At 67.2% G+C, this 227,083-nt stretch carries 203 protein-coding genes, 2 pseudogenes and 1 riboswitch (2 of these 206 running past the window's edge); of the genes and pseudogenes, 135 read left to right on the top strand and 70 right to left on the bottom strand.

The features are described from left to right. Positions 1–286, bottom strand: partial view of a porin gene (locus ABFO07_RS26380; RefSeq protein WP_347468842.1) — the start only. 839 nt of this gene lie to the left of the window's left edge; 286 of the gene's 1,125 nt are visible here — the first part of the coding sequence; its start codon is at positions 284–286; its stop codon lies off the left edge, out of view. Positions 287–561: 275 nt separating this feature from the next. Here ABFO07_RS26380 and ABFO07_RS26375 point away from each other — a divergent pair, with 275 nt between their 5' ends. From ABFO07_RS26375 to ABFO07_RS26305, 15 genes are all read left to right on the top strand, one after another. Then, positions 562–804 carry a hypothetical protein gene (locus tag ABFO07_RS26375; protein WP_347468841.1) on the top strand — a complete coding sequence of 81 codons (243 nt, stop codon included), beginning with the start codon at positions 562–564 and terminating at the stop codon, positions 802–804. Positions 805–816: 12 nt separating this feature from the next. Then, positions 817–2,520, top strand: coding sequence for a potassium-transporting ATPase subunit KdpA (gene kdpA, locus ABFO07_RS26370; RefSeq protein ID WP_347468839.1), 1,704 nt, complete (start codon positions 817–819; stop codon positions 2,518–2,520). Between the two features lie 10 nt (positions 2,521–2,530). After that, positions 2,531–3,229 (top strand): potassium-transporting ATPase subunit KdpC, encoded by a 699-nt coding sequence (gene kdpC / locus ABFO07_RS26365; RefSeq protein WP_347468837.1) that lies wholly within the window; start codon positions 2,531–2,533, stop codon positions 3,227–3,229. 82 nt (positions 3,230–3,311) lie between these two features. Then, entirely contained in the window at positions 3,312–5,336 is a 2,025-nt protein-coding gene (gene kdpB / locus ABFO07_RS26360; protein WP_059884529.1) for a potassium-transporting ATPase subunit KdpB, read from the top strand. 94 nt (positions 5,337–5,430) lie between these two features. Then, positions 5,431–7,095, top strand: coding sequence for a DUF4118 domain-containing protein (locus tag ABFO07_RS26355; protein WP_260427116.1), 1,665 nt, complete (start codon positions 5,431–5,433; stop codon positions 7,093–7,095). Then, on the top strand, positions 7,092–7,826 hold the full coding sequence (locus ABFO07_RS26350) for a response regulator (protein WP_060148251.1): 735 nt from the start codon (positions 7,092–7,094) through the stop codon (positions 7,824–7,826). The genes ABFO07_RS26355 and ABFO07_RS26350 overlap by 4 nt, the downstream gene beginning before the upstream one ends. Positions 7,827–8,122: 296 nt before the next feature. Next, positions 8,123–8,896, top strand: a complete 774-nt coding sequence (locus ABFO07_RS26345) for an ABC transporter substrate-binding protein (RefSeq protein WP_347468835.1) — start codon at positions 8,123–8,125, stop codon at positions 8,894–8,896. Positions 8,897–8,963: 67 nt separating this feature from the next. Continuing rightward, on the top strand, positions 8,964–9,653 hold the full coding sequence (locus tag ABFO07_RS26340) for an ABC transporter permease (RefSeq protein WP_059884443.1): 690 nt from the start codon (positions 8,964–8,966) through the stop codon (positions 9,651–9,653). Beyond that, positions 9,650–10,363, top strand: coding sequence for an ABC transporter permease (locus ABFO07_RS26335; protein ID WP_059563303.1), 714 nt, complete (start codon positions 9,650–9,652; stop codon positions 10,361–10,363). Before ABFO07_RS26340 ends, ABFO07_RS26335 begins: the two co-directional genes overlap by 4 nt. Positions 10,364–10,402: 39 nt before the next feature. Then, positions 10,403–11,170: an ABC transporter ATP-binding protein gene (locus ABFO07_RS26330; protein ID WP_347468834.1), complete on the top strand. Its 768-nt coding sequence runs from the start codon at positions 10,403–10,405 to the stop codon at positions 11,168–11,170. 57 nt (positions 11,171–11,227) lie between these two features. Continuing rightward, entirely contained in the window at positions 11,228–11,602 is a 375-nt protein-coding gene (locus ABFO07_RS26325; RefSeq protein WP_347468832.1) for a hypothetical protein, read from the top strand. A 92-nt stretch (positions 11,603–11,694) separates the two neighbouring features. Further along, on the top strand, positions 11,695–12,987 hold the full coding sequence (locus ABFO07_RS26320; protein WP_347468830.1) for a TolC family protein: 1,293 nt from the start codon (positions 11,695–11,697) through the stop codon (positions 12,985–12,987). A gap of 11 nt (positions 12,988–12,998) precedes the next feature. Next, positions 12,999–14,522, top strand: coding sequence for an efflux RND transporter periplasmic adaptor subunit (locus ABFO07_RS26315; RefSeq protein WP_347468828.1), 1,524 nt, complete (start codon positions 12,999–13,001; stop codon positions 14,520–14,522). Beyond that, entirely contained in the window at positions 14,519–17,725 is a 3,207-nt protein-coding gene (locus ABFO07_RS26310) for an efflux RND transporter permease subunit (protein WP_347468826.1), read from the top strand. The genes ABFO07_RS26315 and ABFO07_RS26310 overlap by 4 nt, the downstream gene beginning before the upstream one ends. After that, positions 17,722–18,075: a copper-binding protein gene (locus tag ABFO07_RS26305; protein WP_059807440.1), complete on the top strand. Its 354-nt coding sequence runs from the start codon at positions 17,722–17,724 to the stop codon at positions 18,073–18,075. Before ABFO07_RS26310 ends, ABFO07_RS26305 begins: the two co-directional genes overlap by 4 nt. A gap of 228 nt (positions 18,076–18,303) precedes the next feature. Here ABFO07_RS26305 and ABFO07_RS26300 read toward each other — a convergent pair whose 3' ends face one another. Further along, positions 18,304–19,650: a polyhydroxyalkanoate depolymerase gene (locus ABFO07_RS26300; RefSeq protein WP_347468825.1), complete on the bottom strand. Its 1,347-nt coding sequence runs from the start codon at positions 19,648–19,650 to the stop codon at positions 18,304–18,306. Between the two features lie 269 nt (positions 19,651–19,919). Between ABFO07_RS26300 and ABFO07_RS26295 the strand changes: the two genes are divergently transcribed. From ABFO07_RS26295 to ABFO07_RS26255, 9 genes are all read left to right on the top strand, one after another. Continuing rightward, positions 19,920–20,579 carry a glutathione S-transferase family protein gene (locus ABFO07_RS26295; protein ID WP_347468824.1) on the top strand — a complete coding sequence of 220 codons (660 nt, stop codon included), beginning with the start codon at positions 19,920–19,922 and terminating at the stop codon, positions 20,577–20,579. 235 nt (positions 20,580–20,814) lie between these two features. Beyond that, a complete protein-coding gene (locus ABFO07_RS26290; RefSeq protein ID WP_059563298.1) occupies positions 20,815–21,192 on the top strand; it encodes a hypothetical protein in 378 nt (125 codons plus the stop codon). 14 nt (positions 21,193–21,206) lie between these two features. Then, positions 21,207–21,593 (top strand): hypothetical protein, encoded by a 387-nt coding sequence (locus ABFO07_RS26285; protein ID WP_059907212.1) that lies wholly within the window; start codon positions 21,207–21,209, stop codon positions 21,591–21,593. Between the two features lie 29 nt (positions 21,594–21,622). After that, positions 21,623–22,111, top strand: a complete 489-nt coding sequence (locus ABFO07_RS26280; protein WP_059802746.1) for a lytic transglycosylase domain-containing protein — start codon at positions 21,623–21,625, stop codon at positions 22,109–22,111. A 297-nt stretch (positions 22,112–22,408) separates the two neighbouring features. Then, entirely contained in the window at positions 22,409–23,650 is a 1,242-nt protein-coding gene (locus ABFO07_RS26275) for a Crp/Fnr family transcriptional regulator (protein WP_347468822.1), read from the top strand. A gap of 71 nt (positions 23,651–23,721) precedes the next feature. Continuing rightward, the gene (locus ABFO07_RS26270; protein WP_059802732.1) at positions 23,722–24,486 is read left to right on the top strand and encodes a flagellar motor protein; all 765 of its coding nucleotides are present in this window, start codon (positions 23,722–23,724) and stop codon (positions 24,484–24,486) included. A 31-nt stretch (positions 24,487–24,517) separates the two neighbouring features. Then, entirely contained in the window at positions 24,518–25,192 is a 675-nt protein-coding gene (locus tag ABFO07_RS26265) for an OmpA/MotB family protein (protein WP_059985820.1), read from the top strand. Between the two features lie 55 nt (positions 25,193–25,247). Continuing rightward, on the top strand, positions 25,248–26,108 hold the full coding sequence (locus tag ABFO07_RS26260; RefSeq protein ID WP_347468821.1) for a hypothetical protein: 861 nt from the start codon (positions 25,248–25,250) through the stop codon (positions 26,106–26,108). Next, positions 26,105–26,278, top strand: a complete 174-nt coding sequence (locus ABFO07_RS26255; protein ID WP_155628852.1) for a hypothetical protein — start codon at positions 26,105–26,107, stop codon at positions 26,276–26,278. Before ABFO07_RS26260 ends, ABFO07_RS26255 begins: the two co-directional genes overlap by 4 nt. 139 nt (positions 26,279–26,417) lie before the next feature. Here the strand turns inward: ABFO07_RS26255 and ABFO07_RS26250 are convergent, their stop codons facing one another. The 3 genes from ABFO07_RS26250 to ABFO07_RS26240 form a co-directional block, all read right to left on the bottom strand. Beyond that, a complete protein-coding gene (locus ABFO07_RS26250; protein ID WP_059884432.1) occupies positions 26,418–26,993 on the bottom strand; it encodes a class I SAM-dependent methyltransferase in 576 nt (191 codons plus the stop codon). Between the two features lie 588 nt (positions 26,994–27,581). Beyond that, complete coding sequence (locus ABFO07_RS26245) at positions 27,582–27,806, bottom strand: hypothetical protein (RefSeq protein WP_059563293.1); 225 nt, start codon at positions 27,804–27,806, stop codon at positions 27,582–27,584. Between the two features lie 281 nt (positions 27,807–28,087). Beyond that, entirely contained in the window at positions 28,088–28,291 is a 204-nt protein-coding gene (locus ABFO07_RS26240; RefSeq protein ID WP_059563292.1) for a cold-shock protein, read from the bottom strand. A gap of 616 nt (positions 28,292–28,907) precedes the next feature. Between ABFO07_RS26240 and ABFO07_RS26235 the strand changes: the two genes are divergently transcribed. Continuing rightward, positions 28,908–29,753, top strand: a complete 846-nt coding sequence (locus ABFO07_RS26235) for a GNAT family N-acetyltransferase (protein WP_347468819.1) — start codon at positions 28,908–28,910, stop codon at positions 29,751–29,753. Positions 29,754–29,879: 126 nt separating this feature from the next. Here the strand turns inward: ABFO07_RS26235 and ABFO07_RS26230 are convergent, their stop codons facing one another. After that, positions 29,880–30,248, bottom strand: coding sequence for a DUF2784 domain-containing protein (locus ABFO07_RS26230; protein WP_060363500.1), 369 nt, complete (start codon positions 30,246–30,248; stop codon positions 29,880–29,882). Positions 30,249–30,418: 170 nt separating this feature from the next. On the opposite strand from ABFO07_RS26230, the gene ABFO07_RS26225 reads away from it, so the two are divergent. Together ABFO07_RS26225 and ABFO07_RS26220 are read left to right on the top strand one after the other, a co-directional pair. Beyond that, on the top strand, positions 30,419–31,198 hold the full coding sequence (locus ABFO07_RS26225; RefSeq protein WP_347469691.1) for an alpha/beta hydrolase: 780 nt from the start codon (positions 30,419–30,421) through the stop codon (positions 31,196–31,198). A gap of 3 nt (positions 31,199–31,201) precedes the next feature. Further along, the gene (locus ABFO07_RS26220) at positions 31,202–31,543 is read left to right on the top strand and encodes a hypothetical protein (protein ID WP_059802724.1); all 342 of its coding nucleotides are present in this window, start codon (positions 31,202–31,204) and stop codon (positions 31,541–31,543) included. Between the two features lie 13 nt (positions 31,544–31,556). Here ABFO07_RS26220 and ABFO07_RS26215 read toward each other — a convergent pair whose 3' ends face one another. The 3 genes and pseudogenes from ABFO07_RS26215 to ABFO07_RS26205 form a co-directional block, all read right to left on the bottom strand. Further along, positions 31,557–31,739: a glycine zipper 2TM domain-containing protein gene (locus tag ABFO07_RS26215; RefSeq protein WP_059563289.1), complete on the bottom strand. Its 183-nt coding sequence runs from the start codon at positions 31,737–31,739 to the stop codon at positions 31,557–31,559. A 72-nt stretch (positions 31,740–31,811) separates the two neighbouring features. Beyond that, a pseudogene (locus ABFO07_RS26210) lies at positions 31,812–32,066 on the bottom strand (lyase); the annotation flags it as partial. Between the two features lie 80 nt (positions 32,067–32,146). Continuing rightward, positions 32,147–32,923, bottom strand: coding sequence for a crotonase/enoyl-CoA hydratase family protein (locus ABFO07_RS26205; RefSeq protein ID WP_347468818.1), 777 nt, complete (start codon positions 32,921–32,923; stop codon positions 32,147–32,149). Positions 32,924–33,317: 394 nt separating this feature from the next. Here ABFO07_RS26205 and ABFO07_RS26200 point away from each other — a divergent pair, with 394 nt between their 5' ends. Further along, positions 33,318–34,466, top strand: coding sequence for a branched-chain amino acid ABC transporter substrate-binding protein (locus tag ABFO07_RS26200; RefSeq protein ID WP_347468817.1), 1,149 nt, complete (start codon positions 33,318–33,320; stop codon positions 34,464–34,466). A gap of 85 nt (positions 34,467–34,551) precedes the next feature. Continuing rightward, entirely contained in the window at positions 34,552–38,022 is a 3,471-nt protein-coding gene (locus ABFO07_RS26195; protein ID WP_347468816.1) for an adenylate/guanylate cyclase domain-containing protein, read from the top strand. Between the two features lie 41 nt (positions 38,023–38,063). On the opposite strand, the gene fusA is transcribed toward ABFO07_RS26195, so the two are convergent. Further along, positions 38,064–40,112, bottom strand: coding sequence for an elongation factor G (gene fusA / locus ABFO07_RS26190; protein ID WP_059810602.1), 2,049 nt, complete (start codon positions 40,110–40,112; stop codon positions 38,064–38,066). 276 nt (positions 40,113–40,388) lie between these two features. Here fusA and ABFO07_RS26185 point away from each other — a divergent pair, with 276 nt between their 5' ends. Then, positions 40,389–40,637 carry a hypothetical protein gene (locus ABFO07_RS26185; protein ID WP_059563283.1) on the top strand — a complete coding sequence of 83 codons (249 nt, stop codon included), beginning with the start codon at positions 40,389–40,391 and terminating at the stop codon, positions 40,635–40,637. A gap of 355 nt (positions 40,638–40,992) precedes the next feature. Here ABFO07_RS26185 and ABFO07_RS26180 read toward each other — a convergent pair whose 3' ends face one another. The 3 genes from ABFO07_RS26180 to ABFO07_RS26170 form a co-directional block, all read right to left on the bottom strand. Next, positions 40,993–41,634: a hypothetical protein gene (locus tag ABFO07_RS26180; protein WP_155631634.1), complete on the bottom strand. Its 642-nt coding sequence runs from the start codon at positions 41,632–41,634 to the stop codon at positions 40,993–40,995. An 11-nt stretch (positions 41,635–41,645) separates the two neighbouring features. After that, positions 41,646–41,873 carry a hypothetical protein gene (locus ABFO07_RS26175; protein ID WP_155631632.1) on the bottom strand — a complete coding sequence of 76 codons (228 nt, stop codon included), beginning with the start codon at positions 41,871–41,873 and terminating at the stop codon, positions 41,646–41,648. Positions 41,874–42,023: 150 nt separating this feature from the next. Next, positions 42,024–42,512 (bottom strand): hypothetical protein, encoded by a 489-nt coding sequence (locus tag ABFO07_RS26170; RefSeq protein WP_124490870.1) that lies wholly within the window; start codon positions 42,510–42,512, stop codon positions 42,024–42,026. A gap of 184 nt (positions 42,513–42,696) precedes the next feature. Here ABFO07_RS26170 and ABFO07_RS26165 point away from each other — a divergent pair, with 184 nt between their 5' ends. The 4 genes from ABFO07_RS26165 (at position 42,697) to yfcF (ending at position 46,276) form a co-directional block, all read left to right on the top strand. Next, a complete protein-coding gene (locus ABFO07_RS26165) occupies positions 42,697–43,620 on the top strand; it encodes a recombination-associated protein RdgC (protein ID WP_059563282.1) in 924 nt (307 codons plus the stop codon). An 890-nt stretch (positions 43,621–44,510) separates the two neighbouring features. Beyond that, positions 44,511–44,732 carry a type I addiction module toxin, SymE family gene (locus ABFO07_RS26160; protein WP_063894167.1) on the top strand — a complete coding sequence of 74 codons (222 nt, stop codon included), beginning with the start codon at positions 44,511–44,513 and terminating at the stop codon, positions 44,730–44,732. Positions 44,733–45,130: 398 nt separating this feature from the next. Further along, positions 45,131–45,562, top strand: a complete 432-nt coding sequence (locus ABFO07_RS26155; protein ID WP_081063024.1) for a TIGR02594 family protein — start codon at positions 45,131–45,133, stop codon at positions 45,560–45,562. A gap of 138 nt (positions 45,563–45,700) precedes the next feature. Beyond that, the gene (yfcF, locus tag ABFO07_RS26150) at positions 45,701–46,276 is read left to right on the top strand and encodes a glutathione transferase (protein WP_059563280.1); all 576 of its coding nucleotides are present in this window, start codon (positions 45,701–45,703) and stop codon (positions 46,274–46,276) included. Positions 46,277–46,294: 18 nt separating this feature from the next. On the opposite strand, the gene ABFO07_RS26145 is transcribed toward yfcF, so the two are convergent. Continuing rightward, complete coding sequence (locus tag ABFO07_RS26145) at positions 46,295–46,684, bottom strand: GNAT family N-acetyltransferase (protein WP_081067665.1); 390 nt, start codon at positions 46,682–46,684, stop codon at positions 46,295–46,297. Positions 46,685–46,909: 225 nt separating this feature from the next. On the opposite strand from ABFO07_RS26145, the gene ABFO07_RS26140 reads away from it, so the two are divergent. Both ABFO07_RS26140 and ABFO07_RS26135 read left to right on the top strand, forming a co-directional pair. Continuing rightward, complete coding sequence (locus ABFO07_RS26140) at positions 46,910–47,563, top strand: GntR family transcriptional regulator (protein WP_059563279.1); 654 nt, start codon at positions 46,910–46,912, stop codon at positions 47,561–47,563. Then, a complete protein-coding gene (locus tag ABFO07_RS26135; protein ID WP_059996701.1) occupies positions 47,556–48,803 on the top strand; it encodes a dicarboxylate/amino acid:cation symporter in 1,248 nt (415 codons plus the stop codon). Before ABFO07_RS26140 ends, ABFO07_RS26135 begins: the two co-directional genes overlap by 8 nt. Before the next feature lie 858 nt (positions 48,804–49,661). Here the strand turns inward: ABFO07_RS26135 and ABFO07_RS26130 are convergent. The 5 genes from ABFO07_RS26130 to ABFO07_RS26110 all read right to left on the bottom strand — a co-directional run bounded on the left by ABFO07_RS26130 (position 49,662) and on the right by ABFO07_RS26110 (position 55,297). Beyond that, on the bottom strand, positions 49,662–51,098 hold the full coding sequence (locus ABFO07_RS26130) for an efflux transporter outer membrane subunit (protein ID WP_347468814.1): 1,437 nt from the start codon (positions 51,096–51,098) through the stop codon (positions 49,662–49,664). A 10-nt stretch (positions 51,099–51,108) separates the two neighbouring features. Next, positions 51,109–52,683 carry a DHA2 family efflux MFS transporter permease subunit gene (locus tag ABFO07_RS26125; protein ID WP_059892431.1) on the bottom strand — a complete coding sequence of 525 codons (1,575 nt, stop codon included), beginning with the start codon at positions 52,681–52,683 and terminating at the stop codon, positions 51,109–51,111. 19 nt (positions 52,684–52,702) lie between these two features. Further along, a complete protein-coding gene (locus tag ABFO07_RS26120) occupies positions 52,703–53,794 on the bottom strand; it encodes an HlyD family secretion protein (protein ID WP_059810598.1) in 1,092 nt (363 codons plus the stop codon). A 64-nt stretch (positions 53,795–53,858) separates the two neighbouring features. Next, entirely contained in the window at positions 53,859–54,290 is a 432-nt protein-coding gene (locus ABFO07_RS26115; RefSeq protein WP_059884421.1) for a MarR family winged helix-turn-helix transcriptional regulator, read from the bottom strand. A gap of 86 nt (positions 54,291–54,376) precedes the next feature. After that, positions 54,377–55,297, bottom strand: coding sequence for a LysR family transcriptional regulator (locus tag ABFO07_RS26110; RefSeq protein ID WP_059563274.1), 921 nt, complete (start codon positions 55,295–55,297; stop codon positions 54,377–54,379). A gap of 140 nt (positions 55,298–55,437) precedes the next feature. On the opposite strand from ABFO07_RS26110, the gene ABFO07_RS26105 reads away from it, so the two are divergent. After that, the gene (locus ABFO07_RS26105; RefSeq protein ID WP_059884420.1) at positions 55,438–55,866 is read left to right on the top strand and encodes a MarR family winged helix-turn-helix transcriptional regulator; all 429 of its coding nucleotides are present in this window, start codon (positions 55,438–55,440) and stop codon (positions 55,864–55,866) included. Positions 55,867–55,899: 33 nt separating this feature from the next. Here ABFO07_RS26105 and ABFO07_RS26100 read toward each other — a convergent pair whose 3' ends face one another. Continuing rightward, complete coding sequence (locus ABFO07_RS26100) at positions 55,900–56,970, bottom strand: AraC family transcriptional regulator (protein ID WP_059909991.1); 1,071 nt, start codon at positions 56,968–56,970, stop codon at positions 55,900–55,902. A 77-nt stretch (positions 56,971–57,047) separates the two neighbouring features. Here ABFO07_RS26100 and ABFO07_RS26095 point away from each other — a divergent pair, with 77 nt between their 5' ends. After that, positions 57,048–59,081 (top strand): NADPH-dependent 2,4-dienoyl-CoA reductase, encoded by a 2,034-nt coding sequence (locus ABFO07_RS26095; protein WP_060292017.1) that lies wholly within the window; start codon positions 57,048–57,050, stop codon positions 59,079–59,081. Positions 59,082–59,130: 49 nt separating this feature from the next. Here ABFO07_RS26095 and ABFO07_RS26090 read toward each other — a convergent pair whose 3' ends face one another. Together ABFO07_RS26090 and ABFO07_RS26085 are read right to left on the bottom strand one after the other, a co-directional pair. Next, entirely contained in the window at positions 59,131–59,535 is a 405-nt protein-coding gene (locus ABFO07_RS26090; protein WP_059563270.1) for a DUF2471 family protein, read from the bottom strand. 165 nt (positions 59,536–59,700) lie between these two features. Further along, on the bottom strand, positions 59,701–60,594 hold the full coding sequence (locus ABFO07_RS26085; protein WP_059909997.1) for a LysR family transcriptional regulator: 894 nt from the start codon (positions 60,592–60,594) through the stop codon (positions 59,701–59,703). 87 nt (positions 60,595–60,681) lie between these two features. On the opposite strand from ABFO07_RS26085, the gene ABFO07_RS26080 reads away from it, so the two are divergent. Then, positions 60,682–61,467 (top strand): NAD(P)H-dependent oxidoreductase, encoded by a 786-nt coding sequence (locus ABFO07_RS26080; RefSeq protein ID WP_347468810.1) that lies wholly within the window; start codon positions 60,682–60,684, stop codon positions 61,465–61,467. Between the two features lie 10 nt (positions 61,468–61,477). On the opposite strand, the gene tssE is transcribed toward ABFO07_RS26080, so the two are convergent. From tssE to tssK, 6 genes are all read right to left on the bottom strand, one after another. Continuing rightward, a complete protein-coding gene (gene tssE, locus ABFO07_RS26075) occupies positions 61,478–61,903 on the bottom strand; it encodes a type VI secretion system baseplate subunit TssE (protein ID WP_059963069.1) in 426 nt (141 codons plus the stop codon). Next, positions 61,900–64,638, bottom strand: coding sequence for a type VI secretion system ATPase TssH (gene tssH / locus ABFO07_RS26070; RefSeq protein WP_347468808.1), 2,739 nt, complete (start codon positions 64,636–64,638; stop codon positions 61,900–61,902). Before tssH ends, tssE begins: the two co-directional genes overlap by 4 nt. 140 nt (positions 64,639–64,778) lie before the next feature. Then, positions 64,779–65,264, bottom strand: coding sequence for an Hcp family type VI secretion system effector (locus tag ABFO07_RS26065; RefSeq protein ID WP_006479553.1), 486 nt, complete (start codon positions 65,262–65,264; stop codon positions 64,779–64,781). Between the two features lie 90 nt (positions 65,265–65,354). Further along, the gene (locus ABFO07_RS26060) at positions 65,355–67,121 is read right to left on the bottom strand and encodes an OmpA family protein (RefSeq protein WP_347468807.1); all 1,767 of its coding nucleotides are present in this window, start codon (positions 67,119–67,121) and stop codon (positions 65,355–65,357) included. 8 nt (positions 67,122–67,129) lie between these two features. Beyond that, positions 67,130–67,885 (bottom strand): DotU family type IV/VI secretion system protein, encoded by a 756-nt coding sequence (locus ABFO07_RS26055; protein WP_059563264.1) that lies wholly within the window; start codon positions 67,883–67,885, stop codon positions 67,130–67,132. Continuing rightward, the gene (gene tssK, locus ABFO07_RS26050) at positions 67,882–69,234 is read right to left on the bottom strand and encodes a type VI secretion system baseplate subunit TssK (protein ID WP_347468806.1); all 1,353 of its coding nucleotides are present in this window, start codon (positions 69,232–69,234) and stop codon (positions 67,882–67,884) included. Before tssK ends, ABFO07_RS26055 begins: the two co-directional genes overlap by 4 nt. A gap of 586 nt (positions 69,235–69,820) precedes the next feature. On the opposite strand from tssK, the gene tssB reads away from it, so the two are divergent. From tssB to tssJ, 12 genes are all read left to right on the top strand, one after another. Next, a complete protein-coding gene (gene tssB, locus ABFO07_RS26045) occupies positions 69,821–70,333 on the top strand; it encodes a type VI secretion system contractile sheath small subunit (RefSeq protein ID WP_059996718.1) in 513 nt (170 codons plus the stop codon). A 73-nt stretch (positions 70,334–70,406) separates the two neighbouring features. Next, complete coding sequence (gene tssC, locus ABFO07_RS26040) at positions 70,407–71,957, top strand: type VI secretion system contractile sheath large subunit (RefSeq protein ID WP_059884411.1); 1,551 nt, start codon at positions 70,407–70,409, stop codon at positions 71,955–71,957. Positions 71,958–72,038: 81 nt separating this feature from the next. Next, positions 72,039–74,378, top strand: a complete 2,340-nt coding sequence (locus ABFO07_RS26035; RefSeq protein WP_347469690.1) for a type VI secretion system Vgr family protein — start codon at positions 72,039–72,041, stop codon at positions 74,376–74,378. Between the two features lie 9 nt (positions 74,379–74,387). Then, positions 74,388–77,009: a glycoside hydrolase family 19 protein gene (locus tag ABFO07_RS26030; protein ID WP_347468804.1), complete on the top strand. Its 2,622-nt coding sequence runs from the start codon at positions 74,388–74,390 to the stop codon at positions 77,007–77,009. Between the two features lie 841 nt (positions 77,010–77,850). Next, complete coding sequence (locus ABFO07_RS26025; protein ID WP_347468802.1) at positions 77,851–78,732, top strand: hypothetical protein; 882 nt, start codon at positions 77,851–77,853, stop codon at positions 78,730–78,732. 1,053 nt (positions 78,733–79,785) lie between these two features. Continuing rightward, entirely contained in the window at positions 79,786–80,043 is a 258-nt protein-coding gene (locus ABFO07_RS26020; RefSeq protein WP_059963087.1) for a PAAR domain-containing protein, read from the top strand. Positions 80,044–80,046: 3 nt separating this feature from the next. Further along, positions 80,047–81,285 carry a hypothetical protein gene (locus tag ABFO07_RS26015; protein WP_347468800.1) on the top strand — a complete coding sequence of 413 codons (1,239 nt, stop codon included), beginning with the start codon at positions 80,047–80,049 and terminating at the stop codon, positions 81,283–81,285. Continuing rightward, positions 81,282–85,019 carry an ImcF-related family protein gene (locus ABFO07_RS26010; RefSeq protein ID WP_347468799.1) on the top strand — a complete coding sequence of 1,246 codons (3,738 nt, stop codon included), beginning with the start codon at positions 81,282–81,284 and terminating at the stop codon, positions 85,017–85,019. Before ABFO07_RS26015 ends, ABFO07_RS26010 begins: the two co-directional genes overlap by 4 nt. A gap of 8 nt (positions 85,020–85,027) precedes the next feature. After that, a complete protein-coding gene (gene tssA / locus ABFO07_RS26005; protein WP_347468798.1) occupies positions 85,028–86,611 on the top strand; it encodes a type VI secretion system protein TssA in 1,584 nt (527 codons plus the stop codon). Positions 86,612–86,620: 9 nt separating this feature from the next. After that, entirely contained in the window at positions 86,621–88,435 is a 1,815-nt protein-coding gene (gene tssF, locus ABFO07_RS26000; RefSeq protein WP_347468796.1) for a type VI secretion system baseplate subunit TssF, read from the top strand. After that, positions 88,399–89,526 carry a type VI secretion system baseplate subunit TssG gene (tssG, locus tag ABFO07_RS25995; RefSeq protein WP_059565167.1) on the top strand — a complete coding sequence of 376 codons (1,128 nt, stop codon included), beginning with the start codon at positions 88,399–88,401 and terminating at the stop codon, positions 89,524–89,526. The genes tssF and tssG overlap by 37 nt, the downstream gene beginning before the upstream one ends. 14 nt (positions 89,527–89,540) lie before the next feature. Further along, the gene (gene tssJ / locus ABFO07_RS25990; protein WP_059884403.1) at positions 89,541–90,074 is read left to right on the top strand and encodes a type VI secretion system lipoprotein TssJ; all 534 of its coding nucleotides are present in this window, start codon (positions 89,541–89,543) and stop codon (positions 90,072–90,074) included. Positions 90,075–90,141: 67 nt separating this feature from the next. Here tssJ and catC read toward each other — a convergent pair whose 3' ends face one another. Genes catC through ABFO07_RS25975 form a run of 3 tightly spaced genes read right to left on the bottom strand, consistent with a single transcriptional unit; the run spans position 90,142 to position 92,541 of the window. Continuing rightward, positions 90,142–90,432, bottom strand: a complete 291-nt coding sequence (gene catC, locus ABFO07_RS25985; protein ID WP_059565169.1) for a muconolactone Delta-isomerase — start codon at positions 90,430–90,432, stop codon at positions 90,142–90,144. A gap of 40 nt (positions 90,433–90,472) precedes the next feature. Further along, entirely contained in the window at positions 90,473–91,375 is a 903-nt protein-coding gene (gene catA / locus ABFO07_RS25980) for a catechol 1,2-dioxygenase (RefSeq protein WP_347468795.1), read from the bottom strand. A gap of 32 nt (positions 91,376–91,407) precedes the next feature. Further along, positions 91,408–92,541 carry a muconate/chloromuconate family cycloisomerase gene (locus ABFO07_RS25975; protein WP_059810574.1) on the bottom strand — a complete coding sequence of 378 codons (1,134 nt, stop codon included), beginning with the start codon at positions 92,539–92,541 and terminating at the stop codon, positions 91,408–91,410. A 91-nt stretch (positions 92,542–92,632) separates the two neighbouring features. Here ABFO07_RS25975 and ABFO07_RS25970 point away from each other — a divergent pair, with 91 nt between their 5' ends. After that, positions 92,633–93,523 (top strand): LysR family transcriptional regulator, encoded by an 891-nt coding sequence (locus tag ABFO07_RS25970; protein ID WP_059810573.1) that lies wholly within the window; start codon positions 92,633–92,635, stop codon positions 93,521–93,523. A gap of 128 nt (positions 93,524–93,651) precedes the next feature. Here the strand turns inward: ABFO07_RS25970 and andR are convergent, their stop codons facing one another. Next, entirely contained in the window at positions 93,652–94,611 is a 960-nt protein-coding gene (gene andR, locus ABFO07_RS25965) for an anthranilate 1,2-dioxygenase regulatory protein AndR (protein WP_059810607.1), read from the bottom strand. Between the two features lie 213 nt (positions 94,612–94,824). On the opposite strand from andR, the gene andAc reads away from it, so the two are divergent. From andAc to ABFO07_RS25940, 5 genes are all read left to right on the top strand, one after another. After that, complete coding sequence (gene andAc, locus ABFO07_RS25960; protein WP_059565173.1) at positions 94,825–96,096, top strand: anthranilate 1,2-dioxygenase large subunit AndAc; 1,272 nt, start codon at positions 94,825–94,827, stop codon at positions 96,094–96,096. 14 nt (positions 96,097–96,110) lie between these two features. Then, on the top strand, positions 96,111–96,587 hold the full coding sequence (gene andAd / locus ABFO07_RS25955) for an anthranilate 1,2-dioxygenase small subunit AndAd (protein ID WP_059996733.1): 477 nt from the start codon (positions 96,111–96,113) through the stop codon (positions 96,585–96,587). A gap of 17 nt (positions 96,588–96,604) precedes the next feature. After that, positions 96,605–96,931: an anthranilate 1,2-dioxygenase ferredoxin subunit AndAb gene (gene andAb / locus ABFO07_RS25950; RefSeq protein WP_048022186.1), complete on the top strand. Its 327-nt coding sequence runs from the start codon at positions 96,605–96,607 to the stop codon at positions 96,929–96,931. After that, positions 96,921–98,141, top strand: a complete 1,221-nt coding sequence (andAa, locus tag ABFO07_RS25945) for an anthranilate 1,2-dioxygenase system ferredoxin--NAD(+) reductase (RefSeq protein ID WP_347468794.1) — start codon at positions 96,921–96,923, stop codon at positions 98,139–98,141. The genes andAb and andAa overlap by 11 nt, the downstream gene beginning before the upstream one ends. An 82-nt stretch (positions 98,142–98,223) precedes the next feature. Beyond that, on the top strand, positions 98,224–99,510 hold the full coding sequence (locus tag ABFO07_RS25940) for a DUF445 domain-containing protein (RefSeq protein WP_060150186.1): 1,287 nt from the start codon (positions 98,224–98,226) through the stop codon (positions 99,508–99,510). Between the two features lie 46 nt (positions 99,511–99,556). Here ABFO07_RS25940 and ABFO07_RS25935 read toward each other — a convergent pair whose 3' ends face one another. Further along, the gene (locus ABFO07_RS25935) at positions 99,557–99,856 is read right to left on the bottom strand and encodes an addiction module antidote protein (RefSeq protein ID WP_059565177.1); all 300 of its coding nucleotides are present in this window, start codon (positions 99,854–99,856) and stop codon (positions 99,557–99,559) included. Positions 99,857–99,859: 3 nt separating this feature from the next. Then, the gene (locus ABFO07_RS25930; protein ID WP_059996739.1) at positions 99,860–100,198 is read right to left on the bottom strand and encodes a type II toxin-antitoxin system RelE/ParE family toxin; all 339 of its coding nucleotides are present in this window, start codon (positions 100,196–100,198) and stop codon (positions 99,860–99,862) included. 351 nt (positions 100,199–100,549) lie between these two features. On the opposite strand from ABFO07_RS25930, the gene ABFO07_RS25925 reads away from it, so the two are divergent. The 11 genes from ABFO07_RS25925 to ABFO07_RS25875 all read left to right on the top strand — a co-directional run bounded on the left by ABFO07_RS25925 (position 100,550) and on the right by ABFO07_RS25875 (position 116,223). Further along, positions 100,550–102,190: an acetolactate synthase large subunit gene (locus ABFO07_RS25925; protein ID WP_059565179.1), complete on the top strand. Its 1,641-nt coding sequence runs from the start codon at positions 100,550–100,552 to the stop codon at positions 102,188–102,190. Between the two features lie 48 nt (positions 102,191–102,238). Then, positions 102,239–103,672, top strand: a complete 1,434-nt coding sequence (locus ABFO07_RS25920; RefSeq protein WP_347468792.1) for an aldehyde dehydrogenase family protein — start codon at positions 102,239–102,241, stop codon at positions 103,670–103,672. A gap of 248 nt (positions 103,673–103,920) precedes the next feature. After that, a complete protein-coding gene (locus ABFO07_RS25915) occupies positions 103,921–105,504 on the top strand; it encodes a Na+/H+ antiporter (RefSeq protein ID WP_059565181.1) in 1,584 nt (527 codons plus the stop codon). A gap of 394 nt (positions 105,505–105,898) precedes the next feature. Continuing rightward, a complete protein-coding gene (locus tag ABFO07_RS25910; protein WP_059884398.1) occupies positions 105,899–106,999 on the top strand; it encodes a hybrid sensor histidine kinase/response regulator in 1,101 nt (366 codons plus the stop codon). A 138-nt stretch (positions 107,000–107,137) separates the two neighbouring features. After that, positions 107,138–108,814: a methyl-accepting chemotaxis protein gene (locus ABFO07_RS25905; protein WP_059810566.1), complete on the top strand. Its 1,677-nt coding sequence runs from the start codon at positions 107,138–107,140 to the stop codon at positions 108,812–108,814. Next, positions 108,811–109,326: a chemotaxis protein CheW gene (locus ABFO07_RS25900; RefSeq protein WP_059810565.1), complete on the top strand. Its 516-nt coding sequence runs from the start codon at positions 108,811–108,813 to the stop codon at positions 109,324–109,326. The genes ABFO07_RS25905 and ABFO07_RS25900 overlap by 4 nt, the downstream gene beginning before the upstream one ends. Next, positions 109,323–110,747 carry a CheR family methyltransferase gene (locus ABFO07_RS25895; RefSeq protein WP_347468789.1) on the top strand — a complete coding sequence of 475 codons (1,425 nt, stop codon included), beginning with the start codon at positions 109,323–109,325 and terminating at the stop codon, positions 110,745–110,747. The genes ABFO07_RS25900 and ABFO07_RS25895 overlap by 4 nt, the downstream gene beginning before the upstream one ends. After that, on the top strand, positions 110,744–111,442 hold the full coding sequence (locus ABFO07_RS25890; RefSeq protein ID WP_059810563.1) for a chemotaxis protein CheW: 699 nt from the start codon (positions 110,744–110,746) through the stop codon (positions 111,440–111,442). Before ABFO07_RS25895 ends, ABFO07_RS25890 begins: the two co-directional genes overlap by 4 nt. After that, a complete protein-coding gene (locus tag ABFO07_RS25885) occupies positions 111,439–113,733 on the top strand; it encodes a hybrid sensor histidine kinase/response regulator (RefSeq protein WP_347468787.1) in 2,295 nt (764 codons plus the stop codon). The genes ABFO07_RS25890 and ABFO07_RS25885 overlap by 4 nt, the downstream gene beginning before the upstream one ends. Beyond that, on the top strand, positions 113,730–114,746 hold the full coding sequence (locus tag ABFO07_RS25880) for a chemotaxis response regulator protein-glutamate methylesterase (protein ID WP_059923546.1): 1,017 nt from the start codon (positions 113,730–113,732) through the stop codon (positions 114,744–114,746). Before ABFO07_RS25885 ends, ABFO07_RS25880 begins: the two co-directional genes overlap by 4 nt. Positions 114,747–114,788: 42 nt before the next feature. Next, positions 114,789–114,893, top strand: a riboswitch (Fluoride riboswitch). Positions 114,894–114,978: 85 nt separating this feature from the next. Further along, positions 114,979–116,223, top strand: coding sequence for a voltage-gated chloride channel family protein (locus ABFO07_RS25875; RefSeq protein ID WP_347468786.1), 1,245 nt, complete (start codon positions 114,979–114,981; stop codon positions 116,221–116,223). Positions 116,224–116,265: 42 nt separating this feature from the next. On the opposite strand, the gene ABFO07_RS25870 is transcribed toward ABFO07_RS25875, so the two are convergent. After that, the gene (locus ABFO07_RS25870) at positions 116,266–118,128 is read right to left on the bottom strand and encodes an ABC transporter ATP-binding protein (protein WP_059810559.1); all 1,863 of its coding nucleotides are present in this window, start codon (positions 118,126–118,128) and stop codon (positions 116,266–116,268) included. Positions 118,129–118,639: 511 nt separating this feature from the next. Between ABFO07_RS25870 and ABFO07_RS25865 the strand changes: the two genes are divergently transcribed. Next, on the top strand, positions 118,640–119,521 hold the full coding sequence (locus ABFO07_RS25865) for a Dyp-type peroxidase (protein ID WP_347468784.1): 882 nt from the start codon (positions 118,640–118,642) through the stop codon (positions 119,519–119,521). 58 nt (positions 119,522–119,579) lie between these two features. Here the strand turns inward: ABFO07_RS25865 and ABFO07_RS25860 are convergent, their stop codons facing one another. Continuing rightward, complete coding sequence (locus tag ABFO07_RS25860) at positions 119,580–119,981, bottom strand: OsmC family protein (protein WP_059566215.1); 402 nt, start codon at positions 119,979–119,981, stop codon at positions 119,580–119,582. A gap of 64 nt (positions 119,982–120,045) precedes the next feature. Continuing rightward, on the bottom strand, positions 120,046–120,993 hold the full coding sequence (locus ABFO07_RS25855) for a LysR family transcriptional regulator (RefSeq protein ID WP_347468783.1): 948 nt from the start codon (positions 120,991–120,993) through the stop codon (positions 120,046–120,048). A gap of 740 nt (positions 120,994–121,733) precedes the next feature. On the opposite strand from ABFO07_RS25855, the gene ABFO07_RS25850 reads away from it, so the two are divergent. From ABFO07_RS25850 to ABFO07_RS25770, 17 genes are all read left to right on the top strand, one after another. Further along, positions 121,734–122,681: a helix-turn-helix domain-containing protein gene (locus ABFO07_RS25850; protein WP_060013864.1), complete on the top strand. Its 948-nt coding sequence runs from the start codon at positions 121,734–121,736 to the stop codon at positions 122,679–122,681. A 678-nt stretch (positions 122,682–123,359) separates the two neighbouring features. Continuing rightward, positions 123,360–124,775 carry an undecaprenyl-phosphate glucose phosphotransferase gene (locus tag ABFO07_RS25845; protein WP_060013862.1) on the top strand — a complete coding sequence of 472 codons (1,416 nt, stop codon included), beginning with the start codon at positions 123,360–123,362 and terminating at the stop codon, positions 124,773–124,775. A gap of 499 nt (positions 124,776–125,274) precedes the next feature. After that, on the top strand, positions 125,275–126,321 hold the full coding sequence (locus ABFO07_RS25840) for a polysaccharide biosynthesis/export family protein (RefSeq protein WP_059884517.1): 1,047 nt from the start codon (positions 125,275–125,277) through the stop codon (positions 126,319–126,321). Continuing rightward, on the top strand, positions 126,318–126,770 hold the full coding sequence (locus ABFO07_RS25835; protein ID WP_059566210.1) for a low molecular weight protein-tyrosine-phosphatase: 453 nt from the start codon (positions 126,318–126,320) through the stop codon (positions 126,768–126,770). The genes ABFO07_RS25840 and ABFO07_RS25835 overlap by 4 nt, the downstream gene beginning before the upstream one ends. A 111-nt stretch (positions 126,771–126,881) precedes the next feature. Next, positions 126,882–129,056 (top strand): polysaccharide biosynthesis tyrosine autokinase, encoded by a 2,175-nt coding sequence (locus tag ABFO07_RS25830; protein WP_060013919.1) that lies wholly within the window; start codon positions 126,882–126,884, stop codon positions 129,054–129,056. A gap of 2 nt (positions 129,057–129,058) precedes the next feature. Next, complete coding sequence (locus ABFO07_RS25825) at positions 129,059–130,390, top strand: flippase (RefSeq protein WP_059910075.1); 1,332 nt, start codon at positions 129,059–129,061, stop codon at positions 130,388–130,390. A 10-nt stretch (positions 130,391–130,400) separates the two neighbouring features. Next, on the top strand, positions 130,401–131,216 hold the full coding sequence (locus tag ABFO07_RS25820; protein ID WP_060013917.1) for a glycosyltransferase family 25 protein: 816 nt from the start codon (positions 130,401–130,403) through the stop codon (positions 131,214–131,216). After that, positions 131,209–132,528 (top strand): O-antigen ligase family protein, encoded by a 1,320-nt coding sequence (locus tag ABFO07_RS25815; protein WP_230961543.1) that lies wholly within the window; start codon positions 131,209–131,211, stop codon positions 132,526–132,528. Before ABFO07_RS25820 ends, ABFO07_RS25815 begins: the two co-directional genes overlap by 8 nt. Before the next feature lie 9 nt (positions 132,529–132,537). Then, entirely contained in the window at positions 132,538–133,899 is a 1,362-nt protein-coding gene (locus tag ABFO07_RS25810) for a UDP-glucose dehydrogenase family protein (RefSeq protein ID WP_322228614.1), read from the top strand. A 45-nt stretch (positions 133,900–133,944) separates the two neighbouring features. Then, positions 133,945–135,060 (top strand): glycosyltransferase family 4 protein, encoded by a 1,116-nt coding sequence (locus ABFO07_RS25805; protein WP_347468780.1) that lies wholly within the window; start codon positions 133,945–133,947, stop codon positions 135,058–135,060. Then, a complete protein-coding gene (locus ABFO07_RS25800; protein ID WP_347468779.1) occupies positions 135,057–135,500 on the top strand; it encodes a glycosyl transferase in 444 nt (147 codons plus the stop codon). Before ABFO07_RS25805 ends, ABFO07_RS25800 begins: the two co-directional genes overlap by 4 nt. Then, positions 135,497–135,985 (top strand): glycosyltransferase, encoded by a 489-nt coding sequence (locus ABFO07_RS25795; RefSeq protein WP_059810552.1) that lies wholly within the window; start codon positions 135,497–135,499, stop codon positions 135,983–135,985. The genes ABFO07_RS25800 and ABFO07_RS25795 overlap by 4 nt, the downstream gene beginning before the upstream one ends. A 103-nt stretch (positions 135,986–136,088) precedes the next feature. Then, complete coding sequence (locus ABFO07_RS25790) at positions 136,089–136,898, top strand: polysaccharide lyase (protein WP_060028035.1); 810 nt, start codon at positions 136,089–136,091, stop codon at positions 136,896–136,898. Positions 136,899–136,978: 80 nt separating this feature from the next. Next, positions 136,979–138,295, top strand: coding sequence for an Nramp family divalent metal transporter (locus tag ABFO07_RS25785; protein ID WP_060150194.1), 1,317 nt, complete (start codon positions 136,979–136,981; stop codon positions 138,293–138,295). A 142-nt stretch (positions 138,296–138,437) separates the two neighbouring features. Further along, a complete protein-coding gene (locus ABFO07_RS25780; RefSeq protein WP_059566202.1) occupies positions 138,438–139,226 on the top strand; it encodes an SDR family oxidoreductase in 789 nt (262 codons plus the stop codon). Between the two features lie 64 nt (positions 139,227–139,290). Continuing rightward, positions 139,291–140,307 (top strand): NADP-dependent oxidoreductase, encoded by a 1,017-nt coding sequence (locus ABFO07_RS25775; RefSeq protein WP_060158391.1) that lies wholly within the window; start codon positions 139,291–139,293, stop codon positions 140,305–140,307. Positions 140,308–140,490: 183 nt separating this feature from the next. Further along, positions 140,491–140,964 (top strand): hypothetical protein, encoded by a 474-nt coding sequence (locus ABFO07_RS25770; protein ID WP_060013855.1) that lies wholly within the window; start codon positions 140,491–140,493, stop codon positions 140,962–140,964. A 37-nt stretch (positions 140,965–141,001) separates the two neighbouring features. Here ABFO07_RS25770 and ABFO07_RS25765 read toward each other — a convergent pair whose 3' ends face one another. The 4 genes from ABFO07_RS25765 to ABFO07_RS25750 all read right to left on the bottom strand — a co-directional run bounded on the left by ABFO07_RS25765 (position 141,002) and on the right by ABFO07_RS25750 (position 145,500). Further along, positions 141,002–142,054, bottom strand: a complete 1,053-nt coding sequence (locus ABFO07_RS25765; RefSeq protein WP_059566200.1) for an AI-2E family transporter — start codon at positions 142,052–142,054, stop codon at positions 141,002–141,004. A 178-nt stretch (positions 142,055–142,232) separates the two neighbouring features. Next, positions 142,233–142,817, bottom strand: coding sequence for a BPSL1445 family SYLF domain-containing lipoprotein (locus ABFO07_RS25760; protein ID WP_059566199.1), 585 nt, complete (start codon positions 142,815–142,817; stop codon positions 142,233–142,235). Positions 142,818–142,865: 48 nt separating this feature from the next. Continuing rightward, a complete protein-coding gene (locus tag ABFO07_RS25755; protein WP_059566228.1) occupies positions 142,866–143,252 on the bottom strand; it encodes a DUF883 family protein in 387 nt (128 codons plus the stop codon). A gap of 301 nt (positions 143,253–143,553) precedes the next feature. Beyond that, positions 143,554–145,500 (bottom strand): ExeM/NucH family extracellular endonuclease, encoded by a 1,947-nt coding sequence (locus ABFO07_RS25750; RefSeq protein ID WP_347468777.1) that lies wholly within the window; start codon positions 145,498–145,500, stop codon positions 143,554–143,556. Between the two features lie 906 nt (positions 145,501–146,406). On the opposite strand from ABFO07_RS25750, the gene ABFO07_RS25745 reads away from it, so the two are divergent. The 11 genes from ABFO07_RS25745 (at position 146,407) to ABFO07_RS25695 (ending at position 159,876) form a co-directional block, all read left to right on the top strand. After that, positions 146,407–146,760: a YciI family protein gene (locus ABFO07_RS25745; RefSeq protein WP_059566196.1), complete on the top strand. Its 354-nt coding sequence runs from the start codon at positions 146,407–146,409 to the stop codon at positions 146,758–146,760. Positions 146,761–146,884: 124 nt separating this feature from the next. After that, positions 146,885–147,307 (top strand): YciI family protein, encoded by a 423-nt coding sequence (locus tag ABFO07_RS25740; RefSeq protein ID WP_059884383.1) that lies wholly within the window; start codon positions 146,885–146,887, stop codon positions 147,305–147,307. Positions 147,308–147,333: 26 nt separating this feature from the next. Next, entirely contained in the window at positions 147,334–147,750 is a 417-nt protein-coding gene (locus ABFO07_RS25735) for a VOC family protein (protein WP_059566194.1), read from the top strand. Then, positions 147,747–149,015, top strand: coding sequence for an RNA polymerase sigma factor (locus ABFO07_RS25730; RefSeq protein WP_060352042.1), 1,269 nt, complete (start codon positions 147,747–147,749; stop codon positions 149,013–149,015). Before ABFO07_RS25735 ends, ABFO07_RS25730 begins: the two co-directional genes overlap by 4 nt. A 583-nt stretch (positions 149,016–149,598) precedes the next feature. Next, positions 149,599–151,296 (top strand): ShlB/FhaC/HecB family hemolysin secretion/activation protein, encoded by a 1,698-nt coding sequence (locus ABFO07_RS25725; RefSeq protein WP_347468774.1) that lies wholly within the window; start codon positions 149,599–149,601, stop codon positions 151,294–151,296. Positions 151,297–151,422: 126 nt separating this feature from the next. Further along, positions 151,423–155,184, top strand: coding sequence for a filamentous hemagglutinin N-terminal domain-containing protein (locus ABFO07_RS25720; RefSeq protein ID WP_347468773.1), 3,762 nt, complete (start codon positions 151,423–151,425; stop codon positions 155,182–155,184). Positions 155,185–155,320: 136 nt separating this feature from the next. Next, a complete protein-coding gene (locus tag ABFO07_RS25715) occupies positions 155,321–155,467 on the top strand; it encodes a hypothetical protein (protein ID WP_155629770.1) in 147 nt (48 codons plus the stop codon). 142 nt (positions 155,468–155,609) lie between these two features. Further along, positions 155,610–156,032, top strand: a complete 423-nt coding sequence (locus tag ABFO07_RS25710) for a rubrerythrin family protein (RefSeq protein WP_010089086.1) — start codon at positions 155,610–155,612, stop codon at positions 156,030–156,032. A 128-nt stretch (positions 156,033–156,160) separates the two neighbouring features. Next, positions 156,161–157,498, top strand: a complete 1,338-nt coding sequence (locus ABFO07_RS25705) for a heterodisulfide reductase-related iron-sulfur binding cluster (protein ID WP_347468771.1) — start codon at positions 156,161–156,163, stop codon at positions 157,496–157,498. Between the two features lie 26 nt (positions 157,499–157,524). Further along, on the top strand, positions 157,525–158,106 hold the full coding sequence (locus tag ABFO07_RS25700; RefSeq protein ID WP_059566189.1) for a DUF3501 family protein: 582 nt from the start codon (positions 157,525–157,527) through the stop codon (positions 158,104–158,106). Between the two features lie 822 nt (positions 158,107–158,928). After that, positions 158,929–159,876, top strand: a complete 948-nt coding sequence (locus tag ABFO07_RS25695; protein ID WP_059566188.1) for a transposase — start codon at positions 158,929–158,931, stop codon at positions 159,874–159,876. A 98-nt stretch (positions 159,877–159,974) separates the two neighbouring features. Here ABFO07_RS25695 and ABFO07_RS25690 read toward each other — a convergent pair whose 3' ends face one another. After that, on the bottom strand, positions 159,975–161,501 hold the full coding sequence (locus ABFO07_RS25690) for a mannose-1-phosphate guanylyltransferase/mannose-6-phosphate isomerase (RefSeq protein WP_059808805.1): 1,527 nt from the start codon (positions 161,499–161,501) through the stop codon (positions 159,975–159,977). A 426-nt stretch (positions 161,502–161,927) separates the two neighbouring features. On the opposite strand from ABFO07_RS25690, the gene ABFO07_RS25685 reads away from it, so the two are divergent. The 10 genes from ABFO07_RS25685 (at position 161,928) to ABFO07_RS25640 (ending at position 174,733) form a co-directional block, all read left to right on the top strand. Continuing rightward, positions 161,928–163,304, top strand: a complete 1,377-nt coding sequence (locus ABFO07_RS25685) for an undecaprenyl-phosphate glucose phosphotransferase (protein WP_059566226.1) — start codon at positions 161,928–161,930, stop codon at positions 163,302–163,304. Positions 163,305–163,363: 59 nt separating this feature from the next. Next, positions 163,364–164,776 (top strand): UDP-glucose dehydrogenase family protein, encoded by a 1,413-nt coding sequence (locus ABFO07_RS25680; protein ID WP_059566186.1) that lies wholly within the window; start codon positions 163,364–163,366, stop codon positions 164,774–164,776. Positions 164,777–164,792: 16 nt separating this feature from the next. Continuing rightward, positions 164,793–165,236, top strand: coding sequence for a low molecular weight protein-tyrosine-phosphatase (locus ABFO07_RS25675; protein ID WP_059566185.1), 444 nt, complete (start codon positions 164,793–164,795; stop codon positions 165,234–165,236). Then, positions 165,230–166,411 (top strand): polysaccharide biosynthesis/export family protein, encoded by a 1,182-nt coding sequence (locus ABFO07_RS25670; RefSeq protein ID WP_059566184.1) that lies wholly within the window; start codon positions 165,230–165,232, stop codon positions 166,409–166,411. The genes ABFO07_RS25675 and ABFO07_RS25670 overlap by 7 nt, the downstream gene beginning before the upstream one ends. 65 nt (positions 166,412–166,476) lie before the next feature. Continuing rightward, on the top strand, positions 166,477–168,702 hold the full coding sequence (locus ABFO07_RS25665; RefSeq protein ID WP_059884374.1) for a polysaccharide biosynthesis tyrosine autokinase: 2,226 nt from the start codon (positions 166,477–166,479) through the stop codon (positions 168,700–168,702). A gap of 66 nt (positions 168,703–168,768) precedes the next feature. Continuing rightward, a complete protein-coding gene (locus ABFO07_RS25660; protein ID WP_059963163.1) occupies positions 168,769–169,728 on the top strand; it encodes a glycosyltransferase family 2 protein in 960 nt (319 codons plus the stop codon). A 43-nt stretch (positions 169,729–169,771) separates the two neighbouring features. Next, complete coding sequence (locus tag ABFO07_RS25655; RefSeq protein WP_059884373.1) at positions 169,772–170,908, top strand: glycosyltransferase family 4 protein; 1,137 nt, start codon at positions 169,772–169,774, stop codon at positions 170,906–170,908. An 11-nt stretch (positions 170,909–170,919) separates the two neighbouring features. After that, the gene (locus ABFO07_RS25650) at positions 170,920–172,389 is read left to right on the top strand and encodes an O-antigen ligase family protein (protein WP_059884372.1); all 1,470 of its coding nucleotides are present in this window, start codon (positions 170,920–170,922) and stop codon (positions 172,387–172,389) included. Continuing rightward, the gene (locus ABFO07_RS25645; RefSeq protein ID WP_059884371.1) at positions 172,386–173,570 is read left to right on the top strand and encodes a glycosyltransferase family 4 protein; all 1,185 of its coding nucleotides are present in this window, start codon (positions 172,386–172,388) and stop codon (positions 173,568–173,570) included. Before ABFO07_RS25650 ends, ABFO07_RS25645 begins: the two co-directional genes overlap by 4 nt. Continuing rightward, positions 173,570–174,733, top strand: a complete 1,164-nt coding sequence (locus ABFO07_RS25640) for a glycosyltransferase family 4 protein (RefSeq protein ID WP_059808782.1) — start codon at positions 173,570–173,572, stop codon at positions 174,731–174,733. Before ABFO07_RS25645 ends, ABFO07_RS25640 begins: the two co-directional genes overlap by 1 nt. Before the next feature lie 10 nt (positions 174,734–174,743). On the opposite strand, the gene ABFO07_RS25635 is transcribed toward ABFO07_RS25640, so the two are convergent. Further along, a complete protein-coding gene (locus ABFO07_RS25635) occupies positions 174,744–175,976 on the bottom strand; it encodes an MFS transporter (RefSeq protein ID WP_347468767.1) in 1,233 nt (410 codons plus the stop codon). Between the two features lie 153 nt (positions 175,977–176,129). On the opposite strand from ABFO07_RS25635, the gene ABFO07_RS25630 reads away from it, so the two are divergent. After that, positions 176,130–176,600, top strand: coding sequence for a winged helix-turn-helix transcriptional regulator (locus tag ABFO07_RS25630; RefSeq protein ID WP_347468766.1), 471 nt, complete (start codon positions 176,130–176,132; stop codon positions 176,598–176,600). A 48-nt stretch (positions 176,601–176,648) separates the two neighbouring features. On the opposite strand, the gene ABFO07_RS25625 is transcribed toward ABFO07_RS25630, so the two are convergent. The 5 genes and pseudogenes from ABFO07_RS25625 to ABFO07_RS25605 form a co-directional block, all read right to left on the bottom strand. After that, positions 176,649–177,656 (bottom strand): fatty acid desaturase family protein, encoded by a 1,008-nt coding sequence (locus tag ABFO07_RS25625; RefSeq protein ID WP_059566176.1) that lies wholly within the window; start codon positions 177,654–177,656, stop codon positions 176,649–176,651. A gap of 63 nt (positions 177,657–177,719) precedes the next feature. Beyond that, positions 177,720–178,451 carry a hypothetical protein gene (locus tag ABFO07_RS25620; RefSeq protein ID WP_347469718.1) on the bottom strand — a complete coding sequence of 244 codons (732 nt, stop codon included), beginning with the start codon at positions 178,449–178,451 and terminating at the stop codon, positions 177,720–177,722. Between the two features lie 6 nt (positions 178,452–178,457). Then, a pseudogene (locus ABFO07_RS25615) lies at positions 178,458–178,772 on the bottom strand (GNAT family N-acetyltransferase); the annotation flags it as partial. A gap of 288 nt (positions 178,773–179,060) precedes the next feature. Next, positions 179,061–179,834, bottom strand: a complete 774-nt coding sequence (locus ABFO07_RS25610) for a helix-turn-helix transcriptional regulator (RefSeq protein WP_347468765.1) — start codon at positions 179,832–179,834, stop codon at positions 179,061–179,063. Between the two features lie 23 nt (positions 179,835–179,857). Continuing rightward, positions 179,858–180,199: an FKBP-type peptidyl-prolyl cis-trans isomerase gene (locus ABFO07_RS25605; protein WP_059808766.1), complete on the bottom strand. Its 342-nt coding sequence runs from the start codon at positions 180,197–180,199 to the stop codon at positions 179,858–179,860. A 474-nt stretch (positions 180,200–180,673) separates the two neighbouring features. Here ABFO07_RS25605 and ABFO07_RS25600 point away from each other — a divergent pair, with 474 nt between their 5' ends. Together ABFO07_RS25600 and ABFO07_RS25595 are read left to right on the top strand one after the other, a co-directional pair. Further along, positions 180,674–181,594 (top strand): metal-dependent hydrolase, encoded by a 921-nt coding sequence (locus ABFO07_RS25600; protein ID WP_347468764.1) that lies wholly within the window; start codon positions 180,674–180,676, stop codon positions 181,592–181,594. Between the two features lie 444 nt (positions 181,595–182,038). Then, a complete protein-coding gene (locus ABFO07_RS25595; protein WP_059995958.1) occupies positions 182,039–183,532 on the top strand; it encodes a sigma-54 dependent transcriptional regulator in 1,494 nt (497 codons plus the stop codon). Positions 183,533–183,591: 59 nt separating this feature from the next. On the opposite strand, the gene ABFO07_RS25590 is transcribed toward ABFO07_RS25595, so the two are convergent. From ABFO07_RS25590 to ABFO07_RS25575, 4 genes are read right to left on the bottom strand one after another with little or no spacing between them, the layout of a single operon-like run. Further along, positions 183,592–183,990, bottom strand: coding sequence for a GtrA family protein (locus ABFO07_RS25590; protein ID WP_059884366.1), 399 nt, complete (start codon positions 183,988–183,990; stop codon positions 183,592–183,594). Between the two features lie 9 nt (positions 183,991–183,999). Continuing rightward, on the bottom strand, positions 184,000–185,064 hold the full coding sequence (locus tag ABFO07_RS25585) for a glycosyltransferase family 2 protein (RefSeq protein ID WP_059566169.1): 1,065 nt from the start codon (positions 185,062–185,064) through the stop codon (positions 184,000–184,002). A gap of 23 nt (positions 185,065–185,087) precedes the next feature. Further along, positions 185,088–186,470: a glycosyltransferase family 87 protein gene (locus tag ABFO07_RS25580; RefSeq protein ID WP_347468763.1), complete on the bottom strand. Its 1,383-nt coding sequence runs from the start codon at positions 186,468–186,470 to the stop codon at positions 185,088–185,090. Next, positions 186,467–187,705 (bottom strand): glycosyltransferase family 87 protein, encoded by a 1,239-nt coding sequence (locus tag ABFO07_RS25575; RefSeq protein WP_059910140.1) that lies wholly within the window; start codon positions 187,703–187,705, stop codon positions 186,467–186,469. Before ABFO07_RS25575 ends, ABFO07_RS25580 begins: the two co-directional genes overlap by 4 nt. A 1,055-nt stretch (positions 187,706–188,760) precedes the next feature. Between ABFO07_RS25575 and ABFO07_RS25570 the strand changes: the two genes are divergently transcribed. The 15 genes from ABFO07_RS25570 to ABFO07_RS25500 all read left to right on the top strand — a co-directional run bounded on the left by ABFO07_RS25570 (position 188,761) and on the right by ABFO07_RS25500 (position 201,838). Next, positions 188,761–188,931 (top strand): Flp family type IVb pilin, encoded by a 171-nt coding sequence (locus tag ABFO07_RS25570; protein WP_017330183.1) that lies wholly within the window; start codon positions 188,761–188,763, stop codon positions 188,929–188,931. A 90-nt stretch (positions 188,932–189,021) separates the two neighbouring features. Beyond that, positions 189,022–189,234 carry a Flp family type IVb pilin gene (locus ABFO07_RS25565; RefSeq protein WP_059565913.1) on the top strand — a complete coding sequence of 71 codons (213 nt, stop codon included), beginning with the start codon at positions 189,022–189,024 and terminating at the stop codon, positions 189,232–189,234. A 111-nt stretch (positions 189,235–189,345) separates the two neighbouring features. Further along, on the top strand, positions 189,346–189,528 hold the full coding sequence (locus ABFO07_RS25560; protein WP_059566038.1) for a Flp family type IVb pilin: 183 nt from the start codon (positions 189,346–189,348) through the stop codon (positions 189,526–189,528). 31 nt (positions 189,529–189,559) lie between these two features. Beyond that, positions 189,560–190,099: an A24 family peptidase gene (locus ABFO07_RS25555; RefSeq protein ID WP_059565914.1), complete on the top strand. Its 540-nt coding sequence runs from the start codon at positions 189,560–189,562 to the stop codon at positions 190,097–190,099. 40 nt (positions 190,100–190,139) lie between these two features. Beyond that, entirely contained in the window at positions 190,140–191,540 is a 1,401-nt protein-coding gene (locus ABFO07_RS25550) for a hypothetical protein (protein ID WP_059910146.1), read from the top strand. Positions 191,541–191,575: 35 nt separating this feature from the next. Further along, the gene (gene cpaB, locus ABFO07_RS25545) at positions 191,576–192,418 is read left to right on the top strand and encodes a Flp pilus assembly protein CpaB (RefSeq protein WP_060013825.1); all 843 of its coding nucleotides are present in this window, start codon (positions 191,576–191,578) and stop codon (positions 192,416–192,418) included. A 101-nt stretch (positions 192,419–192,519) separates the two neighbouring features. Then, entirely contained in the window at positions 192,520–194,565 is a 2,046-nt protein-coding gene (locus ABFO07_RS25540; RefSeq protein ID WP_059923566.1) for a type II and III secretion system protein family protein, read from the top strand. 20 nt (positions 194,566–194,585) lie between these two features. After that, on the top strand, positions 194,586–194,885 hold the full coding sequence (locus ABFO07_RS25535) for a hypothetical protein (RefSeq protein WP_059565918.1): 300 nt from the start codon (positions 194,586–194,588) through the stop codon (positions 194,883–194,885). A 24-nt stretch (positions 194,886–194,909) separates the two neighbouring features. Next, on the top strand, positions 194,910–196,166 hold the full coding sequence (locus ABFO07_RS25530; RefSeq protein WP_060352352.1) for a pilus assembly protein TadG-related protein: 1,257 nt from the start codon (positions 194,910–194,912) through the stop codon (positions 196,164–196,166). A gap of 44 nt (positions 196,167–196,210) precedes the next feature. Beyond that, entirely contained in the window at positions 196,211–196,714 is a 504-nt protein-coding gene (locus ABFO07_RS25525; protein ID WP_059808746.1) for a TadE/TadG family type IV pilus assembly protein, read from the top strand. Further along, entirely contained in the window at positions 196,711–197,172 is a 462-nt protein-coding gene (locus ABFO07_RS25520) for a TadE/TadG family type IV pilus assembly protein (protein ID WP_347468761.1), read from the top strand. Before ABFO07_RS25525 ends, ABFO07_RS25520 begins: the two co-directional genes overlap by 4 nt. A gap of 22 nt (positions 197,173–197,194) precedes the next feature. Next, positions 197,195–198,403, top strand: a complete 1,209-nt coding sequence (locus ABFO07_RS25515; RefSeq protein ID WP_059891138.1) for an AAA family ATPase — start codon at positions 197,195–197,197, stop codon at positions 198,401–198,403. A 20-nt stretch (positions 198,404–198,423) separates the two neighbouring features. Further along, complete coding sequence (locus tag ABFO07_RS25510) at positions 198,424–199,788, top strand: CpaF family protein (RefSeq protein WP_059891137.1); 1,365 nt, start codon at positions 198,424–198,426, stop codon at positions 199,786–199,788. A gap of 48 nt (positions 199,789–199,836) precedes the next feature. Then, on the top strand, positions 199,837–200,814 hold the full coding sequence (locus ABFO07_RS25505) for a type II secretion system F family protein (protein ID WP_059808738.1): 978 nt from the start codon (positions 199,837–199,839) through the stop codon (positions 200,812–200,814). Between the two features lie 52 nt (positions 200,815–200,866). Further along, a complete protein-coding gene (locus tag ABFO07_RS25500) occupies positions 200,867–201,838 on the top strand; it encodes a type II secretion system F family protein (RefSeq protein WP_059808735.1) in 972 nt (323 codons plus the stop codon). A 100-nt stretch (positions 201,839–201,938) separates the two neighbouring features. Here ABFO07_RS25500 and ABFO07_RS25495 read toward each other — a convergent pair whose 3' ends face one another. Further along, on the bottom strand, positions 201,939–202,721 hold the full coding sequence (locus tag ABFO07_RS25495; protein ID WP_059566039.1) for an ABC transporter substrate-binding protein: 783 nt from the start codon (positions 202,719–202,721) through the stop codon (positions 201,939–201,941). Positions 202,722–202,976: 255 nt separating this feature from the next. On the opposite strand from ABFO07_RS25495, the gene ABFO07_RS25490 reads away from it, so the two are divergent. Both ABFO07_RS25490 and ABFO07_RS25485 read left to right on the top strand, forming a co-directional pair. Then, positions 202,977–203,396 carry an MbcA/ParS/Xre antitoxin family protein gene (locus ABFO07_RS25490; protein WP_059565926.1) on the top strand — a complete coding sequence of 140 codons (420 nt, stop codon included), beginning with the start codon at positions 202,977–202,979 and terminating at the stop codon, positions 203,394–203,396. Then, positions 203,387–204,094 carry an RES family NAD+ phosphorylase gene (locus ABFO07_RS25485; protein ID WP_059808732.1) on the top strand — a complete coding sequence of 236 codons (708 nt, stop codon included), beginning with the start codon at positions 203,387–203,389 and terminating at the stop codon, positions 204,092–204,094. The genes ABFO07_RS25490 and ABFO07_RS25485 overlap by 10 nt, the downstream gene beginning before the upstream one ends. Before the next feature lie 12 nt (positions 204,095–204,106). On the opposite strand, the gene ABFO07_RS25480 is transcribed toward ABFO07_RS25485, so the two are convergent. Further along, on the bottom strand, positions 204,107–204,838 hold the full coding sequence (locus tag ABFO07_RS25480) for a metallophosphoesterase (RefSeq protein ID WP_347468760.1): 732 nt from the start codon (positions 204,836–204,838) through the stop codon (positions 204,107–204,109). Positions 204,839–204,974: 136 nt separating this feature from the next. Between ABFO07_RS25480 and ABFO07_RS25475 the strand changes: the two genes are divergently transcribed. Further along, a complete protein-coding gene (locus ABFO07_RS25475) occupies positions 204,975–205,628 on the top strand; it encodes a DUF1345 domain-containing protein (protein WP_059565929.1) in 654 nt (217 codons plus the stop codon). A 28-nt stretch (positions 205,629–205,656) separates the two neighbouring features. On the opposite strand, the gene ABFO07_RS25470 is transcribed toward ABFO07_RS25475, so the two are convergent. Together ABFO07_RS25470 and ABFO07_RS25465 are read right to left on the bottom strand one after the other, a co-directional pair. Further along, a complete protein-coding gene (locus ABFO07_RS25470) occupies positions 205,657–206,325 on the bottom strand; it encodes a glutathione S-transferase (protein WP_347468759.1) in 669 nt (222 codons plus the stop codon). Positions 206,326–206,407: 82 nt separating this feature from the next. Next, positions 206,408–207,115 carry a class I SAM-dependent methyltransferase gene (locus ABFO07_RS25465; RefSeq protein ID WP_347468758.1) on the bottom strand — a complete coding sequence of 236 codons (708 nt, stop codon included), beginning with the start codon at positions 207,113–207,115 and terminating at the stop codon, positions 206,408–206,410. 857 nt (positions 207,116–207,972) lie between these two features. Here ABFO07_RS25465 and ABFO07_RS25460 point away from each other — a divergent pair. After that, positions 207,973–209,607 carry a DUF3459 domain-containing protein gene (locus ABFO07_RS25460; RefSeq protein WP_059891170.1) on the top strand — a complete coding sequence of 545 codons (1,635 nt, stop codon included), beginning with the start codon at positions 207,973–207,975 and terminating at the stop codon, positions 209,605–209,607. A 45-nt stretch (positions 209,608–209,652) separates the two neighbouring features. Here the strand turns inward: ABFO07_RS25460 and ABFO07_RS25455 are convergent, their stop codons facing one another. The 5 genes from ABFO07_RS25455 to ABFO07_RS25435 form a co-directional block, all read right to left on the bottom strand. Further along, positions 209,653–210,234, bottom strand: coding sequence for a thiamine phosphate synthase (locus tag ABFO07_RS25455; RefSeq protein ID WP_060013817.1), 582 nt, complete (start codon positions 210,232–210,234; stop codon positions 209,653–209,655). Then, positions 210,231–211,574 carry a hemolysin family protein gene (locus tag ABFO07_RS25450; RefSeq protein WP_059565933.1) on the bottom strand — a complete coding sequence of 448 codons (1,344 nt, stop codon included), beginning with the start codon at positions 211,572–211,574 and terminating at the stop codon, positions 210,231–210,233. The genes ABFO07_RS25455 and ABFO07_RS25450 overlap by 4 nt, the downstream gene beginning before the upstream one ends. An 82-nt stretch (positions 211,575–211,656) precedes the next feature. Continuing rightward, positions 211,657–212,436 (bottom strand): sensor histidine kinase, encoded by a 780-nt coding sequence (locus ABFO07_RS25445; RefSeq protein ID WP_060013812.1) that lies wholly within the window; start codon positions 212,434–212,436, stop codon positions 211,657–211,659. A gap of 64 nt (positions 212,437–212,500) precedes the next feature. Continuing rightward, positions 212,501–213,430: a DMT family transporter gene (locus ABFO07_RS25440; protein WP_059884354.1), complete on the bottom strand. Its 930-nt coding sequence runs from the start codon at positions 213,428–213,430 to the stop codon at positions 212,501–212,503. A gap of 39 nt (positions 213,431–213,469) precedes the next feature. Continuing rightward, positions 213,470–214,327, bottom strand: coding sequence for a LysR family transcriptional regulator (locus ABFO07_RS25435; protein ID WP_059891131.1), 858 nt, complete (start codon positions 214,325–214,327; stop codon positions 213,470–213,472). Between the two features lie 109 nt (positions 214,328–214,436). Here ABFO07_RS25435 and ABFO07_RS25430 point away from each other — a divergent pair, with 109 nt between their 5' ends. From ABFO07_RS25430 to ABFO07_RS25420, 3 genes are all read left to right on the top strand, one after another. Continuing rightward, complete coding sequence (locus tag ABFO07_RS25430) at positions 214,437–214,820, top strand: tautomerase family protein (protein WP_059565937.1); 384 nt, start codon at positions 214,437–214,439, stop codon at positions 214,818–214,820. 126 nt (positions 214,821–214,946) lie between these two features. Continuing rightward, positions 214,947–216,578: a CHAD domain-containing protein gene (locus tag ABFO07_RS25425; RefSeq protein WP_060013810.1), complete on the top strand. Its 1,632-nt coding sequence runs from the start codon at positions 214,947–214,949 to the stop codon at positions 216,576–216,578. A 51-nt stretch (positions 216,579–216,629) separates the two neighbouring features. Next, positions 216,630–217,466, top strand: a complete 837-nt coding sequence (locus ABFO07_RS25420) for a TOBE domain-containing protein (RefSeq protein WP_059808705.1) — start codon at positions 216,630–216,632, stop codon at positions 217,464–217,466. Between the two features lie 70 nt (positions 217,467–217,536). Here ABFO07_RS25420 and ABFO07_RS25415 read toward each other — a convergent pair whose 3' ends face one another. From ABFO07_RS25415 to ABFO07_RS25400, 4 genes are all read right to left on the bottom strand, one after another. Beyond that, entirely contained in the window at positions 217,537–218,238 is a 702-nt protein-coding gene (locus tag ABFO07_RS25415) for a sulfate/molybdate ABC transporter ATP-binding protein (protein WP_059565940.1), read from the bottom strand. 1 nt (position 218,239) lies between these two features. Then, a complete protein-coding gene (gene modB / locus ABFO07_RS25410; RefSeq protein WP_059565941.1) occupies positions 218,240–218,914 on the bottom strand; it encodes a molybdate ABC transporter permease subunit in 675 nt (224 codons plus the stop codon). 15 nt (positions 218,915–218,929) lie between these two features. After that, on the bottom strand, positions 218,930–219,730 hold the full coding sequence (gene modA, locus ABFO07_RS25405) for a molybdate ABC transporter substrate-binding protein (protein WP_059808699.1): 801 nt from the start codon (positions 219,728–219,730) through the stop codon (positions 218,930–218,932). 151 nt (positions 219,731–219,881) lie between these two features. After that, positions 219,882–220,580 carry a phosphatase PAP2 family protein gene (locus ABFO07_RS25400; protein ID WP_059884350.1) on the bottom strand — a complete coding sequence of 233 codons (699 nt, stop codon included), beginning with the start codon at positions 220,578–220,580 and terminating at the stop codon, positions 219,882–219,884. A gap of 251 nt (positions 220,581–220,831) precedes the next feature. On the opposite strand from ABFO07_RS25400, the gene ABFO07_RS25395 reads away from it, so the two are divergent. After that, entirely contained in the window at positions 220,832–221,947 is a 1,116-nt protein-coding gene (locus ABFO07_RS25395) for an extracellular catalytic domain type 1 short-chain-length polyhydroxyalkanoate depolymerase (protein ID WP_059923577.1), read from the top strand. 81 nt (positions 221,948–222,028) lie between these two features. Continuing rightward, positions 222,029–222,205 carry a DUF3563 family protein gene (locus ABFO07_RS25390; RefSeq protein ID WP_006399432.1) on the top strand — a complete coding sequence of 59 codons (177 nt, stop codon included), beginning with the start codon at positions 222,029–222,031 and terminating at the stop codon, positions 222,203–222,205. A gap of 108 nt (positions 222,206–222,313) precedes the next feature. Here the strand turns inward: ABFO07_RS25390 and ABFO07_RS25385 are convergent, their stop codons facing one another. The 5 genes from ABFO07_RS25385 to ABFO07_RS25365 form a co-directional block, all read right to left on the bottom strand. Further along, complete coding sequence (locus tag ABFO07_RS25385; protein ID WP_059565945.1) at positions 222,314–222,733, bottom strand: organic hydroperoxide resistance protein; 420 nt, start codon at positions 222,731–222,733, stop codon at positions 222,314–222,316. 138 nt (positions 222,734–222,871) lie between these two features. Then, positions 222,872–223,324 carry a MarR family winged helix-turn-helix transcriptional regulator gene (locus ABFO07_RS25380; protein WP_060352359.1) on the bottom strand — a complete coding sequence of 151 codons (453 nt, stop codon included), beginning with the start codon at positions 223,322–223,324 and terminating at the stop codon, positions 222,872–222,874. A 168-nt stretch (positions 223,325–223,492) separates the two neighbouring features. Further along, positions 223,493–224,305, bottom strand: coding sequence for a BPSS1780 family membrane protein (locus ABFO07_RS25375; protein WP_059808687.1), 813 nt, complete (start codon positions 224,303–224,305; stop codon positions 223,493–223,495). Continuing rightward, positions 224,296–225,294 (bottom strand): homoserine kinase, encoded by a 999-nt coding sequence (locus ABFO07_RS25370; RefSeq protein ID WP_059808684.1) that lies wholly within the window; start codon positions 225,292–225,294, stop codon positions 224,296–224,298. The genes ABFO07_RS25375 and ABFO07_RS25370 overlap by 10 nt, the downstream gene beginning before the upstream one ends. A 113-nt stretch (positions 225,295–225,407) precedes the next feature. Further along, a complete protein-coding gene (locus ABFO07_RS25365) occupies positions 225,408–225,803 on the bottom strand; it encodes a hypothetical protein (protein WP_059565949.1) in 396 nt (131 codons plus the stop codon). Between the two features lie 131 nt (positions 225,804–225,934). On the opposite strand from ABFO07_RS25365, the gene ABFO07_RS25360 reads away from it, so the two are divergent. Further along, positions 225,935–227,083, top strand: the 5' portion of a protein-coding gene (locus tag ABFO07_RS25360) for an AMP nucleosidase (protein WP_059566041.1). The gene runs 378 nt beyond the window's last position; 1,149 of the gene's 1,527 nt are visible here — the first part of the coding sequence; its start codon is at positions 225,935–225,937; its stop codon lies off the right edge, out of view.

Genomic DNA, 227,083 nt, shown 5'->3' with positions numbered 1-227,083 from the left:
GGCCGAACATCGTGTTGCGGTACGACTGCGTGCCGTTGTTCAGGTTGAACCCGCTCTCGAGCCGGAACAGCGCATGCAGGCCGCCGCCCAGATCCTCCGCGCCGTTCAGGCCGAACACGGTGTTCGACAGCAGCCCGCTGCCCTGCTGCCAGGCGCTCTTGCCCGACTGGTTGTTCGTATAGGCGATGCCGGCGTCCAGCATGCCGTAGAGCGTGACGCTGCTTTGCGCGTGGGCGGCCACGCTGATCATGGCGAGGGACAGCGCGCCGACGACTTCTTTTTTCATTTTCGACTTCCTGGAAAGACCCGTTGCGACGGGGAACGACGAATGACGGAGATCCCGTCCTGAACCTGGCGGCGATTCTAGGAATTGCGGTGAAGAGACGGTGTATAGACTGTCGGCGCATTTGAAAAAATCACATAAAGGCCGGAATTGCGCCGAATGCGTTTTTTACGGGTTTTTTACTCCACGCCCTGAAATTGAACACCGCTTTGATACGCGGATTCCTACACTGGCGCTTCCCATTCTCCCGTGGAGCGTGGGGTGTGACGGTGCCGCGGATGACCCGCGTACATCAAACAAAAACAGGGGAAAGCGATGTTGTGGATTTCCGGAGCCCTATCGGCCGTGCTCTTCATCTATCTCTTCCATGCGTTGATCAGGCCCGAGCGGTATTGATTCGCGCGATTCGACAGGAACAGGAAAATATCGGTGAATCTATGAGCGATCTGGTTTTCATACTGGTCACGCTGGCGTTCTTCGCGTTGACGGCCGGTTTCATCAACGGTCTGGACAGGATTTGAGCGAGCGTCGACATGTTCAATAATTTCATTCAATTCGCGATCGTCCTGGCGATCATGCTGGCGCTGGTGCCGGTGGTCGGCAAATGGCTCGCGCACGCGTTCACGAGCCCGCGCCATGCGTGGCTGGAGCGCCGCACGTACGGCCTGCTCGGCATCGATCCCGGCGAGACGATGTCGTGGAAGCGCTACGGGATGGTGCTGCTGCTCAGCAACGCGGGCATGATGGCGCTCGGCTACCTGCTGCTGCGCGTCCAGGACGCGCTGCCGTTCGACGCGCTGCATCGCGCCGCGCAAAGCCCCGATCTCGCGTTCAACACGGCGGCGTCGTTCATCACGAACACCAACTGGCAGGCGTATGCCGGCGAAAGCAGCCTGTCGAACTTCTCGCAGATGGCGGTCATCACGTTCCTGATGACGGTGAGTGCGGCAACCGGCGTCGCGGCGGCCGGCGGCTTCATCCGCGGCCTGAGCCGCAAGAGCGCGGCCGACATCGGCAACTACTGGGTGGACTTCACGCGCGTGACCTACCGCGTGCTGCTGCCGCTCTGCTTCGCGATGGCGCTCGTCTACGTGTGGCAGGGCATGCCGCAGACGCTCGCGTCGGACGCGTGGGCGACCACGCTCGAAGGCGCGCGCCAGCAGATCGTCACGGGGCCGGTGGCGAGCCTCGAATCGATCAAGCACATCGGCACCAACGGCGGCGGGTTCTTCAGCATGAACGCGGCGCATCCGTTCGAGAACCCGACGCCGCTCACCAACACGCTGCACATGCTGAGCATGCTGCTGATCCCGTCGGCGCTGACCTATGCGCTCGGCACGATGATCGGCCGGCGCCGCCAGGGCTGGGTGATCCTCGCCGCGTTCGTCGTGATGTTCGTCGGCTTCCTCGCGGTGATCTATCAGGCCGAGCAGCACGGCAATCCGCTGCTCACGGGGCTCGGCGTCGACCAGCAATGGAGCGCGGAGCAGCCGGGCGGCAACCTGGAAGGCAAGGAGATGCGCTTCGGCATCGCGCAGACGAGCCTGTTCGCGACCGTCACGACGGCCGCCACCACGGGCTCGGTCAACGCGATGCACGATTCGCTGACGCCGCTCGGCGGGCTCGTGCCGCTCGCGCAGATGATGCTGAACAACGTGTTCGGCGGCGACGGCGTCGGGCTGATCAACCTGTTCACGTTCGCGATCCTGACGGTGTTCCTGGTCGGCATGATGATCGGCCGCACGCCGGAATTCCTCGGCAAGAAGATCGAGGCCCGCGAAATGAAGCTGGTGATGCTCGCGGTGCTCGCGCACCCGTTCAGCATTCTCGGCTTCACCGCGCTGGCCGCGCTGATGCACGCGACGCCGGACAGCCTCGCGAACCTCGGGCCGCACGGCTTCAGCGAGGTGCTGTACGCGTACACGTCGGGCACCGCCAACAACGGCTCCGCGTTCGCGGGCCTGAACGCGAACACGCCGTTCTTCAACACGACGATCGGCCTGGCGATGCTGGTCGGCCGCTACCTGACGCTGCTGCCGATGCTGGCCGTCGCCGGCTGCCTCGCCGCCAAGAAAAGCATTCCCGAGAGCGCCGGCACGCTGTCGACGTCGACGGGCCTGTTCGCCGGCCTGCTGATCTTCGTGATCCTCGTCGTCGGCGGCCTCACGTTCCTGCCCGCGCTCGCGCTCGGCCCGATCGTCGAGCATCTGATGATGACGAGCGGCCAACTGTTCTGAGGAAACCCACATGGCTCAAAGCAATCGCCGCGCGGCGCCCGCCGCCGCACCGGCACCCGGATCGTCGCTCGCCGACGCGACGCGCGGCCTCGTCAGGCCCGTGATCGCCTCGTCGGTGCTGTTCATGCTCGTCACCGGCCTCGCGTACCCGCTGCTCACCACCGGCGCCGCGAACCTGCTGTTCCCGTCGCAGGCGCGCGGCAGCCTGGTCGTGCGCGACGGCGTGACGGTCGGCTCCGCGGTGATCGGGCAGAACTTCACGCGGCCCGAGTATTTCCATCCGAGGCCGAGCGCGACGGTCGGCACCGATCCCGCCGATCCGGCCAAGACCGTCGACCAGCCGTACAACGCGGCCGGCAGCGGCGCGAGCAACCAGGGCGCCACCAGCAAGAAGCTGCTGGCGGACGTCACGGCACGCACGCAAGCGTACCGCCAGCAGAACGGGCTCGCGGACGGCGCGCCGGTGCCGGTCGACGCGGTGACCGCATCGGCGTCCGGGCTCGATCCGGACATCTCGCTCGCGAACGCGCGGCTGCAGGCGGCGCGCGTCGCGCAGGCGCGCGGCGTGAGCGTCGAACAGGTGACGGCGCTGGTCGGGCAGGTCGCCACGCCGCGCCAGCTCGCGGTGCTCGGCGAGCCCCGCATCCGCGTGCTCGAACTGAACATGGCGCTCGACCGCTCGCTGGGCCAAGCGGCCGGCGCGCGCTGAGAGAACGCAAAGGAGTCGTTTCATGTCCCCTATCGAAACTTCGATCAACCCCGCGGCTGCGCCGATCGGCGACGTGCCGCCGATGCGCTGGACCGCGGTGCTGCGCGACGCGTTCCGCAAGCTCGCGCCGCAGGTGCAGTGGAAGAACCCGGTGATGTTCGTGGTCTACCTCGGCAGCATCGTCACGACGGTGCTGTGGCTGCAGGCGCTCGCGGGCAACGGCGACGCGCCGGCCGGCTTCATCTTCGCGGTGGCGTGCTGGCTGTGGTTCACGGTGCTGTTTGCGAACGCGGCCGAGGCGCTGGCCGAAGGGCGCGGCAAGGCGCAGGCCGAGGCGCTGCGCTCGTCGCGCAAGCGCGTGGTTGCGAAAGTGCTCGACGAGCCGAAGCGCTACGGCAGCACGACCCATCGCGTGCCGAGCGACGAGCTGGCCGCCGGCAGCGTCGTGCTCGTCGAGGCCGGCGACACGATTCCGGCCGACGGCGAGGTGATCGACGGCGTCGCGTCGGTCGACGAATCGGCGATCACCGGCGAATCCGCACCGGTGATCCGCGAGTCGGGCGGCGATTTCTCGTCGGTCACGGGCGGCACGCGCGTGCTGTCCGACTGGATCGTCGTGCGCATCACCGCGAACCCCGGCGAGGCGTTCCTCGACCGGATGATCGCGATGGTCGAGGGCGCGAAGCGCGGCAAGACGCCGAACGAAATCGCGCTGTCGATCCTGCTGGTCGCGCTGACGATCATTTTCCTGCTGGTGTGCGTGACGCTGCTGCCGTTCTCGACCTTCAGCGTGCTGCTCAACGGCGCGGGCTCGGCCGTGAGCCTCACCGTGCTGATCGCGCTGCTGGTGTGCCTGATTCCGACGACGATCGGCGCGCTGCTGTCGGCGATCGGCATCGCGGGCATGAGCCGCATGATGCGTGCGAACGTGCTGGCAACCTCGGGCCGCGCGATCGAGGCGGCGGGCGACGTCGACGTGCTGCTGCTCGACAAGACCGGCACGATCACGCTCGGCAACCGCGAGGCCGTGCAGTTCCGGCCCGCGCCGGGCGTCGACGAGCGCACGCTCGCGCAGGCCGCGCTGCTGTCGTCGCTCGCGGACGAGACGCCGGAAGGCCGCTCGATCGTCGCGCTCGCGAAGCAGCGCGCGGTGTCGCCGCTGCCGGACCTCGACGGGCACGTCACCGTGCCGTTCAGCGCGCGCACCCGGATGAGCGGGATCGACATCGGCGCGCGCCAGGTGCGCAAGGGCGCGGCGTCCGCGATCCGCGCGCACGTCGATAGGCTCGGCGGCGTGTTCCCGGGCGACGTCGACGCGGCCGTCAACGACATCGCGCGCCGCGGCGGCACGCCGCTCGTGGTGGCCGACGGCGGCAAGGTGCTCGGCACGATCGAGCTGAAGGACATCGTCAAGCACGGGATCAAGGCGCGCTTCGCCGAGCTGCGCAAGGTCGGCGTGAAGACCGTGATGATCACCGGCGACAACCGGCTGACCGCGGCCGCGATCGCGGCGGAGGCGGGCGTCGACGACTTCCTTGCGGAAGCGACGCCGGAAGACAAGCTGCGCCTGATCCGCGAGCACCAGGCGAAGGGCCACCTCGTCGCGATGACGGGCGACGGCACCAACGACGCGCCGGCGCTCGCGCAGGCCGACGTGGCGGTGGCGATGCACAGCGGCACGCAGGCGGCGAAGGAGGCGGCCAACATGGTCGACCTCGACAGCAGCCCGACCAAGCTGATGCAGGTGGTCGAGGTCGGCAAGCAGATGATCATGACGCGCGGCGCGCTCACGACGTTCAGCGTTGCGAACGATCTCGCGAAGTACTTCGCGATCATTCCGGCGGCGTTCGTCGCGACCTATCCGGCGCTCGGCGCGCTGAACGTGATGGGGCTGCACAGCCCGACGTCGGCGATCCTGTCGGCGGTGATCTTCAACGCGCTGATCATCGTCGCGCTGATCCCGCTCGCGCTGAAGGGCGTCAAGTACCGCGCCGAGCCCGCCGAGAAGCTGCTGTGGCGCAACCTGTTGATCTACGGCGTGGGCGGCGTCGTCGCGCCGTTCATCGGCATCAAGCTGATCGACATGCTGCTGACACCGTTCGTCTGACCGATGCGCATCCGGCCACGCGTCGCGCCCGAATCGGCGCGCGCGTGGCCGCACCGCATCCGACTTGCCGGGAGGGCGATTGAACGAGAACGCGATGCATCGACATGGGGACGACCTGAACGAGGTCGCCGAACCCGATACGGCCCGCAAGGGCCGCAGTCCCAGGCGTCCGTTAGCGCAGTTTTTGAGCGCCTGCGCGGGCGTCGTCGCGCGGATCGCCGGGGCCGAGCCCGGCAGCGGCCCGCCCGCGCACGTGCGCCGGCGGGCGTCGCCGTATGTCGCGCCGCTCGCGTGGGCGACGCTGGTCTGCGGGCTCGCGACGCTCGCGGCGAACGCGCTGCTGCGCGTGTTCGACCTGTCGAACGTGGTGATGCTGTTCCTGCTGACGGTCGTGCTCGTCGCGCTGCGCTTCGGCCGCGCGGCCGGCGCGTGGGCGGCATTCGTGTGCGTCGGCTGCTTCGACTTCTTCTTCGTCGAGCCGCGCTGGTCGTTCGCGGTGTCCGATACGCAGTACGTGTTCACGTTCGCGCTGATGCTCGCGGTGGCGCTGGCGGTAGGCCAGCTCGCGGCGCGGCTGCGCGCGGAGGCATGCGCCGCGCGCGCGAACGAGAAGCGCTCGGCGGCGCTCGCGCGGGTCGCGCGCGACCTGTCGGCGGCGATCGAGACCGAGCAGATCGCGTCGATCTGCACCGGCACGATCGGGCCGCTGCTCGGCGTGCACGTCGCGCTCGTGCTGCCCGATGCGGACGACCGGATGCCGGCCGCGCACGACGCCGGCTTCGTCGATCCGGCGGTGGCCCGCTGGGCCTACGAGCATGCGCAGCCGGCCGGCCGCTGCACGCAGGCGCACGGCGATGCGGTGGCGCAGTACATGCCGCTGAAGGCGCCGATGCGGGTGCGCGGCGTGCTCGCGCTGCACGCGGGCGCGCAGCCGCTGCCGACCGATCCGGACGACCGGCGCCTGCTGGCCGCGCTGTGCTCGTCGATCGCGATGGCGCTGGAGCGCGTGCATTACGTCGAGGTCGCGCAGCGCACGCTGGTGCGCATGGAAGGCGAGCGGTTGCGCAATGCGCTGCTGTCCGCGGTGTCGCACGACCTGAAGACGCCGTTGACCGCGATCCGCGGCCTCGCGGAAACGCTCGAGCGGCCGGAGCGGCTCGCGCCCGGGCAGCCGGCCGGGCTGGCCCGCTCGATTCGCGACCAGGCCGAGGCGCTGCACCTGCTCGTCGTGAACCTGCTCGATCTCGCGCGCATGCAGAGCGAAGGCGTGCGGCTGAACCGCGAGTGGCACATGCTCGACGAGATCGTCGGCAGCGCGCTCGCGCATTCCGCGCACGCGCTGGCCGGCCGCGACGTGAAGGCGGACCTGCCCGCCGACCTGCCGCTGATCGACGTCGACGCGCTGCTGATCGAGCGCGTGCTGATGAACCTGCTCGACAACGCCGCGAAATACGCGGGCGCCGACGCATCCGTGTCGGTGCGCGCGCGCGTGTTCGGCGAGACGATCTACGTGTTCGTCGAGGACGACGGGCCGGGCTTCGTCGTGCGCGACCCCGAGCCGCTGTTCGCGCCGTTCGAGCGCGAGCGGCAGGTGTCGTCGATCGCCGGCGTCGGGCTCGGGCTCGCGCTGTGCCGCAGCATCGTCAATGCGCACGGCGGCTCGATCCGCGCGATGCCGCTCGAACCGCACGGCGCGCGATTCGAGATCCGTCTGCCGTTGGGCGCGCCGCCCGATATCGAACACGAGAGTCATTCATGATCCGTTCACGCGTGCTGGTCGTAGAAGATGAAGCCGACATCCGGCGGTTCGTGCGGATGGCGCTGGAGCAGGAAGGAATGGATACGTGCGAGGCGTCGACGGCCCGCGAGGCGCGCATGTATGCGTCGAGCAGCAAGCCCGATCTCGTGATCGTCGACCTCGGGCTGCCCGACGACGACGGCAAGGCGTTCATCCGCGAGCTGCGCGAATGGTCGACGGTGCCCGTCATCGTGCTGTCCGCGCGGCAGCAGGAAGTGGAGAAGGTCGCGGCGCTCGACGCGGGCGCGGACGACTACCTGGCGAAGCCGTTCGGCGTGCCCGAGCTGCTCGCGCGTGCGCGTGCGCAGCTGCGCCGCGCGGCGTTCGTGTCGGCCGAGGACGGGCAGTCGTCGTCGATCGTGCGCTTCGGCGACGTGGTGGTCGATCTCGGCAAGCACGAGGTGGTGCGCGGCGGTCAGCCCGTGCACCTGACCCGGCTCGAGTTCCGCCTGCTCGCCGCGCTGATTCGCGGGCGCGGCGGCGTGATCGCCGCGCGGCAACTGCTGGCCGAGGTGTGGGGCATCCACGATGCGGACCGCGCGCACTACGTGCGGGTCTACATGACGAACCTGCGGCAGAAGCTCGAACAGGTGCCGGCCGCGCCGCGGCACCTGCTGACCGAGCTGCAGTTCGGCTACCGGCTGGTCGGGCTCGAGGCCGTCGGCGCGAAGCGCGGGGAGGGGGAGGGCTGAGGGCTGATGTGAGGGCGTGCTGGCGTCGTCCCCGGTCTAGACAAGCGATCTGTCACCATCGGCGCGGCGGCCTCGCGCCGGCTCGTGCGCGTTTAGCTCGATGTCATCCATATGTAATTGAAATTCAAGGAATTTTCGTCCGTGAAAAACAATCTCCCGACAATTAGAGATAAACACGGATTGCTGACGGAAGCGAAAAAACGGCAAAGTTGTATGTACAACTTGAGCGACCGATCGGATGGCGCGCAGGTTGGGCGGGCGGGTGCCCGTCGTCTTCCCGACATCACAGGAACGCCATGAAGAAACTCGCGCTCAGTATTGCCCTTGCCTGCATCGCGGTCGGTGCCCACGCCAAGGATTGGTCGACGATCCGCTTCGGCGTCGACGCCAGCTATCCGCCGTTCGAATCGAAGGGCGTCGACGGCAAGGTGGCCGGCTTCGACGTCGACCTCGGCAATGAAATCTGCGCGCGCCTGAAGGCGAAGTGCGTATGGATCGAGAACGACTTCGACGGGATGATCCCGGCGCTGAAGGCGAAGAAGTTCGACGGCGTGCTGTCGTCGATGTCGATGACGGCGCAGCGCGCGGAACAGATCGCGTTCTCCGACAAGCTGTTCAAAACACCGACGCGCCTCGTCGCGAAGAAGGGCGCGACGGTGCTGCCGACGGCCGACGCGCTGAAGGGCAAGTCGGTGGGCGTCGAGCAGGGCACGATCCAGGAGACTTACGCGAAGGCCTACTGGGCGCCGAAAGGCGTGCAGGTCGTGCCTTACCAGAACCAGGACGGCGTGTATGCGGATCTCGTGTCGGGCCGCCTCGATGCCGCGCTGCAGGACGCGGTGCAGGCCGACGTCGGCTTCCTGAAGACGCTGCGCGGCGCGGGCTTCCAGTTCGCCGGCGGCGACATCGACGATCCGAAGACGCTCGGCAACGGCGCCGGCATCGGCCTGCGCAAGGAAGACGCCGACCTGAAGGCGAAGATCAACCAGGCGATCGCCGACATGCTGAAGGACGGCACCTACAAGAAGATCGAGAAGAAGTACTTCACGTTCGACGTCTACGGCGGCTAATCGCATGGCGGCGCGCCCGGCTCCGGCCGCGGCGCGCCGCACGCCTTTCTGGAGTGGAGACGCTCACATGTTTTTCCATGGATTTGGCCCGCTGCTGTGGGCCGGTACGGTCGAGACCGTGAAGCTCGCGGTGCTGTCGCTGGCCGCGTCGCTCGTGCTGGGGCTCGCCGGCGCGGCCGCGAAGCTGTCGGCGAACCGTGTGCTCGCATCGGTCGGCACGTTCTATACGACGCTGATTCGCGCGGTGCCCGACCTCGTGCTGATGCTGCTGCTGTTCTACGGGATGCAGATCCTGCTGAACGACGTGACCGACGTGCTCGGCTGGGACCAGATCGACATCGACCCGTTCGCGGCCGGCGTCGTGACGCTCGGCTTCATCTACGGCGCGTATTTCACCGAGACGTTCCGCGGCGCGTTCCTGTCGGTGCCGCGCGGCCAGCTCGAAGCGGGCTTCGCATACGGGATGAGCGGCTGGCGCGTGTTCCACCGCATCCTGTTCCCGCAGATGATGCGCTTCGCGCTGCCGGGCATCGGCAACAACTGGCAGGTGCTCGTGAAGGCCACCGCGCTGGTGTCGATCATCGGCCTGGCGGACGTCGTGAAGGCGTCGCAGGATGCGGGCAAGAGCACGCTGAATTTCTTTTTCTTCACGCTGGCGGCGGGTGCGATCTACCTCGCGATCACGACGGTGTCGAACGTCGTGCTGCACCACCTCGAGAAGCGTTATTCGGTCGGCGTCCGGAGGCTTGCACTGTGATCGAGATCCTCAGCCAGTACTGGCAAAGCTACCTCTACACCGACGGCTACCGCTTCAGCGGGCTTGCGATCACGCTGTGGCTGCTGGTCGTGTCGATCGCGCTCGGCTTCGTGCTCGCGGTGCCGCTCGCGATCGCGCGCGCGTCGAGCAATCGCTGGGTGTCGGGGGCCGTGTGGTTATACACGTACGTGTTTCGCGGCACGCCGCTCTATGTGCAGCTGCTGATGTGCTACACGGGCATCTACAGCCTGCAGGTCGTGCACGATCACGTGCTGCTCGACAGCTTCTTCCGCGATGCGATGAACTGCACGCTGCTCGCGTTCACGCTGAACGAGTGCGCGTATGCGACGGAGATTTTCGCGGGCGCGATCAAGTCGACCGCGGCGGGCGAGGTCGAGGCCGGGCTCGCCTACGGGATGTCGCGTTTCAAGCTGTACACGCGGATCATCCTGCCGTCCGCGCTGCGCCGCTCGCTGCCGAGCTACAGCAACGAAGTGATCCTGATGCTGCACGCGACCACGCTCGCGTTCACCGCGACCGTGCCCGACATCCTGAAGGTCACGCGCGACGTGAACTCGGCCACGTACATGTCGTTCCAGGCATACGGGATCGCGGCGGTGATGTACGCGGTGGTCGTCTTCGCGCTCATCTGGGCGTTCCGCAAGCTCGAGGCGCGCTGGCTCGCATTCCTGTCGCCCCGCGGTCATTAACGCATTCACGCATTCGCGCATTCGTAAGGAAACACAAGCATGTACAAGCTCATCGTCGAGGACCTGCACAAGAAGTTCGGTGACAACGAAGTGCTGAAGGGCGTCTCGATGCAGGCGAAGGCCGGCGACGTGATCAGCATCATCGGGTCGAGCGGCTCGGGCAAGAGCACGTTCCTGCGCTGCATCAATTTTCTCGAGCAGCCGTGCTCGGGGCAGATCACGATCGGCAGCGAGGCGATCCAGACCACGCGCGACAAGCACGGCGCGCTGCGCGTGGCCGACCAGAAGCAGCTGCAGCGCATGCGCACGAAGCTCGCGATGGTGTTCCAGCACTTCAACCTGTGGGCGCACATGACGGTGCTGGAGAACGTGATCGAGGCGCCGATGGCGGTGCTCGGGCTCGGCAAGGACGAGGCCGTGTCGCGTGCGCGCAAGTATCTGGAGAAGGTCGGGCTGCCGGCGCGGGTCGAGGGGATGTATCCGTCGCACCTGTCGGGCGGGCAGCAGCAGCGCGTCGCGATCGCGCGGGCGCTGGCGATGGAGCCGGAAGTGATGCTGTTCGACGAGCCGACGTCGGCGCTCGACCCCGAGCTCGTCGGCGAGGTGCTGAAGGTGATGCAGAAGCTCGCCGAGGAAGGCCGCACGATGGTCGTCGTCACGCACGAGATGGGGTTTGCGCGCAACGTGTCGAATCACGTGATCTTCCTGCATCAGGGGCGGATCGAGGAGCAGGGGCAGCCGCAGGAGATTCTCGTCAACCCGAAGAGCGAGCGGTTGGGGCAGTTTTTGTCGGGGCGGTTGAAGTAGCGCAGGCGGTCGCGCGGCGGATGCGTCGTTGTTCCCCGCCGCGCTATAATCCGCGCCATGAAACTCCTCCGGACCTTCATCCTCCTGCTGCTTTGCGCGGTGCTGCCCATCAGCGGGCTGGCTGCGAGCGGCTTGACCGGAGAATGTCCGATGCAGCATTCGATGTCCGGGGCGGGCGACGCGGCGATGTCCGTCGACATGCCCGGCTGCGAGTCGATGAAGTCGACATCGACGTCGCCTGACAAGGCGAAAGCCAAGGGCACGCTCTGCAAGGCGACGGCCCAATGCCAGTTCGGCAGCCTCTACCATCCGGCCCCGCGGGCCGACATCAGCCGCCCGGCCACGTTCGCCGGCCCGGTCGTGTTCCACTACACCCAGTCTCTGCCGAACCGCGACCCGAACGGGTTGTGGCGACCTCCGCGTCTCAGCTGATCCCAATCTGACAGGTTTACCGCGCTCGCGGTGAGGTTCGTCCTATGCCAGGACGTGGAATCCCTTTGGGATTTCGCCGTTGGGGTTAGATCATGCCAATCATGTCTGGCACGCCGCTGCGCCGGCGTGCCCGTTGGCGCGCGCGCACGCTGTGCGCGGCGCTCCTTGTCGCGGGCGTCGCACATGCCGAGCCCGCGCCTTTCACGCTCGACGCGGCATTGCAGTCCGCGACCGACCGTTCCACGTCGATGGAGGCCGCCCAGGCTTCCGTGCGCGCCAGCTCCGAAGCGGCCGTCAAGGCCGGCCGCTTGCCCGACCCGATGCTCAAGGCGGGCATCGACAACCTGCCGGTCAACGGCCCGCAGCGCTTCACCGTCGGCCAGGATTTCATGACGATGCGCCGTATCGGCATCGAGCAGGAATGGGTGTCGGGCGACAAGCGGCGATTGCGTTCAGCGCTCGCCAGCGAACGGGTCGGCCGCGAGCGTGCCGGCTATCTGATGCAGCTCGCGACCGTGCGCCAGCAAACCGCATCGGCGTGGCTGAACGCCGTCTATGCGAAGAAGGCGCTCGCATTGCAGCAGGCGCTGCTCGATCACATGACGCACGAGCTCGCCGCCACGCAGGCGTCGTATCGCGGCGCGCGGGCCAGCGCCGCCGACGTGGTGCAGGCGCGGGCCATGCTCGCGCAGGCGCAGGACCAGCTGCTGAAAGCGCAGCAGACCTACCGGACCGCGCTGATCGGCCTGTCGCGATGGACGGCCGTGCCCGTCGCCGACGTGGCCGGCGAACCGCCCGCGCCCGAATCCTATGTGCCGTCGCTGCCGCCGGATGAACTGCGGGCGGCGCAGCCGACGCTCGCGGCCGCCGCGGACGATATCGCGGTGGCGGAAGCCGATGCGGCGGTGGCCGACAGCGAGCGCCGCCCGAACTGGACGTGGGAGATCGCGTACCAGCAGCGGGGCGGCGCGTATTCGAACATGGTGTCGGTGGGCGTCACGATCCCGTTGCCGCTCGATCGCAAGAACCGCCAGAACCGCGACGTCGCCGAGAAAACCGAACTCGCGACCCGCGCGCGCCTGCTGTACGAGGACACGCTGCGGCAGGTTCAGGCCGACATCCGCACGCAGGCCGCGACGCTCGCGAGCGGCCGCGAGCGCATCGCGCAGCTGAGCACGACGCTGCTGCCGGCCGCCGACCAGCGCGTGCAGCTCGCGAACGCCGCCTACCGGGCCGGCACCGGCTCGCTCGCGGATACCTTCGCCGCGCGGCGCGCGCAACTGGAGGCGCAGCAGCAGGTGCTCGACCTCCGGCGCGACGTGTCGCAGACATGGGCCCAGCTCGAATACCAGGTCGTGCCGTCGACGATGGCCGCCGTCCAGTGAAGGAGAACACGATGATCAAGCAACCCCTGGCGCGCGTCGTCATGACGGTGTTCGCCGGCGCGGCGCTGCTCGGCGCGGGCTATGCCGTGGGCGTTCGCCACGCGTCTTCCGATGCGACGACGACACCGAACGCCACCGCCATGCCCGGCGACAACGTCGATCCGAAGACGGGGCGCAAGGTGCTGTACTGGCACGACCCGATGGTGCCGAACCAGCATTTCGACAAGCCGGGCAAGTCGCCTTTCATGAACATGCAACTGGAGCCCGTCTATGCGGATGACGGCGGCGGCGCCTCCGGCATCAAGATCGACCCGGGTCTTCAGCAGAACCTCGGCATTCGCTATGCGACCGTGCGCCGGCAGGACACGGCGAGCGGATTCGATGCCGTCGGCACCACGCAGTTCGACGAGTCGCGTGCCGACGTCGTACAGTCGCGCGTGACCGGCTATATCGACCGGCTGTATGCAAGCGCACCGATGCAACGCGTCGCGAAGGGCGCGCCGATCGCGTCGCTGTTCGTTCCGGAATGGCTCGCGCCGCAGGAGGAATACCTCGCGCTCAAGCGTGGCGGCATGGACAGTGGCCTGCTCGACGCGTCGCGCGCGCGGATGCGCGCACTGTCGATCCCCGACGGCATGATCGCTGCGCTGGACCGCACCGGCAACGCGCAAACGCACATCGTGCTGACGGCGCCGGAAGCGGGCGTCGTCAGCGAACTGAACGTCCGGAATGGCGCGATGGTCGCGCCCGGGCAGACGCTCGCGAAAATCTCGGGCCTGTCGACGCTCTGGCTCATCGTCGAGATTCCGGAAGCGCTCGCGCTGAACGCGAAACCCGGCATGACGGTCGACGCGACGTTCTCGGGCGACCCGACGCAGCATTTCATCGGGCGAATCCGCGAGATCCTGCCGGGTATCAGCACCACGAGCCGCACGCTTCAGGCGCGCCTGGAGATCGACAACGCCGCGCTCAAGCTGACGCCCGGCATGCTGATGCGCGTGCGCGTCGGCGGACAGAAGGCCGTGTCGCGGCTGCTGGTGCCGTCCGAGGCGGTCATCACGACCGGCAAGCGCTCGGTCGTCATCGTGAAGAACGGCGACGGTCGCCTTCAGCCGGCATCGGTGACGGTCGGCAACGACGTCGGCAACGAAACCGAAGTGCTGAGCGGGCTGAACGACGGTGACACGGTTGTTGCATCCGGCCAGTTCCTGATCGATTCCGAAGCGAGCCTGAAGTCGGTGCTGCCGAGGCTGGCAGGCGGCATGGGGGCGAGCGCAACCGAGACGGCATCCGCATCCGCTTCGCAGACCTACGAAACCACCGGCAAGGTCGAGAAAGTGACTACCGCGGACATCACGTTCTCGCATCAGCCGGTCCCGGCACTCGGTTGGGGCGCGATGACGATGACGTTCAACAAGCCGGCACCCAACGCTTTCCCGGACGTGAAGTCAGGACAGACGGTTCACTTCGTATTCAAGCAAACGGACGACGGCTACCAGCTGACGAAGGTCGAACCGAGCGGAGGCGCCCAATGATCGCGCGCGTCATTCGCTGGTCGATTCGCAACCGCTTCCTCGTGCTGCTCGCGACGCTGCTGGTGACGGCATGGGGCATCCATTCGCTGAAGCAAACGCCGCTCGATGCGTTGCCGGACCTGTCGGATACCCAGGTGATCATCAAGGCGTCGTATCCGGGCAAGGCGCCGCAGGTGATCGAGGATCAGGTGACCTACCCGCTGACGACGACCCTGCTCGGCGTGCCCGGCGCAAAAACCGTGCGCGCGTATTCGTCGTTCGGCGATGCGTTCGTCTACGTGCTGTTCGACGACCGCACCGACCCGTACTGGGCGCGCTCGCGCGTGCTCGAATACCTGAACCAGGTGCAGAGCCGCCTGCCGCAGGGCGCGACGGTGTCGCTCGGGCCCGATGCGACCGGGGTTGGCTGGGTCTACGAGTACGCGCTCGTCGACCGCACGGGCCAACACGATCTCGGCCAGCTGCGCGCGCTGAACGACTGGTTCCTGAAGTTCGAGCTGAAGGCGGTGCCCGACGTCGCCGAGGTCGCGAGCCTCGGCGGCATGGTGCGCCAGTATCAGGTCGTGCTCGACCCGGACCGGCTGCGCGCATACGGCATCACGCAGGCCGCGGTGGCCGATGCGCTCGGCAAGGCGAACCAGGCATCCGGCGGCTCGGTCGTCGAGCTTGCCGAGTCGGAGTACATGGTGCGTTCGTCCGGCTATCTGCGCTCGCTCGACGATTTCCGCCACGTCGTGCTGCGCACGAACGACGCCGGCACGCCGGTGCTGCTCGGCGATGTCGCGCGCGTGCAGATCGGGCCGGAGATGCGGCGCGGCATTGCGGAGCTGAACGGCCAGGGAGAAGTCGCGGGCGGCGTGATCGTGATGCGCTCGGGCAAGAACGCGCTGACCACCATCGACGCGGTGAAGGCGAAGCTGGCCGATCTCGGACGGTCGCTGCCGCCCGGTGTCGAGGTCGTCACGACCTACGATCGATCGCAGCTGATCGAGCGCGCGGTGGGCAACCTGAAGGACAAGCTCGTCGAGGAGTTCGTCATCGTCGGGCTCGTCTGCGCGGTGTTCCTGTTTCACCTGCGCAGCGCGTTCGTCGCGATCCTGTCGTTGCCGCTCGGCGTGCTCGCCGCGTTCATCGTGATGCGCTATCAGGGCGTGAATGCGAACCTGATGTCGCTCGGCGGCATCGCGATCGCGATCGGCGCGATGATTGATGCGGCGATCGTGATGATCGAGAACGCGCACAAGCACCTGGAAGCGTTCGCGCATCGGTTTCCCGACACACGGATGACCGCCGCGCAGCGCTGGGAACTCATCGCGACGTCGGCCGCCGAGGTGGGGCCGGCATTGTTCTTCTCGCTGCTGATCATCACGCTGTCGTTCGTGCCGGTGTTCTCGCTGGAAGGGCAGGAAGGCAAGCTGTTCTCGCCGCTCGCGTTCACGAAGACCTACACGATCGCGGCGGCGGCCGGGTTGTCGGTCACGCTCGTGCCGGTGCTGATGGGCTACCTGATCCGCGGCCGGATTCCACACGAGCACGCCAATCCGATCAACCGCGTGCTGATCCGGCTGTACCGGCCGTTGCTGGACGCGACGCTGCGCCGGCCGTGGTTCGCCATCGGCGTCGCCGTCGTCGCACTGGTGCTGACTGCGGTGCCGATCGCGCGTCTCGGCGGTGAATTCATGCCGCCGCTCGACGAAGGCGACCTGCTGTACATGCCGACCGCGCTGCCGGGCATCTCGGCGGCGAAGGCGAGCGAGCTGCTGCAGCAGACCGATCGCCTCATCCAGACGGTGCCCGAAGTCGCGACCGTGTTCGGCAAGTCGGGGCGGGCCGATACGGCGACCGATCCCGCGCCGCTCGAGATGTTCGAGACGACCATTCGCTTCAAGCCGCGCGATCGATGGCGGCCGGGCATGACGCCCGAGAAGCTGATCGACGAACTCAATCGCACGGTGAAGGTGCCGGGGCTCTCGAACGTGTGGGTGCCGCCGATCCGCAACCGGCTCGACATGCTGTCGACGGGCATCAAGACGCCGGTCGGGGTCAAGATTTCCGGGCCGGACCTGACGCAGATCGACCGCATCGCGACCCAGGTCGAAGCGGCCGTGAAGCGCGTGCCGGGCGTGACGTCGGCGCTCGCGGAGCGGCTGAACGGCGGCCGCTACATCGACGTCGACATCGACCGCCTCGCCGCGGCGCGCTACGGGCTGGCCGTTGCGGACATCCAGTCGGTGGTGTCGTCGGCGATCGGCGGCGAGAACGTCGGCGAGGTGATTGCCGGCCGCGAACGCTTTCCGATCAACCTGCGCTATCCGCGCGAGATACGCGACTCGCTCGAGAAGCTGCGTGCGCTGCCGATCGTCACCGAGCGCGGCGCGCAGCTCCGGCTCGGCGACGTCGCGAACGTGACGATCGCCGACGGCCCGCCGATGATCCGCAGCGAGAACGCCCGGCTGTCCGGTTACGTGTACGTCGATATCCGCAACACCGACCTGCGCTCGGCGGTCGACGCGATGCAGCGGGCCGTGGCGCGGGAGGTCCGCCTGCCGCCCGGTTATGCGATCGCGTGGTCGGGGCAGTTCGAGTACCTGGAGCGGGCGGAGGCCAAGCTGCGAACGGTGATTCCCGTGACGCTCGCCGTGATCTTCGTGCTGCTGTTCCTGACCTTCGGCTCGGCCGCGGACGCGTTGCTGCTGATGTCGACGGTGCCGTTCGCGCTGGTCGGCGGCTTCTGGCTGATCTGGCTGCTGGGCCATGCGGTGTCCGTCGCGACGTCGGTCGGCTTCATCGCGCTTGCCGGCGTGGCGGCCGAATTCGGCGTCGTGATGCTGCTGTACCTGAAGGGCGCGCTCGATCGGCGGCTCGCGAGCGGCGAACCGCTCACCGAGGCGCTGCTGCTCGACGCGATCCGCGAAGGCGCGGTGCTGCGCGTGCGGCCGAAGGCGATGACGGTTGCCGTCGTGCTGGCCGGCCTCATGCCGATCATGGTCGGGCACGGCGCCGGCTCGGAGGTGATGCAGCGCATCGCGGCGCCGATGGTCGGCGGGATGGTGACGGCGCCGCTGCTGTCGATGTTCGTGATTCCCGCCGCGTGGTTCCTGTTGCAGCGACGTCGTGCGGTGCATGCCGACGCCGCCCGTTTTACCGATGCAGTTCCCGCCGGCACGCAGGTGCCGGTTCAACCTACTGGAGAAACTCAATGAAGAAACTGATCGTGGTATCCGTCGCGTTGGCTTGCGTGCTGGCAGCGCCGGCATTCGCCGGCAATGACATGGCCGGCATGGACATGTCGTCGAAGCCGTCCGCGATGAAAGCGGCGCCGGCGCATGCGCTGACCGACGCCGAAGTGCGCAAGGTCGATCCCGCGACCGGCATGATCACGCTGAAACACGGCGCGCTCGACAACGTCGGCATGCCCGCGATGACGATGGCGTTCAAGGCGAAGGACGCAGCGATGGTCCGGCAGGTGAAGGAAGGCGACAAGGTCAGGGTGCGGGTCGAGGAAGTGGGCGGCACGATGACGATCGTGAGGCTGGAGAAGCGCGCGGGGTGAGGTGGTGATGGCAGGCGCGCGGGGTGCGCCTGCATGCTTGTTTCAAATCGTCCCTCACCCTATACTCGCCGAGCTCGCGCTGGGATCAAACACTTGTTGCGCTCTCGCTCATGCGACAGACCTCAAGTGCCCAGACGCCAAAGAAATGAAAGGCCGCCTCGCGCGGCCTTTTGCTATTCCGGGCCATCCAGCCGTTTGTTTTTCGCGGATAGTCATCAAATCGCGCCATCAAGTCGACAACGCCCCCGTCGCCTCCGCACTGCCCGCCGCTCGCGCATCGAGCAGCGCTCGCAGCGTCACAAACTGCGTGCCCACCGCATCGCCTTTCGCATCCACCGTACGATCGTATGGCTCGTTGTCGTGGATCGTCGCGCGTACGAGCGGATAGATCTGCGTTTCCCAGCGATTGCCGTTGAATACCCCATAGTGCCCGACGCCCGTCTGCACATGATGCGTCTTCAGATACGACGGCAGCCCCGAACACAGCTCCTGCGCGGCAACGGTCTGGCCGACCGCGCAGATATCGTCCTTCTCCCCTTCGACCGTCAGCAGCGCCGTGCGATGAATCGCGGCCGGCTCGACGAGCCGCCCGCTCACCGTCAGTTCGCCGCGCGCGAGCGCGTACTGCTGGAACACCTTCTCGACGGTTTCCAGATAGAACTCCGCGGTGAGATCGGCCGTCGCGAAGTATTCGTCGTAGAAGTGCCGCAGCGCATCGGCTTTCGCGGGGTCGCCCTTCGCGCGCTCGTAATACAGGTCGGAAAACGACGACGCATGCCGCTCCGGATTCATCGACATGAACGCGCCCACCTGCACGAAGCCCGGATACACGCGCCGCTGCGCGCCCGGAAAACCCGGCGGCACGACGCTGATCAAATGCCGCGCGAACCAGTCGATCGAGTGGCTCGTCGCGAGCATGTTGACCTTGGTCGGATTGACGCGGCAATCGATCGGGCCCGCCATCAGCGTCAGGCTCGCGGGCTGGGCCGGATCACCGCCGGCGGCCATCAGCGCGACCGCCGCGAGCGCGGCGACGGTCGGCTGGCAGATCGCCAGCACGTGCGCATCGGGGCCGATATGGCGGATGAAATCGATCACGTGCTCGACGTATTCGTCGAAACCGAAGCGCCCGGCCCGCAGCGGAATGTCGCGCGGGTTGTGCCAGTCGGTGATGTAGACGTCGTGCTCGGCGAGCATCGTGCGCACCGTGCCGCGCAGCAGCGTCGCGAAATGCCCGGACATCGGCGCGACGATCAGCACGCGCGGCTGCCGCGCGACCGGCTTCGTCTTGCGAAAGTGCAGCAGCGTGCCGAACGGCGTGCCGGCCGCCGCGTGCTCGACCACCGGCACCGTGTCGCCGTCCACGACAACCGCGTCGATGCCGAACGGCGGGCGGCGATGCGAGAACGCGCAGCATTCGAGCAGTTCGCACAACGCATCGAGCATGCGGCCCGGTGGCGTGGACGTCGCGGGCGGCCACATCGACATCGACAGGCGCGTGCACGAAGCCCACGCACGCGCCGGGCGCGTGCATTCGGCCATCCACTGATAAAACGGGTACGCAAGCAAATTCATGGTTTCGCGCCTCGCGGTGCGTTGAGCGAGGCAAGCCGTGTGCCAGTTGGCGGCTGGCACGCGCGTTGCACGCTGCACGGGGCGAGACGGCGTGTGCAGCAGCCTGCCCGCGGACAGCCGCGTGCGGTGCGACGCAATACGTTTCAGCGGTGCAACGCGCGGCGGCGCTGCGCCGGGCCGGCGCATGCACCGCACAGCAATGGTGCGGCGCATGCGGTGCGGTGGACGTTTTCGGTGCACGTGCACCACAGGCAACCTCAGGGGGCGATATGAATTCCGCAGACGAAACCACGCTGACGATCAGCAGCCGGAACTACTCGTCGTGGTCGATGCGCGGCTGGCTGCTCGCGAAGCTGAGCGGCCTGCCGTTCGACACGGTGATGGTGCCGATCGACGCCGCGTCGCGCGCCGAGCTGCTGCTGCTGTCGCCGTCGATTCTCGTGCCGTGCCTCACGCACGAGGGCAGCAAGGTATGGGACACGCTGGCGATCGCGGAGTACCTGAACGAGATCCGGCCCGACGCGCGGCTGCTGCCGCAGGCGCGGCACGCGCGCGCCCATTGCCGCTCGATCTGCGGCGAGATGCATTCGGGCTTCAGCGCGCTGCGTTCCGCGCTGCCGATGAACCTGCGCGCGCACTTCCCGAACTTCCGCATCTGGTCGCGCGCGCAGCACGACATCGAGCGGATCGTGACGATCTGGCGCGAATGCTTCGCACAATATGGCGGGCCCTGGCTGTTCGGCGAGATCGGCGTGGCCGACGCGATGTATGCGCCGGTCGTCATGCGCTTCCTGACCTACGACGTGAAGCTCGAACCCGATATCGCCGAGTACTGCATGCGCGTGCTCGCGCAACCGTTCGTCGCGGAGTGGATCGACGCGGCGAAGGCGGAGCAGGAGGATATCGACGAACTCGACATGGAGTTCTGAGCGAACGCATGCAGGCAGCGGATGCAAGCACGCCATGCATGTCGCATCGATCATGTTTCATGGGTGCAACGTCGCGTTCAAATATCGAATGAATGGCGTCTGCTCAGGATGCGCTTAAATCGGAGGAATCGAACACGCCACGCACACTCCCGTCACAGCGGCCCTCGCACGCGAAAGGGGTAAATCCCGCGAGTGCTGTGCCGATAAAGCAGATCCAGTGACTGGGAGTGAAACAGTGAAGCCGTTTGTCATCTTTCTTGTCGCAGCCGCGCTGACCGGCTGCGCCCAACTTCAAAGCGGCCGCCCGGACGTGAATGCGCGCAACGACGCATCGTCCGCGTCGACGGCGCTCGTCGATTTCGTCATCCCCGCCGATGCGCTCGGTGCGCGCGACCCGCAACTGACCGCCGTGCTCGCGAAAGTCGGCGCGCTGGCGGCCAGACAATCGCAACCGATGACGATTCGCGTGGCCGCGCTGCCGCAGGATTTCGGCTACCTGAACCAGTCGATCCGGCGCGGCATGCCGTCGCAGCGCGTCGCGTCGGTGCGCGTCGAGAACGTCGCGGCCGGCAGTTGCAAGCCGTACAGCGTTCAGCTCGGCCCGACGCAGTGATGGGAGATCTCGCGATGCTACGACTGTCGATCTTCTGTTCGGCCCTGCTCGCATGCGGCGCGGCCTTCGCGGCTCAGCCGGCCGACGGCGCGCCGTCCATGGCGGCTGCGTCCAACCAGGTGTTTCCGCCGCTGCCGCCGTTTGCGTCGCTGCCGCCGGGCGCGGGCGGCGACGACGACGTGCCCGCGCCGGCCGCCGGCGTGCGCCACGGGAAGAAGCTCCGCCATGCGCCGCCCGCGAAGAAAGCGCCGGCGGAATTCCAGGTGCGCATGGTCGTGACCGACGCGTCGCGCGCGGCGCTGGCCGCCGTCGACAAGAAGCTCGACGAGGCGCTCGACAAGAGTGCGCGTGAACGCCGCCCGGCCGGGAATGGCGCGGCCGCGCTGGCGATGTCGCAATGAAGCGGCTCGATCGAATCAAGGGGCATGCGATGAAGAACGTCCTGGCGGCATCGATGCGGTTCGGCTGGATGGAATGGCTGCTGTTCGCAATGCTGCTCGCCGCAGCCGTCGTGACGCCCGCGCATGCGGCCGATGCCAAACCCGACGACGCGTGCTTCGAGCACGCGGCCGGCTACCAGGGCGTCAACCCGCAAATCCTGCGGGCGATCGCGTGGTACGAATCGAAGGGCAACCCCGGCGCCGTGCATCGCAATGCGGACGGCAGCATCGACGTCGGCCAGACCCAGATCAACTCGGTGCACTTCGGCGAGCTGCGCCGCTACGGCGTGCCGCCGGGCGCGCTGCGCGATGCGTGCGTGAACATCTACGTCGCCGCGTGGATGCTGAAACGCAAGATGGTCCGCTACGGAAACACGTGGCAGGCGATCGGCGCGTATCACTCGGAAACGCCGCACCTGCGGGACGAATACGCACGCAACATCCATGCGGTGCTCGTGTCGTGGGGCGTGCGCGAGTGAGCGGCGGAAGGCCACGTGTGAACACGTGGCTGAAGGCATTTCGTAACTTGACGTTCGATTCACGAGTCAACCCGACCGATGCGTGCATTGCGCCGCGACGTCTCGTTTTCCCCGATGAACCGCGCGCCATCTGCCGCGCAAACGATACATATCAAGCTTCGGCCACGGCCGCGCTGCGCGCCGTTAAAGAACCGTGTTTCCGATGTCGTAAACGGAAGCACGGGGAACGGCTGTCGACCCACGTCCGAAACGTGCGGCGCAGTCGAACAAGTAAGTCAGCGCTGCAGGGGGAACATCGTGAATCGTCAACAGTCGTGGTCGCGCACAGCGGCACCCGGCGAAGTCATCTATTCGGAAGGGTTCGGGGGAGAGGCGGTCATCTATCTGATCGCGGACGGCAAGGTCGAACTGTCGGCCCGCTGCGACGACAAGAAAGTCGTCGTCGCGACCCTCGGCCGCGGGGAGTTTTTCGGCGAGTCGGCGCTGCTCGCCTCCGAGCCGCGCGGCCATACCGCGAAGGCGCTCAGCTTCTGCCAGCTCACGGTCGTGCCGGCGAGCATGCTCGACGAGGAAATCGAGCGCGTGTCGGCGCTGCTGCGCCACATCGTGCGAACCCTCGTGCGCCGCGTGAAGCGCAAGGACGATCTGCTCGCCACCTACACGCATGCCGATTTCCTGCCGGGCGTGCTCTCCTATGCACACGTGCTCGCGCTGATGGCCGGCGGCGAGCGGCGCGGCGGCGACGACGCATGGGCGCGCCGGCCGATGCAGATGCAGGCCGAGCAGGCGGCGGTGCCGCTCGCCGACGTCATCAAGAAGTGCCGCGCGATCGCCGGCCATTCGCGTCCGCACGTGATGGCGATGCTGCGCCGCATGGAGAAGCTCAATCTCGTCACGATCGAGGCCGCGCAGGGCGAGCAGCTCGGCGGCGCGTCAAGCGACTACGCGGCGTCCGCCGATGCGCGCCAGGTCGTCACGTTCGACGCCGCGCGCATCACCGATCGCGCGCAGCAGGTCGCGGATCACGAGCTCGACCTGTCGATCAACAGCGAACTCGAGCTGATCGAGCTTGCCGATCTGGAATCGCTGATCGGCGTCGAGAAGAAGCTGCTGCTCAGCAAGCTGTCGCATGGCGAGATCGCGGAGGACGTGTTCGCGTTCCGCAAGTCGAAGGTGCTCAGCTACGTCGAGCAGAAGGGCGTCGCGTACTTCTCGCGGCGCACCGTGCGGCGCGGCGAGATCGCCGCGCTCGAGGATCTGGCGTGGGTCGACCAGCGCACGCTGTTCGAGGTCGTCAGCGCGTTCGATACGTACGACCTCGCGAAGCTGATCGCGAGCACGGACGACCTGTCGGTGGTCGACCGGCTGTTCTCGGTGATGACCGAGACGCGGCGCAACGAGGTGTCGTGGGTCACGCGCCGCGATCTCAAGCTCGACCCGGTGGAAGTCGGCGATATCGAGCAGCGTTTGCTGGACGCGGTGCGCGCGCTGAAGGCGCCGGCCGCGGCGGCCGTGCCGGTGCCGGATTCCGCGGCTTGAGCGCAAGCGTCGCGACGACGCACTGACGACGATGCCGGCTGCCGAACGCGCGCAGCCGGCCGGAGAAAGACATGGATCTGTTGACGCTGTTCGGTGTGGTATTCGGTGGCGCGGCCATCGTGTTCGGCTTTTCGCTCGAAGGGGGGCATTTCTCGACGCTGTTCCAGTTCGAGGCGCTGGTGATCGTGCTGGGCGGCACGCTCGGCGCGGTGATGATCCAGAACACGTGGGCGCGGTTCTTCGATGCGGTGAAGCAGTTGCGGCTCGCGTTCGTGCAGGCGCGGCAGGTCGACCGGCAGAGCCTGTCCGACCTGCTCGAGTGGGGCGATCGCGCGAAGCTGAACGGCTTGCTGGCGTTCGAATCGATGGATGTCAGCGGCATTCACCCGTTTGCGCGGCGCGGGCTGGAACTGCTGGCGAACGGCGTGTCGACGGCCGTGCTGGAGGATGCGCTGCAGCGCGAGCTCGATGCGTACGAGCGCAGCCACATGGCGGCCGCGCGCGTGTGGCAACAGGCGGGCGGCTATGCGCCGACGTTCGGCATCCTCGGGTCGGTGATGGGGCTGATCCAGGTGACGAGCCATATTCTCGAACCCGCGCAGCTCGGGCCGGGGATCGCGCTTGCGTTCGTCGCGACGCTGTACGGGCTCGCGCTGGCGAACCTCGTGTTCCTGCCGCTGTACGGGAAGCTGCGCGCGCAGCTGGAGAGCGAATTGCGGTTTCGCAAGCTGTATCTCGACGGCTTGCTCGCGATCTCGCGCAAGGAGTCGCCGCATACGATCGAGACGCGCCTGACCGGCGACGTGCGCGGCCGCGCGGCCGAATCGCTGGCATGACGCCGCGGATAACGAACACGGGTTCCAGGCTATGCACGCGCAATCTGGCAGCAGGCGACCGGCGAGGGATGCCGCCGAACACGACGACGACGGCGACGGCGCGCAGTCCGGCCGCTGGCTGATTTCCTACGCGGATCTCGTCACCACGCTGATGGTGCTGTTTCTCGCGCTGTACGTGTTGCAGCTCGCGAAGTACAACGCGCTCGATGTGCGGTATCAGGCGCTGTCGCAGCAGGCGGCGGGGAAAGGGAAGGCGGGCGCCGCACAGGAGCAGGCCGCGCAGGCGTGGGCGTCTCTGCTGAAATCGTTGAAGGAGCAGGGGCAGGTGACGGTCGTGAACGCCGCGCATGGCGTGGAGATCGGCATCAACGCGAAGATCCTGTTCAATGTCGGGGATGCGCGGTTGCTGCCGGATGCGTCCGATGTGCTGGCGCGCATCGCGGGCGTGTTGAAGACGCATCCGGCGAGCAATATCCTCGTCGAAGGGCATACGGATAGCGTGCCGATCGCGACGGCGAAATACGAATCGAACTGGGAGCTGTCGTCGGCGCGGGCGGGGGCGGTCGTGCGGTATCTGGTCGAGCGGGGTGTCGAGTCGCATCGGCTGGCCGCGATCGGCAGGGCGGACAACCTGCCGCTGGTGGTCGGCGACGATGCCGCGGCGCGGGCGGCGAATCGGCGGGTGACGATACTCGTGCAGTATTGATGTGCAGGGAATTCCGCGCTGAAATGCGGTGATGAAGGACGGGCAGGGGGCGTCGATGAAAGTCGTGTTGTCCCGCAAAGGATTCGATTCGCAGTTCGGCGGCATGCCCAGCCCGATATTGCCGGATGGCCGTCTTGTCTCGTTGCCGATTCCGAGCGAGCGCGACGACGCCACGCTGGCGGATCTGGATTTCGCGGATGCAACGCTCGATCGGTTGATATCGGACGTGTCGGCCGGCAAGCATGGGCCGCAACGGCGTGTCCATTTCGATCCGGACCTGGGCGGAAGGCGCGGCGCCAACCTCGCGAACTGGCGCCCGGCGCTCGGGCAGACGGGTGCCGCGCAAAGCCATCTGCGCCGGCGCGGTGTTGCGGCGGGCGATGTGTTCCTGTTTTTCGGCTGGTTCCGGCTGACCGGGTATGTCGGCGGCACATGGCGCTACGTGCCGCGTGCGCCCGATCTGCACGTGCTGTTCGGATGGCTGGAAATCGATGAGGTCTGGCCGATCGTGACGCAGCGCGACGACGCGCTGCGGCGGCATCCATGGATCGCCGCGCATCCGCATGTCGTCGCACCGGACCGGTACACCGATCCGCGCAATACGCTCTATGTCGCGCGCGAGCGATCGGCGTATACGCAAACGAAGGCCGCGGGCGGCGGCCGATTTCCGTTGATGCACTCCGAACTGCAACTGACGTGCCCCGGGCAGCCGCGCAGCATCTGGCTATTGCCGCGCTGGTTCGCGCCCGATGGGCGCGAGCCGATGAGCTACCACGCGAATGCGAACCGATGGGCGATTCGGGAGGACGGGGTCATGCTCCGATCGGTTGCCAAGGGGCAGGAGTTCGTCATCGACGGCGCGCTTTATCCGGAGCTCGAGCCGTGGATGGCGGGGCTGATAAGGAGGCATGCATGAAGCTGCTCAAGTACGTCATGACAAGCGACTCGGGACTTGCGCCGAATCCCTATTTCGGCGTGTGTTCACTGGCGCTGTGTACGCCGAATCACATGAACGCCAAACTGAAGCCGGGGGACTGGATCGTCGGGCATTCGTGCAAGGCGACGGGACATCGCCTCGCTATCTGACTGCAATCGATCCGGAACCTGTGTGGCTCGATGGGGGCGCGGACGAGGATCCTGCTCGTACCGTGGTGTCGCGATGCACGCGTCGCGTGGCACGACCGCGCGGCAGCAAGCGAGGCTGCTGAGCGGGCAACGTGGAGGGTCACGGGCGCCTGCAGGCGACCACGATCCGCGCGGGCGGGATATTCGCCCAGACGACGGACGTCCCCGCGGTCACGAGGCCAGCGTGTCCGATCGCATGGCGTCCTGGCGGCCGGAGGTCGTAGGTGAACTGGATCATCACGCCATGCCCGGATAGCAGCTGGTGACATTGATCGACGATCGCGATCACGTCGCGCTGCGGCAGCGAGCGCAGCGGCAGGCATGAAACGATGGCGTCGATTTGCGCATCGTGCGGCAACAGCTTCGCGAGCCGTGTCGCGTCACCTTCCACGATCGCGACGCCGGGAAAACGGACCCGCAAATGTCGCACGAAAGCGGGAGAGCGCTCGATCACGATGAGGCGCTCCCGCGCGACGCCCTGGTCAAGCAGTGCTTGGGTCACCGCTCCCGTTCCACCGCCAAGCTCGATCACCAGTCCGTCTCCGGCCGGGACCGCACTGGCCAATCGGCTCGCGAGTTGGGGTGAACTCGGGCAGAGCGCGCCGACGGTGGCGGGGCGGCCGAGCCACTCGCGCAGGAACAGCGCAGGGATGCGGAAGGCGTTTGGCCAGATCATTGAGCCCCCTTGATCTGTCGTGCCGTCACACGGACCATCGCGGGTTGGGCACCCGGATCCTCGTATCGAGCCCGTGCCGAAAGAACCGGACTGGCAAGCGTGAGCGCAATGATCGTCTTTTTCATCGAAATCCTCGGAGATGAACAGGTCGAGCTGCGATGGCGACAGAACGGATTGTAGGAAACGAAGACTTAAGAGCAGGTGAAGGCTTCCGTGGAGGGGGCAATCATCTGCACTTTGGCGCAAGCGCCGCGTTAGCAAGTCGATCGATATCCCGGACGTGCTGGGATAGTGCGCCCGGACTCGATTCAGGGCAATGCGGGGAGATGCCGGGAGATCGGCGAGGTGGGCGACAGCGCGGAACGGATATTTGTGTGTTTTGACCCGAGTTCGGCTCAAGGGCCGCTTGCGGCTGCCGAGATAGCGTCGCTTGCCGATGACGGCGAAAGGGAAAATCCGGAAGTTCGAACTGAGCGCGCGATCGATTCGGAAGTTGACGAGTCGATCGCGCGCGACGTTCGGGCGCGCTGGGTTGCGCACGCCCGGGGGCTTCAGATGCGTTGGCTGTCTCGCACCGGGGTGTCGCCGTTAACCGCGCGTGTCGACCCAGTTGCGTGCCCAGCGTGACGAGTGCTGCAGCGCCTGTTCTTCGCTCGTGAAGTAATCGAGCGAATAGAACCGGTAGCGGCCTTCGGCACACGTGCTGCCGGTGCGTTCGAGCAGCAGGTTGGATGAATAACTACCGTCGGGCAAACGATGCGCCGAGGGTTGGACGGCATAGCCGTTGTATTGATGAATTTGTTTGTTTTGCATTTTAATTTTAATGATGTACGAGTGCGTGCGCGCCGTGCGAAACGTGCACGGGTGCGCCGATTCAAAGCCATTGCGAGCCGAATCCGAAGCAGTCGGAAAGCGAAAAAAAGGGGCGCTGCAGCCAGGGGGAGAGTGAAACGCAACGAGGCGTGTGGCGCTTGGCAAGCTGCTGAATGAACGGATGCAGCTAAGAGCGATCGCGCCAACTTTGGGAGACAACGCTCCGCGAGGGTGTCGCTGCAACCCGGCCTCCGTCGCGGGACGGCCGGGCCCTTCAAACGTTACAGCGGCGTGATGTTGGCCGCTTGCAGACCCTTCGGGCCTTGCTTCGTTTCGAAGCTCACCTTCTGATTTTCAGCCAGCGTCTTGAAGCCGTCGGCCCTGATTTCGGAGAAGTGCGCGAACAGGTCGTCGCCGCCCTTGTCCGGGGTGATGAAGCCAAAGCCTTTGCTGTCGTTGAACCACTTGACGGTACCGGTATCCATGAAGAATCCTTGATGAAAAAAATAGGAAATTTGCTCTGTTGAAGAGCGCGTGAAGCGTCAAGGAGGGAGAGGACAACGAATACCGCTGAGAGGCGAGCAATTGATGAACAGCAATCGAACTTCTTGAACTTCGGGTGACACACTAACCGCCGGGGCGTGTCGGCGTCAATCGTTATCTTGTAACTGTTTCACCAGACGGTCGGTTTTGAGGATGAAGCGATCCGGCCATGCCTGGCTGCGCGCCTTGCCTGGCATGGCGCGCAGGTTAGGCAGAGCCTTGAGCGGTCGTGGCGCTGAACGACCTGTGGCAGCCGGTCGCCCGTGCACACATGCGAGGACAGCTAACAGAGTGACCCCGTCCCGGGGCAGGTTTACGGAGCCAGCCGTTCGCCGATACACCGGCAATTGCGGCGCCACACGGACCGGAGCAACCGTGATGACCGCTCCACTCTGGCACCGACCCTTGGGATTATGATGACTCGATCGGCAGCCTTCGCTTGCGGCATGATTGCACGGCCTGTTCTGTCGGTTGGCCGGTGCCCGCTTGCAGGCGCTTCCCCGATGCATCTGCCGTAACACGAGGCGGCAATCTCTAGTGCCGCGACTGGGGCGAACCATGGATCAAGGCGGAGACTTTATCGTGCGCACCATGTCGGCCGGCGAGGTGGCCATGTCGGTCGAATGGGCGGCTGCAGAAGGGTGGAACCCCGGCCGACATGACCCGTACTGCTTCAGAGAAGCGGATCCGGCCGGTTTCTTCGTGGGCGTTTGGCGCGGCGATCCGGTCGCGTGCCTCGCCGCCATCGCTTATGACGAACGCTTTGGCTTCATCGGTCTCTACATCGTGAAACCCGGGTTTCGTGGCAAAGGCTTCGGCATGCGAATCTGGCAGCACGGCATGCGTTATCTTGGAGACCGCAACGTCGGTCTCGATGGTGTCGTCGCCCAGCAAGCGAACTACAGGAAGTCCGGGTTCCGCCTCGCGTACCGCAACATCCGCTATCAGGGGCGCGTGGACGGCATCGGGTGCGCGCATGTCGCGGCAGCGGCCGATGTGCCGTTCGAGCAGTTGCTTGCCTACGATCGCCAGTGCTTTCCTGCTGCGCGCGAGCGTTTCGTCTCCGTCTGGATCGCGCAGCCGGATGCCGTTGCGCTCGCTACGTTCGACGTCGGCCGTGTCGCCGGATACGGTGTGGTGCGCCGCTGCAAGGCGGGCTGCAAGATCGGCCCGCTTTTCGCGGATGACGCAAGCGTCGCCACCGGGCTGTTTCGCGCGCTGGCGGCGAGCATGCCCGGCGAGGTCATCGTGCTCGACGTGCCGGAAACGAATCCTGCGGCCGTCGCGCTGGCGGAACGACACGGCATGACGAGCGTCTTCGAAACCGCGCGGATGTACACGAAAGGCGCGCCCCCGATCGCGATCGATCGCGTGTTCGGGGTGACGTCGTTCGAGCTGGGGTGATGGGTCGGATGGGGCTGGGCGATTTCATCAATGCGTTGCATCGACGGGTTGAATCCGCAGCCGTGACCTGCAGTCCACTCGACGACAGATCGTCCACTCCGCCCGAATAACCGCCTGCACACCCCGTCACCTTCGCGGCGGAACGCACCGCCAGGTCACCGCCACGACCGTCAGAAACGCCACATACACAACCGCAAACACCCACCCCGGCAGATCGTAGTACATCAGGTTCCCCACCCAGCGCTGCACGAAGCCTTGCGGGCCTGATGCGCCAATACGCAGCCAGTCCTCCAGAACGGTGAGCGGGCACGGTACATCGAGCGCGGCGAGCGCTGCGACGATGCCGGTGGCTCCGAGATGCACGGTCCGGAATACGCGATTGCGCACCCAGCCAAGTTTGAACGCGGCCCCCACCCAGATCGCGCACAACCCGCCCACGATGAACAGCACGAGCAATGCGTGCAGCACGAGAACCGTATTGGCCAGCCAGATCATGATGTCCTTGGCGAGATTCAAGGAAGCCACACATCGATCGCCGCCCGATCAGTTGGCGTATGCTTGATCGTCGATACGTGATGGATGAAACCTCACGAACAGCGTATCGGAAAAGTCTGGAGCGGATGACGAATACGCCGATGATCGATCGAAGCACGGCTGCCGCGATCATGCTGCGTGTCGCCGTCGCGTGTCTGGTCGCATTCACAGGAGTCGCTGTCGTGCAGGACCGCCTCATCTATTTCCCCGAGAAAGCTGCGATCGACGACATCGTATCCAGCGAGCTTCGTGCGTGGCCATCGCAGGAAGATTTTCGCGGTCTGCTTGCCGAGTCGCCCGAATCCACTCGCGGCACGGTGATCGTTTTCCACGGCAACGCCGGCCATGCCGGCCACCGCGCGTACTACGTCGCAGCACTTGCTCGAATCGGGCTGCGCGTCATCCTCGCCGAGTACCCGGGCTATGGCCCGCGCGATGGCACGCCGAGCGAAGCGAGCCTGGTCGCCGACGCACAACAGACCATCGCAACCGCGCATCGCCAATATGGCGCACCGCTCTTGCTCATCGGCGAATCGCTCGGCGCAGGCGTCGCCGCAGCAGCAGGCGCGCACGAGCGCGACAAGATCACCGGCCTGCTACTCATCACGCCATGGGATTCCCTCGAGCACGTCGCCAGCCACCATTACCCGTGGCTGCCGGTGAAATGGCTGCTGCGCGACCGCTACGACAGCGCCGCGCATCTCGCGTCGTTCGGCCGTCCTGTCGTGGTGGCAGTCGCCGAGCGCGACAGCATCGTCCCTGCACGCTTCGGCGAAGCACTCTACGACGCGCTCGCCGATCCCAAGCGCCTGACGGTCATGAAGTCCGCCGAGCACAACGACTGGATCAGCGTGGTAGACGAAGCATGGTGGCGTCACGCGATCGGCTTCCTGCTCGCGCCCACCCATTGAAATATGAACCCCCGCCCCATCACCGCGAAGCCGCGACGCTTCTACATCCTCGACGCGAAGGACACGCCCGTCGAAGTCTTCGACCAGGGCGCGTGGTCGCGCTGGATGTCCGAGAACGAACTCGTCTTCCGGCGCACCGTACTCGACGAATCGGGCGTGACGATCACGACGCGCTTTCGCGGCATATCCGATGCGAAAACCGGCGATGCCTGGCTGTTCGTGACACGCATCGCCGGCGCGGAAGCGCCGGACATCCAGAGCTACGCGGCGCGTACGCTCGACCAGGCGCTGGATCAGCACGAACGCATGCTGCAGGCGATTCTCCGGAAGCTGACCGGAGGGTGATCGCCGTCGGCCGTCAATCGCCGATCGCGTGGCCGATCAGGCCGCCGGCCGCTGCGCCGCCGATCGTGCCCGCCGTGCTGCCGTGCGAGAGCTCGTGGCCGGCGACACCGCCTGCGGTCGCGCCGAGCACCGTGCCGCACGCGGCGAGCGTCAACAGGGAAAGACTGCAGAGCAAAACTTGCAACATCCTTTTCATCAGGGCACTCCTACCGATGGTTGGAACATGCCTGTTTGACGAGTGACGTTCAAAAAGTGTCCGACGCGTTTGTCACTGTGTGTTAGCGGATCCGACCCGATACCGATAGCGCAGCAGATGATCCGTGCCCGATTCGGACAACCGGACTTCCCCCGGCCGGCCCATCATCTGGCGCACGTTCGCATGCGCACGCGGCAGCGCGAGCACGTCGAACTTGCCGGATCGCGGGTCGAAACGCGCGAGCGCGTTGGCGCTCCATTCGCTGAGCCAGACGATGTCGCGCTCGTCGACGAAGATCGCGTAGGCATGCGGATCACGGCCGGGCAGGGGCCCGGAACAGATGGCATCATCGTCGGATTTGATACGGTTTCCGAATGAATGCACGGACGCCATGCTACGGCAACACCTCAATCGGAAAACGTCCCGTGACGTCCTTCCCCCGCGCTGAAGCGCGCGGCACCGGCAACCCCCTCGGCAAACACGACCGGCGCGCCATTCGCGCCTTCCCGGCGCAGCGCTTCCGCGAGCGGCAGGTTCCATTGCTCGTATGCCGAGCGTCGGTCCGCGAGCATGCATTGACGGGGAAACGCGGCGATCTGTCGGGCGATGCGCGTCGCATGCGCGAGCGCTTCGCCGTTCGGCGCGATGGCGTTGACGAGCCCCATGCCCTTGGCTTCCAGCGCGCCCACGGGGCGGCCGGTCAGGATCATGTCCATCGCGTGTCCCATGCCGACGACGCGCGGCAGCCTCACCGTGCCGCCGTCGATCAGCGGTATACCCCAGCGCCGGCAGAACACGCCGAATACGGCATCTTCTTCCGCGACGCGGAGATCGGCCAGCAGCGCGAGTTCGAGCCCGCCCGCGACCGCATGGCCGGCGACCGCCGCGATCAGCGGCTTCGACAATGCCATGCGGCTTGGCCCCATCGGGCCCGGGCCTTCGCCTGTCGGGTCGACGCTGTTGCGCAATGCCGGATCGCCGACGGCCTTCAGGTCGGCGCCGGCGCAGAAGTTGCCGCCGGCGCCCGTGAGGATCGCGACCGCGAGCGCGGCATCGGCCTCGAAGCGATCGAATGCTTCGCTGAGCCGCAACGCGGTGGGGCCGTCGACGGCGTTGCGCCGTTCAGGTCGGTTGAGGGTGATCGTGCAGATTGCGCCATCCGTCGCGTAAATCACGTCGTCCATCGTTTCCCCCTGGAAAGCCGGCATGTGCGTGCGCAACACGAGCGCGACACGCCGGCAAACATCGAGCGATACGCATGCCGGGCTTCATTGTGACGCAACGGTGGGGGCGATGTGCGATCTCACTGGTCGGGCTGACGCGTTCTACCGGAGGTGCGGCCGAGCGTTTCCTCCTGACACCGGCACGTTGAAGCCGATCGCTTGGGGCAGGCCGTCGGGTTTGGAATCGCCACGGTGTCGAGGAATGCCGGTGCGGGTAAACACCGGCTGCGGGACACGCGGCGAAATCGTTCGATGGAGTGTAGTGACGTGCCTCGGATCGAGGTATCGCAGATGCGTTCGGAGACCGGTTGCAAACGACACCGGTGCGACGCGCCTGATCATCGGGATCGAGACCATGCATACCTCTGCTCGAAGGTTTCTCGCGATCGGCCTGAGCGCCGTCGCGCTGTCGCTGGCCGGCGTGCCGTCGCATGGCCAGCAGGTCGTCAGGATCGGCGCATCGAGCCCGCTCACCGGCATCAGCGCGTCGAACGGCAAGGATCTCGAGAACGGTGTCCGGCTCGCGGTCGAAGAGGCGAATGCGCAGCACATCAAGCTCGGCGGCCAGGACGTCCGCTTCGAGCTCGATACGGTGGATGACCAGGGCGACCCGCGCATCGGCGTGCAGGTCGCGCAGAAACTGGTCGACGACGGGGTCGTGGCCGTGGTCGGCTACTACAACTCGGGGGTCGCGCTGCCGTCCGCGCCGATCTTCGCGAAGGCCGGCATTCCGCTGATCGATCCGGCGGCAACCAATCCGGCGATCACGCGTCAGGGGCTGAAGACGGTCTTTCGCATCATCGCGACCGACGCGCAGAATTCCGGCAATGCCGGCACCTACGCGGTCACCGTGATGAAGGCGCGGCGCATCGCGGTGATGGACGACCGCACCGCGTTCGGCCAGGGTGCCGTGGAGGAATTCAAGAAGGCCGTCGTTGCCGCGGGCGGGCGGATCGTCGCGGCCGAATACACGAACGACAAGGCCGTCGAATTCAATGCGCAGCTCACCAACATCAAGGCGGTGAACGCGGACCTGCTGTACTTCGGCGGCCTGGATAACCAGGCGGCGCTCCTCGTCAAGCGGATGAAGCAGCTCGGCATGCGGGTGCAGTTCGTCGGCAGTGGCGGCATCGCGGACAGCATCTTCCTCAACGTGGCCGGGCCAGCGGCCGAAGGCGCGATGGCGTGGGAATACGGGCGGCCGATCGACACGCTGCCGCAAGGCAAGGCGTTCGCGCAGAAGTTCAGGAAGCGCTTCGGCGTGGAGATGCTCACCTATTCGCCGTTCTCGTACGACTGCGTGCGGGTCGTGATCCACGCGATGCGGCAGGCGAATTCCGCGAAGCCGGCCGAGTTCCTGCCGGCGCTGCGTGCGACGCACTTCGAAGGCATCACAGGGCAGATCGCGTTCGACGCGAACGGCGATCTCGAGCACCCGACGTCGACCCTTTATCAGGTGAAAGGCGGGCGCTGGGCGCCGGTGACGACGATCGGCACCGAATGACGCGACGGCGATCGGGGCGGGTTTTTCGGCACGCGGACGCGGCGCATAATGACCGGATGCCGACGCTCGGCAGGGGAAGGGTGGCATGCACTGCGCAAACTGCGGATTCGACAACCTCGTCGGGGCCAGATTTTGCGAAGCGTGTGGCTCCCCGATGTCGCGCACCTGTCTGCAGTGCGGGCACGACGCGAGCCCCGCCGCGCGCTTCTGCAACGCGTGCGGCGCACCGCTTGCCGATACGGCCTCCGGCACACCGCCGCCACCGAGCCGGAAGCCGGCCACCGAGCTTTCTCCCGCACCGATCCACTACACGCCGCACCATCTCGCCGTACGCATCCGCGCCGAACAGGCCGCGATGGAAGCGCGCGGCGAAACCGCCGGCGAACGCAAGACCGTCACCGCGTTGTTCGCGGACATGGCGGGCTCCACCGCGTTGATCCACGACCTCGATCCGGAGGAAGCACATCGTCTGATCGAGCCCGTCGTCGCGCTGATGATGGAGGCGGTCCACTACTACGAAGGCTACGTCGCGAAGTCGCTCGGCGACGGCATCCTCGCGCTGTTCGGTGCGCCGATCGCCCATGAGGATCATCCGCAGCGTGCGCTGTTCGCGGCATTGCGGATGCAGCAGGCGATGCGGCGTCACGGCGATCGCATCCGTCTGGAGAAAGGCATTCCGCTGCAGATTCGCGTCGGCGTGCATACGGGCGAAGTGGTCGTGCGCTCGATCCGTACCGATGATCTGCATACCGACTACGATCCGGTCGGCCACACGATCCACATCGCGTCGCGCATGGAAGGCATTGCGGCGCCGTCGTCGATTCTCGTCAGCGATTCGACGCACAAGCTGGCCGAAGGCTATTTCGAGTTCAAGGCGCTCGGCGCGACGCAGCTCAAAGGCATTCCGGACCCGCTGTCGGTGTACGAAGTGCTGGGCCTCGGCGCGTTGCGCACGCGGCTGCAACTCGCCGCGCATCGCGGCCTCGCCCGCTTCGTCGGCCGCGATGCCGAGCTGGAGCACCTGCAGGATGCGCTGGAGCAGGTCAGGGCGGGGCATGGGCGGATCGTCGGCGTGCGCGGGGAGGCCGGCGTCGGGAAGTCGCGGCTGTTCCATGAATTCAAGGAGCGTTCGCGGCGCGGCTGCCTGCTGCTGGAGACGTTTTCGGTGTCGCACGGCAAGGCGTTCGCCTACCTGCCGCTGATCGAGCTGCTGAAGAACTACTTCCAGATCACCGCGCAGGACGATGAGCGGCGTTGCCGCGAGAAAGTCATGGGCAAGGTGCTGACGCTCGAACGCGGCTTCGAGGATCTCGTGCCTTACCTGCTGTACCTGCTCGGCATCGGCGAACCCGGTTCGGCGCTGTCGGAGATGGACCCGCGGATTCGTCGCGAGCGGACCTTCGATGCGATCATCCAGCTGCTCGCGCGCGAGAGCCGCGACCAGCCGGTCGAGCTGCTGTTCGAAGACCTGCAATGGCTCGATCGCGAGACGGAAGCATTCCTCGCGCACCTGAGCGAGCGCGTGCCGACCACTCGAATCCTGCTGCTCGTGAACTACCGGCCCGAGTATCGGCCCGTGTGGACGCGCGCAGGGCATGGCCTCCAGCTTCGTCTCGAACCGCTCGGCCCGGCGGAAGCACAGGGCCTGCTCGCGGCGCTGCTCGGCGACGATCCGTCGCTGACGCCGCTCAAGCGGCTGATCCTCGAGAAGACGGAGGGCAACCCGTTCTTCATGGAGGAGGTCGTGCAGACCCTGGCCGAGGAGCAATCGCTGCTCGGCGATCCGGGCCGCTACCGGGTCGGGCGCACGCCCGCCGCGCTGCATATCCCGACCACCGTGCAGGGCGTGCTGGCCGCGCGTATCGACCGGCTACCGGTCGCGGAGAAGGAACTGCTGCAAACGCTCGCGGTGATCGGCAAGGAGTTTCCGTACAGCCTGATCCGGCGTATCTGCGGCGGCGAGCCCGCGCATACCGACGACGATCTGCGTCGGCTGCTCGCGCATCTGGAAGCCGCGGAATTCATCTACGAGCGGCCGGCGTTTCCGGAGGTCGAGTATTCGTTCAAGCACGCGCTGACGCAGGAAGTGGCCGGCCATTCGCTGCTTACGCATCGGCGCAGCGCGTTGCACGAGCGCACCGCGCAGGCGATCGAGGCGCTGTTCCCGACCCGCATCGCGGATTACTGCAGCGAACTTGCGCATCACTACAGCCTGAGCGGCAACCTTCCGAAGGCCGTCGAGTATCTGCACCAGGCCGCGCAACAGGCGCTCCGCCACGCCGCACACCTGGACGCGATGCAGCACCTCGGCACGGCGCTGGAGCTGCTGAAGCAGTTGCCCGACACGCCGGCGCGCGCGCATCAGGAACTGGCGCTGCTGCTGTCGCTCGGGCCCGCGTTGATGGACGTGCGCGGCTATGGCGCGCCGGAGGTGGCCGCCACCTACAGCCGCGCGCTGACGCTGTGCGAGCAGACCGGCGAGACGTCGCAGCGCTTCGCCGCGCAGCTGGGGTTGCGGATCCACTACCTGACGCGCGCCGAATACGCGACCGCGCGCGACCTCGGCAAGCAGATGCTCGACGTGGCGACGCGTGCGAAGGATCCGGGCTTGCTGATGGAGTCGTATGGCGCGCTCGGCGCGTGCCTGTTCCTGCAGGGGAACCTCGACGCCGCGCGTACGCATCAGGAACAGGCGTTGGCGATCTACGACCCGGAGCAGCATCAGGCGCACGTCTTCGCGCATGGCGTGGACCCCGGCATCCGCGCGCTGAATTTCCTGACGCTGACGTTGTGGTTGCAGGGCTACCCCGACCAGGCGCTCAAGCGAAGCATGGAGGCGTTGGCGCTTGCGCAGAAGCTTGCGTATGGCCCGACGCTGGCGTTTACGCTTGCGTATGCGTCCGAGCTGCATCAGCTTCGGCGCGAATCGTCGCTGGCCCGCGAACACGCGGAAGCCGTCGTGACGCTGTCGACTGAGCACGGCCTGCCGTACTGGCTCGCGTGGGGTACGTTCTTCGGGGGCTGGGCGCTGACCGAACGCGATCATCTCGCGGAAGGGATCGCGCGGATGAGCGAAGGCCTTGCCGCTGATAGAGCCGCGGGCGGCGAGGATCAGCGCTCGTATTTTCTGGCGCTGCTGGCCGATTGCCATCGGCGTGCGGGTGATCGGGAGACGGGCATGCGGCTGCTCGACGAAGCGATGGCGATTCTGGAAAAAGCAGGGGAGCGTTGCTTCGAAGCCGAGTTGCATCGGCTGAAGGGCGTCATGCTGATCGATGAGTCGAACGGTAACGGTGATGTTTCCGATTCAATCGACGCGGCCGAAGCCTGCTTCCGCAAGGCGATCGAGGTGGCGCGTGCCCAAGGTGCCAGGTCGCTGGAATTGCGCGCCGTGACGAGTCTCGCGCGGCTGTGGCGGCGTGTGGGGCGGGTCGCCGAGGCCAGGCAGGCGTTGTCCGAGATCTATGGCTGGTTTACGGAGGGTTTCGACACCGCCGACCTGCGTGAGGCGAAGGCGTTGCTCGAAGCGCTTGCATCCGATCAGACGGATCGATGACGCCGCATGCCGAGTGTGGCCGCGAGACGGGGCGATAAAACTCAGTCCACGCTTTCCGCATGCGCCTTGTGCTGCGCCGCCAGCCGCGCCTGCTGGGCCGGCGGAACCGGATCGTAGTGGCTCAACTGGATGCTGTAATTGCCATGCCCGCCCGCGATCGCATTCAGGCGCGACTGGTAGTCGTTGAGTTCGGCGAGCGGCACCTTGCCCGCGACGACCATCGCATGGCCGCCCACCGTGCGTGTGCCGTGCACTTGCCCGCGCCGCGACGAGAGATCGCCGATGATGTCGCCCATCGCCGTTTCCGGCGTCATCACTTCGATGTCGACGATCGGTTCGAGCACCATCGGCTGGGCTTTCAACACCGCGTCGATGAAGGCCTTGCGCCCGGCCGTGACGAACGCCACTTCCTTCGAGTCGACCGGATGGCTCTTGCCGTCGTACACGGTCACGCGCACGTCCTGCATCGGGAAGCCGGCGAGCGGCCCGCTGTCGATCACCTGCTGGATGCCTTTCTCCACCGCGGGAATGAACTGCGTGGGAATCGCGCCACCCTTGACCGCGTCGACGAACTCGAACCCGTCGCCGCGCGGCAGCGGCTCCACGCGCAGCATGACTTCGCCGAACTGGCCGGCGCCGCCGGTCTGCTTCTTGTGGCGATAGTGGCCTTCCGCCTTGCCGCCGATGGTTTCGCGCCACGCGATCGTCGGCGGCCGCGTGACGACGTCGAGCTTGTACTGGTCGGTGAGCCGCTCCAGCATGAAGCGCAGATGCAGTTCGCCGAGCCCGCGCACGACCGTCTCGTTGGTGCCGACGGGGTGGCCGATCACGAGGCATGGATCTTCGGCCGCGAGCTTCTGCAGCACTTCCCACAAGCGCTGTTCGTTGCCGCGCCGCGCCGGTTCGATCGCGAGGCCGTAGATCGGCGTGGGGAAATCGAGCGGCGTGAGGTGGACGTTGCCGTCTTCGGGGGCGTCGTGCAGCACGTCGTCGAAACTGATGTCGTCGGCTTTCGTGACCGCGCAGATGTTGCCGGGGCCCGCGCGCAGCACGTCCGTGTGTTCCTTGCCCTGCAGCATCAGCAGGCGCGCGACCTTGAACGGCTGGCGACCGTTGCCGATATAGAGCTGGCTGTCGCGCGTGACCGTGCCCTGATGGATGCGAAATACCGCCATCTTGCCGATGTACGGGTCCATCACGATCTTGAAGACGTGCGCGAGTACGTGCTTGTCGGCGACGGGCTGCGCGTGCACGGTTTCCACCTTGCCGTCGACTTCGCGATAGAACAGCGGCGGGTTGCCTTCGGTGACGTTCGGCAGCAGCCGCACGAACACGTCGAGCAGCTGGGCGATGCCCGCGCCGGTGGCGGCCGACGTGAAGCAGACGGGCACCAGATGTCCTTCGCGCAACGCGCGTTCGAACGGCGCGTGCAGTTGTTCCGGGCGGACCGCCTCGCCCTGTTCCAGATACAGCTCCATCAACTCGGGATCCAGTTCGATCACCTGATCGATCAGCGCGTTGTGCGCGGCTTCCACCGAGTGGAAATCGGATTCGCCGGACGGGTTGAAGAAGCAGTCGACGACGTCGCTGTTGCCCCTCGCGGGCAGGTTGATCGGCAGGCAGGTCTTGCCGAACATCTCCTGGATCTCGGCGAGCAGCGCGGGGAGGTCGACTTTTTCGCCGTCGATGCCGTTCACGATGATCATCCGGCAGAGCTTGCGTTGCTGCGCGAACGTCATCATCCGGCGGGTGGTCATTTCGATGCCGGTGCGGGCGTTGATCACGATCGCCGCCGTTTCGACGGCCGGCAGCGCGCTGATCGACAGGCCGGCGAAGTCGGGGTAGCCGGGGGTGTCGAGCAGGCAGATGCGGGTGTCCTGGAAATCGAACTGGGCGACGGCGGAGCTGAGCGAGTGGTGGTATTTGCGTTCCAGCGGGTCGAAATCGCACAGGGCGGTGCCCTTGGCGACGCTGCCGGGCGCGTGCAGCGCGCCGCCCTGGTGCAGCAGTGCTTCGGCAAGCGAGGTCTTGCCGCATCCGGCGTGCCCGACCAGTGCGATCGTGCGGATGGCTTCGGGAGGGTAGTCCATGGCCGCCATCGTCCAGGAGTGGGTGTGGGGGAATTATTGGCGAAATTTGGGTGGTGTGCCAATTGTGGAGAGCGAGGGGGAGGGGGCTCGCTGGAGGGTGGGATTTGGGGAACGGGTCGCTGCGGTGCGGGATTTTTGGGGATGTTGGCTGAGTGTTGGGGCTTGGGCGGCAATGCCGCTGCACTTCGGGCCGGATGGTGCATATTTTCGCGCCGCAGCGTCGATGCGCGTGTGCTAGCTTGAAAGCGTCAATCGTGCGGTAGGGAGGAACGCGAAATGTCCATCATTGCTCCAGACGAAAGGGCGGATTTTGTCGCCGTGTTGCATAGGCATAACTTGGTCGAGTCGGACTTCACGATTCAGGAGACGGTAGCGCCGGAGGTTGTTGACGAGGTCTATCCGCTGGTTGGGTACGTCACCGTTATTCGCTGCTCGACGCTCAAGGAGAAAGGGTATCGGGTCGGGCATGGGACGGCTTGGACGGTGGAGTTCGACAGGGATTTGACGCGGGGGGCGTTTGGGTGAGGGGGGATCGGATTGCGGGCCGGTCGTAGTGGGGATCGGTGTGGGCTTTCAGGTAAGAAAGGGGCAACGGTCTTGGCTGCTTTGCAGCCTCAAGTGTGTTGCATCGACAGGTTGAATCCGCAGGCCTTTGTGGGCAGTCAGCGAGCGACGTCGGTTAGGTGCCTACAGGCGCATCCCGGACATTCGTTCTTGGCGGTTGCGAATGTCCGGTGTCACTGTCAGTCGATGAGTGTTATCGACCCAAAGCAGTCTGTTGCATTTGCGGAAACCTGCCGTTCACGACCGCGTTAAACGGTGGCTCAGGTGTGTGAGTAGGTTACTTGGTGCCAGATGCCAAGCGAGCGCTGCCCAAAATCTAAGTCCAACCGGACTCGAAGATTTGCTGCGATCGGCTAGGCTTTTGCTCGTAATCGCTCCCGTCGTCACTCACAAATGTGCCGTTAAAAAGGATAGAAGAGTTCTCTGAGACCGGAGCGAGCAGTCCTTTGTATGGTTTCGGCCGCGTGCCCCAATAGTCCACCCACCTTGTATGGACGATCACCTCCTTGAGCGTTAGGAGATAGGCGTTGGAACTTGGGTCGGTGACTTGCTTCGGGTACCAGAATTTGCTGAATCGACCCAACAGGGACCTTCTGCAGAATTGCCAATCGAATTGAGAATTATAGAGGTGCTTAGCCTCAATGATCAGTGGCGCTACGGCTTCGACAAGGCTGCGGTTGAATCGCTCACCGGCGTCAATGCTGATCGAGTAATGCGCCCGATAGCCGGTAGGACCGTTCATCAGTTGATCGGCAAGCGTCCTCGGTAGTGGTATCTCGACGGAGGCGCGGCAGTATCCTTTAGCATCCGAACAGGGTTCAGGGCCATCGGGCAACGCACTGAAATTACCGACTGCGCCCTTAACGGCCTCGGACACGGCAGTGATTAGATCATCTGGCGTGATTTCTGGGGGGTGATGTCCCCACTCAGCGGTTAAAGGAAGAGACACGGAACTCATTACGCCTACTCCTACTGGCGGACACAAACAGCAGAGACGGTCGGGGCCGGGATTGGGTTTGAAATCATCCCCCGCTGTGCGTCTTGCTGAATCGACGCTTCACGATTGGCTGCGAGGCGGTTGGCATCATTGAGAATTTGTTGGCGGGCGACTTCGCACGCTTCCTGGGTCTTGAATGCCGTATGCGTGCTTTGCGGGGCTTGGTTGTAATAGAACCACGTAACCAATAGGATAATCATCGCGCTCTCGATCTTGAGATTAGGATAGACAAGGTGGGAGTGCTGTCAAGAAACGGGCGGGATCGGCCATGCGGTGGCTCGGAGCCAAGGCTTCGTCCTGAGAAGTCGCCTGGTCGAGCGTCCGCTTGTGGCCGTTCACCGCCCCCAGCGTCACGTTTGAAAAACTAACGAAAGTCCTGGTACTCGAAAACGCAGTGTTTCAACCAGCGTCGCCACGATGACCTGATCGATCGGCCCGGCGGTTTGAAACTCAATGACAGTACCGTTCATATCCGTCTGTCCGAGCATTTCGGCCGGACCCGACGGTTTCCCGCGAACGTAACTCTGCGACCAGATCTCGCCGTCCCTCATGCTGGTGAACTTGAACGCCCGACAGGCGACGTTGGCGACCGAAGGACCTGGTGAACCATGATCGCCCCAGACCAATTTCCGAAGTATTCCGTCAAGTTCCGAACTGAAAGGCGTACATGGATAGAAGCTGGTCAGTGCTCGCTCTGCGTGTGAGAGCGTATCGCCCACGTCTGGAGTCAACCGCATTCCTCGGCCGGTATCGGCGAGCCTTCCTTGCGCACCATCAAGTTCAAGGGTAATCGTCAGATTCGGGCTATAGCTAAATTCCACAACGGATACGGCTAGCAAGGGTGCGCAGACATCCGCCGGCGAAAGCCGCTGAGAAAGCCAAAAGATTTCATCATGGTCCCTTGTTCTCTCGGGGCTGCGAGACGCAGTCGATTGTCATCGATCCTGCGTGTCGAGTCGACTGGCTGCTGATGGCCGGGAAACGTCGCCGTCATATAGAATGACGCGCTTTGCCCGTCCTCCTATGTGGTTCAAGAATCTTCAGCTTCATCGTCTCCCGGCACCTTGGGCCGTTACCCCCGATCAGATGGAAGAATGGCTGGCGCCCTACGCGTTTCAGCCGGGCACCAGCGTCGAGATGCAGCGTTTCGGATGGGCGTCGCCGCGTGACGACGGCGCGCTTGTGTATTCGATCAACCGGCAAATGCTGCTGGTGTTTCGTGCCGAAAAGAAGCTGCTCCCGGCGTCGGTCGTCAATCAAGTAACCAAGGCCCGGGCGCTTGAAGTCGAGGAGCAGCAGGGCTTCAAGGTGGGACGAAAACAGCTGCGCGAACTCAAGGAGCAGGTTACCGACGAACTGCTGCCGCGCGCGTTCACGATTCGCCGCGATACCCGCGTGTGGATCGATACGGCGAACGGCTGGCTCGTCATCGATGCGGCTGCACAGGCGCTTGCCGACGACGTTCGCGGCCTGCTCGTCAAATCGATCCCTCAATTGCCGCTCGCCAGCGTTCAGGTAGCGCTTTCGCCGGTCGCCGCGATGACGGATTGGCTGCTGTCCGGCGAGGCGCCGGGCGGATTCACCGTGGACCAGGACGCCGAGTTGCGCTCGAGCGGCGAAGGCGGTGCCACGGTGCGATACGTTGGCCACGCGCTGGAAGCGAACGACATGCGCCGGCACATCGAGGCCGGCAAACAATGCATGCGCCTCGCGATGACCTGGGATGATCGAATCTCCTTCGTGCTGACACCGTCGCTGACGATCAAGCGTGTCACGCCGCTCGACGTCATCAAGGAGGCGACGGATCCCACCGCGCAGAACGACGATGAACGCTTCGACTCGGATGTCACGCTGATGACGGGTGAATTGGGGCGGATGTTTGCCGATCTTGTCGATATCCTGGGTGGCGAGCGGCACGACTCGATTCATCAGGCGGCAGCTGCCTGAACCCCGTCGGCTGTCAAGGATCATTGCCCCGCGACAGCGAGGCTTCGCGTTGACGCGACATTTCGAAGAAGACTGCCACTGCCCTGGAGGCGGGGCGCGGCTGGGCGCTCGCGACCCAGTACGGCCGGTCGAGGCATAGAGGAGACAACGTCTGATAACAAAGTGGTCCGGTCATCCGAGCCGACCTGTCAGGGGCAGCAACTCGGCCGAGGTAGTTGCCGAGCATGTTCGCTCGGGGTTGGCTGGAATCAGCCGGTGCCACCGGCCGAACGACTGGGATCATTGATCCCAATCTTCGCGCCGTACGATGCTGGTTTTGAACTTCCACGACACCAAGCATTGCGCATGGCGAGCTAAGATTTGCACACCAAAATAGGTCGTACGGGATATTGAGTGTGATTTCTTGCACTCGGTCGAGCGGTGCACGACGTCGAAATGTAGATCGACGAGGTTTTTTGCTGCAGGTTGAATGGCTGCGATCCTATAGCGGGATTGTTTCGAATCGTCATGGCCTGATTGAGTCCGACATGAACGAGATCTCTGTTCGTTCAAAATTGCCGATCCGTTGCCTGCACGCGCTGTGTCCTGCGGGCGGCTGACTGGATCGGGTTCCCTATACCCATTGGCTAACGTTTGCCCGAACATCGATCATCAGGCGATCAACGCTGGTCTAATAAGTCATGTTGAGTCGATGGCGATCGCGAATCCCTGGCGCGCGTGAGTGACAGATGCGGCGCAATCCACGTTCTTCCATTGATCTGTCGTACGAACCAAGCCACTAACAAAGGAGGACCACCCACCACCAAAAAACCGCCGTAAACGAGCGCGGGCCGCAAGTGCTACCAACACTCACGACCCGCTAACCGCAGCCAACTAAGCAGGAGTTGACCATGGCTAAGCCGAATCATAATTCACGCCCACCAATCACGGAACGTTTCGTGACGATTCAGGAACTCTGGGGCCGCCCGAAAAACATGGGGTCCAGGCCGTCGACGACTCTCCCGTATTTCAAGATCGCCGGCATGTGGATCATCAACGACGCTGGTTTTGTACCGGGCCGACGAGCGCGGATCACGATCGAGCCGGGCAGGCTGATCATCACGGCGATGTAAGCGGCGTGGGGCCGCGAGGTTCGCGGCCCTTAGCGTGCAAGGTTCTCCGCTGCGGCCGCGTCCAGTTCGACGCGTGTGGGGCAATTGCACCTCGTTACGCGGAGGTATCAGAAATCGTGCGCACAAGCTGATTTCAATGAGGCCCCAAAGCGCGCGATTTAAGTATCCGCATGGTTCTGATTTAGTTGTTGCACGATGCAACGGCGTGCAACGAGTCACGTTTGCGCGAAACAATCACGCGCATTATGTTGAGCATGTGCACCGTCATCCCGCCACGCCGCGCCAGTACAACCCATAGCGCAACAGCGACCGTAGCCCCACCGCCTCGCCCCCTCGACATCCCCACACGAATCAGCGACGATCCCACCACCGCCACCCGCCGTCCCGAAGTCCCGCAAATGACCGTCGACCACCACCCAGCCTGGATGCCCGTCGCGCTGAGCGAACGCGGCGTACGCCGCTTCCCCACAGGCGACACAAACCCCCGCATCGTCGAATACAACAACCACACGAACCTCGTCGGCTACGACGACAAGATTTCGTGGTGTTCGTCTTTCATGAACTGGTGCATGGCGCATGCGGGTTTCCGCGGCACGGGTTCCGCGCTCGCGCGTTCGTGGCTCGAATGGGGCAGGGCGCTCGAGCGGCCGGTTTACGGCTGCATCGCCGTGCTCACGCGCGACGATCCGGCGAGCTGGAAAGGGCACGTCGGCTTCTATCTCCGTCACGATGACGAGCACGTCTACCTGTGGGGCGGCAATCAACTCGAAGAAGTGCGCGAGCTCGCGTACCCGCTCGACACCGTGCTCGGCTACCGTTGGCCGGCCTGACACACCCGCGCCGTACCCGCTCACGCGCCGCCGCACGCGTTGCTACACTGCTGCTCGCCCATCATCAACGAGGAGAGTGCAGTGCCAACCGGGAACCTCCGCCTTTACGCGGACGCGCAGTACACAAGCCCCTACGCGATGTCCGTCTACGTCGCCCTTCAGGAAAAGTCGCTGCCGTTTGAACTCGTCACCGTCGACCTCGGCAACCGCGCGCATTTCGCGCCGGACTACGCGGCGACGTCGCTGACGCAACGCGTGCCGACGCTCGTCCACGACGGGTTTGCGCTGTCGGAATCGTCGGCGATCACCGAGTATCTCGACGAGACGTTCCCCGGCGTGCGCCTGTATCCCACCGACCGCCAACAGCGCGCGCGGGCGCGGCAGGTGCAGGCGTGGCTGCGCAGCGACCTGATGCCGATCCGCGCCGAACGCTCGACCGAGGTGGTGTTCTACGGGCCGTCGCGCGAACCGCTGTCGGGCCTCGCGCAGGCGGCGGCAAAGAAGCTGTTCGCGGCAGCCGACGCGCTGCTCGCACCGGGCGCGGCGAACCTGTTCGGCGACTGGTGCATCGCGGATGTCGATCTCGCGGTGATGCTGAACCGTCTCGTGTTGAACGACGACCCGGTGCCGACGCGTCTCGCGGACTATGCGCGCGCGCAGTGGGAACGGCCGTCGGTGCAGCGCTGGGTGAAGCTGGCGCGCCCGCCGCTGTGACGCATTCGCGTCACGGCCTCAAGCGAAGCTGTGCCGCATCAGGTAGAAATTGAGGTCCGGCCGGCTGGACATCGTGAGCGTCTGCGGGTCGGCCGCGAAGCCCAGCTTCTCGTAGAAACCGTGCGCGGATTCGCGCGCGGTACACCACACCAGCTCGGCATCGCGCGCCTGCGCATGACGCAGGCACAAATGCACGAGGAGGCGGCCGAAGCCGAGCCCCCGCGCGGACGCATGCACGGCCATCCCGCGCAGGCGCCACGCGCGCAACCCGGGCGCACTGCCTTCCGGGCGATCCTCGCACAGCGACGCGATCGCGACGATGCGCTCGTGATCCTGGACGGCCAGATGGATGGTCGTCGGCGCATGATCGCCCGGCAGCGTGCATGCATCCTCGTCTCTCTTGAGCAAAACCTCGGCCCGAAGCGGATACGTCTGTTCCGCCTGTATCGCTGAAATCGTAAACAACACGCCATTTTGGGTCATGGTTTTTCCAATTATTTCTGGAACTGGTTTTAGTGCAGACACGAAATTTACAGCACCAGCACAAAATACAGTTGTCGAAATTTAAGCTTGAAGATAATCTTCGGAAGTCGCAGATTTCATTTCGAACAAGTCATTTAACTGTGATCGCAGATGACGGGGAAAACATTGACCAACGCCGAGAGTGCTTACGAGGAGATTCGCGCGCGAATCTTTGACGGGAGACTCACGCCTGGACAAAAGATTTCTCATCGGGGCCTTGCCGGCGAGCTGGGTTTCGGGCAGATGCCGGTGCGCAGCGCGCTGCACCTGCTGGAGGCTGAGGGGCTCGTCACCGTCGTAGGTAAGAGCGGCACGTTCGTCACGTCGCCGACCAACGACGATCTGCGTGAAATCTTCGAAATGCGGCTGGCGTTGGAGAGTACGGCAGCCTATCTCGCGGCGCGGGGCGGCGCGACCGACGGCCTCAGCGAGGCCGCGGACAGGATGAAGCGGCTGCTCGAGGCGGACACGGGCGACATCATGGTCGAGCAGCGCATCGGCTGGGTGTTTCACCAGGAACTGTTCCTCGCGGCGAGGAATCCGCGAATCTCGACGGCCTACGAATTACTGCGGGTACAGACCCTCGCGCTGAATGAATTGCCGCGGGGCGACGCCGAGACGGTGCGCCGCGGCACGATCGAGCATTTGCGGATTTATCACGCGATCGTCGAAAAGGATTGCGAACTCGCTCGACAGCATATGTGGAATCACATCGTCGACGGCACACCCGCGCGAATCAGATTAATACGGGCACAACATGAATAAGACTCCCTCGAAAATCTCGCTTCCGATTCAGATGTTTACCGGCCTCGTGCTGGGCGGCGCATGCGGTATCTGGCTGCCGGACGTGGGCGCGAAACTCGGCTTTGTCACGGCCATTTTCGGGCATGCGATCAAGATGGTCGTGATGCCGCTGATCTTCCTGTCGGTGACGCTCGGCGTCTATCGCGCGCGGCAGCAGCGCGGCCGGCTCGGCTCCGTCGCGGGCCTGAGCATCGCGTTCTTCGTCGTGATGACCGCGCTGGCGGCGGCGCTCGGGCTGCTGCTCAACTTCGCGTTCCGTCCGGGCCTCGGCGCGAGCATGGCGCAGACGGGCTCGATGCCGCAGCACCTCGCGTCGTCGATCGACTGGATGCAGTTCGTCGTCGACCTGATCCCGAGCAACATCGTCGCGGCGCTCGCGGCGGGCAACTCGTTGCCGGTGCTGGTGTTCGGCCTGCTGCTCGGGTCCGCACTGTCTGCGGTTCCGGATCGCGCTGAACCTGCGATCGCAGTTTTCGAGGCGCTGCTGGCCGCGCTGTTCAAGCTGGTCGAATGGGTGATCGCGTGGTCGCCGCTGGCGATCTTCTCGGCGCTCGCGCTGCTGTTCGCGACCAAGGGCTTCGCGGCGCTGCATCCGCTGCTCAAGCTGCTCGGTGTCGCGTATCTCGGCATGGCGATCCTCGCGGTGATCCTGACGACGATCATCAAGGTGTCGGGCCAGTCGCCGCTCGCGGTGCTGCGCAAGGTGCGCGAACCGCTGATCCTCGCGTTCACGACGCGTTCGTCCGAGATCACGTTTCCGCTGCACCTGAAGAAGCTGACCGAGATGGGCGTGCCGCGCGGCGTCGCATCGACCATCCTGCCGCTTGCGTACATCTTCAATCGCGACGGCGCGGTGCTCTATACGGCGCTCGCGGTCGGCTACCTCGGCGACGCGTATCACATCGTGTGGACCTGGCCGATCGTGCTGACGGTGGCGATCCTCACGATCGTCACGATCGACGGCGCGGCCAACGTGCCGTCCGGCGCGATCGTCGCGATCACCGTGGTGCTCACGTCGATCGGCCTGCCCGCGGATGCCGTGCTGCTGATCCTCGGTGTCGACGCGTTCTTCGACATGGGCCGCACGGCGCTGAACGTGTATGCGAGCACCACGGCCGCGGCAGTCGCGGTCAAGCTCGCGGGCCCGGAACATGCGCAGGACGACGCAGGGATCCCGCAGTCGAACCAGCAGCATGCATGACGTTCGGGCGTCGGTGTCGTGCGAAGAAGCGCCAGCGTATGGCGCTTCGCATCGGCACCGGACGCTTGAACGAGGAAGGATCCTGAAGAAGGACAGACGGCCGTCGCGTGTGTTGCGAGCGCAGGTGGCGGCCGGAAATGAATCGGCCGATGGCGGTGTTGCGAGCACCGGCACCGGCCTGACCATCGGAAGCTTTTGAGAGACCGTCCATGGCTGCCCGTATTCTACGGCAACATCGGCTGCGTCGGACATGCAGTGGTCCGGCGATGGCCTGTCGACTGCCGCCAATCATTCGACCCGCGCGCATCGTCGGTTTTGATGCCGATGCGAACGTTTGCGTGGGCGCCCGGATCGTGCACACCGTGTCGACGCGCATGCGCGGGTGGGCGCTCGCCGCGCGCCTGCATGCCGGATCCACTGCGCGGCACCCGTCTTTCGAAAGCTCAATCGGTTCTCACTCGGCACGGACTTCCGGTCCCGTGTCCCGCCTGACGGCGTATACATGGTTGTTAGCGCCTCGGATTCGTCAGGTGGCTTCACCGCGCGCTTCGTCTCCTCGGGCGCAGCGCGCGTCTTTTATACCGATCCCATCGAGCGCGGTGGCGCCGCTGTCGGCCAGCCCGGCCGCAAGCGCGCCGCTCGACGGGGCCAAGCCACGCGCCGGCATGCCGGCGCAAGCGCGCAAGTCGCGGCGTGTGCGTCCGGAGCCGGACGCACGCGACGCCGACGATCCGCCGGTCGACCTCGGGTAGCCCACGCGCGGCGCGACGCGCGCGATCACGGTCGCGGCGCGTCGCCGACACGAACTTGCGTGACGGCGGCGCGCTCGTCGAACGCGCACGCGATCCACATCGTCCATCAATTCGCCGCCACGGCGTCTGCGTTCCCGCCATCGGCCGCGTCATGCCGGCTCCACCCGCCACCCAGCGACCGGTACAGCGCCACCGCAGACAGCGCATGCTCGCGGCGCACCTGGTTGAGCGCATCCGAATCGCGCAGGTACACCTCCTGCGCCGACAGCACGTCGAGGAAATCCGTCGCACCGCCCTTGTAGAGCTTGTTCGCGAGACCGAGCGCCTTGTCCGACGCGGCGAGCGCGCTGTCGAGGCGCTGCGTCGCCGCCGTCGTGCCGACGAGGTTCGCGCGCGCGTCCTCCACTTCGCGCAGCGCCTGCAGCATCGTCTGCCGCAGGCCGAGTTCCGATTCGCGCATCCGGCTTTCGCTCTGCGCGATGTCGGCGGTGATGCGTCCGGCGTTGAAGATCGGGCTCGTCGCGCTCAGCGCGGCGCTGAACAGGTTGTCGGTGAGCGTCGGCAGGCCGAGGTAGGACGCGGCGAGGATACCGTCCGTGAGGTTCAGCGAGAACTTCGGATAGCGTTCCGCCTTCGCGACGCCGACCTGCGCCGCGCGCTGCTCGACGCGCGCATACGCGGCCAGCACGTCGGGGCGGCGCAGCAGCGCCTGCGACGGCAGCGTGCGCGGCGTGCCGCCGGGCGGCGCGGGAATGTCGCCGGCCTGCGCGAGCACGAGACGGTCGACCGATTCCGGCGTGCGCCCCGAATACACCGCGATCAGGTTGAGCTGGTGCGCGATCTGCGCCTGCGTCGGCGGAATGCGCGCTTCGAGCGCATCGAGCTGGTTCTGCGCGCGCGTGACGTCGAGTTCCGTCGACAGCCCGAACGCCTGCCGCTTGCGCGTCAGGTCGAGCGCGCGCTGCCGGATCGTTGCGTTGTCCTGCAGGATCCGCAGCTCCTGCTGCGCCCAGCGCAGATCGACATACGCGGATGCCGTGTCGGCGGCCAGCGCGAGCCGCATCGCGTCTTCCGCATGCTTCTGCCCGACGAGTTCGGCCTGCGCTGCGAGCAGGTCGAGCCGTTCGCCGCCGAACACGTCGGGCGACCAGCTGAGCACGAGCCCTGCGCCGGCCTGCTTCACGTAGCCGAGCGGCGGCGGTATGTTCTGGCGCGCGGCGGACGCATGCGCGCTCGCGTCGAGCTCGGGCAGCAGCACCGCGCGCTTCTGCACGGTCAGCGCCTGCGCCTGCTTCACGCGTTCGGTGGCCGCCTGCAGGTCGAGATTGCCGTCGAGCACGGTGGCGATCAACTGGTCGAGCGCGGGATCGTGGAACTGCGCCCACCACGCGGCGGCGTCGACGTCGGCGCGCGGCACGTCCGTGTCCCACGCGTGCGGCGCGAGCGATTCGACCGATTCGTGCAGCGCGGGATGCTGCGCGGGCTGCACCGCGCAGCCGGCGGCGAGCGCGCTGACGGCGAGGGCGACGAGAAGCTTCTTCATGGTGATCACCTCAGTGCGCGTCCGGCGGCGGCGCGCTCAACGAAATGGGTTTGGAAAACAGCACCGCGACCAGCGCCACGACGAAACACATCGCGAGCGCGTAGAACGCATCCGCGTAGGTCAACGTGAGCGCTTCGCGATAGACGAGCCGGTGCAGGTTCGCGAGGCTCGCCTGCGCGGTGTTCAGCGTATTGCCGGCCACCGCCGTCCAGTGCGCGGCCTGCTGGTCGAGCAGCGCCGCGATCTGCGGCTGGCCGGCCGTCACGTGCTCGTTCAGGCGCAGGTAATGGAAGTTCAGCCGGTCGTTGAGCATCGTCGCGCTTACCGCGATGCCGATCGCGCCGCCGAGGTTGCGCATCAGGTTGAACAGGCCGCTCGCGGATTTCAGGCGCGACTGCGGCAGCGAGCCGAGCGCCATCGTCACGATCGGCGGCACGCTGAACTGCTGGCCGATGCCGCGCAGCGCCTGCGGCAGCAGCAGTTCGCGCCAGCCCCAGTCGTGCGTGAGCGGCGTGTACAGGTAGATGCCGAGGCCGAAGCAGATCAGCCCGAACACCAGCAGCACCCGCATGCTGACGAAGCGCGCCGCGAACGCATACGCGCCGAGCGCGAGCAACTGGACCACGCCCATCGACAGCAGCGCGATGCCGATCTGCAGTGCATTGAAGCCGCGCACCTGCGCGAGAAACAGCGGCGTCAGGAACACCGTCACGAAGCTGCCGATGCCGGTCACGAACGACAGCAGGCTGCCGATCCCGAAGTTGCGCACGGCGAGTGCGCGCAGGTCGACGATCGGATCCTTCGCGGTCAGCGCGTGCACGATGAACAGGAAGCCGCAGATCGCGGAGATCCACGTGCAGAACACGATCGCGTGATCGCCGAACCAGTTCTTGCGCGGGCCTTCCTCGAGCACGTATTCGAGGCAGCCGAGGAAACCGGACATCAGCCCGATGCCGACGTAGTCGCCGCGCTTGAGCAGGCTCAGGTCGGGCACGTCGATGTGCACGTAGCGCGGCACCAGCGCGGCGACGGCGATGCCGGGCACGAGGTTCAGGTAGAACAGCCAGTGCCACGACCACTGGTCGGTGATCCAGCCGCCGATCACCGGCCCGATCGTCGGCGCGAGCGACGCGAGCGCGCCGATCGTGGTCGACGCGATGAGCCGCTGCTTGCCGGGAAACAGCACGAACGCTGTGGTGAACACGGTGGGGATCATCGCCGCGCCGAGCGCGCCCTGCAGCCCGCGAAACAGGATCATCGAGTTGATGTCCCACGCGAGGCCGCACAGCATGCTGGTGATCGTGAAGCCGACCGCGGACGCGACGAACAGCCAGCGCGTCGACAGCACCTTCGACAGCCAGCCCGACATCGGGATCACGAGGATCTCGGGGATCAGGTAGGCCGTCTGCACCCACGACAGTTCGTCCTGGCTGGCAGACAAGCCGCCGCCGATGTCGCGCAGCGACGATGCGACGATCTGGATGTCGAGCGTCGCCATGAAGAAGCCGACGCACATCAGCGCGAACGCGATCACGCGCTGCTTGATCGGTTGCGACGCCGGGTTGCCGATAAAACCTGTGGTCATGATGGGCTCCGCGTGAGGCTCAGTTCGCGTGATCGGTGTGCACGGTCACGACCGCGGACAGGCCCGGGCGCAGCACGTTCTCGCTGCCCGGCTGCGGGTCGAGATGCACGCGCACCGGCACGCGCTGCACGATCTTCGTGAAGTTGCCGGTCGCGTTCTCCGGCGGCAGCACGCTGAAGGTCGCGCCGGTCGCGGGCGCGACGCTGTCGACGCTGCCGTGCAGGCGCACGCTCGACGCGTCGAGCCGCACGTCGACGCGGTCGCCCGCGCGCATGTGCTTGAGCTGGTCTTCCTTGAAGTTCGCGTCGATCCACAGGCCCGACGCGGGGACGATCGTGAGCAGCGGCACGCCGACGCTCGCGAGCATCCCGACCCGGCCGGTGCGGTTGCCGACGTAGCCGTCGACCGGCGAGCGGATCGTCGTGTATTCGACGTTGAGCGCCGCCACCCGCTGCGCGGCAAGCGCGGTGTTGACGCGCGCGCGGGCATCGGCGAGCTGCGCGCCGAGCACGTCGAGCTGACGTTTCGCGGCGAGCAGCGCGGCGTCGCTGCGATCGACCGCGGCGCTCGCCTTCGAATAGTCGGCATCCGCGCGTTCGACGATCTGGTTCGACACCGCGTCGGATTTCACGAGCTCGCGGTAGCGCGACTTGTCGGACGCGGCGCGGGTCAGCTCGGCCGCCGACGCGCTTTTTTCCGCGGTCTGCTGGCCGATCACCGCGTGCTGCAACTGCTGCTTCGCTTCGAGCTCGGTCACCGCGGCGCGCGCGCCGTCGACGTCGGCCGTCGCCTGCGCGAGCTTCGCGTCGTAGTCGCGCGCATCGAGCTGCACCAGCACGTCGCCGGCCTTCACGCGCTGGTTGTCGGTCACGAGGATCTGGTCGACGAAGCCGTTGACCTTCGGCGCGAGCACCGTGACGTTGCCGCCCACGTACGCATCGTCGGTGCTTTGCTCGAAGCGCAGCACGAAAGTCCAGTAGAGCGCCGCCGACGCGACCACCGCGATCACGGCCAGCACCGCGACCTTCATCCACGGCACGCGCCGGCGTTGCTGCGCGACAGTGTCGGCAGGTGCCGCGTCGCGGGTAACAGGAGTCTGCGTCGTATCCATCGAATCACCTATGTATATGCACTGTTTGAAACGACCGACGTGGCGCGCCGATCGGGGGATGGGGTCAGCGTTCCGGGATGTTGTGCGTGATCCGGAACAGTTCGTCTCTGAGCAGGGCCGCCTGCGCGGGCCCGAAGCGCCGTTCGAACGCCTCCTGCGCTTCGAGCCAGTGCGCGTGCGCCTGCGCGATCTTCGCTTCGCCTGCGCCGGTCAGCGCGAACGTCTGCCGCCGCCGCTCGCCTTCACGGTAGCTCGCGACGAGCGCCGCGCCGACGAGCGGCTTGAGCGCGCGCAGCAGCGCGGTGCGCTCGATCACCAGCACGGCCGACAGCGCCGCCATCGTCAGGCCCGGGCGCTCGCGCAGCAGCGCGAGGATGCTGTACTGCGATGCGGTGACGCCCGCGTGCGACAGGTAACGCTCGTAGAATTGCGAGATCCGGCGGGCGGCCTGCCGGACCGCGAAACAGTCGTCATCGGTGAGCGTGTACTTGTGCATGTGCACATGTTAGTGAGTGAGGCGGTGTGAATCGATGTGCGGGGCGGGATCAGATTGGTGTTGTGGTTGTACCAATCGGTCGGCTGTCAGCCGGCCGTTTGCGCGACGGGCTCCGGCGTCTTGCCGTAGGCCGCCGTGTAGTCGATGAACGCCTTCACCTTCGCCGGCAGCAGCGCGCGGTTCGCATAGGCGAGCTTGATGTCGACGAATGCGTCGACGAGATCGGCGTCCGCGAGCAACTGCACGAGCGCGCCCGACGCGAGCTCCTTCTCGACGATCCCGCGCGGCACCGCGCCGATGCCGAAGTGGCGCAGCACCATCTCGCGGTTGAACACTGGGCTGTTGGACGACACGTCGAACCGGTACGGCACGCTCAGCGTATCGCCGTCGACGCGGAACACCAGCGCCGTGCGCCGCAGCGACGGCGACAACGACACGAACAGGTGATCGGCGAGGTCGGCCGGCGTGGTCGGGCGCGGGTGGGTGACGAGATATTCCGGCGTTGCGACGATCACGACCGGAATCCGTTCGATCAGCCGCACGACGGTCGTCTCGCTCGTCAGCATGTAGGGCACGACGATGCCGATGTCGTAGCCTTCGCCGACCAGGTCGACGGGGCGCTCGGTCAGCGTGACGTCGAGGCGCACCTTCGGATACGCGGCCTTGAAGCCGGCGATCAGCGGCACGAGGCGGTTCAGCGTGGCGGTCGTGTGCGCGACGAGCCGTAGCAGGCCGTCCGGCTCGCGCGTGTGCGTGGCGGCTTCCGCTTCCAGCGCGTCGAGTTCGTCGAGCACGGCCGCGCAGCGCTCGTAGATGCGCTCGGCCGTCTCGGTCAGCGACACCTGCCGCGTGGTCCGGTGCAGCAGGCGGCTGCCGAAGCGCGCTTCCAGCTCGGCGACCGCACGTGACACGACGGGCCGCGCGAGACCGTGGATGTCGGCGGCGCGGGTGAAGCTGCGCTGTTCCACCACCGACCGGAAAATCCGCAGCTTGTCGATGTAGTCCATGTTGCGTGTCCTCGGGTTCGAACGCGGGGCCGCGTCGCCGTGGTCCGGCCCCGGATTCTTGCGGCTCAGCCAGGCCGCCGCCGGCCGATACGGCGGAGTATACTTTGACTTTATGCATATGCACTTATAAATTGCCGAGCATGGACGACATTCAAATTGCCGGTGCGTGCAACTGTCTCGCGCTGCGTCAGGCGACGCGCTACGTCACGCAAATCTACGAGCGACATCTGGGCCCGGTCGGCCTCACGTCGGCGCAGTTCTCGATCCTGGCGATCCTGTCGCTCAAGCCCGACGTGCTGATGAGCGAGCTCGCCGACATGCTGGTGATGGACCGCACGACGCTGCTGCGCGGGCTGAAGCCGCTGCAGCGCGACGGGCTCGTCGCAGCGGGTGTCTCCGAGCAGGACGCGCGCGCGCATGTGCTGAACCTGACGAAGCAGGGCGTGCGCACGTTCGGCCACGCGAAGCGCGCATGGAAGGCCGCGCAGGACGAGTTCGAGGCGCAATTCGGCGAAGGGCGCGCGAAGGCGCTGCGCGACGAGCTGTTCAGCATGACGGGAAAGCGGTAGTGCGGCGGGGCAGGCCGGCGCTTACCGATTCCGCTACGCGGCGGCCGCCTCGCGATACGCGCTCGGCGTCTGTCCGGCCCAGCGCCGGAACGCGCGCGTGAAGTTTGCCGGATCGGTGAACTGCAGGCGCTCGGCGATCGTCTTCAGGTCGAGATCCGACGCCGCGAGCAGCTGCTTTGCATCCCGGTAACGCGCTTCGTCCAGCAGTTGCCGGTAGCTGGCGCCGGCTTCCTCGAGCCGCCGCCTCAGTGTGCGCGTCGACACGAGCAACTGCTGCGCGAGCATCTCCGGCCCCGGATAGCCGCCCGCCGCGCGCGCGAGTTCCGCCCGCACCCGCTCGACCAGATCGCCTTCCTCCTGCCTGACCTGCGCATATTCGCGCTCGACCTGCACGAGCGCCTGCCGGTGCGCGACTTCGTCGGCGAGCGGCAGCGGCCAGTCGAGCACGTCGCGCGCGATCCACAGCGCGTTGGCCGCGCAGCCGAAGCGCACGGGCGGCAACTGCGCGCGGTAGCCGGCGAAGTAGGCGGGCTCCGGCCACGCGAACCGCAGCGCGATGTCCGGCGCGGCGCGCCCCGACAACTGCGCGATGTTCTGCGCGAGCCCGGTCAGCACGAATTCGAACATCACGTGATGCTGCAGCACGGGGCTCGCCTGCACGCCGTGCAGTTCGAGCGTCGCGCCGTTTTCGTCCTCGGCATAGGTCAGACGATATTGACGGTTGCGCATCCGGAAGTAGCGGATCGTCACCTGCAGCGATTCGCGGATGTCCCGCGCGGTCAGCGTCGCGTAACCCAGAAAGCCGTGCATGGTCGGCTTGAGCTGGAGCCCGAACGCGAGGCCGATGCCTTCGTCGCCGCCGATCTCGATCGCATTGAGCACGAGCCGCCCCCATTGCGACGGCGCGACGCGCGCGTCCGGCTCGGCCAGCACCGCGTCGCGCAGGCCGGTGCCCGCGCGCACCGCGGCGAGGTCGACGCCGCGTGCGCCGAGCACCTGCAGCAGCAGGCGCGGATAGGCGACCGGAATCGTCGGCCGGCGCAGCCCGAGGCGGTCCTTGGCGAGTGGGGAGGTCATGTGTTTTTGGCCGGAAATGACAAGCATTATGGCTGTTTGCCCCCTCACGTTCAACGTGGTGCGCGTCCTACGATGACGCTCACCGCTTTTCCGGCCACGCCATCATGACGACCCCGTTTCCCCACCTGCTTGCCCCGCTCGACCTCGGTTTCACGACACTGAAGAACCGCGTGCTGATGGGCTCGATGCACACGGGCCTCGAGGACAGCCGCAAGACGCTGCCGCGGCTCGCCGACTATTTCGCCGAACGCGCGCGCGGCGGCGTCGGCCTGATGGTGACGGGCGGCTTCGCGCCGAACGTGGCCGGCTGGACCAAGCCGTTCGGCGGCACGCTGATGACATCGGCGGCCGCGCGCCGGCACCGCGTGATCACCGACGCCGTGCACGCCGAGGACGGCAAGATCGCGCTGCAGATCCTGCATACGGGCCGCTACGGCTATCACCCGTTCGCGGTCGCGCCGTCGAAGATCAAGTCGCCGATCTCGCCGTTCACGCCCCATGAGCTGAGCGCACGCGGCGTCGAGCGGCAGATCCGCGCGTTCGTCCGCTGCGCGCAGCTCGCGCGAGACGCGGGCTACGACGGCGTCGAGATCATGGGTTCCGAGGGCTACCTGATCAACCAGTTCATCTCGCTGCACACCAACAAGCGCACCGACCAATGGGGCGGCGCGTACGAGAACCGCATCCGCCTGCCGATCGAGATCATCGAGCGCACGCGCGAGGCGGTGGGCCGCGACTTCATCCTGATCTACCGGCTGTCGATGCTCGACCTGATCCCGGACGGCAGCGACTGGAACGAGGTCGTGCAGCTTGCGAAGGCCGTCGAGCGCGCGGGCGCGACCATCATCAACACCGGGATCGGCTGGCACGAGGCGCGCGTGCCGACGATCGCGACATCGGTGCCGCGCGGCGCGTTCGCGTGGGTGACGAAGAAGATGAAGGGCGAGGTCGGCATTCCGCTCGTGACGACCAACCGGATCAATCGGCCGGAGGTGGCCGAGCAGATCCTCGCGGACGGCTGCGCCGACATGGTGTCGATGGCGCGCCCGCTGCTGGCCGATGCCGAGTTCGTGATCAAGGCCGCGCAGGGCCGCGCGGACGAGATCAATACCTGCATCGGCTGCAACCAGGCATGTCTCGACCATGCGTTCAAGAACCGGATCGCGTCGTGCCTGTTGAACCCGCGTGCGTGCCACGAAACCGAGCTGAAGTACGTGGCCGCGCCGAAGGCGAAACGCATCGCGGTGGTCGGCGCGGGGCCGGCCGGGCTCGCGTGCTCGACGGTGCTCGCGCAGCGCGGCCATCGGGTCGACCTGTTCGACGCGGCGGCCGACATCGGCGGGCAGTTCAACATGGCGAAGCGGATTCCGGGCAAGGAGGAATTCCACGAAGCGCTGCGGTATTTCCGCCGCCAGATCGAATTGACGGGCGTGTCGCTGCACCTGAACCGGCGCGTCGACGCGAGCGACCTGATCGCGGGCGGCTACGACGAGATCGTGCTCGCAACCGGCGTGTCGCCGCGCGACCCGAAGATTCCGGGGCAGGACGGGCCGAACGTGCTCAGCTACATCGACGTGCTGGCCGGCAACCGGCTGGTGGGCAAGCGGGTTGCGGTGATCGGCGCGGGCGGGATCGGCTTCGACGTCGCGGAGTTCCTGGTGCAGGACGGCGTGTCGCCTGCGCTCGATCTCGACGAATGGAAAGCCGAATGGGGCGTGACCGACCCGGCCGCGACGCGCGGCGGCGTGACGCGCGCGCAGGCGACGCCCCCGGCCCGCGAGGTGACGCTGCTGCAGCGCAAGGCCGCGCCGCTCGGCAAGGGGCTTGGCAAGACCACCGGCTGGATTCACCGCGCGACGCTGAAGATGAAGCAGGTGACGATGATCGGCGGCGTGAACTACGAGCGGATCGACGCGCGCGGGCTGCACGTGTCGTACGGCGAGAAGCGTGCCGATCCGGCGCTGATCGAGGTCGACACGATCGTGCTGTGCGCCGGCCAGGAGCCGCAGCGCGCGCTGGTCGAGCCGCTGCAGGCGGCGGGGCGGACGGTACACCTGATCGGCGGCGCGGAACTCGCGGCCGAACTCGACGCGAAGCGCGCGATCGACCAGGGGGCGCGCCTCGCGGCGCGGCTGTGACGCGAGCCGCGTGACGCAGGCATGGCGACGCCACCGCCCCCGGCGCCGCTCACGCGGCTTCGGCCTGCTCCGCCGCTTCCGCTTCCAGCATCGCCCGCACGATCAGATACACGGCCGGCAGGTCGTCGTCGTCGCGCCGCCAGTCGACCGGCTCGTCGACGTCCGCCGCCAGCAGGCGGCTGTCGCGCAGCCGGATGAACGCATCGATCACGGTCGGGTCGTTCCGGTTCAGGAATCCGGCATTCGAGAACGCCAGTTCCTCGACGTCGAGCAGCGCCTGCCAGCTCAGCGTGCGCACCGCGGCCGGGTGCGTGCGCCGGCGCAGGCCGAGCGCGCGTTGCGCCGGCCCGCCGACGACGCGCTGCAGGTCGACGACCGCCCGCTGCGCGGCGCGCTCGAAATGGACGGGGTTGAAACCAGGCTGCTCGGGATCGAATGCGGATGACTGGAACATGGTCGTGGTCGCCTCACAAAAATCCGTCCGTCATCGGGTGACGGAAATCGGGTCAAATTGCACAAAAGCACTGTAAATATATACAGTGATTCGGGCGGTTTCAAGCCCCGGATGCGTGCCGAGCGGAAATTTTTATGTGCGTCGCGGCGGCCGGCCGCGCGCCGCTCACACCGACGCGGCGATCGTGTCGCGCAACCAGCGGTGCGCCGGGTCGCGATGCGAGCGTTCGTGCCAGAGCATCGACATCTCGTAGCCGGGCACCTCGACGGGGGCTTCGACGATCCGCAGCGTGGGCGCGTCGCGCACGAGGCGCTCCGGCAGCATCGCGACGAGATCGGTGTGCGCGACGGCCGAGATCGCGAACAGGAAGTGCGGGACGGAAAGCGCGACCCGCCGCGTGAGCCCGAGTTTCGCGAGCGCGTCGTCCGTCACTGCAAAGAATCCGCCGCCTTCCGGCGACACGATCACGTATTCCAGCGCGCAGAACTGCGCGAGCGTCGGGCGCCGTTTCAGCTTCGGATGGCCGGCTCGGCCGACGAGCACGTAGCGCTCCGTGAACAGCGCGCGGCGGCGCATGCCGTCCGGCGAACAGTCGGTCGTGTGGAACGCGAGATCGATCTCGCCGAGCTCGGCCTGCTTCACGATGCGCGGCGGCGCGAGTTCGACCACCGCGAGCCGCGTGCCGGGCGCTGTGGCGCGCAGCGTGTTCAAGGTCGGCAGCACGATCGTCGACTCGGCATAGTCGGTCGCGGCGAGGCGCCACGAATGGGTGGCGGTGCCCGGATCGAACGGCGTCGCCGGCAGCACCGCGCGCTCGACCGCTTCGAGCGCTTCCCGCAGCGGCTCGCGCAGCGCCTCGGCGCGCGCGGTCGGCCGCATGCCGCGCGGCCCGGGCAGCAGCAGCGGATCGCCGAACACGTCCCGCAGCTTCTGCAACTGCACGCTGACGGACGGCTGCGACATGTTCAGCTTCTCGGCGGCGCGCGTGACGTTGTGCTCGGACAGCAGCACGTCGAGCGTGACGAGCAGGTTCAGGTCCAGTCGTCTGAGATTATTCATGGCTATACCTGGAATATCAGAAATTCATTTCCAATATACCTTCGGGCGCGGCATCCTGCTTGCATTCACGTAACGGAGTGCCCTGTCATGAATGTTCTTATCGTCTATGCCCATCCCGAACCGCGGTCGCTGAACGGTGCGCTGCGGGATTTCGCCGTGCAGCGCCTCGAGGCCGCCGGCCATGCCGTGCAGGTGTCCGACCTGTATGCGATGAACTGGAAGGTGGCGCTGGATGCGAACGATGTGACGGACCATCAGCCGGGTGCGCGTTTCGATCCGTCGCTCGATTCGAAGCGCGCGTTCGAGCAGGGCACGCAGCGCGACGACATCGCGCGCGAACAGGCGAAGCTGCAGTGGGCCGACGCGGTGATCCTGCAGTTTCCGCTGTGGTGGTTCACGATGCCGGCGATCATGAAGGGCTGGGTCGAGCGTGTGTATGCGTATGGCTTCGCGTATGGCGTGGGCGAACACTCGGATACGCACTGGGGCGACCGGTACGGCGAAGGCATGCTCGCGGGCAAGCGCGCGATGGTGCTCGTCACGACCGGCGGGTGGGAATCGCACTACAGCCCGCGCGGCATCAACGGGGCGATCGACGACGTGTTGTTTCCGATCCAGCATGGGGTGCTGTTTTATCCGGGTTTCGATGTGCTGCCGCCGTTCGTGATCTACCGGGCGGGGAAGATGAGCGAAGCGCGCTTCGAGGAAACGCGCGATGCGCTCGGCGAGCGTCTCGATAGCCTGTGGGAAACGCAGCCGATTCCGTTCCGGCGGCAGAATGCGGGCGATTACGAGATTCCGGCGTTGACGTTGAAGGCGGAGATTGCGCCGGAACAGGCAGGGTTCGCGGCGCATGTGGTGGAGGCGGGCTGACGAGGCCCGATCAATGACGGCTGCGGATGCGCCGTTCGACTCGCAGGCGTCCGGGCGGCTCGAAGTACGTGCCGAACCGGACGAGGCCCGCGTTTTTCAGGTGGCAGGTCATTTCGAAGCTGACCAGTATTCCCGGGTCGTGGTTGTCGGTGATCTCGACGTCGATCGCCCGGATGCGAGGCTCGTATTTCAGGAGTGTCGCTTCCATCTGCTGCTTGAGGACGTGCGCCGACGCCGGGAGCGCCTTGTAGATGTTGGTGAGATCGGGAAGACCGTAGTCGGGCAGATGCTTGAGCGCGCCTGCGCGCGTATTCAGGATGCGTCGCACGTTCTGCTGGACGCTCAGGCATTCGAGCGTTCTGTCGTCGTGGGCGTCGATCGGCTCGCCGCCGATCTGGCCGAGCAGCATGTCGTAGAGGGAGGGGCCGGCGGTCATTCGCCGCTCCGCGATCCGATACCCGCTGCGGCAGCCACTGGCGCATCGACGAAATCAATCGTCATCGTGCCGTCCGCGTTTGCGGACAGGCCGATTTGCTGAGGCGTGATGCCGGATGCCATTTGTACGAGCAGCTCACGTGAAACGGCCGGCAGCACGCGCTGATTCAGGAACGCATCGACGCTGCGCGCACCCGAATCGCGAGAAACGCAGTGCTGCGCGATCGAATCGATCAGGTCGTCCGCACAGTTCAGCGTTACGGCGTGTTGCCGATGCAGGCGCTCGGCGACCTTGGCAAGCTTGATACGGACAATCGATGCAAGCGCCGCCGCATCGAGCGGCCGATAAACCAGCGTCTGGAAGCGCGCGAGCAGCGCGGGCTGGAAATGCTCGACCAGTTGCGGATGAATGGCTTCACGCAGTGCAGCTTGCATGATCGCGGGATCGTCCGCAGTCGCGTCGTCGATCTGCGCGCTGCCGAGGTTGGACGTCATCACGATCACGCAGTTGCGGAAATCGATTTCGCGTCCTTCGCCGTCGCGCATCATGCCGCGATCGAACACCTGATAGAACAGGTCGAGCACGTCGCGATGCGCCTTTTCGACTTCGTCGAGCAGGATCACGCTGTACGGGCGCTGACGTACGGCTTCAGTCAGGATGCCCCCGTGACCGTAGCCGACGTAACCAGGCGGCGAGCCCTTGAGTTGCGAGACGGTATGGGCTTCCTGGTACTCGGACATGTTGATCGTCGTCAGCGCGGCTTCGCCGCCGAACAGCAGGTCGGCCAGCGCGAGCGCGGTCTCGGTCTTGCCGACCCCGGACGGGCCGGCAAGCAGAAACACACCGAGCGGCGCGTGTTCGCTTTTCAGGCCGGCTTTCGCCGTGCGCAGGCTCTCCGCCAGCGCGGCGATCGCGTCGTCCTGCGCGACCACCCGCGCCGCCAGTGCCGCTTCGAGCGCGAGCAGCCTTCTCAGTTCGTCTTCGACGAGGTTGCCGACCGGCACGCCGGTCCATTCGGCGACGACGTGCGCGATAGCCTGTGCGTCAACGTCGGGGAAGATCATCGGCGCTTTGCCTTGAATCGACGATAGTGCGTCCAGGGTCGCGGAAATCGATGCCAGGTCGGTCGCAGCAGTGTCATCTGCACGGCGGATGTCGCGCAACGCGCCGATCAACTCGCGTTCGCGCAGGTACTGGCCGAGCAGGGCATCATGGTTGCTGCACGCGTGATCGTGCTCGGCATCGATCGAGGTACGCCGTTCGGTGACATCGGCGATCCCGGCGCGGATGTCCGCATCGAGTGCGGCACGTTCCAGTTCGAGCTCCGCCAGCGTCGCGCGGACCTGTTGCAGTTCCGGCGGCGGCACGTCGACCGCCATCCGCACGCGCGCCGCGGCCGTATCGATCAGGTCGACGGCCTTGTCGGGCAATTGCCGGGCGGGAATGTAGCGGCGCGACAGCCTGACGGCCGCGATGATCGCTTCGTCGCGGATGTGCACGTCGTGATACCGCGCATAGCGGCTCGCGAGCCCGCGCAACATCAGGCACGCCGTATCGTCGTCCGGCTCGTCGACCTTGATCAGCTGGAAGCGCCGTTCGAGGGCGGCGTCCCGTTCGAAATATTCCTTGTACTCGGCCCAGGTCGTCGCCGCGATCGTACGCAGTTCGCCCCGCGCGAGCGCCGGCTTGAGGAGGTTTGCCGCGTCGGCGCCGCCGGCCGCGTTGCCTGCGCCGATCAGCGTATGTGCCTCGTCGATGAACAGCAGGATCGGCGTCGCGGATGAGCGCACCTCGTCGATCACGTTCTTGAGCCGTTGCTCGAACTCGCCCTTGACGCCCGCGCCGGCCTGCAACAAGCCGAGATCCAGCGTCAGGATGCGTGTGTCGCGAATCGTTGCCGGGACACTGCCTTCGATCACGCGCAACGCCAGCCCCTCGACGAGCGCCGTCTTGCCGACACCCGGCTCGCCGACGAGGATCGGATTGTTCTTGCGGCGGCGCGCCAGGACGTCGACCATCTGCCGGATTTCCCGGTCGCGGCCAAAGACGGGATCGATCTCGCCTCGCCGGGCCTTGTCCGTCAGGTCGAGCGCGAAACGCGCGAGTGCTTCTCCGTCGGCAGTGCGGGCAGAGACGCGCGTTGCCGGCGACGTAACGGCGGCGCCGGGCGCCGGTGCGGAGTCAGCCGAATTAGTAGCCGATTCGCTGCTCTGCTCCGGCGCGATGTCCTCGGTCTCGTTTTCGCACGACCGCCGGCCCAGCCGCGGCAGCACGCGCCGGATCTGTGCGCTCGAGACCGACAGCAGCGGCCAGGCGCGCCGCGTGCGCAACACATGAGGCGCATCGACGATGGCCTGCAGCAGATGGCCGGAGCGGATCATGCCGTCCGGATCGTCGGACGATGCGTATGCCCACGCGTCCTCGATGACGGTGGCCAGTTGCCGCGACAGCGCCGGCATGCCGCGCAGCGTGCGCGGCATGCGGTCGATCACCTGCATCAGTGCATCCCACACGCCGTCGATATCCAGCTCATAGTGACGCAAGAGCGCGGGAATGTCGCCGTCGTCGGCCTCGATCAGCTTCAGCACCCAGTGCTCGACCGCGATTTCGTCCGCAAGCCGAGTCTGGCAGAGGCTCGCGGCGGCTTCGAGCGCACGCGTGCAATGCGCATTGAGTCGGCGAAGGAGGTGAGTGGCGTCCCGGAGGGACGGCGTTCGGTCGTCGCGCAGCGTCATGACAGTAGCGGAAAAAAGAAGGGGAAATGCGGGCGTCCGGCGGCGCGTGGTTGAAGCGCAGGGCCGAGCCGCGCGTGTCGGCCGGCGAAGCGGAAGCCGGCCGCGCGAAGGCGACCGGATTCCGCCTGCCGGTCAGGGCATCAGGAACGCTCGTTCCACGTGTCCTTGTGGATGATGTTGCCGTCCTTGTACGACCACGTGATCGTCTCGTAGCGCAGTTCGACGTCCTCGAGATGGTTGTGCTTCTCGTAGTCGGGGTTCTTGATGTCGAGCATCTTCGGCTTCACGGCCACGATCTTCACGTTGTCGAGCTTCGTGTTGAAGTACTCTTTTTCCTTGCCGGCGTCGTCGATCTTGTACCACTTGATTTCGACCGACTTGAGCGTCTGGCCGCTCGTCACCGCCTTGTACAGGTACGGCGTCGATGCGTCCGTCTCCTTCGTCAGCGTAATCGGCTTGTGGACGCGCGTGCCGGTCAGTTTGCCCGTGTTGCCGTCCGTCGGGATGTGGACGCCGTGATCGAAAGCGACGAGCTCCACGCTGCCTTCACGATCCTGAACGGTCACCGAACCCTTGATGTCCGCGCCGCCGTCGTCCTTGAGCCACATATAGGCCGGAATTGCCATTTTTTTCTCCTTCTTCGTACTACGAATCGCCGGAACCGCATTCCGGTATTGCCAAACCCGAGGCTGTCGCCCCGGGACCAAACTACGCTGTTACCTCGCAGGATCTTCCGAACGCGTTTCCGCCGATGCGTCGGGCACCAGCGTGATTTCCACGCGGCGGTTCCTTGCGCGGCCATCGGGTGTTGCGTCGTCTGCGACGGGGCGCGTATCGCCGTAGCCCTGGATCGCGAACTGGGTCGGCGGGATGCCGGATGCGTCGACGAGCCAGTCGCGCACGGCGGCCGCGCGATCGATCGAGAGTGTCAGGTTGCGATCAGGCTTGCCGACGACGTCGGTATGCCCGGCGACGAGAATCCGTTTGCCCGGATGCGCCTTGATCAGTTCGAGTGCGCCGACCATGGCCCGCGTCGAGCCTGGCTTCAGCGCCGCGTTGCCGCTGTCGAACAGCGACATGCTGTCCAGCGTGACGACGGCCGGTGGCGGCGCAGGCGGCTCATAGGATGCGATCACTCCGTTGAGCGGTGAAAGCAGGTGCTGGCCGTGATACATGCCGAAGGACAGCCGGAGCGGCACGCCGGTACGCGCGTAGCGGTCCAGTTGATCGCGATCCGAGACCAGTGCGCGCAGCGCATCGCGCTTCGCTGCGTCGTGAGCCGCGGGAATCGTGTCGTAACGGACGAGGTGTTCGCCGATGCGTGCCATCAGTGCTTCATTGTTGTTCGCCGCGCCCCACGTGGCGGCAGCCGTTGCGCATGCGACGAGCGCAAGCGTGTGCCCGAGGGCGGCGATCCGGGGAGACATCCGGACACGACGCGGTGCACCCTCGATCAGCGATTGGGGCAGCGGCCATGGCGCCGTCGAACCGGGAAGGGGGCGCGGCACGATGGCGACGCGCGCCCGGATATCGCGCTCCCACGGCTTGCCGGGGCCGGTTGCGGGGCCGCAGTCGATCCAGCCCGCGCCGCACAGGCGCCATGCCGACGCCGGTTGCCGCCGGTCGGCAAGCACGTCGAACACGTTGCGCCGTGTCCAGCCGACGATTGCGGCTAGACCGGCCGCACGCGCGGCCGTCGCGCGGTCGCCACCGGCGTGGACCACTTCTGCATCGGCGGCCTCGATTGCGGCGTCGAAACGGCCCGCGTCGACGATGGGGGACGCGGCTGACGTGCCGTACCACTGAGCCGTCGTAATGCCGATCGATGTGTAGTTCGTCGCCGGCTCGTCGGTCAGCCGTTGATAGATCGCGATGTAGCCGGGCAAACTCGTCCCCAGCGCCTTCGACGCGTCGGCCGCCGCCTGACGGATGACGCGCAGCGCTTGTGCCAAGGCGTCGTCGTTCGCATGCGCCGCCGGAGCGACCGACAGCACGACGCAATCGGGCGGATGCCCATCGCGCCATTGGCGGATCGCGACGGCGAGGCGCGGCAGGTCTTGCGGGCGATCCACCCGCAACCAGATGGCGCCGTCGCCGACATGCACGAAGCGTGTGATGGTCTCCTCACGATCGAAGAGTTCCGCCAGGCCGTCGCCGACGACCAGTGCGACCGGCATCGTGGTCCTGAGGCCGACCGGGAGGTCGACCGTTGCGGCGCCAAGCTGGGCGAGCACATGCGCATGCTGCTCGTGTATGAGCGCCAGCCTGCGCGTGTGCCGCCAACCAACCAGCAATGCGGCGGCAACGATGACGGCAGTCAAACCCCACGCCGTGCCGCGCTCGACGGGGAGGATCACCCATGTGACAGCCAATGCAAGCGCGGCGGCCAGCGCCAGAACGGCGCGCAGCGGATAGCCAAGGCCCGACAGCGTCGCACGCGCTGCCTTCGACTCCGGTCGCGCTGAGTCGGACAGGGAATGCATATCGGAACTCACAGCCGTTTTGCTTGCTGAACGAGATGCGCCAGTTGCGCATCGAGGATCTGCTGCCAGACGAGCCATACGAGTGCGGCGGCTCCGCATGCGAGGCCCGCGATTGCCCATGGCGAGAGGCGCTTCAACCGGTCGCTCAATCGCGTAGTGGATCGATCGGTCATGAAAGGCCGAGGCGTAGCGGGCCGCAGCCGATCGATCAGCGTGGCGAGCGCCGCAATCAATGCCTGGCGTTTCGCTTCACCGTCATGCGACGCTGACGATACGCCTGACGGCGATGCATAGCGCCCGCGAAATCCGATGCCGAGGATGGCCGCGTAGCATTCCAGCAGCTCGACATTCGGTGCGGGTTCGCGCATCCGGTATTCGATCCGCTCGTATACGCGGTCGCCCGCGTCGTGAATGCCGTACCGTTCGACCTGCAGCGGTCTCGGTTCCCACTGCGCGCGATCGGCGGGGGGCAGGTACCGCAAGACCGTCTCGTCGATCAGGCCGCACTGGGCGATCACGGCATCGTCGCGCACGTCCGGGGCGATGCCCAGCGCATCCAGCCGTGTAGAGAATTGCGCGACGAGCTGGAGGCAGCGCTGGCGCGTTTCGCCGATATTCTCGACTTGACCGGCGTTTGACAGTTGCGTGACGAGCAGGGCCGTGTCGCGCAACTCCGCGCGAATCGACGTGCCCGTTGCGCGGCCGGCGCCCGGTTCTTGATCGAGCAGTGCCGCTTCACGACGCTTGGAAAAGAAGGGTGTCATGAGCGCAGCACCGCATAGAGTTCGATCGACGCGTCGGGGATCGACGCGGGCAGGTAGATCTGGCAGGCGCGTGCGGCGAGCATTCTCGCGAGCGCGGCATCGGCCGGATCGAGCGCGAAATAGTGGTTGTCGAGCCGCACGGGGATAGCGCCCGGCACACGCTGAACGGCCTTGAGCGGAATGCCCGCAACCGCGGAATTGACGATGTGCTCGACGTCGTCGGGTGCGCCGATCTTGCACAGGCGCGGAAACTGCTCGACGAGCTCGAATGCGGGCAGCGCGGCATTGACGGACAGATACCAGTCCGACGTGCCCTCGGCGAGGCGCGCGTCGAGAAACTGGCCCGACCATGTCGTCGGGCTCGTGTGCGTCAGTCCGATCGAGACGACACGCGACGGAATGATGGCATCGAGCAGGCCACGAATCAGCGATTCGAGCCGGGCGAACACGTCGTCGGCGCGTGCGTGGTCATAGGGTGGAATGTCGGTGAGCTGGGCGTTTGTCGAGAACGTCATCAGCGCACCCGCGAGTTGAGCCAGCACCTCGTACAGGCGGTCGGTCGGCTGACTCGGATGCGACGCGAGGTAGCGGAGCTGCGGCCACGCGTTGTGAATGCAATGCAGAAGCCAGAAAAGCTGGACATCCGCGACGCCGTACTCGGCCACCTGTTCGATTCGCTCGCTGCGGCGCGCACCGAGCGCGGCGCTCCTGGCACCCAGGATATCGGCGAGACGATTGATTCGCTCGACGTGAAGCGCATGTCCGGACAATGTCAGGCAGGGCGGCACGAAGCTGCGATCGATCTGGAACTGACCGTTCGTCGCGCGCGTGAGTCGCGCTATCGCGCACACCGTATCGTCGTCATGCGGTTCGAAATCGAAAAGCAGCCGCACGGCATGACGTTCCGCCGCGATTTCGGTCTCACCGGTGCCATTGAGATCGACCACCTTGACGAATTCGCGATACGTGCGCTTTGGCCGGGCAAGCGTGATCTCGTCGAAGCGGCAGTTGCCGCCATTCGCGTCTGGCAGAGCCAGCGCCGCGAGCACCTCGATGCTTTGCGCGTCGGGCGGGATTCCCCGAGTCAGATCGCGGGCGTTCGGCAACGCGTCTGCGACGGTCGTGTCGATCGGCGTGCCGTCCGGCAGGCGCAATTGGAGCCGGGTCAGTTTCAGGCGCGCGGACGCGAGCGCCTCTTCGTCGATATCGACGCCAAGCGTTCCCCACGGCGACGAAACGACGGAATTCGCGAACTGGCGCAACGCGAACGAGGCCCAGCGTTCCTGTTGCTGGAAATGCTGCTGCGTCAGGATCAGCCCTTCATGCCAGAGCGGTTTTTCGATCCGCATGGTGTGGTCTATTGAAATTTGGAAATTATGAGGCGCTGATTCTATACGCCGATTTCGTGTTTCGTATACACCGAGATTGATGAATTGTGGTTAATTCGAGGGGGATTATTTTGGGATAAATGGGAGTGGGGATTTTGAGATATTCGATGCTGAGTTGCTGGCAATGGTTTTCTCAAAAATATCGGCCTTTTCAAGATTGTGCGGCTGCGAATTGTGGTGGAAATGTCTTTGTGTATCAACGGATTGTGTGCTTTCTTCGATCCGTTGATTGACGTGCGGGATGACTTTTTGGAAAAAAGTTGGGTATTGTGAAAATAGTTAAATAGGATTTGTCTTATATTTGTGGAATTTTTGCGGGTTGTGTTCGAATTGAATTGGTTTCTTGTGCTTTGTGGTTTACCGTTCAGGATTCGGCGTGGTATTTTTCTGCCCCGTGAATCTGGAATGAAGATTTCGAATTTCCGATTCAGTCGTTCGCAAATGTCTGTGCCGGGGTTGACACGGGCTGAGCGGACGAAAGTGCGTCCATGACCGTAGATGCGCATTGCGGCATCTTCAAGCAGCATCCGTAGATAAGGAGAACGAATTGGATAGCTTTCAGCGCGAGATCCCGAAGAGCCGGGTTTCGATCACGTTGGACCTGCACACCGGCGGTGCGCAGAAGAAAGTCGAGCTGCCCCTGAAGCTGCTCGTCGCAGGCGACTTCAGCGCCGGCCGCGAACAAGCGCCGCTGGCCGAGCGGAAGAAGGTCAATATCGACAAGAACAACTTCGACGCGGTACTTGCCGACTATGCGCCGGACCTGAAGATCGCAGCGGACAACACACTGGCGGCGGACGGCTCCGAGTTGCCCGTCAACCTGTCGTTCCGCTCGATCAAGGACTTCGAACCGGAGCAGGTCGCCCGCCAGATTCCCGAGCTGCAGGCGCTGCTGGCGATGCGCAACCTGCTGCGCGACCTGAAATCGAACCTGCTCGACAACGGCACGTTCCGCCGCGAGTTCGAGAAGGTGCTGAAGGACAAGCGACTGTCCGACAAGCTGCGCGGCGAGTTGTCGCAGATCGCCACCGCGGCGACTCAGCCGGAAGGGCATGCGTGAGCGGAGCCGGGCCAAGCGCACCTTCACCGCATTCCGAAAACAGGTTGCGATTCGATCGCAGACAGGACACGAGATGAAATCCACTGAAACGCAACAGACCGGCGCGACCGAGACCGTCGTGCTCGACCCCCCGCACGGGGACATCGACAGCGTGTATGCATCGCTGTGCAGCAAGATCAACCTGAAGCCCGTCAGCGAGGCGCGTCCGCTCGAGGCGTTCCGCGACAACGACATGCTGTCGGAGGTTTCCGCCGACGAGCGGATCGCGCGCGGGATGGGCGCATTCCTCGAGCTCGTCGCCGGCGCAAGCCAGCCGGTCGACCGGCTCGACAAGTCGTTGCTCGACTTCCATATCGGCCAGATCGACCGGCAGATCGGCCGCCAGCTCGACGCCGTGATGCACACGCCGGAGTTCCAAACGCTCGAAGCGCGTTGGCGCGGCCTGAAGATGCTGGTAAGCCGCACCGATTTCCGCAAGAACGCGAAGATCGAGGTGCTGGATGTGTCGAAGGATGCGCTGCAGCGCGACTTCGAGGACACGCCGGAGCTGATCCAGAGCGGGTTGTACCGCCTGACGTACATCGAGGAGTACGACACGCCGGGCGGTCAGCCGATCAGCGCGATGATCAGCGATTTTGAATTCAACAACTCGCCGATGGATGTGGCGCTGCTGCGCAATGTCTCGAAGGTCGCCGCTGCCGCACACATGCCGTTCATCGGCTCGGTGGGCCCGGCGTTCTTCGGCAAGCAGTCGATGGAAGAGGTCGCCGCGATTCAGGACATCGGCAATTACTTCGATCGCGCCGAGTACATCAAGTGGAAGAGCTTCCGCGATACCGACGATGCGCGTTACGTGGGCCTGACGATGCCGCGCGTGCTCGGCCGCCTGCCGTACGGCAAGGATACGGCGCCGGTGCGGGCGTTCAACTACGAGGAAGCCGTCAAGGGCCCCGATCACGACAAGTACCTGTGGATGAATGCGTCGTTCGCGTTCGCGGCGAACATGGTGCGCAGCTTCGTGAGCAACGGCTGGTGCGTGCAGATTCGCGGGCCGCAGGCGGGCGGCAAGGTCGAGGACCTGCCGGTTCACCTGTATGACCTCGGCACCGGCTATCAGCCGAAGATCCCGACCGAAGTCCTGATCCCGGAAACGCGCGAGTTCGAGTTCGCGAATCTGGGCTTCATCCCGCTGTCGTTCTACAAGAACCACGACTTCGCATGCTTCTTCTCGGCGAACTCGTCGCAGAAGCCTGCGCTGTACGAGACCAAGGAAGCGACTGCGAACAGCCGCATCAACGCGCGCCTGCCGTACATCTTCCTGCTGTCGCGCATCGCGCACTACCTGAAGCTGATTCAGCGGGAAAACATCGGCACGACCAAGGACCGTCGTCTGCTCGAGCTCGAGCTGAACAACTGGATCAAGGGGCTCGTGACCGAGATGAAGGATCCGGGCGACGAGCTGCAGGCGTCGCATCCGCTGCGCGAGGCCAAGGTGACCGTCGAGGACATCGAGGACAACCCGGGCTTCTTCCGCATCAAGCTGTTCATCGTGCCGCACTTCCAGGTGGAAGGGATGGATATCGGGCTGTCGCTCGTTTCGCAGATGCCGAAGGCCAAGAGCTGATTTGCGGTTTTCCGCATGAGCCGCCGGGGCGACGATGGTCGCCCCGGCGGTACATTGCGCTCGCGCACCCGAGAGGATTTCATGTCGATGATATTGCCGTCGCAGGCTTATGAATTGAAACTGGCGCCCCACCCGGCGCCGTTCTCGATCCTGAATTTCACCGGGCTCGATCAGGTCAGCCAGCTGTACAGGTACGAGATCGAATTCACAAGCCCGGTGGCCGGCATTCCGATGGATCAGGTGCTTGGGCGGCCGGCTAAATTCATCGCCGATCCGATTGATCCGAACATGGACTATCTGAGGAAGATGTTCGGGGCGAACGCGGCGCAGTTCAGCAAGAAGCCGCCCGCGTATACGGTTCACGGAATCATCACGAAGTTCGACGAGTTCGAAACGTCGGCTGACGAGACGCGCTATCGGGTTGTGCTGGAGCCGACGCTGGTGGATCTCGATCGCGGTGTGACCAGCCGGTTGTTTCAGAAGCAGTCGGTCGAGGAGATCGTTACCGATACGCTGCGGCACTTCGGCTACCGCGCGGGCGTCGACTTCGTGTTTCAGTTGCGCGGGGAGTACAAGCGGCGCGAGTACGTGACGCAGTATCACGAGACGACGTTTGCGTTCATCCGGCGCATTTGCGCGGAAGAGGGGATCTGGTTTCGCTGGGAGCAGAAGAAGGATCGCGCGGTGGTCGTGTTCGGTGATGATCTGGATGCCTATGCGCGCAAGCAGCGCGCGGTTCCGCATCGCCGTGATTCGGGGCTCGAGAGTGTTGGGGCGGATGCGATCAAGACACTTCGGCGGGAAACGCAGCGTGTGCCGGAGTCGGTGCGGCTGCATGACTATAACCATCGGCAGGCAGGTGTTTCGCTACTGGTCGAGGAAAACGCTGCCCGCGACGACAAGACGACCAACGCTGTCGATTACCGATGGGGTGAGCATTACGAGACGCCGGAAGAGGGCGGGCGTGTTGCACGTTTGAGGCATGAGGCGCATTTGGCGAGCCAGATAACGTACAAAGGCACCGGCAACCCGTTCTGGCTCGAAGCCGGGGAGGTGATGCGGGTCGAGCCGAAGCCGGCCGACGCGAAGCATGGGATTTTCATTACGTCGGTGGAATCGAAGGGCGGGCGTAGCGATTCATATTGGGTTTCGTTCGAGGGGATTCCATCCGATCGCGTGTGGCGCACGCAGATGGCGTCGATTCGGCGTCCGGCGATCGATGGCATTTTGCCGGCGCGGATCACGTCGCCCGGCGATTACAAGTATGCGTATCTGACCGAACAGGGCTGGTATGTGATCAAGCTGCCGTTCGACCTGGACGAGTGGAGTCCCGGCGGCACCAGCAGGCCGGTGCGGTTCGCGAAACCGTATAGCGGCGACAACTACGGTCACCACTTCCCGCTGATCGACGGCGCGGAGGTAGCGCTTATCCATACGGGGGGTGATCCGAATCGACCGGTGATCATCGGGGCCATGCACGACAGCTCGCATCCCGATCTCGTCAACAACCTCAATCACACTCGCAATCTCATCCGCACTGCTGGGCAGAACGAAATGCGGATGGAAGACAAGGAGGGTGTCGAGCATATTCACCTGACTACGCCGCATCAAGTCAGCGAGCTCAATCTCGGGCACATGGTCGACGGCGATCGCAAGGAGCGCGGGCACGGCGCGGAATTGCGCACAGACGGGCCGGCGGCTGTTCGGGGAGCAAAGGGGGTACTGGTCACCGCCGAAGGACAACCAGGTGCCGCGGGCCAGCAACTCGCCATGCAGGATGCCGACATGACGCTCGAGCAGGCTGAACAAATCCTGCATGCACTCAATGACTCGGCGAAGGCTGCGAACGCGCTTCAGGCTGACATCGATCAACAGCGGGCGCTGATCCAGCAAAAGCTCAAGCGGCTCCAGAAGCCCGTTATCGTCGCGACTGCGCCCGATGGCGTCGGGTTCGCGAGTGGCCAGCAGATGCAGTTTGCCGCCCGCAGACAGATGTTCATTACGGCTGGCGATGGACTCGACATCGGTGTCATGAAGCGCATCGCGGTCGCGGCCGGCGACGCGATTTCGTTTTTTGCGGCGCGACTTGGGATCCGGATATTCGCCGCGAAGGGTAAGGTTCAAGTCCAGGCGCAATCCGACGTCATGGAACTGATGTCAATGCAGAACATGACAGTCAGTTCTTCCGATAGCGAAGTAATTATCACGGGCCGCAAAGGCGTCACGATCGGCGACGGGGCCGGCGCCTACATCAAGCTCTCGGGCGGCAAGATCGTTCTCGGCAGTCCCGCCGGAGAAATCGAGTTCAAGGGCAATCTGAAAGTCAACGATCCGGACGGCGGCAGCTTCAAATTCCCGACATGGTCCAAGGCGCCGCTCGACGACGTGAAGGGCGCAGTGACCTTCGGATTCTCTGAATAGCGCTCAACCATGACAAGCCAACCTTCTTCGCGGCAAGCGCCTGAGCCGGCCCTGGCCAAGCTGAAGCCACTGCCTTTCGCGTTTCCGTTCCTTCGAAAGAGGCGGGGCCAGTCCGAGGCCTCCGCGCAGTTCACCGACGAGCACGAGATTTACCGGTTGCTGGCCAAACGCGAGCCTTCGGGCTCATATCTCGTCAGCCGAAAGGGAATGTGGCACGGCGGAATCCATGTCACGGAAGCCGGCGCGGGGCAGTCGCTGGATCTCGAAGCTGGACTGCGCTGCATCGCCGACGGCGTGGTGATCGCGTTTCGCGCCAACAAGACATACCCGATTAGCGAGATCGCTGCGACCGATGGCGGATCACCGATTCAGGCGCCGTATAGCACGGGCTTCGCGCTGGTGCGGCACACGATGGAGTTCCCGCGAGGCACGAAGCTGACCTTCTACAGCCTATACATGCACCTGATGTCCTGGGAGGACTACGCGAACTTCCCGCAGCGGAAGAAGCCGTCGTACTGGTCTCGGGAATGGCGCGTAACGCAGCATGCGCAGGATAAGCCCTCACCGGGTCGCAACGGGCAGATCCCCGATCCGTCGCAGCAGGGGCTGAGGGTCCGCAAGACTCCCAATGGTGCGCCCATCGGCATCCTGCCGCAGGGTGCGAGCATCCGAATCGGCAAGAGGAAAAAAGTACGCGGACGGGAATGGGGCGAGGTTACGGACCTGCTCGGCGCTTCGATGTACCCGCCTGTAACCGGCGGATACGTAGATCCGTCCTCTGACGTCGGCCGCTGGGTTTATCTGGGGCAAGAAAACGGCGGGCCGATGGTCGAGGAGGTCTTCCCGGACTCGATGTTCGACGGGGTAATCGTAACGACGGGCCAGACGCGCTTCCCGAGCAACTCGCAAGGAGATGGAGGCGGTATCCCGATCAAGTCCGGCGACCTGATCGGCCACCTCGGCCGCTATGACTCGCTGGACCAACGCACGTCCGGAACCCGGATGGCGCACATCGAGGTGTTTTGCGACGACGGCATCGAGTCGTTTATCGAGCAGGGGCGCGAATGGGTCGGTCAACACGGTCCGCACAAGGAGGACTGGGCGGCACTGGGCCTGCCATCCGAGTCGACGATCCTGCGGGTCGCGCCGGGCACGGTGCTGTATCAACGCACCCAGAATAATGAGTTCGTTCCGGGTACTGACCCACAGTCGAGAAAGACGGACGCCGTTCAGGTGTATTCGCTCGCCGAACTGGCGCGTGACCCGAATCGGCGGATTCCCGAGCCGCGCCCCAATCCCGATCCGGGATACCCGGTGAGCTGGTGGCACGTCGACGGCGTGAATGCACAAGGTCAACTGATCGACGGCTGGGTGTGCGATTTCAACTTCGCTGGGGGGCGGGTGACGCGAGAATTCGCGCAGAAGTGGATCGACTTCGAGTGCCTGGCGGATGACCATGATCCGGCACATACGATCTTTGCGACAACCCAGAAGTGGGGGGATTATGCGAGGGGCGCTGATATTGCTGACCTTGCTGCGCGTTCGAATCTCAGCCCGTTGATGCTCAAGGTGTATGACGCCCTGTTCACGACAGGTGATGGCGCGCAGGCGACTGTTGAATTATGCACGTTGTCGCAGACTGAGCGAGGAGGCTATCCCTGGCTCATGCAGGCTGCCTCACGCCTGATTGTGAAGCACGAGAGCGAGTGGGCGAATCCGTCGAAATGGAATCAATTGATCGTCGAACTGGAAAAGAAAACGGAGCCAAACCCGCAGCATGGGGAAGAGCGGAAGCGGATCGAGATGCTGGCGTGGTGGGATGAGGTGAAGGCTGGTGTGCCGGGTTTTCCGGGGCCGAAGGTTTTTCATTTCAATCCTATCGGGATGGTTGGCAATTTTCGTGGAAGCAAATTCCAATTCACTCTGAAAATGATGAAGAGACTATTTCCCATGGCGCGCGTGGAAGATCTTCAAGACTTGGTCGACGAGTTTAATGCGCGCATTGAACTGTACAAATTAGATTCGTCTCTGAGAAGAGCGCACTTCTTTGCGCAGGTAAAGCAAGAGACAGGCTCATCTCTAACCTTGGAGGAAGGGTTTGTTTGGAAGGCGAGCTCGCTGATTGATAATTTCTCGTACTTTAAGAAAAATCGAAAAAAGGCTGTAGCTCATGGTTACGAAAAGACGAGGCCAATTAAGGCAGATGGCACTCGAATGATGCAAGAGGATTTTGAGGAAATCGCGAACGGCGCGTATGGCGGACGCGCTGAGTTGGGCAATGGGGATTATGAAAGTGGCGATGGATGGAGGTACCGAGGAAGAGGCATGAAGCACCTTACAGGGCGTGCCAATTATAGGGAGTTTACAAACTGGAACAAGAGTCACGAAAACGATTGGCCAGATGACGTTGAAAACTTCGAGGAAAATCCCGATCTTTTGCTGCAGCCCAAGTACGCGGCGAGGTCGGCGGCCTATTTTTGGGTAACGCGTCGCCTTCCTGATATCGCTGACCAAGGCGCAACCGCAAATCAAGTGAATGCGATTACCGCCATTGTTAATCGTAATACTGATAGCTACGCGGCGCGTGTTGCAAATTTTGAGGAAATATATAATAGAGGTGATTTTAATTGAAAAATATTAAATTTTTTAAGGTGCCGCGCCTGGTAATTCCGGTAACTGCAGCCAGCATTTGGGGTGGTGTGTATGCGGCCGAGGCGACGTTATGTCAGTCACATGAGGAGATATATTTTAGCTGTTTGGTTGGCGAAAATATAATATCTCTGTGCGCTTCTGGAAATATATCGCCAAAAAACGGATATGTTCAATACCGCTTTGGTGCATCCGATCGCGTTGAGCTTGAATTTCCCAGTAAGCCTTATCCCCCCCAAAGCAGATTTCTGATTAGCGATGTTTCCGAGGGAGGAGTGAAATATACGCACGTAAAGTTCAGATCGGGGAGGTACGACTATGTGATCTACCAAGGTTTTCCTAGCGGATTGTACATAAAGAATGGTGGGAGGCTTGTTTCAAATCTAATATGTGAGCCAGGTGATTATCAACAGCTGAGTTCGCGAGCATATCGCGGAATGCGAACAGTTCTGCCGGTTGATGGAATCGACAATTGATAAGATTGTGCATTGTTGGCGATTTAGGTGTGGTGTGCTTGAGATTGAAGGGAAAGTGAAGAGGTGAGTTGGTGGTTTCGTTCGCGACATTGGTGGTGCGATGAGTCCCGTATTTTATGATATTCACGAGAGAAGGCGCCAAATGAAAATTTTGTGGAAATTCATGAATGGGTGGTCTCAAGTGAAGTGGAATATATTGATGTGGATGATTTTTCCGATTTAAATTTATGTGGCGACTGTTCTCGCGCATGCGCAAGGCGTGAGTTTTGTTTCTGCGCAAGTTGGCGCGGTTCATGTTGTTTTGAGTAATTGGGTTGTCGACCGTATCGGCAGAGTTGGTAATTTAAATGTGGGATGCAAGAAACTTGCTGGCTGATGGTTGGGGCGAGAAATTTCCATCATATTCAATGAGGATTTTTCTTCGGGGTGTATTGATGATTAAAAATTATATTTTCCTGATGATCGTTATTGTAAGTAGTTCTGTGTGTGCGAGGAGCACATGTACTGACCTTCAAGGGAGGCAGAGTTACCCGTCATTGAATATAAAGGGTGGAGCGGTTTGCTTCATTCGGGATTCTATATTGGATGGCAAGACCGGAATGCCGGTTGGTCTTGATGGAATTTTTTTATATTATGTTGCGAACGGAAGTGTTCCAGTGAAAGCAGAAGGGCGAGGGCTGCTTTATGATGATACGCCGGGTGAAATCATGGACGCCTTTTCATTGATGGTTGGCCGCGATCGCCGCGAAAAAGTCTTTGTAATCCATTCGTTCGAGGTGAGAAATTCTCTCGTTGAGCCACACTCGTCTGGTAAATTTTACTCGGTTTCTGTTTTTGAACCTATTGGAAATATCTTGCGTCAGGATGAGCGATCTACCGATTGGTTCGGGGTAGGTTACGGCTGGTTATCAGTTGGACGGAAGATAGTTTGGAAATTCCCCTATCAGTCGAGAAAAGATGTTCGGCAGGCGATAGACTCTCCCTTTGCTTTGTTGATGAATGGTATTAACAGTATTCCTGTCAAGGTGAAGTCAAAAACTTATCTATTTGATGAATCTAGTATTAGGGGGAGGACGAAGAAATACTTGATTGAAGGGGATCGGGCGGTGGTTAAGGAGGTTGCGGCTGGATGGTGCAAAATTAATTACTCTGGAGGCGCAAAGCCCATAGAGATGTGGTTGATGTGCAGTGCGCTTGATGTTGAGGCGAAAGTAAGGGCGGTGAATTAGTATTTTTTGTGTGCGAAACTATCAGAGGGTATCCGTCGCTGATCGTCGAGTAGAGCGCTCATCTAACTGCCAACGATTCGACGTAGCTCGAAAATTCAAGATGTTGGCTCAATCGCATAAACGATCTATTCGCTAAGATGCTGTGGGACTTCAAATGATTCGTAGATCCATATTTTTGTTATTGGTGGTGCTATCTGCCTGCGTTCAGGCCCAGGTAAGTGTGTCGGGTGAATCAAGCGTTTTAGAGTATACCAATCGCGGACACGACGACTACCGATCGCTTCGCTTTAAGCGCCCAGATGGCACGATGTTTACCCCTTTCGATGAGGGATTGAGATTTTACGACCCCGGCACGAACTGCTGAAGGAGATCTGGCTGATTCTAGCGGCGTGTCGGTGCATTCCGAGTATTTGTGTGCCTTCGTACGTATGAAGGACGGTTGCGTTGTGCATGTGGCGCAAGATGCAGTCTGTGGCGGAGAGTGGCGCCCGCCTCACCAGTGGTCCGACAACATTGAGCCGATTTTCGATAATCCACCTAATGCAGCCGACATCTATGCCGCTTATTCATCGAAACGCAAAAAGCGGATACCAAACTTCACATCCACCAATACTATTATATCTGGCGGAAGGCGCCACATTTGACAATCTGCTTGCGTGCGATCCACCAAGTGCAGGTAACAGAAGTGCTTATTCGAAAATACTTGTCAAATTACAGATGGATGGAGGCACCGAAAATGCCGCCAAGCTGAAGAAGATCCTGACTAGCGACTAGAGTGGCACATCTATCCACGTAGCGCCGGTTGAGTCGGGTGTCTGGGGGGGCATGCCGTGATTTCAAAGAAGGCATATCTATATGAAATTCCAGAGAAATCGTCAGTTGCTAGAGCCTGCCTTTGGAAGAAATAGATCTCGGTGATTTTCCTGATTAATTGTTCAAGTATTTGGCGTCGGCTCTTTAACTAAACCTTTTTACGTTCAAGTGACGACGAAGGTGCATTAAAGACGCTTGGTAGAAACTTGATGCAACAAACCCCTTTAACGTAGACAAGCAATGAAAAATCTCGCATATGAAGGCGACGCAACAAGCCACGGCGGCAAGATCCTGACCGGCTCGGATCGCATCAAGGTAAAGGGTCGCCGGGCCGCACGCGTCGGCGACAAGGTCTCGTGTCCGATCCACGGCGACAACGAGATTGTCGAAGGCAGCGACAGGATGAAGGATGGCACCACGCCGCTCTCTTGCGACGGCGATCACACACGGTGTGGGGCGGTCCTCATTGCCTCGTCCAGCGGAGCACAGGTTCGGTAAGCGATGCCTGTCGATTTCAATCGCGTGCCGCCTCGGGTGGAGGTGCCGCCACCGCCTCAGGTGTCGATGATCGTCTGGACGGTCCTGCTGGTACTCGTAACGGGCGCGGGGGCAGGTCTGACGATCATGCTCTGGCCAACGGGGCACCCGACGAACGCCCTGTGGTTCTGGCTCTGCGTCGCAGGTTACCCGTTCATGGCATGGACACTTCTGCTGTGCTCCTGGCTCGGTTATGGCTATGCGCGTCGTAATCAGGCGATTGCGACTAACTGCGTCAGCGACGAGGCAGAGCAGGCGTGTCATGCAATGGCGAGCAGACCGCTGGCGATTTTGGGCCATGCCTGGTGCTTCGCTGCGAATGATTCGGAAAACTCGCTCGAAGGAATACTGAAAGGAACCGAACTGGCCAGACTGCGGCCGAGCGGCGCAGTCGCGGATAGCGAAGTCAATGCGCGTTGGCTCGACATCCCCGAGATGCGCTTTCATCCGGGTAACGAACTCGCCGAACATGCCCGCCATCATGCCGTGTGTACGTGGCTGCTCGAACGCTTGATCGACCGTCTCCTGCCGCAGCTCAATACTCTTCCGCCGCGAACGACGCTTCAGGTCGAGCTTCATCATCGGTCGAGGCTGAAATCCGAGGCTGTCGAGACCCGGCTACGGGACGTGCTTGCTCAACGAGTGCCGGTGTTGAAGGCGAACGTCGTGCCGGGTGAGCACACGATTCCGCTCTTTCGAACGGACGCGTGGCTCGACAATCGAGACGTCGATACGGTCCACCTGCTAGTCGCCGTTGAGCTTCGGGATGCAATCAGCGCCGTCCTGTCTGGTGGCGTTGCAGAGGCGGGTGTCGCCCTGCTCGTTGGGAGCCCGCGCCTTACATCACCGGCCATGCCCGGTGGGCTACGGCTGCATCGTCCTGCCAAAGGCACGCTCGATGCTGCTGCCCGGACGATCGAGCTTGCCGCCCGTTGGGGACAATCCTCGTGCGACCGTCTGCGCACGGTGTGGGCGCATGGCTTGACCAGTGACAGCGTGAGCACAGTTCGGCAAGTTGCTTCATTTCCTGACGAGACGCGATGGATCGCGCTCGAAACGTCAGTGGGCGACTGTTCGGGCACTGGGCCGTGGTTGGCTGTGGCCCTTGCCGCAGAAAGTGCCCGGGCAACGGGCGACGCGCAAATAGTCCTGTGTGGCGAAGGTAAAGAACTGATCGCCCTCGTATGCAGAAAACAGACATGAACGACAACAAGAACGACAACCAGACTAGACCGGCCGGCCTCTTCATTGGCGTCGCGGCCGTCATCGTCTTCCTTGCACTCGGTATCGCGGTATGGGTGGAGGGGCCTCGTTACGAGTGGTCTCGCGACACCCGGATCATCATCGAGCTTTCCCTGTTTTCGGCCTTGCTGGTACTGCTCTTGCTGGTGAAGCACTTCGAGCTTGTGCTGCTTTGGATTGCCTCGCTGAGAGCTTCCCGTTGGTTTGCCAGTTACGATGCCGGCAAGCGCGCCGCGTCCAATCTGGATGAACCGGCGGGACAGGTTGATCACGCCACGGCGCTGCGCAACGTCCTGCAGGATCGCCACGGCTGGCGCTGGCGCTATCGCGAGCGATGGGTGCTGATCGCCGGCGACGAACCGCTCGTCAAACGTCTGGCGCCCGGCCTCGCCGACGCCGGCTACGCGATTACCGGCGACGCGGTTCTCCTGCATGCGAAGCAAACGAGCAGCACACTCGATACGGAATGGCTCGATCAGATCCGGCGTCTGCGCCGCCGCCGCCCGATCGACGCGATCGTAGCAGTGACGCGCAATCGTAGTTCGGGCAAACCATCGTTTGATTCCGACGGTCTCGCGGAAAGGCTCGCCCGTCACGCGCGCGCGCTGCGTTGGGCTGCGCCTGCCTATCTGCTCAATGTGACGGATTTCGGAGGCGAATCCTCGGGTGCGGACGAAGCCACCGGTTTCACCTGGTCGAACGTGCAGGTGAACGCCGACGACATCGACAAGTCGCTGCAAGCGCTCCACGGCAACCTCGCCGACGCGGGCGTCGTACGCCTCGTCAACAATGCTCGTGACCGCTATCCCGCCGAACTGTCGCAGCATATTGCGAATCTCCGCGGCGCGCTTTCGGATCTCGTGCTGCAAACCACTCAGTCCCGCATCTGGAAACACGCGGTCCACGGTCTCCTGTTCGCCCCTTTGTTCAAGGAGCGGGAATTGGCGCCGCCTTCGTCCGGCGAGACGAGCGACGACGATACGCCTCTCGCCCCTCAACACCGCACGATCTGGCAAACCGTCGCCGAGCACAGCCGCAAGGTTCGCGGGCGCCGCATTGGCTTTTCACTGTCGACCACGGCCGCATGGGCAACCACCGCCCTGATCGGCTGCTGGATGGCCGGCACGATGCTGTCTGGATTCGTGAACCGCGGAACGATCGAAAGCGCGGCTGACACGGTCGCAACACTATCCGCCGTGCAGGACCGCACGCAAGCGATGCAAGCGCTCGACGGCCTCGACCGGCAGATCGACACGCTGGAAATCCACCGGCGCGACGGCGCACCGTGGGCGTCACGTTTCGGCCTGAACCGCGATGACGCTCTGCTCGACGCGCTATGGCCTGGCTATGCCATAGCCGCGAACCGCATCCTCATTACGCCAATCCGCGAAAAGCTCGAACAACGCCTGCATCAGCTCGCGTCGCTGTCGGACGCCGAAATCGCCAGTGGCGGCAACGCGCAGGTACAGGCCGCCTACGACACGCTCAAGGCCTACATGATGCTCGCAAAGCCCGAGCGCGCCGTGGCCGCCTTCCTGATGCCGCAGCTCGCGGCGACGGCCACGCCTGCGCGTTCGACCAACTCACCTTTGTCGTCAGGCGCTTGGGACGACCTTCGCCAGCACACGATCGCATTCTTCGCAAACCATCTGGCCCAAGGTAAGTTGCCCGCAATTGCCCCGGATCTCGGACTCGTTGCATCAACGCGCCAGACGGTCATCGGTGTGCGCGGCATCCAGAACTCGACCGACGCGGTTTACCAGCAAATCCTCGACGAAGCGACGCCGAAGTATCCACCCGTGTCGCTCGCCACCCTGCTGGGCGATACGACCAGCCGAGGCCTGTTCACAACGACGGTGACCGTTCCGGGTGTTTTCACGCGCGCAGCATGGGACGAACGGATCTCGAAGGCGATCGATGAAGCGAGCGGGCAGCACAGCGTGGCCGCCGACTGGGTGCTGTCAGATGCGAAAACCGGCAATCAGGCGCCGTCGACGCTAAAGGCTGAACTTCGTCAACGCTACTTCGACGATTACGCGCGAGCCTGGGCGCAGTTCCTCAATAGCTTGCGCTGGCAACAGGCGCCCACGCTGTCGGCCACGGCCGACCAGTTGACACTGCTGGGCGACTCGCAACGCTCGCCGCTTGTCGCGCTGATGAATGCGATCGCTTACCAGGCGGGAACAGGCGCCACCACGCAGTCTTTGTCGGACACCCTGATCAGCAAGGCGCAACAGCTCGTCGGCACCGACGAAAAGGATCCGTCTAAGCAGGCTCAGCCGCAGCTTGTGCCGCTGGCGGCCGCCTTCGGCCCAATCCTGCGCTTGATCGGCAGCGACGTGGCTTCCAGCACGCCTGCCACCGGCAAGGCCGCCGCGCAGTTCGCCGCGACAGGCGACCTGAGCCTCGCGCGCTACCTCGAGCGGGTCACGGCCATGCGTCTCAAGGCGTCGCAGATCGTCTCCCATGCCGATCCGGATGCGATGGCGCGACTGGCCGCACAGTCGGTGCTGCAGGGCAAGACGTCCGATATCGCCGACAGCCGCGACTATGCGAGCCGCGTGGCCGCGAGCCTCGGCGAGCAATGGTCGGGCTTCGGCGAGTTGTTCCGCGCGCCGTTCGATCAAGCTTGGCAGGTTGTCGTGCGACCGGCCGCATCGAGCCTGAACGAAATCTGGCGCACCGCGATCGCGGCCGACTGGAACAGGACGTTCGCCGGCCGGTATCCGTTTGCTGACTCCGACAACGATGCATCGCTGCCCGAAATGGCGCGCTTCATGCGGCCTGACAATGGCGTGATCACGCAATTCGTGACGACTCAGCTCGCCGGCGTCATCGAACGGCAAGGCGATCGATGGGTCGTCGCGCAGGGCGCCAACCAAGGCGCGCTGACGATCGATCCGGCCTTCCTGAATGGACTGAACAAGCTTACGCGCATCTCGACCGTGCTGTTTCCGGCCGGCGACGCGCGCGTGCGTTACGAGTTGCAGGCCGTGCAGACACCGGGGGTCACCGACATGAAGCTCGTGCTGTCCGGACGCGAACTGCACTATTTCAACCAGAAGCAAGCGTGGGTGCCGTTCGAGTGGCCGGGCCAGTCGCTCGAAAACTTGTCGCATATCGAGTGGCGGACGGAGCAAGGTGGCCTGCGTACCGCGCTCGATTCGCAGGGCCGGTTCGGACTGATCCGGCTGCTGGAGCGCGCGAAGGTGGCGCAGCAGGATAACGCCCGCTATCTGCTGACCTGGACGCCGGACACGAGTCAGGGGATTCCACTCAAGGTCCAACTGCGCAGCGAAGCGGGGGGCGGCCCTCTCGACGTGCTCCAGTTGCGCAACTTTGCGCTGCCTGCGCAGGTGTTCGTGACGGCTGCGGCAAACGGTGGTCCCAAGGTATCGGCGATCAATCCGCCGCCGCTGCCGCCATCGGCGATCGCGTCGGCACAACATGCAGCGGTGCCGTTGCCGTCGGGCCTTCCTGACGGACTGGCGGTATCGGACAACGTGCGGTCGGCTGCTGCGGCAAAGACAACCGATCAACCAACCGTGCGCGGTATTGCTGCGGATGCTCCGTCATTCATGAAGGCGCAGCCAAGAGCAACTTCAGCGATGACGACAACATCTGCGTCGGCAGAGCCCTTGTCCACGCCGTTCGGACACGCGTTGCGGTTGTTTGGCGACGTATTCGTCTATTGAGGCTTCCCATGACGCTTGCAAATTTCGTTAAAACGCTCGTTGGCGGGAATCGCGATGATTCGCTCGGACAACCACGGTTCGACGCGTGGGATGCGTGGCTGCAACCATTCGCGGGCGACTCCGGCGTCGGTCGCGACCCCGGCTACGAGGACGCGTTCTTCGAGCTGCGGGATGAAACGCAAAAGCTCTCCGGCATCGATGACGGACTGATCGTCCGATCCTGCGAGCAACTGATGAAGGAAACCGGAAAGGATCTGCGACTGGCCGGCTACTTTGCATTCGCCCGGCTGCGGCAGGATGGTCCGGCCGGCTTCGCGGATGCACTCGAACTGGCGGCCGCGCTCGTCGACCGATTCGGCGAGGCCGTACTGCCTGTGCGTGCCGAAGCGAAGAAGGGCGCGATCGAGATGCTGGCGACGGCGCGCATGCTCGATCTGCTCGACAGCCGCGGGGCATTCGCGCCGGCCGATCTCGAGCGGGCGCTCGCCGCGCTCGACGTGCTGTCGACCGGCACGGCCGCCTGGTCTGAAGCTGCGCGCCCGAACCTGCAGCCACTCGTCTCACGGTTCGAGCACAACGACGAATCCTCACGCAACACGGCTTCCGAGCCGCTGACGTCGTCTACTGCAACACCGCACCACGTTTCGTCGAGCACAATCGCGTCCACACGCGACCTGCTCGATCAGGCGCGCAGGATGGCGGTGTGGTTACGCGATCAGGACAACGGCTATCTGCCCTCGGTTCGACTCGTGCGCAGCATCCGCTGGGACACGCTGCACGAGGTTCCGCCGGCGGATGTCGCGTCCCGTACGCGTCTGGTGCCGCCGCGTAGCGAGCTGCGCCAGCAGATGAAGCGACTCGTGCTGCAGAAGCAGTGGCATGAACTGCTCGAACGCGTCGAAGGCGCATTCATGGAGGGCGTGAATCACCTCTGGTTCGACCTGCAGTACTTCCAGCACATCGCGCTCGACCACGTCGGCGCGCCGTACAACACATGGCGCGAGCTGCTGCGCGCGGATTTCGCGCTGTTCCTCGAACGGTTGCCGGGTATCGAGCGGCTGGCATTCAATGACGGCACGCCGTTCGCCGACGATACAACGCTCGAATGGATCGCGCGGCATGCTGTCGTGCGAGACCTGGAAGCCGGCGAGGCCGTTGCGCCTCTGCCGGTATCGGCCGGCGGCGAAGGCGATGCAGCCTGCGATTGGCCGGAAATCGAGGCGCAGGCGCGCGAGCTGGCTGCGCGCGATGGCATCGAGGCTGCTTTCGGGTGGCTTGAAGTGCTGCCGGGCATGAGGACCGATCGTCATCTCTATCTGCAACGGCTCGTGATGGCGCGCCTCGCCGACCATGCCGACCGTCCGGATACGGCGCTCGCGCTGCTTGCCGAGCTCGATGGGGCATCCCGGTCGCTGCCGCTGATGCGCTGGGAGCCGGCGCTGGTGTTCGAGGTCAAGCACCAGCTTGTCCGGGCGTTGAAAGCAACGATCAACCGAAAGGACGCCGACAAACCGGCGCTTGCACGCCGCATCGGTGAATTGCAGGCGGAAATGACCGTGCTCGATCCGGCACGCGCGCTGACTCTTTCGTAACGGTATCCCATGGAACACAACGATCCCATCCTGCGCTACTACGAAGCGGAAATGCGCTATTTGCGCGAGTCCGGCAAGGAATTCGCGAAAGCACACCCCGACCGGGCGCGCTTGCTCAATCTCGACCGCGTCGGTGATCGCGATCCCTACGTGGAGCGGCTATTCGAAGGTTTTGCGTTCCTGACTGGCCGACTCCGGCAGAAGCTCGACGACGAACTGCCGGAGCTCACAGAGGGCCTCGTGAGCCTTTTGTGGCCGCACTATCTTCGAATGATTCCGTCGCTGTCGATCGTCGAGCTGATTCCGCCCGCGGAAAAACTGCAGAAGACCGAAATAGTGCCGGCCGGTGTGCCCGTACGTTCGACGCCGATCAACGTGCCATCTCCGACGAGCGCCGAAGGCACGACGCCGCGGGCGATCCAGTGCCAGTACCGAACCACGCAAGCCGTCGCATTGCAACCGATCGTGATCACCCATGCCGGGCCGACCGTGCGCCACGACGGCCGCTCGGTGATCCGGCTCGGTTTCGCGCTTGAAGGATCGGCGCTTCGCAAGGAAACGGACCTGTCGCGGCTGCGCGTGCACCTGAGCGCGGATCTGCCGACTGCGTTCGCCATGCACCTCGCGCTCACGCGGCAGATCGACGCGATCCACTGGCGCATTCCGGAAGTCCGCGATGGTGAAGCGGTGCCGCTTGCCGGCGTCACGATCGAACCGGCCGGCTTCTCGACCGAAGAGCGGTTGTGGCCGAAGGCCGATGCCGCATTCTCGGGTTATCAGCTGCTGCTCGAGTACTTCACGTTCCGCGAGAAATTCCTGTTCGTCGACCTGTGCGGTCTGGACATCACGAAATTGCCAGAAAGCGCGACCCGCTTCGAACTGGAGATCGTGCTGAAGCAGGCCTGGCCATCCGATCAACGTTTCAATGCGGAGAACGTGCGGCTGTTCTGCAGCCCCGTGATCAACCTGTTCGAACTGGATGCCGAACCGATCGAGATCGATCATCACGAAACCGAGTATCGCGTGGTGCCGGCCGGTCATCAGGGCGAGCATGTCGAAACCTATTCGGTCGACGCGATCGCAACGTTCGACCACGACACGGCCGAGCGGTATGAATACGTGCCGTTCGCGGCGTTCCGGCATCGCGGCGGCATGTTGCGGCACGAAGCGCCGGAGCGCTATTTCCATACGCGCGTGCGGCCGGGCGTGTCCGGACTGCACGAAACGTGGGTGGTCCTCGGTGGTCACGCGTGGGAATCCATGGATACGCTGCCAGAGGAAAGCCTGTCGCTGCGCGTGACGGGCACCAACGGGATGTTGCCGCGCAAGGGATTGCGCGAGGCGAGTCTCGATGAAATTGCGGTCAGCACGCAGAACGTCGCCGGCGTGCGCAATCTCGTCTCGCCGACACTGCCGCTGTATCCGCCGACGGAAGACCGTTTCCAGTGGCGTGTGTTGTCGCACCTGGCGCCGAATTTCCTGTCGATGATGAACGCGGAAGTGCTGCGTGGCGCGTTGGCGCTCTATGACTGGACGAATGATGAGCTGAACCGTCGGCGTCTCGCCGGATTGCTTCGGGTATCGCAGGCACTGATCGAAGAAGTGTCGGGCGGCTCGGTCGAGCGGGGCGTGCTGATCGAGGTCACGCTCGACAGTCATGCGTTCGCGGGCGAGGGCGACGTGATGCTGTTCGGCGAACTGCTGCATCGCTTTTTCGCGCTGTACGCCGAAATCAACCTGTTCACGAAGTTCGCGGTCGTCATTCTGCCGACGCAGGCACGGATCGAATGGCCGCGCAGCAAGGCGCAGCGGGATCCGCTGTGAGGCCGCTCGAACTGTCGCATCTCGATCCGCTGGTGGCGTCGCTGCTGGCGCGTGCGCCGCGCATGAACTTCATGCAGCTATGCCGGCTGCTCGAGGTTCGCGTGTCCGATCGGCCGGTGTTCGGCACGCAGAACACCGTCGAGCGCGAACCAGTGCGCTTCCGGCCGCGGCCGCGCCTGGGCTTTCCGGCAAGCGAGGTTGCGTCGGTCGAATTCGACGACGAATGGCCCGATGCTCGGCCGACCGTGCGCACGACCTTCATGGGGCTGTACGGTGTCGACGCGGCGATGCCGTCGCACATGATCGACGAGATCGTGCAGCGCGAGGAAGGGCACGAGGCCGTCGAAGCGTTTCTCGATCAATTCAATCATCGGTTCGTCACACTGCTGTACCGCGCGTGGAAGAAGTACCGCTACCCCGAGAGCTTCCGGCCAGGCGCTACCGATGCGCACTCGCGCTGCCTGCTGTCTCTGGCCGGGTTCGGTTGGGGCGACAAGCCGAAGCGGGCCGGTCTGCCCGATTCGCGGATGCTGGCGCTGCTTGGGCTATTGATCCAGCGGACCCGTACGCCGGAAGGGTTGGCAGGCGTGGTGGCGCTGGCCGTTCCGCGCGTCGGCGTTCGGGTCGACGAGTTCTGGCCGGTCGTGACGTCGACGGGGCGGCAACGACCGCTCGAGTCAGTCGCCAGCATCGTGGCGGCGAAGGAGGATGGCGAGCGCAAGGGGCTAGGTGGCGGCTACGTGCTGGGCAAACGGATGACATACCGGAGCCGGGCGGTTCGCGTGACGCTGCAGCCCGCAGATGCGCAACAGGCCCGGGGCCTGTTGCCGGGTGCATTGCTGCATCGCGAGCTGATGGCCTTCATGCAGCTCTATGTAGGTGTCAAGGCCGACGTGCATCTGCGGATGGAGGTGTCTTCGCGACATGCGCCATTGCCAGTAATCGGCCCGACGCATGACGGCTCGGCGCCACGCCTCGGCTGGACCACCGTGTTGCCTGCCGATGAAGAGCGTCTGATCAATATCGCGCTTGGGATCTATCGAGCATTTCCTGTATCCGTACCGAATCCACATCTGACTCAACATGCCTGACCAGGGGAACACACATGACTATCCGTTTCGCTGTTTCATCCATCTCAGCCGTCATGCTGCTGTCTGCCTGCGGCGCGTGGCAATCCGTTTCGGATACGACGGCGAGCGCTTATCGCGCCGTGTTCTTCAAGCAGGTGAAGGTGCTGAACGTCGATCTTGCGGCTCGCGCCGCATTGAATCCGGACGACGCAGGGCGGGCGACTTCCGTTGCCGTACGCGTCTATCAGCTGAAGGATCGCAAGATGTTCGACGGGACGTCGTATGACGATCTGCTCAAAAACGACAGAACCGTGCTTGCGCAGGATCTGCTGGCGGATATCTCGACGGTCGTGAACCCAGGCGCTTCGGCGAGCCTGGCCCAGCCGATGCAACCGGAGACGAAATATGTCGCGATCGTTGCGTTCTATCGCAGCCCCACGCGTGATGACGTGTGGAAGCGTGTGATTGAAAAGAAAAGGCTGGATGCAGACAAACCGCTTCGGCTGGAATTGGTCGAGAACGAGGTGCTGTCGAGCGGCGATGTGCCGGGATTGAAGGGCGCCCGTTGAGCGGGCGCCGCAGCCTCCGGCTACAAAAGTGCGGCTGCTGGACGGCCGCTGCTGACGTTCCGCTCACTCACCGATCATCCTCCCGCACGGACGACGGATGCCGACACAGCGCCCGCACTTCCAGCGTCATATACGGAAACAGCGGCAACTGGCTCACCAGATCATGCAGTTGCTGCACGCTCTCGACATCGAAGATGCTGACGTTCGCATATTGCCCCGCGATCCGCCACAGATGCCGCCAGACACCGTCGTTCATCAGGCGCTGGCACATCGCCTTCTCTTCCGCCTTCAGCGTTGCCGCCTTGACCGGATCCATGTCCGTCGGCAGATGAACAGTCATTTCCACATGAAACAGCATCACTTGCTCCTTGCGTGATCGGTTCGTCGTATGAAGCCGTTCAGGCCTGCGCACGTGCGCGGTCGACTTCGCTTTCCGGAACGTTCGCGCGATCCTTGACCAGCGTGAAATCGAAATCGATCAGCGCGAACTGCCCGTCGACGCCATACGGCTTACCTTCCGCGCCCTCGGCCTGCTTGATCTTCGGAATCAGCCCTTCACGCGTCGCGAATGCGAAGTCGTCCCAGATATGCGGATCGCCTTCGATGTTGATCTGCGTCGTCAGCTTACGATAACCGTCCGCGGAAACGAAGAAGTGAATGTGCGCGGGACGATGGCCGTGACGGCCGAGCTGGTCGAGCAACTGCTCGGTCTTGCTGCCCGGCGGCACGCTGTAGCCGACCGGCAGCACGCTGCGGAAGCTGTAGCGGCCTTCGGCGTCGGTGCGGATCGAGCGGCGCAGGTTGAACGCCGGCTGCGATTGATCGAAGTACGAATAGTTGCCGAGATGGTTCGCGTGCCACACTTCGACGAGCGCGTTCGCGAGCGGTGCGCCGTCGTCGCCGAGCACCTGGCCTCGCATGATGAGCGTCTGGCCCGGATCGGTGCCGTCGTCGAGGCGCGCATGGCCGACCGATTCCGGCGCGCCCGCCACGTACAGCGGCCCTTCGATCGTGCGCGGCGTGCCGCCCTGGATGCCGGCCTTCGCTTCGGCTTCGTCCATCCGCACGTCGAGGAAGCGCTCGAGGCCGAGGCCCGCGGCGATCAGGCCGAACTCCTTGCCGGCTTCGTTCAGGTAGTTCAGCGCGGTCCAGAATTCGCTCGGCTGCACGTCGAAATCCTCGATCGTGTAGCACAGGTCCTTCACGATCCGGTTGACGATCGCGCGCACGCGCGGGTTGCCGGGCTTCTCCGCGGCATCGTCGAAGGTCTTCAGCAGCGCGTCGATGGCGTCCTTGTTCATGCGTGTCTCCTGTATCGGGTGTCGTGTGGGGATCAGCGGGCGTCGCGTCGCATCCGTTCGATGCGGGCCCAGTCGAAGGTAATGCCGAGGCCGGGCGTGGCCGGCAGATGCAGCTTGAAATCCTGGTAACGCAGCGGCTCGACGAGGATTTCCTCCGTCAGCAGCAGCGGGCCGAACAGCTCGGTGCCCCATTTCAGTGAACCGAACGTGCTGAACAGCTGCGCGGACGCCATCGTGCCGGCCGCGCCTTCGAGCATCGTGCCGCCGTACAGGTCGACGCCGGCCGCCGCCGCGATCGCCGCGACGCTCGCCGCGCCCTGCAGGCCGCCCGACTGCGCGATCTTCACCGCGAACACGTCGGCCGCGCGGTCCTGCGCGAGCGCAAACGCGTCGACCGGGCCGTGCAGCGCCTCGTCAGCCATGATCGGAATCTGCGCGAGCTGCGTGAGGCGCTTCAGGCCCGCGCGGTTCGTCGCGGCGATCGGCTGCTCGACGAGGCTCACGCCGGCTTCCGCGAGACGCGGGCCGGCCCAGATCGCCTCGCTCTCGCTCCACGCCTGGTTCACGTCGACCCGCACGTCGCCGCGCTCGCCGAGCGCGCGCTTGATCGCGACGACGTGCGCGACGTCGTCGGCCACCGCGTTCGAGCCGATCTTCAGCTTGAACGCGCGATGGCGGCGCGCGTCTAGCATCGCCTCGGCTTCCGCGATGTCGCGCTGCGTGTCGCCGCTCGCGAGCGTCCACAAGACGTCCACCGCGTCGGTCGCGCGGCCGCCGAACAGCTCGGACAGCGGCACGCCGAGGCGGCGCGCCTGCGCGTCGAACAGCGCGGTCTCGAGCGCGCACTTCGCGAAGCGGTTGCCCTGGAACAGCTTGCGCACGCGTGCCATCGCGGCGCCCGGGCGGGTGGCGTCCATGCCTTGCAGCAGCGGCGCGAAATAGCTGTCGATGTTGACCTTGATGCTTTCCGGGCTCTCCTCGCCGTACGCGAGGCCGCCGATGGTCGTTCCTTCGCCGACGCCTTCGATACCGTCCGAGCATCGAACCCGAACCAGCACGAGGGTCTGGCAATTCATCGTGGCGACCGACAGCTTGTGCGGGCGGATCGTCGGCACGTCGACGAGCAGCGTCTCGACGCGCTCGATGGTGGCGGCAGTTGCTATCATGCGATTCCTCCTGTTGGTGCACATGTTAGGAAGATCCGCCCGGACGCGTCCAACACTCTTTCCGACTACTTCCATACTTTCGAGGTATGCAATGGAATTGCGCCAGCTTCGGTATTTCATGGCCGTCGCCGAGGAAATGAACATCACGCGGGCGGCCGAGCGCCTGCACATGACGCAGCCGCCGCTCAGCCGCCAGCTCCAGGCGATCGAGGACGAAATCGGCATGCCGCTGTTCGAGCGCGGCGCCCGGCCGCTGAAGCTGACCGAGGCCGGCCGCGTGTTCTACGCGCAGGCGAAGCGCCTCGTCGACCAGGCCGACGAGCTCGGGCCGCTGACGCGGCGGCTCGCGCAGATGTCGGCGCGGATCGTGATCGGCTTCGTGCCATCGACGCTGTACGGCGCGCTGCCGGACGTGATCCGCGCGTTCCGCGAGGCGCAGCCGGACGTCGAGCTGTCGCTGATCGAAATGTTCACGCTCGAGCAGCTCGGCGCGCTGAAAGGGGGGCGGATCGACGTCGGGTTCGGCCGCCTGCGCTTCGACGACGACCAGCTCGTGCGCGAAGCGCTGGTCGAGGAGAAGCTGATCGCCGCGCTGCCGGTCGGGCATCCGCTGGCCGATCCGGCCCGACCGCTCGCGCTCGCCGATGTCGCGCACGAGACGCTGATCGTCTATCCGAGCACGCCGCGGCCGAGCTTCGCGGATCAGCAGCTGTCCGCGCTGCGCGACGGCGGGCTCGCGCCGGCCGCCGTGCACGAGGTGCGCGAGCTGCAGACGGCGCTCGGGCTGGTGGCCGCGAAGGTCGGCGTGTCGCTGGTGCCGGAAAGCGTCGAAGGCGTGCGGGTGAAGGGCGTCGTGTATCGCCGCCTGCCGGAGCCGGCCGCGACGTCGCCGATCATCATGAGCCGCCGCCTGCACGACGAAAGCCCCGCGACGGCGGCATTCTGCGAGATCGCCCGCGCGATGTTCGCGCCGCCGGCGTAAGCGCGGCCGGCCGATACGTAGCGCGATAAGGTGCAACTAACGATCAAGCCTCGCGTGCCCGCACGAATGAGGCGGGGCCGGCGCGACGTGATCGGCAGGGCGCGCGGTATGCGGCGCCCCGCACGATCTCATCGCTTGCCGTCGAGCGTCTCCGAAGGCGATTCGCCGAATTTCTCCCGATACGCAATCGCGAAGCGGCCCAGATGCGTAAACCCGCAATCGAGCGCGATGTCCGCGATGCGCCGGGCGCTGCCCGCGCCGTACAGCAACTCGCGCGCGTGTTCGAGCCGTGTGTGGCGCAGGTACTGCATCGGGCTCATCCCGCGGAAATGCAGGAACGCGTCGCGCAGCGTGCGCTCCGGCACGCCGGCCGCCTGCACGATGTCGGCGAGCTGCAGCGGCTGCGCGTAGTGCGCGGCGACGAATTCCTGCGCGCGCCGCACGAAGCCCGGCGCGGGGTCGTGGCGCGCCACGGGCACGGCCGACGGCGGATGGCCTTCGATCAGCAGGTCGACCAGCAGATGTTCGAGTTGCGACGCGACGCGCGGGTTCGCGTTCGCGCGATCGAGCAGTTCCGTCGAGCGCGCGACCAGCATCAGCTGCTGGCGCCATGCGGCGAGTGCCGCGTCGCTCACGCGCAGCACCGGGTCGAGCGTCGCGCGCGGATCGCCGGTGAGCGTGTTGACGGTGGCCGCGTCGATGCGCAGCACGAACTGCTCGCAATCGGCCGACAGCAGCGCGTCGAACGGTTCGCCGGGCGCGCACAGCACGCCGGTCTGGCCGTCGACGCCGACCTGCCGGCCCATCGCGCGGACCTCGGCCTGCCCGGACAGGCAGAACATCAGCAGGTAGTAGCCGTCGACCGCGTCGACCTGCACGCGCATCGCGTCGCCGAACGCGATGGTGCCGATCCCGAGCCCGCCGAGGCGCACGAAATCCATGTGCGACGCGCCGTGCACGCGGCCGCTCGGCAGCAGCGCGTGCGGCTGCATGACGCGCGAAATCCGCTCGCGCGTCTCGTCGAGATCGCGGGATTCGAACAGCCGGTGGGCGCGCAGCGCGAGCGGCTCGAACGACGTTGGGGACATGGGCATGAGTCTCGCTTGTGGGCGCGTGCACGGGTCGGACGAAGGGGCCGAGATGGCGCAGAGGCGCGACGAGTGTCGCCATCCTAGCGCAGAAAGCTGCCGGAAGTGGATATTGCGCCGCCGCAATCGCAGTTTCCGGATAGACGCCGAATATTAGCGTTTCAAAAATGGACTCCATCAGATCAACGAAACCGGATCGACAAGGAGTCCGACATGGAGCAGACCGAATCACCCGTCCTGTTTGCGGCGCGCGATGACGCGTCCGACGTGAAGTTTCCGCACGACGACGGCTCGCGCGTGCCGTACAAGGTGTTCAGCTCGCGCGCCGTCTACGAGCGCGAGCAGGAACGCATCTATCGCGGCCCGACGTGGAATTTCGTTGCGCTGGAGGCGGAGATCCCGAACCCGGGCGACTTCAAGAGCACGTTCGTCGGCGATACGCCCGTGGTCGTCACGCGCGCCGACGACGGCACGCTCGCCGCGTGGGTGAACCGCTGTGCGCACCGCGGCGCGCAGGTGTGCCGCAAGTCGCGCGGCAACGCGAGCTCGCACACGTGCGTGTATCACCAGTGGAGCTTCGACAACACCGGCAACCTGCTCGGCGTGCCGTTCCGGCGCGGCCAGAAGGGGATGACGGGGATGCCCGCGGATTTCGATCCGAAGCAGCACGGGCTGCGCAAGCTGCGCGTCGACAGCTATCGCGGGCTGGTGTTCGCGACCTTCAGCGACGCGGTCGCGCCGCTGCCCGAGTATCTCGGCGAGCAGATGCGCCCGTGGATCGACCGGGTCTTCCACAAGCCGGTGGAGTATCTCGGCTGCACGCGCCAGTATTCGAAGTCGAACTGGAAGCTGTACCTGGAGAACGTGAAGGATCCGTATCACGCGAGCATGCTGCACCTGTTCCATACGACCTTCAACATCTTCCGCGTCGGCATGAAGGCGCGCTCGATTCCGGATGCGAACCACGGCCTGCACAGCATCATCACGGTGACGAAGACGAACGACGACACGTCGGCCGCGTACAAGCAGCAGAACATCCGCTCGTTCGACGAGGGCTTCCATCTGGAGGACGAATCGATCCTCGACCTCGTGTCCGAATACGACGAGGACTGCACGAACCACATCCAGCCGATCTTCCCGCAGCTCGTGATCCAGCAGATCCACAACACGCTGGTCGCGCGGCAGATCCTGCCGAAGGGGCCCGACAACTTCGAGCTGATCTTCCATTTCTTCGGCTATGCGGACGACACGCCGGAGTTGCGCGCGCTGCGCATCAAGCAGGCGAACCTCGTCGGGCCGGCCGGCTACATCTCGATGGAGGACACCGAGGCGACCGAACTCGTGCAGCGCGGCACGGTGCGCGACGGCGACGCGACGTCGGTGATCGAGATGTCGCGCGGCAATCCGGACCAGCAGGACACGGTGATCACCGAAAGCCTGATCCGCAAGTTCTGGGTCGGCTACCAGAAGCTGATGGGCTATTGAATCGGGAGCGAGACATGATGGAAGACATGAAGACGTGGTTCGAGGTGACCATGTTGCAGAACCGTTACATCGGCCACCTCGACAACGATCGGCTCGAACAGTGGCCGGAGATGTTCACCGAGGATTGCACGTACGAGATCGTGCCGAAGGAGAACGCCGACCTCGGGCTGCCGGTCGGGATCGTTCATTGCACGAACCAGCGGATGCTGCGCGACCGCGTGGTGTCGCTACGGCACGCGAACATCTTCGAGGAGCACACGTACCGGCACATGACGTCGGGCCTGACGATCGTCGCGGAGCGCGACGGCGAGATCGAAACCGAGAGCAACTACGTGGTCGTGCAGACGCGCAGCAACGGCGAATCGAACGTCTACCAGGCCGGCAAGTACTACGACACGGTGGTGCGCACGCCCGACGGGCTGCGCTACAAGACGAAGCGCGTGATCTACGACACGTCGCGCGTGCAGACGCTGCTCGCCACCCCGATCTGACGAAGCAAGGAATCGACATGACCGAAGCAACGCTGGCCGAGTGGCATCCGCTCGGCGCATTTGACGAATTCTCCGAAGACGAACCGGCGGCGCGCGTCGCGGGCCAGAAACCGGTCGCGGTGTTCCGCATCGGCGACGAATTGTTCGCGATGCACGACCTCTGCACGCACGGCCATGCGCGGCTGTCCGAAGGCTACGTGGAGGACGGCTGCGTCGAATGCCCGCTGCACCAGGGGCTGATCGACATCCGCACCGGCGCGCCGAAATGTGCGCCGATCACGGAACCGGTGCGGACCTATCCGATCCGCATCGTCGACGGGCAGGTGGAAGTCAATGTCGGCTGATCCCATCGTGATCGTCGGCGCCGGGCACGCGGCGCGGCGGGCCGCCGAGGCGCTGCGCGCGCGTGATGCCGACGCGCGCATCGTGATGATCGGCGCGGAACGCGAGCTGCCGTACGACCGGCCCGCGCTGTCGAAGGACGCGCTGCTGCACGACGACGGCGCGCAGCGCGCGTTCGTGCGCGATGCCGCGTGGTACGACGCGCAGCGCATCGACCTGCGGCTCGGCACGCGGGTCGACGCGATCGAGCGCGATGCGCACCGCGTGCGGCTCGACGACGGCGCGACGCTGCCGTATCGGCGGCTCGTGCTCGCGACCGGTTCGCGGGTCCGCACGTTCGGCGGGCCGGTCGACGCGGGCGTGGCGCTGCATTACGTGCGCACGGTTGCCGATGCACGCGCGCTGCGCGCGGCGCTGGCGCCGGGCAAGCATGTCGCGGTGCTCGGCGGCGGGTTCATCGGTCTGGAAGTCGCGGCGGCCGCGCGTCAGCTCGGCTGTTCGGTGACGGTGATCGATCCGGCCGCGGGCCTGTTGCAGCGCGCATTGCCTGAAGTGGTCGGCGCGTTTGCGCAACGGATGCACGACGGGCGCGGCGTCGCGTTTCAACTGTCGACGCTGCCGCGCGCGATCCGGCGCGGCGCGTGCGGCGGCGCGGTGATCGAGACCGATCGCGGCGACGTGGCGGCCGACGTCGTGGTGGTCGGGATCGGCGTCGTGCCGAACGTCGAGCTTGCGCAGGCCGCAGGGCTGGAGGTCGACAACGGCGTGCGTGTCGATTCAGGTTGCCGCACAAACGATCCGGCGATCTTCGCGGCGGGCGAGGTGACGATGCACTTCAATCCGCTGCTCGGCCGCCACGTGCGGATCGAGTCGTGGCAGGTCGCGGAGAACCAGCCGGCCGTCGCGGCGGCCAACGCGCTCGGCGCGGACGAGACGTACGCCGAGCTGCCGTGGCTGTGGTCGGATCAATACGACTGCAACCTGCAGATGCTCGGGCTGTTCGGCGGCGAGCGAGCCACGGTCGTGCGCGGCGAGCCTTCGAACGGGGCGTTCACGGTATTCGGGCTCGGCGAAGACGGCAGGCTCGTCGCGGCGGCCGCGGTGAACGCGGGGCGCGACATCGGCGCGTGCCGCCGGATGATCGCGGCGGGGGCCGTGCCCGATCCGCAACGGCTCGCCGATCCGTCGGTGAACCTGAAAACGTTGCTCTGAAGCGGCGCGCGGCATGCCCGCGCGTTTGTCGGGCGCGGCGAAATCGGGGATATTAGCGGCATCGCCGATTCGCCGGTCGCCCATGACGCCAGACAAAGCCCTTGAACTGAACCGCAGCAAGCGCCGCGCGCTGTCGCTGCTGCTCGTTGCCGTCGCGGTATTCGTGACGACGATCTTCCTGCCGCGCGGCGTGTGGGTCGACGGGATCAAGGCGGTGGCCGAGGCCGCGATGGTCGGCGCGCTCGCCGACTGGTTCGCGGTGGTCGCGCTGTTCTGCCGCGTGCCGATCCCGTTCGTGTCGCGCCACACCGAGATCATCCCGCAGAACAAGGACAAGATCGCCGACAACCTCGCGGTGTTCGTCCGCGAGAAATTCCTCGGCCCCGACGCGCTCGCCGCGCAGATCCGCCAGCACGATCCGGCGAGCAAGCTCGGCGCGTGGCTCGGCGAGCCCGCGAACACCGAGGCGCTCGGCGGCTACGCGACGAAGCTGATCGGCTTCGCGCTCGACATGACCGACGACGCGCGGATCCAGTCGTTCGTCCACGATGCGTTCCGCGCGGTGATCGACCGTATCGACCTGTCGCAATCGGCCGGCGCGATCCTCGACACGCTGACCAAGGACGGCCGCCACCAGGCGCTGCTCGACGACGCGATCGCGCAGGTGGTCGACGTGCTCGGCAAGGAGGAGAACCGCGAGGTGATCGCGGGCTTCATCGTCGAATGGCTGAAGACGCAGTATCCGAAGGTCGAGAAGCTGCTGCCGACCCAGTGGCTCGGCGAGCACGGCGCGCAGCTGCTCGCGAGCGCGGTGAGCCGCGTGCTCGAAGGCGTGGCGGCCGACCCCGAACACGAGCTGCGGCAGCGGTTCGACCGCACGGTCGCGGCGCTGACCGAACGCCTGAAGCACGACCCCGCGTTCATCGAGAAGGGCGAGGAAATCCGGCGCTACATCCGCGACGGCGACGCGTTCAATGCGTATCTGCGCGATTTGTGGGATCAACTGCGCGCGTGGCTGAAGGCCGATCTCGCGCGCGCCGATTCGGCGCTGCACCGGCAGGCCGCGACGCTCGGCGGCTGGCTCGGCGCGCGGCTTTCGGAAAGCCCCGCGCTGCGCGCGTCGCTGAACGAGCATGTGGAGAAGGCCGTGCACGAGATGGCGCCGGATTTCGCGGATTTCCTGATGCGTCACATTCGCGACACGGTGCGCAACTGGGACGCGCGCGAGATGTCGCGGCAGATCGAACTCAACATCGGCAAGGACCTGCAGTACATCCGCATCAACGGCACGCTGGTCGGCGGGCTGATCGGGCTCGGGTTGTATCTCGTGTCGCTCGCGCCGCGCCTGGCGGGCGGCTGGCTGCATTGAGGCGGCCGGACCGCCGAGAAGAGGCGCGACGTCGCGCGCGCCGGAATCAGGCTTGCGCTTTCGCGCCGTGCAGTTGCAGGCCGAGCGCCTTGATCACCTTCAGGATCGTGCCGAAGCTCGGGTTACCGTCATGCGACAGTGCCTTGTACAGGCCTTCGCGCGACAGGCCCGCGTCGCGCGCGACCTGCGACATGCCGCGCGCACGCGCGATCACGCCGAGCGCGTGCGCGATGAAGGCCGGATCGTCGCCGGCCTCCTGCAGACAGGCGTCGAAGTATTCGGCCATGTCGTCTTCGGTCTTCAGGTGTTCGGCCGAATCCCATGGCCGGGTCTTGATCTTGTCCATCGATCACTCCATAGCGAGATGCGCGAGCATCGCGTGCGCGGCGCGTATGTCCGCCTGTTGCGTCGACTTGTCGCCGCCGCACAGCAGGATCACCCATATCGTTTCCCGCCGGACGTAATAGATGCGATAGCCGGGGCCATGATCGATACGCATTTCGACGACCGGCGAGCCGGCGGATTTCCAGTCGCCCGGATTGCCCATCGCGAGGCGGTCGATGCGCGCCTGGATGCGGCGTTTCGCGATACGGTCCGACAGGCCGGCAAACCACGCGTCGAAGACGTCGGTGGTCCGGATGCTGAACGTAGGGGCACTGTAGGGTATGGATTGCAGTGTGTCAACCATGGTTCACATGTCTTGGATGCTGTTTCCGTTACCCCCACGATAAGGCCCCCGGCTCCATTCGTCGGTCAAATGGCCGTTCGGCCGACCCCTTCGAGGCCACCGCCGACCGAAGTCGGCATTTCCCGAATCCGTCTACAATCAAAAACGTCTTTGCCGCCCGCGCGCACGCGTTGCGCGCCGGCGGATCCGTTCGTCCTCCGGGCTCCGGAGGCACCGCCGCGCATCGCGCGGCGGGCATGTGCAGTGTGGTCAGAGTCTGATAGGTAAAGCGTCCGCGCGCCGTAGGCCGGCGCGCGTCCTGAACGCCGCGCGCCCGTAGGCCGGGCAGGCGGCATCAACCGAGAGTCCCCCATGAAAGCATCGGATCTGTTCGTGAAGGCGCTGGAAGCCGAAGGCGTCGAGTATGTGTTCGGCATTCCCGGCGAGGAAAACCTCGATCTGCTCGAATCGCTGCGGCGGTCGCGGATCAAGCTCGTGCTGACCCGGCACGAGCAGGCGGCCGGTTTCATGGCCGCCACCTACGGGCGCCTGACGGGCCGCACGGGCGTCTGCCTGGCGACGCTCGGCCCGGGCGCGACCAACTTCGTGACGGCGGCCGCGTATGCGCAGCTCGGCGGGATGCCGATGCTGATGATCACCGGGCAGAAGCCGATCAAGTCCAGCAAGCAGGGCCACTTCCAGATCGTCGACGTCGTCGACATGATGCAGCCGCTCACGAAATTCACGCGGCAGATCGTGTCGATCGGCAACATCCCGTCGGCCGTGCGCGAGGCGTTCCGGCGCGCGGAAGAAGAGCGCCCGGGCGCCGCGCACCTCGAACTGCCGGAGGACATCGCGCACGAGGAGGGCGACGGCAAGCCGATTCCGCGCAGCTACAGCCGGCGGCCCGTGGCCGAGGAGAAGGCGGTCGCGCACGCGGTCGACGCGATCCAGGCCGCGCGCCATCCGCTCTTGATGATCGGCGCGGGGGGCAATCGCAAGACCACCTGCAAGATGCTGCTCGAATTCGTCGACAAGACGGGCATCCCGTTCTTCACGACGCAGATGGGCAAGGGCGTGATCGACGAAACGCACCCGCTGTGGCTCGGCAATGCGACGCTGTCCGACGGCGACTTCGTGCACCGCGCGATCGAGCATGCGGACTGCATCATCAACGTCGGCCACGACGTGATCGAGAAGCCGCCGTTCTTCATGCGCGCGGACGACAAGACCGTGATCCACGTGAACTTCCTCGGCGCGCAGGTCGACCCCGTCTATTTCCCGCAGATCGAGGTGGTGGGCGACATCGCGAACGCGGTATGGCAGATGAAGGAGGCGCTCGCGCCGCAGCCGCACTGGGATTTCGCGCGCTTCACGATGATCAAGGAGCATTTCGACGCGCACCTGCAGAAGGGGCAGAGCGACCCGCGCTTCCCGATGTATCCGGTGCGCATCGTCAACGACCTGTACCGCGCGCTGCCGGCCGACGGGATCGTCTGTCTCGACAACGGGATGTACAAGATCTGGTTCGCACGTTACTGGCGCGCACACGAGCCGAACTCGCTGCTGCTCGACAACGCGCTCGCGTCGATGGGCGCGGGGCTGCCGTCGGCGATCGCGACGAAGATCGTGCATCCGCAGCGCAAGGTGATCGCCGTGTGCGGCGACGGCGGCTTCATGATGAACTCGCAGGAGCTCGAGACGGCGGTGCGGCTGAAGCTCGACATCGTCGTGATGATCCTGCGCGACGACGCGTTCGGGATGATTCGCTGGAAGCAGGAGAACATGAATTTCCCCGATTTCGCGATGACGCTGCAGAACCCGGATTTCGTGTCGTATGCGCAGAGCTACGGCGCGCACGGCCACCGGGTCGAGTCGGCCGACGATCTCGAGCCGCTGCTGCGCGAGTGCTTCGCGGCGCCGGGCGTGCACGTGATCGACGTGCCGATCGACTACTCCGACAACGAGCGCGTGCTGAACCGCGAGATCAAGCGCCTGTCGGCGCAGCTCTGACTTCACCGCTATTCCCCGTTTTCACCGTTTTCCGGAAGGAGACGTTCCATGCTGAAGGACACCTATCCGTACTACCTGGCCAACGAAGCCGTCTACGCGAACACCGATCTCGAAGTGACCGACAAGTACAGCGGCGCGGTCGCGACGCGCGTCGCGCTGGCCGATGCGAAGGCGATCGACGCGGCGATCGCCGCGGCGGTGGGGGCCGCGAAGCCGATGCGCGAGCTGCCCGCCTTCAGGCGCCAGGCGGTGCTCGACCACTGCGTCGCACGGTTTCGCGAGCGCTTCGACGAGCTGGCCGAGGCGCTGTGCATCGAGGCCGGCAAGCCGATCAACGATTCGAAGGGCGAGGTGACGCGGCTGATCGACACGTTCCGCGTCGCGTCCGAGGAATCGGTGCGGATCGACGGCGAAGTGATCAACCTCGAGATCTCCGCGCGCGCGCAGGGCTACACGGGCTACACGAAGCGCGTGCCGATCGGCCCGTGCTCGTTCATCTCGCCGTTCAATTTCCCGCTGAACCTCGCCGCGCACAAGGTCGCGCCGGCGCTCGCGGCCGGCTGCCCGTTCGTGCTGAAGCCCGCGAGCCGCACGCCGATCGGCGCGCTGATCATCGGTGAGGTGCTCGCCGAAACCGACCTGCCGAAGGGCGCGTTCTCGGTGCTGCCCGCGCATCGCGACGGCGCGGACCTGTTCACGACGGACGAGCGCTTCAAGCTGCTGTCGTTCACGGGCTCGCCGGCGGTCGGCTGGGCGCTGAAGGAGAAGGCCGGCAAGAAGAAGGTCGTGCTGGAGCTCGGCGGCAACGCGGCCGCGATCGTCGATGCGGACCAGCGCGAGCGGCTCGACTACGTGGTCGAGCGGCTCGCGTTCGGCGCGTATTACCAGTCGGGGCAGAGCTGCATCGGCGTGCAGCGGATTCTCGTGCACGCCGATCTGTACGACGCGCTGCGCGAGAAGCTGATCGCGAAGACCGGCTCGCTGAAGATGGGCGACCCGAAGGATCCGGCGACGTTCGTCGGCCCGATGATCTCCGAATCCGAATCGCGCCGGCTCGCGGGCTGGATGGACGCGGCCGTGGCGGCCGGCGCGAAGATCGTCGCGGGCGGCAAGGTCGACGGCGCGATGTTCGAGGCGACGCTGCTGGAAAACGTCGGCCGCGAGCAGGACCTGTACCGCAGGGAGGCGTTCGGCCCGGTGGCGATCCTGGAGAAGTTCGACCGCTTCGACGATGCACTTGCACGCGTGAACGACAGCGACTTCGGCCTGCAGGCCGGCGTGTTCACCGATTCGCTCGCGCATGCGCAGCGCGCGTGGGACGAGCTCGAGGTCGGCGGCGTCGTGATCAACGACGTGCCGTCGTTCCGCGTCGACAACATGCCGTACGGCGGCGTGAAGGATTCGGGCCTCGGCCGCGAGGGCATCCGCTATGCGATCGAGGACATGACCGAGCTGCGCCTGATGATCGTGCGGCGCAGGTAGCGCGCGGCAGCGCGGCCGTGCCGCGACGGCACGCGGGCGGGCGATCGGGCCGGCCCGCGTGCCGTTTTCACGTCGGCGGAGGCCGCGCGGAGGATGCATGTGCGGCAACGGGCAGCGCGCGTCCGCCGCGCGCCGGCGTGCCGAACGCCCTCGACTGCGGGCGCGGCATCGTGATGTAATCGCGCCAAACGGCCGACCGGGGTACGACTCCGGGACGCCCGCGGATTCATTCTTCACGAGGTCGGTTCATGTCCCCCGTATCGGCATTCAAGCTGGTCCTGTTGTCTTTCCTCGCGATCGTCGCGCTCGAATGCATCGCGAAGCGGTTGCGGCTGCCGCCCGCCGCCGCGCTGCTGGTCGGCGGCGTCGGCATCGCGTTCATTCCCGGCCTGCCGCCGATCAACCTCGACCCCGACCTGGTGCTGGTGGTGTTCCTGCCGCCGCTGCTGATGGACGGCGCGTATTTCTCCGTGTGGGAGGAGTTCAAGCGCAACGTCGGCGGCATCCTGCTGCTCGCGATCGGCGCGGTGGTGTTCACGACGCTCGCGGTCGGGCTGGCCGTGCACTGGGCCGTGCCGTCGCTGCCGTGGGCCGCGTGCTTCACGCTCGGCGCGATCGTGTCGCCGCCCGACGCGGTCGCGGCGAAGGCCGTGCTCGAACGCGTCGCGCTGCCGCGCCGGCTGATGGTGCTGCTCGAAGGCGAAAGCCTGCTGAACGACGCGGCGGGCCTCGTGCTGTTCCGCTTCGCGGTTGCCGCCGCGCTGACCGGCGCGTTCAGCCTTCAACACGCGGTGCTGCGTTTCGCGGAGCTCGGGCTCGGCGGCGTCGTGGTCGGTTTCATCGTCGGCCGGCTCGTCGTGTGGTTCCTGAAGAAGCTCGACGACGACTACCTCGTGGTGACCGTCGCGGTGCTCGCCGGGTGGATCGCGTACATCGCCGGCGAAATGCTGGAGGTGTCCGGCGTGATCGCGACGGTGACGGCGGGGATGATCTTCGGCTGGCACCAGCACGAAGTGTTCTCGGCCGCGGTGCGCACGCGCGCCACCGCGTTCTGGCAGGTGATCGTGTTCCTGCTCGAGGCGCTCGTGTTCGTGCTGATCGGGCTCTCGCTGCGCGGCGTGGTGCACCGGCTCGGCGGCTTCGAGCAGGTGCTCGGCACGATGATGCCGGCCGTGCTCGCGGTGCTGGCCGCGGTGGTCGTGTCGCGCTTCCTGTGGATCTACGCGGTCGAGGTGCTGAAATGGCCGACCCGCTGGTTCACGCGCAGCGCGTGCCGGCCGGACTGGAAGGCCGCGACGGTGATGAGCTGGGCCGGGATGCGCGGCGTCGTCACGCTCGCGGTCGCGCTGTCGCTGCCCGACACGATGCCGGGCCGCGACCTGATCCTGGTGGCCGCATTCGCGGTGATTCTCGTCACCGTGCTGCTGCAGGGCACGACGATCGGCCCGCTGATCCGGCTGCTGCGCCTGCCGCAGCAGCACGGGCACGCCGCGCATCACCTGAGCGAGCCGCAGGCGTGGGCGCGCGTCGAGGCGGCGCAGCTCGCCGCGATCCAGCCGCTCGTGCGCGACGAGAACGGCGTCGTGATCCATCCGCGCCTGCTCGAGCAGTACACGTACCGCGCGGAGCTGACCGCGCGCCTGCAGGACGAGCCCGCGTTTCCGGACAGCGCGCGCGCCGCGCACTACGACGTCGTGCTGGCCGCGATCGCGGCCGGCCGCGCGGAGCTGTTGCGCCTGCATCGTTCGGGCTGCATCCACGACGAGATGCTGCATGCGCTCGAACGCGATCTCGACCTGCAGGAAGTGTCCGCGCACCACGCGCGCGGATGAGCGGCATCCGGGCGCCTCGCCCCGCTGTTTGCAGCGCATGCAAACATTCGCGCGCATGTTGCACCGGCATGCGCGCTTTCGCGCCCCGGCAATGATCGGATTTATCGCACCCCGGATCAATTTGCTTATTTGGCAAAACTAAATGGGGCAGAGATGGATGCTTTTCTCCAATTTCATTTAGAATCGGCTGCCTATCTTTATTGAGAGAAGCCGCTCAATGCGCACGAGCGTCAATGGGAAAAGTCGATTTCCGAAACCCCGTGCGGCAGCGCCGGCAAGCCGGTTCGGCGATTACAGGGGGATCGATCTTCTGTAAATATGAGATAGCGTTTAAATCGGATAAACAACTCTCGCGAAATAATCGAGTGGAGACTCCGCTTTTGAAACAGTGTTTATGAAAGAATCGATCGATGAAAATACGCCGGACTGTTTTGAATCCGGCTTATCGGTCCTGCTCGTCGACGATCAGGCGTTCGTCGGCGAAGTGATCCGCCGCGCGCTGCGCAGCGAACATGACATCGATCTGCATGTTTGCACCGACGCGCAGCAGGCGATGGTCGTCGCGCGCGACGTGAAGCCGACGGTGATCCTCCAGGATCTCGTGATGCCGGACATCGACGGCCTCGATCTCGTGCGCGCGTGGCGCGCGGACGCGGCCACCGCGCGCGTGCCGATCATCGTGCTCTCCGCGAAGGAGGAGCCGGTCGTCAAGCGCGAGGCGTTCGTCGCCGGCGCGAACGACTATCTCGTCAAGCTGCCCGATGCGATGGAGCTGACGGCGCGCATTCGCTACCATTCGAATTCCTACCTGATGTCCCGCCAGCGCGACGAAGCGCTCGATTTCCTGTCGCACGACATGCGTTCGCCGCAGACGTCGATCCTCGCGCTGCTGGACGTCTACCGCGCCGAGCACGGCGACATGCCGCCGATCATGGCGCGGATCGCGGGCCACGCGCGGCGCGCGCTCGCGCTCGCCGACGGCTTCATCCACCTGACCCGCGCGCAGTCGGAGCGCCGCGCGCACGAGGTCGTGAGCCTCAACGAGATCGTGCTCGACGCGGTCGACCAGCTGTGGGAAAAAGCGGCCGGGTTCGGCAGCCGGGTGGTCGCGCAGGTGCCGGCGGCCGAGTGCGTGACGATGGGCGACCGGATGATGCTGACGCGCGCGGTCGCCAACCTGATCGACAACGCGCTGAAGTACGGCCCGGCCGGCGCCGACGTGCACTGCACGCTGGCGGGCGAGGACGGCGCGTGGCTGATCGGCGTCGAGGACGCCGGCGGCGGAATCGCGCAGACGCAGCGCGCGACGGCGACGGAATCGTTCGTCCGGCTCGAGCCCGCGCACGGCGCGGCGCGCGGCGGCTTCGGCCTCGGGCTGGCGTTCGTGCGCGCGACGGCGGCGCGGCATCGCGGCCAGATCCTGATGCGCGATACCGAACGCGGCTTCATGGTCGCGCTGCGGCTGCCGGCCCAGCCCGCCCAGCCCGAACGCTGACGCCGCGCATCGCCCGGCAGGGCGGGCGGCACCCGGCGGCAACGCCGGTATCCCATGCGTCCCTGTCGCACCGCCACCCGCGGGCGCCGGCCGGCGCGAACCTTTTTTCAACGCAGACTCTGAAAGTCCATAACGAACATGGCCACCGTGACGCCCCGCGCGACCAATGAAAGCTTGCATCCGACGATCGGCGCCGCCCGGCTGACGCTCGGCAACCGCATCCTGCTCAGCTTCGGCGTGCTGTTCGTGCTGATGCTGCTGACGGCCGGGCTGTCGTACGAACGCCTGCGCGCGATCGACGCCGAGGCCGTCAGCATCGAGCGCGACTCGCTGCCGGGCGTGTATCTCGCGTCGTCGCTGCGCGCGTCGGTCAACGAATCGTTCATGCTGCTGCAGCAGGCGACCTTCGTCGAGACGGACCCGGAAGCGGCACGCCGCGAGCTCGCGCGGATCGCCGACGTGGTGAAGGACATCGACAAGCTGTCGGTCGACTACCAGAACTCGACGTTCCGCGAAGACGACCGCGCGCGCTTCACGACGTTCCGCGCCGCGTACGACCGCTATCTGCCGCTGCTCAACGACGCCGTGCAGAAGAGCCACGGGTCGCACGCCGAAGCGGTCGCCGCGTATGCGAACGTGCGGCCGCTGTGGACGGAGGTGGTGCGCAACGCGAACTCGCTGGTGCAGGAGAACCGCGCGTTCGCGGACCAGTCCGCGAAGCTGATCCGCGAATCCGTGCAGGGCACCGAGATCGTGGTGGCGGTTGCGCTGACCATCGTGCTGCTGGCCGCGCTCGGGCTCGGCTATGCGCTGTTCCGCGCGATCACGGTGCCGATGGCGCGGCTCGTCGACGTGCACGACGTGATGCGCACCGGCAACCTGACGCAGCGCCTCGCGCTGAACCGGCGCGACGAATTCGGCACGCTCGAGACGGGCTTCAACCGGATGGCCGACGAGCTGACCGAGCTCGTCGCGCGCGCGCAGCAGTCGTCGCTGCAGGTGACGACGTCGGTCGCCGAGATCGCGGCAACGTCGCGCGAGCAGCAGGCCACCGCGAACGAAACGGCGGCGACGACCACCGAAATCGGCGCGACGTCCCGCGAGATCTTCGCGACGTCGCGCGACCTGCTGCGCACGATGAACGAGGTGGCGGGCGTGGCCGAGCAGTCGGCGACGCTCGCCGGCGTGAGCCAGAGCGGGCTCACGCGGATGGGCGAGACGATGCGCAGCGTGATGGACGCGGCCGGCTCGGTGAACGCGAAGCTCGCGATCCTCAACGAAAAGGCGCTCAACATCAACCAGGTCGTCGCGACGATCACCAAGGTGGCCGACCAGACCAACCTGCTGTCGCTGAACGCGGCGATCGAGGCCGAGAAGGCCGGCGAATACGGCCGCGGCTTCGCGGTGGTCGCGACCGAGATCCGCCGGCTCGCCGATCAGACCGCCGTGGCGACCTACGACATCGAGCAGACGGTGAAGGAGATCCAGTCGGCCGTGTCGGCCGGCGTGATGGGCATGGACAAGTTCTCGGAGGAAGTGCGCCGCGGGATGCGCGACGTGCAGCAGGTGGGCGGCCAGCTGTCGCAGATCATCGCCGAGGTCCAGACGCTCGCGCCGCGCTTCCAGATGGTCAACGAAGGGATGCAGACGCAGGCGACCGGCGCGGAACAGATCACGCAGGCGCTGTCGCAATTGTCTGAGGCCGCGCAGCAGACGGCCGAATCGCTGCGCCAGTCGTCGCAGGCGATCGACGACCTGACGCTCGTCGCGAACCAGCTGCGCACCAGCGTGTCGCGCTTCAAGGTCGACGCGTGATTCGCGCGGACGCCCAGCACGGCGCGCACGCGCTGTTCCTGCTGTTCGAGCTGGACGGCGAACGCTATGCGCTCGACGCGGCCACGATCGATGCGGTGCTGCCGCTCGCGGCCGCGAAGGCGGTGCCCGGCGCGCCGCCGTGGGTCGCCGGGCTGCTGATGCGCGACGGCGTGCCGGTGCCGGTGATCGACGTGCCGATGCTCGCGCTCGGCCGGCCCGCGCACGCGCTGCGCTCGACGCGGCTCGTGATGGTCCGGCATCGCCCGGACGACGCGGCCGCACGCGAGCGCGTGTTCGGGCTGATCGTCGAGCGCGCGACGCAGACGATGCGGATCGACCGCGCCGCGTTTCGCGCGACCGGCGTCGCGACGCCGCGCACGCGCTGGCTCGGCCCGGTCGCCAACACGCCGGACGGCATCGTGCAGCAGGTGTCGGTGCGCGACATGATCGACGCGGTCGCGGGGCTGCATCTGTTCGACGAACCGTCCGCCCACGAGGGAGCGCCGGCATGAGTCATCCCGAGTGGCGTTTTCGTACGTGGCTGCTGCGCGAAACCGGCATCGATCCCGCTTCGCTCGGCAACGATTTCCTGATGCGCGCGCTGACCGAGCGCATTCACGCGACGCGGGCGGCGCAGGGCGAACGGATGGCGCCGGTCGCCCGCGCGCCGGTGTCCGCGGACGCGCTCGACGCGTACTGGCAGCACCTGAACGCGAGCGCCGACGAACGGCGCGCGCTGATCGAGCTGTTCGTCGTGCCGGAAACCTGGTTCTTCCGCGACCGCGAGGCGTTCGCGACGCTGGCGCGGCTCGCGGTCGAGCGGCGCGCCGTGCGGCCCGCGCACGTCGTGCGGGTGCTGAGCGCGCCGTGCTCGAGCGGCGAGGAGCCGTTCTCGGCGGCGATGGCGCTGCTCGACGCGGGGCTCGATCCCGCGCATTTCACGATCGACGCGATCGACCTGAGCGACAAGGCGCTCGACCATGCGCGGCTCGGCCGCTACGGGCGCAACGCGTTCCGGGGCGCCGCGACGGGGTTTCGCGCGCGGCATTTCACGCCGGCGGCGGACGGCTGGCTGCTCGACGATCGCGTGCGCGCGTGCGTGCAGTTCCGGCGCGCGAACCTGATCGAGCCGCTGGGCGACCCGGGCGCGCGCTACGACTTCGTGTTCTGCCGCAACGTGCTGATCTACTTCGACCGCGACGCGCAGGATCGCGTGATCCGCTCGCTGGAACGCAGCCTGGCGGACGACGGGATGCTGTTCGTCGGCCCGGCGGAGACCGGCGTCGCGATGCGGCACGGGCTGCGTTCCGCGCGGATTCCGCTCGCGTTCGCATTCCAGCGCGCAAGCGCCGCCGAACGGCTGGCCGACGGGCTCGCGGCGGCGCTGCCGGCCGTGCCGCCGGCGCCGGCGGTGCCGCGCTGGCGGTCCGACCGGGATGCCGCCGCGCGCGTCGCGGTGCCGCGGGCGACGCCCGCGTGGTTCGCCGACACCGCGCGGCCGATCGCGCCCGCCGCCGCGCCGTCGCGCCATGCGGAAGCGGGCATGGCGGAGGCCGGCCCGGACGCCTCCGGCGCCGCCGCGCCGACGCTCGAACACGCGCAGGCGCTCGCGAACGCGGGCGCGTTCGACGAAGCCGAGCGCGCGCTCGAACGATTCATCGCGCAGGCCGGGCCGCATGCGGACGCGTACTGCCTGCACGGGCTGATCGCCGATGCGCGGGGGCGAACCGCGGAAGCGAGCGACTTCTACCGCAAGGCGCTGTACCTGCGGCCGACGCACCACGAGGCGCTGACGCATCTCGCGACGCTGCTCGACGCGGGCGGCGACGGCGCCCGCGCGCAATGGCTGCTCGAGCGCGCGCGGCGCACGGCCGGAGAATTCGACGCGGGCGTCGCGCAGCACACACGCCTGCATGACACGAGGACAAGATGAGCGACGTCGCAGACCCCACCGACCTGACGATCGATGTCGACGATTGCTGGAACCGGATCGGCACGCGGGGCGACCGGACTTGCGAGCGGCTGAACGACTATCAGCGCTGCCTGAATTGCCCGGTCTACGCGCGTCACGCGGCGAAGCTGCTCGAGCGGCCGCTCGACGGCGCCGAGCTGGCCGACGCCGCGCGCCGCATGGGCGCGCGCGACGCGGCGCATGCGCGCGGCGAGGCCTGCGTCGACACGCGGCAGGCGGCGCTCGCGTTCCGCGTCGGCGACGAATGGCTCGCGCTGCCGATCGGCGTGCTGCACGAGATCGCCGATACGCGCCCGATCCATTCGCTGCCGCACCGTCGCCATCCGGCCGTGCGCGGCGTCGTCAATATCCGCGGCACGCTGCGCATTGCGATCTCGCTCGGCGCGCTGCTCGGCATCGGCACGGCGGGCGATGGCGCGGGCGGCGGCTTCACGCGGTTGCTGGTCGCCGCGCATCGGGGCGAGCCGGTCGTGTTCCCGGTCGACGAAGTGGAGGGCGTGCTGCGCTTCGGCGCGTCGGAGTGGGTGCCGGTGCCCGCGACGGTCGGGCGCGCGAGCGCCGGCCTGTCGCGCGGCGTGCTGGCGTGGCGCGGCAAGTCGATCGGCCTGCTCGACGACGACCGCCTGTTCGATGCCGTGACGCGGAGCATGCGATGAGCGTGGACGATGACCTGAGCCGCCTGTCGCTGCTCGAACTGTATCGCGAGGAGACGCGCACGCAGACCCACGCGCTGTCCGAGCGGCTGCTCGCGCTCGAATCCGGCGCGCCCGACGCCGCGGCGCTCGAGGCCTGCATGCGCGCCGCGCACTCGCTGAAGGGCGCGGCGCGCATCGTCGGCGTGCCGCAAGGCGTCGACATCGCCGGGTGGATGGAGGAATGTTTCGTCGCCGTGCAGCGCGGCACGGCGGCGCTGACGGCCGCGCACGTCGATGCGCTGCTGGCCGGCGTCGATCTGCTCGTGCGGGTCGCCGATCCGCACGCGCAGCCGGTCTCGCCGGCCGAGATCGATGCGTTCGTCGCGGCGCTGGCAGGCGCGGGCGATCCGGGCGCGGTGCAGGCGGTGGCGCAAACGTTGGCGCCTGCGCCGGCCGATCCCGAGCCGCCCGCGCGCGACGTGGCGCAAGCGGATGACGCGATGCTCGCGCCGGGCGCCGCCGCCGCTGCCGCCGCCGCCGCCGAACCGGCGCAGCCCGCGCGCGGCGCGGGCGCGATGCGCCGGGTGCGCGCGGACAGCCTGGACCGCCTGCTGAGCTTGTCCGGCGAATCGCTGGTCGAATCGCGCTGGCTCAAGCCGTTCGCCGAATCGATGCTGCGCGTGAAGCGCGCGCAGCGCGACGCCGCGCGTTCGCTCGACGGGCTGGTCGAGCGCTTCACCGACACGCTCGACACGGGCGCGCTCGCGTCGCTGAACGAAGTGCGGCACATGCTCAACGACCTGCAGCGCGCGTTCGCGGAACGGATGGACGCGCTCGACCGCTTCGAGCGGCGCAGCACGCATCTCGCCGGGCAGCTGTACGACGAGGCGCTGCAGTGCCGGATGCGGCCGTTCGGCGACGCGACGCGCGCCTACCCGCGCGTCGTCCGCGATCTCGCGCGCTCGCTCGGCAAGCAGGTGCGGTTCTCGATCGTCGGCGAGGCGACCCAGGTCGACCGCGACATCCTCGATCTGCTCGACGCGCCGCTCGGCCATCTGCTGCGCAACGCGATCGACCACGGCGTCGAGCCGCCCGACGTGCGGCGTGCGCGCGGCAAGCCGGCCGCCGCGAGCGTGACGCTCGAGGCGCGCCACAGCGCCGGGTCGCTGCTCGTCAGCGTCAGCGACGACGGGCCGGGCGCCGATTTCGATGCGCTGCGCGCGGCGGTGGTGCGCCAGCGCCTGACCGACGACGAGACGGCCGCGCGGCTGTCCGACCAGGAGCTGCTCGAATTCCTGCTGCTGCCCGGCTTCTCGATGCGCGACGCGGTGACCGACGTATCGGGCCGGGGCGTCGGCCTCGATGCGGTGCAGGAGATGGTGCGCGGCGTGCGCGGCGCGGTGCGGATCTTCAACGAGCCGGGCGCGGGCATGCGCTTCGTGCTGCAGCTGCCGCTCACGCTGTCGGTGATCCGCAGCCTGCTGGTCGAGGTCGGCGGCGAGCCGTACGCGTTCCCGCTCGCGCACGTGCGCCGCACGCTCGAGCTCGACCGCGCCGAGATCGACGTGCTCGAAGGGCAGCCGCATTTCCCGTTCGACGGCCGGCGCGTCGGGCTCGTCGCCGCGCATCAGCTGCTCGACGCGGGCGAGCCCGACGTGTCGCGTGCGCACGCCGCGGTGATCGTGGTCGGCGGCGAGCCGGAGCTGTACGGCGTCGCGGTCGACCGCTTCCTCGGCGAGCGGATGCTCGTGGTGCAGCCGCTCGACGGCCGGCTGCACAAGATCCAGAACATCGCGGCGGGCGCGCTGCTCGAGAACGGCGACCCGGTGCTGATCGTCGATGTCGAGGACATGATCCGCTCGGTCGACAAGCTCGTGCGCGGCGGGCAGCTCGCGAACCTGGTGCGCGACCCGCAGCATGCGCTCGCGGAGCGCCGCCGGCGCGTGCTGGTGGTCGACGATTCGCTGACGGTGCGCGAGCTCGAACGCAAGCTGCTGGAAAAGCGCGGCTACGACGTGACGATCGCGGTGGACGGGATGGACGGCTGGAACGCGGTGCGCAGCGAAGCGTTCGACCTCGTGGTCACCGACGTCGACATGCCGCGCATGGATGGCATCGAGCTCGTCACGCTGATCAAGAGCGATCCGCAGCTCAAGCGCGTGCCGGTGATGATCGTGTCGTACAAGGACCGCGACGAGGATCGCCGCCGCGGGCTCGATGCCGGCGCCGACTATTACCTCGCGAAGGGCAGCTTCCACGACGAGGCGCTGCTCGATGCGGTGCGCGACCTGATCGGGGACGCCCGCGGATGAACATCGGCATCGTCAACGATATGCCGCTCGCGGTCGAGGCGCTGCGCCGCGTGCTCGCGCTGCGGCCCGATCATCGCGTGCTGTGGGTCGCGACCGACGGCGACGAGGCCGTGGATTTCTGCGTCGCGCAGCCGCCCGACATCGTGCTGATGGACCTGGTGATGCCGAAGCTCGACGGCGTGGCCGCGACGCGCCGCATCATGGCGCGCGCGCCGTGCGCGATCCTGGTCGTGACCGCGTCCGTCAGCGCGAGCACGTCGTCGGTCTACGAGGCGATGGGCGCGGGCGCGCTGGACGCGGTCGATACGCCGACGCTGGCGCTCGGCCTGGGCGGCGACGCGGCGCAGCCGCTGCTCGCGAAGATCGACCAGATCGGCCGGCTGCTCGAAAGCCGCCCGCCGTCCTTCGCGCCGCCCAAGCCGGCGCCGGTGCGCGGCCAGCCGGCGCTGGTGGCGATCGGCGCGTCGGCGGGCGGGCCGACCGCGCTCACCGCGCTGCTGCGCGCGCTGCCGGCGGATTTCCCGGCGGCGATCGTGATCGTCCAGCACGTCGACCAGGCGTTCGCGCTCGGCATGGCGAAATGGCTCGACGGCCATACGCGGTTGCCGGTGTGCGTCGCGCGGCCGGGCGCCGTGCCGCGCCGCGGCGAGGTGCTGCTCGCGGCGACCAACGATCACCTGATCCTGACGCCGCGCGGCGTGCTCGCCTATACGCGGCATCCGGCCGACACGCCGTACCGGCCGTCGGTCGACGTGTTCTTCAACAGCGTCGTCGACGGCTGGCAGGGCGACGCGATCGGCGTGCTGCTGACGGGCATGGGGCGCGACGGCGCGCTCGGCCTGAAGGCGATGCGCGCGAAGGGCTGCTACACGATCGCGCAGGACGCGGCGACGAGCGCCGTCTACGGGATGCCGAAGGCGGCCGCCGCGATCGGCGCGGCGAGCGCGATCCTGCCGCTCGAGCAGATCGCGCCGCAGCTGGTCGCGCGCGTGACGTGCCCGCCGCGGCGCTGAGCGCGCGGCACGTTGCGCGCGGCGCCGGCCGTCGCGTAGAATGCGCGCTTCGGAGATGGCATGCCTCCCCGGGGCCCGGGCCCGCTCGCAACGAGCCGGCACAAGCTCTCAACCGCCGGTCGACCGGCTGATGATGCCTGCGTGTTCCTGGGTTTCAGGAGGTCGCAGGCCGTCCACGCGGTATCCTCCTGCCGCCCGGGTTTGATGTTCCGTCGAACCTGGAAATCACCCGATGTTCAACACTTCTGCCGACTTCCTCGCGACCGTGCGCTACGTGCGCCGCTGGCTCGCGCTCTCGGCGCTGCTCGGCGCGCTGGCCGGCTCGGCGTCCGCGCTGTTCCTGATCGCGCTCGATTGGGCCACCGGCACGCGCGTCGCGCATCCGTGGCTGCTGTGGGGGCTGCCGGCCGCCGGTTTCGCGACCGGCTGGATCTACCATCGCTTCGGCCAGTCGGTCGCACGCGGCAACAACCTGCTGATCGACGAGATCCACGACCCGACGGCGCTCGTGCCGAAGCGGATGGCGCCGCTCGTGCTCGTCGCGACCGTCGTCACGCACCTGTTCGGCGGCTCGGCCGGGCGCGAGGGCACGGCCGTGCAGATGGGCGGCGCGCTCGCCGATCGCGTCACGCATGCGTTCCGGCTGGACCGCGAGCACCGGCGCGTGCTGCTGATGGGCGGGATCGCGGCCGGCTTCGCGTCGGTGTTCGGCACGCCGCTCGCCGGCGCGGTGTTCGGGCTCGAGGTGCTCGCGATCGGGCGCGTGCGCTACGACGCGCTGCTCGCCTGCGTCGCGTCGGCGATCGTCGCGGACGTCGTGTGCCGCGCGTGGGGCGTGCATCACACGGCCTATGCGATTCCGTTCGTGCCGGCCGTGTCGGCGACGGGGCTGGCGGCAACGGTCGTCGCGGGCATCGCGTTCGGCGTGGTGGGGCGGCTGTTCGCGCAGGCGACGCACGCGCTGACCGCGTGGTTCCGGCGCGTCGTGCGCTATGCGCCGCTGCAGCCGGTGCTCGGCGGCGTGCTCGTCGCGGTGGCCGCCACCGTGCTGAACGTGCCGCAGTATCTCGGCCTCGGCATCCCGACGATCGAGGCGGCGTTTCGCGGCCCGCTGCCGCTGTACGATTTCGCGGGCAAGTTCGCGTTCACCGTCGTCACGCTCGCGTCGGGCTTCAAGGGCGGGGAAGTGACGCCGCTGTTCTATATCGGCGCGACGCTCGGCAATGCGCTGGGCCAGGTGCTCGCGCTGCCGGTGCCGGTGCCGGTGCTCGCGGGGCTCGGCTTCGTCGCGGTGTTCGCAGGCGCGGCCAACACGCCGATCGCGTCGACGATCATGGCGATCGAGCTGTTCGGCGCGGATATCGGCGTGTATGCGATGGTCGCGTGCGTGGTCGCGTATCTGTTTTCGGGGCACGCGGGAATTTATCGCGCGCAGCGCGTCGCGGTCGAAAAGGCCCCGCAGCGGGCCGGGGACTGACGGGCCGCGCCCGCCGCCCCGGCGCCGCGCGCGGGCCGGCCGTCAGGCCTCGGCGGGCTGCCCGAGCGGCTTCGCGCCGTCGAGCGCGTCGCGGCGCGGGCCGTCCGCGAGCCCCTTCGCGAGCTCCAGCGCCTGCCGCTCGAACAGGCGCCGGTACACGCCGCCGTCGATCCGGATCAGCGCGTCGTGGCTGCCTTCCTCGATCACCTTGCCGCGATCGAGCACCAGCAGCCGGTCGAGCGCGCGCACGGTCGACAGCCGGTGCGCGACGACGAGCGTCGTGCGGCCTTCCATCAGCCGTTCCATCGCCTGCTGGATCAGCACCTCGCTTTCGCTGTCGAGGCTCGACGTCGCTTCGTCGAGGATCAGGATCGGCGCATCCGCGAGGAACGCGCGCGCGATCGCGACACGCTGGCGCTCGCCGCCCGACAGCTTGATCCCGCGCTCGCCGACCAGCGTGTCATAGCCGTCCGGCAGCGCCGCGATGAAGTCGTGCGCGCTCGCCAGCCGCGCGGCGCGCTCGATGTCGGCGCGGCTCGCGCCCGGGCGCGCATACGCGATGTTCTCCGCGAGCGTGCGGTGGAACAGCACCGGCTCCTGCTGGACGATCGCGATCTGGCCGCGCAGCGAATCCTGGCGCGCCTGCGCGATGTCCTGGCCGTCGATCGTGATGCGGCCGCCCGAGACGTCGTACAGGCGCTGGATCAGCTTGATGAACGTCGTCTTGCCGGAGCCCGAGTGGCCGACCAGGCCCACCCGTTCGCCGGGCGCGATGCGCATCGAGAAGTCGTCGTACAGCGCGACCGGATGGTTGCCGTAGCGGAACGTCACGTGCTCGAAGCGGATCTCGCCTTGCGTGATGCGGATCGGCTGCGCGTCCGGCTTGTCGTCGATGCCGAGCGGATGGCGCTCGAGCGCGACGAGTTCTTCCATGTCGTTCACCGAGCGCTGCAGGTTGCGGATGTGAAAGCCGACGTCGCGCAGGTAGCCCTGCAGCATGAAGAACATCGTCAGCGCGAACGCGATGTCGCCGACGCTCGCTGCGCCGCTCGCCCACAGCTTCAGCGCGACGCCGATCATCGCCGCCTGGATCGCGACGAGCATCGCGCCCTGCAGGCCGCCGTTGAAGGTGCCGCGCAGCCACGAGCGCCGGGTGCGCTTCTGCCACTTGCCGATCACGCGCGACAGCCGCGCCTCCTCGCGCACTTCCGCGCCGAACGCCTTGACGACCGCGTTGCAGCTCACCGCATCCGCGAGCGAGCCGCCCATGCGCGTATCCCACAGGTTGCCGAGGCGCGCGGCGGGCGCGACGAAGCCGAGCGACATCGCGACCGTCACCGCGATGTACAGCAGCGAGCCGAGGCCGACGACGAGCCCCATCAACGGCCAGTGCGAGCCGAGCAGCACGGTCGCGCCGACCAGGATCGTCAGCGACGGCAGCAGCGCGATCAGCAGCGTGTCGTTCAGCAGGTCGAGCGCCCAGATCCCGCGCGTGATCTTGCGCACCGTCGAGCCCGCGAAGTTGTTCGCGTGCCAGTCGGTCGAGAAGCGCTGCACGCGCTGGAACGACGCGGTCGCGATCTCGCCCATCATCTTCAGCGTGAGCGCGATGATGTTCACGTAGACGCCCTGGCGCAGCAGCGTCGCGCCGATGCCGAGCGCGGCGAGCACGCCGAACGCCGACAGCGCCGCGTGCCACGCGGCCGCCCGGTTGGTGACGCCGAGCGCGAGCGCGTCGACGAGGCGGCCGGCGAACAGCGGCGTGAGCACGTCCGCGAGCGCGGCGAGCAGCGAGAACGCCGCGACGGCGGCGACGCGCGCCGGCTGCCGCCGCCAGTAGTGCAGGGTGAAGCCGAAGACGGCCTGGAACGCATGGTCGCCCTGTTGGGTGGTTTTTCTGGTCATGGGTCGTTGCCCGGCGCATCGCGCGACGGGACTTTCCGGGTCAGGGAAAACATCGAAAACGCAACAGCCGGCCGCCGCGTGCGCGACGCGGGGCGAAACAAGCGGGCTGTCGGGAACGTGCGCGGGCCGTCAGGCGCCGGCGCGGACGGCAGGCTGGATCAGCTGTGCCGTGGGACCACGTTCGGGAAGGCGGACTGCATTCGGAACATCAGCACCTCCCTGAAGTGAATGATTGAAAAGGCGTCAAAAAGACGTAAATGGATTCTATCAGCAGAATTCAATCGGCTGCAATGTTCTGATGAATCACGTTGCCGCGCCGAGACGTTTTAAATCAGCGGCGCGGCCCCGGTTTCAATCTTCGAAGCGATCCGGCGTGCGCCGCGCCGCCCGGCGGGTGCGCGCGCATCGATTAAACTGCATGGCTGCGCGCCCGATGCGGCGGCCCGACGGCGGCCCGGCGCGCCGGCCCAAGCGGCCAAACGCAGATTCACGACACATTCCTGGGGAAACGATGAGCGACGTTCAGCAAGGCATTCTGGCTCCGATCGATGCGGCGGCCCGATACCTCACTTTCACGATTTCCAACCAAGCCAACGTCGCGGCGGCGCTCGCCGCGCTGCGCGAGGCCGTCGACGGGCGCGACGCCGTCGTCGGCTTCGGCCATTCGCTCGCGGCGCACCTCGGGCGCCCGATCGCCGGCCTGACCACGTTCCCGGCCTTCGCGGTGCAGGACCGGACGCTGCCGGCGACGCCGGCCGACGTGTGGATCTGGCTGCGCTCCGACGATCGCGGCGAGATCACGCTGCGCGCGCGGGCGATCGAGCGGCTGCTCGCGCCCGCGTTCGCGCTGCAGGACGCGGTCGACGCGTTCCGCTATTCGAACGATCGCGACCTGTCCGGCTACGAGGACGGCACCGAGAACCCGACCGGCGACGACGCGGTGGCGGCGGCGATCGTGTCGGGGCAGGGCGCGGGGCTCGACGGCGCGAGCTTCGTCGCGGTCCAGCAATGGCTGCACGACTTCGACCGGATGGAAAGCATCCCGTCGGACGACATGGACAACATCGTCGGGCGCCGCAAGTCGGACAACGAGGAACTCGACGACGCGCCGGAATTCGCACACGTGAAGCGCACCGCGCAGGAGAGCTTCGAGCCGGAAGCGTTCATGCTGCGCCGTTCGGCGCCGTGGTCGGATGCGCGTCGCGCAGGCCTGTACTTCGTCGCGTTCGGCCGTTCGTTCCGCGCGTTCGACGTGCAGATGCGCCGGATGAGCGGCGCCGACGACGGGATCGTCGACGGCCTGTTTCGCTTCACGCGGCCGTTGACGGGCGCGTATTTCTGGTGCCCGCCGATGAAGGGCGGCAAGCTGGATTTGTCCGCGCTCGGCCTGTAAGCGCTGCGCGGCAAGGGTGACGGGCGGGCCGTGCGCGATGCGCGGCCCGCTTTTTTTATCAGCGCAGCGTCGTCTCGATGCGCGTGCCGCGCTTGATGAACAGCGTGACCGGCGTCTTTTCGCTGATTTCGGCGAGACGCTGCCGCTGCGCGTCGTCGAGCGGGCCGTCGACCGTCACGACGCGGCGCACGTACTGCAGCCCGTCGCGGTCGGCGTGCAGCTCGGTGCGCACGTCGATCCGCGCGGCCGGCCACGCCTTGCGCTGCATGTACATGCGCAGCGTCGCCGCCGTGCATTGCGCGAGCCCGGCCAGCACGAACGCGTACGGCGCCGGCCCGCGGTTCCCGCCGCCTTCGCGCTCCGCTTCGTCGCCGGTCAGTGCATGCGCGCCCGCCTGCAGGTTGACGACATAGTCGGGCGCATCGGCTTCGAGGACGGCGGTGGCGTGAATCAGCGGCATGGCGGAGCTCCGGTAGCGGGAAAAGGCACGGCCGCGCGGCGGCCGGAGCCGCCAGCATACCCGTTCAGGCAGCCGGCGTGCCGTCTTGCGCATCCGCCGCATCCGGCACGCAGCCGCGCACGAGCGCGGTCAGGCGTTCGCGGAACCAGCGGTGCGCGTGGTCCGTCGCGCGCGATTCGTGCCAGTACGCGAGGATCGGAAACGGCTTCAGCCGCAGCGGCAGCGGCCGGATCGCGAGCGGCACCAGGCCCGTCATCCGCAGCGCATACGAGCGCGGCAGCGTGAGCAGCAGGTCGCCCGCTGCCGCAACCTGGCACGCGGCGAAGTAATGCTGGCAGACGAGCTGGGTCTGGCGGAAGCGGCCGTCGTTGCCGAGCAGCGCGTCGAGCGACTGGGGCTCGCCGAGCGACGACACCGCGACGTGCCGCGCCGCGAAATAGTCGTGGCGCCGCAGCGGCTGGCTCGCGAGCGGATGATCGCGCCGCATCGCGACGACCAGCGATTCGTCGAGCAGGTATTCGCTCGCGATGCGCGGGCCCGCCTGCACGCGCCGCTCGATCACGAGATCGAGCGCGCCCGATTCGAGCCCGCGGACGATTTCCTGGATCGGCACGCGCCGGCTGACGAGCTGCAGGCCCGGCGCCTCGTGCGCGAGCGCGGCGACGAGCGCCGGCAGCGCAATCGATTCGAGCACGTCGCGGCAGCCGATGGTGACGCTCAGGTCGAGCGTCGCCGGGTCGAACGCCGCTTGCGCGCGCGCCGCGCCCTGCAGGCCGTTCAGGTGGCGCTGCACGTCCGCGATCACCGAACGGGTGCGCTCGGTCGGCACGACGCGGTTGCCCTGGCGGATGAACAGCGGATCGTCGAAATGGGCGCGCAGCCGGTTGAGCGCATGCGTGACCGCGGGTTGCGTGAGGTGCAGCGCGCGGGCGGCGGCGCTGATGCCGCCATGCACGTAGATGGCGTCGAGGACGCGGAACAGGTTGAGATCGAGGCGGTGATCGGCGGGCACGGGGCGCGGCAGTGAGGGGGCGTGGGCGACGATTCTAAATGATGCGCATCGCGGCCCGGCGCGTGGCGATGAAGCAAAAAAAACCGACCGGTGGCCGGTCGGCGGAATGGCTTCGACATCACGAGGCGGGAGTCGAAGCACAGGCCACATTGCCGTGACATCCGTATGCGATCCCGGCGCGGGCGATCGCGCGCAGCGAGTATATCGGGCGCGTTGACCCGCGAGATATGCCGCGGCCCTGTCGCGTTCCGACAATCCGCAGGCGTGCGGGCAAATATCCGGCATTTTCGGCACGACAACGTTTGCGATTGCTCACCCTGTCAGATTTTCTAGGGATGTGTCGCTTTAAATCGACAGAAGCATTCCACTGAAATTGATTTAAGAAATGTTGATATCGTTAAATCGAACGGTCGTCCGGACCGCTTTGATCAGGTGAGCGACGCGCATTCGTTTAGATGGATATTAATCGGCGGTCAAATAGAGGATTTTATCGCCGATCCCGATGCCAATAGGGAAATCGGGGCAATCGGCGGGCTTGTTCTAATCCGCCATAACCCTGTCGCGCTCAGACAGTACTGTCAAAAATCGTAGCCCAGAAGATATGATGCGAACGCTTTAGAAAAGTACTGTCGCGCGCAAGTCTTGAAAATTAAAAAGCGCGTTTGAGAGAGAAGCAGGCAGAGAGAAAGTTGGGGGCTTGGCAAGTGGGTGCAAATGATCAACGCGTAGTTGTCATCTTTTTGAGTGCGGGATTTTCGTTAGCCGAGGCCACGCGTCTGGTCGAGGCGTTCAATCTCGCCAATCGCCTGCAGACTGTCTGCGGGCCCTATCAGCTGCGATTCGTATCGGCGAACGGCGGGCTGCTCCAGTCGTCATCGGGCGTGCAGATCGCGACCGATGCGCTGGACGACGAGCACGGCCAGCGCGGCTATGCGTTCTTCCATCTGCACGGCGAGCACGCGCTCGTTGCGTGGAACGAAACGCTGCTGCGGCGGCTGCGTGATGTGCATGCGCGCGCCCGGTGGGTGGCCGACGGGATGAAGTTCACCGCGATCGCGGCGTCGAAATGGTCGGCCGCGCGCGATGACGCGGCATCGGGCCCGGTCGTCGCGAGCCTCGTGTCGGCGGCGAGGGACGCCGGCTCGCCGAACGAGACCGTCGACGTGCTGGCCGCAGCCCACGAGATGTTCCGGCACGATCTCGGCGAGGTCGCCGCGGACGACATCGCGCGCCTGGTGGCGCGGCCGGTCGACGAGCGCTTCGTCCAGTCGATGTGGGCGATCCGGGAGCTGAGCGCCACCCCGTCGATCCGCACGTCGATGCAGCAATTGCGCGCGCAGAGCACCAGCCGGATCTCGATCGCGAGCGCCGCGCAGGCGGTGGCGATGAGCGAACGCAATTTCCTGCGGCGCTTCAAGAAGGAGGTGGGCGTGACGCCGACCGAATTCGTCCTGCACGTGCGCCTCGAGCGCGCATGTCACATGCTCGTCCATACCAGCCTGCCGGCCGACAAGGTGGCACGCCGCATCGGCCTGGGCAGCGGCGAGCGCCTGGCGAAACTGTTTCGCCAGCGCCTGGCGATGTCGCCCACCGAATTCCGCGCGCGCGAGCGCAACCGGATTTCGAAAGTCGGCGTCGAACTGGCGTGTGCGCCGCAGATGCCGCAATCGTACGGATTGGCGCGTTGACACGGGGACGGGCAACGCGTTTCACGTAGCCGGCAATCAAGGATCGCGTTTCGGATTCTTGCCGTCGCCGGGGTGCGATCACAGCGGCGCACGGGAATTTCATTGCCGACGATTACCGCCGGGGCGGCAGGACCGTTACGTCATGCGTTACGTATGGCGTAACGTAACGCCCGCCCGCCAAAAATCGAAATGGCTGCCCCGGCACGGAAGCGGTTTCTGAGGGATCTCTTCTAGAACGCGGATTTCATGGGACTTTCTGCAGGATCGAAAGGATGTTGAATCCTGGATTTCACTGTTGGCACGTTCTGTGCTGCATCACCAATGTGCCGCTTTATTTAACATCAATAACACCAGACCAGCCATGAACCGCTATCCGAACCGCGGGATCGACGCCGGGGAAGCACAGTCGATGCCCAGTCTCAGCCTGCCGAGTCAACGACATGGGGTGCACCGCGCGCAACTGCGCCGGGTCATGCACGCCTGACCTTTAACGCTCGCGTCGTATTGCAAGCCGTTTCGCCCTGAGGGCGGAGCGCGGGCGCGCTCGTGCGTCGCGAACCGCGGCTGCGCGGCGCGTCTTTCGATCCGATGTGCACGCATCGGGCCGGCCGCGCATGGATGCGGCCATCAAGCAGGACTCCTGAAAACGGGGATCACATGGACCTCTGCGAGGCAGCAATGAACACGAAACCTCAAGTTGAATACCGGTCGGTCGCGCCGAGCCCGCAAGGCGCGGCGGCGCGCGCGGTCGACCTGGCGGTGATCGTCGGCGGCGCGCTCGCGGCCGCGCAGATCCGTTTCGCGGATGTCGCGGCGATGCGGGTCGACGCGTCGTTCGTCGCGTTCTCCTGCGCGTTCGCGCTGGCGCTGTTTCCCGCGTTCGGCGTTTATCAATCGTGGCGCGGCCGGTCGCTGCTGCGGCTCGCCGGGCAACTCGCGCTGGCCTGGCTGATCGTGCAGGGCGCCGCGCTCGTCGTGACCTTCTCGCTGCACCGCTCGGGCGTCGTGTCGCGGCTGTGGTTCGCGTACTGGACGGGCCTGAGCGGCGCCGCGCTGATCGGCGTGCGGTTCGCCGTGCACGCCGTGCTGCGCCGGATGCGGCATGCGGGGATGAACCTGCGTTCGGTCGCGGTGGTCGGGCGCGGGCTGTATGGCCAGCGCATGCTGCGCAACATCGCGCAATCGCCGGCGAGCGGGTTCCGCGCGGCGGCGGTGTTCAACGTGGATCCGGCGGCGCGCGTGTCGGCGCCGGGCATCGACGCGTTCGACGATTACGCGGCGTTCGTCGCGCACGTGCGGCAGCAGGGCCTGCGCGAACTGTGGCTCGCGCTGCCGCTGTCGGAGGAGCGCACGATCCTGCGCTTCGTGTCCGAGTTTCGCGACGAGCTCGTGAACATCCGCTTCATGCCGGACGTCAGCGCGCTGTCGCTGTTCGACAGCGGCGTGACCGACGTGATCGGCGTGCCGGCGATCAATCTCGCCGCGTCGCCGCTGCCGCCGCACGCGATGCTCAGCAAGGAAATCTTCGACCGCTGCTTCGCCGCGCTGGCGCTGCTCGCGTTCGCACCTTTGATGATCCTGATTGCGATCACAGTCAAGAGCACGTCGCGCGGCCCGGTGTTCTTCACGCAGCGCCGCAAGGGCGCGGACGGGCGCGTGTTCCGCATCTACAAGTTCCGCACGATGCGTGCCCATGTCGAGCAGCCGGGCGTCGTGCGGCAGGCGACCCGCAACGATGCGCGCGTCACCCGCGTCGGCCGCTTCCTGCGCCGCACGAGCCTCGACGAACTGCCGCAGTTCATCAACGTGCTGCTCGGCGACATGTCGGTGGTCGGCCCGCGTCCGCACGCGATCGAGCACGACGAGCAGTACCGCAAGATCGTCGACGGCTACATCCAGCGTTACCGGATCAAGCCGGGCATCACGGGGTGGGCGCAGGTCAACGGCTATCGCGGCGAGACCGATCGCATCGAGAAGATGCAGGGCCGGGTCGAGCACGATTTGTACTACCTGCGGAACTGGTCGTTCGGGCTGGATATGAGGATCGTCGGGGCGACGATCGTGAAGGGCTTCGTGGGCAGCAACGCGTATTAGGGTCTGTTTACATATGGAACGTGCATGCGAATGCCCGAAATCGCTCGCAGGGCAAGAAGTGAGGAGCGCCGTTTGGCCGAGCCAAACAAGCGATGAGCGACGCCGCCATGCGGGCGATTTCGGGCATTCCCGTGGAATGGTTTTTCAATTTGGGGTTGCCACGAGAGCGGCCGCTCGCCGCGTTGCGCTCCTTGCGAATACGTCCAGTATTCGCAGCGTCGCGCGCCTCGCGAGCGGCCGTTCTCGTGGCAACGCATGCACGTTCCATATGTAAACAGACCCTAGCAGGCGGCGCGATGCGCCGGGAAGGAGACCGTGCGAGCGACGAGGCCGACACGGTTGCATGGATGACGTTTTGAGTGAAACCAGACCAATGAGAAATTCGGATAGCCGATCGGCGGATGTCGTCGTGCCGGGCCAGCGCGGCAAACGGGCAAGGATGCTTGCGCTCGGGTTCTGTGTCGCGTTGTCGGGGTGCGGCGTCGCGCCCGGGATGCGGATGACCGAACCCGCGACCTTGCCGGTGTCCGGGGGCGACGCCCATACGCCCGCGACGTCGATGCCGGTGCCGATCTCGGAGATCGACGCGACGCTGATCCGGCAACTGAACGCGTCGGCCGCAACGACCGGCGCCGAACAGTGGAAGACGCTGTCGGGCCGGCCCGCGCCCTACACGCTCGGCGTGGGGGACGTCCTCCAGATCACCGTGTGGGACCACCCGGAGCTGACCGCGGCGCAAGGCACGCAGCAGCCGCCGAACGGCCGGCCATTCGATCCGCCGCAGGGCTTCGTGGTCGACAACGGCGGCAACGTGCAGGTGCCGTATGCGGGGAACGTGCGCGTGGACGGGCTGACGACCGACGAGGCGCGCAAGGCCGTGTCCGACGCGCTGGCGCGCTACTTCATCAAGCCGAAGGTCACGGTGCGCGTGACGTCGTTCCGCGCGAAGCAGATCTACGTCGACGGCGAGGTGAGGACGCCCGGCAACGTCCAGATCAACGACATCCCGATGACGCTCTACGAGGCGGTCAATCGCGCGGGCGGGTTCGCGCCGACCGCGGACCAGAGCCACCTCGTGCTCGTGCGCGGCGGCGTGTCGTATCCGCTCGACGTGCCCGGCATGCTGGCGCGCAACGTGAACCCGGCCGGCATCCTGCTGCGCGACGGCGACCTGCTGCGCGTGGTGCCGCGCGAGGAGAGCGGCGTATACGTGATGGGCGAGGTGAACAAGCCGATGACCGCGCTGCCGCTGCGCACCGGCAGGCTGAGCCTGAGCGAGGCGCTGTCGCAGGCCGGCAGCCTCAACAGCGCCAGCGCGGACGCGGCGCAGCTGTACGTGATCCGCGGCGCGCAGGGCGACGCGCCGCAGGTGTTCCATCTCGACGCGCGTTCCCCGGTGTCGATGGTGCTCGCGAACCAGTTCGAGCTGAAGCCGAAGGATGTCGTCTACGTGGACGGCAACGGCCTGGTGCGCTTCAGCCGCGTGCTGAGCCTGCTGCTGCCGGCGATCAACGCCGGCCTCACCGCGGCGGTCGTGACGAAATGATCCGGCATCTGCTCGTCGTCTGCCAGGGCAACCTGTGCCGCAGCCCGATCGCGCAGGGCCTGTTCCGGCGCCTGCTGCCCGACGTCGCCGTGTCGTCGGCGGGCCTGTCGGCGCGCGACGGCATGACGATCGACCCGGTCGCCGAACGCATGCTGACCGCGCGCGGGATCGACATGTCGTCGCATCGCTCGCGGCGGCTCGACGAACGCATGTGCCACGCGGCCGACCTGATCCTCGTGATGGAGCTGGAGCAGCGCAAGGCGATCGAACGGTTTCACCCGGTTGCGCGCGGGCGCATCTACCGCATCGCGGAAGCGTTTCCGTCCGACGTGCAGGATCCGTACCGGCGCTCGCAGCGCAGCTACGACTACGCGATGACGCTCATCGAGCACGGCGTCAACGACTGGGTCGAGCGTATCGGGAACCTGGCCGGAAACGGCCCGTACTGAGCGATCGCGTCTCACCTCAACAGGACATCAGAAGTCAATATGAACTCTCCCAAACCGACCCCTCGATTCTCGCGCGACTCGGACGAAGTCGACGTGCGCGGGATCGTCGACATGGTGATCAAGAACGCGAAGCTGATCGCGGCGGTGACGGCGTCGTTCGTCGCGCTCGGCACCCTGTACGCGATCGTCGCGAAGCCGATCTACGGCGTCGACATCGTCGTGCAGGTGGAAAGCAACGGCGCCGACATGATGGGCGGCGCGGCCAGCGGGCTGGTCGGCGGCCTGAGCACGCTGTTCGACGTGAAGTCGACCGACGACGGCGAAATGGAAATCCTCCAGTCGCGCCTCGTGACCGAACCGGTGGTCGACGACCAGCGCCTGTACATCGACGCGCGGCCCGACCATTTCCCGCTGATCGGCGGCGTGATCGCGCGCCGCAGCAGCAAGCTGTCGACGCCGGGCCTGTTCGGCATCGGCGGATACGTGTGGGGGCGGGAACGCATCACCGTGTCGGCATTCGACGTGCCGCGCGATTTCTGGGAAGACCGGTTCACGGTCACGGCGCTCGGCGGCGGACGCTACCGGCTGTCGGGCAGCGACCTCGATGACGACGCGATCGGGCAAATCGGCGTGCCGCTGCGCGTGAAGACCGCCGCGGGCGACGTGAGCCTGCTGGTCGCGGCCATCGACGCGCGCCCGAATGCGCGATTCGTGGTGCGGCGCTTCTCGAAGCAGAAGATGCTGACCAAGCTGCAGAAGGACCTGGCCATCACCGAAAAGGGCAAGGACCAGTCGGGCGTGATCGGCGTGAAGTACGAGAGCGACGACCCGGTGCTCGCCGCCGGCGTGCTCAACGAGATCGCCGACAACTACGTGCGACAGAATGCGAATCGCAAGGCGGCTACGGCGGAGAAATCGCTGCAGTTTCTGAACGCGCAGATTCCCGAGGTCGAGGGGCAGTTGCGGCGCGTCGAGGATCGCCTGAACGCGTATCAGAACAAGCATGAAGTCGTGGACCTGACCGAGCAGGCGAAGGCGATGCTCGGCCAGGCCGTGACCGCGCAGACGTCGCTGTTCGAGCTCGAGCAAAAGCGCAAGGCGCTGGCATCGATGTTCACGCCGGAGCATCCGCAGCTCGCGTCGCTCGATCAGCAGATCGCCGCCGCCAGGGCCAACGTGTCGACGTTCGAGGGCGCGATCTCGCGGCTGCCCGACGCCCAGCAGAATGTCGTGCGGCTGCGCCGCGACGTCACCGTGCAGACCGAGATCTACGTCGGCCTGCTGAACAGCATCCAGCAGTTGCGTCTCGCGACGGCGAGCAAGATCGGCAACGTGCGCGTGATCGACCATGCGATCGTGCCGGACGAACCGCTGCGCCCGAAGCCGGTGCTGGTCGTGGTGCTGGCCGCGGTCGTCGGGCTGCTGGTCGGTGTGTGCGTCGCGATCGCGCGCGCGGTGCTGTACGGCGGCGTGACCGATCCGTCCGAAATCGAGCGGGATGCCGAGCTGGACGTGATCGCGACGATTCCGCAGAGCCCGTCGCAGCGCCGCCTGGCCGCCGCCGGCACCGGCGCGGCGGGCGCCGTGCTGTCGCTGGCCCGCCCGCACGAGCCGGCCGTCGAAGCGTTGCGCAGCCTTTGCACGGCGATGCAGTTCCTGTTGCTCGACCGGCCCAAGAACAACCTCGTGCTGATCACCGGACCGTCGGCCGGCATCGGCAAGTCGTTCATCTCGGCCAACGTCGCCGCGCTGCTCGGGCAGTCGAACAAGCGCGTGCTGCTGATCGACGGCGACTTGCGCCGCGGGCACCTCGCGAAGGAGTTCGGCGTGCGCGCGCAGCAGGGCCTGTCCAGCGTGCTGCGCGGCGAAATCAAGATCGAGGACGCGATCGTGCGCGACGTGTCCGCCCATGTCGACTTCCTGCCGACGGGGCCGCGCGTCGGCCAGCCGGTCGAGCTGTTCCTGTCGAACAGCCTGCCGGGCCTGCTGTCCGACGTGTCGCACCGCTACGACGTCGTGCTGCTCGACGCGCCGCCGCTGCTGCCGGTGACGGACGCGACGGTGCTCGCGTCGCATGCGGGCACGATCCTGCTGGTCGCGCGCTCGGGCGTCACGAGCCAGGGCGAGATCCTCGAATCGGTGAAGCGGATCGATCGCGTCGGCGCGAAGGTGTCGGGCGTCGTGTTCAACTGCTTCAGCCCGGGGCTGCGGTCCGCGCAGTACGGCAACTACGGCGCCTACGCATACGAAGGCGCGGATGTCGCGCGGCGCGTGGACCAGACCTGACCATGCCGATCGACAAGACCCTGCCGCTGCGCACGCCGCCGTCCGCCGCGCCGAAGCGGCCCGCGGCGGGACTGGGGCGCAACTTCGCCGCGATGCTGCTCTGGCAGGTCGGCAGCTATCTCGTGCCGCTCGTCACGTTTCCGTACCTGACACGCGTGCTCGGCCCGTCGCAGTTCGGGGTGGTCAGCTACGTGACCGCGCTGACGGTGTACGGCACGGTGCTGACCGAATGGGGCTTCAACCTGAGCGGGCCGCGCGCGGTCGCGCAGGCACGGCACGACCGGCGCACGCTGAACGGGCTCGTGTGGGCGGTGATCGGCGCGAAAGGGTGCCTCTGCGTCGTGTCGGCGGCGATGCTGGCCGTGGTCGCATGCGTCGATCGTCAGATGGACGGGCTCGGCGCAGCGCTCGCGATCGGCTGGCTGGGCGTGGCCGCGAACGTGTTCACGCTGAACTGGCTGCTGCAGGGGCTCGAGCGCTTCTCGGCATTTGCCGCGATCGCGCTCGCCAGCCGCTTCGCGACGCTGCCGCTCACGTTCTGGCTCGTGAAATCGCCGGGCGACGTCAATGCCGCGGTGGGCATCCAGGCCGTCGCGGCGCTGCTGGTCGCGATCGGTTCGCTGCTCGCCGCGCATCGCCACGGCCTGCTCGGCAAGCCGCGATGCACGTGGGCGGCCGTGCGCGCGCAGCTCGCCGGCAGCACGGACATGTTCGTCTCCACGGCGTCCGTCAGCCTGTTCAGCGCGACGAATACGCTGATCCTCGGCAGCTTTTCGGGTGCCTGTCAGGTCGGCCTGTACGCCGCCGCGGACAAGCTGAAGACGGTCGGCAACATGGTGCCGGCGCAGATCAATTCGGTGCTGTATCCGCGCATCGCCGCGCTGTTCGCGCAGCGGCGCGAGCAGGGCACGCGCGCGGCGGCGCGCCTGACGGTGCTCGGGCTCGGCGCGACGGCGCTCACGACCGGCATCGGGCTCGCGGTGTGCGTCACCCTGTCGGACGTGCTGACGCGGCTCGTGCTCGGCGACAAGTTCGCCGACGCCGCGACGATCGTCAACTGGCTCTGCCTGTCGACGCTGTTCGGCAACCTCGCGTATTTCGTGGGCCTGCAGGTGCTCGTGCCGTTCGGGGGCGCGTCGCGGCGCGCGCGCGCGATGCTCGCGGCCGGCGCGTTCAACGTGCTGCTGGCCTGCGTGCTCGTGCCGCGCTTCGGCGCGCGCGGGGCCGCGCTCGCGTACCTGACGGCGGAGGCGTCGCTGCTGGCCGTCTACGTGATGTGGATCGCGCGTTCGCCACAGCTGCGATCGCACTTCATGCAGCTTTGGCGATCGTGAGGTGACGGCCATGTTCGATATCCACGTGATTTCACTGGCCGGATCGCCGCGCCGCGCGTCGATCGCGCGTGCGATGGCGGCGCGCGGCGCCGCGTACCGCATCGAGGACGCGTTCGACGCGCGCCGGCTCGATGATCACGCGTTCGCGGCGATGACGGATCGCGACCGCGCGATCGCGCGCTACGGCCGCCCGCTCAGCCGTGGCGAGATCGGCTGCTTCCGCAGCCATCGGTCGGTGTGGGCGCAGGTCGTGCGCGCCGGACGCGACGCGATCGTGCTCGAGGACGACGCGCTGCTGGACGGCGCGTTCTTCGACGCCGTGCTGCCGGCATCGGGGCGCGCGCTCGCGGCGCAAGCCGATCTCGTGCTGCTCGGCCGCTCGAAGCTCGCGCGCCGGCATGCCGCCCGCACGTACCTGCATGAGCCGCTGAAGCGCGCGGCCCGCGTGGAGCGCCTGCGCATCGGCGTGCCGTTCAAGCAGTGGACCAGCGGCTCGGTCGGCTACTGGATCAGCGTGGCCGGCGCGCGCAAGGCGCTGGCCCATACGGACGGCGCGATCGGCACGCTGCTCGACGACTGGCCGTGGCACCGCGACCACGGCGGGCTGCGCATCGCCGAATTGCGCCCGTACGTCGTCTGGGAAGCGTTCGACGCGATGCCGAGTTCGATCGAGTCGGGCCGCGCGGCGTTGTCGGCGCGGCGTCATGTCCTTCACGAGGCGGCGCTCGTGCCGCTGCGGGCCGTGCGCCTGGGCTGCCGATGGCTTGCCGTCGCGACCCTGGCCGCGACGGCCTCGCGCAATCGCCTGTTTCCGCACCATGAATAACAGCCCCGCCATGTCATACGGGCCGCGCCCGATTCCGGTCGTCGCGCAATCCGCGTCGCGCACCGCCGCGACCCTCGCGTGGGCGGCGCTCGTCATCGGTCTCGGATTGTCGCCGCTGGGGGATTTCCTGTCCGTCTACGCGGCCAAGGGCGCCGCGACGCAAGGTGCCGACGCGCGCGTGTCGCTGCTGCTGCGCGGGATGATGATCGCCGGGCTGATGGCCGCGCTGCTGTCCGGCTGCCGGGTGAGCCTGGCCGGGCTGCGTCGCACGATCCTGTTCGCGTTCGTGCTGTGCGCGACGCTCGGCTCGTTCGTGCTCGGCGCGCTGACCGGGCACGAACTGCTCGAACAGATGGTGTTCGCGCTCAAGGTCTTCACGTTCTTCGTCTATCCGGCGGCCATGCTGATGTTGAGCGACCGGCGTCTCGCGCAGATCGAGTCGGTGGTGTTCGTGTCGCTGCTGGTCTACGGGCTGTCGATCGTGATCGGCGCGTCGCTGTCGATCGACATGTTCCGCAGCTACCAGGCGGACACGCAGATCCGCTCGGGCTACAAGGGCATCATCTACGCGCAGAACGAAGCCGCGGCGCTCGTCGTTGCCGCGATCGGCTTCGGCTACCTGCATGCGCTGCTGCGCGGCTGGACGTGGCGCAGCGTGGCGCTGGTCGCATGCATGCTCGTCGCCGCCGCGCTGACCGGCACGAAAGGGGCGATGCTCGGCGCGCTGGGCGTGACGTGCGCGTATCTCTATGCGCGTCACAACGCGCTCAAGGCGAGCGGATACGCGGGCGTCGCGCTGCTGGTGCTGGGGGGCGCGGCGGCGGGTGCGTACCTGTTCATCCCGAAGGTCACCGCGGCCGTCGACCTGAGCCTGCGCTACTTCGAATACCGGGGCGGCCGCATCGGCAACGACAAGGTCCTGACGCTGCTGCTGTCGGGGCGAAACCTGAAATTCGCGAACGTGTGGGCCGATCTCCAGCAGAACCACTACATCGCGCTGCTGACCGGCGGCCATCCGGTGGTGCGCTACATGGTGGAGATCGACGTGCCCGACCTGATCCTGGCATTCGGCTTCCCGATCTTCGTCATGTATTTCGCGTCGCTGACGCGCGTCTTCGTGTGCGGCGGCCAGCACCGCAACGCGAACCGGTTCGGACGGCTGTTCTTTTTCGTGCTGATCGCGATGGCGTCGTCGGCGGGGCACGTGCTCGGGTCCGCCGTCGTCAGCCCGTACCTGGCGTTGATCGCGGTGATGATCCGCCGCGCCCGGCGGCCCGTGCGCGATGCAGCTTCCCATTCACCGAGCATCTGATTCACGACCATGAAAGTAACCATTATCGGAACCGGCTACGTGGGCCTGGTGACCGGCGCCTGTCTCGCGGACATCGGCAACGAGGTGCTGTGCATCGACGTCGATCGCCGCAAGATCGACATCCTGCTTGGCGGCGGCGTGCCGATCTACGAGCCCGGCCTGCAGGACATCATCGCGCGCAATCGAGCGGCGGGGCGCCTGACATTCTCGACCGACATGGATGCGGGCGTCGCCCACGGCGACGTGCTGTTCATCGCGGTCGGCACGCCGCCCGACGACGACGGCTCGGCCGATCTCACGCACGTGCTCGCCGTGGCGCGCGACATCGGCCGGCGGATGCGGGGGTTCAAGGTCGTCGTCAACAAGTCGACGGTGCCGGTCGGCACGGCGCAGCGCGTGACCGACGTGATCGCGGCCGCGCTGACGGACCGCAATGCGCGCCACGCGTTCTCGGTGGTCTCCAATCCGGAGTTTCTCAAGGAAGGGGCGGCGGTCGAGGATTTCATGCGCCCCGACCGGATCGTGATCGGCAGCGGGACCGACGAAGCGGGGCTGCGCGCGCGGGAACTGATGCGCGAGCTGTATCTGCCGTTCAACCGCAATCACGACCGCACGCTGCATATGGACGTGCTGTCCGCCGAATTCACGAAGTACGCGGCCAACGCGATGCTGGCGACGCGCATCTCGTTCATGAACGAGCTGGCCAATCTCGCCGAACGGATCGGCGCCGACATCGAGGCGGTGCGCCGGGGCATCGGCTCCGACCCGCGGATCGGCTACGACTTCCTGTACGCCGGCGTGGGCTACGGCGGCTCGTGTTTCCCGAAGGACGTCAACGCGCTGCGGCATACGGCCCGCGAATACGGCTATTCGATGGCCATTCTCGAAGCGGTCACGTCGGTCAACGACCGCCAGCGCGCGGTCATGCTGGACAAGATCTTCCGCCGGTTCGGGCGCGACCTGACGGGGCGCGTGTTCGCGGTATGGGGCCTCGCGTTCAAGCCGAACACGGACGACATGCGCGAGGCGCCGAGCCGGCCGATCATCGCGGCGCTGCTGCGGCACGGCGCGACGATTCGCGCGCACGATCCGGTCGCGATCGCCGAAGCGCGCCACGCGTTTGCGCGCGACCTCGCGGACGAGCCGGCCGCGCACGCGCGCCTGTCGTTCGTCGACGAGCAGGACGCGGCGCTGTGCGACGCCGATGCACTGGTCACGCTGACCGAATGGAAGTCGTACCGAAGCCCGGATTTCGACGCGCTCGTCGCGACGATGAAGGCGCCGACGATCTTCGACGGAAGAAACCTCTACGAACCGGGGATTCTCAAGCGCTCGGGCATCGAATACCACGGTATCGGCCGAGGGCGTTGAACGATGGGGCGCATGGTCTCAGGGGAGGGCAAGATGCCGGATGCCATGTTGCATGTGCTTCATGTCGGCCCGAAGCAGCCCGGCGGAATCAACTCGGTGCTGCGCGAGCTCGACGCCCGGCGTGACGCGTTCGGCCGCCACGGCATCGCGTTCTCGTTCTTCGAGACGCGCGGCTTCAAGCGCATGCGCGATCGTGCGCTGTTCGTGGCGGTCGATGTTCCGCGATTCCTGATGGTGCTGTCGGGGCCGGTGGACGTCGTGCACTTTCATGTGGCGGTGCGGGGGTCGTTCTACCGCAAGTACGCGCTGTTCGTGCTGGCGCGGATGCTTGGCCGCAAGACGGTCATTCACATGCATTCCGGCGAATTCGACCCGTTTTTCAGGCAGTCGCCCGGCATCGGGCAGGCGATCGTCAGGCATTTCGTGCGTCGCGCGCATGCCGCGATCGGCGTGTCGCGGGCGACCGGGGCCGAGCTGGCCGCGCACGGCAAGCGCACCGGTGCGCTGTACGTGATCGGCAATGCGGCGCACGCCGCAGAGGCGGCGGGTGGCCCGGCAACCGACGACGCGCCGGGCCGGCGGCCGTACATCGCATTCGTCGGGAAGCTGACCGTGCTGAAGGGCGTCGACGATCTGCTGGCGGCGCTGTCGATTCTGAAGCGGCGCGGATGCGACGTGGAGCTGCGGCTCGCGGGAAGCGGAGACCTCGACGCATGGCGTGGCCGCGCCGCCGCACATGACGTCGCCGACGCGGTGCGCTTCATGGGCTGGCTCGACGGCGACGCGAAGTTTGCGTTCCTGCGCGATGCCGGCCTGTTCTGCATGCCGAGCCATTTCGAGTCGTTCGGGATCGCGACGCTGGAAGCGATGCTGTGCGGGCTGCCGGTGGTGGGCACCCGCCTCGGCGGCTTCCTCGACCTGGTCAGGGAAGGCGAGACGGGTTTCCTGGTGGAGCCGCGCGACCCGGTCGCGCTGGCGGATCGCATCGGCGCGCTGGTGGCCGACCGCCCGCGTGCGAAGGCGATGGGCGCGGCGGGCCTGGCCCATGCGCGTGCCTGCTATTCGACCCAGGTCATTACTGGCCGGTATGTGGATGTTTATCGCGATCTGCGAAATTCGGGGGGCGGCATGCCTGGTGTATCGAGAATGGATAGCCGATGATGAAGAAGAAAATACTGCTGGCATGTTCTCACGGCGGGCATTACGTCCAGTTGTCGCTGCTGGTGTCCGCATTTGCGGACCATGAGATCGTCTGGGCCGTTTCCGGCAACAAGACACTGCAGGCCGGCAACGACGGATACCGGCTGATCGACGCCAACAAGCAGACGCCGGTCAAGCTGGTTGCGCTGGCCTGTCAGGTGATCAGGATCCTGGCGCGCGAGCGGCCCGACATCGTGGTGTCGACCGGCGCCGCGCCCGGCCTGTTCGCGGTCGTGTTCGGCAGGATGCTGGGCGCGAAGACGGTGTGGATCGACAGCATCGCGAATTCGGCCCGCTTGTCGCTGTCCGGGCGGATCGCGCGCCACTTCGCCAGCGAAACGTTGACCCAGTGGCAGCATCTCGAAACGACACGTGTGCGGTATTGGGGAGGCGTCGTATGATCTTGCTGACCGTGGGCACGCAAAAACCGTTCGATCGATTGATCCGGCTCGCCGATGCATGGGCCGAGCACCACCCGAATGTCAATATCTACGCGCAGACATGCGATGGCGCCGCCTATATTCCGAGAAACATGAAGCACCGCGCTTTCCTGTCGAAGGAAGAGATCGATGCGTTGTCCGCGAGGGCGACGCTGATCGTCTCGCACGCCGGGATGGGCAGCATCCTGACGGCGCGGCGGCTGCGCAAGCCGATCGTCGTCGTGCCGCGCGAGCATCGCCTGAACGAACACCGCAATGACCATCAGATCGATACGGCGCGCAGCCTGGACGGGTTGCCGGGCATGCACGTCTGCTGGCGCGACGGCGATTTCTCAACCGTCGTCGAGGCCGCGCTCGGGGAGTCGGGCAGCGCGTATCCCGAACCCGGCGGCGAGCGCTCGCTCGATCTCGTCAGGAAGCTTGCAAACTGGGTGGATTCGCAGTGACCGGGGTGCGGTGGCGCGCGGCATGCGATGCCGGAACCGCATCAAGCGATCGGCCGCCGGGTGGAGGCCGAGTGTTGTCGAGGGTGATCGAAAGGAGGCGAGAATGAACGACAAGAACGGGAAGCCTTTCTGGTTGCGACGCGCGGCATCGGTGCTCGGGCTGGCGTGCGTGCTGTCCACGGCCCATGCGGCGGGACCGTCGAACGAACTGCGCGCGGGCGACTATCGCCAGGTCTATGCGACCGACTATCGCACCCGGTTCGGCGAACTGCTGATCCAGGCGCCGAATTCGACCGACGTCACGGCGGCCAGCGACCCCGTGGCGCCCGGGCGGCGGGCGATTCGCGTGGAAATGCGCCGCAGCGAGAATTTCTCGCGAGTGGCCAACGGGTCGCCGCGCGCCGAGTTCACGTTGCCGCGAGACGTCTACCTGTCTCCCGGGCACGAATACCTGATCCGCTGGCGCACCTACCTGCCGCGCAATTTCGCGTTCGACCTCAAGCAGATGGAGATCATCACGCAGATCCACCAGAGCGGGCTCAGCGGCCCGCCGCCGTTCATGCTCACCTTGACCGGCGCGCAATATACGCTGTCGGTGCGCGGCGGCGCGAATACCGCGCACGGCTCCGGCATCGCCATGTGCTGCGCGGCCGACGATCGCGGCAAATGGGTCGACTGGGCGCTGCAGTATGCGCCGGACGCGAGCGGCCGGACGGCCGTCACGCGGCTCTGGAAGAACGGGGTGATGCAGTTCAGCGGCGACGGGCTGCCGAACGCGTATCCCGGCGACCTGTATGCGTACCTCAAGTTCGGCGTCTACAAGCCGGGCTGGCTGCACGAGCCGACGGACGTCGATTTCATCCAGCTGTACTTCGGCGAGGTGTCGCTGGCAGCCAAGAAGAGCGGCCGCTAGCGCGCGACGCGCGCGGCGGGACGAGATGCCGTATCCGGTGCCCGTACAATTCCGGAATCGAATCCGCCGCGCGTATCGCCATGCCCCTCCTCCCCACCACCGCCACCGCCCCCTTCTGCCCGTCGGAAGTGAAGGGCAGCATCACGATCGACGCCGCCGCGTCCCGCCGCGCGAAGCTCCGGCGCTTCTTCGGCCCGGGCCTGCTGGTCGCGATCGGCTACATGGACCCCGGCAACTGGGCCACCGACATCCAGGCCGGTTCGCAGTTCGGCTATGCGCTGCTGTGGGTCGTCGCGTGCTCCAGCCTCGCCGCGATCTTCCTGCAGATGCTCGCCGCGCGCCTCGGCCTCGTCGCCGGCAAGGATCTCGCGCAGGCCAGCTATGACCGCTACGGCCCGGTCGGCCGGGTCGTCCAGTGGCTCACCGCCGAAGTGTCGATCATCGCGTGCGACATCGCCGAAGTGCTCGGCTGCGCGCTTGCGTTCAAGCTGCTGCTCGGCGTGCCGATCGCGTGGGGCATCGTGCTGACCGCGCTCGACACGATGATCGTGCTCGGCCTCCAGGGCAAGGGCTTCCGCCAGATCGAGGCGATCGTGCTCGGGCTGATCGGCACGATGGCGTTCTGCTTCGTCGCGCAGGTCGCGATGATGCCGCCCGACTGGCACGCGGTGGCCCGCGGCCTCGTGCCGGGCGCGCCCGGCCACGACCGCAAGGATGCGATCGTGCTCGCGCTCGGCATCGTCGGCGCGACGATCATGCCGCACAACCTTTACCTGCATTCGTCGGTCGTGCAGACGCGGCGCGTGGTCGGCGGCGCGCGCGGCACGATCCGCGACACGCTCGCGCTGGTGCGCATCGACACCTTCGTGTCGCTGTTCGTTGCGATGCTGGTCAACGCGGCGATCCTGATCCTCGCGGGCGCCGCGTTCCACGCAACCGGCCAGACTGCCGTGACCGACATCGAGCAGGCGTACCGGCTGATCACGCCGATCGCCGGCGGCGCGGCCGCGCTGCTGTTCGGCATCGCGCTGCTCGCGTCCGGGCAGAGCTCGACGCTGACCGGGACGATCGCCGGCCAGGTGATCATGGACGGCTTCCTGCACATGAAGATCCCGTGCTACCAGCGCCGGCTGATCACGCGCGCGCTCGCGCTGGTGCCCGCGCTGATCGGCGTGCTGTGGCTCGGCGACGGCGCGGTCGGCCAGCTGCTCGTCTGGAGCCAGGTGCTGCTGAGCCTGCAGCTGCCGTTCGCGATGTGGCCGCTGATCCGCTCGGTCAGCGATCGCAAGGAGATGGGCGAGCACACGATCGGCCCGTGGATGCAGGCCGCCGCGTGGACGCTGTTCGCGCTCATCACCGGCACGAACCTGCTGCTGATCACGGGCGCGATCGGGTGACGCGGGCGGGCGCGCGCCGCCGGTCATCAGCGCGGCCTATGACCGGCCATAACGAATATTCATTTCATCGATCGACGGCATTCGCGTACGCTGTCCGGGCGTCGGTTGCCGCGGCGTCGAATCAATTACAGGAGCGGGACAGATGACAGTGGCTTCCTCACGCCTCACCGGCAAGTGCGCGTACATCACCGGCGCCGCGGGCGGCCTCGGCCGCGCGATCGCGCGCCGCATGGTCGAGCAGGGCGCGCGGGTATTCCTCACGGATGTTGCCGACGCGGCGGTGCTCGACGCGTTCGCGCAGGAGCTGAACGCGGGCCACGCGGCGCCGGTCGCGTTCGCCGCGACGCAGGACGTGCGCGACGACGCACGCTGGCAGGCGCTGCTCGCGCAGGCGAACGACGCGATGGGCGGCCTGTCGGTGCTCGTCAACAACGCGGGCGTCGGCTCGATCGGCGCGCTCGACCAGCTCGAGCTGAAGGAATGGCGGCGCGTGATGGAGATCAACGTCGAGAGCATCGTGCTCGGCTGCAAGTACGCGCTGCCGTACCTGAGCGCGAGCCGGCCCGCGTCGATCATCAACATCTCGTCGGTGGCCGCGTTCAAGGTGGAACCCGAGTTCACCGCGTACAACACGTCGAAGGCGGCGGTTGCGTCGCTGACCAAGTCGATCGCGATCGACTGCGCGCGCAAGGAGCTCGACGTGCGCTGCAATTCGATCCATCCGGCGTTCATCCGCACGGGGATCGTCGAGCCGCTGTTCAAGCAGCTCGGCGAGCGCGACGCGACGCGCCGGCTCGCGCGCGGCATCCCGATGCGGCGCCTCGGCGAGCCGGACGACGTCGCGCATGCGGCCGTGTATCTCGCGTCCGACGAGAGCCGCTTCGTGACGGCCGCCGAACTGGTGATCGACGGCGGCATGTGCGCGGTGTGACGCGCGCGCTTCGCCCGGGCACGCCGGTGTCGCGCCCGGCCTGACATTCATGGAGGAGAACATCGTGTCGACGCCCGTCAATCGTCAACTGCTGCTGAAGACGCGCCCGCAAGGGCGCGTGGGCCGCGAACATTTCTCGCTGGTCGAGACGCCGGTGCCGGCGCTCGCCGACGGCGAGATCCTGGTGCGCGTGCTGTACCTGTCGATGGACCCGACCAACCGCGTGTGGATGAGCGACGTGCCGCAGTACCTGCCGCCCGTCGCGATCGGCGAGGTGATGCGCGCGCTCGGCATCGGGCGCGTGGTCGAGTCGCGCGCGGCGGGGTTCGCGCCGGGCGATCTCGTGCAGGGGCTCGTCGGCTGGCAGGACTATGCGGTCGTGCCGGCCGAGCAGGCCGCGCAGTTCGTGAAGCTGCCCGCGCAGTCGGGCCTGCCGCTGCCGACGCTGCTCGGCGCGTGCGGGATGAGCGGGCTGACCGCGTATTACGGCCTGACCGAGATCGCGCCGGTGCAGCCGGGCGAGACGCTCGTCGTGTCGGCCGCGGCCGGCTCGGTCGGGTCGATCGCCGGGCAGATCGGCAAGATCCACGGCGCGCGCGTGGTCGGCATCGCGGGCGGGCCGGACAAGTGCCGCTACCTGACGGAGACGCTCGGCTTCGACGCGGCGGTCGACTACAAGGCCGACGATTTCCGCGAGCAGCTGAAGGCGGCGACGCCGGACGGCGTGCACGTGAACTTCGAGAACGTCGGCGGCGAGGTGATGCGCGCGGTGCTGTCGCGGATGGTGATCGGCGGGCGCGTCGCGCTGTGCGGCGTGATCGCGAATTACAACAGCGGCCGCGCGGCCGACGACGTCGGCGTGCTGATCTCGAAGCGGCTGACGATGCGCGGCTTCCTGATCCTCGACTACCGCAAGAGCCGCGAGGCCGTGCAGACGCTGGCCGGCTGGCTGCGGGACGGCCGCCTCAAGGCCGAGGAAACCGTCGCGGACGGGCTCGAGAATGCGCCCGACGTGCTGAACCGCCTGTTCGACGGCGATCACCGCGGCAAGCTCGTGCTGCGGGTCGATCCGCAGGCGTAGGCGGGCGACCGACTGTCAACGATCGTCATGTCGACGCGTAGTCCGATTCCAGGAATCCATTTTTCAGACTAGTCCGATATCTTGCCCTGACGCATCTCCGTACAGTGAATGCCCACATACGAGGCGGCACGACGCGAGCGTCGCGCCGCCGTTTTCGAGGCGTTGGCGGAAGGAGGGCGAGGGATGCGGACGACATGGCAGCGGAACGCGACGGCAATCGCGCGCGCAACGGGCGCGGCGTGCATCGCGTGCATGGCGTTCGGCGCATCGGGCGCATGGGCGGCGGAACGGCACGCAGCGGGCGGCGTGGTGCGATTCTCGGGGGCGCTCGTCGATCGATACGACGTGACGCTCGTGGCGCCGTCCGGCGCGGTGCGTCACGATGCGCGCGGCGCGTCGGCTGACGTGACGTTCGATGCGCATGACCGGCAACTGCCGGGCGCACGCGTCGTGCTGGCCGACGCACACGGGGCGCCGCTGAGCGTGCAGCCGGGCGCGGATATTCGTGCGACGTGGCGCGATGCGGCCGGTCAGCGGCATGAGCTGCCGCGGCCGGACGGCGCGTATCGGGTCGGGCCGTATGGCGGAACGATGACGGTGGCCGCGTCGGATGCGGACGCGGCCGGCCCGGTCGTGATGAAGATTCTCCATCCGTGACGGATGGGCGGCGGCGGCCCTGTCAGGGCCGCGCCCATTACTCGCCCTGTTCGCCGCGCGCGAAGATATCCCAGCTGGCCATGAACAGCGCGGCGATCAGCGGCCCGATCACGAAGCCGTTGATGCCGAACAGCGCCATCCCGCCGAGCGTCGAGATCAGCACGACCCAGTCGGGCATCTTGGTGTCCTTGCCGACGAGGATCGGCCGCAGCAGGTTGTCGACGAGCCCGATCACGCCGACGCAGAACGCCACCAGGATCACGCACTTCCAGATCTCGTCGTTCATCAGGAAATAGATCGCGGCCGGCACCCAGACGAGGCCCGCGCCGATCGCGGGCAGCAGCGACAGGAACGCCATCAGCGAGCCCCACAGCACCACGCCCTCGATCCCGAGGATCCAGAAGATCAGCCCGCCGAGCATGCCCTGCACGAGCGCGACCGCGATGTTGCCCTTCACGGTCGCGCGCACGACCGTCGTGAACTTCGACAGCAGCAGCTGCTTGTGCTCGTCGTCGAGCGGCAGCGCGCGGCGCACGCGGCGGCCGATCTCGCCGCCGTCGCGCAGCAGGAAGAACACCATGTACAGCATCACGCCGAAGCTGATCACGAACTGGAACGTGTTCTGGCCGATCACGTAGGCCTGGGCCGCGACGAACTGGCTGATCTGCGCGGCGCCGTCGGTCAGCTTCTTCTGGATGCCGGGGAGATTGGTCAGGCCGTACTTCGCGAGCAGCCGCTGGATCGACGTCGGCAGCGCGTGGATGATGTCCTGGTAGTACTGCGTGTAGTTCGGCTGTGCGGTCTTGATCTCCTGGTATACGTACGCGATTTCCTGCGCGAGCGTCGCGGCGACGAACACGAGCGGCAGGATCACGATCAGGATGATCAGGGTCATCGTCAGGAGTGCGGCGAGATTGCGCCGCTTGCCGAAGCGCGCGGCCAGCCAGCGCTGCACGGGCTGGAACAGGATCGCCAGGATGGTGCCCCAGAAGAGCGCGCCGAAGAACGGCGTGAGGATCCAGCAGAGTCCTACGGTGACGACGAACAGCAGCAGGTGGAAGAATTTTTGGTGGTCGTTTCCGCTAACCATGGTGGCATTCGCGTGAGGGTGAAATCTGGAAGCCCGGCGCACGGCCGGGACGGCTCGAACCGGAGTATGCCCGCAAAGCCGCGTCAGTCATAGGTGCCGGGGCGGCGCACGCGCGAAAACGCCGCGGCCGAAGCCGCGGCGTTGCCGGAAAGCGAACACGGCGCACGGCCGCGTCGCGTCAGAGGTCGAGCTTCGTGACCTTCGTGCCGTTCACCGACAGGTCGCCCATCAGGCCCGCGTTGGTCAGCACCAGCACCTGGACCGGCGCGGTGGCCGTGGTCGTGTCGACCGCGCCGTTCGCGCCCACCTTGACGACCGCGACCGACGCGTCGGCGCCGGCCGACCAGCCGTCCCGCTTGCGGAACGTGTCGAGCGCATCCTGCGTCATGAACAGGAACACGATCGCCTTCGACTGCGCGCCGGCCTGCAGGCCGACCGACAGCGACGACGTGTTGTAGTAGCCGACCGTGCTGCCGCCGACGCGCAGCGCGCCGTTGCCGGACTGGCCACCGATGATCAGGCCGGCCTGCAGCACATTCGGGAACACCAGCACGCCGCGCGATTTCCCGACCAGTTCGCGCGAGCCCGGCACCGTCGAATAGAGGCGCGACAGCGTCGCGTTCACGTTTGCGTCGATCGATTCGCGCTTCGATGCGCTCGCGGCGGCGGGCGGGTTCTTGTCGGGCGTGGTGGTGCAGCCGGCGAGGGTGAGACCGCCGAGCACGACGGCGGCAGCAGCTTTCATGACGAGCGTCTTATTCATGCTTGTTCTCCTTCGTTGTCTGGTTGAGCGTGGCGGGATGCCGGGGGATCAGCGGCGGGCGAGCAGCAGGCCCGCGACGAATGCGACGCCGGCGACCACGCCCGCGGTTTGCCACGGGTTGTCGTGCACGGCCTGCGACACGCGTTCGGCGGAATCGCGCAGCCGGGCGGCCGCGGAATGCGACGCGAGGTCGAGCGTGCTGCGCGCCTCGTCGAGACGCGCCTGCACGCGCTTGCGCAACGCGGCGATATCGCCGTCGCCGTCGTTCTTCAGCAGATCGTCGAGTTCGTCGACGAGTTCGCGCAGATCGTCCTGCACGTCCGCATGCAGGTCGCGCGCGGCGGCCCGGGTGTGGCGTCCCATGCGGCGGCCGGTGCGCCGGATGTCGGACAGGCCGCGGTCAAGCTTGTGTTCGAGCGAGTCGGTGAGCGCCATGATCATCATCCTCCTTGTGAAGATAAGAAGAATCGCTGCAATCTGTGTGATTCGCGCAGTGCGGGGGAGTTTCGAGGCAAGCTTTCAGTTTCGTCGGAGTACCGGCCGGAAAGCCCCGCCAGGCTTGGCCGACAGCGGGAGGATTTTTTTTCTCCGCCGGTGCGGTTTTGTTGTAAATGGCGCGGGCGCGTGCCGGGCCGTGCGCTTGGCGCAGGTAAATGTGACGCGATTTGTAAGGTATGCCGGTAATTTCGGCGCTTCGCATGTTTGCCCGCGGGCGCGCAGCGAAGGGCGCAGCCGATCATGCGCGGCCGCGCGTGCGCCACACAGCCGTGCCGACGGCGGCTGCCGCGAGCGTGGCGAGCAGCCCGGCGTCCGCGCTGCTGCCCGCGCTCGTCGGGCCGGCAGCGGCTGCGCCGGTCGTGTTGCCATCCGGCGTGGGCGGCATATCGCGCTCCGCGAGCGAGAGATCGATTACGACCGGATCATGGTCCGACGAGCGGTACGAATCCGGCGCGTAGTAGCTGGATTGCTGCTCCGGTGTCTTGTAATCCAGTGCGTATTGCAGCGCGATCGGTTCGTCCGCGTTGATGTGCCAGTAGTGCACGGCCTTCACGCGAGCCGCGAGCGCCGGTGTCGCAAGCGCGTGATCGAGGTAGCCGGCCTCGCCGCCGTATACGTAGCTGTACGCCTCGTCGCGGAGCCAGCGCGCGGCGAGATTCACGTAGCCGCGTGCTTCGAGTGCGCGGATCGGGTCTTCCTTCGCATAGCTGTTCAGGTCGCCGATCAACAGCATGCCGTCGGCCGCGGCGCCCGTCGGCGTGGCCGCGAGCCAGTCGGCGATGCGTTCGGCTGCGCGCGTGCGCGCTGCGTTCCAGCAGCCCTGGCCGTCCGCCTGGTCGAGATCGGCGCCGCTCGCGTGCGGGCAGTTCTTCGATTTCAGGTGATTGACCGCGACCGTGACGGCATGCGTGCCGCCGATGCGCCGGAACGTCTGCGCGAGCGGCTGGCGGTTCAGGCTGTCGAGCGCGAGCGTGGCCGCGCGCCCGGCCGGCTCGACCGTGCGGCTGTCGTAGAGCAGCGCGACCGCGATTGCGTCGCCGCCGAGGTGCGGCGTGTCCGGCTCGACCACGCGCCAGCTGTCGCCGAGCTGTGCGGCGAGGCGCCGTATCGCGCTCGCGTCGCCGTAGCCGTTGTTCGCGATCTCCATCAGGCCGATCACGTCCGCGCGCAGCGCACGCAGTGCCGCGACGATCTTCGCTTCCTGCCGGGCGAACGCGGCCGGCGATCTCGCGCCGCGGTTGGCGGGATCGTCGAAGCCGCCGCCGTGCCCGTCGCCGTTGAAGTAGTTGAACACGTTGAACGACGCCACTCGCAGATCGGCCGCGGCGTGCCGCGCGGGCGCGCCGGTGCGCGGATTGCCTGCAGGCTGGAATACGGGCGGCGGCGCACCCGGCACCGGCTGCAGCCGCCATGTATCGTGACGTATCTCGAGCACGCCTTCGACGCCGCGCACCGTATAGCCGGCGCGCAGCGTGTTCGCGGCGCTCAGCGCGGGGGGCGGATAGGGCGCGGTGGCCGGATTCTGCCGGCTGGAGCCGTCGTCGAGCACGATCCGGTTGCGCGCGTTCACGTCGGCCTGCGCAGCGGCCCGGGCCGGCTCGACGAGGTGGGTCGGCGTGCGCAGCCGGCCGTTGCTGAGCGCGATGCTGCCGTAGCGCCCGAGTTCGTAGGTGTCGCTGACCGTCAGCGTCTGCGGCAGCCGCACCAGCATCCCTTCGTAGGCGGCGAACGCGGACGCGGTGTCGACCGGCAATGTCAGCGTCGCGGGTGTGACGGCCTGCCCGCGCGCGCAGACGGCGATGCCGCCCGACAAAGTGAGCTGCGTCTGGCCGAATTTCTCGTCGACCCTGCCGGTCACATGGACGAGGTCGCCGGCCGAGGCGCGCACCTTCGGCGCATAGACGAACAGGCCTTCCGACACGCCGGGGCGGTGCTGGCGCTGCGCATCGGCCTGCTGGACGAAGAACCCGCCGAAGCCGTCGGCGCCCCCGAACTCCGCGGTGACGACGGCTTCGATCGACGTCGTCTGCCCGGCCAGCGGCGATGGGCCGCTGCCGCCCTGGATATCGGCGATCCGTGTCGTCGCGCCGCCGCAGCCGGCGCTGACGGGCGGCGCGGCCGCGAGCGCCGCGGGTGACATGGCGAGTGAGACGGCCAGGGAGAGGGACGGCAGCAAGCGGCGCATGGGCGGACCCGGATGAAAAGAAAATGAAAGGTGTCGGGCGCATGGTGACAGCAAACCGTCATGAAATGACCGGAACTGGCCGTTCGGCCAAGGGGTGGCCGGCGGCCCGCGCCGGGTATCGTGCGCATTCGTGTGATTCCCGGGAGCGTGTGCATTGACCGACATTCGTCCCGCGACAGCGACATGCCCGGCGCCCGGCGGGAACGGCATGCGGCCCGATCGCGGCTGGCTGGCGATCTGCGTGCTCGTGCTCGGCCTGCAGTGCCTGCCGCCGCCGCTGCGCGAGGCGCTCGTCCATGACCGCGCGGCGATCGCGGCCGGGCAAGCGTGGCGCATCGTGACCGGGCAATTCGTGCATCTCGGCTGGGCGCATGCCTCGCTCGATGCTCTGCGTGCCTTGCCGCGTGCGCATGGCTTGCCGGGCGTGACGCGGGCGGCGTGCGCACGATCGCCGTGCTTGCGTGCGCAACCGGCGGATGGCTGTGGTTCGGTGCGCCGCAGTTCACGCGTTACGCGGGCCTGTCGGGCGTCGTCTACGGCGCGGCGGCCTGCGCGCTGATGGCGGCGGCGGCCCGACGGATTCCGGCGGGGATCGCGCTCGCCGCGCTCGTCGCGCTGGCCGTGCGGGTCGGCTGGCAGGGGTTGCACGGTGCGCAGGTTGCGCACACGGCGTGGCTCGGCGGCCCGGTCGCGCCGGCCGCGCACACTGCAGGCTGGGTCGCGGGCATGGCGTGGGCGGGCACGCTGGCGTGGTGGTCGAGGCGCCGTCGGGATAGATCGAATGGCCGAATGGACCGCCGCGCGCCGCCGGCCCAGAATAGCGGCTCATCGACGGCGCACGCGCGAGCGGCGCGCCGGCACCGCGCCCGCGCGGCCCCACCACCCGATCATCCAGAGGAGAACTTCATGGCGTACATGCTGTTGATTGTCGAGCCGACCGGCCAGCGCGCCGAGCGCACGCTGGCGGAAGGGCAGGCGCTCTACGCGCGGATGCAGGATTTCGCCGCGGGGCTGAAGGCGCGCGGCGTGCTGCGCGCGGTCGAGTCGCTCGAGTCATCCGAGCGCGGCACGCGCGTGCAGGTGCGCGACGGCGAGACGCGCCTCATCGACGGGCCGTTCGCGGAAGCGAAGGAAATGGTCGGCGGTTTTTTCCTCGTCGACGTCGACACACACGCGCAAGCGCTCGAGATCGCGCGCCAGTGCCCGGCCGCGCAGTGGTGCACGGTCGAGGTTCGCGCGGTCGGCCCGTGCTTCCTCTGATCGTCAGGGGCTAGGTATTTACCCTGATTTTTGTGCCATATGTCGATCCGGCCACAATTCGCGCGTCGTTCGAGTAAGGCGCCGATGAGCCGGCGTCTCCGACAATCGAAACCAGGAGCGAACGATGCGATTCATGATCATGGTGCGGGCGAATGCGGTCAGCGAGTCCGGCGCGGCGCCGGACAACCGGCTGGTCGAGGTGATGACGACCTATCACGAGGAACTGGCGAAGGCGGGCGTGCTGCTCGACGCGACGGGCCTGCTGCCGAGCGCGCAGGGCTGGCGCGTGCGCTACGTGGGCGGCAAGGGCAAGGTGCTCGACGGCCCGTTTGCCGAAACCAAGGAACTGATCGCCGGCTACACGCTGATCCAGGTCCGCTCGCGCGACGAGGCGCTCGAATGGTCGCGCCGCTTCCCGGCGCCGTTCGGGGCGGAGATGGCGTGCGAGATCGAGGTGCGCCAGCTGATGGAGCTGGACGATCTCACGCCGAGCGACGCGGTCGAGCGGTTCCGCGAGCTCCGGGCCGATCTCGGCCTCTCCACCTGAGCGCAACGCGACGAGGAGCACACGTCATGCACAAGCAGATCTTCATCAACCTGCCGGTGGCCGACCTGCCGCGCGCGCAGGCGTTCTATACGGGGCTCGGCTTCGAGGTCGTGCCCGCGTACACGAACGAGCAGGCCGCCTGCATTCGAATCAGCGACACGATCTTCGCGATGCTGCTGGTCCGGCCGTTCTTCCAGACCTTCACCGACCGGACCATCGTCGATCCGGCCACGCACGTGCAGGTGCTGCCGTGCCTGTCGTGCGACAGCCGCGATGCCGTCGACGCGGCCGTCGCGAAGGCGCGCGCGGCGGGCGGCACGACGCCGCGGCCGCCGCAGGAGTATCCAGGGATGTACGGCCATGCGTTCGCCGATCCGGATGGCCACGTGTGGGAGCTGATGTACGTCGAGCAGGACGCAACCGCGGCCGGGCAGGCGTCGTGACGCACGCGGCCACGCACCGTGCGATCGAGGCCGTCTGGCGGATCGAGGCGCCGAAGATCATCGCGCGGGCCGCGCGGGTGGTGCGCGACGTGGGCGTCGCGGAGGAGCTGGCGCAGGACACGCTCGTCGCGGCGCTCGAGCACTGGCCCGTCGACGGCGTGCCGGACAACCCGGCGGCCTGGCTGATGACGGCCGTGAAGCGCCGCGCGCTCGACCGGGTTCGCCAGGAAGCGCTGCATGCGGCGAAGCGCGGCCAGCTCGGCCATGAACTCGACGCGCTCGACGCGCACGTGGTGCCCGACATCGCGGATGCATTCGCGGAGGCGCGCGACGACGACATCGGCGACGACCTGCTGCGGCTGATCTTCACCGCGTGCCACCCGGTGCTGTCGACGGATGCGCGCGTCGCGCTCACGCTGCGGCTGCTCGGCGGGCTGACGACAGGCGAGATCGCACGCGCATTCCTCACGCCCGAGCCGACGATCGCGCAGCGGATCGTGCGCGCGAAGCGCACGCTCGCGGCGGCGCACGTGCCGTTCGAGGTGCCGGCCGCCGACGCGCGGCCGGCGCGGCTCGCGTCGGTGCTCGAGGTGATCTACCTGATCTTCAACGAAGGCTACGCGGCCACGGCGGGCGACGACTGGACGCGCCCCGCGCTGTGCGACGAAGCGGTGCGGCTCGGCCGCGTGCTCGCCGGCCTCGCGCCGGACGAGAGCGAAGTGCTCGGCCTCGTTGCGCTGATGGAGTTGCAGGCGTCGCGGATGCACGCGCGCACCGACGCGCAGGGGCGCCCGGTGCTGCTGCTCGAACAGGATCGCAGCCGCTGGGATCCGCTGCTGATCCGGCGCGGCCTCGCGGCACTCGATCGCGCGGCGAAACTCGGCGGCGTGCGCGGGCCGTATGCGCTGCAGGCGGCGCTCGCGGCCTGTCATGCGCGCGCGCGGCAGGCGTCGGACACCGACTGGGCGCTGATCGTCGCGCTGTACGACGCGCTCGCCGAGATCGCGCCGTCGCCCGTCGTCGAGCTGAACCGCGCGGTGGCGGTGGGCATGGCGTTCGGGCCGGCGGCGGGGCTCGAACTCGTCGACGCGCTGCGCGACGATCCGGCGCTCGCGCGCTATCACTGGCTGCCGAGCGTGCGCGGCGACCTGCTCGCGAAGCTCGGCCGCGCCGACGAGGCAAAAGCGGAGTTCCGCCGCGCCGCGGAGCTGACCCACAACGCGCGGGAGCGCGAATTGCTGCTCGAGCGTGCGACGGACGCATGAAGTGAAGTGCGCGGCGTCGCGGCGCGCCAGCGGGCGAAATGCCGGCGAGCCCGAGCGGGCCGGGTGAGATGGCGATTGCGGTGTGCAATTCGCCACGCCATATGCAACATGAAGTCGGCAGGGGTCGGCCATTCGGACGTATTCCGTCATTCGGGAAATTCGTCGCATTGCTCGATGCGTGCTGCTGTTCGGCCGTGTCTCCACGGGAGCGGCAGCGCGCCCAGCCACGCAGGGCAGCACGATGCGCGGTGAGTCGACGCGCAGGAGATCGGTCGATGCTTTGATGGGTTCAAGTAAATGTCCTAATTTTCCGATTAAAAAGAATGAGACTAGTAAGAATTTAATGTTGGAGTGTTGTTTTTAATTGAAGTTAGATAATTTGATTTCGCATAATCATCGCTTGATTGACGCATCGCGAGATTGGCGGAATTTAAGTGTTAAGGATATTTAACAAAAATGATGATGCGCTGATCAGGGTCGCCAATGTGCACCGCATGGGCCGGTTCGGCGGTCACGCGCATCGCACGTGTCGTCGCGCGGCCTGGTGCGATTCGATCGCGCCAGTCGTTTTGCGGGGTTCATCATGCGGACGGTGAACGCCGGGCGCGTGCTGTGCGCCGTGAATCTGCTGACGTTCGCCGTTGCCGCAGTCGCGCAGGCACCCCAGTCCGGTGTACAGCCGCAGAGTGCGCAGCGCCATCAGGCCCAGCAACTCGACGAGCTCAGGCAGCAGGTGCTCGACCAGCCGGACGTGCTGTCCGCGAAACCGTCGAGCGAATCCGGCGCGTTGCGCTTTCCTGCGGAAACGCCGTGTTTCGACATTCACGAAATCGAATGGCGCGGCGCCGACGCATTCCCGTGGCTGCGTGATGCCGTCCCGCTCGAACACGCATGCATCGGACAGAACGGATTGCGCATGCTGCGCGAATGGGTCGGGCAGCGCCTCGTCGCGCGCGGCTACATCACGTCGCTCGTGAGCATTCCGCCGCAGGATCTGTCGACCGGACGCCTCATCATCGAGGTGCTGCCCGGCCGCATCGGCGCGATCGACGATGCGCGCGGCCGCATCGGCTGGGCGCCCATCGTGTTTCCGCGCGGCACGCACGCATTGCTGAACGTGCGCGATCTCGATCAGGCGCTCGAGAACGTGCGCCGCCTGCCCGGTCAGTCGGCCGCCGCGTTCGACTTGGTTCCGGGCGCGTCGCTTGGCGACACCGACATCGTCGTCCGGCATCCGGACGATGCGCGCCGCGTCCGCTTCGTCGCGACCGCCGACAACGGCGGGCTCGATGCCACCGGCCGCAACCAGCTCGGCGCGATCGTCGCGATCGATTCGCCGCTGGGGCTCTACGATCAATTGATCGTCACCTACAACACCGACGCCGCGCTGCGCAACAAGTCGCTCGGCTCGCAAGCGAAAAGCGCGGCATGGAACGTGCCGGTCGGATATGCGTCGTTCTCGCTCGGCATCAGCGAGTGGACGAGCCGGCAGACGCTGGCGTCCGAACTGCCGGGCGAGGTCATGCCGCCGCTCGTCCAGCGGACCCGCCGCTACGAAGCCGGCGTGAGCTACGTGCCGTATCGCTCCGGTCACGGCAAGACGACGCTGCGCTTCAGGCTCGCACGCCGCGAGGACCGTTCGTGGTTCGGTCCCGTCGAGCTCGACGTGTTCCGCCACGACATCGTCAGTTATGAAGTGAGCGCGGCGCATCGCGAGAAACTCGCGCATGCGACTGTCGACGCGAGCATCGGCATGCGCGCGAGCCTTGCCGGGCTGAGCGCCTTCCCCGGGCGCGTCAACGGCCGGCCCGAATGGGACGGCCGCTATCGCGTGTACAGCGCGACGCTCGGCGCCGACGCGCCGTTCCGGATCGGCGCGCGCCCGTTCGGCTATCGCGGATTCCTCCAGCTTCAGTACGCGCCCGGCGCGCTTCCATCGACCGAATACCTGCAGATCGGCGGCCGCTACACGGTGCGCGGCTTCGACGGCAATCAGACGCTCGCCGGCGACAGCGGCTGGTTCTGGCGCAACGAACTGGCGGCGCCGTTGTTCAGCTCGCACGAGGCCTATGTCGCTCTCGACGCCGGCGCGGTCACGGGCGTGGGCTCGCGCGAAGGTGCGGGCCGGGACGGGCGCACGTTGATTGGCGCCGCGTTCGGCGTGCGCGGTGGCTACCGGATGCTCGGCTACGACGTTGCGCTCGGCGTGCCGCTTCGCAAGCCCGGCGCGCTGCAAACCGCGCGACCCACGCTCGACGTTTCGCTCACTGCGCGTTTCTGATCGTTGCGGGCGCGCCGCGCCCGCCGTACGTCACGGGGGAGTAGCCATGTAAGCACGCACGCTCGTTCGCCATCGGCGCGGCTTGTGCCACGCCACTTCATTCATTTTCTGGAAACCGAAAAGACCATGAAAAATCAACAACACTATCCGCGCCACCGCGCGGCGACGCCGTTCGCGCGCACCGCGCTCGCTGCGGCGCTGACGGTCGCGATGCCGATCCTTGCGATGCAGACCGCGTCTGCGCAACCGGCGCTCGTAGCGGATCCGTCCGCGGCCAACCGCCCCGGTCTCGGCGTCGCGTCGAACGGCACGCCGATCGTCGACATCAACGCACCGAATGCCGCCGGCATTTCGACCAACCGCTTCCTCGACTACAACGTCGGCTCGAGCGGCCTCGTGCTGAACAACAGCGTGGGCCGCACGAACACGCAACTGGCAGGCAGCATCGACGGCAACGCGCAACTCGGCGGCCGTTCGGCACAGGTGATCCTGAACCAGGTGACGGGCGGCAATGCGTCGATGCTGGCAGGCGCGACCGAAGTCGCGGGGCAAAACGCGCGCGTGATCGTCGCGAACCCGAACGGGATCAGCGTGAACGGCGCGAGCTTCATCAACGCGAACCGCGTGTCGCTCGTCGCGGGCACGGTGGAGCTGGATCAAAACGGCGGCATTACGCAGTTCCGGACCAAGGACGGACACATCGCCATCGACGGCGATGGCCTCGACGCGAGCAGTCAGGACCGGCTGGACCTCGTATCGCGCACGCTCAAGGTGAACGCGGCCGTGCAGGCGAAGAAGCTGGTCGCGGTCGCGCAAGAGGGGGTAGCGGCGATCGAGCGTCCTAACCTGGAGATATTCAAGGCATCGCCGGATAGCGGGGCGGTCGATGTCGCGATCGATGTATCGAAGCTCGGCAGCATGCACGCGGATTCGATCATGATGCGCGGCGCATCCGCTGGCGTTGGCGTGAACGTCGCCGGCAAGGTTGAGGCGCTGACCGGCGAGATCAAGCTGATGTCGGACGGCAAGATCCAGGTGTCGGCGGACGGGCGCCTGGCTGCGGCCGGCGAAGTGTCTGCTTACGACAAGCTGCAGAATGCCGGCACGATTACCGGCAGCAAGTTGACTTTGATGAAGGACGTCGCGAACACGGGCACCTTGCGCGCCGACGGAAAGCTCGTTGCGATGGCTGATGTGAACAACAGCGGATCGATTTACGGCCGTAACGGCGTCGACATCGTGGGTAACCTCCATCAGGAAGCGCCAGGAGTCGTCGGGGCCAACGGTAAGGTGTCGGTGTTGGGAAAGACGACCGGCTCCGGAACGATCGGCGAAAACATGACGAATCCGCCGGTGAATCCGGAACCGCCGGTCGCGGAAACGAAGCCGCCGGTTGACCCGGAACCGCCGGTTGCGGAAACGAAGCCGCCGGTGAACCCGGAACCGCCGGTTGCTGAAACGAAGCCGCCGGTGAATCCGGAACCGCCGGTCGCGGAAACGAATCCGCCGGTGAACCCGGAACCGCCGGTTGCCGAAACGAAGCCGCCGGTTGACCCGGAACCGCCGGTTGCGGAAACGAGGCCGCCAGTTGACCCGGAACCGCCGGTTGCTGAGACGAAGCCGCCGGTGAACCCGGAACCGCCGGTTGCGGAAACGAATCCGCCGGTTGACCCGGAACCGCCGGTCGCGGAAACGAAGCCGCCGGTTGACCCGGAACCGCCGGTTGCGGAAACGAAGCCGCCGGTGAACCCGGAGCCGCCGGTTGCGGAAACGAAGCCGCCGGTGAACCCGGAACCGCCGGTCGCGGAAACGAATCCGCCGGTTGACCCGGAACCGCCGGTCGCGGAAACGAAGCCGCCGGTGAACCCGGAGCCGCCGGTCGCGGAAACGAAGCCGCCGGTTGACCCAGAACCCCCGGTCGCCGAAACGAACCCGCCGGTAAACCCGGAACCGCCGGTCGCCGAAACGAAGCCGCAACTCGTCGTCGACCCGAACGCGGCCGACCGCCCGGTCGTCAAGTCCGCGGCGAACGGCACGCCGATCGTCGACATCGCCGAGGCAAACAACGCCGGCATCTCGCACAACCGGTTCCTCGACTACAACGTCGGCGCGGCCGGCCTGGTGCTGAACAACAGCGTGGCCGGCGCGCATACGCAACTGGCGGGCGACATCGGCGGCAACGCGTTGCTCAACGGCCGGTCGGCATCGATCATCCTGAACCAGGTAACGGGCGGCAACGCGTCGGTGCTGGCAGGTACGACCGAAGTCGCCGGGCAAAGCGCGCGCGTGATCGTCGCCAACCCGAACGGGATCAGCGTGAATGGCGGCAGCTTCGTGAACGCGAACCGCGTATCGCTCGTCGCGGGAGCGACGGAGTTCGACGGACAAGGCAACATCGCGCGCTTCCGGACCGACGACGGCCGTATCGCGATCGAGGGCGCCGGGCTCGATGCGCACGGCATGGATCAGCTCGATCTCGTGTCGCGCGGCCTGAAGGTCGATGGAGCGGTACACGCGAAAAAGCTGGTCGCGGTCGCGCAGCAGGGAACGGCGGCAATCGAGGGCGCGAATACGCAGATCGTGTCCGGGCCGGCGAACGGCGTGACGCCGGACGTGGCGATCGACGTATCCGAGTCGGGCAGCCTGCATGCGGATGCCGTCACGCTGGTCGGCACATCGGCGAAAACCGGCGTCAGGATCGCCGGCACGGTCGATGCGCCGGCGGGCAGCCTTTCGCTCGCATCGAGCGGCACGGCCCGGATCGAAAGGAGCGGGCGTGTGCAGGCCGGCACGCTGGCGATCCAGGGCGGGCTCGATAATGACGGCGCCGTCAGCAGCAATACCGTCGACGTGGCGGGGAACCTCGGCAACGGCGGTTCCATCCGGGGCGGCGACGTTCGTGTGTCAGGCAACGTCGACAACCGGGGGGAGATGGGCAGTGAACGCGCGCTCGAGGTCATGGGCTCGCTGAACAACGACGGCACTGTCCGGGGCGGCAACGTCAAGGTGGCAGGCAATGTCGTCAACCAGGGATCGGTGACGAGCGGCGGCGCGCTCGACCTCATGGGCCACTTGACCAATAACGGCGGCGCCAGCATGGTGGACGGCCGCGACGTTCAGGTCATGGGCAACGTCGCCAACCAGGGAACGGTGAACGGCGACGGGTCGCTGAAAGTCAACGGCTCGTTGAACAACGACGGCACTGTCCGGGGCGGCAACGTCAAGGTGATGGGCAACGCCGTCAACCGGGGATCGGTGAGCAGCGACGGCGCGCTCGGCATCATGGGCAACCTGACCAATAACGGCGGCGCCAGCATGGTGGACGGCCGCGACGTTCAGGTCATGGGCAACGTCGCCAACCAGGGAACGGTGAACGGCGACGGGTCGCTGAAAGTCAACGGCTCGTTGAACAACGACGGCACTGTCCGGGGCGGCAACGTCAAGGTGATGGGCAACGCCGTCAACCGGGGATCGGTGAGCAGCGACGGCGCGCTCGGCATCCTGGGCAACCTGACCAATAGCGGCGCCGGCAGCGTGGTGGACGGCCGCGACGTTCAGGTCATGGGCAACGTCGTCAACCAGGGCGCGGTGAACGGCGACGGCTCGCTGAAGTTCGTGGGCTCGCTGACCAACAATGGCACCGTCCGCGGTGGCGACGTCCAGGTGACGGGCAATACGACCAACAACGGCGAACTGCGTGGGGAACGCACGGTCTTCACGACGGGCAACGTAACCAACCACGGCATGTTGCACGGTGGCAACTCGGTATTCGTGATGGGGCGCCTGTACAACGGGTTGTTCGGCGTCACGAGCAGCTACGGCAACGTGTCCAGCATGGTCCGGATGTCGGGGCCGGGGCAGGTCGTCAGCAACATGGCGCGCCGGTAGGCTGCCGGGACGCAGGCCGTCGGCGTGACCGCGTCTTGGGCCGATAGGGCCACGCGGTAAATCGCGCTCGATCGGCCTGCGTGCCGAGCCGATCCTGCCGGGCGTGCGCGCGGTCGGCGACGTTGCCCGCAGGATCATGAACAACGAGGCGGTGCGAGGTTGCACCGCCTCGTTGTCGTTCGACGTCGACCGGCAGATCGGTGCGCATGGCGTCGCCCGGGATGCCGCCGCGCTCGTGGACAGGCACGATCGTGCGCACGAGTATCGCTATCGGCGGCATTGAAAAAGCCAATTGGGGGATGTCCGCCCGAGCGCCTAGATTACACAGCACGATGCCGGCGGCAGGATTCGTGCTGGGTGCATCGTTCCCCATAATCGCTGATTCGGTCCGGCGCGTCGGCGCGCCGGCACGCACGGAGGCGCAGATGGCTCAGCTCAAAGGCAGCAAAACCGAAGAGAACCTGAAATATGCGTTCGCGGGCGAATCGCAAGCGAACCGGCGCTACCTGTATTTCGCATCGAAGGCCGACGTCGAAGGCCAGAACGACATCGCCGCGCTGTTCCGCTCGACCGCCGAAGGCGAGACCGGCCACGCGCACGGCCACCTGGAATATCTCGAAGCGGTCGGCGATCCGGCAACCGGGCTGCCGTTCGGTTCGTCGCGGCTGAACCTGCAATCGGCGATTGCCGGCGAGACGCACGAGTACACCGACATGTATCCGGGCATGGCGAAGACCGCCCGAGAGGAAGGCTTCGACGAAATCGCGAACTGGTTCGAGACGCTGGCGAAGGCCGAACGCAGCCACGCAAACCGGTATACGAAGGCGCTCGACGCGCTCGTCGACTGAGCCGCACGGCGGGGCCTGCCCGCCATGCGCCTGACGTTCGCCGCCACCTCGCCGCGCCACCCGCGCCGCCGCGTGCATCGCGCGGGCGGCGTGCGCGTGTGCGCGTCACCGTTGCGCTGGAGCGCCACATGCCACACAAGGAAGGCAGTCTCGAAGCCCCGACCCGGCATCCGCTCGACTGGCAGTCCGACGCGTTCTACGACCAGGCCGCGATCGACGCCGAGATGACCCGCGTGTTCGACATCTGCGCGGGCTGCCGGCGCTGCGTGTCGCTGTGCGGCGCGTTTCCGTCGTTGTTCGACCTCGTCGACGAGACGCCGACCGGCGACCTCCACGAAGTGCCGAAGGCGGCGTTCGGCGATGTGGTCGACCAGTGCTACCTGTGCGACCTCTGCTACATGACGAAATGCCCGTATGTGCCGCCGCATGCGTGGAACGTCGATTTCCCGCACCTGATGCTGCGCGGCAAGGCGGCGCGCTACCGGCGCGGCGAGGTGAAGCTGCGCGACAAGGTGCTGTCGAACACCGATGCGCTCGGCCATTTCGCGGGCATTCCGATCGTCACGCAGGCGGTCAACGCGGTGAACCGCACGCCGCCCGCGCGCCACGCGCTCGAAGCGGCGCTCGGCGTCGACCGCCACGCGTGGCTGCCCGAATTCGCGCCGCGCAAGTTCCGCCGCGCGGCGTCGCGCTCGGCCGGCCATCCGGTGCGCGACGGCGAGCGCACGCCCGGCAAGGTCGCGATCTACGCCACCTGCTACGTGAATTTCAACGAGCCGGGCATCGGCCACGACCTGCTCGCGATCCTCGCGCACAACGACATTCCGTACGAGCTCGTGTCGAGCGAGGCGTGCTGCGGGATGCCGCTGCTCGAACAGGGCAATCTCGCCGGCGTCGCCGCGAAGAAGGCCGACAACATTCCGGTGCTCGAGCGCTACGCGCGCGAAGGCTATGCGCTGATCGGCGCGATCCCGAGCTGCGTGCTGATGTACAAGAGCGAGCTGCCGCTGATGTTCCCTGACGACGCGGCCGTGCGCGCGGTCGCCGATGCATTCTGGGATCCGTTCGAATATGTGATCGCGCGGCATCGCGACGGCCTGCTGAAGACCGACTTCAAGACCGGCCTCGGCACCGTGTCGTATCACGTGCCGTGTCACGCGCGCGTGCAGAACATCGGCCGCAAGACTGCCGACGTGCTGTCGCTCGTGCCCGATACGCGCGTGCACGTGGTCGAGCGCTGCTCGGGGCATGCGGGCACGTTCGGCGTGAAGAAGGAATTCCATGCGGACGCGATGCGCATCGGCGGGCCCGTGTTCAAGGCGATGGCGGAACCGAAGCCGGATGTCGTGTCGTCCGACTGCGCGCTCGCGGGTCATCACATCGTGCAGGGCATCGGCGAGGCCGGGCTCGCCGATGCGCCGCTCGCGCATCCGCTCACGCTGCTGCGCCGCGCGTACGGCATTTGAACCCGATCGGCCAAGAGGGACACTCCATGACGCTCGACCGCGATTCCCTGCTGACGCTCGAGGCCTACGCGAAGATCCGCCGCTCCGAACACGCGCGGCTCATCGCGCACAAGCGGCAGCGCGCGGTGCAGCTCGGCAATCACCTGCGCTTCCTGTTCGAGGACGAGACGACGATCCGCTACCAGGTCCAGGAGATGCTGCACATCGAGAAGATTTTCGACGAGGCGGGCATCGAGAGCGAGCTGGACGCATACCGGCCGCTGGTGCCCGACGGCACCAACCTGAAGGCGACGATGCAGATCGAATACGAGCACGACGCCGAGCGGCGCGCGGCGCTGGCGCGGCTGATCGGCGTCGAGGATCGCGTGTACCTGCAGGTCGACGGCCACGCGCCGGTCTATGCGATCGCAGACGAGGATCTCGACCGCGAGACGGACGAGAAGACGTCCGCGGTGCACTTCGTCCGCTTCGAACTCGGCGCGCCGATGCGCGACGCGCTCAGGCAGGGCGCCGCGCTGTCGATCGGCTGCGATCACCCGGGCTACGCGGTGCCGGCGCAACGCATCGACGACGCCGTCGCGGCGTCGCTCGTGAGCGATCTGCGTTAGCCGCTGCGCACGCCGTGCGCATCCGCCGACACACTCCGTTGGCACAACGATGAATTCGGCTCGCGCCGCTCGCCGAAAATTGACCTGAATCAAATGAACTGAAGAAAGGCGTCCGGCCTGCGCGCGTGTCCGGCGAGCATAGGCGCCGCGGCATCGCACGGCGCCTGCGCCGTCAGGCATGATTCGTCGCGCGGCGCCACCGTCGAAACATGTTGCAACATGGCGTTACATACCGCCATTCGCAACGCGTTCGTGCTGCGTCACACCCTTGTCACTGTCCGCAGAGAAACAATATAAAGATTGTACGTAGAGAAAAGTCTAATGATTGGCATTCGAATGAATTACCGATCGGAAAATATCTTTTTGAGAAATTTTCCATGAATTACCGATTGCGATCACGCAATTCGGTGAATGTTACTGACAAGGACTGGGACGGCCCGGAAGCCTGATAGAAACGACAGGGGTGTGACCCTCTCAAACCCTCTACAGGCGGGGCTTTCCGGTGCATCGAATAAAGATTTCGTAAAAAAATTCGAGCATAAATGGATCGCGCATCGATGCCATGTTGTTTCAGTACGTAACATAAAGTCATTGTCATATTGAGATAAACCCTAGGGATGGTATGCTTCGTGCACAAAAATTCCCGCAATGGAGTGAGACCGGGATTTGTGCGTCATTGCCGGGACGCGCGGCACCGCGTTAGTGCGGAATCGCGCCGGCATGCACAACCGGATAACCCTAATGTGCAACCTGGCCGCCCCGCGAGCGATCGCGAAGGCGCCGCCAATCGCAGCCCGGCCTGGCTGCGTGGAGAGATCTACTATGTTCTTCGATGAGCTTAACGATGAAGAGTGGGTTCGTCTTTCGACGCTGATCGCCGATGAACCGATCCGGCTGAATCGTCGTGGGCGCCCGCGCGCGGAACCGCGCGTCGTCGCCAACGCGGTGCTCTGGATTCTGACGACCGGCGAAGCATGGTCGAAGCTGCCCGGACGCTATCCGTCCGGGCCCACCTGCCGCCGCCGCTACGAGGAGTGGCTCGCGAGCGGGACGCTGCTGCAGATGATCGACGTGCTGACCCAGTTCAGCGGGCGCACGTTCGCCTATGTGCCGCCGCCGCCCGTGCCGGTCGCGCCGACGCATCGCGCCGAACCGGCGCCGGAAAACGATCGCCTGCGCGGCGTGTTCTGGCAGAACCCCGAATCGTGGCAATTGCCGGTTTCGCAAGCAAACGTTTGGCGTGGCGACGATGCGGCGCTGGCCGTGTCGTCGCGCGGCGAAACCGCCGGGTCGGCCACGTCGGCATTCAACGTGCCGGGCGCCGCGCCGGCCGCGCACGAGCGTCATCCGCGCGCGACGGCCGCGAGCTTTTCGGCGTCCGAGCCGCAGGTCGACGAGTATCGCGGCTACACGATCCTCGGCATCGCGCAGCCCGTGCAGAACCTGATGTATCGCGCGTGGGCGGAGATCGCGCAGGACGATCGGCGCGTCGAGCGCTCCGGCCTGATCGGCCCGCGTTTCACCGACGCCGAGGAAGCGGAGCACTTCGCGCTCGAATGGGCGCGGCAGTGGATCGACCGGCACGGCGCGAGCCACGAGCCGGCGTGCGAGCCGCAAAGCGTGCCGGTGCTGGCGGGCCTTTCCGCGCTCGCGCGCGCGGAATCGGACATCAAGCGCTTCATCGCCGAGCGCCGCTCGACGTCGCTGGCCGATGGCCGCAACGATCCGGTGCAGGCCGAGCGGCGCGAGTTCGTGTATCGCGTGGGTTGAGCCGCGTAAGCCAGGTGTCGCGCGCGCCGCGCGCGAAGCCGTAACGAACAAGGGCGCCGTCGTCGACGGCGCCCTTGTTCATCCGGCAGTCGTAGCCGTCACTGGCGTCCGTACGTATCGTCGAAGCGCACGATGTCGTCCTCGCCGAGATACGAGCCCGACTGCACCTCGATCAGTTCGAGCGGCATCTTGCCCGGGTTTTCCAGGCGGTGCGACACGCCGAGCGGGATGTAGGTCGATTCGTTTTCCGACAGCAGGAACGTGTCGTCGCCGCGCGTGATGCGCGCGGTGCCGCGCACGACGATCCAGTGCTCGGCGCGGTGATGATGCATCTGCAGCGACAGCCGCGCGCCGGGCTTCACGACGATGCGCTTCACCTGGAAGCGCTCGCCCATGTCGACCGAATCGTAATGGCCCCACGGGCGATGCACCTTGCGGTGATCGGTCGCTTCCGCGCCGCGCTCCGCCTTGATGCGGCCGACGATCTTCTTCACGTCCTGCACGCGCGACTTGTCGGCGACGAGCACCGCGTCGGGCGTCTCGACGACGACGAGGTTCTGCGTGCCGACGCACGCGACGAGCCGGCCTTCCGAATGCGCGAACGTCGATTCGGCGTCCTCGAACAGCACGTGGCCGCGGCCGACGTTGTCCGCGCTGTCCTTCGGCAGGATCTGCCAGATCGCGTCCCACGAACCGACGTCCGACCAGCCCGCGTCGAGCGGCACGACGACGCTTTCGCACACGGACGGCAGGTTCGCGAGCGGCTCCATCACCGCGTAGTCGATCGAGTTCGACGGCGACGCGGCGAACGCGTCGCGGTCGACGCGGAAGAAATCGCCGTCGGCCTCGCCCTGCGCGATCGCCTGTTCGCATGCGGCATGCATCGCCGGCTCGAAATGGCGGATCGCGTTCAGCCATACCGACGCACGCACGATGAAGATGCCGCTGTTCCACCAGTATTCGCCGGATTCCACGTACTGCTGAGCGAGTTCGAGGTGCGGCTTTTCGACGAAGCGGTCGAGGCGCCGCACGTCGAGGCCGCCGGCCTCGGCATGGCCGAGCGACTGGCCGACGCGGATGTAGCCGTAACCGGTCTCTGCGTGGTCCGGCACGATGCCGAGCGTCGCGATCCGGCCTTGCGCGGCACTGCGCACGCCGGCGGCGACCGCCGCATGAAAGCGCGGATGGTCGGCCACCGCGTGGTCGGCCGGCATCACGGTCATCACCGCGTCGTTGCCGCCCGCGACGATGCGCAGCGCGGCGAGCGTCAGCGCGGGCGCGGTGTCGCGGCCGAGCGGCTCGAGCACGATCGACGCGCGCTTGCCGGTGGCGCGCAGCTGTTCGGCGGTCGTGAAGCGATGGTCCTCGCCGCAGACGATCAGCACTTCGTCGCTCACCGGATGGCCGGTCGCGAGGCCGTCGAGGCGGCATGCGGTGGCCTGCAGCAGCGAATGTTCGCCGAGCAGCCCGATCAGCTGTTTCGGATAGTGCTCGCGCGACATCGGCCACAAGCGCGTGCCGGAGCCGCCGGCGAGGATCACCGGCTGCACCGCGACGCGCGAGCCGGCAGGCGCGGCGGCGGAAGAGGATGAGCGCGTATCGGCTGTCACGGCCGGAGCATTCATGATGGCACTCCATGATTGATGTCAGTGCCTGTCGTTGTAGCATGAAGTAAATCGACAATAAAACCGTGCGGCTCGTGCACTATTCAGTCGAGATTCGCATCGCGAAATTTTTCCATGCACCGGATCGCGCAAATAAAAAATTAAAAAATAATTCGGCATGATCCCGCGCGACGCCCGCCCTGCAAGGGTCGGAAGACGGCGGCGCGTGCCGGTAATCCGGTGAATATCCGCCCGGTCCGGGAAAAGATGCCGATATAAATCGCTCTCCGGTGCGCAAGAATTGCCGATTATTTTTCGAAATACTTGTGCGCTTGAGGCGCCAATTTCTTACCGCTTCAATAGCGTCATGCAACGTTTGAATCGAATGTGCGGCAGGGGCCGCGCAAGGAGCAGTTCGGCAAACGCCTGTTCAAAGAGGAAGCGAACATGTTGAGCGTGCTGGCGAGAATCATCGATATCGCGATGGTCGTGGCGGGGGCCGTGATCGCCGCCGCGCTGCACGACGGGCGCAGCGTCTGGCTCGACGACCTGCAGCGCACGATGGTGCTGTTCGACTGCGTGCTCGTCGTCGTGTTCTTCCCGGCGTTCGGGATCTACCAGTCGTGGCGCGGCAAGCGGCTGGTCGCGCTGATGGGGCGCGTCGCGTTCGCGTGGCTCGTGGTCGAGCTCGCGGGCATCCTGATGAGCTTCAGCTTCCATCAGTCGGGCGACCTGTCGCGCCTGTGGCTCGGCTACTGGGGGCTCGCGACGGTGGCGCTGCTCGCGGCATCGAAGGCCGGCGTGCATGCGGTGCTGCGGCAGCTGCGGCGCGGCGGCTTCAACCATCGCGACGTCGCGATCGTCGGCGATGCGCCGGCGACGCGGCGGCTGATCGCGCAGATGCGCGCCCGCCCGGAAGCCGGCTTCAACCCGGTGTGCGTGTACGACGAAAGCGCGCCGGCCGGCGAGGCGACGCTCGACGGCGTGACGATCGAACGCAGCTTCGATGCGCTGGAGCGGCTCGTGCGCAGCCGCGCGATTCGCGAGCTGTGGCTCGCGCTGCCGATTTCGGAGGAGCCGCAGATCAGCCGGATCGTGCGGGTGTTCCGCCACGACTTCGTGAACATCCGCTTCATCCCGGACGTGCGCAGCCTGTCGTTCTTCAACCAGGAAGTGGTCGAGCTGCTCGGCGTGCCGGCGATCAACCTCGCGGCGTCGCCGATCACCGACGTGCGGATCATGCCGAAGTTCGTGTTCGACCGGCTGTTCGCGCTGGCGGCGCTTACGGCGCTCGCGCCGGTGATGCTCGCGATCGCGTGCCTGATCAAGCTGACGTCGCACGGGCCCGTGTTCTTCCGGCAGAAGCGCAAGGGCATCGACGGCAACGAGTTCGAGATCTACAAGTTCCGCTCGATGAAGGTGCATCAGGAAACGGCGGGCAAGGTCACGCAGGCGACGAAGAACGATGCGCGCGTGACGCCGGTCGGCCGCTTCCTGCGCCGCACGAGCCTCGACGAGCTGCCGCAGTTCATCAACGTGCTGAAGGGCGAGATGTCCGTCGTCGGCCCGCGCCCGCATGCGCTCGCGCACGACGACATCTACAAGGATCTGGTGAAGGGCTACATGTTCCGCTACCGGATCAAGCCCGGCATCACGGGCTGGGCGCAGGTCAACGGCTTTCGCGGCGAGACCGACCAGGTCGAGAAGATGATGGGGCGCGTGAAGCTCGATCTCTACTACATGCAGAACTGGTCGTTCTGGCTCGACATCAAGATCGTCGCGCTGACGCTGTGGAAAGGCTTTACCGGCAGCAACGCGTACTGAGCGCGGCTGCTTCATCCGGTTTCCGGTTTTCGAATCACTGGTCAAGAGGTCGACACATCATGAATCTGACTATCATCGGCAGCGGTTACGTAGGTCTCGTCACCGGCGCCTGCCTCGCCGACATCGGGCACGACGTGTTCTGCCTCGACGTCGATCAGCGCAAGATCGACATCCTCAACGACGGCGGCGTGCCGATCCACGAACCGGGCCTCAAGGAAATCATCGCGCGCAACCGCTCCGCGGGCCGCCTGCGCTTCTCGACCGACATCGAGGCCGCGGTCGCGCACGGCGACGTGCAGTTCATCGCGGTCGGCACGCCGCCCGACGAGGACGGCTCCGCCGACCTGCAATACGTGCTCGCCGCCGCGCGCAACATCGGCCGCCATATGACGGGCTTCAAGGTGGTGGTCGACAAGTCGACCGTGCCGGTCGGCACCGCCGAGCGCGTGCGCGCGGCGATCGCGGACGAACTCGCGAAGCGCGGCGAGGCACAGATGTTCTCGGTCGTGTCGAATCCGGAATTCCTGAAGGAAGGCGCGGCGGTGGACGATTTCACGCGGCCGGACCGCATCGTGATCGGCTGCGACGACGACGTGCCGGGCGAGCGCGCGCGCGAGCTGATGAAGAAGCTGTACGCACCGTTCAACCGCAACCACGAGCGCACGCTGTACATGGACGTGCGCTCGGCCGAGTTCACGAAGTACGCGGCGAACGCGATGCTGGCCACGCGCATCTCGTTCATGAACGAGCTCGCAAACCTCGCCGACCGCTTCGGCGCGGACATCGAGGCCGTGCGGCGCGGGATCGGCTCCGACCCGCGCATCGGCTACCACTTCCTGTATGCGGGCTGCGGCTACGGCGGCTCGTGCTTCCCGAAGGACGTCGAGGCGCTGATCCGCACCGCGGACGAGCACGGCCAGTCGCTGGAGATCCTGAAGGCGGTGTCGTCGGTGAACGCCGCGCAAAAGCGCGTGCTCGCCGAGAAGATCGTCGCGCGCTTCGGCGAGGACCTGACGGGCCGCACGTTCGGCATCTGGGGCCTCGCGTTCAAGCCGAACACCGACGACATGCGCGAGGCGCCGAGCCGCGCGCTGATCGCCGAGCTGCTGTCGCGCGGCGCGCGCGTCACCGCATACGACCCGGTCGCGCAGCGCGAGGCGCAGCGCGTGATCGCGCTCGATCTCGCGAGCCACCCGAGCTGGCTCGAGCGCCTCGCGTATGCGGACGACGAATCGCAGGTCGCGCGCGACGCCGATGCGCTGGTGGTCGTCACCGAATGGAAGGCGTTCAAGAGCCCGGACTTCGCCGCGCTCGGCCGGCTGTGGAAGTCGCCGGTGATCTTCGACGGCCGCAACCTGTACGAGCCGGAGACGATGACCGAGCAGGGCATCGAATATCACCCGATCGGCCGTCCGGGCTCGCGCCAGGCCGTCGCCGCACGCGTTCCGGGCGCCGCGCGCGCGAACGCGTAAGGGCCGGATACACGCCATGTTCCGAAACATCCTGATCGTCTGCCACGCCAACGTGTGCCGCAGCCCGGCGGCCGAAATGCTGTTCAAGTCGCATGCCGCGGTGCGCGGCGGCCCGCGCGTGGCGTTCCACTCGGCGGGCGTCGACGCGAACGTCGGCGAAGGCATCGATCCGGTGATGCGCCGGCTGCTCGCCGAGCGGGGCGTCGACGCGACGACGCACCGCTCGCGGCGGCTCACGCGCAACCTCGTGCGCGAAGCCGACCTGATCCTCGTCAGCGAGCGCACGCAGATCGCGGCGGTCGAATCGGTCGACCCGTTCTCGCGCGGCAAGGTGCACCTGCTCGGCAAGTGGGAAGACGCCGAAATCGCCGATCCGCATGGCGGCCCCGAGGCCGACTATCGCGAAAGCTACTCACAGATCGAACGCCTGGTTCAAGGATGGCTGCAAAAACTATGCTGAATCGTACGCTGCGCCCCGTGGCGCTCGCCGTTGCGCTGACGACCTTCCTGTCGGCCTGCGCGACCGCGCCGGGCAACTATCTCGATGCGTCGCGCCTGAAGGAAGAGGAGCGCCAGACGCCGACCGAGACCTACCCGGTCCACTACATCGACGCGAAGCTGATCATGGATCAGCTCCAGCAGCAGCAACAGATGTCGCACCCGCTGCCGCCGTCGCGTTTCACCGATCCGTCGCAATACGTCTATCACATCGGGCCGCAGGACATCCTCGGCGTGACGGTGTGGGACCACCCCGAGCTGACGACGCCGCAGGGCCAGTCGTTCTCGAGCGGCGGCAACACGACGCAGACGGTGGCCGGCGCGCTGCAGCAGCCGTATACGTCCGCGCTGCCGGGCCAGGCCGATCCGTACGGCCAGACGGTCGGCGTCGACGGCACGATCTTCTTCCCGTTCGTCGGCCGCGTGCGCGTGGCGGGCAAGACGGTGATGCAGGTGCGTGAAGAACTCGCCACCGGCCTCGCGCGCTACGTGAAGAACCCGCAGCTCGACGTGCGCGTGCTGTCGTACCGCAGCCAGAAGGTGCAGGTGACGGGCGAGGTGAAGCAGCCGGGCCCGCTCGCGCTGTCCGACGTGCCGCTCACGCTGGTCGACTCGATCTCGCGCTCGGGCGGCTCGACCGGCGAGGCCGACCTGCAGCGCGTGCGCCTGACGCGCGGCGGCAAGCTCTACACGCTCGACGCGAACGGCGTGCTCGATCGCGGCGATATCACGCAGAACGTGATGCTGCAGCCGGGCGACATCGTCAACGTGCCGGACCGCAGCGACAGCCGCGTGTACATCATGGGCGAGGTGAAGACGCCGGTCGCGGTGCCGATGATGAAGGGCCGGCTGTCGATCGCCGACGCGCTGACGTCCGGCGGCGGCATCCTCGACACCGACGCGAACCCGCGCAAGATCTACGTGATGCGCGGGATGCGCGACAACCCGACCAAGCCGGAAGTGTTCCGCCTCGACATGACGCAGCCTGACGCGCTGATGCTGTCGAGCCGCTTCCAGCTGCAGCCGCTCGACGTCGTCTACGTGAGCACGGCGAGCTCGGTGCAGTTCAACCGCGTGCTGCAGCAGGTGCTGCCGACGATCCAGACGATCTTCTTCATGAAGCAGATCACGCGCTGACGCAGCGCGGGGCGGCTATTCGCCGGGGCGGCATGCGCGCCCCGGCACCACTCAACCGGGAACGAATGGTGAACACGCAAGCGAAACATACCTACGCGGGCCTGGCGGTCAAGACCGAGGAAGAGGACGTCGTCCTCGGCCAGTTGCTCCAGGTGATCCTCGACGACATCTGGCTGCTGCTCGGCATCGCGGCGACCGTGATCGCGCTTGCCGGCGTGTACTGCTACATCGCGAAGCCGGTGTACCAGGCCGACGTGCACGTGCGGGTCGAAAGCAACGACAACACGTCGCAGGCGCTGACCCAGACGCAGACGGGCGCGGTGATCAACAGCGGCCCGCAGCAGGCGCCGACCGATTCGGAAATCGAGATCATCAAGAGCCGCGGCGTCGTCACGCCGGTGGTCGAGCAGTTCAAGCTGAACTTCTCGGTTACGCCGAAGACATTCCCGCTGCTCGGCAGCCTCGCCGCGCGGCTCGCGAGCCCGGGCGACCCGGCGAAGCCGTGGCTCGGCCTGCAGTCGTACGCGTGGGGCGGCGAAGTCGCGGACCTCGACGGGATCACCGTCGTGCCGGCGCTCGAAGGCAAGAAGCTGACGCTGACCGCGGGGCCGAACGGCACCTACTCGCTCGCCGACCAGAACGGCGGGCGGCTGCTCAGCGGCCGCGTCGGCGAATCCGCGCAGGGCGGCGGCGTGACGCTCACGGTGACGAAGCTGGTCGCGCGCCCGGGCACGCAGTTCACGGTGGTGCGCCAGAACGACCTGGACGCGATCACCGGGTTCCAGACGGGCATCCAGGTGTCCGAGCAGGGCAAGCAGACGGGCGTCGTGCAGATCTCGCTCGAAGGCAAGGATCCGGACATGACCGCGGCGATCGCCAACGCGCTCGCGCAGTCGTACCTGAACCAGCACGTGGTCGCGAAGCAGGCCGAGGCGACCAAGATGCTCGACTTCCTGAAGGGCGAGGAACCGCGCCTGAAGTCGGACCTCGAGCGCGCCGAAGCCGCGCTGACCCAGTACCAGCGCACGTCGGGCTCGATCAACGCGAGCGACGAGGCGAAGGTCTACCTCGAGGGCAGCGTGCAGTACGAACAGCAGATCGCCGCGCAGCGCCTGCAGCTGGCGTCGCTCGGGCAGCGCTTCACCGATTCGCATCCGCTCGTGATCGCCGCGAAGCAGCAGCTCGGCCAGCTTCAGGCCGAGAAGGACAAGTTCTCGAACCGTTTCCGCAGCCTGCCGGCCACCGAGGTGAAGGCGGTGCAGCTGCAGCGCGACGCGAAGGTCGCCGAGGACATCTACGTGCTGCTGCTGAACCGCGTGCAGGAGCTGTCGGTGCAGAAGGCGGGGACGGGCGGCAACATCCACCTCGTCGATTCCGCGCTGCGCCCGGGCGCCCCGATCAAGCCGAAGAAGGTGCTGATCCTGTCGGCCGCGGTGTTCCTCGGGCTGATCCTCGGCACGGGCGTCGTGTTCCTGCGCCGCAACCTGTTCCAGGGCATCGAGGATCCGGACCGCGTCGAGCGCACGTTCAACCTGCCGCTGTACGGGCTCGTGCCGGAAAGCGCCGAGCAGGTGCGGCTCGACGCGCAGGCCGCGAAGAGCGGCAACCGCACCCGGCCGATCCTCGCGAGCCTGCGCCCGAAGGACCTGAGCGTCGAAAGCCTGCGCAGCCTGCGCACCGCGCTGCAGTTCGCGCTGATGGACGCGAAGAACCGCGTGATCGTGCTGACCGGCCCGACGCCGGGCATCGGCAAGAGCTTCCTGACGGTCAACCTCGCGGTGCTGCTCGCGCACTCCGGCAAGCGCGTGCTGCTGATCGACGCGGACATGCGGCGCGGCGTGCTCGAGCGCTACTTCGGCCTGACCGCGCAGCCGGGCCTGTCCGAGCTGCTGAGCGACCAGTCGGCGCTCGAGGATGCGATCCGCGAGACGCCGGTGCAGAACCTGTCGTTCATCGCGGCCGGCACGCGCCCGCCGAACCCGTCCGAGCTGCTGATGTCGACGCGCCTGCCGCAATACCTCGAAGGCCTCGGCAAGCGCTACGACGTCGTGCTGGTGGATTCGCCGCCGGTGCTCGCGGTGACCGACGCGACGATCATCGGCCGCATGGCGGGCGCGGCGTTCCTGGTGCTGCGCTCGGGCATGCACACCGAAAGCGAGATCGCCGATGCGATCAAGCGGCTGCGCACCGCGGGCGTCGATCTGGAAGGCGGCATCTTCAACGGCGTGCCGCCGAAGACGCGCGGCTACGGCCGCGGCTATGCGGCCGTCCACGAATACCTGAGCGCCTGACCGGCAATGCATGGGACCGGCGCCGGCGCTGAAGCGCCCGCGCCGGTCGACAGGAGAAAACCGAAGATGAAGATTTCCGTGCTCGTTCCGACCTACCGGCGTCCGGCCGACCTGGCGCGCTGCCTGCAGGCGCTGCAGCGCCAGGCGCGGGCGCCCGACGAGGTGATCGTCGTCGCGCGCCCGGAAGACGATGCGACGCACGAGCGCCTCGCCGACCCGTCGGTCGGCGGCGCGCTGCCGCTGCAGGTGGTGCCGGTGGACGTGCCGGGGCAGGTCGCCGCGCTGAACAAGGGGCTCGACTCGGCGCACGGCGACATCGTCGCGATCACCGACGACGACGCCGCGCCGCGCCCCGACTGGCTCGCGCGCGTCGAGGCGGCGTTCGAGGCCGATCCGCGCGTGGGCGCGGTCGGCGGGCGCGACTGGGTCCACGAGAAAGGCCGCGTGCTCGACGAATCGCGCGAGCGCGTCGGCCAGCTCACGCTGTCCGGCAAGATCGTCGGCAATCATCACCTCGGCGTCGGCGGCGCGCGCGAAGTCGACATGCTGAAGGGCGCCAACATGAGCTACCGCCGCGCCGCGATCGAACGGCTGCGCTTCGACACGCGGCTGCGCGGCGCCGGCGCGCAGGTGCACAACGACATGGCGTTCAGCATGCGCGTGCAGCGCGACGGCTGGAAGCTCGTGTACGACCCGGCGATCGCGGTCGATCATTTTCCGGCCGAGCGCTTCGACGACGACCGGCGCGATGCCGCGTCGCTGAACGCGATCAGCAACGGCGCGTACAACCTGCACCTGATCCTGCGCGAGCACCTGCCGCTGGTGCGGCGCGAGATCGCGTGGTGGTGGTGGACGCTGGTCGGCACGCGCGTCTATCCGGGCCTTGCGCACCTGCTGCTGGCGCTGCCCGCCGCGCGGCGCGAGCGCGTGCGCGAGCACTGGCGCGCGGTGCGCCGCGGCGCCCGCGACGCGCGCCGCGCCAACCTTGCCCCCCACCGCGCGGCGATGCCGCCGGTGACGTCTTGAACGGGCTGCGCGCACGACGCGCGGCCGCCCCCGGAGGGCTCGCATGACCGCAACGAAAGTTCATGTTCATCTGTTTTACGGCGCCGATCCGCGCACGTACCGCAAGGGCGACGACATCGGCTGCCTGTACGGCTATCACCACGCGGAGTCGGACGAATTCCGGCTCAGCTATTCGCAGGACGCGCGCGAGAACCGCGTCGTCAGCCTCGCGCGCCGCGCGCTGAAGGCGGGGCTCGGTTTCGACGTCGTGCATGCGTGGCGCAATCGCGCGGCGCTGCTGAACACCGACGTGATCTGGACGCACACCGAGCAGGAACACCTCGCCGCCGCGCTGCTGCTCAAGCTCGCGGGCGCGCAGGGCAAACGCCCGCTGCTGCTCGCGCAAAGCGTGTGGCTGTACGACAAGTGGGCGAGCTACGGCTGGCTGCGGCGCTGGCTGTATCGCAAGCTGCTCGCGCGCGCCGACGTGCTGACGACGCTCGCGCGCGACAACGCGGAGCTGTGCCGCCGCTACCTGCAGCGCGATGCGCAGTTCGTGCTTTACGGGCTGAACACGCAGGATTTCCCGATCGGCGATCCGCGGCAGTGGCTGCCGAACCGGCCGCTGCGCATCGCGGCGATCGGCAACGACCGCGACCGCGACTGGCGCACCTTCCTCGCCGCGTTCGGCGGCGACGCGCGCTACGAGGTGCGGCTCGCGACGCGCCGCCGCGTGCCGCGCGAGTGGCACGCGCCGAACGTGACGATCGGCTCGGCGTCGGGGCTTGCCAAGCAGCACGAACTGTATGCATGGGCCGACCTGATCGTCGTGCCGCTGCGGCCGAACCATCATGCGTCGGGCATCACGGTGATGCTCGAGGCGGCCGCGGTCGGCAAGCCGATGATCGTGTCCGACGTCGGCGGGCTGCGCGACTACTTCCCGCACGACGCGGCCGCCTACGTGCCGCCGTTCGACGCGCAGGCGCTGCGCGAGGCGGCCGACCGCTTCGCGGCCGACCCGAGCTTCGCGCTGGCGACCGCGCGGGCCGCCGCCGCGCGCCTGCGCGAGCAGGACCTGACGACGCAGGCATTTGCCGCGCAGCACGTGCGGATCACCCGCGAGCTGCTGCGCCGGCACCGCACGCCGGCGCCGGCCGGCGCGGCGCTGCCGCTCGCGGATTCCCGGCCGTCGTCGCGATGAGCGCGGGTGTCATGAATACGTCGATTGCCGCCGCGCCGCCCGCGGGCCGCGCGCGCCGCTGGTTCGCCGAACCGAAGCACTGGGCCGGGCAGGCCGGGCTGTGGACCGTCACGGCCGTGCTGATCGCCGCGCACCAGGGCACGCTGCTGACGCTCGCGTTCCCGGCGCTGGCGATCGCGGTGGGCCTGTGGCTGTATTTCAAGAGCCCGGCGCGCTACGTCGGCTTCATGTGGTGGGTGTGGTTCCTGAGCCCCGAGGTGCGCCGTCTCGCCGACTGGTCGAAGGGCGCGTTCACGCCGACCAGCCTGATCCAGGTCGCGCCGCTCGCGGTGACGATGATCTGCGCGCTCGGCCTGGTGCGCCATTACCGCGCGCTCGCGCAGCGGCGCGGGATTCCGGTGCTGCTGATCCTGTTCGGGCTCGGCTATGCGTATCTGGTCGGCATCGTGTCGAGCGGCCTGATGGCGGCGACCTACGACCTCGCGAACTGGCTGTATCCGGTGCTGATCGGCTTTCACATCATGGTCCACGCGCGCGACTATCCCGAGTACCGCGACGTGCTGCTGTCCACCTTCATGTGGGGCATGCTCGTGATGGGCCTGTACGGGGTCGTGCAGTACTTCGTGATGCCGCAATGGGACGTGCTGTGGATGGTCGGCTCGCAGATGGGCTCGCAGGGCGAGCCGGTGCCGTACGGCGTGCGCGTGTTCAGCACGATGAACTCGTCGGGGCCGTTCGCGTTCGCGATGATGGGCGCGCTCGTGTTCGTGCTCGCGGCGCCGCAGAAAATCCGCTGGGTGGCGGGGGCGGCCGGCTTCATTTCGTTCGCGCTGTGTCTGGTGCGCTCGACGTGGGGCGGCTGGGTGATCGCGCTGGCGATCCAGCTCGTGCAGTCGAACAACCGCGTGCGGATGCGGATTCTCGTCAGCGGGCTCGTGCTGGCCGGGCTGTGCGTGCCGTTGCTGACCGTCGGGCCGGTGGCCGACCGGCTCGGCGCGCGCCTGCAGTCGATCACGAACCTGAAGGACGACCGCAGCTACGACGACCGCAACAAGTTCTACGCAACCTTCGCGGAGACGGCGTTCACCGACGTCGCCGGCGAAGGGATGGGCGCGACCGGCGCGTCGACCAAGCTGTCGAGCGACAGCGGCGAGCTCGGCAAGTACGGCAGCTTCGACAGCGGCGTGATGAACGTGCCGTTCGTGCTCGGCTGGCCCGGCACGCTGCTGTATCTGGCGGGCGTCGTGATGCTGCTCGGCCGCACGCTGCGCGCGGCGTTCAAGCTGCGCAAGGACAAGTTCGTCGGCGCCTGCCTGAGCCTGTGCCTGTCGGTGTTCGCGATGCTCGTGTTCACGAACTCGCTGATCGGCACCGGCGGGCTGCTGCTGTTTACCGCCATTTTTTCAATACTTTCCGCGGCGCACTGGCAGAAGACCCAGCGCCAGGTGGCCGCCGCGCGTCAACGGGGAGCCGACCATTGAGAATCGCGATCGTCACGCACGTCGTGCGTCATAACGACGGGCAGGGCCGCGTCAACTACGAAATCGCGCGCGCGGCGCTGGCCGAGAACTACGAGGTGACGCTCGTCGCGTCGCATGTCGCGCCCGAGCTGCTGGCCGACCACCGGGTGCGCTGGGTGCCGGTGAAGGTCGGCCGCTTCTGGCCGTCGAACCTCGTCAGGCAGCAGGTGTTCGCGCTGAAGAGCGCGTGGTGGCTGCGCACGCATCGCGCCGACTACGACGTGCTGCACGTGAACGGCTTCATCTCGTGGATCAAGGCCGACGTGAACACCGCGCACTTCGTGCACGGCGGCTGGTTCAAGAGCCCGTACTACCCGTTCGGGCCGGCCAAGGGCCTGTGGTCCGCGTACCAGTACGTGTACACGCGCGTGAACACCACGCTCGAACGCTGGGCATACCGGCGCTCGCGCGCGATCACCGCGGTGTCGCAGAAGGTCGCCGATGAAATCGCCGGGCTCGGCATCGACGCCGGCAAGATCAGCGTGATCTACAACGGCGTGGACGGCGGCGCGTTCGCGCACGCGCTGCCCGACCGCGCGGCGTTCAAGCTGCCCGCCGACGCGTTCCTGCTGCTGTTCGTCGGCGACCTGCGCACGCCGCGCAAGAACCTCGGCACCGTGCTGAAGGCGCTCGCGAAGCTGCCCGGCAACGTGCACCTGGCGGTGGCCGGCTACCTGCCGGGCAGCCCGTATCCGGACGAGGCGCGCGCGCTCGGGCTGGCGGGGCGCGTGCATTTCCTCGGGCTCGTCAAGAACATGCCGACGCTGATGCGCTCGGCCGACGCCTACGTGTTTCCGTCGCGCTACGAGGCGATGAGCCTGTCGCTGCTCGAGGCGATGGCGGCCGGCCTGCCGGTCGTCACCGCGCGCACGGCGGGCGGCGCCGAGATCATCACGCGCGAGTGCGGGATCGTGCTCGACGATCCCGACGATCCGGCCGCGCTCGCGCAGGCGATCGGCTCTCTCGCGGCGTCGCGCGACACCTGCCGCGCGATGGGCGCCGCGGCGAGCGAACTGATGACCCGTTTCGGCTGGGCGCACATGGGCGCCCAGTACATTGCGCTTTACCGGCGCATCGGCCAACCCTCGCAGCCGAGCGCCTTCGAGCGCGTCGAGCATGCGGTCACGCAGGAGCAATCGTGATGTCTCTTTCCCCCCGGCCGATCAAATCGCTGCAAATCGGCATGCACTGGTTTCCCGAACGCGCGGGCGGCCTCGACCGGATGTACTACTCGCTCGTCGGCGCGCTGCCCGGCGCGGGCGTCGCGGTGCGCGGGCTCGTCGCGGGCTCCGAGCAGGTGGCGAGCGACACCGGCGGCGCGATCCGCGGTTTCGGCCCGGCCGAGCAGCCGCTCGCGCGCCGCATGCTCGCCGCACGCCGCGCGCTGCGCGACACGATCCGCACCGAGCGGCCCGACGTGATCTCGTCGCATTTCGCGCTGTACACGTTCCCGGGCCTCGACGTCACGCGCGGGATCCCGCAGGTCTCGCATTTCCAGGGGCCGTGGGCCGACGAGAGCCAGGTCGAAGGCGCCGCGTCGCTCGGGCAGCGCGCGAAGCGCTATCTCGAGCAGGCCGTCTACGCGCGCTCGTCGCGGCTGATCGTGCTGTCGCAGGCGTTCGGCCAGATCCTGACGAGCCGCTACGACATCGATCCGGAGCGGGTGCGCGTGATTCCCGGCTGCGTCGACACCGCGCAGTTCGACACGCCGCTCACGCCCGGCGAGGCGCGGCACCGGCTGCAGCTGCCGCAGGATCGGCCGATCGTGCTCGCGGTGCGGCGGCTCGTGCGGCGCATGGGCCTCGAGGATCTGATCGACGCGATCGGCCGCGTGAAGCAGCGCCACCCGGACGTGCTGCTGCTGATCGCCGGCAAGGGCAAGCTCGCCGAGGAGCTGCAGGCCCGCATCGACGCGGAGGGGCTGCAGAACAACGTGAAGCTGCTCGGCTTCGTGCCCGACCAGCATCTCGCGGCGCTGTACCGCGCGGCGACGGTCAGCGTCGTGCCGACGGTCGCGCTCGAAGGCTTCGGGCTGATCACCGTCGAGTCGCTCGCATCGGGCACGCCGGTGCTGGTCACGCCGGTGGGCGGCCTGCCGGAGGCGGTCGCGGGGCTGTCCGGCGACCTGGTGCTGCCCGCCACCGGCGCGGACGCGATCGCGGACGGGCTGGGCGCGGCGCTGTCGGGCGCGATCACGCTGCCCGACGAACTGGCGTGCAAGCGCTATGCGCGCGATCACTTCGACAATGCCGTGATCGCGCGGCGGGTCGCGGGCGTCTACGACGAGGCGATCCAGGCCGGTTGAGCGTGCCGCGTCAGCGCGCGCGCTTGCGCGTCGCCGCCCAGAACGCGAGCGCGGCGGCGCTCACCGCCGCGCCGAGCACGCAGACGCCGGTCCAGCCGGCGCGCGCATACACCAGCGTCGACGCGATCGCGCCGACGCCGCTGCCGACCGAATAGAACAGCATGTAGCAGCCGACCAGCCGCGCATGCGCGTTCGCATCCGGCTGCGCGTCGAAGATCAGGCTCTGGTTGACGACGTGAATCGCCTGCCCGCCGATGTCGAGCAGGATCACGCCGACGATCAGCAGCGCAATCGACGAAGGCGTGAACGCGAGCGGCAGCCACGACACCACGAGCAGCACCAGCGCCGCGCCCGTCGTCGCCTGCCCGAGGCCGCGGTCGGCGAGCCGCCCCGCGCGCGCGGCCGCCGCCGCGCCCAGCGCGCCGACGAGGCCGAGCGCGCCGATACCCGTATGCGACATGGCGTGCGGCGGCGCGCTGAGCGGCAGCACCATCGCGCTCCAGAAAATGCCGAGCGCCGCGAACATCAGCAGCGCGAGCGTGCCGCGCACCTGCAGCATGCGGTCGTGGCGCAGCAGCGCGCCCATCGACGCCAGCAGCGCCGCATAGCCGATGCGCGCGCGCGGCGCACCCGTATCGGGCAACAGCCGCAGCAGCACGACCAGCATCGCGATCGCGAGCGCCCCCGACACGAGATACACCGCGCGCCAGCCGGCGAGATCGGTCACGAGCCCCGCCAGCGAGCGCGCAGCCAGCAGGCCGATCACGACGCCGCCCTGCGCGGCGCCCACCACGCGGCCGCGCTCGCCCGCGCCCGCGAGCGTCGCCGAGCACGCGATCAGGCCCTGGGTCATCGCAGTGCCGAGCAGCCCGACGCCGGCCATCGCGGCGAGCAATTCGAGCCGCGACGACGAAGCGGCCACGCCCGCGCATGCGGCCGCCAGCAGCACCAGTTGCACGGCGATCAGCCGTTTGCGGTTCAGCAGGTCGCCGAGCGGCACGACGAACAGCAGCGCGAGCGCGCAGCCGAGCTGCGTCGCGGTGATCACGCCGCCCACCTCGGCATGCGCGATGCCGAAGTCGCGCGCGACCGCATCGAGCAGCGGCTGCGCGTAATAGACGTTCGCGACGCTCGCCGCGCAGCACACGGCCAGCAGCGCGATGCGGGCGGTCGACAGCCGGCCGCCTGCATCGGCCGTGTTCGCCGCATGGGTCGCGTTCGCCGAATTCCAGGATGAATCCATCGTTGTTCCTCACGCCAACTGGTTGCAAATTGAAAGTTGTTGGAGTGTAGGAAAAGAAATTTTAAAATGCAACTTGTTGGGGTGCGGGCGGCTGCCCGCGCGGCGTTTGCCGGAGTCGCCACGGTGGCGGCCGGCACGATAGCGGAGGGGAAGATGGCCAAACAGAAAAGTCTCGCGGATTCACCGTGCCCGGTGGCGCGCGCGACCGACATCGTCGGCGACCGGTGGGCGCTGCTGATCGTGCGCGACGCATTCGACGGCGTGTGCCGCTTCGGCGATTTCCGCGCGAGCCTCGGCGTCGCGAGCAACATCCTGTCGGACCGGCTCAGGATGCTGGTGGAGGCAGGGATATTCAAGGCCGTCCCTGCGTCGGACGGCACCGCGTACCAGGAGTACGTGCTGACGAAGCAGGGCGAGGGGCTGTTTCCGGTGATCGTGCTGCTGCGCCAGTGGAGCGAGGCGAACCTGTTCGCGCGCGGCGAGCCGCATTCGGTGCTGATCGACCGCAAGACCGGCAGGGCGGTCCGCAAGCAGGCGCTGCGGCGCGAGGACGGCAGCGCGGTGAAGGCGGCGGAAACCGTCGTCAGGAAGGTCGGGGGCGACGGCGCGGCAATCGCGCGGTGAATCCGGCCGGCCGGGGCAGGCGGGCGCCCCGGCCGGGCGTGCGCGGCGTCAGTCTCCCGGCGCCGTTGCCGGCGCGGCGCCGCGCTTGTCGAAGAAGTGGCCCATCAGCTTGAGCAGCGGCCGGCGCCGGTTGGTGACCGAGAACGCCCATTCGTGCTGCTGCGACGACGCTTCGGCCGACGGGATCGCGTCGACGAGCTGCTGCGCGCGCGGCAAGTCGTGCCACGGCAGCCACGGGTACGCGTGATGGACCACGTGGAGATTGAAGTTCAGGATCACCCAGCGCGACCAGATCGGCACGCTCGCGCAGCTGTGCGACACGACGTCCTGCTCCCAGAGCGGCGGGCGCTGCGCGTCATGGGCGAGCAGCGGAATCTCCGCGTGATGCGGCAGGTTGAGCATTTCGACGGCAAGCAGCAGCGTGAGCCACAGCAGTGCGGCGAAGGCGACGAGTTCGCCGAACACGCCCGACGCGAACGCGATCGCGCCGACGGCCGCGTAACCGATCAGGTAGGCGATCGCATACGCCCATTCCCGGTTCGGTTTCCCGCGCTCCGCGCGCGAGCGTTGCGGCTGGAACGACGCGATCCAGTGGCTGAAGATATGGTTGAACGCGATCATCGGGATCCAGTGCCGCCACATGAATTCGAGCGTGCGCGCCTCTTTTTCCGTCATCACCGAGAATTTCTCGATCATCTTCTTGTTTTCGGGGTCGCCGGTCGGATGCGCGGTCCACGCATGGTGGCCGAGGTGGCTTCTGCGGCGCGGCAGATACGGCAGGCCGATGATCCACGAGCAGACATGGCCGATGCCGTCGTTGACGAAGGCCGCGCGCGACACGGCCGCATGCGTCGCCTCGTGCATGATCAGGTAGAAATGCAGCACGGCGAGCATGCCGACCAGGTAGGCCGGCACGCACCACCAGCCGCCGCTGTGCCACATCGCCCAGGCCACGGCGAGCAGCGCGAGATCGGCCAGCCAGAGCGCGATCGTTGCGGCGCCTGTCGGCCCTTGCGGCAATTGCTTCTTCACGGACAGCCATTCGTCTTTCGTCATTCGAACCTCAGTCGTTCCTCGGTATGGGTCAAGCAGAAAGCCCGGTCGTGCCGGGCCGATGCATCAGGCGGCCAGGATGTGGCGGCCGATATCCCGGTAAGCCGCATCGAATGAATCGATGTAGGCGTCGAGCCCGTTCTTGTTCGCGAAGCCGTGTTCGCGGCGCGCGAGCAGCACGCAGTCGTAGCGCGCGCCGCGGTGCCAGTGCCACGCCGGCAGATAGGCGGTCATCGCGAAGCCGATCTCGAGCATCGCCTTGATGAGGTCGAGCTTGTCGGCGAGCACGATCGCGCCCACGTACTGCTGCGAGCCGCCGTGCCGTGCGAGGAAACGGTGCAGGTCGCCGATCACTTCGTCCATCGTCGCGCTGTCGCCGCGTGCGTGCTGGCACAGGTAGATCGCGTCGACCCGCTCGTCCTGGCGATACGTGAACTGGTCGGAAAACAGGTCGCCGTGCCCCCAGAAGAACGTATTCGGATAGACGCCGACCGTTGCGCCGAGCCCGAGCGGCTCGAACACCTGCCGCCGCAGGAACGCGGATTCGCTGAATACCGGCGCGGCGGGCAGGTAATGCGGATGCCGGCCCGCGCCGAACGACCCGATCGCCACCGCGTGATGTTCGCGGATGCCGCGTACCATGTTCGGCGAGCCGTCGTGGCCGACGGGAATCACGTCGACGTAATTGCGCAGGGCCTGGAGCGACGCGTAATTGCGGGCAACCACGAAAGTCAGGTCGTGCGCCGAGGAGGGCATCGAATCGATGGCCGCCTGCATCAGCGCCGAAATGACGCCCATTTTCCGGTAATGCTGGGAAATCATGCCGCGGCCGAATTCCCACGAACGATTCTGAGCGTTGTAACTGACGCTCATGCAGCCGATCAGTGTGTCGATTTCCGCTTCGGCGGCGAACCAGACTTCCGATCTGCTTGAAATCGCCTCGCGGACATAATGCTCATCGAGGCACGGATGCGACGAATCGCCATATTCCTTTTCGAATAGCGCGCAGATGCGACGGGCGTCGGCAACGGTCGCGCGGCGAATCCTGAATGTCACGGCATTTTCATTATTTCTGTCGATAAAACTTTCGGAAATAATGTTTTCTGAAGTGTGATTCATTTAAAAAATCAGATCGATTGATTGGCTCTCGATGAATATGGCGGAATATAAAGTGCGGCCGGGTAAATCGTCGCAGTTTGTAGCAAATTGTTACATATTGGATTGTTTAAGGATTGAGATTGTTTTTATTTGAGTTGTATATACAATCCGGTTAATTATTTCGAGGGAAATAATACTGATTTTGCGGAATCCGGATTTGATTCGCGATTGATTTTCGACGTGCCGAATTTCAACCGTGAGAAGCGAGAAGCGGGGGGACGAGAGGTAGGCGGCCGGTGCGACGGCTTTTCAGTGACGATCGCCGCGCCAGCGGCCCGGCGCGATGCCGAACCGCTTCGTGAACGCGTGTGTGAACGCGCTCTGGTCGGAGAAACCGACCTGCCCGGCGATATCCACGAGCGCATGCCGGCCGTCGGCGAGCAGGATCACCGCCGCGTCGAGGCGTAGCCGCTGCAGGTAGCGGTGCGGGGTTTCGCCGAATGCGTCGACGAACAATTGGTGGAAGCGGCGCATGCCGTAGCCGCAATGCTCGGCGAGGTCGGCGATGCGCAGCGGCTCGGCGAGCCGCGCGCGCAGCCATTGGTCGATGCGCGCGAAATCGAGGCCCGCCGCGGGCGCCGCGAGGCGGCCGTCGCCGAGCAGGGCGCCGCACAGCCGCGCGGCGGCTTGCCACTGGAAGCGATGCGCGGCGGCGCGTTGCGCGTCGCCGGCCGGCGCGTCGAAGCGCGCGGCGGCCGCCGCGACCTGCGCGACGAGCGCGGCGAGGCGCGGATCGATCGACACGGCGCGCGCGCCGTCGAACAGCCGCTGCGGCACCGCGAGCGATGCCGCGGGCAGGTCGAGCACGAGCTGGCGGTTTTCGCCGAGGCCCGCGTAGTCGTGGCGCGAGCCGGCCGGAATCAGCCACGCGCCATGCCGGTCGATGCGCTGGCCGACGCCGTCCACCGCCATCACCATCGCGCCGTCGAGGCCGACCACGACCTGGTGAAAGTCGTGCACGTCCGACGCTTCCGACGCGTCGTAGCGGCGCAGCGCAATGGCGGGGGACGCGATGGTTTCCATCGGGCGGACGGCGTTCGGTTGCGTCAGACGTCGAGCAGCTCGACTTCGAACACGAGCGTCGCGTTCGGCGGAATCACGCCGCCTGCGCCGCGCGGGCCGTAGCCGAGTTGCGGCGGGATCGTCAGGCGGCGCACGCCGCCGACCTTCATGCCCTGCACGCCTTCGTCCCAGCCCTTGATGACCATGCCGCCGCCGAGCACGAACGCGAACGGGTCGTTGCGGTCCTTGCTCGAATCGAACTTCTGGCCGTCGGTGAGCCAGCCGGTGTAATGCACGCTGACCGTTTGACCGGCTTGCGCCTCGGCGCCCGTGCCTTCGGTGAGATCTTCGTACTTGAGGCCCGAATCGGTCGTGATGACTGCCATGACTACTCCTGAGTGGGGTTGGGTGAAACCGTCATTGTAGGCGAGCGCGCGCACCGCCGCCGCTGCAGGCGTGGTGCTCGACGGGCGCGTTTGAATCGGGTGCAGGCGCGCCGGCTCGCACGGCGCGCGTGCGATGCATGCGCGCGTATGAATCCGCTGCGCGGCGGCGGCGATGCCGGTCATGCGCCGGCTTGCGCGAGGCGCGCGCTGCCTGCATCCGGCGGGCGCCGACAGGCGCCGCGGCAGGGCCCGCCGGCCGGCCGCCGATGCCCGATCGCGTTCGAATTCCCGCCTGCGTTCGCGTCATTTGCACACCGGCTTTTCCGTCGTATTCCCTGCAAGGTGTTTGGAAGCGCGCATCTATCGCGCGGCTTGCAAGTGCGCGTCGCCGCGGCCTATCTTTACATCTGTCAATGTCAAGATTATCGATGTCGCGAACCGGCGCAATGCCCGCCGCGACCGGAGACGAACAACATGAAATCAGCCGCTTCCGCCGCCGCGGCCGAGGTGATGCCGGTGCGTCGCGACCTGCGCTTCGACCTGCCGGTCGAGCGCGCGAAGAACTGGCACGGCAAGGGCCCGCACGTGACCCATTTCTTCAACGCGCTGTCGCTGCTGTTTCCGGCGGGCGAGCGTTTCTTCATGGATTCGGTGCGCAATTACCGCGACCGCATCGACGATCCGGTGCTCCGGCAGCAGGTGCTCGGCTTTATCGGCCAGGAAGCGATGCATACGCGCGAGCACGTCGAATACAACGAGCTGCTGCAGGCGAACCGGCTGCCCGCGCGCAAGCTCGACAAGCGCGTCTGGTGGGTGCTCGACTACGTGAAGCGCACGCTGCCGCATTCGGTGCAGCTCGCGCATACGGTCGCCGCCGAGCACTACACCGCGATGCTCGCGGACTGGATCCTGCGCGACCCGTCGCGGCTCGCCGGCTCGGTGGACGGCTACCGGCAGATGTGGATCTGGCATGCGCTCGAGGAAACCGAGCACAAGTCGGTGTCGTTCGACGTGTGGAACGCGGCGATGAAGCCGGGCCTGCGGCGCTACCTGATCCGCGTGGGCGTCTACGCGGCGACGACGCTGACGTTCTGGCCGACGGTGTACCTGATGCACCGCGCGCTGCTGTCGCGCGACCCCGACGCGAAGCGGCAGCGCGTGCGCGGCACGCTGAGCATGCTCGCGTTCCTGTACGGGCCGCGCCGGGGGCTGTTTCCGCGCATTGCGGGCGAATGGCTGAGCTTCTTCCGGCCCGGTTTCCATCCGTGGGACCATGACAACCGCCATCATCTCGCGCGGGTCGATGCGCTCGTCGCCGCGTATGGCGGGCACGACGCCGCGCCGCCCGGGCGCGGCCGCGCGAACGTGCCGGCGCCGCTGACGTCGGGCCGCTGACGTTGGGCCTTTGCTGGGCCCTTGACGTCGTCATATTGCAAACGGGCAGGGCGCCGTCGTGTTGCGCCCGCACGTCAGCCGGGTGCGTCAGACGATTGACCTCGATCAACCGGATCGGCGGGCACGCCGCCGCGCCCATGCGGAACCGTTCCGACCCGAAATCGGGCTTCGCCGGCACGAGATGTGCGGCATGGGTGCGGCGCGGGCATCGTGCCGCCGCGCCAGCCCGTTTCGCGCCCACCCCGCCACCGGGATAACACCCATCTAGCCGCATCGCGCCGGCGCCGATATACCGCTCAAGGCAGGCTTCGCACCGACGCGATTATTGCGGCGGGTATTTTATTCAGACGGAAATCCGGCGAATATGTCGGTATGACCGTCTGGTCCGTCGCGTGCCGCGGCGGGAATCCGAAGCGCGATACCAACGCTAAGCGGGGAACAACGATGGCTTCAAAGTCACCCGAGCCAACCAGGGACGCGGCATCCACGGCATTCGGCGTGCCGCCGGTGTCCATCACGGCGCCCGAAGCGGGGCGCAAGCTGTTCGTGATCGCGCGCGCGCCCGAAGAGCCGCTGCTCGAGCAATTGCGCTCGCTCGGCTGGGAAATCACGATCGCGAAGACCGCCGGCACCGCGCAGAACATGACGTCCGGCGTGGGCGTGGCCGCCGGCCTGATCGACTTTACCGGCTTCACGTCGCGCGATTTCCCCGCGTTGAAGGCGTGCCTGAGCCAGCCGGCGATCGGCTGGATCTCGATCGCGCGGGCCGGCGTGACGATCAGCCCGGTGGTGCGCGAACTGATTCGCAGCTACTGCTTCGACTACGTGACGCTGCCGCTTCCGTATGAATGGATTTCCCACGTGCTCGGCCACGCGCGCGGCATGGCGGCGCTCGACCGCGTCGACGGCGCGGCCTATGCGGCGTCGATCGGCGAGCACGGGATGATCGGCAACTGCGAGGCGATGCAGCAGCTGTTCAGCACGATCCGCAAGGTGGCCAAGACCGATGCGAGCGTGTTCATCTCCGGCGAATCCGGCACCGGCAAGGAACTCACCGCGCTCGCGATCCACGAGCGCTCCAGCCGCGCGAAGGGCCCGTTCGTCGCGATCAACTGCGGTGCGATTCCGCATCACCTGCTGCAATCCGAACTGTTCGGCTACGAGCGCGGCGCGTTCACCGGCGCGAGCCAGCGGCGCGCCGGGCGGATCGAGGCGGCCAACGGCGGCACGCTGTTCCTCGACGAGATCGGCGACATGCCGCTCGAAAGCCAGGCGAGCATGCTGCGCTTCCTGCAGGAAGGCAAGATCGAACGGCTCGGCGGCCAGGAATCGATCCCGGTCGACGTGCGGATCATCTCGGCGACGCACGTCGATCTCGACGGCGCGGTGGAGGGTGCGCGGTTCCGCGCGGATCTCTATCACCGGCTGTGCGTGCTGCGCATCCACGAGCCGCCGCTGCGCGCGCGCGGCAAGGACATCGACATCCTCGCGCACTACGTGCTGCAGAAATACAAGGCCGACAGCGGCCGCAAGATCAGCGGCTTCACGTCGGCCGCGCTCGACGCGATGCGCCGCTACGAGTGGCCGGGCAACGTGCGCGAGCTGATCAACCGCGTGCGGCGCGGCATCGTGATGGCCGAGAGCCGGCTGCTGACGCCGCACGATCTCGGGCTCGAGTCGCCCGGCGAGACCGAGCCCGTGACGCTCGAACAGGCGCGCGCGCTGGCCGAGCGCACCGCGATCGAGAACGCGCTGCTGCGCAACGATCACCGCATCAACAAGGCGGCCGCCGAACTCGGCATTTCGCGCGTGACGCTCTACCGGATGATGATCGAGCACGGGCTGAACGATCACGACAACGGCGACAACGGCGGGAAGGACGGCGGCACGTCGCCCGGGCCGCCGTCCGGCGACGCGGGCCATCGCCGCGTCGGCTGAACGGCGCCGGCCGCGGGCAGCGGCCCGCCGCGCGCGGCGTCGTCCGGCGCGTGCCGGCTTCAGCGATAGGTCCAGAGCCGGTGCAGCACGAACGTCACCGGCGGCACGAACAGCACCACCGCGACGATGCTCCAGCCGTGCGCGAGGCCGAGGGCGTCGGTGCCGCGCGCGAGCAGCATCGTCTCGACGAGGCCGGACAGCGCGACCGCGACGAAGCGCGCGAGGTTGCGCCACTGCACGTTCGACGAAAAACTCCACAGCGTATTGGCGAGATACGAGAACACCGTCGCGCAGACGAACGCAACGGCGTTCGCGGTCACGGCCGTCGCGTCGAGCAGCGCGAACATTGCCGACGCGATCAGCGCATGGATCGCGGTCGAGCAGATGCCCGACACGCCGAAGCGGAACAGCCGCGCGCGTTCGGCGGCATAGACGGCGCGGATCACGTCGGGTTCCATGGCATCGGCTCAGCGGGCGGCGACGCGATGGCGCGTCAGCGAGCGGCGGCGCGCGAGGTCGGCCCGCGCGGCGGCGGACGCCTGGCGCAGCGAATCGCGCGACACCGGCAGCGACGTCACCTTGCTGCGCGCCTGGTAGCGGCGGCGCACGAGATAGACGGGCCGTTCCTTCGATTCGTAGTAGATCCGCCCGATGTATTCGCCGACGACGCCGATGCCCACCAGCTCGATGCCGCTGATGAACAGCATCGCCGAGATCAGCGATGCATAGCCCGGCACCGGATTGCCGAACATCAGCGTGCGCGTGACGATGAACGAACCGTAGAGGAACGACAGCGCGGCGATGCCGAGCCCGATGTAGGTCCAGCTGCGCAGCGGCACCGTGCTGAAGCTCGTGATCCCCTCGAGCGCGAAGTTCCACAGCTTCCAGCCGGAGAACTTCGACTTGCCGGCGCTGCGCGCCTCGCGCTCGTAGTCGACGATCACCGTCCGGAAGCCGACCCATGCGAACAGGCCTTTCATGAAGCGGCGCCGCTCCGGCAGGCTGCGCAGCGCGTTGACCACCTGGCGGTCCATCAGCCGGAAATCGCCGACGTTCTCCGGCAGCTTCACTTCCGACAGCGCGTTGTGCACGCGGTAGTACAGCTTCGCGGCGGTGCGCTTCGCGAACGAATCGCACGCGCGGTTGGTGCGCCGCGCGGCGACGACTTCCGCGCCGCCGCGCCAGTGCTCGATCATCACCGGGATCAGCGACGGCGGGTCCTGCAGGTCCGCGTCGATCGGGATCACCGCGTCGCCCACCGCCTCGTCGATGCCCGCGGTGAGCGCGGCCTCCTTGCCGAAGTTGCGCGTGAGGTCGATCACGCGCACGCGCCGGTCCTTCGTGCCGATCGCGATCAGGCGGTCGAGCGTGTCGTCGCGGCTGCCGTCGTTGACGCAGACGATCTCGAAGCGGATCCCGTCGATCCCGCTCATCAGCGGCATCACGACATCGAAGAAGTGCTCGACGGCCTCGCCTTCGTTGTAGAACGGCACGACCAGCGAGATGAGCGGTGGATGGATGAGAGCCCGCATGACTTACCCCTGTGAACGCCGCTTCAGTGCCGGATGCCGAACGGCAACGGCTGGCGGTCGAATCGATGAAGCCGTGGCGGCGCGTGGCGCGGCCGCACGGCGTGCGTGAAATCGGTGTCGGTCGCGCTGTCGTGCGCATCCGGCATGCAGGGCGCGTCGTGCCGCTCGTGCGCGATGCGCATGACGAGCAGCAGCAGCGACACGGCTGCGACGAGCGGCATGAACTGCACGTGCAGATGCGCGACGGCGAGGCCGGCGAGCGGCGCGGCCCACAGCAGCGCGAGCCATTCGCGGTCGAAGCGCCGCCAGCCGAATGCGAACGCGTGACGCGCATACCAGGCGATCAGGATGCCGTACCACGCGAGATCGCCGTCGATCAGCGACGGCGCGGCAAGCAGGGTCGCGCAGATCAGCGTCGCGGCACGCAGCGCATACGTGCAGCTGCCGCGCCACGCGTAGCAGACGGCCGCGACCGCGCATGCGATCGCGAGCCCCTGCAGCGACAGCGCGACGACCGGCGGCCAGCCGGCCAGCGCCGCCAGGGCCTGCGCGGTGGGCGTGCGCACGAGCAGCGCCGGCAGCGCGCCGGCCGTGCGATGCGCGGCGTCGATCGCCTGCGCGAACGCGCTCCACGCATCCGCGCCGAACGCGAGCGTCGCGAGCGCGGCGAGGCCGGCGACGGTTGCGGCCCACGCGGCGAGCGCGCGCCATTGCGTGGCGCACAGCAGCGCGAGCGGAAACAGCACGGCCAGTTGCGGCTTCATGCCGAGCATCCCGAAGCAGACGCCGGCGGCGATCGGGCGCCGCTGCAGCAGCAACAGGCCGAAGCCGGCGAGCGACGCGGTGAGCAGGCCGTCCTGGCCGGTGACCGTCACGAGGAACATGCCGGGGAACGCCCATGCGCACAGCGCGGCGGAGCGGCGCTGGACGATCAGGCGGATCGCGACGGCGAACAGCGCGCACGCGCCGCCGAGCCACACGATCGCCGCGACCGCGTACGGCAGCCAGCCGAGCGGCGTCGCCAGCAGCAGCGTGGCGGGCGGATAGCGCCACGGCAGGCCGGCCGGTGCGCCGTGCAGCGATGCAATCGCGTGCACCTCGACCGCGTGCAGCGCCGCCACGCGCCACGCGTCGAGCGCCTGTCCGTGCGCGGCGAGCCACGCGGCGCTCCAGGTCGGCGCGAAGTCGGCCACGGGCGCCGGCAGCGTGTCGCCATGCGGGCCGAACAGGCGCACGACGTAGATCGCGACGAACAGCAGGTAACAGTACAGCGCGACCTGCGCATAGGTGCGCACGCGGCGCAGCGACAGCCAGTGGGGCCGGCGGCGCGGGCCGGCCGCCGGCAGCTCGGGATGCGGGTCGAATGCGGGCAGCGCGTGGCGCTCGGGGTGGCGGATCTGCATCATGCCGTCCTCGGCGCGAACGACGCGCGGCGCACGACGACGAACAGCAGGCTCAGCAGCACGACCGGCCCGAACTGCGGCAGCAGCAGCAGGCGATTGACGAACTCGAACGCGGGCAGCAGCCACGCGAGCACGATCACGGGCTGGTCGCCGGGCAGCCAGCCTTCGTCGAGGCCGTATGCAACGAGGCAAAACACCGCGATGCCGAGCCACGGCAGTTCGTAGTGCCACAGATACGGCGTGGTCAGCAGCGTCGCCACCGCGAGCGCCGCGCCGCGCAGGCGCATGTCGCGCGTGCGGCGCCACACGGCCACCGCGGCGGTCGCCGCGATCAGCGCCACCGCGGCCTGCGCCGCGTAGGCGACGGGCAGCGATGCGCCGGCGAGCCGCAGCGCCGCGAACGGCGAAGGCGACACCTGCCAGTACGACACGCCGTATTCGACGACCATCTCGCGCGCCAGCGACATCCCGTTCGCGAAGCCGCGCAGCGCGGTGCCGCCGCCGAGCGCGACGCTGGCGCCGGCAAACAGCACCGTGCCGGCCGCGGCGGCGCCGAACGCGCGCCAGTTGCGCGTCGCGATCAGCACGAGCGGAAACAGCAGGGCCAGCTGAGGCTTGATCGCCAGCAGGCTGACCAGCAGCCCCGCGACCACCGGCCGCCGCTCGAGATGGCGCAGCGCGAGCGCCGCGATGCCGGCGGTGAGCAGCCCGTTCTGGCCGCTGACGATCGCGATGAACACGCCGGGAAACGCCAGCACGACGAGCGTTACGGCATGGGGGCGCGCGAGGTGCGTGCGCAGCCCGGACAGGCCGGCGACGCCGCGCGCATAGCATAGAAAGCTGCCCGCGAAAAAGAGGAAGAATGCGGGCAGAAACGGCACGAAAGCGAACGGCACGACGAGCAGCAGCATCGTCGGCGGATACAGCCACGGCAGGAAGCCGTTGTGCAGGTAGGCGCCGAACCGCAGCAGCTCGGCCTGCGAAAAGCGATGGAAATCGTAGATCGTCGCGACCTGCCCGTGCAGGATCAGGTCGGATGCGGTCCAGAACACCGCGAAATCGACGCCCGGGCGGATCGCCGAGTTGGCGGTGAAGCCATGCGTCGTCCACGCCCACGCGCCGAGCGTGAGCGCGATGAGCACCAGCATCGCGCAGCTGTACGGCACGATGCGATCGGCCGTCAGCCAGTGCGTAGTGCGCCGCGCGCGATAGCGCGCTCCCCGATTTGCTGCGTACATGATGCCCCGCCTGCAGGTGAGGGCTGCGTGGTTGCGGCAGCCCGTTTATCTGTCGTGGTATCGCCCGGACGTCGAAGCATGTTTGCTTTCTGTCTGCGTCCGGCCATTCCATTGTTAGAAAAAAACGCCCGTCGATGCAAATCGCCCCAGGTTTAACCGCCTGTTTAAAAAAGAAAAATCCGGCGAAATCGGTGCCGCGCACGGCCGTCGATGCCGCCATTCGGGCGATCGTGTTTCGGGGCTGAAACATTTCGCGTGTTCCGGTGATGCGAACCTGCACGCTGGCCGCCCGGCGCGCGCGGCGGCGCGGCTCCGGGAAAATCCCGAGAAAATTTTTTGAGCCTTGTGCGGCGGGGCTTTGCGCGGGGTGCGCGGCGGCGCACGGCGGTATCGATGTATCAGAAGCGCAACTTCCGGTGGCCCGTGCCACCCCCGGGCGCAGGTGCGCCGACCCGAACCCCTTGTGCAGACTGGATCGGGCGCGGGCTGGCCCGCTCCTTGCGAAAGGTGACTCGCGGAAGTCGACGACACGACGTCCGGCCGATCCAGACATCGACTACACCAGGATCGAAGCCGGCGTCACCCACGGGGTTGGAGCCCGGAACCAGGCGGAACAGCGCCGCATCCGGTCTCACCGGGCAAGTCGCCGTCTGACCAGCGGGGCGCCGGCATCGTCCGGTTGCCAAAAGAATGCGAAAGACGGAAGTCGGGGGTAACAAAATGATTGACCAAAGCACGGCGCGGCCCGCGAGCCGCCAACGCAGCGCCACGGCACATGGCCGGACGTCTGCGCTCCATTCGTCCGGCCGACACGCGTCGACCGGCATCCAGTCCGCTTCGGGCGGCAGGCGCATCCGGCAGATCGCCACGCATGCGCACCCGAGACGCATTTCCTCGTTCGTCGAATCGGCCCGCAAAGGCATGTGCGCACGCGCACCCGTGCCGCTGCGTCCGATCTTCACGTTCTGATTTTCTTGTAGTGCCAGCAGCAGAGCAGTTCCCCCCGAGTCAACGGTGACAAGGGGTTTTCTTTAGCTATCCGAAGGGAGATAACCATGTCCAAGCTCGTTCAACAAGTGAAGAAGTTCGTCCGTGACGAAGACGGCGTGACCGCCATCGAATACGGCCTCATCGCCGCGCTGATTGCCGTCGTCATCATCGGCGCGGTGCGGATCGTCGGCCAGGATCTCAATGGCGTCTTTACGACGATCGGCAACGAACTGTGAACCCGCCGACGGGCGAGTTCACAGGTTGATTCGCCCGTCACTTTCCTGAATCGATTGGTGACGTTTTCAGTACGCGATGAGGAGCATGTCATGAAGCAGACAGTCCTTGAGCAGCACACCGGCGGCCTGCGCGGCCTGCTGGCCCGTGTCCGCCGCTCGAACTTCCTCCGGGACGACAGCGGCGTCACGGCGATCGAGTACGGCCTGATCGCCGCGTTGATCGCGGTGGTGATCATCGGCGCCGTGCAGATCGTCGGCCAGGACCTGAACGGCGTGTTCACGACTGTGGGGAACGAACTGTAGCGCACATGACATGGCGCGCGGTCTGGCGTCCGGGCTGGCCGGCCCGGACGTGTATCGGCAGACACGCCGCGCATGCGCCACGGTTCGTTCGCTGAAGCAACGGAGATCGCCATGCAAACCGGAAAGAACGCGGTATCGAAATGGATCGAGGACGAACGCGGCGTCACGTCGATCGAATACGCACTGCTGGGTTCGCTGATTGCGATGGCCATCGTGTTCGCGGTGATGTCGCTCGGCACGTCGCTCGGCAACCTTTACCAGGACGTCGCGGCCCGCATCACGGCTGCGACCTGACATCACCCAAGCACGCACGAAGAGGCCCGTCATGTTGCCTGTCATGCCGTCCCACCCGATTCCGCTGTGCGTCACGGCACTCGTGATCGTCGCAGCCAGCACGGACCTCACGTGCCGCCGCATTCCGAACCGCCTGCTCGCGGTCGGTCTCGCCGGCGCACTGGTCGCGCAATGCGTGCTGCTGGGGCTGTGGGCCGGTGCGCTCGCGTGGCTGGCGGGCGCCGCGACCGGCTTCGCGCTGCTGATGCCGCTGTACCTGATGCGCGGGATGGCGGCCGGCGACGTGAAGCTGATGTTGACGATCGGCGCGTGGGTGGGCCCCGGGCTCGCCGCCTGGATCGTGCTCGCGACCTTCGTCGCGGGCGGGGCCGGCGCGCTGGCCGTGGTGCTGTGGCGTGGCCGCGCGCGACAGTTGTTCGTGAATGTCCGCTACCTGCTGGCGCGTGCCGCGCTCAGGCAGCAGGGCATGGCGGCCGAGATGCCGGCGCAGGTCGCGTCGGTGGGGGCGTTGCCGTACGGCGTCGCAATCGCCGCGGGCACGCTGGGGATGTTGTTCGCGGCCGCCGTGTAGGCGGGCCGCCTGCGCAATCGATGCTGACAACGGAGCGATCATGACCGCAGACCATAACGAGCCGAGACGCGACGCGCAGATCGCTCATCTGCCCGATCCGGCGCCGTCGCGCGAGTCTCACACGAAACTCCACGCACGGCTGCCGCGCGCGCCGCGCACGCTCGCGGACACCGGGCTTCACGAGACCTTCGTCGCGGGGCTGGTGCTCAAGTCGACGCTGATGCACGGCCGCTCGGAATATGCCGACCTGATCGAGCGGCACTGCCTGCCGATCTCGGTGCTCGACGACGTGCTCGCGTTTCTCGTGCGCGAACACCTCGTCGAGATCACGCACCGCGGCACCACGGATCTCGACGTGTCGTTCCGCCTGACCGACGCGGGCCGCGTGCTCGCGATCGAGGAGAAGGCGCGCAGCAATTACGCGGGCCCCGCGCCGGTCACGCTCGATGCGTACCTCGAGATGGTCGACGCGCATTCGATCCGCAAGCAGCGCATCGCGCCCGCCGACGTGATGGCCGCGTTCGAGGGGATCGTGTTCGACATGGCCGTCATCGAAGCCGCTGCCGCCGCGCTGAACGCGGGCCGGCCGCTGCTGATCCACGGGCCGGCGGGCAGCGGCAAGACGTTTTTCGCCGAGCGCCTCGGCACGATGATGCGCGGCGACGTGCCGGTGCCGTACGCGATCTACGCGGGCGACGAGATCATCCAGGTCTACGACCCGCTCGTTCACGTCGATGCCGCGCATCAGCCGGACGGGCAGTCGGTCGACCGCCGCTGGCGCCTGTGCGAGCGCCCGATGGTGCTCTCGGGCGGCGAGCTGACGCTCGACGAGCTCGACCTGCGGCGCGTCGATTCGTCCGGCTGCTACCAGGCGCCGCCGCACATGAAGGCCAACATGGGCATGTACATCGTCGACGACCTCGGCCGCCAGCGCGTCGAGCCGCGCGACCTGCTCAACCGCTGGCTGCGGCCGCTCGATCGCGGCGTCGACCTGCTGACGCTCGATTCGGGCAACCGCTTCGTGGTGCCGTTCGACGTGTGGCCCGTGTTCTCGAGCAACATCGCGCCGTCGCAGTTCGGCGACGACGCGTTCCTGCGCCGCCTCGGCTCGAAGCTCTACGTCGGGCCGATGCCGATCGAGGACTACCACGCGGTGTTCGACGCGATGTGCCGGTCGCTCGGCCTCGTGCCGGCCAACGACGCGTTCGACTACCTCGCGCACCGGCTGCATTTGCCGACCGGCAAGGCCTTCCTTGCCTGCTTTCCGGGCGACCTGCTGCGCCTCGTCGCCGCATCGGCGCGCTATCGCGGCGATCCGATGGAAGTCACGCAGGAGGCGCTGCATGAGGCGTGGGCCGGCTACTTCGGTTCCGCACCCGAGCGGGACAGCACGCATCCGCCGGCGGGCGACCGCCTGGGCCGCACGCTGATCTCCGGTTGAGCGGTTTCATTCACGATCTGTCGAGGAGCATTGCCATGAAAAACAGTCGCGCAATCACGATGCTGATCATCGCCATGGTGGCGGGTCTCGCCGCCGTCGCGTTCGCATCGCGGTGGCTCGTGCAAACGTCCACCAGCGCCGTGACGCAGGTTGCCGTCGCGGCCACCGACCTCAGCCTGGGCGAACCGATCGGGCCGGCCCAGATCCGCACCGTCAGCTGGCCGACGGGCAGCGTGCCGCCCGGCGCGTTCACCGATACGAAGCCGCTCGAAGGGCGCGTCGTGCGCACGAGCCTCGCGCGCGGCGAGCCCGTGCTCGAAGCGAAGCTCGCGCCGCTCGGCACCAAGGGCGGGCTGTCCGCGGTGATCGGCGCGGGCAACCGCGCGATCACGGTGCGCGTGAACGACGTGGTCGGCGTCGCGGGCTTCGCGCTGCCGGGCAACTACGTCGACGTGATCGTCAACACGCAGGAGCCGGGCAAGACCGACAACCAGCAGAGCATCTCGAAGATCGTGCTCGAGCACATCCTGGTGCTGGCGGTCGCGCAGCAGGTCAGCCGCGACGATACGGCGCCGAAGGTCGTCAACGCGGTGACGCTCGAAGTGTCGCCCGAACAGGCGGAGAAGCTCGACGTCGCGCGCAGTGTCGGCACGCTGTCGCTCGTGCTGCGCAACCAGGTCGACAAGCAGACGCTGAACACCGACGGCGCGACCAAGCTCACGCTGCTCGGCAAGCCGGCGGCCCCGGTCGCCGCGTCGGCGCCGGTGGTGCGCACCCGCACGGTGCGGGTGCACGTGGCGTCGCATGCGGCCCCGGCCGCGCGGCGCGACTGCATCGGCGTGCTGGCCGGCGTCGCGGGCAGCGTCGAATGCTTCTGAATCCATCAACAACACGTGCAGCATCCAGGCCGCTCGCCGCAAGCGGCGGCCTTTGACAGTCAAGCCCGGCGGTTCGCCGGGCACTCGGGGGATCAGACGAAATGAAGATCAAACCGCAACGTTCTGGAGCCGGGCCGGCGCGTACGCGCGCCCTGCACGGCGCGATGGCCGCAGCCCTGCTGTGCGCCGGCTGGTTCAACGTCTACAGCGCGGTCGCGCAGGTCGGCGCCGAGGCGGGTGCCCTGATGAAGGGCGGCCCGGCGAGCGCACCGGCGGCGATGGGCAAGGGGCCGATGCAGATGACGATCAGCATGACGCCGGCGCCTGCCGCCGGAGCCGCCGCCGCCGCGGCCGGACCGCTGCGCGGGCCGAACTGCGTCGGTGCGGTGCGCGAATCGACGTCGGTCAGCGTGCCGCTCGGCAAGTCGATGCTCGTGCCGATGCCCGAGCCCGTGCGCAATCGCACGATCGGCAATCCGGCGGTCGCGCAGGCGACGATGGTGTCGCCGCAGACGCTCTACATCCTCGGGCTGTCGGTCGGCACGACCAACATGATCGTGCAGGGCAAGAGCGGTGCGTGCCGGATCATCGACGTGGCGGTGGGCGCCGACGCGGGCGGCCTGCAGGCGTCGCTCGCGCAGCTGATGCCGGGCGAGCGCGACATCCACGTGTCGACCGCGGCCGACACGATCGTGCTCGCGGGCAACGTGTCGAGCTCGCAGGCTGCGCAGCAGGCTGCCGCGATCGCGAAGGCCTATGCGAACAGCGGCAGCGGCAACGGCGCCAACGGCGAGAACAAGGGCGGCAACGTGCTCAACATGCTCACCGTGACCGCGCCGCAGCAGGTGATGCTCGAGGTGAAGGTCGCCGAGGTGTCGAAGACGCTGATCAACCAGCTCGGCTCGGCGTTCAACATCCAGGGCGGCTTCGGCTCGTGGAGCGGCGCGCTGGTGAGCAACCTGCTGGCGGGCGTCGCGAGCGGCATCGTCGCGAACAAGGCGAACAACCGGCCGTTCAGCGTCGCGGTGGATGCGCAGAACACCGACAACCTCGTCAAGATCCTCGCGGAGCCGAACCTCGTGACGATCAGCGGCCAGGAAGCGACCTTCCTCGCGGGCGGCAAGATCTTCATCCCGGTGCCGCAGAGCAATACCGGCGGCGGCACGACGATCACGCTGCAGGAAGAGGAATTCGGCGTCGCGCTGAAGTTCCTGCCGACGGTGCTGTCGAACGGCCGCATCAGCCTGAAGGTCGCGCCGGAAGTGTCGGAGCTGTCGCAGACGGGCGTCACGCTCACCGCGACCAACGTCGCCGGCGCGTCGATCCTGCCGCTGATCACGACCCGGCGCGCGTCGACGACGGTGCAGATGGCCGACGGCGAAACGTTCGCGATCGGCGGGCTGATCAAGGACAACGTGTCGGGCTCGCTGAAGGCCGTGCCGGGCATCGGCGAAATCCCGGTGCTGGGCGCGCTGGCCCGCAGCACGTCGTTCCAGCAGGATCGCACCGAGCTGATCTTCATCATCACGCCGCACCTGGTGAAGCCGCTGCAGACCGCCGACGTGCCGCTGCCGACCGACAGCTTCACGCGCACCAACGAAGCGGACGTGTTCGCCACCGGCAACATGGAAGGACGCGGCGGCCTGCGCAAGCATGGCCGGATGCCCGCTAGCGAAGCCGCGCCGGCGCAGCCGATGCCGCAATCGCAGGCGCCGGCGCCTGAACCGGAGCCCGCGCCGGCCCCCGCGCCGAAGCAGCAGAGCACGCCTGCCGCCACCGCCGCGCTGCCCGCGCCGCGCGCACCGCAGGCCGATGCGGCCGCCAAGGCGGTGACGTCGGCGGTGCCGGTCGCGACGCAGGATGTGCCGGCCAAGCCGCTCGTCGAGACGCACGCCCCGGTGCCCGCTCCGGCGCCCGCACCGGAGCCGGCGAAGGCCGAGTCGGCGCCGGCGGCCGCCGTGCCGAATGCCGCGAACGCCGCGCACGCCGCGGATGACGCGACGGCGGCCCGCATCGCCCGCATCGAAGCGGCCGCGGCGCGTATCGCCGCGGCGAACCAGGCCGCGCCGGCCCAGCCGGCGCCCGCGAAGCGCCGCTCGCAGCAGGTCGCCCGCGCGAATGCCGCGCCGTCGTCCACCGATCATTGAAGACAGACAAGGGGAAGCTCATGAAATCCGCCTACCTCGTAATCGTGCGCCGCGTGGCCCTGGCCGCGCCGCTCGCCGCCGCGCTCGCGGGCTGCATGACGTCGACGCCGGTGTGGGACACCCGGTTCGGCGAATCGGTGCGCGCCGTGACGCAAGCGCAGATCATCGATCCGCACGCCGCGGACCACGCGCCGGCCAAGCCGGCCGTGTCGGGCGCCGCGGCAGCGGCTGCGCTGGACAACTACGAAAAGTCGTTCCAGGCGCCCGAGCCGAAGTCGAACGCGTTCGTGATCGGCATCAGCAAGTCCGGTAACCAATAACGACAGCTGCTCAGGGAGATTGCCATGTCCCGCGTTGCTCAACATGCTCGACTCGCCGCTCGCGGCATGCGCCGCCAGCGCGGCGCCGTGGCGGTCATCGTCGCAATCGTGCTGGCGGTGCTGATCGGGTTCGTCGGCCTCGCGCTGGATCTTGGCAAGTTGTACGTCACGCGCAGCGAACTGCAGAACAGCGCCGATGCCTGTGCATTGGCGGCTGCGCGTGACCTGACAGGCGCCACGGTGAACCTGTCGGTTTCGGAGGCGGCCGGCATTACCGCCGGCCACCAGAATTTCGCGCTGTTCCAGCAGAACGCGGTGCAGCTGAATACGGATTCGAACGTCACGTTCAGCGATGCGCTGACCAATCCGTTCCTGCCGAAGGGTTCGGTGTCGAAGCCGTCGGCGATCAAGTACGTGAAATGCACGACGGCGCAGGGCAACATCGCGAACTGGTTCATCCAGGCGCTGAACGTGATCCCGGGCGTCAACATCGCGAATGCCGCCGTGTCGGCCACCGCGGTCGCGACCGTCGGGCCGTCGCAGACGACCTGCGCGATTCCCGTGTTCATCTGCAAGGCAGGTACCGCCGTGAGCCCGCCGGTGGCCGGCGCCACCTACAACATCGGCGACTGGATGTCATCGAAGACGGGCTCGCCGCCGTCCTACGGCGCGGGCAACTTCGGCTGGGCCGCGCTCGACGGCTCGAACAGCGCGTCGGAGATTACCAAGGAGCTGGCCGGCAACTACTGCAACCTGCCGGCGATCGGCTCCAGCATCGGCTCGCCGGGGAACAAGATCTCGAGCGGCGATGCGTGGAATACCCGCTTCGGCATCTATCACAACCCGTTCAAGGGGCCGGCCGACGGCACGCCCGATTTCACCGGCTATTCGTACACGTCCGGCACCTGGCTGGCGGGAAGGGACGCGTACGCGGACTTCGTGGCCAAGCGCCAGACCTTCGCCAGCTACCAGGGCGACACGCTGAGCGGTATCAGCACGGGCGGCTCGTATTCGGCGGGCAACTATACGGGCGGCGCGGATCGCCGCCTGGTGCTGGCGCCCGAAGTCGACTGCACGCAGCTGCTGAGCGGTCACAGCGCGTCAGTGCTGCAGTGGGATTGCGTGCTGATGCTCGACCCGATGGCGTCGGGCGGCGGCGCCGGCCCGGTGCACCTCGAGTATCGCGGCTCGTCGTCGATGGCAGGCAGCCCGTGCGCGACCGAAGGCGTGCCCGGCAATTCCAATTCCGTCGGGCCGATGGTGCCGGTGCTCCTTCAATAACCGAGACGATCATGAACCAGAAGCCCCTGTCCCGTCGTTCCCGGATGCGCGGCGTCGCCGCGGTCGAGTTCGCGTTCGTGATGATTCCGCTCGTGCTGCTCGTCACCGGCGTCGCGGAGTTCGGCCGCGCGATCTACCAGTACGACGCGCTGACCAAGTCGACGCGCAACGCCGCGCGCTACCTGTCGACCTACCTGTCGAGCGATCCCGCCTATCCGCTCGCGGAGGCGCAGTGCCTCGCCGTCTACGGCAGCACGACCTGCGGCGCGAAAGGCACCGAGCTCGCGCCGGGGCTCGCGACGACCAACGTGGTGATCTGCGATGCGTCGCACAGCACTGGCTGCAGCGATGCGTCCGACCCGGCGCAGTTCGCGAACGTGATCACCTACGACTCGAACAACGGCGCGGCGGGCGGCGCGCCGTCGGGGAGCATCAACCTGGTCGAGGTCAAGATCAAGGGCTACAAGTACGTGCCGATCCCGGCGTTCTACGGCCTGCCGCAGATCACCTTCGGCAACATCGTCACCGTGATGAGGCAAGTGTCATGAACCCGCGCACCCGTTCCCCGCTGCGCCGCCGCGGCCAACGCGGCGCGACCGTCGTCGAGTTCGCGCTGGTCGCCGCGATCTTCTGCACGATGCTGATCGGCATCTGCGAATTCGGCCGCGTGCTGTTCTACTGGAATACCGCGAGCGAGGCGATGCGCCTCGGCGCGCGCACCGCGACCGTGTGCGATGCCGACGCCACCGTGATCAAGCAGCGCATCACGACGCTGATGCCGCTGCTGAAGGCCAGCAACGTGACGCTCACCTATACGCCGTCGGGCTGCGATTCCGATCCGACCACCGCGCGCAACACCTGTACGTTCGTCACGCTGCAAGTGACGGGCATCACGGTCAAGACATTGATCCCGTTCGTGAAGATCAACGTCCCCATGCCGTCGTTCACGACCACGCTCCCTCGCGAGAGCCTGATGTCGTCAACCGGCGGAACAGTCTGCAATTAAATCAAATGACGAGGCGAACAACATGATCAACATCCTCGTGGCCTCCGACGATACGGGGCGTCTTACCCAGATCGCGCGGCTCGTCTCCGACTGCGGCAGCTACCGCGTGACGCGCGCGGCCGGCCGGCCGTCGCAGATCGAGCATCGCACCGACGGGCTCGATGCGTTCGACGTGCTGATGATCGACGGCACGTCGCTCGACGCGGCCGAGCTGTCGGCGATCGAACGGATGTGCCGGCTGCACATGGGCCTGACCTGCATGCTCGTGACCGCCGATGCGTCGCCGCACACGCTGCTCGACGCGATGCGGGCGGGCGTGCGCGACGTGCTGGCCTGGCCGCTCGAAGTCCATGCGCTCACCGACGCGCTGCAGCGTGCGGCCGCGCAGAGCACCCGGCGCGACGGCAACGACACCCGCATCGTGTCGTTCATGTCGTGCAAGGGCGGCTCGGGCACGACGTTCGTGGCCAGCAACGTCGCGTACGAGATCGCCGAGACCTTCAAGCGCCGCGTGCTGCTGATCGACCTGAACCAGCAGTTCGGCGACGCGGCGTTCCTCGTCACCGACGAAACGCCGCCGTCGACGCTGCCGCAGCTCTGCACGCAGCTCGAGCGCCTGGACGGCGCGTTCCTCGATGCGAGCGTCGCGCGCGTCAGCGACACCTTCCACGTGCTCGCCGGCGCGGGCGACCCGGTGAAGGCGGCCGAGATGCGCGAGGACGCGCTCGAATGGATCCTCGGCGTCGCCGCGCCGCGCTACGACTTCGTGATCTTCGATGTCGGGCTGAACCTCAACCCCCTGTCGATGGTCGCGCTGGACCGCAGCGACGTGATCGAGCTCGTGCTGCAGCCGACCATGCCGCACGTGCGCGCGGGGCGCCGGCTGCAGGAGATCCTGATGTCGCTCGGCTACTCGCTCGACCGCCTGCGCCTGATCGTGAACCGCAACACGCGCGCCGGTGAGCGCACGCGGGCCGCGCTCGAGGAAGTGCTCGGGATGCATGCGTCGCTCGTGATCCCGGAAGACCAGGAAAGCGTGCTCGAATCGGTCAACCAGGGGCACCCGATCTCGCGCCTCGTGCGCAACTGCGCGGTGGCCCGCACGCTGCAGGCGTGCGCGAAGCAGCTCGTCGAAGGCGAGGTGCGCGCGGGGCGCGGCGCGGAGCGCAATGAACCGTTGATCGCCCGGCTGTTCGGCCGCGGCGCGACGCCGAAACTCAAGTCCATGTGAATTCAATCGAGGAGTCGATCATGTCACTGCGCGAACAGTTGTCCATGCAACGGATGCCGCCGCTGGCGGCACGTTCCGACCTCGGCGCCGGCGGCGCGATGGTGCGCGAGGCGTACCAGAAGCTGCGCCGCGAAATCCATACCGCCGTGCTGGAGCGCGTCGAGCTCGAGCGCCTGTCGCGGATGCCGCAGGAGCAGGTCCGCCACGAGATCACGATGCTGATCGCGCGCATCCTCGACGAGGACAAGATGCCCGCGAACGACATCGAGCGGCGCCAGCTCGCGATCGACGTGTACGACGAGATGTTCGGCTTCGGCCCGCTCGAATCGTTGCTGCGCGACCCGAGCGTGTCGGACATCCTGGTCAACACGTACAAGCAGGTCTACGTCGAGCGGCACGGCCAGCTCGAGCTGACCGACGTGACGTTCTACGACGACGCGCACCTGATGAAGGTGATCGAGAAGATCGTGTCGCGCGTCGGCCGCCGCATCGACGAATCGAGCCCGATGGTCGACGCGCGCCTGCCGGACGGCTCGCGCGTCAACGCGATCATCCCGCCGTCGGCGATCGACGGGCCGCTGATGTCGATCCGGCGTTTCGCGGTGTGCCCGCTGAAGATGGACGATCTCGTGCGCTACCAGAGCATCACGCCGCCGATGGCGGAGCTGCTCGACGCGCTGTCGCGCGCGAAGGTGAACGTGCTGGTGTCGGGCGGCACCGGCAGCGGCAAGACGACGCTGCTCAACATCCTGTCCGGCTTCATCCCGCAATACGAGCGGATCGTGACGATCGAGGACGCGGCCGAACTGCAGCTGCAGCAGCCGCACGTGCTGCGCCTCGAGACGCGCCCGCCGAACATCGAGGGCAAGGGCGAGATCACGCAGCGCACGCTGGTGCGCAACGCGCTGCGGATGCGCCCCGACCGCATCATCCTCGGCGAAGTGCGCGGCGCCGAAGCGCTCGACATGCTGAACGCGATGAACACCGGCCACGAAGGCTCGCTCGCGACGATCCACGCGAACACGCCGCGCGACGCGCTGACGCGCCTCGAGAACATGATCAGCATCGCCGGCCTGTCGCTGCCGCCGAAGACGATGCGCCAGCAGATCGCGTCGGCGATCTCGGTGGTCGTGCAGGCGGCGCGCCTGACCGACGGCAAGCGCAAGATCGTCAGCATTTCGGAGCTGACCGGCATGGAAGGCGACATCATCAACATGCAGGAGATCTTCACGTTCCGGCGCACGGGCATGGACAAGGACGGCACGGTGCGCGGGCACTTCACCGCGACAGGCGTGCGGCCGAAGTTCGCGGATCGCCTGCAGGCATTCGGCATCAACCTGCCGGACGCGCTCTACGACCCGTCGCGTCACTACGAGGCGAACTGACGGCGCGGCCGGCGCAGGCCGGCCGGGCGCCGATGACGAGGAATGACCATGGATCCGATCTTCTACGCGTTTGTGATTCTCCTGTTCGTCGCGGTCGTGCTGATGTTCGAGGGCATCTACCAGTGGTGGAATGCCCGGCACGGCGTGTCGGCCAAGCGCATCGAGGCGCGCATCCGCGCGATGTCCGCGGGCGGGCAGGTGCAGAAGGAACGGCTGTCGATCCTGAAGGAGCGCATGCTCAACGAAGCGAAGCCGTTCGACCGGATGCTGATGGCGATGCCGCGCATCCAGTCGGTCGACCTGCTGCTGCAGCAGTCGGGCATGAGCTGGTCGGTCGCGAAGCTGGCCGGGATCAGCCTCGCGCTGCCGCCGATCGCGCTGCTCGCGCTCAGCTTCACGACGCTGCCGCTGGTGATCGCCGCGCTCGTCGCGCTGCCGACCGCGAGCCTGCCGATGCTGTTCGTGATGCGCAACCGCGGGCGCCGGATGCGCAAGCTCGAGCGCCAGTTGCCCGACGTGTGCGACATGATCGCCCGCGCGCTGCGCTCCGGCCACGCGTTCACGAGCGCGATCGGGATGGTCAGCGACGAGTTTTCCGAACCGATGGGCAGCGAATTCCGCGTGACGTTCGACGAGATCAACTACGGCGTGTCGCTGCACGACGCGCTGATGAACCTCGCGACGCGGGTGCCGGTGCGCGACCTGCGCTATTTCGTGATCGCGGTGCTGATCCAGCGCGAGACCGGCGGCAACCTGGCCGAGCTGCTCGACAGCATCGCCGCGCTGATCCGCGAGCGCTTCAAGCTGTTCGACAAGATTCGCGTGCTGTCGGCCGAAGGGCGCATGTCGGCCTGGGTGCTGGGGCTGCTGCCGTTCGCGACGGCCGGCGCGATGATGGTGCTGAACCCCGAATTCCTGGCGGTGCTCTGGCAGGACCCGGCCGGGATCAAGATGGTCGCCACCACGCTGGTGTCGATGGCGTTCGGCGTGTTGTGGATGCGCCGGATCATCCGGATCCGTGTCTGACGCGCGGCGCGCGATACGACCGGATGCCTCACGACCTGATCGAGGAGCTGTCATGCAAAACCTGAACACGATGCAAATCCTGATGCTCGCCGGGCTGTTCGCGGCGGTCTTCGCCGGCGCGCTGGTGGCGCTGCTGGTCTTCGTACCGCGCAACATGCAGCGCCGCCTGCAGCAGGCGGGCGGCGGCGCGGCGACGCTCGGCGGCGACGGGGCGGGCGGCGCCACGGCCGAATGGGTCGCGAAGCTGGCCGAAATCTCGAAGCCGATCTCGAAGCTGTCGGTGCCGAAGGAAGGCTGGGAAGAATCGCCGCTGCGGATCCGGCTGATGAACGCCGGCTGGCGCACGCCGAACGCCGCGAGCGTGTACTTCACCTGCAAGACGCTGCTCGCGATCGCGCTGCCGACCATGCTGCTGCCGGCGCTGATCACGACCAAGCTCGCGGAGAGCCGCTACACGCTGTCGATGATCCTCGTGCTGTTCGGCGCGATCGGTTATTACCTGCCGAACGCCGTGCTGTCGCGCAAGATCGCGACGCGCCAGCGCGTGATCTTCGAGGATTTCCCGGACGCGCTCGACTTGCTGACCGTCTGCGTCGAAGCGGGCCTGAGCCTCGATTCCGCGCTGCTGAAGGTGTGCGAGGAGCTGAAGTTCCGCAGCCCGGTGGTCGCGAGCGAGCTCGACCTGATGCTGCTCGAAATGCGTTCGGGCTTCACGAAGGAAGCCGCGCTGCGCAATCTTGCGCTGCGCACCGGCGTCGAGGACATCGAATCGTTCTGCGCGATGCTGATCCAGGCCGACCGCTTCGGCACGAGCATCGGCGATTCGCTGCGCGTGCTGTCCGACATGCTGCGCACGCGGCGGCGCATGCGCGCGGAGGAGCGCGCCGCGAAGATCGCGCTGAAGCTGCTGTTCCCGCTGATCTTCTGCATCTTTCCGGCCCTGCTGACGGTGCTGCTCGGGCCGGCGTTCATCCACATCTACCGGATCCTGCTGCCGACCTTCGCGTCGATGAGCGGCGGCTGAGAATTCCGGACGACGGGCGCCGCCGGATCACGGCGGCGGGGAGGGGAGGCGGCCGGCTTGTCCGGCCGCGTCTTTTTGGTGGGGCGGGGGGCGGGCCGCGTCAGCCGCCGTAGATGTCGAAGTCGAAGTATTTCGACGCGAGCCGCTTGTAGGTGCCGTCCTTCACCATGTCGAGGATCGCGCGGTCGATCTTCGCCTTCAGGTCCGCGTCCTCCTTGCGCAGGCCGATGCCCGCGCCGACGCCGAGCACCTTCTCGTCGACGAGTTCCGGCCCGACGAACTGGTAGCCGGCGCCGCGCGGCGATTTCAGGAAGCCGATCGCGGCCTGCACCTCGTCCTGCAGCGCGGCGTCGAGCCGGCCGGCCAGCAGGTCCGCATAGACGCCGTCCTGGTTCTGGTACGACACGACGTTCGCGCCTTGCTTCGCCCAGTACGCCTTCGCGTACGCTTCCTGCGTCGTGCCCTGTTCGACGCCCACCGACTTGCCCTTCAGCGATTCGCCGGTCGGCAGCAGCGGCGAGCCCTTCTTCACGACGAGCCGCGTCGGCTGGTTGTAGATCTTCGTCGTGAACGCGATCTGCTCCGCGCGCTGCGCGGTGATCGACATCGACGACAGCACCGCATCGAACTTCTTCGCCTTCAGCGCCGGGATCATCCCGTCGAAATCGTTCTCCGCCCATACGCACTTCGCCTTCAGGCGCGCGCAGATCTCGTTGCCGAGATCGATGTCGAAGCCGACGAGCTTGCCGTCGGGCGCCTTCGACTCGAACGGCGCATAGCTCGCGTCGGTGCCGAAGCGCAGCGTGGTCCAGTCCTTCGCGGCGGCGGTGCCGGCGGATGCGGCGAGCAGGGCGATCGAAACGGCGGCAATCAGTCTCTTCATGGTGTGCATTCCTTGGCGTGGTCTTTCCGGTTCCATACGACGCGGTTCAGCCGGACTGGGCGTGGAGACGGCTAGGTCTCCGCACTGCCATTAAGACAGAAAATAAAATCGGAGTCCAGAATGGACAAAAAATATCGATTCGGCGCGAATGAGGCGAGCCGAGAGACGTGACCGAAGCGACGACGGGGGGCGACCCTTGCAAAAATACGAGAATGGACTAATGTTGTTAGTGAATTCGTTTTGAGACTAACGAGCATGTCCCAGCCCGCCCACCTTCCGCATTCCGTTCCGCCGCAGGCCTCGGTCGCGCAGATGTCGGCGGCCGGCCTGCGCGCGTTCTTCAATATCGCGCGCGACTGGGCGCTGACGATCGACGAGCAGATCGTGCTGCTCGGGTCGCCCGGCCGCTCGACGTTCTTCAAGTGGAAGGCGGCGCCGGAATCGGCGCGCCTGCCGCGCGACACGCTCGAACGCCTGTCGCTGCTGCTCGGCATCTACAAGGCGCTGCAGATCCTGCTGCCGCAGCCGGCCGCCGCCGACGCGTGGGTCAAGCGCCCGAACGACGCGGCGCCGTTCGGCGGCAAGCGCGCGCTGGATCGCATGCTGGCCGGCAACGTCGGCGATCTCGTCGCCGTGCGCCAATACCTCGACGCGATGCGGGGCGGATGGGCGTGAACGTTCCGGACGCATCGCTGCAGTGGCCGGTCACGGCCCTCGACTGGGCGCCCGCCTATCGCGTCATTCCCACCCGCTTTCCGGCGATCAACCTGTTCGACCGCGTCGCGTCGGCGGACGATTTCGACGCGCTGTACGCGCTCGAATCGCTGACCAACGACCGCATCCGCAACGAAGTGGGCGCGCTCGACCTCGTGCCGCCCGCCGAGCGCCGCTACGGGCTCGGCTGGGGGCCGATCATGGCCGCCTTCACGCATCTGAATCCGCAGGGCAGCCGTTTCTCGGACGGCAGCTACGGCGTGTTCTACTGCGCGCGCTCCCGCGACACCGCGATCGCGGAAACCCGCTACCACAGCGCGCTGTTCCTGGCCGCGACGAAGGAGCCGCCGATGCGCCAGCAGATGCGGCTGTATACGGTGGCCGCACAGGGCGAGGTGGCCGACGTGCGCGCGTGGCCGCAGCGCGATCCGGCGCTGCTGCATCCGGTCGATTACGGTGCGGGGCAGGCGCTCGGGCGGGCGGTGCGCGACGCGGGCGGGGCGGGCGTCGTCTATCCGTCGGTGCGCGATCCGCTCGGCGAATGCCTGGCGGCGTTTCGCACCGCGATCCTGCACGACTGCCATCACGCGGCCTATCTCGAATACAACTGGAACGGCCACGCGGTCGATGCGGTGTTCGAGCTGAGCCAGGTGGGGTAGCGGCCGCCGGCGTCAAGGCAACGCCCACTCGCCCGCATGCCGCTCGCGCGCCTCGGCTTGCGACACCGACCAGCTCTTGCCGGTGCGCGGCTCGACGAGCGTGAGCCGGCCGGCCGGCGCGAACGCGCCCGTGTCGATGAACCATTGCGCGCCGATCCGCAGCGGCGCGCGCACCGGCGTATGGCCGCTGCACGTCAGCGACAGGCCGTCCTGCCGGACGGGATCGGCGAGCCCCTGCACGAGATCGCGCCCCCAGATCAGCCGCTCGCGCACGTCCGGCGCGTAACTGCCCGTATCGAGCGCGACATCCGGGCCGAAGAATTCCGCATGCAGCACGTTGAAGCGCGCGGGCCCGTCGCCGATCACACGCACGAGCGGCAGCGTGTCGACCCGCGCCGCATGCGCGTGCAGGCGCTCCGGCGGCAGGTCCGCGCCCCAGTCGCCGCCGATGCCGCGCCACGCGTCGGCCGGCAGCTGGCCGCGCGCGACGAGGCACAGCACTTCCTCGTGATTGCCGCGCACGACGTGGCACCACGGGCGATCGAGCAGGTCGAGCGCGGCTTCCGATTCGGGGCCGCGGTCGACCAGGTCGCCGACGGAGAACAGGCGGTCGCGGGCCGGGTCGAAGCGGACGTCGTGCAGCAGCGCGCGCAGCGGGCCGAGGCAGCCGTGCAGATCGCCGACGACGAAATCGCGGCCCGCCGTGTTCGCGGGGTGGCGGCAGAGGGTGGGGGCGGCAGTCATCTTCTTATCTTAGGCGCTGGCATCGGTCGCCACGCCGAGCCGGAATGGCGATAATCGGGGCGGTACCCGCCGGGCGGCCCGCAGCGGGCCTTCGCGCGCCGCCCGGCGCCTTTCCATTCGCTTTCGGACACCCACGATGACCCTTTATCCGCAGGTATTACGCAACCGGCCGCGCCTGATGGCGGCGCTCGTCGCGGGCGTGCTCGGCGCGCTCCTGCTGCCCGCGCCGCTGCGCCCGGGCGCACGCGCGCTGGTCGGCTGGGACGTCGCGATCTGGCTGTACCTGGCGATGATGTGGATACGCATGGTGACCGCGCACCATCACAAGGTGCGCGAGATCGCCATGCGCGAGGATCAGAACGCGACCACCGTGCTGACGGTGATCTGCGTCGCGACCGTCGCGAGCGTCGCGGCGATCGCGATCGAGCTGGCGACCGCGAAGAACGTGGGCTTTCGCGCCGGGCTCGGCCATTACGCGGTGACGGCTGCGACGCTGTTCGGCGCGTGGTTCCTGATCCCGACGATCTTCACGCTGCATTACGCGCGGCTCTACTACGGGTCGCCGGCCAGCGAGCGCGCGCTGCGCTTTCCGGACAGCAAGCTCGAGCCCGACTACTGGGATTTCCTGTACTTCTCGTTCACGATCGCGGTCGCGTCGCAAACCGCCGACGTGTCGCTCGGCAGCCGCCCGGCGCGGCGCGCGGTGCTGTCGCAATCGATTCTTTCGTTCTACTTCAACATGGCCGTGCTGGGCCTGTCGATCAACGTCGCGGCCGGGCTGTTGAGCTGAGCCGCCGTCGCAGGCGCGCGGCGGCGCGTCACGCGAGCAGCGCGTACGGGCCGCCGCGTTCGAGCGCGCGTTGGTAGGCGGGCCGCGCATGGATCGTGTCGAGGAAGCGCGCGATCGCCGGATGCGCGCTGCCGCCGCCGCGCGCGGTCGCCGCTTCGAGCGGGAAGCTCATCTGGATGTCCGCCGCGCTGAAGCTGTCGCCGACGAACCAGCCGGTGCGGCGCAGCGTGTCGTCGAGGTAGCCGAGATGCAGCGCGATCTGCGGATCGATGAAGCTCGACTGGAGCGTCGCGGCGATCTTGCGTGCGATCGGCCGCGCGAAGAACGGCATCGGCGCGTTCGCGATCCGCAGCGCGACCAGCTTGACCAGCAGCGGCGGCATCGCCGAGCCTTCCGCGTAATGCAGCCAGTACGTGTAGTCGAGCCGCTCCGTCGTGCCCGGCGGCGGCGCGAGGCGGCCCGCGCCGTAGCGCTCGACCAGGTAGTCGACGATCGCGCCCGATTCGGCGAAGGTGCGGCCGTCGTCGGTGACGACCGGCGACTTGCCGAGCGGATGGATCGCGCGCAGCGCGGGCGGCGCGAGCATCGTCTTCGGGTCGCGCGCGTAGCGCACGATCTCGTACGGCACGCCGAGTTCCTCGAGCAGCCAGAGCACGCGCTGCGAACGCGAGTTGTTCAGGTGGTGGACGGTGAGCATGGGCGGGCCGGGGCAGGGGCGGGAACCTCATCATAGAGGGTGTGCGCACCGGGCGGCACGTCCATTCGCGGCCCGTGTGCCGTCACACGCGCCGCACCGCGATCCACGCGCCCCAGAACAGGCTCGCAAAAAAGCGCAGCGGCGCGTCGAACCCGGCGTCGTGCAGCAACCGGTGGACGGCGTCCTCGGTCGCGGGCGGATCGGCGCCCTGCAGGATCTTCGCGAGCTTCGCGTCCACCACGTCGGGCGTCGCGCCTTTCATCCGCCAGCGCTGCCGCCACGCGTCGAGCAGGCGCGGGTGCGCCGCATAGTGCCGGTAGTTGCCGGCGACGACGAGCGGTGCGCCGGGCTTCAGCCGCCGCGCGATCGCGCGCAGCAGCGCGGCTTTCGCGTCGTCGCCGGGCAGGTGGTGCAGCACGCCGATCAGCGTCGCGCCGTCGAAGCCGGCCGTGTCGGGCAGCGCGTCGACTTCGGCCTCGACGAAGCGCGTGCGCGCGCCGTACCCGGCGGCCTCGACGTTGCCGCGCGCGAGCGCCAGCATCGGCGCGGACGGGTCGGCGGCGGTGAAGCGCCAGCCCGGTTCGAGCGCGGCGGCGACGAGGATTTCCTGGCCGGTGCCGCCCGCGCCCGCGACGAGCAGTTGCGCGTCCGGCCGGCCGATCGTCGACGCGAGCATGCAGGCGGCCAGTTCGTGGCACGCGTCGTAGCCGGCAAGGGCGATGCGGGATTGCTCGGCGTATTCGGCGGCGCGCGCCGGATCGAATTTCGCGGCGCTGGCGGGAAGCGACATGGCGGGTCCTCGGCGGGTGCGCGGACGGCGTGCCCGCGCGATGCCGCAGAGCGTAAGCGCGACGCCGATGGCCAACAAGGCGAGCGGCCATTCCGGTATCGCGACTACCTTGCTGCGGCGCGATGCGCGGGCATCGGCGCGCTCGCGCGAAGCGCCGGGGCCGGGAGCCGGGAGCCGGGAGTCGGGAGTCGGGAGTCGGGAGTCGGGAGTCGGGAGTCGGGAGTCGGGAGTCGGGAGTCGGGAGTCGGGAGTCGGGAGTCGGGAGCCGGTGCCGGGAGAGCCCTGAGCCCGGAGCCCGGAGCCCGGAACCCGGAACCCGGAACCCGGAACCCGGAACCCGGAACCCGGAACCCGGAACCCGGAACCCGGAACCCGGAACCCGGAACCCGGAACCCGGAACCCGGAACCCGGAACCCGGAACCCGGAACCCGGAACCCGGAACCCGGAACCCGGAACCCGGAACCCGGAACCCGGAACCCGGAACCCGGAACCCGGAACCCGGAACCCGGAACCCGGAACCCGGAACCCGGAACCCGGAACCCGGAACCCGGAACCCGGAACCCGGAACCCGGAACCCGGAACCCGGAACCCGGAACCCGGAACCCGGAACCCGGAACCCGGAACCCGGAACCCGGAACCCGGAACCCGGAACCCGGAACCCGGAACCCGGAACCCGGAACCCGGAACCCGGAACCCGGGGTCAATACGCAATTAATAATGTCCGGTCGTACGGATCGCCGCCGCGAAAACCGGCGCATACTGCTTTCCTCCCTCCTGCTTGGCGACCCGCATGCCAGGCCCTCCCTGCGCCGATCGACGGCGCATCCGTGCAGCCCGGCACGCACGAGGAGCGCACGATGTCCGATTGTCCGCACGATCCGTATGCGCATCATTTCATTCACTGTCTGCCGTTCGGCGCGCAGCCGTGCGGCGCGGCCGGCACGTCGCCGCGCACGCATTTCCGCGTGTGGGCGCCCGGCTGCACGCAGGTCCAGCTCGAGCTCGACACCGGCAGCGGCTTCACCGCGATGCCGATGACGCCCGCCGGCCCCAACTGGTTCGAAGTGTTCGCGGACTGCGGCGCAGGCGCGCGCTACCGCTATCGCCTCGATGACGCGGTGTCGATTCCCGATCCCGCATCCCGTTCGCAGCCCGAAGGGCTGCACGGCCCGAGCGAGGTGGTCGACCCGCGCGCGTTCACGTGGCGCCACACGTTCTGGCGCGGCCGCCCGTGGGAAGACATCGCGCTGTACGCGATCCGGCCGCATGCGGCCGGCGGCTTCGACGGCGTGCGCCGCCGGCTGCCGCAGCTCGCGCATCTCGGCGTGACCGCGCTCGAACTGCTCGCGTCGCCGCACGACAGCCTGCCGTTCGCGCCGCTGGCGGCCGAAGGCGGCCCCGACGCGCTGAAGGCGTTGATCGACGATGCGCACGGCTACGGCCTCGCGGTGCTGCTCGAACTCGACTACGCGCGTTTCGGCAGCGGCACGGAGGCGCTGCGCCATTACGCGGCGCCGTTCTTCCACACCCGCGACGATCCGCTGCAGGCGTCGCCGCTCGCGCTCGACTATCCGGAGGTGTGCGACTTCTTCTGCGACAACGCGCTGTACTGGATCGAGGAATACCGCTGCGACGGCCTGCGGCTGCGCGAAGCGGACCGCATCGGCGTGTCGTGGCTGCGCGAGATCGCCGACCGCGTGCGCGCGGCCGTGAAGGCCGACCGGCTGGTGCACCTGGTGCTCGGCAGCGAGCGCCATCCCGCGCACCTCGCGGACACCCATTTCGACGCGCAATGGAACGGCTGCGGCGAACGCGCGCTGCACCGGCTGACGGGCCGCGACGTGTCCGGCCACGAAGGCTTTTCCGCGCATCAGTCGATCCACACGCTCGCGCGGGCGCTGACGGCCGCCGGCGCCGCGTTCCAGCCGGCGACGGCCGCCGGCGAAGGCGGCACGGCCGACACCGCGCTGCCGCTGACGTCGCTGGTGCTGTCGGATGGCGCGCTGCGGGACTGCGGCGAGGATCGTGAGGCGGGCCTGGCCGCGCTCGCGCTGTCGCTGCTGACGCCGCAGATTCCGCTGATCTTCGACGAAACCGCGCGCGATCTCGAGCGTGCGCATTTCGTGCAGTCGGCGCTCGCGGTGCGGGCGAAACTGATCGCGCCGCGGCTGGCCGACTGCCGGCCGGAGGATGCGCATACGCTGCGCACGAGCAGCACCGGCGAGGCCGATGCGCTGCTCGCGGCGTGGCGGCTCGCCGACGGCGAGACGCTCAGCATCGCGCTGAACCTGTCGCCGGAGGCGGTGCCGTTCGACGCGCCGGCCGGGATGGTGGTGTTCGAGACGCCGGGCCGCGCGCGCGACCGGGTCGATGAAGGCGAACTGCCGCCGTATTCGCTGGTCGCGTGGCTGACGGGCGACGTCAACGAGTACGCGCTGACGCACGACGTGCGCCGCATCGACGATCGCATGTTGCGCGGGATGCGCGCCTGAATGCCTGAGTGCCTGAGTGCCTGCGCGCTTGAGCGCGCGATTGCGCTACCAGAAGCCGCGGATGCCCGCGATGCCGTGCGCACCGTGGCGGCGCGCGTCGGCGAGTTGCGCGCGCGTCATTCCGCCGAGCGCATAGACGGGCAGCGCGACCTGCGCGACCCATGCACCGAACGTGGCCCAGCCGAGCGCCGGCGCGCCCGGATGGCTGAGCGTCGGCAGCACCGGCGACAGCGTGACGAAATCGACGCCGATGCGCGCCGCGTGCTGCAGGTCGTCGAGCGTATGGCACGCGGCGGACACGAGCCGCCCGGCCGGCAGCGGCCGTTGCGCGGCCGCATGCAGCGCCGCGCCGTCGAGGTGCCAGCCGGCGTCGGCGAGCGCCGTCACGCCGGCCGCATCGATCCTGCCGTTGAGCATCAGCTGCGCGCCCGCCGCGTCGCAGCGCGCGAGCGCGTCGGCCGCGAGCCGCGCGAACGCGGCGGCGTCGAACGACTTCACGCGCAGCTGCACGAGCGTCTCGCCGCGCGCGAGCACGGCCGACAGCCGGTCGAGAAACGCGCGGCAATCGGCGTCCGACGCCGAGGCCGGCTCCGGCGTGATCACGCAGCAGCGCGGCAGCGGGGTCACTCGTCGGCTTCCTTCGCGACCTTCGGATAGACGCGCACCAGCACGATGCGCGGGCCGTTCATCTTCTTCACGACGACGTCGAAGCGGTCGAACGCCACCCGCTGGCCTTCGGTCGGCAGGTCGCTCAGCGCGTGGATCACGAGGCCGCCGACGGATTCCGCGCGCCCCTCGTCGATGTCGATGCCGAGCGCCTGCTCGAGCGACACGACGGGCAGGCTGCCCTTGCCCATCAGCGTGCCGTCGTCGAGGCGGGTCCAGTCGGCGTCGCCCTGGCGGAACTCGTCGTGGATCTGGCCGACGAGCGCGCCGAGCAGGTTGTCGAGCGTCAGATAGCCGATCGGCTTATGGCCCTTGTCGCCGACCAGCGCGAAATGCGGCGCGCCCTTGCGGAAACGGCGGAACAGCTCGAGCGCCGGCGTGTCGGGCTTCACGTACTGCACCGGGCGCACGTAGTCGGACAGGTCTTCCAGCGCGGCGCCCGCATGGCGGGCGAGCAGCAGGTCCTTCAGGTGGATCAGCCCGCTCACCTGTTCGCGCGACGCGTCCTCGAACAGCGGATAGCGGCTGAAGCGGTGCCGCGCGACGATCTCCATGTTGTCCGGCAGCGGGAGGTCGCGGCGCAGGCCGATCATCTCGTGGGCCGGCCGCATCAGGTCGGACACGGTCATCGACGAGAAGTCGAGCGAATGCGCGAGCGTGTTCCATTCGTCGTTGCTGTACGCGCCGCGGGCCGCCTGGCCCGGCTTGCCGGCGCTGCTGCGGCGGCTGCGCAGGATCAGCTTCAGCTCGTCGGTCGAGTAGTGCGCGTCGCCGCCGTGGTCGGCCGACAGGCCCGCGAACTTCAGCACCGCGTTCGCGCTGCTGTTGAGCACCCAGATCGCCGGGTACATCGCCCAGTAGAACGCATAGAGCGGCAGCGCGACCCACAGGCCGACCTTCTCGGACTGGCGGATCGCCATCGATTTCGGCGCGAGTTCGCCGACGACGATGTGCAGGAACGAGATCAGCGAGAACGCGAAGATCAGCGAGATCAGGTGTACGAGCTGCTCGGAATGGATGCCGATCAGGTCGAGCAGCGGGCCGATCAGCGCGGCGAACGCGGGTTCGCCGATCCAGCCGAGGCCGAGCGACGCGAGCGTGATGCCGAGCTGGCACGCGGAGAGGTAGGCGTCGAGGCGCCCGTGCACGATCCCGAGAATGCGGCCGCGCAGGCCGCGCTTGCGGGCGAGGGTCTTGACGCGCGTCGCGCGGAGTTTGACGAGGCCGAATTCGGCCGCGACGAAAAAGCCGTTGAGGGCCACCAGTAACAACGCGCCGATCAGCGCGAAGATCTGAACCAAGGAATTGCTCCGGTAATGACAGGCCCGTCAGTATAGGGCCGGAAAGGCAAACGTAATATTTGTGCGTCGAGTCGCCGGGTGCTTACACGGGCGCCTCGCAGGGAAGGGTGAGCGTGAGCGCGACCGCCGCGCCGTCGTCGAACGGATCGTGCGTGAACGTGCCGCCGTGCGCGAGCGCGACGCGCTGCACCAGCGCGAGCGTCCACGCGACGCGTTTCGCGTCGCGCTCGCGCAGCATCTCGCGGCGCGCGAAGGTCTCGAATACGTGAGGGGCGGCCGGGTCGGCGAGCGCGCCGGCATTTACGTCGCAGGCGGCGCGGGCGACGAGCCGCGCGCCGTCGCGCGTGCAGGAGAACGCCACGCGGCTGCCGGCGGCGCTCGCCTCGACCGCCGTGACGAGCAGGGTCCACAGCGCCTGCGCGACGCGTTCGCGGTCGGCGCGCACGTGCGGCGCGCCGTCGGGCAGCGCGGCGTCGAGCGTCACCTGGCGCGCATCGGCCAGCGCGAAGCGGGCGAGCGCGAGCACGTCGTCGAGCAGCGGGCGCAGCGCGAACGGCTGCGGCGCGAGTGCGAGCGTGCGGGTTTCGGCGCGCGGCGCGTCGAGCGCGTCGTCGATCAGCTTCACCTGCTGGTCGATGCCGGTGCGGATGCCGGCGAGCGCGCGCTGCAGCGCCGGATCGGCGTTCGCGAGCTGGCGCTCGAGCACGTACGCCCAGCTGTGCATCGCGTTGAGCGGGCTGCGCAGGTCGTGGGACGCAGTCGACAGCGCCTGGTCGCGCAGGAACAGCGCCGCCTGCGCGGCATAGTGCGCTGCGCGTTCGCGCAGCAGGTCGGCGGCGGGATCGGCGGGAACGGACGTCACGGAGCGGGCCTGTCGAAAGCGGTTGGTCGTGAATCGGGAACCGCCATTATAGGGATCGTGCGTGTCACGCCGGAACGGCGTCCTCGTCTTCGTCCTTGTTTCGCGCGTCGCTGCCCGGCAGCAGCTGGCACGCGAGCAGCCCCGCGAGCATCAGCGCGCAGCCGAGCAGCGCGCGCAGCGTCAGCGTCTCGCCGAGCGCCGCCCAGCCCGCGATCGCGGCGAACACGCCTTCCATGCTGAAGATCACCGCCGCGTGCGCGGGCGCCGCATCGCGCTGTGCGACGACCTGCAGCGTATAGCCGACGCCGACCGACAGCAGGCCGCCGTACAGCAGCGTCGGCAGCGCGCCGCGCAGCATCGCGACGCTGACCGGCTCGACCGCGAGGCCGGCCGCGAGACACAGCGTGCCGCAGGTCGCGAACTGCAGGAACGCCAGCACGAGCGGATCGTAGCGCCGCGCGAGGTGGCCGACCGCCATCACGTGCGCGGCGATGATGATCGCGCCGGCCAGCTGGAACCAGTCGCCGTAGAGCACCGAGAAATGCTCGTCGATGCTGAGGAAATACAGCCCGATCGCCGCGAGCAGCGCGCCGAACCACGTGCCGGCGCCGATCCGGTGGCGCGCGAACACGCCGATCAGCGGCACGATCACGACGTACAGCGAGCTGATGAAGCCCGCGTTCGCGATCCGCGTGTATTGCAGGCCGATCTGCTGCAGCGAGATCGACACCGCGAGCAGCGCGCCGAGCGCCAGCCCCGGCAGCAGCCGCGCCGGCGCGCGGCGGATCGCCGCGAGCTGCGCGCGCGCCGCCGTGTTGAGCGCCAGCAGCGGCACGAGCACGAGCGCGCCGAGCAGGAACCGCAGCCCGGTGAACAGGAACGGTCCGATCACGTCGAGGCTCAGCCGCTGGGCGACGAACGCCGATCCCCAGATCGCGGCGGCGGCGAGCATCAGCAGGTTGGCGCGGAGGTGTTGGCGGGCGGCGGGCGTCATGACGGTTCGTAAGGCGGAGGACTGACGAAACCCGACAGTTTACGCCGAGATTGCAAGGCTGTCGGCAAATCGCCGGAGCGCGGCGGCCGAGCGGGCGTCGCGCACGCGCGTGTAGAGCACGACCTGCGAGTGCGGCAGCGGCGGCAGGCCGAACCTCGCGCCGACGTCCACCAGCGTGCGCGGCGCGACGCGCCGGGCCAGCGGGCAGACCGCGAGCCCCGCGGCGGCGGCGGCCGCGACCGCCGCCACGCCGCCCCCCGTGAAGCGTTCGCGCCACGGCCGGCCCGCATGGTCGAGCGCACGCAGCGCGGCGGCCCGCACCCCGCACGGGCCGGCCAGCACCGCGAGCGGCAGCGGCTCGTCCGCGCGCGGCGCCCAGTCCGGCGCGGCGAGCCATACGAGCGGCTCGGTGAACAGCAGCGTGGCGTCGTCGCGCGGCGGGTCCTCGCCGGGCTCGTGGCGCACGATCGCGGCGTCGAGGCGGCGCTCGTCGTACAGCGCGAGCAGGTTCGTCGACGTGCCGAGGTGCATCTCGAGCGACAGGCCCGGATCCTGCCGGTGCAGCGACGTGAGCACGGCCGGCAGGTCAGGCACCGCGACGTGCTCGCTGACGCCCAGCGACAGGCGGTGCGTGCCGGTCGCGATCGCGCCGAGCGCCCGGTCGTGCGCGTCCAGCAGCGCGCGGGCGGCGGGCAGGAACACCTCGCCGTCGGCCGCGAGTTTCACGACGCGCGGCGTGCGTGCGAGCAGCGGCTTGCCGAGGTGGGCTTCCAGCCGCTTCAGCTTCAGGCTGACGGCCGATTGCGTGGTGCCGAGCGCGTCGGCCGCGCGCGTGAAGCTGGCGAGATCGGCGACCAGCACGAACGCCCGCACCGCATCGAGGTCAAGGACTTTCATTTCCAGTGTAAATGGATGAAATATGCATTGATGACTGTTTATTATAGTTCGGCGGGCTTAACCTGACGTCGCGTTTCCCTCCATCAACGTCACCATCAGGAGCACCACCATGCCTTTCACCCGAATCGCGTTGCGCGAAGGCAAGCCGGCCGACTATCGCGCCGCCCTCGTCGACGGCGTGCACCGCGCGCTGATGCGCACCTTCAACGTGCCCGAGGACGACATCTTCATGGTCGTGACCGAGCACGCGAAAGAGAACTTCGTGTTCGGCCGCCATTACCTCGACATCGAGCGCAGCGACGATCTCGTGATGATCCAGATCACGGCGAACAACACGCGCACGCTGGAGCAGAAGCAGGCGCTGTACCGGACGATCGTCGAGCACCTCGCGCAGCAGCCCGGCGTGCGGCCGCAGGACGTGTTCATCAGCCTCGTCGAGGTGCTGAAGGAAGACTGGTCGTTCGGCAACGGCATCGCCCAGTACGTCGTTTGATCCTCGGCACGCGGCGCCTCGGCCGGGCGGTCGCGCGCGATATCGAGCCGTGTACCATGGACCCTGCATCACGAGCGACGCCGGCGCGAGCGAGGCGCCGGCGACTCATCATGAGCGGGAGCGTCCATGTCGCGTGTGCTGGAAGTCGTGTTGTGCATGTCGTTGGAGGGTTGGCCGGCCGCGCCGGGGAGCCGCGCGCGCGGCGCGCAGCGCGAGTTCGGCGCGGAGCTCGGCCGGGCGTGGCGGATCTGCCCGCAGGTCAGGATGAGGCGCGGCGTCGAACGCGTGACGATCGAGCCGTGCCAGGTCGTCGAGGCCGAGCCGAGCCCCGGCGCGCAATGGTGGACCTGGGTCGAATCCACGGCGAAGGAACGGCGCGTCGTTGCGGCACGCACGCGCCCGCTCGCGCCCGGCGTGACGCTGCGCGAGATCTTCGACGCGGCGCATGCGGGCATCGTCGTTGCATCGCCGGAATCGAACGATTCGCCCGAACCGGGCGCAACGCCCGATGCCCACGCGGAAGCGGCCGTCGCGCCTGAAATCGTCACGTCCGCCGAACCCGCGGTGCCGTCATTCGGCGAGGCCGCACGCGTGCGGCTCGTCAGCGAACGGCGGCGCGGCCGCTGGGCCGACGACAGCGGCGTGGTGGTCGAGATGACGCTCGACGACGTCACGATCCACGGCATCGACGACGCGCCGCGCCGCTACTGCGAACTGCGGCTCGCGGCGCCGGACTGGGAGACGCCCGACGCGCGCGCCGCCGCGCTGCGCGCGCTGTTCGGGGCCGCGCGCGAGCTGAGCGGCGCGTGGCCCGCGTTCGTGCAACTGACGAGCGTGATCGATCGCGCGTGCGCGGGCACGCTGGCGGCGGCCGCGCCGGTGAAGGCGCAGCTCGTCGACCTGAGCGGCGTGCGCACGCAGCGCGCGGCGCTGTTCGCGCTGTCGGGCGACATCGCCGCGCAGTGGCTCGGCAACGAAAGCGGCGTGCTCGAGCGCGACGACCCCGAGTTCGTCCACCAGATGCGCGTCGCGCTGCGCCGCCTGCGCACGCTGATGCGTTTCTTCCCGCGCTATGCGAACGCCGGCTGGCAGGACAGGTTCGACGCGGACCTGTGCTGGCTGGCCGCGCTGCTCGGCACGGTGCGCGACTGGGACGTGTTCTCGACCGAGAGCTTGCCGGCGCTGATCGCCGCCGACGGCGACAGCGACAGCAGCGAATGGGCCGGCACGCTCGACGCCGCGCGCGCGCAGTGCGTGGCGGCGCGCGTCGAATTGCGGCAGGGGCTGCATTCGGCGCGGTATGTGCGGCTCACGATCGGCTGGCTCGAATGGCTCGCCGCGTTCGTGCTCCCGCCCGCCGCGGACGATACCGCGCCATCGCTGAAGCGGCACGCGACCAAGCGCGTGCGGCGGCTGTTCGGTCATCTGTACGGCGCGCCGTCGCTCACGACGCTCGACACCATCGCGCGCCACCAGGTGCGGATCGATGCGAAGCGCCTGCGCTACGCGCTGGAGTTCTTCGCGTCGCTGGCGTCGCGCCGCACGCGCACCGAGACGGTCAAGACGCTGGCGCGCGTGCAGACCGTGCTCGGCGAGGCGAACGATACGATCGTCGCGCTGCAGCACCTCGAGCAGCTGGCCGCGCCGCCGTATCAACTCGGCTTCGTGCGCGGCTATGGCGCGGCGCTCGAGCAGCGCGCGGCGCGCGACGCCGAGGCGCTGCTCGCCGGCCTGCGCCCGCCGAAGCTGTCCGGCTAGGCGCGCCCACGCGCTGCCTATAATGTCCGCCCGTCCTGTCCACGCCGACCGATGAGTACCGATCCGCAATCGCCTCCCTTCACCGAGCCGCTCGAACTGGGCGGCGAACTGTGGCTGCGCGCGGGCGCGCAGACGCTCGGCGGCACGGCCCGCATCGCGCTGCTCGCGGCGATCGGCGAGACCGGTTCGATCACGCGTGCGGCGAAGGCGGTCGGCATCAGCTACAAGGCCGCGTGGGACGCGATCGATACGATGAACAACCTCGCCGGCGAGCCGCTCGTGCAGCGCGCGGCCGGCGGCAAGGGCGGCGGCGGCACGGCGCTGACGCCGCGCGCGACGTCGCTGATCGCGGCGTTCCGGACGATCGAGCGCGAGCATCGCCGCTTCATCGAATCGGCGAGCGCGGCGGTGGCCGGCTTCGACGTCGACTGGGCGCTGATCGGGAGAATCGGCATGAAAACCAGCGCGCGCAACCAGCTGTTCGGAAAGGTTGCGTCGATCCGGCGCGGCGCCGTCAACGACGAGGTGGCGCTGGCGCTGCCCGGCGGCCAGACGATCGTCGCGGTGCTGACGCATGAAAGCACCGAGGCGCTCGGCCTGCAGGTCGGCGCGGACGCCTGCGCGCTCGTCAAGGCGTCGTGGGTCATGCTCGCGGTCGACGATGGCGCGCCCGCCGTCAAGGTGTCGGCGCGCAACCAGCTGCATGGCGCGGTCGAGACGGTGAAGGGCGGCGCGGTGAACGGCGAGGTGACGCTCGCGCTCGACGGCGGCGGCACGCTGACCGCGGTCGTCACGAACGACAGCGTCGACGCGCTGGGGCTCGTCGCCGGTCAGCGGGCGATCGCGCTGTTCAAGGCGTCGAGCGTGATTCTCGCGGTGACGGCGTAACGCGCGGTGCAGCGCCGCAGTGGATGACGGACGTTGCGCGAGCGCGCCGCCCTATCGCTACACGACGTCGCTACACGACGCGCGTCGGCCACGCCGCGTGCGGGCTCGCCGCCAGCACACGTCCTTCGCTCAACTGCACCACCTGGTCGCCGAATGCGGCGACGTCGTCCGGATCGTGCGTGATCAGCACCATCGGAATGTCGAGCCGCGCCTGCAATTCGGCGAGTTCGTCGCGCATCCGCCGGCGCATCGCGCCGTCGAGCGCCGCGAACGGCTCGTCGAGCAGCAGGATGCGCGGCTGCGCGATCAGGGCGCGGGCGAGCGCGACGCGCTGCTTCTGCCCGCCGGACAATTGCGCCGGAAAATGCCCAGCGAGCGCATCCAGCTCGAACGCGCGCAGCCAGTACGCGACTTCGGGCGGCAGCGCCTTCGCGCGCGGGTTGCGCAGGCCGGGCGTCAGCCCGAACGCGATGTTCTGGCGCACGTTCAGGTGCGGAAACAGCGCGTAATCCTGGAACAGGTAGGCGACGCGGCGCGCGCGGGTCGGCACGTCGATGCGGCGCGCCGCGTCGAACAGCGGCTCGCCGTTCAGCGAAATGGTGCCGGCATCGGGCGCAAGCAGCCCCGCGATCGCCTGCAGCGTCAGGCTCTTGCCCGCGCCGGACGGCCCGAACAGCACGACGCGCTGCGTCGTTGCCGTAAACGACACGTCGAGCGTGAAACGGCGCTCCGCGGTCGCGTAGGTCTTGCGGATGTCGACGGCGAGGCTCATCTCAGCGCGCCCCGCTCAAGGTGCGCGACGGCACCAGGCGGCCCGCCGCGAGCAGCACCACCACGCAGGTGATCGACGTGACGATCACGAGCAGGTTGGCGGTGCCGTCGTCGCCGGCCTGCACGGCCGCATAGACGGCGACCGACAGCGTCTGCGTGCGGCCGGGCAGGTTGCCCGCGATCATCAGCGTCGCGCCGAATTCGCCGAGCGCGCGCGCGAACGCGAGCAGCGCGCCCGCGAGAATGCCGCGCGCGGCGAGCGGCAGCGTCACGCGGAAGAACACCGCGGCTTCGCCGAGGCCGAGCGTGCGCGCGGCGCGCTCGAGCTGCGGGTCGACGCCTTCGAACGCCGCGCGCGCCGATTTCAGGATCAGCGGGAACGCGACGACCATCGACGCGATCACCGCGCCCTGCCACGTAAACACGAGCTGGATGCCGAGCTGGTCGAGCCATGCGCCGACCATGCCGCGCCGCCCGAGCAGCACGAGCAGGTAATAGCCGAGCACCGTCGGCGGCAGCACGAGCGGCAGCGTCAGCAGCGAGTCGACCACGTCGCGCGCGGGCGAGCGCCAGCGCGCCAGCGCGAACGCGGCCGCGACACCGAGCACGATGTCGAGCGCGGTCGCCCAGCCGGCCACCTTCAGCGACAGCAGCAGCGGAACCCAGGCGTCATGCATGTCACAGCTCGCTTCTTACTTGCCGGCGGCCGGCTTGAACCCGAACGTCGCGAGCACCTTCTGGCCCTGCGGCGACGTGACGAAATCGACGAACGACTGGGCCTGCGCGGCGTGCTGGCTGTCCTTGACCACCGCGATCGGATAGGTGATCGCGGTCTGGGTCGGCACCGTCAGCGCGACCTTCACGCGGCCGGGCATCACCGCTGCGTCGGTGCCGAACACGAAGCCCGCGTCGACTTCGCCGCGCGCGACGTAATCGAGGCTCTGGCGCACGTTGGCGGCCAGCACGCCCTTTGCGCTGACCGCGTCCCAGACACCCGCCGCGCGCAGCGCGCCTTCGGTGTAGCGGCCGACCGGCACCGACGCCGGGTCGCCATACGCGACGCGCTTCACGCCGGGCGCCGCCAGGTCGTGCAGCGACGCCGGCGCGGCGGCACGGCTGTCGACCGGCACGATCAGCACGAGCGAATTCGCGGCGAAATCGCGCCGCGTGCCGGGCGCGATCACCTTCTCGTCGGCCGCGCGGTCCATCGCCTTCTGGTCGGCGGACGCGAACACGTCGGCCGGCGCGCCCTTGACGATCTGCTGCATCAGCACGTCCGACGCGCCGAAATTGAACAGCACCCTGGTGCCCGGATGCTGCTTCTCGTACGCGTCGCCGACCGCCTTGAACGCATTCGTCAGGCTGGCGGCCGCCGATACGACCAGTTCGCCGGCCGCGCAGGCAGGCGCGTTGAACCCGATTCCGGCGGCGAGCGCGGCGAGCGGCAGCAGGCGGAGCAGGGTGCGGCGAAGCGGGCGGACAGATGTGCGCATGGTGAGCGTCGTTCGAATGGAGGAAACCGTAATCGTAATATAGGGCGGGTTATAACGCTCGACATACCGCGCATGCGACGGACGGCATGCGCATGTTGAGGGGGAGAACGAAGGCCGGGCGCGGGGCGCGCGCGGTGCGGCCGATTGTCGCTTACGCGTGCAGCGGCGGCGGCGCCGAATCGGTGCGCTGCAGCGACGACGGCTGCGACGCCGGGCGATAGTTCGGATTGGCCTTCCAGCGCGCGCGCACGAACGGCCGCTCGTGGCCGGACAGCTGCAGCGCGACCTTGGTCACCCAGCGGTGCGACGGCACGGAGATGCCGTGCAGCGCGACGGTGACGAGCACGAGGCTCGCGACGACGGCCGGCACCGACCAGCGGTGCGGCTGCGCGTGCCACGAGCCGGCGATGAAGATCAGCGCGGCGAGCGCGCCGACGATGCAGCCGGTGACCGATTCGGACGGCGAATGCGCGGCGAGCGCGACGCGCGACACGCCCACCGCGATGCCCGCCGCGAGCCCGAGCGCGATGCCGAGCAGCCGCACCGGCGTACGCGTGCGGATCAGCATCAGGAACAGCGCGACCGGGTAGACCGACGTGGACAGCATCGCGTGGCCGCTGAAGCCGGTGAAATCCCATGCGCGGATGCCGATGCCCCAGCCGAGGAACGCGATCTTCGTGAGCGCGACCACGCCGATCGCGCCCGCGAGCACGGCGAGCCATGCGGCGGCGCGGCGCCACGAATAGCCGAGCGCGAGCCAGACGGCGATCGTGACGGCGAGCGGCAACGTCAGGCCGGCGCCACCGAACGCGGTGATCGAGATCCACAGGTGAGACGGAAGGTCGAACATCGGGGCAGGAAAAACGAGCAGGGGCGGGACGGATGCTTAATCAACGCGCGAGCCGGGAAGAGCGACTACAACGGATACAAGCGGCGAAACGCCAGTATAGCGTCGCACATGCATGGGGCCCGATTTTTGCGCCTGCGGGAACTATCCTTGCGCAGGAAAAATCCCAGAAACGGTGTTATGGTGCATTGCACAAAGCCGAACGAAGCGCTCCTTGTAGCGCCCCCAATTTCCTTGAATGCGAGCCCCGATCGATGACGAAAAGTCTGACGAAAATGTGGCTGGGCGGCATGAAACGCATGCTGTCCCCGCCCGCCAAACGAGCGACGCGCGACGCGCAGCGCGTGGCGCTCGACGTGATCGAGGCCGCAGTGTCGCCCGCTATCGTAGATCTGTCCCCACCACCCGCGCGCGAGTCGCGGGTCCGGCCGCGCGCCGCCGCGTGGGCGGCCGGCGAGTGGACGCGTGCCGAGCAGCCGATGGCGCCCGCAATCGGGCGGCTGGTCCAGCAGCTCGCGTACGGCCTGTACCTGCCGCCTGGCCGCCGGCGCCCCGGCATGCCGCTCGTCGTGATGCTGCACGGCTGCCAGCAGACCATCGACGAATTCGCGCAGGGCACCCGGATGAACCTGCTCGCCGACCGGTACGGATTCGCGGTGCTGTATCCGGAGCAATCGCTGCGCGCGCATGCGCACGGCTGCTGGCACTGGTATGAAGACACCGAGCGCGCCGGCCGTGGCGAAGCGCATGCGATCGCGTCGCTGGTCGACAAGCTGGTCGGCGAATACCGCTTTGATGCATCGCGCGTCTACGTTGCGGGGCTGTCCGCCGGCGCGGGCCTCGCGTCGCTGCTCGCGCTGCATTTCCCGGAACGTTTCGCGGCGATCGCGCTGCATTCCGGGCCGGCTTTCGGCGAGGCGAATTCCGGCATCGCCGCGATGGACGTGATGCGGCGCGGCCTGCGCCAGAGCCCGATCGAGGCCGTGGATGCGCTGGTCGGCAAGCAGGCGCACCCCGGCATGCCCGCGCTGATCGTGCACGGCGACGGCGACCACGTCGTGTCGCCGAAGAACGCGGATCAGCTCGCGACCCAGTTCCTGCGCCTGAACCGGCTGGCGGACAGCCGCGGCGCGCTGCGCGGCGGCGAGCGGGTCGAGGCGCGCGAGTCCGGCATGCAGGTCTGCGATTACCGTCGCGGCGGAGAATCGGTCGTCCGCCTGTGCCACGTCAAGGGGCTCGACCACGCATGGGCGGGCGGCGACGAGGCCGTGCCGTTCCACGCGGCAGTCGGCCCGGATGCGAGCGAGATGATCTGGTCCTTTTTCGAGGGACATCGTCGCGCTGTGGCGGCGGAACGACGCACCGTCTGATCGATGCTGGTCAATGACTAGGGTTTTCCCTATAATTCGGGAAAACCCTAGTCAAGAACCCTTGGATTTGCGAGATCGATCATGTACCTGCTGAGCCACCTCTTCCTGATGCTGACCAAGAACGCCGAGCAGGCCGCGAAGGAGCGTGCCGAGGCGTACCTGTCCGAAGCCACCGACATCTACGATCTCGAATTCCGCATGCGCAAGATCGATCGCGAAGCGGCGATGAATCGCCCGTATTCGTTCGGCGCACGTTAAGCGACACCAGGCGGGCCGGTTGGCCCGCTGATCCGGCAAGTCACGCAAAAAGGGCGCGTGCGGCATCGAGCCGCGCGCGCCCTTTTTGCATGGGGCACGCGCGTCGCGTCAGGCGACGACCAGGCGCACCGGCACGTTGTTGCGCGTTGCGTTCGAGTACGGGCACACGTGGTGCGCCTTCTCGACGAGTGCTTGCGCGGCGGCCTTGTCGAGGCCCGGCAGCGACACGCGCAGCTCGACGTCGAGCCCGAAGCCGCCTGCATCGTTCGGGCCGATGCCCACTTCGGCCGTGACCTGCGTGTCGGCCGGGAGCGCCTGCTTGTTCTGGCCGGCGACGAATTTCATCGCGCTCAGGAAACAGGCCGAGTAGCCTGCTGCGAACAGCTGCTCCGGATTCGTGCCTTCGGCGCCGGTGCCGCCCAGTTCGCGCGGCGCGGCGAGCTTCACTTCCAGCTTGTTGTCGGCGGAAACCGCACGGCCGTCGCGGCCACCGGTGCTCGTTGCGCTCGTCTTGTACAGAATGTTCATGGTCCTGCTCCTGTCGAATGGGTGGGAAGCGGTCCGTCAGTCACGTTGCTGCCGGCCACGAGACAAATATAGAACACAAATCATTAGTGTGCAAATCAAATTTTGAAAAAATTGCCCGGCTGGGCCGGGCTCGGGTTGTCAGCGGTCCGACGACGCCGACAGCGCGTCGCGCAGCTGCTTCAGGTCCGTGCGCAAGCGAACCAGGAATTCCGGCGTCTGCTGCATCGCGCAAAACAGGTCGGCGGGCACCGAGCGCGCCTTTTCCTTCAGCGTGCGGCCGTCCTTCGTCAGGCGCACGTTCACGACGCGCTCGTCCGCCGCGCTGCGCACGCGTTCGACGTAGCCGAGCGCTTCCAGGCGCTTGAGCAGCGGCGTGACCGTCGCGGGATCGAGATCGAGCCGCGCGGCGATGTCCTTGACGGCGATATCGTCACGCTCCCACAGGACGAGCATCGCAAGATATTGGGGATAGGTCAGCGACAGCTTGTCGAGCAGCGGCTTGTACGCCTTCGTCATCGCGTGCGAAGTCGAGTAGAGCGCGAAGCACAATTGCTCGTCGAGTGTCTGCGGCAGTGCAGGCGGGCGGTCCATGATTCGGGGTGTGCGGTGTTGGCGCAAACAATTTGTATGCAAATGATTTTGCGCTCAAACGATACGCTTGAACAGGGGGCGCGGGATCGGGGCGTCCGTTGCCCGGTGCCGGTGAAAAGAGGGGGGATGCAGGGCGGCCGGCGGCGGGTGCGCCGGCCGAAAGCGGGGTCAGCGGCCCGACGACGGCTTGGCCGGCGCGCCGGGTTCCTGCACGCCGAAGCAGCCGCGATAGGTTGCATAGAACGAGCAGTACAGCATCGTGACGATGATGATCGTCACCGGCATCATCAGCGTCAGCGCGTACGCGCCGGCGCCGAGCGCCTGCAGCACCAGCGACAGCACCAGCGACGTGCCGAGCGCGACACTGAACCAGAGCAGGCCGTAGATCGTGAACGCGCCGCGGTTGCGCCAGCAGCTGACGACGCTGAAGAACATCGCTTTCGCCGGCGGGATGTCGTGCCACGCGGTGAGCACCGGCGCGAACCAGAACAGCATCGCGACCGGCAGGTAGAGCGCGGTTGCAAGGAACAGCGCGCCGACGGTGCCTTGCGCGGCGAGCGTTTCCGGCGTCGGGCTCGTCTCGCCCGTCGCACCCATCATCGCGCTGAACAGCGCCCCGCCGTCGACCAGCGACGACGCGGCGAACACGAGCACCATCGACACGACGTAGATCACGCCGAGCACGAGCAGCCGCTGGGTCGCGACATGGCCATACGAGCGGAAGCCGTCGACGAGGATCGTCGGCATCACCGGCTTGCCGGCGACCGTGTCGCGGCAGGCGGCCATGAAGCCGACCGCGATGCCGGGAATGAACAGCAGCGGCAGCGCCGCGCCGATCACCGGCACCATCGACACCAGCGTGATCGCGAGCAGATAAGTGAAGAACAGCGTGATGAACGCGAGCGGGTTGCGGCGGAACAGCCAGATGCCTTGACGGAACCAGACATAGCCCGTCTTCGCGGGGACTTCGATCAGTTGCATGCGGATTGGGTCTCGGGAAGCACGGGCGTATGCGCGATACGCTCACGCAGGATGCGTTCGAAATGGCCCGGGTCGTGCGGCTTGAGCATCTCGGCCGCGCGGGGCAGGTAGAAGTCGTACAGGCGCGACACCCAGAAGCGGTACGCGCCGGCGCGCAGCATGTCGCCCCAGTGGCGGCGCTCCTCGGCGGTGAACGGCCGGACGGTCTGGTACGCGCGCAGCAGCGCGTCCGCGCGCGCGTCGTCGAGCACGCCAGTCGCGAGGTCGACGCACCAGTCGTTGACGGTCACCGCGACGTCGAACAGCCACTTGTCGCAGCCCGCGAAATAGAAGTCGAAGAAGCCGCCGAGCCGCACGCTGTGGCCCGTGCCGGGCGCCGCGTGCGCGAACATCGCGTTGTCGCGGAACAGGTCGCAGTGGCACGGCCCGCCGGGCAGCGCCGCGTAGTCGGCGGAGGCGAAGAAGCGCGTCTGGTGCGCGAGCTCGCTTTCGAGCAGCGCGAGCCGGTCGGCGTCCACGAACGGCGCGATCGTCGGCACGTTCTCCTGCCACCACGGCAGGCTGCGCAGGTTCGGCTGGGTGCGCGGGTAGTCGCGGCCGGCCAGGTGCATGCGCGCGAGCATCTGCCCCGCCTCGATGCAGTGCTCGACGCCGGGCGCCAGCTCGGTCGCGCCGTCGAGCTTCGTGACGATCGCGGCCGGCTTGCCGTGCAGCTCGCCGAACAGCGTGCCGTCGTCGCGCGGCACCGGGTCCGGCACCGGTACGCCGTGGCCGGCCAGGTGGCGCATCAGGTCGAGATAGAACGGCAGCTGTTCGGCCGTGAGCTTTTCGAAGATCGTGAGGACGTATTCGCCGCGCGTCGTCGTCAGGAAGAAATTGCTGTTCTCGATGCCGGACGAAATGCCACGGAACGCGACGACGTCGCCCAGCGCGTAGTGGCGCATCCAGTGCGCGAGATCGGTGTCGGAAACAGCGGTGAAAACGGCCATGCGAGATGCGTCGAGTCAGGTTGGCGGGCACGCGGGCGCATGCGTCGCGGAAAAGGAGATGCGGGGAGAGCCGTGTGCGCCGCGGCCGGTGCCGGCGCGGCGCGGGCAATGCGTCAGTAGCGCAGGTTGACCGACGGCAGGCGCGTGATCGGAATGCTCGCGTCGTGCGGCTTCGGCGACGTGTCCGGCGACGCGCTCATCTGGTAGCGGGTGCCGAAGTTCGACTTCACGTCGATCTCGACCGGCTTGCCGCGATCGCGGTACTCGGTGACTTCCGTGCCGTTCTTGCTTTTTTCGTGGAAGCTCGGCGTGCGGCGGATGTCGCTGAAATCGACCTTGGAGGTGACTTCGGCGCCGGGCCGGTTGATCTTCCGGAGATCCGGCAGGCCGGCGGCTTCGTTGGCATCGGCCTGGGCCTGTGCGTCGGCGCTCGGCGTGCCGCCGGCGGCGTAGGCGACGCTGGCGGCGGCAAACGCGGCGGCAGCGGCGACGAGAATGAGCGGCTTCATTGTGACTCTCCCAATTAACCGTTCGATTTTAGCAAATACTGCGCGCCTTCCGGCTGCCGCGCGCGCGGGGCGCGACCATCAGCCCGGCAAGGTTCCGTGGTAATGTCGGTCGATCAGACGAGGTGATGAAAATGAAGAACGATTTGAGCCGCAGACACCGGATGCTGACCCCGGAAAGCCCGCCGGTCGAAGCATTCGACGACGCAATCGGCGCGGTCGCGCGGCTGTCCGCGATCTACGAAGCCAACGCCGGTTTCCTGCGCGATGCATTCGCGCGCTATCGCCGCCACGAGCCGATCACCGAGCACGTGCGCGCGTGCTATCCGTTCGTGCGCGTGCGCACCGACGTCAACACGCACGTCGATTCGCGCCGTTCGTACGGCTTCGTCGCGGGCCCGGGCGTGTTCGAGACGACGGTGACCCGGCCGGATCTTTTCTCGAACTACTATCGCGAGCAGCTGCGCCTGCTCGCGAAGAACCACCAGGTCAAGATCGAGGTCGGCGTGTCGTCGCAGCCGATTCCGATTCATTTCGCGTTTCCGGAAGGCATCCACCTCGAAGGCGAACTCGATCGCGACAGCCTGCTCGCAATGCGCGACGTGTTCGATACGCCCGACCTGTCGTACCTCGACGACCGCATCGTCAACGGCACGTTCGAGCCGGCGCCGGGCGAGCCGCACCCGCTCGCGCTGTTCACGGCCGCGCGAGTCGATTTCTCGCTGCACCGGCTGCGCCACTACACCGCGACGTCGCCCACGCACTTCCAGAACTACGTGCTGTACACGAACTACCAGTTCTACATCGACGAGTTCGTGAAGCTCGGCCGCATGATGATGACGGAGAGCGACGATCCCGAGGTGCGCGCGTACCGCAGCGAATACAGCGCGTTCGTCGAGCCGGGCGACGTCGTCACGTACAACGAGAATCTCGGTGGCGAGCCGTCGGAAGGCTCGGCGCCGCCGCGCCTGCCGCAGATGCCCGCGTACCACCTGAAGCGCGCGGACGGCAGCGGGATCACGATGGTCAACATCGGCGTCGGGCCGTCGAATGCAAAGACGATCACCGACCACATCGCGGTGCTGCGCCCGCACGCGTGGGTGATGCTCGGCCACTGCGCGGGCCTGCGCAACACGCAGCGCCTCGGCGACTACGTGCTCGCGCACGGCTATGTGCGCGAGGATCACGTGCTGGACGCCGACCTGCCGCTGTGGGTGCCGATCCCGGCGCTCGCCGAAGTGCAGCTGGCGCTCGAGCGCGCGGTCGCGGATGTCACGCGGCTC

This window comes from Burkholderia stagnalis, assembly GCF_039848545.1.
Lineage (GTDB): Bacteria > Pseudomonadota > Gammaproteobacteria > Burkholderiales > Burkholderiaceae > Burkholderia > Burkholderia stagnalis.
The sequence above is the reverse complement of the archived record's forward strand: the minus strand, read 5'-3'. Positions and strand labels throughout refer to the sequence as shown.

Excerpts from the sequence above, each read along its gene's own strand:
- ABFO07_RS25700 (WP_059566189.1), top strand. The coding sequence starts at position 157,525 with ATGACGCTCGACCGCGATTCCCTGCTGACGCTCGAGGCCTACGCGAAG.
- ABFO07_RS25460 (WP_059891170.1), top strand. The coding sequence starts at position 207,973 with ATGTCCGATTGTCCGCACGATCCGTATGCGCATCATTTCATTCACTGT.
- ABFO07_RS25675 (WP_059566185.1), top strand. The coding sequence starts at position 164,793 with ATGTTCCGAAACATCCTGATCGTCTGCCACGCCAACGTGTGCCGCAGC.
- ABFO07_RS26340 (WP_059884443.1), top strand. The coding sequence starts at position 8,964 with ATGTTTTTCCATGGATTTGGCCCGCTGCTGTGGGCCGGTACGGTCGAG.
- ABFO07_RS25555 (WP_059565914.1), top strand. The coding sequence starts at position 189,560 with ATGTTGCCTGTCATGCCGTCCCACCCGATTCCGCTGTGCGTCACGGCA.
- ABFO07_RS25840 (WP_059884517.1), top strand. The coding sequence starts at position 125,275 with ATGACCGAACCCGCGACCTTGCCGGTGTCCGGGGGCGACGCCCATACG.
- ABFO07_RS25495 (WP_059566039.1), bottom strand. The coding sequence starts at position 202,721 with ATGAAGAGACTGATTGCCGCCGTTTCGATCGCCCTGCTCGCCGCATCC.
- ABFO07_RS25435 (WP_059891131.1), bottom strand. The coding sequence starts at position 214,327 with ATGAAAGTCCTTGACCTCGATGCGGTGCGGGCGTTCGTGCTGGTCGCC.
- modB (WP_059565941.1), bottom strand. The coding sequence starts at position 218,914 with ATGCATGACGCCTGGGTTCCGCTGCTGCTGTCGCTGAAGGTGGCCGGC.
- ABFO07_RS25930 (WP_059996739.1), bottom strand. The coding sequence starts at position 100,198 with ATGGTTGACACACTGCAATCCATACCCTACAGTGCCCCTACGTTCAGC.
- ABFO07_RS25845 (WP_060013862.1), top strand. The coding sequence starts at position 123,360 with ATGAACACGAAACCTCAAGTTGAATACCGGTCGGTCGCGCCGAGCCCG.
- ABFO07_RS25815 (WP_230961543.1), top strand. The coding sequence starts at position 131,209 with ATGAATAACAGCCCCGCCATGTCATACGGGCCGCGCCCGATTCCGGTC.
- ABFO07_RS25505 (WP_059808738.1), top strand. The coding sequence starts at position 199,837 with ATGGATCCGATCTTCTACGCGTTTGTGATTCTCCTGTTCGTCGCGGTC.
- ABFO07_RS25685 (WP_059566226.1), top strand. The coding sequence starts at position 161,928 with ATGTTGAGCGTGCTGGCGAGAATCATCGATATCGCGATGGTCGTGGCG.
- ABFO07_RS26215 (WP_059563289.1), bottom strand. The coding sequence starts at position 31,739 with ATGAAAAGGATGTTGCAAGTTTTGCTCTGCAGTCTTTCCCTGTTGACG.
- ABFO07_RS25525 (WP_059808746.1), top strand. The coding sequence starts at position 196,211 with ATGCGCGGCGTCGCCGCGGTCGAGTTCGCGTTCGTGATGATTCCGCTC.
- ABFO07_RS26030 (WP_347468804.1), top strand. The coding sequence starts at position 74,388 with ATGACAAGCCAACCTTCTTCGCGGCAAGCGCCTGAGCCGGCCCTGGCC.
- ABFO07_RS26185 (WP_059563283.1), top strand. The coding sequence starts at position 40,389 with ATGTCCATCATTGCTCCAGACGAAAGGGCGGATTTTGTCGCCGTGTTG.
- ABFO07_RS25875 (WP_347468786.1), top strand. The coding sequence starts at position 114,979 with ATGTTCAACACTTCTGCCGACTTCCTCGCGACCGTGCGCTACGTGCGC.
- ABFO07_RS25575 (WP_059910140.1), bottom strand. The coding sequence starts at position 187,705 with ATGTACGCAGCAAATCGGGGAGCGCGCTATCGCGCGCGGCGCACTACG.
- ABFO07_RS26205 (WP_347468818.1), bottom strand. The coding sequence starts at position 32,923 with ATGGACGACGTGATTTACGCGACGGATGGCGCAATCTGCACGATCACC.
- ABFO07_RS25420 (WP_059808705.1), top strand. The coding sequence starts at position 216,630 with ATGAGTACCGATCCGCAATCGCCTCCCTTCACCGAGCCGCTCGAACTG.
- ABFO07_RS26100 (WP_059909991.1), bottom strand. The coding sequence starts at position 56,970 with ATGCTTGTCATTTCCGGCCAAAAACACATGACCTCCCCACTCGCCAAG.
- ABFO07_RS25635 (WP_347468767.1), bottom strand. The coding sequence starts at position 175,976 with ATGGATTCATCCTGGAATTCGGCGAACGCGACCCATGCGGCGAACACG.
- ABFO07_RS25740 (WP_059884383.1), top strand. The coding sequence starts at position 146,885 with ATGCGATTCATGATCATGGTGCGGGCGAATGCGGTCAGCGAGTCCGGC.
- ABFO07_RS26115 (WP_059884421.1), bottom strand. The coding sequence starts at position 54,290 with ATGCACAAGTACACGCTCACCGATGACGACTGTTTCGCGGTCCGGCAG.
- ABFO07_RS25390 (WP_006399432.1), top strand. The coding sequence starts at position 222,029 with ATGTACCTGCTGAGCCACCTCTTCCTGATGCTGACCAAGAACGCCGAG.
- ABFO07_RS25735 (WP_059566194.1), top strand. The coding sequence starts at position 147,334 with ATGCACAAGCAGATCTTCATCAACCTGCCGGTGGCCGACCTGCCGCGC.
- ABFO07_RS25565 (WP_059565913.1), top strand. The coding sequence starts at position 189,022 with ATGAAGCAGACAGTCCTTGAGCAGCACACCGGCGGCCTGCGCGGCCTG.
- ABFO07_RS26305 (WP_059807440.1), top strand. The coding sequence starts at position 17,722 with ATGAAGAAACTGATCGTGGTATCCGTCGCGTTGGCTTGCGTGCTGGCA.
- ABFO07_RS25970 (WP_059810573.1), top strand. The coding sequence starts at position 92,633 with ATGGAATTGCGCCAGCTTCGGTATTTCATGGCCGTCGCCGAGGAAATG.
- ABFO07_RS25485 (WP_059808732.1), top strand. The coding sequence starts at position 203,387 with ATGGGCGTGAACGTTCCGGACGCATCGCTGCAGTGGCCGGTCACGGCC.
- ABFO07_RS26195 (WP_347468816.1), top strand. The coding sequence starts at position 34,552 with ATGCACTGCGCAAACTGCGGATTCGACAACCTCGTCGGGGCCAGATTT.
- ABFO07_RS25785 (WP_060150194.1), top strand. The coding sequence starts at position 136,979 with ATGCCCCTCCTCCCCACCACCGCCACCGCCCCCTTCTGCCCGTCGGAA.
- ABFO07_RS25425 (WP_060013810.1), top strand. The coding sequence starts at position 214,947 with ATGTCGCGTGTGCTGGAAGTCGTGTTGTGCATGTCGTTGGAGGGTTGG.
- ABFO07_RS25490 (WP_059565926.1), top strand. The coding sequence starts at position 202,977 with ATGTCCCAGCCCGCCCACCTTCCGCATTCCGTTCCGCCGCAGGCCTCG.
- ABFO07_RS26350 (WP_060148251.1), top strand. The coding sequence starts at position 7,092 with ATGATCCGTTCACGCGTGCTGGTCGTAGAAGATGAAGCCGACATCCGG.
- kdpC (WP_347468837.1), top strand. The coding sequence starts at position 2,531 with ATGGCTCAAAGCAATCGCCGCGCGGCGCCCGCCGCCGCACCGGCACCC.
- ABFO07_RS26055 (WP_059563264.1), bottom strand. The coding sequence starts at position 67,885 with ATGACACCCTTCTTTTCCAAGCGTCGTGAAGCGGCACTGCTCGATCAA.
- ABFO07_RS26200 (WP_347468817.1), top strand. The coding sequence starts at position 33,318 with ATGCATACCTCTGCTCGAAGGTTTCTCGCGATCGGCCTGAGCGCCGTC.
- cpaB (WP_060013825.1), top strand. The coding sequence starts at position 191,576 with ATGAAAAACAGTCGCGCAATCACGATGCTGATCATCGCCATGGTGGCG.
- tssG (WP_059565167.1), top strand. The coding sequence starts at position 88,399 with ATGGCCGCGCAGCAAGGCGCAGCGGGATCCGCTGTGAGGCCGCTCGAA.
- ABFO07_RS26060 (WP_347468807.1), bottom strand. The coding sequence starts at position 67,121 with ATGCATTCCCTGTCCGACTCAGCGCGACCGGAGTCGAAGGCAGCGCGT.
- yfcF (WP_059563280.1), top strand. The coding sequence starts at position 45,701 with ATGTCCGTCTACGTCGCCCTTCAGGAAAAGTCGCTGCCGTTTGAACTC.
- ABFO07_RS26255 (WP_155628852.1), top strand. The coding sequence starts at position 26,105 with ATGAAGCTGCTCAAGTACGTCATGACAAGCGACTCGGGACTTGCGCCG.
- ABFO07_RS25510 (WP_059891137.1), top strand. The coding sequence starts at position 198,424 with ATGTCACTGCGCGAACAGTTGTCCATGCAACGGATGCCGCCGCTGGCG.
- ABFO07_RS26260 (WP_347468821.1), top strand. The coding sequence starts at position 25,248 with ATGAAAGTCGTGTTGTCCCGCAAAGGATTCGATTCGCAGTTCGGCGGC.
- ABFO07_RS25920 (WP_347468792.1), top strand. The coding sequence starts at position 102,239 with ATGCTGAAGGACACCTATCCGTACTACCTGGCCAACGAAGCCGTCTAC.
- ABFO07_RS26010 (WP_347468799.1), top strand. The coding sequence starts at position 81,282 with ATGAACGACAACAAGAACGACAACCAGACTAGACCGGCCGGCCTCTTC.
- ABFO07_RS25630 (WP_347468766.1), top strand. The coding sequence starts at position 176,130 with ATGGCCAAACAGAAAAGTCTCGCGGATTCACCGTGCCCGGTGGCGCGC.
- ABFO07_RS25755 (WP_059566228.1), bottom strand. The coding sequence starts at position 143,252 with ATGGCGCTCACCGACTCGCTCGAACACAAGCTTGACCGCGGCCTGTCC.
- tssA (WP_347468798.1), top strand. The coding sequence starts at position 85,028 with ATGACGCTTGCAAATTTCGTTAAAACGCTCGTTGGCGGGAATCGCGAT.
- ABFO07_RS26110 (WP_059563274.1), bottom strand. The coding sequence starts at position 55,297 with ATGGACTACATCGACAAGCTGCGGATTTTCCGGTCGGTGGTGGAACAG.
- ABFO07_RS25905 (WP_059810566.1), top strand. The coding sequence starts at position 107,138 with ATGGCCACCGTGACGCCCCGCGCGACCAATGAAAGCTTGCATCCGACG.
- ABFO07_RS26020 (WP_059963087.1), top strand. The coding sequence starts at position 79,786 with ATGAAAAATCTCGCATATGAAGGCGACGCAACAAGCCACGGCGGCAAG.
- ABFO07_RS26135 (WP_059996701.1), top strand. The coding sequence starts at position 47,556 with ATGAATAAGACTCCCTCGAAAATCTCGCTTCCGATTCAGATGTTTACC.
- ABFO07_RS25745 (WP_059566196.1), top strand. The coding sequence starts at position 146,407 with ATGGCGTACATGCTGTTGATTGTCGAGCCGACCGGCCAGCGCGCCGAG.
- andAb (WP_048022186.1), top strand. The coding sequence starts at position 96,605 with ATGACCGAAGCAACGCTGGCCGAGTGGCATCCGCTCGGCGCATTTGAC.
- ABFO07_RS26330 (WP_347468834.1), top strand. The coding sequence starts at position 10,403 with ATGTACAAGCTCATCGTCGAGGACCTGCACAAGAAGTTCGGTGACAAC.
- ABFO07_RS25895 (WP_347468789.1), top strand. The coding sequence starts at position 109,323 with ATGAGTCATCCCGAGTGGCGTTTTCGTACGTGGCTGCTGCGCGAAACC.
- ABFO07_RS25860 (WP_059566215.1), bottom strand. The coding sequence starts at position 119,981 with ATGCCGCTGATTCACGCCACCGCCGTCCTCGAAGCCGATGCGCCCGAC.
- ABFO07_RS26345 (WP_347468835.1), top strand. The coding sequence starts at position 8,123 with ATGAAGAAACTCGCGCTCAGTATTGCCCTTGCCTGCATCGCGGTCGGT.
- ABFO07_RS25550 (WP_059910146.1), top strand. The coding sequence starts at position 190,140 with ATGACCGCAGACCATAACGAGCCGAGACGCGACGCGCAGATCGCTCAT.
- andAc (WP_059565173.1), top strand. The coding sequence starts at position 94,825 with ATGGAGCAGACCGAATCACCCGTCCTGTTTGCGGCGCGCGATGACGCG.
- andAa (WP_347468794.1), top strand. The coding sequence starts at position 96,921 with ATGTCGGCTGATCCCATCGTGATCGTCGGCGCCGGGCACGCGGCGCGG.
- ABFO07_RS25795 (WP_059810552.1), top strand. The coding sequence starts at position 135,497 with ATGATCTTGCTGACCGTGGGCACGCAAAAACCGTTCGATCGATTGATC.
- ABFO07_RS25480 (WP_347468760.1), bottom strand. The coding sequence starts at position 204,838 with ATGACTGCCGCCCCCACCCTCTGCCGCCACCCCGCGAACACGGCGGGC.
- ABFO07_RS26265 (WP_059985820.1), top strand. The coding sequence starts at position 24,518 with ATGCACGCGCAATCTGGCAGCAGGCGACCGGCGAGGGATGCCGCCGAA.
- ABFO07_RS26015 (WP_347468800.1), top strand. The coding sequence starts at position 80,047 with ATGCCTGTCGATTTCAATCGCGTGCCGCCTCGGGTGGAGGTGCCGCCA.
- ABFO07_RS25825 (WP_059910075.1), top strand. The coding sequence starts at position 129,059 with ATGCCGATCGACAAGACCCTGCCGCTGCGCACGCCGCCGTCCGCCGCG.
- ABFO07_RS25530 (WP_060352352.1), top strand. The coding sequence starts at position 194,910 with ATGTCCCGCGTTGCTCAACATGCTCGACTCGCCGCTCGCGGCATGCGC.
- ABFO07_RS26080 (WP_347468810.1), top strand. The coding sequence starts at position 60,682 with ATGAATGTTCTTATCGTCTATGCCCATCCCGAACCGCGGTCGCTGAAC.
- ABFO07_RS26025 (WP_347468802.1), top strand. The coding sequence starts at position 77,851 with ATGTGGGATGCAAGAAACTTGCTGGCTGATGGTTGGGGCGAGAAATTT.
- ABFO07_RS26235 (WP_347468819.1), top strand. The coding sequence starts at position 28,908 with ATGGATCAAGGCGGAGACTTTATCGTGCGCACCATGTCGGCCGGCGAG.
- tssF (WP_347468796.1), top strand. The coding sequence starts at position 86,621 with ATGGAACACAACGATCCCATCCTGCGCTACTACGAAGCGGAAATGCGC.
- ABFO07_RS25690 (WP_059808805.1), bottom strand. The coding sequence starts at position 161,501 with ATGAATGCTCCGGCCGTGACAGCCGATACGCGCTCATCCTCTTCCGCC.
- ABFO07_RS26090 (WP_059563270.1), bottom strand. The coding sequence starts at position 59,535 with ATGTTCCAGTCATCCGCATTCGATCCCGAGCAGCCTGGTTTCAACCCC.
- ABFO07_RS25710 (WP_010089086.1), top strand. The coding sequence starts at position 155,610 with ATGGCTCAGCTCAAAGGCAGCAAAACCGAAGAGAACCTGAAATATGCG.
- ABFO07_RS25805 (WP_347468780.1), top strand. The coding sequence starts at position 133,945 with ATGTTGCATGTGCTTCATGTCGGCCCGAAGCAGCCCGGCGGAATCAAC.
- ABFO07_RS25715 (WP_155629770.1), top strand. The coding sequence starts at position 155,321 with ATGAACAACGAGGCGGTGCGAGGTTGCACCGCCTCGTTGTCGTTCGAC.
- ABFO07_RS25835 (WP_059566210.1), top strand. The coding sequence starts at position 126,318 with ATGATCCGGCATCTGCTCGTCGTCTGCCAGGGCAACCTGTGCCGCAGC.
- ABFO07_RS26310 (WP_347468826.1), top strand. The coding sequence starts at position 14,519 with ATGATCGCGCGCGTCATTCGCTGGTCGATTCGCAACCGCTTCCTCGTG.
- ABFO07_RS25975 (WP_059810574.1), bottom strand. The coding sequence starts at position 92,541 with ATGATAGCAACTGCCGCCACCATCGAGCGCGTCGAGACGCTGCTCGTC.
- ABFO07_RS25665 (WP_059884374.1), top strand. The coding sequence starts at position 166,477 with ATGGTGAACACGCAAGCGAAACATACCTACGCGGGCCTGGCGGTCAAG.
- ABFO07_RS25935 (WP_059565177.1), bottom strand. The coding sequence starts at position 99,856 with ATGGACAAGATCAAGACCCGGCCATGGGATTCGGCCGAACACCTGAAG.
- ABFO07_RS25595 (WP_059995958.1), top strand. The coding sequence starts at position 182,039 with ATGGCTTCAAAGTCACCCGAGCCAACCAGGGACGCGGCATCCACGGCA.
- ABFO07_RS26225 (WP_347469691.1), top strand. The coding sequence starts at position 30,419 with ATGCTGCGTGTCGCCGTCGCGTGTCTGGTCGCATTCACAGGAGTCGCT.
- ABFO07_RS25810 (WP_322228614.1), top strand. The coding sequence starts at position 132,538 with ATGAAAGTAACCATTATCGGAACCGGCTACGTGGGCCTGGTGACCGGC.
- ABFO07_RS25475 (WP_059565929.1), top strand. The coding sequence starts at position 204,975 with ATGACCCTTTATCCGCAGGTATTACGCAACCGGCCGCGCCTGATGGCG.
- tssK (WP_347468806.1), bottom strand. The coding sequence starts at position 69,234 with ATGCGGATCGAAAAACCGCTCTGGCATGAAGGGCTGATCCTGACGCAG.
- ABFO07_RS26300 (WP_347468825.1), bottom strand. The coding sequence starts at position 19,650 with ATGAATTTGCTTGCGTACCCGTTTTATCAGTGGATGGCCGAATGCACG.
- andR (WP_059810607.1), bottom strand. The coding sequence starts at position 94,611 with ATGTCCCCAACGTCGTTCGAGCCGCTCGCGCTGCGCGCCCACCGGCTG.
- ABFO07_RS25820 (WP_060013917.1), top strand. The coding sequence starts at position 130,401 with ATGTTCGATATCCACGTGATTTCACTGGCCGGATCGCCGCGCCGCGCG.
- ABFO07_RS26270 (WP_059802732.1), top strand. The coding sequence starts at position 23,722 with ATGGATCTGTTGACGCTGTTCGGTGTGGTATTCGGTGGCGCGGCCATC.
- ABFO07_RS25925 (WP_059565179.1), top strand. The coding sequence starts at position 100,550 with ATGAAAGCATCGGATCTGTTCGTGAAGGCGCTGGAAGCCGAAGGCGTC.
- ABFO07_RS26220 (WP_059802724.1), top strand. The coding sequence starts at position 31,202 with ATGAACCCCCGCCCCATCACCGCGAAGCCGCGACGCTTCTACATCCTC.
- ABFO07_RS25940 (WP_060150186.1), top strand. The coding sequence starts at position 98,224 with ATGACGCCAGACAAAGCCCTTGAACTGAACCGCAGCAAGCGCCGCGCG.
- ABFO07_RS25430 (WP_059565937.1), top strand. The coding sequence starts at position 214,437 with ATGCCTTTCACCCGAATCGCGTTGCGCGAAGGCAAGCCGGCCGACTAT.
- ABFO07_RS26245 (WP_059563293.1), bottom strand. The coding sequence starts at position 27,806 with ATGCAAAACAAACAAATTCATCAATACAACGGCTATGCCGTCCAACCC.
- catC (WP_059565169.1), bottom strand. The coding sequence starts at position 90,432 with ATGCTGTTTCATGTGGAAATGACTGTTCATCTGCCGACGGACATGGAT.
- ABFO07_RS26325 (WP_347468832.1), top strand. The coding sequence starts at position 11,228 with ATGAAACTCCTCCGGACCTTCATCCTCCTGCTGCTTTGCGCGGTGCTG.
- ABFO07_RS25680 (WP_059566186.1), top strand. The coding sequence starts at position 163,364 with ATGAATCTGACTATCATCGGCAGCGGTTACGTAGGTCTCGTCACCGGC.
- ABFO07_RS25620 (WP_347469718.1), bottom strand. The coding sequence starts at position 178,451 with ATGGGCGTCATTTCGGCGCTGATGCAGGCGGCCATCGATTCGATGCCC.
- ABFO07_RS26065 (WP_006479553.1), bottom strand. The coding sequence starts at position 65,264 with ATGGCAATTCCGGCCTATATGTGGCTCAAGGACGACGGCGGCGCGGAC.
- ABFO07_RS26035 (WP_347469690.1), top strand. The coding sequence starts at position 72,039 with ATGTCGATGATATTGCCGTCGCAGGCTTATGAATTGAAACTGGCGCCC.
- ABFO07_RS26125 (WP_059892431.1), bottom strand. The coding sequence starts at position 52,683 with ATGACCACAGGTTTTATCGGCAACCCGGCGTCGCAACCGATCAAGCAG.
- ABFO07_RS25515 (WP_059891138.1), top strand. The coding sequence starts at position 197,195 with ATGATCAACATCCTCGTGGCCTCCGACGATACGGGGCGTCTTACCCAG.
- ABFO07_RS26355 (WP_260427116.1), top strand. The coding sequence starts at position 5,431 with ATGCATCGACATGGGGACGACCTGAACGAGGTCGCCGAACCCGATACG.
- ABFO07_RS25830 (WP_060013919.1), top strand. The coding sequence starts at position 126,882 with ATGGTGATCAAGAACGCGAAGCTGATCGCGGCGGTGACGGCGTCGTTC.
- ABFO07_RS25415 (WP_059565940.1), bottom strand. The coding sequence starts at position 218,238 with ATGAGCCTCGCCGTCGACATCCGCAAGACCTACGCGACCGCGGAGCGC.
- ABFO07_RS25725 (WP_347468774.1), top strand. The coding sequence starts at position 149,599 with ATGCGGACGGTGAACGCCGGGCGCGTGCTGTGCGCCGTGAATCTGCTG.
- ABFO07_RS26085 (WP_059909997.1), bottom strand. The coding sequence starts at position 60,594 with ATGAATAATCTCAGACGACTGGACCTGAACCTGCTCGTCACGCTCGAC.
- kdpA (WP_347468839.1), top strand. The coding sequence starts at position 817 with ATGTTCAATAATTTCATTCAATTCGCGATCGTCCTGGCGATCATGCTG.
- ABFO07_RS26285 (WP_059907212.1), top strand. The coding sequence starts at position 21,207 with ATGCTACGACTGTCGATCTTCTGTTCGGCCCTGCTCGCATGCGGCGCG.
- ABFO07_RS25870 (WP_059810559.1), bottom strand. The coding sequence starts at position 118,128 with ATGACCAGAAAAACCACCCAACAGGGCGACCATGCGTTCCAGGCCGTC.
- ABFO07_RS25760 (WP_059566199.1), bottom strand. The coding sequence starts at position 142,817 with ATGAATAAGACGCTCGTCATGAAAGCTGCTGCCGCCGTCGTGCTCGGC.
- ABFO07_RS26165 (WP_059563282.1), top strand. The coding sequence starts at position 42,697 with ATGTGGTTCAAGAATCTTCAGCTTCATCGTCTCCCGGCACCTTGGGCC.
- ABFO07_RS26155 (WP_081063024.1), top strand. The coding sequence starts at position 45,131 with ATGACCGTCGACCACCACCCAGCCTGGATGCCCGTCGCGCTGAGCGAA.
- ABFO07_RS25865 (WP_347468784.1), top strand. The coding sequence starts at position 118,640 with ATGAGCGACGTTCAGCAAGGCATTCTGGCTCCGATCGATGCGGCGGCC.
- ABFO07_RS25625 (WP_059566176.1), bottom strand. The coding sequence starts at position 177,656 with ATGACGAAAGACGAATGGCTGTCCGTGAAGAAGCAATTGCCGCAAGGG.
- tssE (WP_059963069.1), bottom strand. The coding sequence starts at position 61,903 with ATGACCGCCGGCCCCTCCCTCTACGACATGCTGCTCGGCCAGATCGGC.
- tssC (WP_059884411.1), top strand. The coding sequence starts at position 70,407 with ATGAAATCCACTGAAACGCAACAGACCGGCGCGACCGAGACCGTCGTG.
- ABFO07_RS25380 (WP_060352359.1), bottom strand. The coding sequence starts at position 223,324 with ATGGACCGCCCGCCTGCACTGCCGCAGACACTCGACGAGCAATTGTGC.
- ABFO07_RS25790 (WP_060028035.1), top strand. The coding sequence starts at position 136,089 with ATGAACGACAAGAACGGGAAGCCTTTCTGGTTGCGACGCGCGGCATCG.
- ABFO07_RS25780 (WP_059566202.1), top strand. The coding sequence starts at position 138,438 with ATGACAGTGGCTTCCTCACGCCTCACCGGCAAGTGCGCGTACATCACC.
- ABFO07_RS25640 (WP_059808782.1), top strand. The coding sequence starts at position 173,570 with ATGTCTCTTTCCCCCCGGCCGATCAAATCGCTGCAAATCGGCATGCAC.
- ABFO07_RS25585 (WP_059566169.1), bottom strand. The coding sequence starts at position 185,064 with ATGCGGGCTCTCATCCATCCACCGCTCATCTCGCTGGTCGTGCCGTTC.
- ABFO07_RS25400 (WP_059884350.1), bottom strand. The coding sequence starts at position 220,580 with ATGTTCGACCTTCCGTCTCACCTGTGGATCTCGATCACCGCGTTCGGT.
- ABFO07_RS25800 (WP_347468779.1), top strand. The coding sequence starts at position 135,057 with ATGATGAAGAAGAAAATACTGCTGGCATGTTCTCACGGCGGGCATTAC.
- ABFO07_RS25720 (WP_347468773.1), top strand. The coding sequence starts at position 151,423 with ATGAAAAATCAACAACACTATCCGCGCCACCGCGCGGCGACGCCGTTC.
- ABFO07_RS26315 (WP_347468828.1), top strand. The coding sequence starts at position 12,999 with ATGATCAAGCAACCCCTGGCGCGCGTCGTCATGACGGTGTTCGCCGGC.
- ABFO07_RS26250 (WP_059884432.1), bottom strand. The coding sequence starts at position 26,993 with ATGATCTGGCCAAACGCCTTCCGCATCCCTGCGCTGTTCCTGCGCGAG.
- ABFO07_RS25660 (WP_059963163.1), top strand. The coding sequence starts at position 168,769 with ATGAAGATTTCCGTGCTCGTTCCGACCTACCGGCGTCCGGCCGACCTG.
- tssH (WP_347468808.1), bottom strand. The coding sequence starts at position 64,638 with ATGACGCTGCGCGACGACCGAACGCCGTCCCTCCGGGACGCCACTCAC.
- ABFO07_RS25670 (WP_059566184.1), top strand. The coding sequence starts at position 165,230 with ATGCTGAATCGTACGCTGCGCCCCGTGGCGCTCGCCGTTGCGCTGACG.
- ABFO07_RS25535 (WP_059565918.1), top strand. The coding sequence starts at position 194,586 with ATGAAATCCGCCTACCTCGTAATCGTGCGCCGCGTGGCCCTGGCCGCG.
- ABFO07_RS25560 (WP_059566038.1), top strand. The coding sequence starts at position 189,346 with ATGCAAACCGGAAAGAACGCGGTATCGAAATGGATCGAGGACGAACGC.
- ABFO07_RS25915 (WP_059565181.1), top strand. The coding sequence starts at position 103,921 with ATGTCCCCCGTATCGGCATTCAAGCTGGTCCTGTTGTCTTTCCTCGCG.
- ABFO07_RS25365 (WP_059565949.1), bottom strand. The coding sequence starts at position 225,803 with ATGAAGCCGCTCATTCTCGTCGCCGCTGCCGCCGCGTTTGCCGCCGCC.
- modA (WP_059808699.1), bottom strand. The coding sequence starts at position 219,730 with ATGCGCACATCTGTCCGCCCGCTTCGCCGCACCCTGCTCCGCCTGCTG.
- ABFO07_RS25750 (WP_347468777.1), bottom strand. The coding sequence starts at position 145,500 with ATGCGCCGCTTGCTGCCGTCCCTCTCCCTGGCCGTCTCACTCGCCATG.
- ABFO07_RS26120 (WP_059810598.1), bottom strand. The coding sequence starts at position 53,794 with ATGGATACGACGCAGACTCCTGTTACCCGCGACGCGGCACCTGCCGAC.
- ABFO07_RS25880 (WP_059923546.1), top strand. The coding sequence starts at position 113,730 with ATGAACATCGGCATCGTCAACGATATGCCGCTCGCGGTCGAGGCGCTG.
- ABFO07_RS25885 (WP_347468787.1), top strand. The coding sequence starts at position 111,439 with ATGAGCGTGGACGATGACCTGAGCCGCCTGTCGCTGCTCGAACTGTAT.
- ABFO07_RS26230 (WP_060363500.1), bottom strand. The coding sequence starts at position 30,248 with ATGATCTGGCTGGCCAATACGGTTCTCGTGCTGCACGCATTGCTCGTG.
- ABFO07_RS25570 (WP_017330183.1), top strand. The coding sequence starts at position 188,761 with ATGTCCAAGCTCGTTCAACAAGTGAAGAAGTTCGTCCGTGACGAAGAC.
- ABFO07_RS25590 (WP_059884366.1), bottom strand. The coding sequence starts at position 183,990 with ATGGAACCCGACGTGATCCGCGCCGTCTATGCCGCCGAACGCGCGCGG.
- ABFO07_RS25440 (WP_059884354.1), bottom strand. The coding sequence starts at position 213,430 with ATGACGCCCGCCGCCCGCCAACACCTCCGCGCCAACCTGCTGATGCTC.
- ABFO07_RS25695 (WP_059566188.1), top strand. The coding sequence starts at position 158,929 with ATGTTCTTCGATGAGCTTAACGATGAAGAGTGGGTTCGTCTTTCGACG.
- ABFO07_RS25890 (WP_059810563.1), top strand. The coding sequence starts at position 110,744 with ATGAGCGACGTCGCAGACCCCACCGACCTGACGATCGATGTCGACGAT.
- tssJ (WP_059884403.1), top strand. The coding sequence starts at position 89,541 with ATGACTATCCGTTTCGCTGTTTCATCCATCTCAGCCGTCATGCTGCTG.
- ABFO07_RS25465 (WP_347468758.1), bottom strand. The coding sequence starts at position 207,115 with ATGTCGCTTCCCGCCAGCGCCGCGAAATTCGATCCGGCGCGCGCCGCC.
- ABFO07_RS25520 (WP_347468761.1), top strand. The coding sequence starts at position 196,711 with ATGAACCCGCGCACCCGTTCCCCGCTGCGCCGCCGCGGCCAACGCGGC.
- ABFO07_RS25655 (WP_059884373.1), top strand. The coding sequence starts at position 169,772 with ATGACCGCAACGAAAGTTCATGTTCATCTGTTTTACGGCGCCGATCCG.
- ABFO07_RS25600 (WP_347468764.1), top strand. The coding sequence starts at position 180,674 with ATGAAATCAGCCGCTTCCGCCGCCGCGGCCGAGGTGATGCCGGTGCGT.
- ABFO07_RS25500 (WP_059808735.1), top strand. The coding sequence starts at position 200,867 with ATGCAAAACCTGAACACGATGCAAATCCTGATGCTCGCCGGGCTGTTC.
- ABFO07_RS26375 (WP_347468841.1), top strand. The coding sequence starts at position 562 with ATGACCCGCGTACATCAAACAAAAACAGGGGAAAGCGATGTTGTGGAT.
- catA (WP_347468795.1), bottom strand. The coding sequence starts at position 91,375 with ATGAACAAGGACGCCATCGACGCGCTGCTGAAGACCTTCGACGATGCC.
- ABFO07_RS26280 (WP_059802746.1), top strand. The coding sequence starts at position 21,623 with ATGAAGAACGTCCTGGCGGCATCGATGCGGTTCGGCTGGATGGAATGG.
- ABFO07_RS26240 (WP_059563292.1), bottom strand. The coding sequence starts at position 28,291 with ATGGATACCGGTACCGTCAAGTGGTTCAACGACAGCAAAGGCTTTGGC.
- ABFO07_RS25375 (WP_059808687.1), bottom strand. The coding sequence starts at position 224,305 with ATGCAACTGATCGAAGTCCCCGCGAAGACGGGCTATGTCTGGTTCCGT.
- kdpB (WP_059884529.1), top strand. The coding sequence starts at position 3,312 with ATGCGCTGGACCGCGGTGCTGCGCGACGCGTTCCGCAAGCTCGCGCCG.
- ABFO07_RS26180 (WP_155631634.1), bottom strand. The coding sequence starts at position 41,634 with ATGAGTTCCGTGTCTCTTCCTTTAACCGCTGAGTGGGGACATCACCCC.
- ABFO07_RS25765 (WP_059566200.1), bottom strand. The coding sequence starts at position 142,054 with ATGGTTAGCGGAAACGACCACCAAAAATTCTTCCACCTGCTGCTGTTC.
- ABFO07_RS25540 (WP_059923566.1), top strand. The coding sequence starts at position 192,520 with ATGAAGATCAAACCGCAACGTTCTGGAGCCGGGCCGGCGCGTACGCGC.
- ABFO07_RS26160 (WP_063894167.1), top strand. The coding sequence starts at position 44,511 with ATGGCTAAGCCGAATCATAATTCACGCCCACCAATCACGGAACGTTTC.
- ABFO07_RS25580 (WP_347468763.1), bottom strand. The coding sequence starts at position 186,470 with ATGATGCAGATCCGCCACCCCGAGCGCCACGCGCTGCCCGCATTCGAC.
- ABFO07_RS25385 (WP_059565945.1), bottom strand. The coding sequence starts at position 222,733 with ATGAACATTCTGTACAAGACGAGCGCAACGAGCACCGGTGGCCGCGAC.
- ABFO07_RS25610 (WP_347468765.1), bottom strand. The coding sequence starts at position 179,834 with ATGGAAACCATCGCGTCCCCCGCCATTGCGCTGCGCCGCTACGACGCG.
- ABFO07_RS26105 (WP_059884420.1), top strand. The coding sequence starts at position 55,438 with ATGGACGACATTCAAATTGCCGGTGCGTGCAACTGTCTCGCGCTGCGT.
- ABFO07_RS25605 (WP_059808766.1), bottom strand. The coding sequence starts at position 180,199 with ATGGCAGTCATCACGACCGATTCGGGCCTCAAGTACGAAGATCTCACC.
- ABFO07_RS26295 (WP_347468824.1), top strand. The coding sequence starts at position 19,920 with ATGAATTCCGCAGACGAAACCACGCTGACGATCAGCAGCCGGAACTAC.
- ABFO07_RS26140 (WP_059563279.1), top strand. The coding sequence starts at position 46,910 with ATGACGGGGAAAACATTGACCAACGCCGAGAGTGCTTACGAGGAGATT.
- ABFO07_RS26095 (WP_060292017.1), top strand. The coding sequence starts at position 57,048 with ATGACGACCCCGTTTCCCCACCTGCTTGCCCCGCTCGACCTCGGTTTC.
- ABFO07_RS25770 (WP_060013855.1), top strand. The coding sequence starts at position 140,491 with ATGCGGACGACATGGCAGCGGAACGCGACGGCAATCGCGCGCGCAACG.
- ABFO07_RS25705 (WP_347468771.1), top strand. The coding sequence starts at position 156,161 with ATGCCACACAAGGAAGGCAGTCTCGAAGCCCCGACCCGGCATCCGCTC.
- ABFO07_RS26320 (WP_347468830.1), top strand. The coding sequence starts at position 11,695 with ATGCCAATCATGTCTGGCACGCCGCTGCGCCGGCGTGCCCGTTGGCGC.
- ABFO07_RS25470 (WP_347468759.1), bottom strand. The coding sequence starts at position 206,325 with ATGCTCACCGTCCACCACCTGAACAACTCGCGTTCGCAGCGCGTGCTC.
- andAd (WP_059996733.1), top strand. The coding sequence starts at position 96,111 with ATGATGGAAGACATGAAGACGTGGTTCGAGGTGACCATGTTGCAGAAC.
- fusA (WP_059810602.1), bottom strand. The coding sequence starts at position 40,112 with ATGGACTACCCTCCCGAAGCCATCCGCACGATCGCACTGGTCGGGCAC.
- ABFO07_RS25395 (WP_059923577.1), top strand. The coding sequence starts at position 220,832 with ATGACGAAAAGTCTGACGAAAATGTGGCTGGGCGGCATGAAACGCATG.
- ABFO07_RS25650 (WP_059884372.1), top strand. The coding sequence starts at position 170,920 with ATGAATACGTCGATTGCCGCCGCGCCGCCCGCGGGCCGCGCGCGCCGC.
- ABFO07_RS25910 (WP_059884398.1), top strand. The coding sequence starts at position 105,899 with ATGAAAGAATCGATCGATGAAAATACGCCGGACTGTTTTGAATCCGGC.
- ABFO07_RS26130 (WP_347468814.1), bottom strand. The coding sequence starts at position 51,098 with ATGAAGAAGCTTCTCGTCGCCCTCGCCGTCAGCGCGCTCGCCGCCGGC.
- ABFO07_RS25370 (WP_059808684.1), bottom strand. The coding sequence starts at position 225,294 with ATGGCCGTTTTCACCGCTGTTTCCGACACCGATCTCGCGCACTGGATG.
- ABFO07_RS26175 (WP_155631632.1), bottom strand. The coding sequence starts at position 41,873 with ATGATTATCCTATTGGTTACGTGGTTCTATTACAACCAAGCCCCGCAA.